Source organism: Rossellomorea sp. KS-H15a (assembly GCF_024195245.1).
GTDB lineage: Bacteria > Bacillota > Bacilli > Bacillales > Bacillaceae_B > Rossellomorea > Rossellomorea vietnamensis.
Genome location: NZ_CP096886.1, coordinates 2,434,385 through 2,665,070 on the forward strand (window position 1 = coordinate 2,434,385; position 230,686 = coordinate 2,665,070).

Below are 230,686 nucleotides of genomic sequence, written 5' to 3' on the forward strand. Positions count from 1 at the left end.
TGACGGAATCGTTATCTTTGAAGGGGAACTCGATGCCCTTAAGCGCTTTAAGGATGATGCAAAAGACGTAGCCAGAGGTTACGAATGTGGAATTACAATCAAGAACTTCAATGATGTGAAGGAAGGCGACGTCATCGAAGCCTTCATCATGGAGGAAATTACACGTAAATGATCACATATGTTGAATGTGAGTGCATGATTTATGACTCCCACTCATTAAAAGATAAGCGGGCCGTCCTTCAAAGGGTCATGTCACGTCTTAAACAAAAATTCAATGTATCGGTTTCTGAAATCGGACATCAGGATGTATGGCAACGTACAAGGATTGCCATCGTCACTGTGGCTTCTTCCAAAGGAGCGAGTGAAAGAGAGATTGAACATGCATTGAAATTCATTGATTCTTTTCCTGAGTGGGAACGACTGGAAACCCAAATCGAGTCACTATAAGGAACGCCTTATATCAACGTATAACCATTAACGACATATAAGAGGTGATATTGATGAGCCATCGTGCGAATCGTGTTAGCGAGCAAATGAAGAAAGAGCTCAGCGATATTATCGGACGAAAAATAAAGGATCCACGTATTGGCTTTGTAACGGTTACAGATGTACAAGTATCCGGGGACTTACAACAGGCAAAAGTGTATATTACCGTTCTGGGTGGGGAAGACCAAAGAGAGAATACTCTTAAAGGTCTTGCAAAGGCAAAAGGTTTCATCCGTTCTGAAGTGGGACAGAGAATTCGCCTGCGTAAAACACCTGAAATTATTTTTGAGTTTGATGAATCGATTGATTATGGTAACCATATTGAATCTTTATTAAGAAAAGTTCAAGATGAACCAGAAGAGTCTAAAGATACAGAAGAGTAATAAGAAAGGGCTGATCCGGACGGAAGTACAATTCCAGAGGATCAGCCCTTTATGTTTTATAGATATGGACCAAATACAATACATACTGGAGGAAATACAGATGAATGGTATCCTGCCCTTATGGAAGCCCAGGGGAATGACGTCCCATGATTGTGTCTTTAAGTTAAGGAAACTCCTCAAAACAAAAAAAGTCGGCCATACCGGTACCCTGGACCCTGAAGTCTCCGGTGTCCTGCCCATTTGCATCGGGCGCGCAACCAAGATAGCGGAGTATATAACAGCATCCGGAAAGACCTATGAAGGAGAAGTCACGATCGGGTATTCCACCACAACTGAAGACGCTTGGGGAGAGAAGGTTGAAGAAAAGAAGGTGGACCGGATCATCAGGAGGAAGGAGGTCGAAGAAATCCTGCAAAGTCTGACTGGGGACATCGTCCAGACCCCTCCTATGTTTTCGGCAGTCAAAGTGAATGGAAAGCGGTTATATGAATATGCGAGACAGGGCATAGAAGTCGAAAGACCTTCAAGGACTGTACATATCCACAAGCTGCAATTACTGGAGGAGTGGAATGAGTTAGACCTTGATCATCCCTCATTCACCTTTGAAGTGGTGTGTGGGAAAGGGACTTATGTGAGGACGCTTGCCGTTGAAATCGGGAATGGACTGGGGTATCCGGCTCATATGTCCGCCCTTACGCGTACACAATCAGCCAGTTTTAGAAAAGAAGATTGTTTCACGTTTGAACAGATACAAGAGTTTGTTCAGAATGAAGATCCACAAAACCTTCTTCTTCCTCTGGAGATGGGGCTTTCTCATTTGCCGAAAATGCTGATTAGTGATACATTAGCAGAGAAAGTGAAGAACGGAGCACGCCTTGAAGAGCCTGAGGACTGGCAGGACGGTTCCGTAGTGATGGAGCATAAAGGCAAGGCCATCGCCATTTATCAGAGGCATCCTGACAAGCCTGGGATCATCAAGCCTGTCAAAGTGCTTTTCAACGACTAGTGAAAAAGGTGAAATACTGTGAAAGTAATAACTGTACATCATCCCCATTCAATTAGTAAGAATGAATTTCCACCCCTGGTACTCGCTCTGGGATACTTCGATGGCGTTCATAAAGGACATCAAAGGGTAATCAGGGCAGCAGTGGAAGAAGCGAAGGAACAGGACGTTTCGAGCGCGGTCATGACATTTGATCCCCATCCTTCCGTTGTACTGGGTCATAAACACAAGCATATCCACTACATAACACCCTTGGAAGATAAGAAAGAAATCATAAAGGAACTTGGTGTGGATTATTTATTCATTGTCCGGTTTACGTCTGAATTTGCAAATCTGACTCCGCAGGACTTCGTCGATCAATATATTATCGGCCTTAACGTAAGGCATGTCGTAGCAGGATATGATTATTCATATGGCAGGATGGGGAAGGGGACGATGGAGACCCTGCCCTTCCATTCCCGCGATATGTTCGCCTCCACGACCGTTACAAAGTTGACAGATGCTGATCTCGATTTGAAAGTGAGTTCTTCCTTGATAAGGGAGAACCTTAAAGAAGGCGACGTATCCAGGGTGAAAAATCTCCTTGGAAGACCGTTCAAAATGAAGGGAACGGTCATTCACGGAGATAAAAGAGGGAGGAAAATCGGATTCCCTACAGCTAATATCGAACTCTCCGATGACTATCTGACCCCTAAGGTGGGGGTTTATGCAGTCAGGATGAAAATTCATGATAAATGGTTCGATGGTGTGTGCAACATCGGGTACAAGCCAACCTTTAAAAATCCCGACGACTATTCTTTGACAATCGAAGTCCATCTTTTCGATTTCCACACTTCCATTTACGGAGAAGAAGTGTTCATTGAATGGTATGATAGAATAAGGGACGAACAAAAATTCTCAGGAATAGAGGAGTTAATCTCCCAAATCCAGAAAGATAAGGACCAGGCGATAGACTACTTTGCGAAAAATTGAGGATTACACTTGATTTTTATTTAAAAGAGTAGTATTCTAAATATCGTATGAAATGAACCTTTGCTTGGCATCACGATTCACCAACGGTTGCTCGGTAACAGGGGATTTGAAAGAAATTACTAGGAGGTGAAAAGGATGGCTATCACTAAAGAGCGTAAAAACGAACTTATCAGTGAATACAAAGTACATGAGAACGATACTGGATCTCCAGAAGTTCAAATTGCTGTCCTAACTGAAGAAATTAACAACTTGAACGATCACTTACGCGTTCACAAGAAAGATCACCACTCTCGTCGCGGTCTTCTTAAAATGGTAGGTCACCGTCGTAATCTATTATCTTACTTACGTAAGAAAGATGTACAACGCTACCGTGAGTTAATTAACAAATTAGGTTTACGTCGATAAACAGACAAAGGAAGCGGGATTATGTCCCGCTTTTTCTTTAGCTTTCATAAGTGGAAATCTTTGTATGATCCTCCACTTCTTTTTATACATTTTCATCATTTAAAGTATTCATTTTTCTCGTTTTTGTCTAAAATACATAATATGTATACAATGTGGAAGGAGACCCACCGTACAACGGGTCAGGCATCCCCCTTGATACAACATCCTGTATTTACATAGTCAGCAGGGATTCAAATCAAACGAATATAACAGCGCATTTGTGCATGATATAGATTAAATTTTTATGTTTATCCGGGTTGGGTACAGGCCGAACCTTTTAGTGATATATAAAGAGAGGGGTACACTTTATGGAACAAACTAAACAAACCTTTTCCATCGATTGGGCCGGAAGAGAATTGACGGTCGAAGTTGGCCAATTTGCCAAACAAGCGAATGGAGCGGTAATGGTACGTTATGGAGATACTGCGGTACTTAGCAGTGCTACAGCATCTAAAGAGCCAAAGCCTTTGGATTTCTTCCCATTAACCGTGAACTATGAAGAGAGATTATATGCAGTGGGTAAAATCCCTGGAGGATTCATTAAACGCGAAGGCCGCCCGAGTGAGAAAGCCATCCTTGCGAGCCGCTTAATAGATCGTCCCATCCGACCATTGTTCGCAGATGGTTTCCGTAATGAAGTTCAAGTAATCAGCATTGTGATGAGTGTAGACCAGAATTGTTCATCCGAAATGGCAGCTATGTTTGGTTCTTCATTAGCGCTGTCGGTTTCAGATATTCCGTTCGAAGGTCCGATTGCAGGAGTCATCGTTGGTCTTGTTGATGGAGAATTCATCATTAACCCTTCTGTCGAGCAATTGGAGAAGAGTGAGATTCATTTATCCGTTGCCGGTACGAAAGATGCCATTAATATGGTAGAAGCAGGAGCGGATGAGGTTCCGGAAGAGACGATGCTTGAAGCGATCATGTTCGGTCATGAAGAAATTAAGCGTCTGGTTGCTTTCCAGGAGGAAATCGTCGCTAAAGTCGGGAAAGAAAAATCTGAAATTCAACTTGTTGAATTAGATCAAGACGTTGAAGCAGAAGTTCGTTCCTTATGTGAAAGTGAATTGATTCCTGCCATTCAGGTTCAAGAAAAGCATGCCCGTGAAGAAGCAATCAAAGCAGTAAAGAATAAAGTGATGGCTGTATATGAAGAAGAGAAGGAAGCGGATGAAGCTACCCTGAAGCAAGTGAAGAAAGTAATGGACAAACTTGTGAAGAATGAAGTTCGTCGTCTCATAACAGAAGACAAAGTGCGTCCGGATGGCCGTAAAGTCGATGAAATCCGTCCACTTTCTTCAGAGGTTGGATTACTTCCTAGAACGCATGGTTCAGGATTGTTCACACGCGGACAAACCCAGGCATTAAGCATTTGTACATTGGGTGCTCTTGGAGATGTACAGGTCCTTGATGGTTTAGGGATCGAAGAATCTAAACGATTCATGCATCATTACAATTTCCCTCAATTCAGTGTAGGGGAAACAGGACCGATCAGAGGACCGGGCCGTCGTGAAATCGGACATGGAGCTCTGGGAGAAAAGGCTCTGGATCCAATTATTCCAAACGAAAAAGACTTCCCTTATACAATCCGACTTGTATCAGAAGTACTCGAATCAAATGGTTCAACTTCTCAGGCAAGCATTTGTGCAAGTACCCTCGCGATGATGGACGCCGGTGTTCCTATTAAAGCACCAGTAGCAGGGATCGCAATGGGTCTGATCAAGTCAGGTGAAAACTATTCCATCCTGACAGATATTCAAGGAATGGAAGACCACCTTGGGGACATGGACTTTAAAGTAGCCGGTACTTCCAAAGGTGTAACCGCTCTTCAAATGGATATCAAAATTGATGGGTTATCCCGTGAAATTCTGGAAGAAGCACTTCAACAAGCGAAAAAGGGAAGAATGCAGATTCTTGATAGCATGTTAGCGACAATCGGTGAAGCAAGAACGAGCCTGTCCCAATACGCTCCGAAAATCCTGACCATGCATATTAATCCTGATAAAATCCGCGACGTCATCGGACCAAGTGGTAAGCAGATCAATAAGATCATCGACGAAACAGGCGTTAAGATTGATATTGAGCAGGACGGAACGATCTTCATCTCATCTACTGATGAAGAGATGAATAAAGTGGCTAAGAAAACGATTGAAGATATCGTAAGAGAAGTGGAAGCTGGACAAATGTATCTTGGGAAAGTGAAACGAATTGAGAAATTCGGTGCATTTGTAGAAATCTTCAGTGGTAAAGATGGACTTGTCCATATCTCTGAACTTGCAGAAGAACGCATCCGCAAGGTGGAAGATGTAGTGGCGATCGGTGACGAGATCCTTGTAAAGGTTCTGGATATCGATAATCAAGGAAGAGTCAATTTATCACGAAAAGCAGTTCTTAAGGAACAGCGCGAAAAGGAAGAACAAAACCAGGGTTAATCTTTAAGATTGGCAGGCTGTCCTGTAGGGAGCAAACTCTCCTCCGGGACAGCTTTTTTTATCTGTTCGATGAGCTTTAATGCCCCATGTTCTACCGTGTTCTTTTCTTACATATGTTTGTAGGAGAAGGAAGGTGGACAGGGATGGAAAAAAAATACTTGATTGGAATTAGTCTAATTGCTATTCTGACTTTAGTAGTTGTGGAGAATCCTCTATCAGATCAGTATGTAAACGGGTTAAAACAAGAGGCGGTAGTAGTGAATGGTGTAAACAGCACAAACGACCTCACCCGTATGATAAAAGAGGAAGCCAAATCAAGAGAGATACCGGCTCAGGATGCTGTGATAGATACCGTATGGAAAGCAACACCTGGATATAATGGATTGAAAGTAGATGTAGAGGCGTCTTTACAAAACATGAAGAAAGGGAAATCGTTTGATGAAGACAAGCTGATCTACAAACAAATCCCTCCTGAAAAGCATTTGCCTGATTTACCTGCCTCTCCCGTCTATCGGGGGAATCCTGATAAGCCCATGGTGTCCTTTATTATCAATGTAGCGTGGGGGAATGAATACATCCCTGATATGCTTGCAACTTTGAAAAAGCATCAGGTATATGCTACGTTCTTTCTAGAGGGGAGATGGGTGAAGAATAACCCTGACTTGGCGAAGATGATTGTGGATGCAGGGCATGAGGTGGGGAATCACTCGTATTCCCATCCTGATATGAAAGTGCTTGAAGCCACCAAGGTAAGAGAAGAATTGAAAAAAACAAATGAAATGATTGAAGTGACCACGGGCGAAAAAGTAAAATGGTTTGCTCCCCCAAGCGGCAGCTACAGGGATGAAGTCGTTCATATTGCAGATGAAATGAATATGAGGACGATCATGTGGAGTGTGGACACGATTGATTGGCAAAAACCACAACCCAATGTGCTGATTGATCGTGTAATGGGTAAGATGCACAAAGGAGCGATTGTGCTCATGCATCCAACTGCTTCAACAGCCAATTCATTGAACACGCTGATCCTTCAAATAAAAGAAAAAAACCTAAGGCTTGGTACGATTTCAAGCTTAGTGAAAGAAGAGAGAATCGTAGAAAAGGCAGATAATTCGCCACAACAAGGAGATAGTAAGAAGAAGCAGTAACTTCGCATCATGAATAGGAGGAACTTTCTTGATTAAGAAATATACATGCCAAAATGGATTGCGAATCGTACTGGAAGAGATTCCACACGTTCGATCCGTAGCGATAGGGGTCTGGATTGGTACCGGCTCACGTAATGAAACCGAACAAAATAATGGGATCTCCCATTTTCTTGAGCATATGTTTTTTAAAGGTACAAAGACCAAGACGGCACGTGAAATAGCTGAGTCCTTTGATAGCATAGGCGGACAGGTTAATGCGTTTACTTCAAAGGAATATACGTGCTATTATGCAAAAGTATTGGACAATCATGCAGATTATGCATTACATACACTGTCAGATATGTTTTTCAATTCCACTTATGTAGAAGAGGAATTGAATAAAGAAAAAAATGTGGTGTATGAGGAAATTAAAATGTATGAAGACACACCTGACGATATTGTACATGATCTACTCAGTAAAGCCATTTATGAAGAGCATCCACTGGGGTATCCAATCCTGGGAACGGAAGATACACTAAACACATTTAATCAGTCTAAACTGAAGGAATACATGCATGATATGTACACACCGGATCAAGTTGTGGTATCCGTTGCCGGAAATGTGGATGAGTCATTCATCAAAGAAGTTGAAAAGTTATTCGGTTCATATGAAGGTGGAAAAGGGCCGGAAGATAGGATCAAACCTGCTTTCCATTGCAATAAGCTTGCCCGTAAGAAAGATACGGAACAGGCACATTTATGCCTAGGGTTCGATGGTCTTGAGATCGGTCACCCCGACATTTACAATTTGATTGTGTTGAATAACGTATTGGGTGGCAGTATGTCTTCCCGACTGTTCCAGGAGGTAAGGGAACAGAGAGGACTTGCCTATTCCGTATTTTCCTATCATTCCGCTTACGAAGACAGCGGGATGGTGACCATTTATGGGGGAACGGGGTCCAATCAATTAGATCAATTATTTGATACCATCGACAGTACATTGCAAGCTCTTAAAGCAGAAGGGATCACCTCTAAAGAACTGCAAAACAGCAAAGAGCAGTTAAAAGGAAACCTTATGCTGAGCTTAGAAAGCACCAATAGCCGTATGAGCAGGAACGGAAAGAATGAATTACTGCTGAAACGACACCGGACCCTTGACGAAATCGTAGAAGAAATCGATGGGGTGACCATGGATAAAGTCAATCGTCTGGCTTTGGACATCTTCACTGATGACTATGCTTCATCGCTCATCAGCCCGGATGGAAACCTGCCTCAAAACATGAAAAAATGAATGTGAAAAGCAGACCTCAGGAGGTCTGCTTTTCTTTATGGAACGGTAAAGTTTTTCTTCTAAAGAAGGTGGACAGTGTATACATTGTACTACACAGCTATTTTTAGGAGGATACGATCATGAGGTTAAGTGAATTGAGCGGGAAGGAAATCGTTGATTATAAAAAGGCGGAGCGGCTTGGCATCCTGGGGCAGACAGATCTTGAATTTAATGATAAGTCAGGCAGCATCAGTGCACTAATCATCCCCACGGGGAAATGGCTGAGGAAGCAGGGGGGAGAAATAAGGGTTCCCTGGCATCAGATCAGGACAATCGGGGCGGATATGATCATTTTGGAAGTCTCGGATGACTAATTCAATACTGCAATAAAACGAAACGGGTCCTGACCCGTTTTTTATTTTGCCTGCTTTCCAAGGGACCATACGTGCTTTTATTCTCACCCATTGGGTGGGTGCAACATACACTGTTGAAGTGAAAAGGGATTTAGAATAGCGATTATGTAAAAAGTAGGTGAAATCAGTGATGCTGACCGGAATGCAGATCGCAGTTCTAGGCGGAGATGCTCGTCAACTTGAGATTATTCGAAAGCTTACGGAGTTGGATGCCAAAATATCACTCGTAGGTTTTGAACAATTAGATCATGCCTTTACAGGAGCAACAAAGGAAAAACTCGATGAAGTGGACTTTTCAGTGATAGATGCCATTATCTTACCTGTACCCGGCACGAATCTACAAGGAGAAATCGATACGATTTTTTCAAATGAGAAAATCACGTTAACGGAAGAAATTGTATCTGAAACGCCAGAGCACTGTACGATCTATTCAGGAATTAGTAATGCGTATTTGGACCAAATCATGTCTTCAACGAACCGCAAACTTGTTCAGTTGTTTGAAAGAGACGACGTTGCCATCTATAACTCCATCCCTACAGTAGAGGGAACGATTATGATGGCTATTCAACATACAGACTTTACGATCCACGGATCCGACATCGTGATATTGGGTCTTGGAAGAGTGGGTATGAGCGTGGCCAGGACCTTTCATCATTTAGGTGGAAGGGTGAAGGTCGGAGTACGCAAAAGCGAGCACTTGGCCAGGGTGACAGAAATGGGGCTAGTGCCATTCCATTTGGATAATTTGGAAAAAGAAGTTGAGAATTGTGATATTTGTATTAATACAATTCCAGTTCACATTGTGAAGGCTGGCGTCATAGCCAAAATGCCTGCCCATACATTAATTATCGATTTGGCTTCAAAGCCTGGTGGTACAGATTTTCGTTATGCAGAAAAGCGCGGGATTAAAGCATTATTAGCCCCTGGGCTCCCAGGGATCGTAGCACCGAAGACGGCAGGACAGATCCTGGCGAATGTTCTTTGTCAATTATTAGAGGAAGATTTTGATTCAGGAAAGGAGAGTTCATCATGAGTGTGAAAGGAAAACGTATAGGGTTTGGTCTCACAGGCTCTCATTGTACGTATGATGCCGTGTTCCCGGAAATTGAGAGATTAGTGAATAATGGAGCGGAAGTCATGCCGATTGTGACATCTACCGTTATGAATACGGAAACAAGATTCGGTAAGGGAGAAGACTGGATCAAACGTATCGAAGACGTAACCGGACATAAAGTGATCGATTCAATCGTCAAAGCAGAACCACTTGGGCCAAAGATTCCACTGGATTGCATGGTTATTGCCCCATTGACGGGTAATTCTATGAGTAAGTTTGCCAATGCAATGACCGATTCCCCTGTGTTAATGGCAGCCAAAGCAACACTGCGTAACCACCGCCCTGTAGTACTCGGAATTTCCACAAATGATGCTCTGGGGTTAAATGGTGTTAATCTGATGAGATTGATTTCAACGAAAGATATTTATTTTATTCCGTTTGGGCAGGATGCACCTGAAAGTAAACCAAAGTCAATGGTTGCCAGGATGACATTGATTCAAGAAACGATCGAAGCGGCCATGGAAGGGCATCAGCTACAACCCGTCGTCATCGAAAGATATTTAGATTAATTCAAGAAGAAGGTCATCCCCACGGGAAATTCAGATGACCTTCTTTTCATGCATGTAAAGATAGACGAACCCGGAATCATCAATAAAAAATCCTATTGTCGAATAATTGTTTATGTTAAAATATTCTTTATTATAGTAATAGACTAAATTAACTTACCTATTGTACTATGAAAATATTGAATGGTTGGAAGGAGAGAAGATTTTGAATACAACGGGATTTCATGTAGCTGTTGTGGGTGCCACCGGTGCCGTCGGACAACAAATGCTTCAAACATTAGAAAAAAGGGATTTTCCAATAAAACAATTGACATTACTATCATCAGCACGTTCTGCAGGTTCCACTGTCATATTTAAAGGCAAAGAATGGACGGTTGAAGAAGCGAAGCCTGAAAGTTTCGAAGGGGTCGATATCGCTTTATTTAGTGCAGGTGGAAGTGTATCAAAACTTCTTGCTCCTGAAGCCGTAAAACGCGGGGCAGTCGTAGTCGACAATACGAGTGCATATCGAATGGATCCGGATGTTCCACTTGTCGTCCCGGAAGTGAACGAAGAGGACATGAAGCTTCACAATGGAATCATTGCCAATCCGAACTGTTCGACGATTCAAATGGTTGCAGCACTCGAGCCGATCCGTAAGCAGTATGGCTTGAAGAAAGTAATCGTATCCACTTATCAAGCCGTTTCAGGTGCCGGTGCTGTTGCCATTGATGAACTTCACGCCCAATCACAGGCCATTTTATCCGGTGAATCATTTGAACCGGGTGTGTTACCTGTAAAAGGCGACAAAAAGCATTATCAGATTGCTTACAATGCCATTCCTCAAATTGATACATTTCAGGACAACGGCTTTACTTACGAAGAAATGAAAATGATCAATGAAACGAAAAAGATCATGCATATGCCTTCTCTGAAGGTATCAGCGACATGTGTCAGATTACCGGTTGTAACAGGTCACTCCGAAAGTGTATATATTGAAATTGAGAAGGATTCTGTTTCGGTGAAGGATATCCATGCACTTCTTCAAGATGCACCCGGGGTAACCCTGGAAGACGTACCTGAAGAACAGATCTATCCAATGCCTGCTCATGCCGTAGGTAAGCCGGATGTATTTGTTGGCCGCGTCCGCAAAGATCTTGATGAAGAAAGAGGGTTCCATATGTGGGTTGTCTCTGACAACTTACTGAAGGGAGCTGCATGGAACTCTGTTCAAATTGCAGAAAGTTTAATGAATCTGGGGCTAATTAAGTAACGGAGAGGGATCATATCAGCAATTAACTCTGCATATTTCCACTAATCGTTTTTCAGATACCTCTTGAATATGACAATGAGGTGTAGTCATGAAAGTGATCGTTCAAAAATTTGGTGGAACTTCTGTACGTGATGAAGCAAGTCGTTTGAAGGCAATCTCCCACACGAAGCAAGCAATCGATAAAGGGTATAAAGTGGTCGTGGTCGTCTCAGCAATGGGAAGAAAAGGGGAACCCTACGCCACAGATTCCCTGTTGTCCTTGATCGGTGGCAGAAACACTTCAATCAGTAAACGGGAACAGGACCTCTTACTATCCTGTGGAGAAATCATTTCGAGTCTGGTTTTTTCCAATATGCTCCTTGAGCATGGAATCAGTTCGACAGCCCTGACTGGTGCCCAGGCAGGGTTCCGGACGAATAACGATTTTAACAACGCAAAAATTATAGAGATGAAATGCAGCCGGTTGGTAAGGGAACTGGAACATCATGATGCCGTCGTAGTGGCAGGCTTTCAGGGAGCGACCAAGGACGGGGATGTGACGACCATCGGAAGAGGGGGGAGCGATACCTCAGCCTCTGCTCTTGGTGTCGCATTAAAAGCGGACTACATCGATATTTTTACAGATGTGGAAGGGGTCATGACTGCGGATCCGCGTATTTCTTCCAAAGCAAGACCGATAACGGTGGTTTCATATAATGAAGTGTGTAATATGGCATATCAGGGAGCGAAGGTCATTCATCCAAGGGCGGTTGAAATTGCCATGAATTCGAATGTGCCGATACGGATTCGTTCAACCTATTCAAATGGAGAAGGAACTCTTGTGACGACACTTGAAAATACGAAGGCGCATAAAGAGTTCAGGAGTCACCCCGTCACAGGGATCGCTCACGTATCCAATCTCACCCAAATTAAAGTATTTGCCAAGGAAGATCAGTACAATCTTCAGGCTGAAGTGTTCAAAGCCATGGCCAAAGAGGGGATCAGCGTTGATTTCATTAACATTTCCCCGAGAGGTGTCGTGTACACGGTGGGTTCTTCGCTAGCGGATGATGCCATCAGGGTTTTAAGAAAGATCGGGCATAACCCGATCATAGAATCGGAGTGTGCCAAGATCTCAGTGGTGGGAGCAGGAATGACGGGGGTACCCGGGGTGACATCTGCCATTGTTTCTTCCCTTTCTAACGAAGGGATCCGCATACTTCAATCAGCAGACAGTCATACGACCATCTGGGTACTGGTGAAGGAAATGGACTTGATCAATGCCATCAATGCCCTTCATGATACATTCCAATTACAAGAAAGAAATGCTACATTCAGAGTGGGATAAACTTACGAGGAGAGTGACTAGATTGAATTTTGGCCGCGTTTCTACGGCGATGGTTACACCATTTGACCGTAAAGGAAATATTGATTTTACGAAAACGACTCAATTAATCCATTATCTGATCGAGAATGGATCGGATTCATTAGTAGTAGCAGGCACTACCGGGGAGTCTCCCACCTTAACGAAAGAAGAAAAGATCGCACTATTCCGTCATGTCGTGAAAGTGGTGAATGGCAGAATTCCGGTCATTGCCGGGACTGGAAGCAACAACACCCATGCTTCGATCGAACTTACTAAGAAGGCGGAGGAAGCAGGCGTGGATGCCGTCATGCTTGTAGCGCCTTATTATAATAAGCCGAGTCAGGAAGGGATGTACCAGCATTTCAAGGTGATTGCAGAATCAACTTCCTTACCTGTCATGCTGTATAATATTCCGGGCAGGTCAAGCGTCAATGTCTCACCTGAAACGATTATTCGTCTCTCAAAGATTGAGAACATCGTTGCTGTGAAAGAAGCAAGCGGGGATCTGGACAGCATGACTGACATCATTTCCCATACAACGGATGATTTTATGTTGTACAGTGGTGATGATGGCCTTACACTGCCGGTATTATCCATTGGCGGGGCTGGAATTGTGTCAGTGGCTTCCCATGTCATCGGAAATGAGATGCAGGAAATGGTTTCATCCTTTTTAGGAGGGAACATCACCCAGGCAGCACAACTGCATCAAAAGCTCCTTCCGATCATGAAAGGCCTGTTCACGAGCCCGAATCCCACTCCGGTCAAAACGGCCCTCCAGATGAAAGGCCTGGATGTTGGCTCTGTGAGATTGCCACTGATCCCACTGACAGAAGTAGAAAGGGCAAAACTCTCTCACTTGCTCGAAGCCTTATCTTAAATTAACTCTTATGCTATATCCTAAAGACTGTGAAGCTATGTCCTTCACGGTCTTTTGTTCTTTGTAATAGGGCTAAATCCATTTGTCCTCTGAAAGAGATAATTCTTCAAAAGAAGAAGGATTTATTCTTACCGTATCGAAATAGTAACGTAGAATAAATGTTTGCAGTCTTTTTCCTAATCCTGAATATGTAGGATAAAATTGGTTGTACTACCAAAATGGTATCAAGTATAATGAATATAACTGATTGAAGATCGGGGAAGGAACAGCATAGGAGGACATAATGGTGAGTAAGATAAAGAATGAAAGCATTAAGGTGATACCACTCGGGGGAGTGGGAGAGATAGGCAAGAACATGTACGTGATTGAAGTCGACCATGAAATATTCGTGATTGATGCAGGACTTATGTTTCCCGAAAATGAAATGCTAGGGATCGATGTCGTCATTCCTGACATTCAATATTTGATTGAAAATAAAGAGCGGGTAAAAGGGATTTTCCTGACTCATGGACATGAAGACAGTATTGGTGCGATTTCATATGTATTAACCAAGATCAAGGCTCCAGTCTATGGAACACGCTTGACGAATGCACTGGTAAAAGCACGTCTGAAGGATGAACATATCAGGGATGATGTGAAGTTCTATACGATTCATTCTGATAGCAATCTTACTTTTGATGGTGTGAATGTGACGTTCTTTAAAACCACACACAGTATTCCTGATTCAGTCGGGGTTTGCATACATACATCTGAAGGGGTCATCGTCCATACTGGCGAATTCAAGTTCGATCAATCGGCAAAGCATCTTTACCGGCCGGATTTAGGAAAGATGGCGCAAATCGGTGAGAAGGGTGTCCTTTGTCTAATGTCTGATAGTAAAGAAGCCGAGAGACCAGGGTTTACAACATCAGAGTCGGTAATCGAACAACATATCACGAACGCCCTGAGGAAAGCATCAGGGAGAGTGATCGTAGCATGCTTCGCTTCGAATTTAATTCGACTTCAGCAGGTATTTGATGCAGCTGAGCAGAATAATCGAAAAGTGGCTGTGGTCGGGAAGAGTTTAAAGAGAGTCTATGATGTGGCCTTGAAGCTCGGATATCTTCATGTCCGGGATGAAATGATCATCGGAATTGACGAAATAGAGGATTATCCTAAAGATGAAGTCCTCATCATAGCTACAGGAACTCAAGGGGAACCGTTTGAAGCGCTTCAACGGATGTCCAAGCGTTCCCATCGTCTAGTAAACATTGAAGAAGGTGATACGGTCCTCATAACCGCCACACCTTCCCCAGGCATGGAAGTGATCGTCGGGAGGACGATCGATATGCTTTATAGAGCCGGGGCAAATGTATTGACCGCGTCGAAAAAAGTTCATGTGTCAGGTCATGGGAGTCAGGAAGACTTAAAGTTCATGTTGAATATCATGAAACCAAAGTACTTCATACCGATCCAGGGTGAATATAAAATGCTCGTCGCTCATACCCAGCTCGCCCACGATACCGGACTGCCTTATAAGCAGATCTTTATCATGGATAAGGGAGACGTGCTTCAATATAAGGATGGTAAGATGAGAATGAGCGGCCGTGTTCAGGCGGGAAATGTATTGATCGATGGGATCGGTGTCGGGGACGTAGGGAATATTGTCCTTCGTGATCGTAAGCTGTTATCGGAAGACGGTGTGTTTACGGTTGTCATCACCATCAACAGAAGGTCCAAGTCTATCGTCTCAGGACCTGAAATCATCTCCAGGGGATTCGTATATGTGAGGGAGTCCGAGGAATTGATCGATGGGGCAGGGGGAATCGTGACGGATGTGGTCCATTCCTATCTGCAAAAAGGTTCTTTTGAATGGACGGCAATCAAGCAGGACATCCGGGATCAATTAAATTATTACCTATTTAACAAAACACGAAGAAGACCGATGATTCTACCGATCATCATGGAAGTATAATGTGTGGGGCTATTTGTTTTGAACAAATAGCCCCATATTTATTTGAACCTAAAGAATAAAGTATGAAAACACTCCCATATTAAAATAATAACAAGAGAATGGGAATGAAAAGGAGATGTTTTCATGGAACAATATCGTGAACATATGCAGGATGAGCCAAATAAAGGTCAGGATGATCAGAAAGACAAACCGTCTGGATTGATGGAAAAGATTCAACAGCTGGGTCAAACCAATGTTCCACAACTTTCTCAAGACTCCAATATTCACTGCCTCACCATTGTAGGCCAGATAGAAGGACATATGCAGCTTCCGCCTCAAAATAAAACAACAAAGTATGAGCATGTCATCCCCCAACTTGTCGCCATTGAACAAAATCCCAAGATCGAGGGGCTGGTTGTAATTCTGAATACGGTCGGGGGAGATGTAGAAGCGGGTCTGGCCATTTCCGAAATGATCGCCTCTTTATCCAAACCTACTGTCTCTGTCGTGCTTGGGGGAGGACATAGCATCGGGGTTCCAATTGCTGTATCTTGCGACTTCTCATTCATTGCAAGTACGGCTACCATGACGATCCACCCCGTTCGACTAACCGGTTTAGTCATCGGTGTGCCCCAAACATTTGAGTATCTGGATAAAATGCAGGATCGGGTAGTCAGCTTTGTTACTAAGCACAGCAATATCACGGAAGAGGATTTTAAAGACCTTATGTTTGCGAAAGGGAACCTCACAAGGGATATAGGTACGAATGTGGTGGGGGATGATGCCGTGGAGTACGGATTGATCGATGGAATTGGCGGCATCGGGTCGGCAATCAGGAAGATCAATGAATTGATCGAGATGAAGAAGCAGGCAGATTCACAAGAGGGTCTGGTTCAATGATTCTCTATACAATGGTTCCCAATGATCTGGTGTTTCCCACCGATGGAAGTGAATTCAGCGGTCAAATGATGATAAACTATCAGGGCGTTCCCCTCCTGGTTCAGCAGGAGGAAAACAAATATCGAATCATCAGGGTTATGAGCAGTGACCCCGCCCACTACTTAAATGATCAAATTTGCCCAGGGGAATATCTAAACAATTAAGTGAGAAAGAGGATTTTCCCGAAATAGTGGTTATGCTATAATATTACTCAGAAGACAGTATATACAAAAAGTTCACGGGAAGGGTTTGACACCTTAGGCACATACATTGCCCCAAAGGGTCAGCCCTTTCTTCATCTTCTAGTACATAAATCTGATAGACTTCAACAGAATTTAGGTGAATGGTTTGGCAAAACGAAAAAAAAGAAAAAAACGCTCTCAATCCGGCTCTGCACTAAAGCAGACAATCAAATATGAGATCATCGGATTGATCCTATCCGCATTAAGTTTGATATCCATCATTGAGCTTGGGGCCGTTGGAAAGGCACTTGTATATTTTTATCGTTTCTTCCTAGGGGAATGGTATATGATTGCCCTTTTATGGATGCTGTATGTAGCAGGCTACCTGATGATTAAGCGGGAGGTACCGATGTTGTTCAGCAGGAGGCTTGTGGGGGTATACATCATCATTGCCAGTTTCCTCCTATTAAGTCATGTAAAGTTATTCGATCTCCTTTCAAATGGCGGGTCATTCGCTAATCCCAGTGTCATCATGAATACGTGGGACTTATATTGGATGGACGTCAACGGTGAATCCAGTACGTCCGATCTTGGAGGAGGGATGATAGGCAGCATCCTGTTTGCGGTTTCCTACTTCCTATTTGATTCACAGGGGGCAAGGATCGTCAGCGCAACGTTCATTATGATCGGCATCATCCTTGTGACTGGTAAATCCATCGGGGACGTACTTGGAAGAGCAGGGAAACGCTTTGGTGCCTTCATGAGTGGGCAATGGTCAGCATTTAAACAGGATATGAGCGACTGGAAGGAAGAGCAATCCAAGAAAAAAGAAGTCAAAGAGAAGAAAAAGAAAGATGAACCAATGAAAAAGAAAGAATCGCCTGAACCAATGGTCTCCGAGGAAGAAGAAACGCGGGAACCGATCATCTCGAATTTCGCAGAGCGTGCATATGGCGGATCACCATCAAAAGAAGAGGCCGTAACTCCAGGTGCCGGGACTAGTAATGATAAAGAGGCTTCGACAGGGAAAGAGGGCGATACGGAAGGGGAAGCAGAAGCAGCCCCGCCAATCACCTTTACAGAAGTGGAAAATAAAGATTACAAGCTTCCATCGATCTCTTTATTAAAAACCCCTAGAAAAACGGATCAGAGTAACGAATATCAATTGATTCATGCCAACGCGGCAAAGCTTGAAAGAACATTCCAAAGCTTCGGGGTAAAGGCAAAAGTAACTCAAGTCCATCTTGGCCCAGCAGTCACAAAGTATGAAGTACATCCAGATGTAGGCGTGAAAGTAAGCAGGATCGTCAACCTGAGTGATGATCTGGCGCTGGCCCTTGCAGCGAAAGATATTCGGATTGAAGCTCCGATTCCGGGTAAGTCGGCCATCGGTATTGAAGTTCCGAACTCGGAAGTGGCCATGGTATCCCTGCGGGAGGTTCTTGAAGCGAAGGAGCATAACAAACCCGATGCGAAACTGCAAATTGGCTTGGGGCGTGATATCACCGGTGAAGCGGTACTCGCTGAGCTGAATAAGATGCCTCATTTACTGGTAGCGGGAGCAACAGGGAGCGGTAAGAGTGTATGTATTAATGGGATCATCACAAGTATACTCATGAGGGCAAAGCCCCATGAAGTTAAACTGATGATGATCGACCCGAAAATGGTTGAACTGAACGTATACAATGGAGTTCCACATCTCCTGGCACCCGTTGTAACAGATGCCAAGAAAGCGTCCCAGGCTTTAAAGAAGGTTGTTAGTGAGATGGAGCGCAGGTATGAGTTATTCTCTCATACAGGAACCAGGAATATTGAAGGGTACAATGACTACGTTAAGAGACAGAATATAGAAAATGAAGATAAACAGCCTCTGCTACCTTATATCGTAGTGATTGTAGACGAGCTGGCGGATCTCATGATGGTAGCCTCGAGCGACGTGGAGGATGCCATCACAAGGCTTGCACAGATGGCACGTGCTGCCGGGATCCATCTTATCATTGCGACGCAGCGCCCATCGGTAGACGTCATCACAGGGGTCATCAAAGCCAATATTCCGTCACGGATTGCCTTCGCCGTATCGTCCCAAACCGATTCCAGAACGATCCTGGATTCCGGTGGAGCTGAAAAGCTATTGGGAAGGGGAGATATGCTCTTCATGCCTGTAGGGGCATCCAAGCCAACAAGAGTGCAAGGTGCGTTTTTATCAGATGAAGAAGTGGAAGAAATCGTAGACTTTGTCATCTCCCAGCAAAAGGCTCAATATCAGGAGGAAATGATTCCCGATGAAGTTCAGGAGGATGAGAAGTCAGGGGAAGCGGAAGACGAATTATATCATGATGCCGTCCAGTTGATCGCGGAAATGCAGACAGCATCCGTTTCTATGCTTCAAAGAAGATTCCGGATCGGCTACACGAGGGCCGCAAGATTGATCGATGAAATGGAAGTAAGGGGAGTCGTAGGTCCTTATGAAGGCAGTAAGCCCAGAACCGTCCTGGTTGGCAAGCCATCAGAAGAGCAAAGTTCCTAATCCAAGGTGTGTTACTCTATTCTAATTGAATGGGGTAACATGCCTTTTTTTGTGAGGGAAATGAGGGATGACACCCCATTTGAAAACGCTTTAACGAAAGAGATACGGATTTATCCACGAATGTGTTATACTATTAAAAGCGTTTACATTTGTAATGCCTTTGTTGAGAGTATGTAAAAAATGATAACGGAAAACGGTACCACTGTAAAAAAGTAGTTAATATATCCCATTTAAGCTTATTTAATCAACTGTATTTTCAATATATTTACAGAAAAGGATTTTAAATTGTCATTCTAATCATTTTTTTCGACAAAATCACACAATGCTATTCCTTTATCAAAAGAAAAGTGTTATAGTATTTTCGATTAGTAGGAAAGATATACATCAGAGGTCTGATGTCTTGAGAAAATGTGGTGGTGGTTCCAGTGACAATAAAAACAGACAATCGGCATTTATACTTACAAGTAATTGACCGTTTGAAGAAGGATATCGAGGCGGGAATATACAAAGAAAAAGAAAAACTCCCATCTGAATTCGATCTTTCCAAACAATTGGGTGTAAGTAGGGCTACTCTTAGGGAAGCTCTCAGAATTCTTGAGGAAGAAAGTGTCATCGTACGACGTCATGGTGTAGGTACATTTGTAAACGCCAAGCCGCTCTTCACTTCTGGTATCGAGCAGCTGAACAGTGTAACGAACATGATCAAGCAGGCTGGTATGGAGCCAGGGACCATTTTCTTAAGCTCAACAACTCAAGAAGCTACTGAGGATGATGTGAAGAGGTTTACTTGCAATGAAGAGGACGACGTGATCCTTATTGAAAGGGTTCGGACGGCAAACGGGGAACCGGTTGTATATTGTGTGGACAAAATTCCTGAGAATGTCATGCCGAGGAATTTCACACATGAGGATAATTCGATTTTCACTGTTTTAGAAAAACGGGAGAATAAGAGAATTACCCATGCAGTGGCACAAATTGAACCAATGGGATATCACGATAAAATCTCCCCTATTCTAAATTGCGAGCCGGAAACGGCCTTACTCGTTTTGAAGCAAATGCATTTTGATGAAAACGATGAGCCGATCCTGTATTCCGTAAACTACTTCAGGTCAGACAAATTTAGCTTCCAGGTATTAAGAAAGCGCGTATAACAGCAATCCATCTTACTACTAATTTATTACAATAATAGGGGGTACTCTAGGTGAAAAAACGTAAATTCGGTTTAGCGTTATCATTTGTTCTGGCAGCAGGTACATTATTAGGTGCTTGTGGAACAAGCGAGGACAAAGAAGGTGCATCTAGTGGCGATGGCAAGAAAGAAGATCAATTTACAGTAGCAATGGTTACAGATGTTGGTGGAGTAGATGATAAGTCTTTCAACCAATCAGCATGGGAAGGTCTGAAAGCCTTCGGTAAAGAGAACGACATGGAAAAAGGTAAAGATGGATTTGACTACTTACAGTCACAATCAGATGCTGACTATGCTACGAACTTAAACAAATTAGCTCGTCAAGATTTTGACTTAGTATATGGTATCGGTTTCCTTATGGAAGGTGCAATCACTGAAATTGCACAACAACAAAAAGATTCACACTTCGCAATCGTTGATGCTGTTGTTGATCAACCAAACGTTGCAAGCATCATGTTCAAGGAGCAGGAAGCTTCTTTCCTTGCTGGTGTTACTGCAGGACTTGCGACTAAAACAAACAAAATCGGATTCATCGGCGGTATGGAAATTCCGGTAATCGAGCGTTTCCATTCAGGTTTCATCGCTGGTGTTAAAGCGGTCAATCCTGATGCAGAAATCGTTGCAGATTATGCAGGTGCTTTCGACAAAGCTGAACTTGGACAAACCATCGCTTCAAAAATGTACACTCAAGATGTTGACGTAATCTTCCACGCAGCTGGTGGAACGGGTAATGGTTTATTCAAAGAAGCACGCGACCTGAAAGAAAAAGATCCTTCACGTGAACTTTGGGCAATCGGTGTTGACTCCGACCAATCAGCAGAAGGTAAAGTAGGAGATCATAATATCATCCTTACATCTGCTCTTAAGCGCGTTGATAACGCGGTAGTGGATCTGTCCACTAAAGCGAAAGAAGGAAATTTCCCTGGTGGGGAGCAAATCCTTTACGGACTTAAAGAAGACGGAGTAGGACTTGCTGAATTGAATGACGAACTTTCCAATAAAGATGAAGTCATGAAAAAAGTAGATGAATGGAAAGAAAAGATTACTAGCGGAGATGTAAAAGTTCCAGAATCTATTAAAGATGCGGAAGCTTTCTCAGCTAACTAATCGAACAAGAAGGAAAGTGGCCGGGGGATATCCGGCCGCTTATCCTCCTGAAAATAGATTCATACATTAATAGAAATTTAATTGAAGTATAGAAAATTTCTATCTTTCATTTAGATTTTTATTCGGGGAAACCCTTTTTTTTCTGAGTAGTGAAGGTCTGACCTCTAACTACTAGATAAATATCCCTAGTCTATGCAAGGAGTGATTAGCAATGGATTATGTAATTGAGATGCTGAATATCCGTAAAGAATTTCCAGGCATCGTAGCAAATGACAACATTACCCTCCAGCTCGAAAAAGGTGAAATTCATGCGCTTCTTGGTGAAAATGGAGCAGGTAAGTCGACTTTGATGAACGTGTTATTCGGCTTATACCAGCCTGAGCAGGGAGAAATCCGTGTGAAAGGGCAAAAAGTGAATATTACCAACCCGAACATTGCCAACGACCTTGGAATCGGGATGGTCCATCAGCATTTTATGCTCGTCGATACATTCACTGTAACGGAGAATATCATTCTCGGAAGAGAGCCAAAGTCCGGGGCGACAGTGGATACTAAAAAAGCTGAAAAAGATATCCTGGATATATCTGAAAAGTATGGTCTGAAAGTAGATCCAAACGCTAAAATTTCAGAAATTTCAGTAGGTATGCAGCAGCGTGTGGAAATATTGAAAACACTTTATCGTGGAGCAGAAATCCTGATCTTTGATGAACCGACCGCTGTATTGACGCCTCAGGAGATTAAAGAACTGATACAAATCATGAAAACATTGATTAAAGAAGGTAAATCAATCATCCTTATCACTCACAAGCTTAAAGAGATTATGGAGGTGTGTGATAATGTAACCGTTATCAGAAAAGGGAAAGGGATCGGCACAGTGAAGGTCTCGGAAACTGATCCGAATCACCTTGCCAGTCTGATGGTGGGACGTGAGGTCACATTTAAAACAGAGAAGAGAGAAGCTACACCTGGTGATAATGTTCTCGAGGTCCGTGACTTAAACGTAAAAGATCAGCGAAATGTCCCTGTTGTAAAGGGCTTGAACCTTGAGGTGAAAGCTGGGGAAATCCTTGGCATAGCCGGTGTGGATGGAAACGGACAAAGTGAATTGATTGAGGCGATCACAGGTCTTCATAAAGTCGACAGTGGTTCAATCAAACTGAATGGAAAAGAAATCGCAAATATGAAACCCCGTAAAATTTATGAGTCAGGTGTAGGTCATATTCCTCAGGATAGGCATAAACACGGCCTGGTACTTGATTTTCCTATCGGGGAAAACATGGTTCTTCAGACCTATTACCAGAAGCCGTATTCCAACAAAGGGGTACTTAGTTATAAAAATATTTACAATCAGGCAAGAAAATTGATAGCGGAATTTGATGTCAGGACTCCAACAGAATTCACCCTTGCCCGTGCTTTATCCGGGGGAAATCAGCAAAAAGCGATCATCGGCCGTGAGGTTGACCGGGATCCGGATCTATTGATTGCTGCCCAGCCGACCAGGGGTCTTGATGTAGGGGCGATCGAGTTTATCCATAAACGTCTGATCGAACAAAGAGACAATGGAAAAGCGGTTCTTCTACTTTCATTTGAACTCGATGAAATCATGAATGTTAGTGACCGTATCGCCGTTATCTACGAAGGTCAAATTGTGGCGATTGTTAATCCGAGGGAAACAACCGAACAAGAACTTGGACTTTTAATGGCTGGTTCGAAGAGGAAGGAAACGGGAGGGAAATCACATGTCTAACCGCTTAACAAATATATTAATCCCGGTAATCTCTGTCCTTTTAGGTATCATTGTCGGAACGATCATCATGCTTGTGAGTGGGTATGACCCGATTGCAGGATACGCTGCATTATGGAATGGGATCTTCGGGGAGATCTATTATGTAGGGGAAACGATCCGTCAGGTCACACCATATATTTTAGCAGGACTGGCTGTTGCCTTTGCTTTTAGAACGGGTCTCTTTAACATCGGTGTGGAAGGTCAATTGATTGTGGGCTGGCTTGCAGCTGTATGGGTAGGGGTTGCCTTTGATGATTTACCTAAGCTGATCCATTTACCCCTTGCCATCATTGCTGCCGCAATGGCAGGGGCGCTATGGGGCTTTATCCCTGGACTTCTGAAAGCGAAATTCCGCGTACATGAAGTCATTGTCACGATCATGATGAACTATATTGCACTTCACGTAACAAATGCCATTATCCGTGATGTCATTACTGACCGTAAAGACCGAACGGATATGATTGCGGATACAGCTTCATTGAAGTCTCCTTTCTTTGAAAGTTTGACAGATTACTCCCGATTGCACTGGGGGATTTTCATCGCCCTTGCATGTGTATTCATCATGTGGTTCCTGCTTGAAAAGACAACGCGTGGATATGAGCTGCGTTCTGTAGGATTCAACCAGCATGCTTCGCAATATGCCGGTATGAACGTGAATGGGAACATCATCCTTTCCATGGTCATCTCTGGAGCGTTTGCTGGCCTTGCAGGAGCGATGGAAGGGCTTGGCACATTCGGCTATGCTTCAATCAAGGGAGGATTTACAGGTGTCGGATTCGATGGGATCGCTGTAGCCCTTCTTGGTGGGAATGCGGCCATCGGAGTTGTATTCGCCGCTCTTCTATTTGGAGGACTTAAAGTAGGGGCACTGAATATGCCTCTCGATGCAGGGATTCCAAATGAACTGGTAGATATTATTATTGCCCTTATCATATTCTTTGTAGCATCTGGTTATATGATCCGTTATCTGATTCAACGATTTAGTAAAAAGGGGGTGAAATAAGTGGGTTTCATTGATATTTTGACAATACTCATCCCATCAACATTGCTTTGGGCAACACCACTTATTTTCACTGCTTTGGGAGGGGCGTTCTCAGAGCGTTCAGGTGTAGTAAATATTGGACTCGAAGGCCTTATGGTCATCGGAGCATTCTCAAGTATTGTATTCAACCTTGCTTTTGCAGATACTTTCGGTGCAGCGACTCCTTGGGTCGCACTGCTTGTGGCCATGGTGATGGGTGGCCTGCTTGCTATCCTGCATGCCGTTGCTTCCATTACATTCAGGGCTGACCAGGTTGTATCAGGTGTAGCCATCAACTTGCTGGCTGTAGGGTTGACTCTTTTCTTAGTCAAACGTATCTATGGAAAGGGTCAAACGGATATCATCTCTGAAGGATTCGGGAAGGTCGATGTTCCTTTGCTTCACAAAATCCCGGTCATTGGAGATATCTTCTTTTCCAACACATACTGGCCGCCATTCGTCGCGATACTTGTGTCTTTCATTGTTTGGTTCATTATGTTCAAAACCCCGTTCGGTTTACGATTGCGTTCTGTAGGTGAGCATCCTATGGCGGCAGATACCATGGGAATCAATGTAACGAAAATGCGCTATATCGGTGTCATCATTTCCGGAGCGTTTGCAGGTGTCGGCGGGGGAGTATACGCCCAGGCGATTTCCTCGGACTTTAGCCATGCCACGATCAGTGGACAGGGGTTCATGGCCCTTGCAGCCTTGATCTTTGGGAAATGGCATCCTCTTGGAGCCATGGGAGCCGCCCTGTTCTTCGGTTTCGCCCAAAGTTTAAGCATCATCGGATCCAGTATCCCGTTGTTTGAAAACATCCCAAGTGTATTCCTATTAATCGCGCCATATGTGCTTACCATCCTCGCACTAACCGGCTTCATCGGTCGTGCAGATGCACCTAAAGCTCTAGGTACACCATATATCAAAGGAAATCGTTAATAGTATCATGAATAAATGAAAGGATATCCTGAAAATAGGGATATCCTTTTTCTTTGTTTTAACTGTGTTTCAAGTGGTTTTTGATTCAAACATAAAGGGAAATCCATATGCATATAATGGTTTATTCAAAAGTGTATTTTACCAACAGAGGAAGATGCTTGAAATCAATCTCTCTCTACATGTATAGTTATACATAAATACCGCACAATAAAGGTGTTTATTAATTTTGCATGTAAATCGATGGAAGTATGGAACTAAGGAGGACGGTACGATGACAGCCATAAACGAAATAGTGAAGAAGAAGCCTGGTTACACGCTACATATCGTTCAAACGGATAAGTATAAAACCAATAGCCTCGTATTAAAGATGAAAGCCCCCCTCGACCCCGAAACAGTCACTTTACGGGGATTGCTGCCTCACGTGATGCAGAGCAGCACGAAGACCTATCAGAGCACTACGGAGTTACGTTCCCATCTGGATGAGTTATATGGAGCGAACTTCTTTGTGGACTTAGGTAAAAAAGGTGAGTACCATGTGGTCAGTATGTCTGTTGAAATCGCCAACGAAAAGTTTTTGAAGGATTCTGAACCCCTGCTTCAAAAAGGAATCGAATTCCTTGCAGATGTCCTTCAGAACCCTCATATTGAAAATAACGAGTTTGACAAGAAAACAGTCGAAAAAGAAAAACGGAACCAAAAGGTTAGAATCCAAGCAGTATATGACGATAAAATGCGCTATGCCAATTCACGACTGGTGGAAGAAATGTGTAAAGGTGAACGTTTCGCCCTCCATGTAAACGGTGTAAGTGAAGAAGTGGAGTCCACTACTGCAAAGAGTTTATATGAATATTATCAAAAAGTGATGGCGGAAGATCAGTTTGACATTTATGTAATCGGTGATGTCGATGTTAAAGAGGTTGAAAGCCTTTGTGATCAATTACTCCAATTGAATGAACGTACTCCTCAACAAGTGGATGCTTCTCTTGTGAAGCAAAAGGAAAATGAAAACGTCGTAAAAGAAAAGCAGGATGTGAAACAAGGGAAGCTGAACATGGGCTACCGTACACATACTCAATATGGCGACGAAGATTATTTCGCGCTTCAAGTATTCAATGGAATATTCGGTGGATTCTCCCATTCCAAATTGTTCATCAATGTGAGGGAGAAAGCTAGCCTCGCATATTATGCTGCGAGCCGCCTCGAAAGTCATAAAGGTTTATTGATGGTCATGTCCGGAATCGAATTTGACAAGTATGATCAAGCGGTAGGAATCATTAACGAACAGCTCCAGGCAATGAAGGATGGAGACTTCACCGATGGGGAAATCGACCAGACAAAAGCGGTCATCCGTAACCAGCTCCTTGAAACCATCGATACCTCAAGAGGGTTGGTCGAAGTACTTTACCATAATGCCGTAGCCCATGAAGAGATCGACCTGAAACATTGGTTGGATGAGATTGAAAAGACAACTAAAGAAGATATCGTAAAAGCCGCAAATAAAGTTGAACTTGATACGATCTACTTTCTAACAGGAATGGAGGGATAAAGATGAAGAAAATTTCCTTCGATCAATTACAAGAGAATTTGTATTATGAAAAAATGTCTAATGGGTTGGACGTATACATCCTCCCGAAAAAAGGTTTTAACAAGACGTATGCAACATTTACAACGAAATATGGAAGCATCGACAATCATTTTGTCCCTTTGGATGAAGATGAATTCGTGAAAGTGCCCGATGGAATCGCCCATTTCTTAGAGCATAAACTGTTTGAAAAGGAAGATGGAGATGTCTTCCAGCAATTCAGTAAGCAAGGGGCATCCGCCAATGCTTTCACTTCGTTTACAAGGACAGCTTATCTGTTCTCGAGTACGACCAACGTAGAACGGAATTTAGAAACACTCATCGATTTCGTTCAAGATCCGTATTTTACAGAGAAAACGGTGGAAAAGGAAAAAGGCATCATCGGTCAGGAAATTACCATGTATGATGATAATCCCGATTGGCGATTATACTTCGGGGTCATCCAGAATATGTACAAAAATCATCCTGTGAAGATCGATATTGCAGGAACGATCGAATCCATCACCCCGATAACAAAGGATATGCTCTATCAGTGTTATAATACATTCTACCATCCAAGCAATATGCTCTTATTCGTGGTTGGGTCAGTCGATCCCGAACAGATCATGAATCAAGTCCGTTCGAATCAGGAAAAGAAGGATTATGAAAAAATGCCTGAAATCAAGCGTAAATTCGAGGATGAACCAGAGACGGTAGCGGAGAAAAAACAGGTCCTTAAGATGAACGTCCAAAGTCCTAAGTGTCTCGTCGGTCTGAAAGCCCCGGAACCAATCCAGCAGGGTCGGGAAATGCTTAGACAGGAGCTTTCCATGAATGTTTTCCTTGATATGCTGTTCGGAAAGAGTTCACCGTACTATTCCGAACTTTATAATGATGGATTAATCGATGAAACATTCCATTATGACTATACTCAGGAAAATGGCTTTGGTTTCCTAACGGTCGGTGGAGATACGGAAAAGCCGGATGAGCTTTCTGAGAAGGTTCAATCGCTGCTTTTAAAAGCGAAAGGGGAATCTCTTTTTACTGAGGAAGGTCTTGAGAGAACCAAGAAGAAGAAGATTGGGGCATTCCTGCGTGCCATTAATTCCCCTGAGTATATTGCGAATCAATTTACCCGCTATGCCTTTAATGAGATGGATTTATTTGAAGTCGTGCCTACCCTTGAAACGTTGGAATATGATGATATACAGGCGGTTGCGGAGTCCATTATCAGTGAAGAACGATTTACTGTATGTCAGGTCGTACCTAAATCATGATGGAAGGGGAGCTATCCTTTAATTGGATAGTTCCTCTATTTATGTGAATGACGTTTGGAGTGAAACCAATGAAATATGTATTAATTACAGGAGCATCTGGTGGAATCGGGAGTAGTACTGCTCTTCTTTTGGCAGAAGAGGGATGGAATCTATACTTGCATTATCATTCAAATGAAGGGGCAATGAAGGACTTGGTTCAAAAAGTCGAAGCGTTAGGGGTGGAGGCAATCCCCATCCAGGGGAATCTTGCCAACCCGGATGAAGTGGGGGATCTTGTCCATTCCATATTCCGGCTCGATGCAATCATTTACTGCAGCGGGAATTCTACCTGGGGGCTCTTCCAGGACCTTGCAGAAGACGATCTGGATCAGATGATCAACCTTCATGTCAAAAGTCCGTTGCTCCTCGTTCAAAAACTCCTGCCGAAGCTGATTGACCGTAAAGGAGCGGTCGTCATGGTTAGTTCGATTTGGGGACAGATTGGAGCTGCCTGTGAGGTTGTATATTCAACTGTCAAAGGGGCCCAAATAGCATTTGTAAAATCCTTGGGTAAAGAGCTTGCATTAAGCGGTGTAAGGATAAACGCCGTTGCTCCCGGGGCCGTTGATACGTCCATGATGGACGCGTTTACGGATGAAGATAAAGATACGATACGAGAAGAAATCCCTATGGGCCGGTTTGCTTATCCGGGTGAAATTGCTGACTCCATTCAGTTCCTTCTTTCGTCCAGGGCTTCTTATATTACCGGCCAGACCCTTTCCGTCAACGGGGGATGGCACACATAAAAAATTTTTCAATCAAATGATTCCAGCGCATAATTTTTCCTCCGGGATACAAACTAAGGTTGTATTTCAATAAAGGAGGTCATGACAAATGTCTGTATTAGATAACTGGTCTGATTGGAAAAACTTTTTAGGGGATCGCCTAAACCAGGCAGAACACAGTGGCATGGAGCACGAAACGGTAAATGACTTGGCTTACCAAATTGGTGATTACTTAGCCAATCAAGTTGAAGCTAAGAACGATCAGGAAAAAGTATTAGCGGATTTATGGTCAGTCGCGTCTCCAGAAGAGCAACACGCCATCGCCAATATGATGGTTAAGCTTGTTAATAATAACGGTAGTCGTTAAGGAGAGGGATTTCCCTCTCCTTTTTCTTATGGGGAATGACTCACCCCAATACAATATTGGACTTCAAGTTATCATTTTTCGTATGAATGAGAAATTGTACATATTTATGTAGGTTTTGCTTTTCTATTAGCAGGAAATCATTTATTATAATACCTAGATGTTAAAATAACTTTTCGAAATATGTCAATTTATATCGAAATGGGATGTCACATTTTTCCGGGGAGGTAAACGATGGAACGCAAAGAATGGTATTTAGAATACGAAATACAAAAAAATCGTCCCGGCCTCTTAGGTGATATTTCCTCATTATTAGGAATGCTTTCTATCAATATAGTGACGATAAATGGTGTGGATGAAGGAAGAAGGGGAATGCTTCTCCTTGCCAATAATGATGAACAGATCATGAGGCTTGAGTCCATCCTTCAAACGATGGATACAATCAATGTGACAAAACTCCGGGAACCTAAATTAAGAGACCGGCTTGCTGTGCGTCACGGTCGTTATATCCAGCGAGATGCCGACGACAAGAAAACGTTTCGATTTGTTCGTGATGAGCTCGGTTTACTGGTTGATTTTTTGGCTGAATTATTTAAGCAGGAAGGTCACAAGCTTGTCGGGATCAGAGGGATGCCCCGGGTAGGGAAGACAGAATCAATCGTGGCATCAAGTGTATGTGCAAATAAGAAGTGGCTTTTTGTCTCTTCTACTTTATTAAAGCAAACGATACGGAGCAAACTCATTGAAGACGAGTATTCCGCTGAGAACTTGTTTATTATAGACGGCATCGTTTCTACACGCCGTGCAAGTGAGAAGCATTGGCAGCTGGTGAGGGAAATCATGAGGTTACCTGCTGTGAAAGTAATCGAACATCCTGATGTATTCGTTCAAAACTCTGAATATTCACTTGAAGATTTTGATTATATCATTGAACTTAGAAACGATCCTGATGAAGAAATTACATACGAATTAGTGGAACAAAATAATCTATTTCAAAATTCCGATTTTGGAGGTTTTGATTTTTAATATTGGAAGGTGTTAAGTAGTGACGGAATTAGGAAATCGTTTAAAGGAAGCTCGAGAGGCTAAGGATTACAGCCTTGATGATTTACAAAGGATAACAAAAATTCAAAAACGCTATTTGATCGGGATCGAAGAAGGCAATTATGATGCAATGCCGGGTAAATTCTACGTGCGCGCATTCATTAAGCAATATTGTGAAGCGGTCGGACTTCCTCCTGAAGTGATTTTTGAGGAACACAAGGCTGAAATCCCGACGACCTATGAAGATGAAATACCAGTTTCCCTTTCAAGGGTGCAGTCACGTAAGAGTGTTTCAGAGAGCTCGACAAAGGTATTTGACTTTTTACCGAAGCTCCTCATTGCACTGTTTGTCATCGGTGCACTTGTTGCCGTGTGGGTATTTTGGCAAGGGAAAGTAGGGGACAAGGCCCCTGAGTCCAATCAGGAAGAAAACCAGACACAAGTAGATGTTGATGAGAATAAGAGTGCTGAGGGCGAGAAGCCTGAAGATGAAACAAATGATCAAGAACAGACCGAAGAACCGAAATCATCAGACGATCAAGAAGCTGATCAAGAGAAGGACCAAAAGACGGAACAATCCTTAGAAGCAGTGAATACCTCAGGTTATAAAACGACCTATGAGCTGAAAAACGCCGATGAATTCAAGCTTCAGTTGGCTGCGGGCGGAGATACATGGGTAGGAGTGTATAATACCGAAGATGAATTGCTATTTGAAGGATTGCTGAAAAAGGATAATAAAAAGGAATTTGACCTTTCCTCTGATAAACAGGCTTACCTTGTCATCGGTAATGCGTCAAATACAGATATCCTCGTTAACGGTAAAAAGCTTGAATATAAAGTTTCTGCAACTGATGTCGTCAGGCAGGATATCATCATCAATTACGCACCGCAAGAACAATAATTGAAACGGGAGGAGTTTTAATAACTCCTTTTTCTTACATACTAATGGTATACGCGTTTTTAAAGCATTGGAGGTAGAAAGGTGAACTTACCTAATAAGATTACAGTATCAAGGATATTTTTAATTCCATTATTTTTAATCATCATGCTTGCACCTTTAAATTGGGGTGAGATGATGTTTCTTGGGGCGGAAATGCCGGTGAAGCATTTTGTAGGAGCTTTGATTTTTATCATAGCGGCAACGACGGATTGGATCGACGGGTATTATGCCAGGAAACTTGACCTTGTTACAAATCTGGGGAAATTCTTGGATCCGCTGGCAGATAAACTGCTTGTATCGGCAGCTTTAATCGTACTTGTCGAGATGGGTCTTGCTCCATCGTGGATCGTCATCATCATCATCAGTCGTGAGTTTGCCGTAACAGGGCTTCGTCTCGTATTAGCAGGGGAAGGGGAAGTGGTTGCTGCAGGTCAACTCGGTAAGATCAAGACCTGGGCACAGATCATTGCCATATCAGCCCTTCTTCTTCATAACGCCATTTTCGAACTGATCAATCTCCCATTTGCTACGATCGCTCTATGGGTGGCTATGTTCCTTACCATTTGGTCGGGATGGGATTATTTTAAACATAATAAAAAAGCATTTGTGAATTCGAAATAACAGTGTACACCAGGGGATTGATTCAAATAGAATCATCCCCTTCTTTTCACCATATTTTAGGGGGAATACATATGAATGCAGAAATAATAGCGGTTGGGTCCGAATTATTGCTCGGACAAATCGTCAATTCCAATGCTCAATTCATTTCCGAACAGTTGGCTGAGATGGGAGTGAACGTGTATTATCACACAAGTGTGGGGGATAACCCTGCCCGTTTACAGCAGGTCATTGAGGTAGCAAAGAAGCGGGCGGACATATTGATCTTTACTGGAGGCCTTGGACCCACAAAGGATGATCTGACGAAAGAAACGATCGCCCATGCTTTAGGAACGAATTTAAGCATGGATCATGACGCATTGGAATCGATAAAAGGCTATTTTCAGAAGGTCAATCGTGAAATGACTCCCAATAATGAAAAACAAGCCCTCATATTATCCGGGGCCCATGTATTGAAGAACGAACACGGCATGGCTCCGGGGATGCTGTTGAAAAAGGACGGGAATGCCTATATGCTTCTCCCCGGTCCGCCGTCTGAAATGAGGCCGATGTTCGATAAGCACGGCAAACAGGCAATCCTGAACTTGATGAAGAAGAAAGAAGTCATCCATTCACGGGTACTTCGTTTCTTTGGCATCGGGGAAGCAGAGCTCGAAACGGAATTAGAAGATCTGATCGACAGGCAAACCAATCCGACTATCGCCCCTCTCGCTGGTGACGGGGAAGTGACCTTGAGGCTTACGGCTAAGCACGAGTCAAGGGATATTGCCGTGTCATTATTGGATTCGGTTGAAGAAAAGATCTTGAACAGGGTGGGGGAATATTTCTACGGTTATAATCAGGATTCCCTTGTTGAAGTGGGGGTCCATTTATTAAAAGAGAAGGGACTTACCCTATCATGCGCAGAAAGTTTGACTGGTGGACTGTTTCAGGCTCAACTGACGTCTATTCCCGGGGCATCGGACGTTTTGAGCGGCGGGGTGATCTGCTATCAGGATGAGATCAAGAAAAGGATTTTATCTGTTAATGACCGTACACTGAAACAGCATTCAGCAGTCAGTGAGCAATGTGCACGGGAACTGGCTGAAAACGTTAGAGAGCTGTTTTCCACTGACATAGGGATCAGCTTTACAGGTGTAGCAGGACCCGACGCTCACGAAGGTCATCCTGCAGGGACCGTCTGGATTGGATTATCTATGAAGGATGGAACGACCAAGGCATATCTATTAAACCTTGGCGGTGGCCGGAATGGGAACCGGATGAGGACGGCGAAGTATGGTTGGCACTATTTAATTAAAGAACTGAGTTAGTTTGAAGAGGCTGTCTTCTTTTTGAAGGCAGCTTTTTATCTTTTTTTACTCCGGCACACCCAAAGAAAAAAACCGAATGAATGTTCGATTTTTTTCTTGTTTTCTCTAATAAAAACGTTTATAGTATAGATAGGTTGGATTTGAGACAAACTTATAAGTTGTCGATTACAAGATTTATATTCAAAGGAGGAAGATTTGTGAGCGATCGTAAAGCAGCCTTAGATATGGCGTTAAAACAAATAGAAAAGCAGTTTGGTAAAGGCTCAATCATGAAGCTTGGGGAGAAAACGGACAGAAACGTAGTAACATGTCCAAGTGGTTCACTTGCACTGGACGCTGCTCTTGGAATAGGCGGATATCCACGTGGAAGGATCATTGAGGTATATGGTCCCGAATCATCCGGTAAAACAACAGTGGCACTTCATGCGATAGCAGAGGTTCAGGCTCAGGGCGGGCAGGCAGCATTCATCGATGCTGAGCACGCACTTGATCCCGAGTATGCTCAAAAGCTTGGGGTAAACATAGATGAATTATTGCTTTCACAACCAGATACAGGTGAACAGGCATTGGAAATCGCTGAAGCACTTGTACGAAGCGGCGCGGTGGATGCCATCGTTGTCGACTCTGTGGCTGCCCTTGTACCGAAAGCGGAAATCGAAGGGGAGATGGGAGATGCTCACGTAGGTCTTCAAGCCCGTTTAATGTCACAGGCCCTTCGTAAACTCTCAGGTGCCATCAATAAGTCGAAGACTATCGCGATCTTCATTAACCAGATCCGTGAGAAGGTCGGTGTCATGTTCGGTAACCCTGAAACGACTCCCGGTGGACGCGCACTGAAGTTCTATTCTTCCGTACGTTTGGAAGTCCGTCGTGCCGAAACCCTTAAGCAGGGGAATGAAATGGTAGGGAATAAAACAAAGATCAAAGTAGTGAAAAATAAAGTGGCACCACCTTTCCGTGTAGCCGAAGTGGACATCATGTACGGGGAAGGAATCTCCAAAGAAGGTGAAATCGTCGATCTTGGGTCTGAATTGGACATCGTCCAAAAGAGCGGTGCCTGGTACTCCTACAACGAAGAGCGCCTAGGTCAAGGACGTGAGAACGCAAAGATCTTCCTGAAAGAGAATCCTGAGATCCGTAATGAAATCATGCTGAAGATCCGTGAACATTACGGGTTGGATACAGGCCGTGCCGAAACGGACGATCAAGGTGAATTGAGTCTTCTGGAAGACTAAGTGAGGAAAGAGAAGCAGACGTGATTTGGTTTGCTTCTCTTTATTATGTATGGGAATAGGCGTTTTGGTGGAAAATAGTAGCAAGCCCTTTTCTCTTAAAATGGTGGGTAATCGATATCAACCAGGTTATACATACCGTGAATCACTGTTTGTCTCCAAACTTCTCAAAATTAAATGAAAAAGTTGGTTTTGGTTAAAAATCATCCACAAGCCCAATGCGACAGTGTCAATTTTTGTCGATTGCAAAAAAACCCTTGAGAAATCTAGTGATAGAGGGCTCAACCCCTTGACAATAAATTTTCAGAGATTTAAAATTAACATGTATATTTTACAAATTTTTCGAATGAATATTTGAAAGCCTAGCGCTGTATATTTTGTTCAAGTGAGCAATGTACAAGCCGACATGTAAAAAACATGACAGTTCATAGCAAGAGGAGGTGAAATAATGCAACCTATTACAATCATCTTCATTTTGCTTGGCCTAATCGTCGGTGTAGTTGTTGGATACCTAATTCGTAAGTCCATTGCTGAAGCAAAGATTGCTGGTGCTAAAGGTTCAGCGGAGCAGATTTTAGAAGATGCGAAGCGCGAGGCAGATGCTCTGAAGAAAGAAGCACTTTTGGAAGCAAAGGACGAAAATCATAAACTTCGCACTGAAATGGAAAACGACCTTCGTGAACGAAGAAATGAATTGCAAAAACAAGAAAATCGTTTGATGCAAAAAGAGGAAAACCTCGATCGAAAAGATGAAACGCTTGATAAGCGTGAAGGCTTACTCGAGAGAAAAGAGGGGACTCTTAACGAGAGACAACAACATATTGAAGAGATGGAAAGCAAAGTGGACGAGATGGTACGATCACAGCAAACAGAGCTAGAGCGTATCTCGAGCCTGACTCGTGATGAAGCGAAAGGAATCATTCTTGACCGCGTTGAAAATGAACTCTCCCATGATATCGCCATCATGGTCAGAGAACATGAAACCCGCGCGAAGGAAGATGCAGATAAGAAGGCGAAAGAAGTCCTTTCACTGGCTATTCAACGTTGTGCTGCTGAACATGTGGCAGAAACGACGGTCAGTGTTGTGAATCTACCGAATGATGAGATGAAAGGTCGAATTATTGGGCGGGAAGGACGTAACATTCGTACGCTGGAAACACTTACGGGTATTGATTTGATTATTGATGATACTCCTGAAGCGGTTATTCTTTCTGGTTTTGATCCGATTCGTAGAGAAACGGCTCGAATTGCATTAGAGAAATTAGTTCAGGATGGACGAATCCACCCTGCACGAATTGAAGAAATGGTGGATAAATCCCGCCGTGAAGTGGATGAGTATATCCGGGAAATTGGTGAACAGACTACCTTCGAAGTGGGCGTTCATGGGCTTCATCCGGATTTGATCAAGATCCTGGGACGTTTGAAGTATCGTACAAGTTACGGTCAGAACGTCTTAAAACACTCGATGGAAGTGGCCTATCTGTCCGGGTTATTGGCAGCTGAGCTTGGTGAGGATGAAAGACTCGCCAAACGCGCCGGATTGCTACATGACATCGGTAAGGCGATCGATCACGAAGTGGAAGGAAGCCACGTCGAAATTGGTGTAGAACTTGCAACGAAGTACAAAGAGCATCCTGTTGTCATCAACAGTATTGCTTCTCACCATGGAGACACAGAGCCGACATCCATCATTGCCGTACTGGTTGCAGCAGCTGATGCTTTATCTGCTGCAAGACCTGGAGCAAGAAGTGAGACGCTTGAGAACTACATCCGTCGACTGGAGAAACTGGAAGAAATTTCAGAGTCATATGAAGGCGTTGAGAAATCATTCGCAATCCAGGCAGGACGTGAAGTACGGATCATGGTAAGACCGGAAGCCATTGACGATCTCGAATCGCATAGATTGGCAAGGGATATCCGTAAACGTATTGAAGATGAGCTTGACTATCCAGGCCATATTAAAGTAACGGTCATCCGTGAAACAAGGGCCGTCGAATACGCAAAATAAGAGGTTGACTCGAGGAGGGATATCCCCTTCGAGTCAGCTTTTTTTATCGCTTTAAATGATTTCCGTTACAGAATCAATGATGGATTTTAATAGGATGAATAGGCGACAAGTTATTTGTGATACAATAACCACAAGACTTAATACATATAGAGAAGGGAACTTTCATGAAAATATTATTTGTTGGAGACGTAGTCGGTTCAATGGGCCGTGAGATGATTACAGAATACCTGCCTAAGTTAAAGAAAAAGCATTCACCGGATTTTACAATCGTAAATGGAGAGAATGCTGCATCAGGCAGAGGGATTACTGAGAAAATATATAAACAATTCTTACGGGATGGTGCCAATATGGTCACCCTGGGAAATCACACTTGGGACAATAAGGATATCTTTAATTTTATCGATTCATCCAAACAAATGGTGAGGCCGGCCAATTTCCCTGAAGGTACGCCGGGCAGCGGTTTAGTGTTTGCGGAAGTGTATGGCAAAGAGGTTGCAGTTATCAACGCTCAAGGAAGGACGTTTATGCCTCCACTCGATGATCCATTTAAAGTTCTTGATGAGCTTGTTGATGAGGCCAAAAAGAGAACATCCGTCATATTCGTTGATTTTCATGCAGAGGCAACAAGTGAGAAGCAGGCTGTAGGCTGGTTTCTGGATGGACGCGTCTCTGCGGTGATAGGAACGCACACTCATGTTCAAACGGCGGACAACCGGATCCTTCCCAATGGGACTGCCTTTATGTGTGACGTTGGTATGACAGGACCATACGATGAGGTACTTGGAATGAGTAAGGATTCCGTTCTAAGGAGATTCCAGACGAGTTTACCTGTTCGTTTTGAAGTACCGAAGGCTGGACGTAAAATCCTGAGTGCTTGTTTAATCGAAATTGATCAAAAGTCGGGGAAAGCGAAAAAAATCGAGCGCATATTGATCAACGAAGACCATCCATTTATGGCAGAATATTAAATGTTTTCCTTCCTTTTTCGGTGTGACCGGAATGATTTGTCCATTTCCTGAATATAGTATCAGTGGAATCATTTATACCAAGTTTGTTCTTTACCACGGACATACGGTATGGGGGAAATGACAAGGAGGAAAAGGAATGGAAATATTAAAAGTTTCAGCAAAATCTAATCCTAATTCTGTAGCTGGTGCACTCGCCGGTGTTCTTCGTGAGAGAGGAGGAGCTGAAATTCAAGCAATCGGTGCAGGAGCTTTAAATCAAGCCGTCAAGGCTGTCGCCATTGCAAGAGGCTTTGTGGCTCCCAGTGGTTTAGATTTAATATGTATCCCGGCATTTACGGATATTCTGATCGATGGAGAAGAACGTACGGCGATAAAGTTAATTGTGGAACCAAGATAATAAACCATAGGCTGTTCATTAAAGGGGACCCTTTAGTGGACAGCCTTTATACTATGAACAAATATACATATTATGAAGAAAAACGGAAAGGAAGACCCAATATGATATTTGATGCACACTGTGATGTGTTGATGAAGCTATATTTAGAGCCGGGGAGTGGGGCCTTTCAATCGAAGGGTTCCTTACATATTACGTATCCTCAACTCATTCAAAGCAGCAGTAAAATACAATTGTTCGCAATCTATATCCCATCCTACCTGAAGCCGGGGCAACGGTTTCAAGCAGCACTTGAAATGGTGAATATTTTTCATAATAGGATCCTTAAGCCAAACCCAAAGATGAAATTCGTTACATCTAAAAAGGATATCGAGCGTCTTTCAGAAGGTGAAATAGGGGCAATGCTGACACTGGAAGGTATAGAAGCAGTGGAGGAGGATCTTACGAAGCTCGAAATCCTTTACAGGCTGGGAGTCCGGTCGGTCGGTTTGACGTGGAATTGGGCCAATGCAGCAGCAGATGGCGCCCTTGAACCGAGAGGGGGCGGGCTGACCAACTTTGGGGAGGAAATCGTCTCTTTCTTAAATGAGAAAAGACTTTGGACAGATGTGTCCCATCTATGTGAAAAAGCATTCTGGGATGTGGTGGATTCAGCTGAATATCCGATAGCATCCCACTCAAATGCCTACTCGATCTGTCCTAATCCACGAAACTTGAAAAATGATCAGATTGAGGCACTCATCAAGAAAAACAGCGTAATGGGCATCACCTTTGTCCCACCATTTTTAAACAAGAAAGGGACAGCGGAAATTTCCGATGTAGTCCGCCATATCGAACATGTCTGCAGTCTCGGAGGTGAGGACCATATCGGATTTGGCTCCGATTTCGACGGCATAACAGAAACCGTACAAGGTCTATCCTCATACATTCATTATGATAACTTAATCAACACCCTCCAACGATACTACAGTGAAAAACAAGTGAGGAAGTTCTTATTCCAGAACTTCTTTAAGAGACTGCCTGATTGATTACAAATGAAGATGGGATAAAATTGTTTAGTTAAAAAGATAGTCCGAACGATCATTCGAAATTCTTTTTTTGAAATCAGATCGTTCGAATTCATCATCTGGCTGTTTGCGTACATATTTTTAGATGTAGTGAGTAGTGGTTGATTTCCGTTCCAGGTGCTCGCTTTCCGCGGGGCGTAAGTTGAGCCTCCTCGGGCTTAGCCCTGCGGGGTCTCAACTTTCCCGCAATTCCCGCAGGAGTCGAGCACCTTCCACTCCAATCAACTTTCCAAGCGAAAGCGTCTCACTATAATTGCTCCACCATTGCATACACCAACTTCTATTCTATTAGTTTCAGTGACGAATTTTAGTTAATCACACACATACTCTTTCTTATCTGATGTGAATGATCCATACTGCTCCGACATACCGGGCCTAAGTTATTCTTGCTATAGCAATCAATGTATATAGCAGGTTCTAGCTGTTGATTGGAGTGCAAGACGAAGACTCCTACGGGAAAAGCGGAATAGGTAAGACCCCGCAGGAACGTCAGTGACGAGGAGGCTAGCCGAACGCCCGAGGAAAGCGAAGTCTTGCACGGAAATCAACAGCGGTGTAACAAGTGATCTTAACTATTTGTTTGATTGTTCGTCTTTAGAGGAACTGGAATTAGATATGTCCCATCCTCATTTTCGCAATATGAATGTGTTCCGAATGATAATCTCTTCAATACAGTAGTGATTTAAAGAGAAAAGTGATAAACTGATAGAGTAAATGATATGAAAATGCTGCATCGCTTATAGATGATTGATACTAATGAAGAGAATATACTTCAACAATAGATGTTGCAAATAATGATTGAAGGGGTGTAATGAATGAAGGAACAGCTTTCATGGAAAGTTGGCGGACAGCAAGGTGAAGGTATTGAGAGTACAGGTGAAATCTTTTCCATGGCCCTCAATCGCCTTGGGTATTTCTTATATGGTTATCGCCATTTCTCCTCTCGTATTAAAGGAGGACATACAAACAATAAGATTCGTGTAAGCACCACTCAAGTACGTGCGATTGCGGACGATTTAGATATTTTGGTTGCATTTGACCAGGAAACGATTGATGTGAATTACAAAGAATTACATAGCGATGGCGTTATTATAGCCGATGCAAAGTTCAAACCTGTGAAACCTGAAGATACAGATGCCTCCCTTTACATTGTTCCCTTCACTGAATTAGCGACGGAGCTCGGGACTTCCCTCATGAAGAACATGGTGGCAGTGGGGGCTACCTGTGCCGTTCTCAATCTAGATCCAATCGTTTTCAAGGAAGTAGTGGAAGAGATCTTTGGTCGCAAAGGTGAAACGGTCGTTGAGAAAAATATGGAAGCGATCAAGCAGGGATTCGCTGCGATGAAAGCAGAACTGGGTGACAAGGTCGGTTCCCTGCAACTGAAAGAAGCAGATGGGAATAAACGTATGTTCATGATCGGAAACGACGCCATAGCTCTGGGTGCACTCGCAGGAGGCGTTCGATTGATGGCGGCTTATCCGATTACACCGGCATCTGAAATCATGGAGTATCTCATCAAGAAGCTGCCGATGGTCGGTGGGACCGTCATCCAAACGGAGGATGAGATCGCAGCTGCCACTATGGCAATCGGGGCGAACTACGGTGGGATCCGTTCCTTCACGGCTTCAGCTGGACCAGGGCTCTCACTTATGATGGAAGCAATCGGGCTATCCGGAATGACAGAACAGCCGCTTGTTGTGGTGGATACACAGCGGGGGGGACCGTCTACAGGGTTGCCTACGAAACAGGAACAATCCGATTTAATGGCGATGATTTACGGTACTCACGGTGAAATTCCTAAAATCGTCCTGGCACCAAGTACCGTTCAGGAAGCGTTTTATGATACAGTGGAAGCTTTTAACCTGGCGGAAGAGTATCAATGCCCGGTCATCATTCTTTCAGATCTGCAACTTTCCTTAGGTAAACAAACGGTGGAACCCCTTGATTATAGTAAAGTGGAAATACGCAGAGGAAAGCTTGCAGCCAATGAATCTGAATTAGAAGAATTAGAACCAAAGAAATATTATAAGCGCTTTGAAGTGACGGAAGATGGGGTATCACCCCGCGTCATCCCTGGTATGAAAAATGGGATCCATCATGTTACAGGCGTTGAGCACGATGAAACCGGAAAGCCATCCGAATCTCCTGTAAACAGACAGGCGCAGATGGATAAACGTATGCGTAAACTTGAGAATATCAAATTCCAAAATCCGATACACACACATGCCCCTCATGAAGAGGCTGACTTGTTATTAGTAGGTTTCAACTCCACACGCGGAGTAATTGAGGAATCGATGGGTCGTTTGGAAGGCGATGGATTGAAAGTGAATCATGCTCATATCCGTTTGATCCATCCTTTTCCGTCCGATGAATTGGAGCCACTTATGCATTCAGCGAAGAAAGTGGTTGTAATTGAAAATAACGCTACCGGTCAATTAGCCAACATTATCAAAATGAATGTAGGCTTCGGGAATAAAATCGTTAAAATGACAAAGTATGATGGAACACCATACTTACCAAATGAAATTCATTCAAGATGTAAGGAGTTGAACTGATCCATGGCTACCTTCAAAGATTTCAGGAATAATGTGAAACCAAACTGGTGTCCTGGATGTGGGGACTTCTCGGTACAGGCTGCGATCCAACGGGCTTCTGCCAATGTGGGACTTGATCCGGAACAGTTAGCGGTCGTTTCAGGGATCGGATGTTCAGGGCGTATATCCGGATACATCAATTCTTACGGCTTTCACGGAATCCACGGGCGGTCACTTCCAATCGCCCAGGGATTGAAAATGGCCAATAAAGACTTGACCGTCATCGCTTCAGGCGGGGATGGGGATGGATTCGCCATCGGTCTTGGGCATACGATCCATGCCATTCGCCGGAATGTGGATGTCACATACATTGTAATGGACAATCAAATTTATGGATTAACAAAAGGACAAACGTCACCGCGTTCGTCTGCCGGTTTCAAAACCAAGTCTACGCCACAGGGATCGATCGAACAGGCGCTTTCCCCAATGGAAATGGCCCTTTCGGCAGGAGCAACCTTTGTCGCTCAAAGCTTCTCTTCTGACTTGAAAGAACTGACGGCCTTAATCGAAGCGGGACTTAACCATAAAGGTTTCTCCTTGATCAATGTGTTCAGCCCTTGTGTCACTTATAATAAAATCAATACGTACGATTGGTTTAAAGAGAACCTTACTAAGCTCGCTGATGTAGAAGGTTATGACCCGTCAAATCGGGAGCAGGCCATGAATACAGTCATGGAGAAGGATGGACTGGTTACTGGTTTGATTTATCAAAACAATGAACAGCCATCGTATCAGGACCTTGTGTCAGGTTATTCCGAAGAGCCTCTCAGTACTCATGATTTAAGATTAGAGGAAAGTAAATTTGATGAATTAGTGAAAGAATTTATGTAATGGAAGAAACCGGACTCCTTTTTTTAGGGGCCCGGTTTATTTTTTAATTTATTGATTTCTTCATTTAAGAGGGAATTGGTGAATTGAAGATGCTGGATGGTATTTTCATAATTTTTCAGAGTGTCTTTCGAGGAGATGGATTCTTCTTCATCGTATACAAATACTTTATCCTTCAAGTCTTTGATGTTCATTCTGACGGATTGAAGTGACCGGGTAAAGTTGTTTTTATCCTCCTGCATTTTTTTTAATTCTTCCTGAAACCTTTGAATGGATGACTCATTATCCTTCTGAACTTCCCCTGCACGTTCCAGAGCTTCTTTCTGTCGCTTGTTGACCCATTCATATAGTATCCTGGATTCCATCAGAAGATTATGTGATTCAAATAACTCGATCTCATTCAAGTAGAGGCGATTTTTTAATGTTTCATTGTCATACAGGAGACGATGAATCTGATCCTCATTCACACACTTCTCAATATGCAAATCATGCTCCCGTGACGCCAATTCTATTCTCACATCCTCAAGTAACGCCTCAAGCTCCCATATTTGGATTTCTTTTTTATATAATTGTTTTTGTACTTCTTGGTTAGCCTTTAATAGAAAATCCTTCTCTTTTAGTAAGTAACTGTTCTCAACTTGTAAGGACAGGATTTCGTGTTCCAGTGAACTTCTTGAATCAAGGAATTGTTCCGTTTGTTTCTCTGTACCAGATACATAATGAGTCGTGAACGTCTGTAGCTGGTCCTTAACCTGGTTCAGGATATAACGGAGCTTTTTCACTTCCCTTTCCTGTGCAGACAAAAGGGCTTGATATCTTGAGGATTCCGTGTTTCTTTCATAAGCCTGGATTTCAAGCTCCTGAAGATAGGTTTGTATACGGCTTTGTAATAGATCGTTTTCTTTTTTGATGGAGACATAATGTTGGGCACGGCTTCCGTTTTCTAGTCTTTCACATTTCTTTTTGTATTTTTCCATTTCAGATTTATAATGGATGATTTGCTGCTGGAGCTGGATGTTTGAAAGTTGTCTCACGTACGTAAGCTCCTTTCGGCCATTTTTCTAATATGTATATGTAAGAATGGGGATGAACGGTATTTGTCCATGAAAGAAGCCATGTAAACTTCCCAGCGTTTACATGGCTTTTATATTTATAATTAATATCATTGCAATGATAGTCGATTGTTCACGTTCGTAATATTCATTTAAAGGAAGCAGCGTAACCATTAAAGTTGAATCACACTATATATAAAAATTTAAGTTAAATCGTAATGTTCAAGATGTTGCATATTTATTCAATTTGTTTATTTCATTCCTCCTTTCCTTTTGATATATGATATGACGCACTTGATGCTGATGTACTGTCAAACGTCTATAGAATCAGCCTATTTTTCAATTGGATTCAAAAAACTATTAATTCGCCTATTAATTTTTTTTTGAATAAATAGGTGTTTACTCTATACCAAATTCCTTCTCGTCCATAGGATATAGTGTGATATAAATATTCATTAACAGAAAGGAAGATTTGTTTGAAGAAGCGTAAACAAATTAGGGGTTCCCAGACTCCGACACCATCACCGTCACCGATTCCATTGGATCCCAATGATTTAGCACCGGAATGTATCCGCGTAGACAAAGTATATGACTGGGTGTTCTTCGCGAATAGATACGAGAATAAGAATTTCATTCCAGATGAAGCATGTCGTGCAGCAGTTAGTGCAGCATTGGCAGCGGGTCAAAGAGTAGAGGTTCAGACTGCACCAGTAAATCCTGCTGATGTCAGTGTTTCTGGTTCAATTATCGAAAATGGAAACCCAGGGAAGGTTCTCATCGTGTGGACAGTTCCTGTAGAAGTAACGATTCTTATTGCAGGAGTAGCAGAATGCTCCTTCACTGTACGTACTCAATTCACAGATGAAATCATGCTTTGTGTACCGGTCGGAATTACAAATGCAAACTTAAACATCAGAGCGACACAGGTCATTGCCACTTCTGGTGGAGTATTAATGGGACCAGATCCATTTGGACCAATGATTCCATTGAAAGTAGTGCTTTGTAAAGATGTTCAAGTAGAATACCCAGTTAAACTGGAAGTATTGGCGAAATTCTGTTTCCCACGTCCGAATAACATTCCTGTACCAGAAGAAAGACTTCAATGTGACCTGAGCTTACTGGAATTCCCGCGTCAATGCCCTGGTTTATTCCCGGTTGCTAACTGTGAATGTCAGGCGACTGCACTTGCTAGAAACGAAGATACGGAAGCAACATTCGGTTCTGGCGCTACAGCAGACCTCGTAACAGGTCTATCTACTCTAAGAGCTGAAATCTGTCAAGAATGTTCTCTTGGAGACAGTACTTGGTCTTACTCCTTCACTGATACAGAGGTCGGTCCGACACCTGCTCCTACTGCAACAGGATTCCAACCTGACTTCAGCTTCACATTCGATCCATCTTCAATCGACAGAGTTACTTGCGGTACCGATGCTCTTACTGCAGTTGGAGAAGGAATCCGTTACTTTGACGGAGCACCTGAACAATTATTCTATGAACTGCAAATCTTTGATGCTCCAACTGAAGGATTCCGCTTGATCCTTAGAAATACAGCGAACGTTGTAATCTTTGATAGTGGGGTAGTTGATGCATTGGTTGAGTTTGGTGAATGTGAAACATTCGCAGATTTACTTGGAGATATTGACGCCTAATTAACTTGAGGAGAGAGTGACCTCTCTCCTTTTTTTTAACATGTAAACAAACCGTACATATGATGTAAATAAAGGACTTTTTGGAGGTGAGACAAGTGAGCGAGGGAGATAACAAATGGAAACCTGACATAGATGTGCCCGGGGTTATGCATGACCTTCATATGATCTCTGAAGAGCTGGAGTCCCTATATCATCATTATTCAACACGAATTAAGAATGTGTCAGAAGAATTGTCCAAGGAAAGATCGAAACATAAGATCTATCAACAGGAAATTGCGGAGAATCATCATACCATCCAAATGCTGACAGAACAAATTGAATATTTACTGCAAGAGGTTAATGTAAGGCATGAGCTCTACATTCAATTGCAGCAGAATAAAACGATGACGGCGGAGGATATGGAAAACAACGAAATGACTTTCCAGGAAGAATGGAGAGAAGAAATCATCAGCGATGAAAATTCGTGGGAGGTGACAGATCATTTGCTTCCTGCATCCATCCCTGAAATAAGAGTGATTTACGAAAGTTTTCAAAGTGAAATGAAAACAAACCTTGAACAATTAAAAAATAGAGCGATTTCTTTATTGATCGAAACGAATGAGTATTACTATTCAGATAAAAAAAAGGCTATTGAAGTTGAAATGTACCATAACGGGTTCATTACACAACTGGAATGGTTACAAATGCAGAGAAAGCAATACATGGGTCGAATCAAAGAAAGGTGGTATACAGAAGTGTGGAATTTTTTATGGGGTAAAGAAGAGGGAAACAATCATCCTGAAATCCTGAAAAAGCTGGATCTTATAGAAGAGCAGTTGTTATCTTATTCAGCTAAATTCAACGATGTGAAGGAAACATTGGCAAAAAATACAGAAAGGGAGGAAACGACTCAGAAGTATATTCAGAAGATGGGAGCTTTACAGGACGAAATCAAGAAAATTGAGGGGCTTTATGAAGATGAGATTCATTCGCTGAAAAATCAATTGGAAGATTTTAAACAAAGAGAAAAGGATCTTGAAAGACAAATTAGTTTATTAAATGAAAAATATACTGGTAAACAAAAAGAAAAAAGTCAGCGTGAAGTAGAACTCGAACAAGAATTGAATCGGCTTAGAAAAGATCTTCATTCCCAATCCAATAAGAAAAACGAACTCTATAATAAAATGAAGCAGCAAAAGAAGCAAGCACCACAGGTGAATCCACAATTTGATGAATATGGACATATTCCCATGGCTTCTGAAGCGAAACGGACCATGTTTAATCCAAATAAATATATGCGGTGATGTTGAAAGGGGGGATAATCATGCAATCCAAAGATCTGAACCAAATTTATAAGCAGAAAAAAAGTGTGCCCTTGGGCATTAAGAAAGAAGAAAGAATCCAAATGGAAGCAAAAAGAACGAAATTCAAGTATAAAGGCTGCGGGTGCAACGCCTAAAGAAAGTATTCATATTCCCAAACAGCTTTACAGTGACCTTGTATCACATGCAAGAAATACACTTCCAAATGAAGCCTGCGGCTTAATATCAGGGAAATGGCAAACATGCATAACGTTATGGCCAATGAAAAATATTGAGCCTTCTCCTTATTCTTTTGCCATGGATCTCATGGAGCAGGAATCGGTCTTCAGAAAAATGAAGAGGAAGAAAGAAAGGTTTTTGGCCATATATCATTCACACCCTTACGGCATCCCACTGCCGTCAAAAGATGATATTCAATCCTCGGTTTATCCAGAGGTATATCATTTCATTGTAGCGGTCGAAAAGAAAGTCGAAAAAGTGAAGTGTTACAAGTTTAAAAATGGTAAAGCGAATGCTGTTAATATCAAATTCCTTTAACTATGAATGTGGGGTGCGAAAACGCATCCCATTTTTAATTTTGTCCAATCAAACTCTTACTGTCAGACATAAAATATCATAGGAGCAAATTTTTTTCGAAAGGAGAAGGTTCCTAATTGAAAGTATCTATAATTATTCCTTTCTATAATTGTCCGTACATTGACCAGGCTATTAAGAGTGCATTAAATCAAACGTACAAGAATATTGAAGTAATAGTTGTTGATGACGGATCAACTGAGCATGTAAACAAGATAGCCCCTTTTAAAGGAAGGATTAAATATATAAGGAAACAGAATGGGGGTACGGCTTCTGCTTTGAACTTAGGATTAAGGCACGCGTCAGGTAAATACTTTGCTTGGCTTAGTTCGGATGATATGTATTTAAAGGATAAAGTAGAAAGGCAACTTGGGTTTATGGAAGGCAAAGGAGCTAAGATTTCTTATACTGCTTTTAAAACAATAAATGAAAATAATATGGTTATTAATGAAGTTCACTCAAGGGCAATGAGCCTTAATAATTTTAGAAGGACGTTATTAAAAGGGTGTCCTGTCAATGGGTGTACAGTGATGGCTGAAGTAGATTTAATAAAAAGGATTGGGTGGTTTAATGAAAAGATAAAATATGCTCAAGATTACGAGATGTGGTGTAGAGTGAGTTTGAAAACCAATATGTATTATCTTGGTGAGTCCTTAGTTCTTTATCGGGTACACTCAGGGATGGGATCGCTAAATCATTCTATTGATATGGTTAGTGAAGCTGACAAAATCAAGAAAAAATATAGGGGGTTGTTTAGGTTAATGGGTTGATAAGTTTTTTTATTCGTAAATAATTTTAGAGGATATAGATTAAAGTAAAAAACTATATAAATTCATTTTAGAAATAATAAATATCCGAGAGGTAGAGATTAGAATTTATTTTATACTAGTTTGCAACTGAACTAAGAATTAGAAGGAAGGTAATTTTATGATTAATAATGAACAAATATTAAAGAATTTAACAAAAGCATATAGACCATTGTATAACGAAAGATTCCCTTTGATTTTATTTTGGACTCCTAAAAGTGGGTGTACTACACTAAATAAATGGTTTTTTTATCAACTGGGGTTAATAGACTTAGTAGAACAGCAATCCCAAGGGGATCCACATAAATATAGAGAATTTATATACGAAAAACAAACTGATTATCTAAATTTGCTTATGAAAGCAATCTCACTCCCGGATAAAAAGAAAATAAAGTTAGTTCGTAATCCATATAACAGAGCGGTGAGTTCATATCTTCATACAATAAGTCAAGATTGGTTAATAAAAGAATTCAGTAGTAATGTCAATGTGGGTATGTCATTTAAGGACTATTTAATGTATTTAAAGACTCTAGGAGAACGTATATATGAATTAGATAGACATATTGCACCCCAATATATTAGAGGTGAAGAAACATTTATTGAATCACATATTAAACTTGAAGAATTTAACGAGCAAATTAAAATAGTTGAAAAAAATTTTAACCTTCAACCCTCACCAGTATCTACCCTTTCTTATTCTCCACACCATCTATCTCACGCAAAGGTAAAAAAAGGTAATTTTGCTGAGACTATTTTTAACATAGATATCTACGCTAAAGAACTTCCTACAACTGAAAGCTTTTATAATACACATACTATAAAACTCGTCAATGAGATTTTCAACAAAGATTTTCATTTCTATGACTATAAAATGAAATAAATTAATATGTCAATTGAACAACATATATAAATCTATGGAAACAGAAAGAGCCTAGATTATTAAATTCGCCTAGGTTAAGTAAAAACTACTATTGTTATTTCCACATATATCTTTGACTTCAGGTAATATTTTTAAAAAATTAGTGTTAAAAAATGTTGAAAATATCCGTATCAGTTAAGAATATGCGTTGCTAGATGATTGTTCCGGGATTCTCCCGGATTACATAATTCGGTAAGAATCATATAAAAAAAATAGAGTTACCGTTACCTCCCTTAAATTAATTTATCATATGCCTCTAGGCTTTCAATTGATCCCGGTACTCTCAATAGGGAGGGGGGATACCTCGTTTTTCACTAACTACTTTTGTAGACAGAAGAGGTTTTTTGTAAAGGTGGGGATGCTTGTCATCTTCATTTAGTCCAGGTTTTGCTTCCCATTCAAAATACAAGCAACAAAGGTTTAATATAGACATTTAATCCCGTAAACATCAAAAGGAATTTCACCATTTTGTTGCCTCTTTTCAAGCAAAAAAGCAAATGCCTATTTCAACAATCATTTGCTTTTTGAGATTTTTAATCAAGAAAAATTCATAATATGGTCATGAATTTATCCAACCAATTTTGTTTTTAAGGTTTAAACCATCATCAAAATCCACCTTTATAATACTGTATATGTTCTTACCGTTATGGACGAGAAGGATTCCTTTTTTTATGTCTGGGTTGGGAGTGTAACCTCATGATGGTTTTATGTAACCTAAACTATGTGTCACTTGCGTGTCTATAAACTATCTTCTCAGGTAACTAAAAAATAGGGCATTAATTTATATCTTTAATGCCCATTAGTAATTATTGAATATTCTCTTTCATTACAAAACTGTATGTGTCCTCAATACCTTTCCCTAGAGATATGGTTGGGCTCCAATTTAACAAGTTTTTAGCTTTATTATTAGCTAAACAACTGTGTTTAATATCACCTGGTCTCTCTAAAACAAAACGAACGGGAACATTTTTAGAGTGAATTAATTCTAAAATTTTTATTAATTCTAATAGGGATGTACTTTTACCTGTACTGATTTGTAACGTAGTGGTAATTTCTTTGGTAGCTGCACATATATTGGATTCAACAATATCTCTTACATGAATATAATCTCTAGTTTGAAGACCATCACCATAAATATTTAATTCAGAACCTTCTTTTAAACATTTGAGAAACGAAGGAATCACACCACCTTCGCCTTTAGCATTTTGTCTTGGCCCATATACGTTCCCATATCGAAGAATTGTGTAGGGGATGTTGAAAAACTTATGGTATAAAGTAATATAACTTTCTGCCGTCAGCTTTGATAATCCATAGAAAGAAATTGGTTTTGTAGAATGATTTTCTGAGATAATCGCTTCTTCAGTGTTCCCATATACTGCAGAAGTGGAAGAGAAAATAAAGTTCTTTACTGGAGAAATTTTACAAGCCTCCAATAAATTTATTGTTCCATTCACATTAATATCTAAATCTTCACAAGGGAAGTTTGTCGATTTTGAAACATCTGCTTGAGCAGCCAGATGAAAAAGATAATCTGGTTTTTCACTTATTACTAAATTCTTTGCTTCGACTGAACGAACATCTATATTATGAAATATTGCTGATTTATGAATATGCTCTTTTTTTCCTGAGTTCAAGTTATCGATTACATGTACACAGTGTCCTATGCGAACAAGTGCTTCTACAAGATGAGATCCTATAAAACCTGCCCCGCCAGTCACGAAAGATTTCATATATTTAATTTCCTCCTTTACCGTATGGTATAGTCTATGCAATCTAATTGATTATGGTAAAGGCTATTAACTAAACTAATTCATTAAACTCCTATCGACCTTAGCATTTTGACGAAATGTTCTTGATATTGTTCGTGACTAAACTGGGATTTCACATGCAACGAAGCATTATATATAATTTTATTACGTAATGGTTTATTGAATATTAATTCTTCTGCTTGATTGACTGCCTCATTAATATTACCTATTCGATAGTATTTTCCTGTGTGGTTGTGAATGACTGATGTTCGAACTCCATCCGAATCGGTTGTCAGGATTGGACAATTGCAGCTCATTGCTTCCAAGATAGAATAAGGAGCCCCTTCCACTTTCGAGGTTGAGCATAATAAACCGCCTGAGTCACCAATTTTGGAAAAATAAGCAGGCATATATTGGTGGGGTATATTTTGAAGTATTGATAATTTTTTTTGTAAATTGAATTTAGTTACTGTTTTATTAAATTCATTTCTTTCTTGAATAGTTGATAGACTGGGATCTTCAAACATATATAGTTTAATTAGGGGATTTTTAATAACTAGTCTGTTACCTATTTCTAGAAATTCTCTCCAATTTTTATTGTCTTCTAGTCTTCCTATCCACGCGATAATGGGGGAGGATTCTTTAATAACCTGCGCTTTGTAAGTGAATTCAAGAGAATCAAAACAATTATTAAAAGCGAATTTAGGTACGGTAGGGAAAAACTCTTTGAATATTTCACCAATATGTTGAGTTTTTGGATAAAGGAGACCATCACAATAATTATTAATGTAAGGAATAGCTTTTTTCATCTCGGATCTAGCAACATGTTTTGCCCCATATCCTTGTACTTCAAATATGATCTTTCCTTTATAACCTAACTTCCTGAATCGTTCAATCCCGACATAATCAGAAATAATAACGATTGCAGAATAAAATTTAGCTGCTAATATTTTTTTTATCTCTTGATCGTTATTTGTAATAAAGACATTAGATTCATGATTGATAAGAGATCTTTTTTTACTATAGTATAAAAAATCACAATCAATACCTGCTGGCTTTAGGGCTTTTGACCTTTGCCTGTTTAATGTTTCTACTCCACCGCTAGGCACATAGAAAACAAATAATACATTCATAATCTCAACTCCAATAATATTTTCACACCTTAATGTGTTGTTTTCACTAAGCTCTATAACTTTTGAATTTTAACAGAATCATACATTGAGTAAAAAAGGTTTGAATAATTACAAAACCTGTCGATATACTTGTAACAAACTGTTTAAAGCTTTTTTTTGTGACCAATTATCTGTTGCCCAGCTCATGGCGTTATTCCCTAAATTCTTTCTGAATTCCTCATTATCCAGTAATTTATTTAAATTTATGAAAAGAGCCTCTTGATTCCCTTTAGGAGTGATAATTCCTGTTTTGTTATGAAGAATCATCTCAGGTATTCCGCCTGCATCACTTGCAATACATGCTTTACCAGCAATTTGGGCTTCGATAAGAGATAGTGGCTGATTATCAATTAGACTAGGCAGGACAAAAACATCTGCTAGTGAAAGTAAATGTGGTACATCGTTCCTTTCACCAAAAAATGTAACAATTTTATTCAAGCCTAATTTAGCAGCTTGTTCTATTAATGAATTTTTATTGTTCCCGTCACCGACGATCCAACAAACAAAGTCTTTCCTTATTACTGAGAGTTTTGATAATGCAGATAAAAGATGGTGAACTCCTTTTACATCTACCAATCTTCCAGTAAATAATATAACTTTCTTATTAAGGGGTTTAGTTATTCCGTTTGAATTAATCATTTTTAATTTAAAACCTTCTATATCATATCCATAATTGCAAACGATAATTTGGTTGGCTGGTACTTTATATTCATTAATAAGGAGATTTTTCATCCAATGATTAGCAGTAATGGTTTTCTTGCCAGAGGTTGCTCCTTCAAATTCAATTAGATTAAAATATGAACAAGCATAATTAGGGTTAGGGGACTTAGCAATATTCAATACATAGTCTTTTAATTCTTCGGCTACGCTACCGTGTAAAGAGGTTACTAAGGGCTTGCTAGGTGGGATAATTTCTTTAATCCATGCACTACTAAAAGCATCTTGAGCATGTATCAGATCATATTCTTTTAATGCCATTTGTCCTACTTGCTTCTTAAAACGGCATCTTTGACGTTCATAATGGAGAACATAAGGGTCTTTATTATAAGCAAAGTAACGAGATGAATAGTAATCTCCAGAAATTTTCACATCATTGGAAGTGAAAATTTTTTTTTGTTCTACAAGATGTACTGCTGTACCATTTTGAGTCGAACCTAACAAATCTACTTGATGACCAATTGATTCTAATTGTGTTTTAAGGTTAGTCATATAGTTCCAAACCCCACCAACATGCGGGACATCAAAAAAAGTTGCAAGTAATATTTTCATATAATACACTCCTTTCTATCCTTATAATCATTAGTTTATTCAGAAATGTAATAATGATGTGGTTGAATCCCCAGTAACTTATCAGTAAATAAAAAAATAATAAAACTTGTTTTATTAGCCTATACAATCTAAATGTTAAAACATAGATTAAAAGTAATAATTAATAGTAGAGGATAAGGATGGAAATTACATTTAATGGATAATAAGGAATGTGAGGTAATAATCTTGGAGTCTAAAGTATCAATTATTATACCGTTTTACAATTGTCGCTATATCGATCAAGCAATTACGAGTGCCATTAATCAGGACTATTCCAATAAAGAAATTATTGTAGTTGATGATGGTTCAACCCTCTATACTGAGAAATTGGTACCATTTATTGACCGTATTCAATATATTAATAAGAAAAACGGGGGGACAGCAACAGCACTTAATGCGGGTATTAATGCATCGAAAGGAGACTATATTGCCTGGCTAAGCTCAGATGATATTTTTCTTCCAGGGAAAATAAGTAAACAATTAGCAAAAATAAAGGATAGCTCGACTCTTGCTAACTTCACTGCTTACAACATAATTGATGAAAATAACAAAATAGTATATCCTGGTCTTCCACAGAGTTATAATAACTCTCAAGTCAAGAAAGAATTTTTACAAAGAAATTTAATTAATGGCAGTACTGTAATGGTTCATCAAAAGATTTTTAAGAATATTGGATTATTCAATAATAAGCTCAGATATACTCAGGATTACGATATGTGGTTTAGAATATTAGTGAACGGTTATGATTTTTCATATACAAATGAGGTCCTTACTCATTTTAGGAGGCACCAAGAGTCAGGTACATCTAAACACAAAATAGCAATGCTCAATGAAGTAACACTTATTGAAAATTTTTACAGACCGATTTTATTAAAATCGATAAATAAATAATAAAGAAATACATTCTTCAAAGTTCGCTTGTTAGCGGACTTTTTATTTTGTTTGTATTTTTGCCTTTTATACTAATTTGTGTAATGTGTCTAGGGCAAGTATGAAGTTATTTCATATTATATTATATGAGGAAAAGGAGAGGTGAAAATGAAGATACTGACAGTTTTGGGTACCAGGCCAGAAATTATCAGATTGAGCATTATAATGAGGAAGCTGGACGCTCTTGCTGAAAAGCATATAGTCGTACATTCAGGGCAAAATTTTACTCACTCATTAAACGAGGTTTTCTTTGACGAATTAGGTATCAGAAAACCTGATTACGTTTTAGCAAGTAAGCAACAATCATTAGGTGAACAATTAGCTACTCTCTTTCAAGGATTAGAAAGAATTCTTTTAAAGGAAAAGCCAGATAAAGTACTCGTGCTGGGTGATACAAATAGTGGGTTGAGTGCCATACTTGCCGAAAGACTCATGATACCGGTCGTACACATGGAAGCTGGAAATCGTTGCTTTAATTTAGACGTACCAGAAGAAAAAAATAGAATGATCATCGATTCGGTCTCGTCATTTAATTTAGTATATACACCTTATAGTAAAAGTAATCTTCTGAAGGAAGGCATGACATCTAGCAAGATAATAATTACTGGAAATCCAATTTATGAGGTACTTACCCATTATAACTCTGCTATAGAATTGAGTAATATTCTTAATGTATTAAAACTGAGTTCACAACAATATTTTCTGGTCACTATACACCGTGCTGAAAACGTAGACAACCCCAAAAATTTAAAATCAATAATTAATGCATTAAATACCATTGGTGAGACCTACCAAAGACGTATTATCTTTAGTATACATCCAAGAACTAGGTCTAAAATTCAGTTATCAAGCAACTTATCATTACACCCATTAGTTGAATTATATGAGCCTTTTGGTTTTTTTGACTTTATTAAACTTGAAAAGAATGCTTCCTGTGTTTTAACTGACAGCGGGACAGTACAAGAAGAGTGCTGTATATTCCATGTACCCACTGTTACGGTCAGAACCTCTACTGAGAGACCAGAAACGGTAGATTGCGGAAGTAATTTTATTTCAGGGTTAAATGAAGAAAACATTATTAATGGAGTTAAGATAATGACTAATAGAAAGGCTAATTGGGATTGTCCGGGAGAATATCTTGAAAAAAATGTTTCAGACAAAGTCATCAATATATTATTGGGGGGATCACAAATTGTTTATTGATAAAACAATTCTTGTTACTGGTGGAACTGGATCATGGGGGTACGAGCTTGTTGCACAATTAATTGAAAAAAATCCAAAGGAAATACGTGTTTTTTCTAGAAATGAAACAAACCAAGTATTAATGAAGCAAAGATTTGAAAATAATCCTAAACTCACTTTTAAAATTGGGGATGTGAGAGACAAGGAAGCAGTATTGGAAGGATGTAAAGGGGTAGACTATGTCTTTCATCTTGCCGCACTTAAACATGTGCCAGTTTGTGAGTTCCAACCATTAGAAGCTTTAAAAACAAATGTGGTTGGTACACAAAACATTATTGAAGCTGCTATAGAAAATAATGTAGAAAAAGTCATCAATATTTCAACAGACAAAGCAGCAAATCCTTCAAATTTCTATGGGTTCACAAAAGCAATGGGAGAAAAGCTTATCATCAACGCAAACGTCTTGACAGATAAGACCAAATTCGTATGTGTCCGGGGAGGAAATGTACTGGGTACCAATGGAAGTGTCATCCATGTATTTAAACATGGAATTATGAATAAAGGGAAAATCGGGATAACTGACCAAAAGATGACCCGATTTTTTTTAACAATTAAAGATGCAATAAAACTATTATTCAAAGCCACCTATGAGAGTCATGGGGGGGAAATTTTTGTAATGAAAATGCCGACGTGTAAAATTAAAGATTTAGCACAAGTACTGATTGATGTATATTCACCGAATAAAGAAGTTATCGTGGAGGAATCCGGTATTCGACCAGGGGAAAAACTTCATGAATTATTATTAACCGAGTTTGAGAGCCACAATACAATTGTTTACGATAATGAATATTTCGTCATCCTTCCGACTATCCCTATCGACGGATTGAATGAATTCTATAAAGGATATCCCAAGGTGGATTTGGATACGTATTCATCCAGTGACAACATCATAGATTACGATGAGATAAAGTCGATGTTGAAGGACGGAGGATTCCTTGAATGAAGATACTTGTTCTAGGAGGCCAGGGGATGGCCGGACATGTCATCGTTAAGTATTTACAACTAATAGGGCATGAAATCATTTACACTGTCAGAAGAGATGATGAAAAAGGGATTTTTTTAGATGTAAGGGATCTGGCGAGCGTAAGAAAACTTATCTTGGATTTGAAACCGGATATTGTCATCAATGCAGTAGGGCTGTTAAATGAACATGCAGAAAAAAATATGATTGACACCATCAAGATAAATAGTTTACTGCCCCACGAAATTGCAGGAGTCCTGAATGGATATGGCGGTAAGCTGATTCATATTAGTACTGACTGTGTCTTCTCGGGAGAAAAGGGCAGCTATACGGAACAATCCGTGAAGGATGGACATACCATCTATGCTAAATCCAAAGCTCTTGGAGAAGTAGATGACCCTGCTCACTTAACCGTCAGAACATCTATTATCGGCCCTGAAACAAAAGAAAATGGCATTGGACTTATGCATTGGTTCTTTAAACAGTCCGGTATTGTGAATGGATATAAAAATGTTTTCTGGAACGGTGTTACCACGCTTGAATTAGCAAAAGCGATTCACCAATTCATGGTGGATGATGTAACAGGGCTTTACCATCTTAGTTCAATCAAAAAAATATCCAAATATGAATTGCTTCTTCTTTTTAAAGATGTATTTGATGTTGAAAATATAGAGGTCCACCCTGTTTACGAGCCGGTACATGACAGGTCACTCGTTCATATCAGGAAAGACTATCTTTATCCTGTGAAGGGATATCGAGAAATGCTGGAAGAACTGAAAGAATGGATGCATAAAACATGAAGAAAATCTTCATTACTGGATCTACTGGGTTTACCGGCCAGCATGCATGCAGATATTTCCTTGAAAAAGGGTATGATGTATTTGCCGGGGTCAGGAAGAAAAGGCACCCTCTTAAAAATGTAAAAAGTATTGACTACACTTTAACTAATTTAGAAGAATTAGAAGAAACCATGGAAGCAATTAACCCCGATTTTATCCTTCACTTAGCCGCACAAAATCACACAGGCCTTTCTTGGGAAGAACCACTCTCGACTTTCCACACAAACCTTTTTGGAACATTTTATCTTCTAGAATCCATCCGGAACAGGGCTCCACATGCCGTCACCCTTGTCATAGGGTCGATGATTGAATATAATCCATGCATGTCAGAATTACATTCGCATCCCTATGGGCTTTCGAAACATCTCCAATCAGTCCTCTCAATGGGATGGTCAAAACTCTTTCAGCTGGATATCAGAATCGTGAGGCCATCCAATTTAATTGGCCCCGGACCCTCAAATGGTTTATGTTCTCTTCTGGCCAGGGCTTGTTTGAATCCTGATAAGTCATTTCATATTGACAACATCTTGGATAGAAGGGATTTTCTGGATGTTAGGGACGCTGTGAAAGCCTATGAGGTTGTTTTGCTAGCCGGAGTTCCAGGTGAAACTTATGATGTTGCTACCGGAAATGAACAAACCTTTTTGAAAGCAGTAAGTATTTTAAAATCAATAACTGGCAGCGATTTACACTTTTCCACCGATGAATTCTACCATCCGCCCAGGGACAGTATAGATAATTCAAAAATAAGATCCCTTGGGTGGGAACCCTCAATAAGTTTCGAAAAGAGTTTAGAGGATATCGTAGAATATTACAGGGTGTAGTCAAAAAAGTAAGGAGAAAAGTAATATAGCAAAACTAAAACCCGAACTAATTTCCTGTAATTGCGTAAAATAGTTCGGGTTTATATTTTCGTAAAAAGCTAGGAATTAACTCTATCCGAAGGGAACAGAAATCTTCAGGTGATAATGAGCCTGTTTGCCTCTAATTGAGGCTTTTTAGTTATGTCACAGCCTCTTTAAATAGATTGATGAATTGAAAAGAGATACGGTGTAGTTGTATATTGTCAGATTAAAAGTAGATCTTGAACTTTTTAAATAAATGATCTATTTCCATTTTTCTTTTTTGTACATACATATTCCTTTTTGGGATTACCCCATCGGCCAGAACTTTTGTTTCTATACCTGCAGGTGACCCATGGATGATAAGTGATTTGGCTTTTTTGATTCTTTTCTCGTCAAAATGAAGATAGGCCATTCTCATCAGGTTATAATAGATGCCTTCAAAATTGACTTTATAAGGGTGGGTCACCCTGAATAGATGCAGGACTTTTACATTGGGGTCACAATGACATCGGTAACCGAACAACCATAATTTTAGTGATATTTCCACATCTTCATGTCCCCATGAAGAAAATCCATTTTCAAACCCGCCCACCGCTTCAAAGACTTTTTTAGAAATTAGAAAGCACGCGCCAGGGAGAATGGCAGTTTCAAATACGTTTTTTCTTTTTTGATTCCATTTAATCTTCAATGACGGTGTTAGTGATTGGCCGTAACCGATTACTTTCGGGTCGTCAATTGAGCCGATTGCCGGACAGACGGCATCTGAATATCCTGAAGTGACAGAGTATAAAAGGCGGTCGATCCAGTAATGCTCGAATGTCATATGAGCGTCGCAGAAAGCCAGATATGGATATTTGGCTTTTCCGGCTCCAAGATTCCTTGCTTTCGCCGGGCCAATCCCCTGCACCCTTATATAGGTGACATTCTGTTTTTTTGGATAAGTGGATAAAAAATCACAGCATCCGTCGTCAGACCAGTCGTCCACGATTATGGCTTCTATTTCAATATTGGAATCTACGGCAAACAATGAATCAAGTGTCATCTTGACATTCTTGCCTTCATTTCGCACCGGAAAGATCACAGAAACTTTAGGAGGGTGTTTTACCATGGGTTTCGCCCCTTTAGTAGCATATAATGATTCTTTTCAGTTTATGTAGATTTGTATTTTTCGTGAAAAAGGCCGTCTTCACGGCCTTCAAGATTATACTGAACATATGAACCATGGGTTTAATAAGTTTTCTTTATTATAAGTGAGGGGTTCAGACCGTTGATAATCCACGATTTGGCACCCGGATTCGACTGCTATACAGTGCCCTGCCCCTGTATCCCACTCCATGGTCGGAGCCAATCTGGGATAATAATGGGCAGCCCCTTCTGCTAAAAGGCAAAACTTCAGGGAACTTCCGATTGAAATAAATTCCAGTCTCCCTTCTTTTTGTTCCAGGTCTTTTAATAATACTTCTGTTTCTTTGGACATATGAGAGCGGGAAACTACTGCTATTTTTTGAATGCTGCAACGATCAACATACAAACGCATCGGTGACATGGTATGTTTGCTTGCTTCTATTTGTTTAAATGCGCCATCGTTTTCCTTCGCATAATAAAGAATATCCAAAGCAGGTGCATAAACAATGCCCAATACTGGTCTGTTTTCTTGGATAAGGGCAATATTGACTGTGAATTCGCCATTTTTCTTAATGAATTCTTTCGTCCCGTCCAGAGGATCCACGAGCCAAAAAGATGACCAGTTCTTTCTTTCCTTGAAAGGGATACTGGCTCCTTCTTCACTGAGTATAGGAATGGTGGGGAAGAGGTTGCTTAATTCGGTTTTTATATGTTCGTGTGACAACTGATCTGCGATGGTGAGGGGGGACCGATCCTCTTTCTCATGGATCGCATAGGCATCATCGTATACTTCCAATACTTTTTTCCCTGCCCCGATCGCAATTTCAATCACTTCATTCAGCATGATTTATCTACTCCTCGTATTAAATAGAAATAACTCTTAATTACAATTATATGGATCCCTTATTCTTTAAATAGTTTACAATTTGCAGGACGGATTCATCTATTCGTTGATTCTCTGTATCAATTATGATTTCAGGGGATTCAGGGATTTCATAAGGAGAATCGATTCCACTAAAATTTTTTAACTCACCTTTTTTCACCTTCTTATAAAGGCCTTTCGGGTCTCTACTCGCGCATGTCTCAATGCTCGCCTGTACATAGATTTCTATAAATTCCCCATCGGGTAATAATGATCTGGCAAATGCCCGATCTTTTTTATATGGGGAAATAAAGGCAGCCAAGGTTATGATACCGGCATCGACAAAAAGCTTCGATACCTCACCGATTCTTCGGATGTTTTCCGTACGATCTTCTTCTGAGAATGCTAAGTCCCCATTTAAACCGTGACGTATATTATCTCCGTCAAGACGGTAAGTGTGATGGCCAAGCTCATGTAATTTCTTTTCTACTTCCACTGAGATTGTGGACTTCCCGGAACCGGACAACCCTGTAAACCAAAGCAATGCGCTTTTATGCCCATTTAAATCTTGCCTGTCAGCTTTCTGGACTTTGCCTTCGTGCCAAGTAATATTTTTTTGATTCATCTCATCACCTCCAATGTTATGGATAGTCATAACCAAAAGTAATAGACCAGTATTACTGTGGTGATCATTGTCAGGATATTCAAGGGGATCCCCACCTTCAAATAATCTTTGAATCGATAACCGCCCGGGCCATATACGATCAAGTTGGTCTGATAACCGATCGGTGTTGCAAAGCTTGCGGAAGCGGCAATGGTTACCGTTACGGCCAATGCTGTTGGATTTAAATCCAGAGTATTCGAAACTTCCAGGATAATGGGGAACATGAGGACGGCAGCAGCGCTGTTCGTCATCATTTCTGTAAATAGATTCGTAAGGAGATAGATTGCTATAACGATGGCAAAAAGGCCAAACGGCTTTGAAGCTTGCATCAGTAGGTCGGCAAGGAAAGAGGCGACACCCGATTCGATCATCGCATACCCGATACCGAACGAGCAGGATACCACCATCAGTACATTCCATTGAATGGCATTCTTTGCCTGCAGGGGAGTGGCGATCCTTAATGAAAGTAATAACACTGTCACAAACGCCATTCCCGTTAGCATCGACGTATATCCTAATGTCACTATAAGGATCATCGTTCCCAGTAATGCGACGGAGATCCACCCATTCAATGTCTGTTTACGGGTCATCATGGTCTTGTCCAGTGTAGTGGCAATATAGAAGTCATTCGTGTTGGCTTTCTTATAAAAATCAGTTCCTGTGGCAAGTAGTAAGATATCTCCCGGTCTTAAAATGATATCGCCAATTTTATATTTCAACCGTTGATTTTGTCTATGAACAGCTATGACAGCTGCATTGAATCTGCTTCTGAAATTGGTATCCTTAATCTTCTTATATAATAAGGAAGAATGATGGGAAACCACTGCCTCCGTCAACTGATGGTGTTTTGGAAAAGAGGATCCGCCATTACTTTGTAACAGGAGGCCCTTGTGTGATTGAAGTTCTGTGATGGTGGTAATATCCCCGGTGAATATCAAGCGGTCATGTGCCTTTAATAGGGTTGTATTCGATACAGGAGTAATGGTCTCATCTTCCCTGATGATACTAACAAGAAATAGACCTTTTAAGCTTCTTAACCTGGCTTGTTCAACCGTTTTTTGTATAAAAGGGAAGTCATCGAGTATTAAAATCTCTCCAGTGAACTCTCTTAAGGACTCAATATTGACAGGTCTGCTTCTTCTCTCAGGAAGTAAGGAAGAACTGAAAAATATGAGATAACATAGGCCTATGAGAGTAATCGGTATCCCTATTTTACCCAGTTCGAAAAAGGTGAACCCAGGCAGGTTCGAGTCAAGAAGCAAACCATGGACCACGAGATTTGTGGAAGTACCAATAATGGTTATGGTACCTCCAAGGATCGTTGCATATGAAATGGGAATCAAATATTTTGAAGGGGAGAGATGATGATCCTCACACCATTTCTTCACAAGTGGCGTAAAAGCGATGACGATGGGAGTATTGTTCAGGAACGCAGAAAGAAAAGAGATGGGGAAGAGGAGCTTGGCAAGCATGTGTTTCCTTGAAGTTGACCGGTTTAATAACTTCTTGAAGGCATGATCGACAATTCCACTGTTTTGAATACTTCCCGCAATGATGAACAATAAACCGATGGTCAACATCCCTTCGTTTGAGAACCCCTTTATGGCTTCCTGTGGCGTAATGACACCAGTCATGACGAAAAGGAGGAGAGTGGATGGAAGAATGATTTCAGGCCGCTCCACCTCAAAGACCAGTAATGAGAGCATAACGATCATTCCTATGATGACAATATAAAATTCAATCATGATGTAATCTCCTTCAGCTCTCCCTTTGAGAACCTTCACCCATTTCATTAAGAAGTACATCTATCACTTCTGGCCTGGAAAATTCTTTTGGAGGCATCGTTCCGTCTCTTAACATTTTTCGCACTTTTGTACCGCTAAGGTGGATATGAAATAGTTCATCATGAGGGCATGTTTTTGAAGTAGCCATCGCCCCACACTTCATACAATGGAAGGCATGCTCGAACTTCAATATCTCGATACCGATCTCTTCTCTTGAAAATTGATTGAAGATTTCCTGTGCATCATACGTTCCATAATAATCCCCGACACCTGCGTGATCCCTGCCAACAATAAAATGGGTGCATCCAAAGTTTTTTCTTACTATACTGTGGAATAAGGCTTCCCTTGGTCCGGCATATCTCATGGCAGCAGGGAATGTGGATAAAAGGACTCTCTCTTTGGGATAGTACTCGTCGAGTAAAACCCGATAGCTTTTCATACGAATGTCTGCGGGAATATCATCTTGCTTTGTGTCGCCTACCAAAGGGTGTATCAATAGACCATCGACTAGTTCGAGGGCTGTTTTTTGCAGATATTCATGAGCCCTGTGAATGGGATTTCGCGTTTGAAATGCTACGACTGTGTTCCAACCCAATTCATTAAATCGCTCTCTAAGCTGTTTCGGCGTTTGAAAATCTTTTTTGAAAATGGCAGGGAACCGAAGAAGTTTGACCGGACCTGAGACATACACGTCTTCTTTCTTATACGTCTTTTGAACCCCAGGATGAAGGTTGTCCAATGTTCTATATACGAAAAGGGCTTCCGCTTCTTTACTATATTCATATATTTCTTCAATATCTAATGTGCCGTAGATCACCCCATCTTTTCCTTTAAGTGAAACGGTTTCCCCGATGGAAAATGACTTACTCACTCTTTTGGGAACGGGGAGTGTAATGGGCAAACTCCAAACCGACCCATTCGATAACCTCATGTCTTTCAATACGTGTAAATAGTCTTTTTGATTCATGAAACCCGTTAAGGGGCTAAAGGCTCCAGTTGAGATCAGAACTAAGTCGGACAGACCCCAGGAATCGAGTGTAATTGATGGGAGAGTGGATGACTTTTTAAGTAACTCATCGCGTTCTTTCCCTATAACAACTTGATCAACAAGCATACCTCCGTGTGGGGATATCATTATAATTTCTCCTTTCAATTAGAATAAATGTAATAAAGCAGTTGATGACCAGAATTCATCTGATCTACGGCTCAATTTTCGCTTTATAAAGACCTAACAATCTTGCTTTTACTAGTTTATGTGTTGATCTGCCAGCGGGAGAGGGCTGTTTAATAAAACAAGCATCTGCCTAGAAAAGAAAGCGGAAGAGGCTTAAGAAGTTCATATTTTCACTCCCGTATTCATAAGATACATAGACTACAAGAAAAAGGTGGTGAGCCTGTACATGAAATTATCAATCAACAACCAAGATTGGGGTACGATTCCATCACATTCCGTAGCTGCCATCCAATTTTATTGTGCGGAGAATAATCATCAATTTCATCTGGATGAAGAAGCCCAGAGGGTGGAAGTGAGAAGTTCCCTGCATGGAAAGAAAGTATGGCTATCAGTGAATACAAAGAATGCAAATATAAACAATGAAATAAATGAAAAAGTGATAGGCTTATTAACCGTTTATGGGATTGTCGTTTCATCAAAACGTGATACAGGCACGATCAGGGAGGGGGATTTGTTTGTTGAATTAGTGTCCAGTCATTCACAGGGTGAGGGAAAGTCTGTTTCGGTGGGTTATAATGAAAGGCTGAATTCCATCAATGTAAAGAAAAATCTCTCAATATATAAGAAGGAACTGCCCTTTAAGGGATACTATTTAATACCTGAGCACCATTCTATTCCCCATCTGAGATGCTCGATTAAATGTAAAGATGAGGAATTCCTATTAAAAGAAAGCCCTGTTTTACTAACCCATTGTGTGCTTAAAACACTACTTGGAAATCAGAAGCCAAGTTTACTGGACCTTAATGTTCTTCATCTTTTCCAAACGGTAAGGAATCAGACAGGGGAATCAAGCAGTCATACAGACCAGAAGAACCCAGGTAAAGATATTCAAATGGATGATAAAACGTACGAAGAAATCAAAATGCGAAAAGCAAATCGTAAAGTTCAAAAAGCTCAGGAAAAAAAACCAAATGCGGAAATATATTTTGATTACAATGTTATACCCAATCGAAAATCACAACGCTATTCCATTAAAGCTGATTTCTTCATAAAGAACACAGGAAATGTAGACCTGATGAATCCGAAGATCTGCTTTCGAATGGACCCGCCTGATAAGATTGAAATAGGAGGACAGATCCTCCCACCTGAAATGAGCGAAATCTTTTCCCTGCAAGGTCAAAACGGGGCACAAGGATGGAAGTATATGGGGAAGGATTGGTTAGAAAAGGCCTATTCCACAGGAGAATACTGGATAGAATCGATTCAGGAATCATTCATCCCCCCTGATGAAACGATAGCAGTGGAGGGGCTGCAATTTACGATTGAATCTCTTGAGGAACAGGAAGTTTCAACCATTTTAGGGTTTGTACTATTTGAAGAGCAGGAGCTTCAGCTAAGCTCAAATAACAAGATAAAAATTACATTTTAACAAGAAGACGATGCCACGGAATCGACTGTGGCATCGTCTTTTCATTCCTTTTCATTTTCCATGAAGTAATAATCCATCGGAGCTGGGAGTTTTTCTGCAGTTTGACGTGTTGTAATGATAGGAGCCTGCCTGCGTTTTTGGCTCTCTACCAGCCGTTTGAGCTCTAATAAACTGTGGGTCAAGGTTACATTATATTCCCGTATAGAGTCGACCTCCTCAAGAAAATCAATAAACTTTTGCTCCACTTGCTCAAATTTCCCCTCGAGTACCTCATTCTGTAGAGTAAAGTGAATGTCCTGTTCTTGTTCAACCGCTTCGATTCGTTCATCCTGCAGTTTGGTACGTTGATCGATATCAGCAAATTGGGAGGAAAGCCACCATTCATTTTCTTCAAAATGTTTTTGATATTGACTGATGAATGTTTTAATATACTCCATCTTTTGCTTTTCTGCTTGAATTAGTTGCTCCTTTGCAAATTGCAATGAATCAAGGGTATGTTTCCTTTCTGACAAGGCCTTTTCCAACTCTTCGGTTTTAGCTATCAGGTTAAAGAATATTTCTTTTTTCGTATCTTCTGAATGGGCCAGAGCTGAGTTTAAATCTGAAATATGAAGTTTTTTTCCTTGCAGTTCACTGTTTAAGCTGTCTATTTTTCTTAGGTGCAGGATGTTTTCCTCCAATAGGGATTGATTTTTACTGAAGAGATCTCGTTGCTCCTTCTCGATTTCCGTTATTTTATGAGATAATTGTTTTTTTTCAAGCTTGATGGAAAGGAGTTCCTGTTGAAGGTCATTTTGGCTCACTTGCGACTGCTGCAACAGCTCATCCTTGCCGTGTAGGGCGTCATGAAGTGCCCTTACCTGACTTTCCAGCTTCTCTTTGCCTTCTTTAAACAGGTTTCGGTCTTTTATAAGTTCCCTCTCAACGGTGTCGTTCTCATCGATCCGGCGGTAAGCAAGCGTTAATTCCTCCTGCGCCTTCTGAAGTTGTTCCTTATGGTACTCATTTTCAGCATACAAATAACTGCTTTTCAAAGTTCGGATCGTTTTATTCAAGTTCTCGATCTCAGATTTCAAATAGAGGATCTCTTGATCGGAAATGGTGTACATCGGTGGTAATTTCGCATCCTCCCTTATGATAATCTCCTCCTAAAGACTTTTACTCTATTGTATGGACCCAATTGGCTAAACGTTACAAGTACCCAAGCTGTCTAGATTGATTAATAGCTTACTGTGTATGAGTTCATAACATGTTTCATAGATTACTAGAAGGAGTGCTAGAAATATGTTTAAGCCTACCGACAGTCGTCCACTCATTTCTTCAAAAAATTCATAGATTATAGTAAGTCAATAGAAAAGGAATCCTCACTGTTTTTATTACAACTATGGCCTTTTCCATTGATTAATTTATGACTATCAGGAGTGAATGGATATGAAAAAGAATACAGGCTGCGGATTTGGTCATCACGGATGCCCTCCACAACCATCAAGCGATAAAGCAAAATCAAAAAGCTTATTTACAGAAACATTCGTACCGGAGCTTGATTTAGAAGAAGTAACAGTTGTTCTTGGAGATGTATTTCTTCAATCTTTAACAGAAGCGGATATTTATCTGCCAACTTATGCTAGTGCCATTAAAAACATCGAGAAAAACGTCTCGCTCACACAATGTAAAGCAATTCCTGTACCAGGGTTTCCGGATTACGTGAAATTATTTGTAGAAGGGATTGTCCATAAGAACATTCAATATGTAGAAGGTTCCTATGGAGTAGTAAAGGATTATAGTGTTGACATTCCTTTTAAAGCGTATGATCGAGTGAGACTGGCTACCCCTGTCAACAATCCGTTCGGAATTGACTTCAGCATTAAGAAGAATGTGTTGCAAAGAAGAGAACTTGCCAAAGACGGAATGGGAGCTAACCGCTGCGAATTTGGATCATTGACGTTTGAAATCAATAATGAGCCGATCAATTGCAAGCTTCTTGCTTCTGCTGTTAATCAGTGGGATATTACCGAGAACTTTGACAATTGGGGACGATTTAATAAAATTACAGAAAAAATGGACATCAATCTTCTAATCAAATTAACTCAGAAGAAACAGCAAATGGCTGGAGACGGGGATACAGGTGGAGGAGAAGAGCAAGGTCCAGAAGTAGTCTATAATCGTTTCAGAAATATCATCCAACAATAATGACTAAATGATGGAGCATGCTTTCTTGAAAGGCATTGTAAGAGATTATGAAGATAACTGTGAGAGGGCAGAGTGACGAGTTGAAAAGGGGTTCACCTTGAAGGTGAACCCCTTCCTCTTTTTACATATCATTGAACCAGATCATCTGACTAAACGTGCACAAATTGTTCTTGTGTTAAATGAAGGCTTACCTGTAAACAACCTTGAATCTTTAAAGTTGACTGGCCATTCTGCTTAAAGGATTCATGGTGACTGATAAACGTGAAATCTTGTAGAAAATGTTCAATTGGTTCACAGAAGGAATGATGACATTCATGATGAGTGCTTGGTTCTTGGGTGTTTTCTGCCAGGAATGTGTATTCTCTCTTCTCACTCACAGGGATAGTAGGCGGAAGTATCCAACGACTGGGAATGGTGCGATCCCATTGAATCGGAATTTTGATAGAGTGTATAGAAGCTGTTTCTCCTGGATCTACAAATTGAATCGAAGCAACAAGCGTCCCTTTCACAAACACAACTCCAGCAGGAATGGGAATATTCGTTTTTAGAGATTGGATAGACCAATTTATAGAGAGTATATGTTCAATTGGAAACGGTAATTCAACGTCTTCCAAGATGGCGACCTCAATCTGCAAAGTGGACAGTACAACGGGAATCTTTACAGTTAAAGAGCGAGAGTCGGGTACAGTGGTTTCAGTGCCACTTTCCAGGTGTTGATCTTCTGAAAATAGTTCATTTTCGAAACGCTCTTTTAATGCCGTCAGACTTGGGTGTTGGGGTTCGGTTTCCTCGATATCTTCTTGAGGTGCATGCTTGACTTCATCGGTCTCCTCTTGATGTTCATGTTTATCGTCCCTGATATCCTCTTCATGCTCCATGAACGTTTCCCGCTCTGTGGAAATTTTTTTGAGAACCGAGGTTAAGGAACCAATGCAATGAACGAAATCAGTCTGCTTACTTGTCAGCGGACTTGATTTATTTTCACAATATATTGTTTCTAAGTAATGACTAAATGAAGGTAGGTGATTTCCATTATGATCAAATTCATGATCCGAATAAAGCATTTCTTCTTCAAGTGCAGGAGGAGAAGCATCGGTGGGATTCTGATTTCGTTCGTGATGGTTTTCTTGGTCTTGATAGAGATTTCGTTGTTCCTCCAGCTCTTCCTCCAGCATCATGAATATCTCTTCCCGGATCGATACAGGTTCATTTCCTGCTTCAGAACCTTCAATAAGAACTTCTTCCTCCACGGAGGGCTCGATCTTATTCTTTTCATTTGAATTCGAAGGGGCGGTATTGTTCAGGGTTTCAGATATTTCCTTTACAGTTTTATCGGACTTCAAGTCCCCTTGTTCCTGCTCATCAGCTGAAACATCGATTTTGCTCAGTTTATTTTCTTGGTTTACCGCCATATCCATCACCTTAGGTGGAGGGAAAAACGTCGGGTGGGAATGAATTTTTTCCTGAGATCCCTTTGGCAGGTCGGTATCTTTTATGGGACTTTTTTTATTCGTCACATGATCTTGTAAGGAAAGATCTTGCTTCTGAGTAAGGTTAAATAAAGAAAATGATGGAGATTTTCGGCTGTTTTTTTCATTTTCATTCATTTTATTCAGAAAATAGCTTTCTATATCATTATTGTCTTCTCTCATAATCATGGTGATATCGGTGCGCTTTAACATCACACCTAATCATTTACCTCCTCTCTAAAAATGATTGAATAGTCATGTTCATTCGCAATCATCATTCGTGGTGGAGGTAACCCGTATTTGTTGATTCTGTAGGACTTTTACACATATATCTATGACCATTTTCTCTTCGATTGTACGGAAGTAGCCTTCTCCAATTGGACCGGAATGGGGGAGTGGACACCGGTCGATTGCTTCATCCCACTCGATGATTTTACTAGAAACTAACTCGCAATAAGGGATTTCATTATAGAATTGATGGCTTTCCTGATGGAATTGAGATAAATCATGGGTTTGTAGTTCATCTTTTTCCGGATACCCGGAAGGCAGCGGTTTTGAAATGAGGAAATCAAATTCCTGACGGTTATTCACTTCCGGCATGACCGGCATGGATAAGAAATGCTTAATGTCTGTTACACATTGAAAAGGTATATCCACAGTGTATGAGTGTAGATCTGACGCAATAGAAGAAAGGGATGTTTCTTCAATTTCTTTACAAGGGCTTGCATATTGGATGTTTTTTCGTACAAACCCTTTTACAAAAAGTTTATTAGAAGGAAGAAGCAGTCTGCACTGTGTTAATTTTATTGTCTTTTTAATATCCTTAATTTCCAGAACGGCCTCTGGAAAGGTAATCGTTGCATCTACATTTACCTGTAGGGTCAGTTCAGCCAATACGACAGGTACCTTGGTCACGATTTTTCCGATACTGACTTTTGGGTGGTGACAATGGTTTTTACAATCATGCGTATTTGACGTTGCATGACAATCGGACATTTTATTATGATTATCAAACATAAGGTGCCTCCTAAAGCAAGATAATGCCATCTTATGATTTAGAATGATAGTTGTTTGGGCCTGAGCCTATATGTATAGAGACTAATTATGGAAAGCCTGCCACAAATACTGATGAGAATATTGTACAGAAAGAAAATGCACCCCCCCTTCTGTTATCGATAACAGTAGGGGGAGTGCTGATGATGGTAGGTTACTGCTTATTCTGCAGTAAGACGGATTTGCTGTTTTTGTAATACTTTAATGGTAAAGTTGAGGGACATTTTTTCTAGCATATTGTAGAAATATCCTTCACCTACAGGACCTTCGGATACACGATCTGTTGATTCATCCCACTCCAAAATGCTGCTTGAAAGCAATTCACAATAAGGAAGTTGATTGTAGTATTGATTGCTGTATTGATGGAATTGGGAAATATCATTTGATAAATATTGATCCTTCTCTGGATAGCCTGTCCCTAAGTCTTGAGCTCTGAAGAAGTCAAATTCCTGACGGTTATTCGTTCTTGGGAGCTGGACTGGAGAATCCAGTGTGATCGTTGTCATGCATTTAAAAGGCACGCGGACCGTTAATGATTTAATGTCAGAAGATATACAGGATCCATCGAATCCAGATCCTCCGCATGGTGTAGCATATTGAATGTTCTTGCGCACATACCCTGATAATAGAAGAGGAAATTGTGCACCTTCTTCACTGAAGTCGCCATCGCTTGTTGGAATCGTCATTAAACGGCATTGTACGATTTCGACTTTCTTTTTTACATCTTTGATTTCCATTACAGGCTCTGGGAATTTAATGTGTGCTTCAAGGTTACTTGATACACGATATACTCCTAAATCTACTGGAACATGGACAATTCTTTCACCTGCCGGGGTTAGAATGGGATCGACTGTTGTGTTGTCGCAGTGATCGAGTGAAGCAGACTTGTCTACGTTCACACAATTTTTATTCTTATTATAATCACTCATTTTTTTTCCTCCTATTTAATAAACAATATTTAAACTACACTTTATAGTATGCTGACAGAATCTATTAAGAGTGGATATATGAATCAGTATAAGAGTGGAAATTTAATAGAGAAAAAGGATTAGCGGAAATTTATCCATATTACGTTACACCCCGGGAAAATTTATGACTGGGTACGTGCACAGATGTTTTCTATCCCGGCATAAGCTTAAGGGAAGGAGGAGGATGTAATGGATAGGCATAATTTTGCAGCTGTGGACTTAGGGAACAGCTTTTATAAAGCCATTGTATCGACTCAAGGTGAAGTGAAAGAGTATTCCATGCCGAATGCAATTGCGTTATTTGATGAAGAATTTTATGAGAGACCTTACGACGACGAGGATGTTTTGCTACAAGACAATTTGATTGTGGAAGTGAACAGTTCAGCTCTTCATGAAAAAAGGGATCCATATTATATCGGTAAGGCGGCGGCCAGACAGCGAAATGTGAGTTTGACATCCTTTAATAATCAGAAGGTAGATGAAGACCGTACGTACACCCTTTTATTTGGTATGTTGGCCCATCATGCTGTAATGAGCAGCCATTTTGATACAGATCTATCCTTTGAGATCGATCAATTGGCGGTCTCCCTGCCGACCACTCAGTATAAAGAGCGGAAAGATACGTTAAAAAGACGTTTAATCGGAACCCATACAGTATATCTACACAAGGTTCCTGGAATGATTGCCCCCAAAGAAATCATTGTAAGACTTCAGATTAAAGATGTCATTATCGGGGCTGAAGGAGCCTGTGCATACCTGGCGTTAACACGGGATAGTGAGACACTGGGGGTTAAAGATGAATCTCTCTTACAGGACTCTGCCAAAGGGATCCTAATCGGTGATCTGGGAGGGGATTCAGTGGATTTTGTAGGGATCAAACACAATAAGCCTGTAGCCTCCATTGAGGGAGAGCCTTTCGGGATCAACCAGTTTTTAGATCATATCATACAAAAGGTTAGTAAGTATGAGCTATACAAGTTCGACTCGAGGTCTGAGCTGGAGGAGAAACTGGTCGCAGGTCAATCCGAGTGGTATGTAGAACCATTCGCCGGTGTGAAAAAAGATATAAGTAAATATATCATTCCTCAGTTAAAATCATTGGCCATTAAATACTTGGAACATTTCGATCGGGTCAGGAACAGCTCAAATGAAATCAAAGGGGCGGTCAAATACATTGCAGTTGGCGGTGCCGCAAAAATAGCCGAATCCCATATCAGGGAAGCGGCCGTGAAATGGGCAGAAAGAGGACGCCCTATTGAATTATTCTTCCCGCAAAATATGGAAAGATTAAATGTATCAGGATTAATGATCCTTGCAAAATTGAATCAACTAAAAAATAATCCTGCGCACATTGAATATACAAAAAGCTAAAGGGTGATGAATATGCCTAAAAAATATGCAGATTACTTTCAGGATACAATTCTAACGATCCCCGAGAGCTTCGTAAATGTTAAAACCGGTGAAACGAAAGCCATCACTTCAAAGGTTGTAGAGCAAGTCGCCTATCATGCAAAAAATAATACATTGATTCATCTTGTTTTTTCTGCACTGGATGATTACCTGCACCACGTTAAAACGGTTCAAGTTCATAGACAATCCGAACATGCCATATTAGAAGAATTATTGGAATTAAAGAGACTGCTGCTTCAAAATGGAAATGATTCCTCCAAGTACTTGAACGAATACACCGTCAAAAGTCCAAAAGAGCAGGATCATACTTCCGTTGGAATGAAAGAAATTGACGATTTGCTTGAAGCTTTTGGAGGATGAAAAAGGTGAACGACTTTCGTTCACCTTTTTTCATTGGGGATGTATCTATAAATGAACGGCAGGCAGGCAGGTAATAGCACAGAAACAAGACAAGTCTACAGTTATACAAATACCGGTTCCCATCAAATCATCCACACTTTTGTGGTCGATCTGTTTACAAGGTGAAGAAAGTGCGCATTTACTTTCATGATGAGAATGGGAATCGCCTTTGTGGTGGTCGGATTTAAATGTTAGTAATTCAAGAGTCGCACATTTATGATCAAGGTCTATTAACTTAAAGACGTAGGTCTCGATGCACTTGAAGGTTTTTTTCTTTTTCGAATGACAATGATAGGTAGTGACACCAGTGCCCTTAAATGGCTCGCAACCACAATATAAAATGAAAGGGATGGTATTTTTTTTGTGTTTCTTTTTTTCACAAAGTAAATCCTCAATCGACTTTTTACATGAAGTATCACAACCATGATCTTTTTTTACTTTTTTCTGAGCTTCAAGGATTGCTTCTAAAACGTCTTCAACACAATGATTATAATGCCTGGAACGGGAGTCATGGCATTTGTGCATTTGATAATCTTCATGGAAATAGGTGTCCTGAGCATTTGATTTCTTACTATAACTCATTATTTAACACTCCTTTACAATTTACTACTAATTATCATACGTTCACAAGGGAATATTCGATTGAGCCTCTAGCCTAAAGTGATAAAAATAGATTTCAGGTACATATTTGGTAGTTAATTAGTGTATAGGATTTGATAGAAGAATGTGTTTCCCTGAGTGGCTGAAAGGAGTAAATATATGTAATGAAACGATACAATCAGTAGCTATGATAGGAATGAAAACATTTTTCAACACTTAAGCGACTCTATTGTATGTAAGGTTGAAAACCTTTATACTATAGTAATGTGCAACAATGTTTATCCTGTTAATTCGGCCGGCTTTATATATAGAAGAAAACGGTTTGGTTATAGAGGTAGAAAGGGGATTATTCATGAACGAAGAACAGCGAAAACATGGACAACAATCGAAGTCTGTATCACCACCAGACCAAAAATCTGATAAGGATTACAGCAAGTACTTTGAAAGTGTCTATATCCCGCCGTCGTTAAAAGATGCCAAGAAGCGTGGGAAAGAAGAAATAAAATACCATAATGACTTTACAATCGATGATCAATATAGAGGACTCGGGGAAGGAAAGAAATTCTATATCCGTACCTATGGTTGTCAAATGAATGAACATGATACAGAAGTGATGGCAGGGATCTTCATGGCACTCGGCTATGAAGCAACGAATTCGACAGATGATGCGGATGTCATCCTATTGAATACCTGTGCCATTCGTGAAAATGCTGAGAATAAGGTGTTCGGCGAATTAGGACACCTAAAACATTTAAAACGGGAAAAGCCTGATCTATTAATTGGTGTATGCGGATGTATGTCCCAGGAAGAATCGGTTGTCAACAAAATCCTGAAAACCTATCAACAGGTGGACATGATCTTTGGAACGCATAATATTCATCGTCTTCCTCAAATATTATCAGATGCTTATATGTCCAAGGCGATGGTCGTTGAGGTCTGGTCGAAAGAAGGGGACGTCATTGAGAACCTTCCGAAGGTCCGCCGTGGCAATATCAAGGCATGGGTCAATATCATGTACGGATGTGACAAGTTCTGTACATACTGTATCGTGCCGTATACACGAGGGAAAGAAAGAAGCCGCCGTCCTGAAGAAATCATTCAGGAAGTCCGCCATCTGGCTGCACAAGGGTACCAGGAAATCACTCTTCTCGGTCAAAACGTCAACGCATACGGTAAGGATATCGAAGACCTTCAGTATGGGTTGGGAGACTTAATGGATGATCTTCGTAAGGTGGATATTCCACGTATCCGGTTCACTACCAGTCATCCAAGGGATTTCGATGATCACTTAATCGAAGTTCTTGCCAAGAAAGGAAATCTGGTCGAGCACATTCATTTACCTGTTCAATCAGGTTCGACAGATGTCCTGAAAATCATGGCACGAAAGTATACAAGGGAACAATTCCTGGAATTAGTGGGTAAAATTAAAAAAGCCATGCCGGACGTGGCGCTTACGACAGATATTATCGTTGGCTATCCCAATGAGACCAATGAACAATTTGAAGAAACCCTTTCTTTATATAAGGAAGTTGGCTTTGAATCAGCATATACTTACATCTACTCTCCACGGGAAGGTACCCCTGCAGCGAAGATGAATGACAACGTGCCGATGGAAGTGAAGAAAGAACGCCTTCAAAGGCTGAATGCAGTGGTGAAAGAGTATTCTGCTGAAGCGATGAAGAAATATACGGGTCGAATCGTTGAAGTACTTGTGGATGGGGAAAGCAAGAAAAATCCTGACATTCTGGCAGGCTACACAAGACGCAGTAAGCTCGTAAACTTCAAGGCTCCTAAGACAGCCATTGGGAAAATAGTGAAAGTGAAGATCACAGATGCCAAGTCCTGGTCATTGGATGGGGAAATGGTAGGAGAAGGCCAAATCGGAACAGAATTCCAGGAAGCAGTAGAGGTGAAATAATATGGCAAAGTATACAAAAGACGATATTATGAAACGCGCAGAAGAGCTGGCAACGATGATTGCTGAAACGGAAGAAGTGGATTTCTTCAAGCGGGCGGAAGCACAGATCCATGAAAATCAAAAAGTCCGTGAAATGATCGCAAGTATCAAGAGTTTACAAAAACAAGCCGTTAACTTCCAACACTACGGGAAAATCGAAGCCCTGAAAATGGTTGAGGCGAAAATTGAAAACCTTGAAAAGGAAATCGATGAGATTCCGGTTGTTCAACAATTTAAGGAATCCCAAACGGATGTGAATGATTTACTCCAAATCGTTGCATCTGTGATTTCAAATAATGTGACAGATCATATCATCGAAACTACGGGTGGTGACTTACTCCGTGGGGAAACAGGGTCACATGTGAAAAATTCAGCCCCTGGCAGCTGTTCCTGATTCAGGAATCATAGTAAATGCAAGACGATTTCAGGTCATAACGATCTATACAGGAAAGGGATCTCCCTTTCCTGTATAGATCGTTTTTTTTGTTTGTTATTTCACCATTCCCGTCAAGCGCATTCCGGAACATTCATTTGGGATTCGCATACAATACATTATCTAAGCAACAATCCCATTATGTAATAAAATTTACTCGCACAAACACCTAGATAGTCGCATAAGATGAATTGAAAATGAATGAGGAGGTTCGCTCGAATGGCAGAATATAGAGAGATTATCACTAAAGCGGTCGTAGCGAAGGGACGTAAATTTACACAGTCTCATCATACGATTTGCCCACCGCATAATCCATCGAGCATTTTAGGCTGCTGGATCATTAACCATCAGTATGAAGCACACAAAGTCGGCAAGAAGGTCGAAGTTCACGGTTTTTACGAAATCAACGTATGGTACTCCCACAGTGACAACACGAAAACTTCGGTTGTAACCGAGAGAGTAGAATATACAGATTGCATTAAATTAAAATACCGTGATCCAGACTGCTTAGATGACATTGAAGTATGTGCGAGAGTACTGCAACAGCCAAATTGCTGCGAAGCGGTCATTTCACCGAACGGTAACAAAATCATCGTTCACGTCGAACGTGAATTCCTGGTGGAAGTTATCGGAGAAACGAAAGTATGTGTCCTAGTGAATCCTGAAGGTTGTGACGATGAAGACTGGGATTGCGACTTGGATGATGAAGAATTTGAAGAGTTAGATCCAGACTTCTTAGAAGGCGACGAAGAATAAAATAGACTAGGAAGACGGCCTCTTCCTAGTTTTTTCTTCTTAGCACGTAAGCAGTCGGAAAATGGATATGAACCAACGGGCATCTGTGCAGATGCTCTTTTTTTATGGAAATGTCGTTACTGTTTTCGCTTAGAGGATAAGCAATAAACTGATGACAGCGCATGTGATAGAAGCGATCAATCCCGTCAGGAGAGGTTTAATTCCCAGACGGATGATATCTTTTCCTTTTACTTGAAGACCCACAGCCGTCATCACCATGATGATCATGAACTTGGACGAACTCTTCAGGTATGACTCCATGGTCATTGGAATCAATCCAAACGTATGGAGCAGTGACACCGCAAGGAACAAAAATATGAACCACGGAAAGGCCTTCTTATAATGAGCTCCCTTTGTGCTTTTCTTCCTTAAGATAAACGGAAGGATGAACATCACAGGAATCAGGAATAATGTTCTGGCAAGCTTCACCGTCGTCGCAACTTCACCTGCTTCGTCTCCATATGCATAACCAACGGCAACCGCCGAAGAAGTATCATGTACGGCGGTACCCGCCCAGATCCCAAACGATAGATCAGACATGTCGAGAAGTTGACCGATGATGGGATACGTAACAAATGCAATTAAATTAAAGAAGACGATCGTGGATAATGCATAAGCGGTTTCATCCTCTTTAGCGCCGACGATCCCTTTAACGGCTGAGATCGCTGTGGCTCCACATATGCTGGTACCGATCCCGATCAATAAGCTCAACCTTTTATCGATACGGAGCCATTTCCCGACAACATAAGTTACTGAAATGCCTATGGTAACAGAGAAAAATATCACCCATAGAGCTCTTTGACCGATATGGAGGATATCATAAAGGCTCAATCCGACACCCAGAAAAACGATAGCCACTTTCAATAGAACCTTCAAAGTAAACTGTATTCCCGGATCGAAAGCTTTTGGGAGTTTTATTGTGTTTTGGAGGATAGCCCCGATCAAGATCGCAAATAACAAGCTGCCGATCAGTGGAAAAAGAATGCCCAACCCCCTTGATAATAAACTGATTAATAGGATGATGAAGAGGCCCCAGGCTTCTCTCGGAAGAATGGAGCCTTTGTGTTTGTCATGTTGCAAAATTCATTAGCTCCTTTATTAAAATCGACCATGTATAAGTATAGTACAATCTCCCTAATGGCGTGAACCAAAATGCACTACTCTATTTATTGTATGTTAAAATAGAAAAGATATAGAAAATATAGACCCAGTAATGAAAGGATTTTTTACATGAAAAAGATTTTGGTCCTGGCAGAAAAACCTTCTGTCGGTAGAGATATTGCCAGAGTACTTCAATGTACGAAAAGTGGAAATGGATTCTTGGAAGGGAATGATTATATCGTCACTTGGGCTCTTGGACACCTGGTGACCCTTGCAGAACCTGAAAGCTATGACGATCGATATAAATCATGGAAGCTCGAGGATCTTCCCATGCTCCCACCGTCCCTTAATCTTGTCGTGATTAAGAAAACAGGAAAACAATTCAGCACGGTCAAAGCGCAAATGAACCGCCCTGATGTAAAAGAGATCGTCATTGCCACCGATGCTGGTCGTGAAGGGGAGCTTGTCGCCCGTTGGATCATTGAAAAAGCCCGGGTGAATAAGCCGTTAAAACGGTTATGGATTTCATCTGTCACCGATAAGGCCATCAAGGATGGATTCAAAAGACTGAAAGATGCGAAAAGCTTCGAAAATTTATATGCTGCTGCCGAGGCACGATCCGAAGCTGATTGGTACGTGGGGATGAATGCAACAAGAGCCTTGACCACCAAGCACAATGCCCAATTGTCCTGCGGACGTGTACAAACACCGACGATAAGTATCATTGCGCAGCGAGAGGAGGAAATAAAGAATTTCACCCCCAGACCTTTTTACGGAATACAAGCTGTGACGGATAAAGGGACCTTTGTGTGGTCCAACAGGAAAAACAATGATACGAGAACGTTCTCCAAAGAAGAAATCACTTCAATTATGGAGTCATTAAAAGACAGGAAGGAAATCGTCATTCAGTCTGTGAAGAAAACATTGAAGAAAAATGTTGCACCTTCCCTTTATGATTTGACTGAATTACAAAGAGATGCCCATAAGATCTTTGGATTTTCTGCTAAAGAAACGCTTTCTATCATGCAGAAATTGTATGAGCAGCATAAATTGGTGACGTATCCAAGGACAGATAGTAAACATTTATCAAGTGATATGGTTTCAACACTCAAGGACAGATTGAAAGCGGTGAACGTTCAACCATACCGAAAGATGGCCCACAGGGCGTTACAGGGCTCGGTGCAATTGTCAAAAGCTTATGTAGATGATCAAAAGGTGACAGATCACCATGCGATCATCCCTACGGAAGAAACACCTTTTATTCAGAAGCTGCAGGACAGGGAAATAAAAATATATGATTTGATCGTCAAGCGTTTCCTAGCCGTATTCCTTCCTCCCTATCAATACGAACAAACGACTGTAGATGCCTCAATCGGGTCAGAAACATTTCAAACAAAAGGGAAGCGGATTGTAGACTCCGGATGGAAAGAACTCTATGATCACAACACAGAAGCGGACCAACTACTTTCCAGAATGGAAGAAGGGACTGCCTATCCGGTTCTGTCAATCAAAGAAACGGAAGGACAAACCAATCCTCCAGGAAGATTTAATGAGGGAACACTGTTGTCTGCCATGGAGAACCCTAAGAAGTTCATGAAAGAAAGCAATAAAGACCTGCTCGCTACCATTTCTGAGGCAGGCGGCCTTGGGACTGTCGCAACAAGGGCAGATATTATTGAAAAACTCTTCAATTCAGGGGTAATAGAGTCAAAAGGAAAAGATATTCATATAACTTCCAAAGGGAAGCAACTATTGGAACTTGCACCTCTGGATCTCAGGTCACCTACCTTGACAGCGGTGTGGGAGCAAAAGCTTGAAAAAATCGCCAACGGCTCCCTGAAAAAGCAGGAATTTCTGAAAGAAATCAAGGATTATACGAAGAAGTCCGTCAGTGAAATCAAACATTCAACTCAAAAATTCACCCATGATAACCTGACAGGTACCAAATGTCCGGACTGTGGGAATTTAATGTTGGAAATTAAGAATAAGCATGGAAAGAAACTGGTTTGCCAGGACAGGGAATGTGGTCACAGGAAAAATATCAGCAAGAAAACGAATGCCCGGTGTCCGAATTGCCATAAACGCCTGGACTTAAGAGGAGAAGGGGAAGGCCAGACATTCACTTGTGCTTGTGGACATAGAGAAAAGTTATCGACATTCAATGATAGAAGAAAAAAAGAAAAGAATAGTAAAGCGACAAAAAGGGATGTGAATAAATATTTAAAAACACAACAGAAGGAAGAGCCGGTCAATACAGCATTAGCTGATGCATTGGCAAAATTAAAATTGGATCAGTAGCCATTCCTGGGGATGAGTGCCTATTTTGGCAATCATCCCTATCTTTTATCATAATTAATTGGTAGAATATTTGTAATTATGAAAAAACGAGGTGAAGTCAAGTGACATCCTTTACAATTGAAGAGTTTTTTGAGGCAATCGAAACGGGCGATAAAGCGGTAGTCGAACAAACGTTAAGAAATGATACAAATCTTTGTAATGCAGAGAATGAACAAGGTCTAACTGCTCTCGGGGTGGCGTCACATTTTGATCAAAAGGAAATTGTGGAGATTCTTCTGAATTTTGGAGCAGATATTAATTCCGTTTCCAATTCAAAGGTAGCGTATATTCCATCCAACACAGCATTACATGCAGGAATTGCCGGTAAAGCGTCAAAAGAATTAGTGGAATTCCTGCTTGATCAGGGAGCGAATGTAAATCAGAGTGATTCATCCGGCCATACACCATTACATATTGCTGCATTCGATGGTTCTGCAGAGATCGTGTCATTGCTACTGGCTTATGGAGACGATCGAGCCAACCAATCAGAAGATACCCAATCTCCTTTGGAGATCGCTACTGAACGAAATAATAAGGATTTCTTGAAGGCTCACGAGAATTTTGTTAAAACAAAAATATAGAATCCGATGAGGCGCATTCCCAAGTGGGAGTGCGTTTTTGCTATATTGAAAAAATTTTTTATAAATTGTACACGGTTTCACTGTTGGTTTAATAGGCTTTATCTGAATCTACTTATGATTTTATATTCTGAAAAAATAATGTTTTTAGAAAATTCTGTTGTTATTTGTCGTTTTTCGTATTAGAATAAACGTTAATTTCAAATAGTGAAGGGAGGACATCGTGATGCTCACATTTCTTGCATCCATCTGTATTCTGGTAGTTGGTTATTTCTTTTATTCAAAGGTGGTAGAAAAGATTTTCGGGGTGGATGATTCAAATATCACACCTGCATATGCAAAAAAAGACGGCTTGGATTATATGCCCATGAGCTGGTGGAAAGCAAGTCTCGTACAACTCTTGAACATTGCGGGATTGGGTCCGATCTTCGGTGCGATCCTGGGTGCTTTATACGGTCCTGTCGCATTTCTGTGGATTGTGATAGGAACATTGTTCGCTGGAGCCGTACATGATTATTTTTCCGGGATGCTTTCTCTCAGACATAATGGGGCACAGTTCCCGACAATCGTAGGGAAATATTTAGGGAAACCCGTTCAGTCCGTCATGAACATTTTGTCCATCGTGTTAATGATCCTTGTAGCGGCAGCCTTTACATCTGGCCCGGCGCAACTTATGGCAGAGGTGACGCCACTTAACTTTATGACCTCTCTGGTTATGATCTTTACATATTTTCTGATTGCAACAGTTTTACCGATCAATAAAATCATCGGTAGGATTTATCCGATTTTCGGTGCGATACTTATATTTATGGCGGTAGCAATCGGAATCGGATTATTCTTCTTTGAACACCCGGTCCCGAATTTAACATTTGAGAACATGCATCCAGGCGACCTGCCTTTATGGCCTCTCTTAATGGTCACTGTGTCATGCGGAGCCATTTCCGGCTTCCATTCCACTCAAAGTCCGATTCTTGCAAGGACTCTGAAACGGGAGAGCGAAGGTCGGAAAGTATTTTATGGGGCGATGGTTGCTGAAGGAATCATAGCGCTTATCTGGGCTGCTGCAGGGATGGCATTCTTTAATGGAACAGCCGGTTTGCAAGAAGCACTCGCTTCAGGAGGACCTGCAGGGGTGGTTAATGAGATCAGCAAAACGACACTTGGGACTCTCGGCGGGATACTGGCCGTCCTTGGTGTCATCATCCTCCCGGTGACGACAGGGGATACCGCCCTCAGATCGTCACGTATGATGCTCGCAGATTTACTGAGCGATTTTAGGAAGAAAGAAATGAAAGGGAAATGGCTTCCAGGGTTACTCGTCATCCCTGTTGCAGTACCTACTTTCCTGCTGACCCAAATCGATTATACTTTTCTTTGGAGATATGTGGGCTGGTCGAATCAAGTAGTTGCGACGGTCATGCTTTGGACCGCTTCCATCTATTTATTGCAGAAAGCAAGATTTCACTGGATTTGCAGCCTTCCCGCACTGTTTATGACAGGAGTGGTAGGTTCGTATATTTTTTATGCACCGGAAGGGTTCGGTCTTTCCTATTCAACCTCCATGGTTTTTGGTGTCATCATCTGGACAGCCGTATTGGTCTGGTTTATTGGACAAGTAGTAAAGTACAGACCGGAAAGACAGCAGTCATTGAAAATGAAATCAGTCAATTCATACCGTTAATCGAAGAAACAGCCTTTTCATTTGAGAAGGCTGTTTTTTTGTGGATGAAAAATAAGTTAAAGGAGAGAAATGTGAACTTTGTCGATTAAAATCTTAATTTTTATAATATTTAGACAAATCATTCTACAAATTTCGCGGAGTGCCTATGATACCTTATGAGAAACGGACAAGAAGGCTCATAAATATAGGACAATACATAATGACAAATGGCGAAGGTAGTTCGTGTTACAAAATGTATAATGCAATCTATTTTAGTACGGGTTAAAATTAAGTGAAAATAGTAAAAATTCAGAATTTATTTAAGGGCAGTGAAATCTAGTAAGTGTTTATATATGAAACTATAACAATGAAAGCGCTTACTATTTAATAAAAATCTTAATGTAATGGGGGAATTGGAATGTCAGATTTGGTTACAATCGGACTCATTCAGGCTTCTCATGATGTGGACGGGAATGAAACAGTGGACGTCCATAAAAAGAATGCAATCAAAAAGCATGTGGAACTAGTGAGGGATGCAGCGAAAAAAGGTGCTCAAATCATATGCTTGCAGGAGATATTCTATGGGCCGTACTTTTGTTCAGAGCAAAATCCTAAATGGTATGACTCTGCAGAAGAAATTCCGAATGGTCCGACTACAAAACAATTCCAGGAGTTGGCCAAAGAGCTGAGTGTGGTCATCGTCCTGCCGATCTATGAGAGGGAAGGAATAGCAACCTACTATAATACGGCAGCTGTCATCGACGCAGATGGAACATACTTGGGCAAATATCGAAAGCAGCATATCCCTCACGTGGGTGTCGGGGAGGAAGGATACGGGTTCTGGGAGAAATATTATTTCAAACCTGGAAACCTTGGGTATCCGGTATTTGATACGGCTTATGCCAAGGTAGGGGTCTACATTTGTTATGACAGGCATTTCCCTGAAGGAGCACGTTTATTAGGGTTGAAGGGGGCAGAAATTGTCTTTAATCCGTCAGCGACCGTAGCGGGTCTTTCCGAATACTTATGGAAACTTGAACAACCTGCGCATGCAGTGGCAAATGGGTACTATTTGGGAGCCATCAATCGTGTCGGATATGAAGGTCCCTGGAATATGGGTGAATTCTACGGTCAGTCCTATCTTGTCGATCCGAGAGGGAGCTTTGTTTCAGTTGGAAGCAGGGATCAGGATGAAGTGATCATCGGGGAAATGAATAAAAAGTTATTAAGGGAAGTAAGGGACACGTGGCAGTTTTACCGTGACAGGAGACCCGAAACCTATAACGATATGACGGCGTTACTTCCTTAACCAAGCTGGAACGATAAGGAGTGCTCCATCATTTTGATTCATTAATCGGAAATGAAGAGGGGGAAGTCAGTTTGTCTAACACACTTTCATTACTCAATCTCGAGAAGAATTTTCAGGAAACCCATAAGGGGTTAACGGGTAGGGAGGCATTGGAGGAAGCGAATCGATGTTTGTACTGTTATGATGCACCTTGTATTCAAGCCTGCCCGACAAGCATCGATATACCATCATTTATCAAAAAGATTGCCTCAGGGAATTTAAAGGGTTCCGCTAAGACAATCATGTCTGCCAATCCCGTTGGGGCGAGCTGCTCAAGGGTCTGTCCGACAGAGGAGCTATGTGAAGGAGCATGCGTACTTAATTCTTCAACCAAACCCATTATGATCGGCGATCTTCAGCGCTATGCAACAGATTGGGCAAGACATAATGACACTGTGCTCTTTGAAGCGGGAGAGCCTAACGGAAAGAAAGTCGGAATCATCGGAGGGGGACCGGCAGGGCTTTCTGCAGCAAGGGAACTTGCGCGATTTGGATATGATGTAACGATTTATGAGGCTGAAAACGAAGCGGGGGGCTTAAATACTTATGGCATCGTTTCGTTCCGCCTTCCTCAGAGCATTTCTTATTGGGAAGTGGAACAGGTAAAGAAACTGAATGTAAAGATCCGTACAAGTGTAAAAGTGGGTCAGGATATTTCTGCCGAGGAAATCCTAATGAACCATGACTTTGTCATCCTGGCTGCAGGAATGTCAAGTGTACCGGACTTACGGATTGAAGGAGAAGAACTGATAGGCGTGCATGATGCCATCGAGTTTGTGAAAACCACCAAAAGCGGCAAGTTGAATCACGAGTACATCGGTAAAAAAGTAGTGGTGATCGGTGCAGGAAACACAGCCATTGATGGAGCCACATGCTCCATTCGACTAGGTGCAGAAAATGTGAAAATATTATACCGGCGTACTCAAGAAGAAATGACAGCTTATGATTTCGAATACGAATTTGCCAAGCAGGACGGTGTGGAATTTCGTTGGTTGACGGCACCCCAAAGAATTATCGGAAATGAAAAAGGAGTGGTTACAGGGATTGAATGTATCAAGATGGAGCTTGGTGAACAAGGGACTGATGGAAGAAGGCGCCCCATTCCGGTTAATGGATCCGAATTCATTTTACCTGTTGACGTTGTCATTAAAGCCATAGGACAGACCCGTCATCTTACACTCATTGAACAATTCGGGTTGGACCACTCTGAAGGAGTGGTGAAGGTTGATCCCGGTACTTTTCAAACGTCGAATCCTACGATTTTTGCCTGTGGGGACATTGTATTCGGTAAAGGTATCGGGGAGGCGATGGTTGTTACGGCAGCAGAGCAAGGGAAGCAGGCAGCATACCATTTACATGAGATCTGTTCGACAGTAAAAATGAATTAAAACTGTTAAAGAGGGGGGAATTCCATGGCGAATTTAAGCATAGATTTAGCGGGGATCAAATCACCTAATCCATTTTGGTTGGCATCTGCTCCGCCAACGAACTCAGGGTATCAGGTTCAAAGGGCTTTCGAGGCTGGTTGGGGAGGTGCGGTTTGGAAAACGTTGGGTGAACCTATCATAAATGTTTCTTCCAGGTTCGCAGCCGTAAGCTTTAACGGCCAGAGGGTAGCGGGTTTCAACAATATCGAACTGATTACGGATCGTCCATTGGAAGTGAACTTAAAAGAGATATATGAAACCAAGAAGAGATTCCCGAATCACGCCATCATTGCTTCACTAATGGTGGAGCCGAAGCAGGAAAAGTGGCATGAAATCGTCAAAAAAGTGGAGGATGTAGGCGTTGATGGATTGGAACTGAATTTCGGATGTCCCCATGGGATGGCTGAACGCGGGATGGGGTCGGCCTCCGGTCAAGTACCTGAGCTGGTCGAGAAGCAAACTCATTGGGCAAAGGAAGTGGCCAGGACACCGGTCATTGTTAAGCTGACACCCAATATAACAGATATCACCGTGACAGCCGAAGCAGCCGTCCGAGGCGGAGCGGATGCTGTCAGTATGATCAATACGATCAATAGTCTTGCGGGAGTGGATCTGGACTCTTGGAACACCATTCCTCATGTAGCCGGTAAGGGAGCTCACGGTGGCTATTGCGGGCCTGCAGTGAAACCTATTTCCTTGAACATGGTGGCAGAATGTGCCAGGAATCCGAGGATCAATGTCCCGATTTCAGGCATGGGGGGAGTGTCGAACTGGCAGGACGCCGTTGAGTTCATGCTCATGGGTGCTTCCGGGGTGCAAGTATGCACAGCTGCCATGCACCACGGTTTCAGGATTGTCGAGGATATGCTGGATGGATTGAGTAATTATTTAGATGAAAAAGGAATATCAAGCGTTCAGGAGATCGTCGGGAAGTCAGTGCCTAGATTTTCCGATTGGGGTAATCTGGATCTGAATTATAGCGTAGTTGCCCAGATCAATAATGACGTATGCATCAATTGTAATAAGTGTCACATTGCATGTGAAGATACATCTCATCAGTGTATTGATATGCTGAAGGATCCTGATGGAAATAGCTATCTAAAGGTGCGGGAGGAAGATTGTGTCGGATGTAACCTATGCTCGATTGTCTGTCCGGTTGATGGTGCCATAGACATGATTGAAGTTCCGAGTGGTCAGATGCCGATGACCTGGAACCAACGTCAAGCAGTCATGAGTAACCTGTCGGGCTCTAAAGTAAATGCAGTAAAATAACCCAGGAGGTACCGTAATGGAAAAGATCATTCAAAATGGAACGATTGTCACAGCAACCGATACGTATAAAGCAGATATCCTGATACAAGACGGAAAGATTGCAGCGATTGGAAAAGGGTTTGATCCAGGAGAGGCTGAAGTGATCGATGCAAGTGGAAAATTCATTTTTCCAGGAGGAGTCGATCCCCATACACATCTGGAAATGCCATTTGGTGGCACGGTTTCAAAGGATGACTTTGAAACGGGAACAATCGCCGCTGCATTTGGTGGGACAACGACCCTCATAGATTTCTGTTTAACGAATAAAGGAGAAACTCTTCAAAGTGCCATCGATACATGGCATGCAAAATCAAAGGATAAAGCCGTTATCGATTATAGCTTCCACCTGATGATCGGGGAGATCAATCAAGAGGTACTCTCTCAGCTGCCTGATGTCATACAGCAGGAAGGCATCACCTCGTTCAAAGTGTTTATGGCGTACAAAAATGTATTTCAGGCAGATGATGAAACCCTATTCAGAACACTGGTTGCTGCAAGGGAACTCGGGGGACTCGTCATGGTTCACGCAGAGAATGGAGATGTCATTGAGTACTTAACCGAGAAGGCATTAGATGAAGGGAAAACGGAACCGATTTATCATGCTTTGACGAGACCTCCTGAACTTGAAGGGGAAGCCACCGGCAGAGCAGCTAAATTAACGGGATTAGCCGATTCCCAATTATATGTTGTTCATGTTTCGTGCTCGGAGGCTGTGGAACAGATTTCAGCGGCGAGGAGTAAAGGGTTGAATGTATGGGGGGAGACATGTCCACAATACCTTGTACTTGACCAAACCTATTTAGAGCGCCCCAACTTTGAAGGGGCCAAATACGTATGGTCACCTCCACTCAGGGAAAAGTGGCATCAGGACGTTTTATGGAATGCATTGAAAAGCGGGCAGCTCCAAACATTGGGATCTGATCAATGTTCTTTTGATTTCCAGGGACAGAAGGATCTAGGAAAAGAAGATTTCACTAAAATTCCGAATGGCGGACCGATCATTGAGGACCGTGTATCCATATTATTCTCAGAAGGGGTGGGAAAAGGACGCATAAACTTGAATCAGTTTGTAGATATCATGTCAACAAGGAGTGCCAAATTGTTTGGATTGTATCCTCAGAAAGGGACCGTTGCCGTTGGATCGGATGCAGATATCGTCATCTTTGATCCGGATGCAGAAAGAGTCATCTCTGCTGCGACCCATCATATGGCAGCAGATTATAACCCGTTTGAAGGCATGAAAATCAAAGGCGAACCGGTTTCTGTATTATCCAGGGGTGAATATGTCATCAAAGATAAAAAGTTTGTAGGAAAGCAGGGTACCGGCAAATATATTAAGAGAGCGAAATACGGTGACCTGCTGGTAAATGAAGAGAGTGCAGCACTTCAATCCACTAAGAGCTGAAAACCATATAGATAAACATCCATCCTAATCCTAGAACGACTCCTCGCGAGACGGGTGCAGGGACTGCGCCCGCTCGCCTCTCTTGTTAAGAAGATTGGTAAAGCCATTCGAAGCAAACAAAGTGGGGTGTTCATGTTGAAAAGAAGTTACTTAAAGTCTCCTGATCTATTGCCTATCAAAGAAAGTGAAAGGAAAGTTACAAAGCTTGGCTATTCCTTTATGTGGGTGGGGATGGTCGTCGTACTTGCAACCTTCGCAATCGGTGGGGCAGGCGTCGTATCGTTACCATTACCCCTTGTTGTTTTAGCCACCATCATAGGATCCCTTGCCATTGGATTATTTATTACCTTAACAGGCGATATAGGGATCGAACATGGTTTATCCTTCCCTGTATACATGAGAGCGCCCTTCGGAACGATCGGGACGCATATTCCATCCGTGGTTCGAGGGCTGGCTGCTTCCATGTGGTTCGGAATCAACACATACTTCGGGGCTACCGCGATGAACGGAATTCTTAATATATTATCAGGTTTTGATAACTGGTTTGTTTGCTTCATGATTTTTGCGATTCTTCAATTGGTGAATACGGCACTTGGGATTAAAGCTGTGGAACGTTTTGCGGACCTTGCCGCTCCAGTCATCATTCTCATCTCAGTATGGATGTATTCATCATTATCAGACTCCGCAGCCTCCCAGGGAAGAGATATCTGGAGCTGGGTTGAAAGTCCGGTGACGGGGGCAGCCACATTCACTGCTTTCCTTGTTGTGATTTTTAGTAATATGGGATTTTGGGCCACACTTTCAGCAGATATTCCTTCCATTTCACGCTTCATGAAGGCTCCAAGCAATGAAAGGAATTGGTTCAAGAGAAATCGGAGTGCACTCATAGGTAATCTTATAGCCCTTCCGATTACACAAGCATTTATGGTATTAATCGGCGGTATTTCGTATATAGCCGTACTGAATTATGATCCTGTAGTTGCCCTGCAGGAGGCGGCAAGCGGATTTGTTTTAGGTGTCCTGCTCCTGATGATCGTCCTGGCACAATGGTCTACGAATATTGCGGCTAATATAGTACCTGCAGCCACCATTTTTTCAAATGTAGGGGGACCCAAATTTCCTTTTTGGGCTGGAGTGTTGACAGCCGGGGTCGTGGGGACGATAGTCCAGCCATGGAACCTTTTCGATATCATCATTCCCGTTCTGCTGTTTGTAGGGGGGATATTATCCGCCATCGTCGGAATATTGATATCAGATTACTATTTTATAAGAAAACGCCGGGTCAATGTCCCCGCATTATATGAAGACAGGGGACAATTCAGCTATATGAAAGGTATCAATCTTGCTGGCTTCATATCATGGATCCTTGGGGCAGTCGCTTCATATTTCGTTCCTAACTTCTCGTTTCTGGTTGGATTTGGTATAGGAGCCCTCTGCTATTACGTTTTGGCTAAGTATTGGTGGTTCAAGAAGTATGAGCAGGCAGAACTTTCCGATCCCAGTGATGAGAAGTATCTGGGAATGTCCGTAGGCCGTGATTGGATCATTGAAGAAGCAGAGGAAAACGTTATCGAAAAATCCCCAACAGGTACAAGTTTATCTTGAGTGGGCGAAAGTGGTACCAAATAGGATGATGAAAGGGTGTCGAAATGTCCGATTATCAAGAGTTCTTAAGCGAAAGAGACAAGATAGATTTTCTTCTGCAAAAGGGTTTTAAAATAGAAAAGGTCACTGAAAATCTCAGTGGGGCTTTTGTTGTATTTAAACATACTGAAAATAAGAGAAGCGCCACTTTGCATGTAAAAACGGCGAATGCACGAAAGTATTTTTCAAATCTATTATTTCAAGCACAACATTGAAAGGGGGCCGAGCGGCATGAGGGATCTGCCCGCAGACAAAGAGTTGACGGTTGCCCCCGGAAATATGCAAACGACGGATGAATTAATACATTGGGTATTATCCGTCTTGTCTTCTAATCACTTGACTGACGAACAATTAGTGAAGTGGTGGGGGGAGGAGATACAGTTTGCAATCCCCCATACCGAAGAGGAGTGAAGGATTGGTTCTACCAATCCTTTTTCTCCATTTACTACGCCAAACAAAAAGGGAGAGAAGGATGAAAAGTCATTTCTATTTTTCAGTGAAAGATATCCTGGAAAGAAAGTACTTTGAACACGCTAAGGTGATGGCTGGACACAGAGGTCTCTCCAGACAAGTAAAATGGGTACACATTGTCGAAGTCACTTCTATTAAAAATCTTCTTAACGGGAATGAATTGATTCTTTCAACTGGTCTTGCCTTGAAGGAGGAAGGGAGTTTCCTATCATTGATTCAACAGTTGGGAGCTTGTGATGCAGCGGCCCTTTGTATCGAACTTGATACGAATATCTCTACCATACCAGCAGCTGTATTGGAATGGGCGGATGAATTTGATTTTCCCATCATTGTTTTTGAAAAAGAAGTCCCGTTTGTCAGTATCACCCAGGATATACACGCCGTAATCATCAATCAGCAATATGAGATGATCAAGAAACTTGATTTCTATGCTCAAAACCTGAATAAATTGCTGTTGTCAGTCAAGCACTGCAGGGATATCCTTCAAGTATTACATAAAGAATTGAATGTACCGGTACTTTTTCAATTGAAAGAACAAGATGTTAAGGTTCATCCCTTAATGTGTTCGTCTGAAGAAGAGCTCTTCCTGCAAAACTATTATAAAAGCAAAGACAGTAAAGATCATCACGTTGCTTCAACGAAGGTCATCCTATTTGATCAGGAGTATGCAGAGCTTTGCATCTGCAGGTACAATCATCCGTTTAGTGAATATGAGCTGCTCATACTTGACCGGACATCCACCGCCCTTGCTCAATATTGGATGAGGGAATTGTATTTTGATGAACAAAAACGCTTGGAAGAATCAAAGTGGATCATGTCCTGGTTAAAAGGAGATCAATCATACGAGGGACTTGCCGCTTTCATGGATGACCTAAACGTATCGATTCATGGTGGTGTCGTATGTATTTGCAAGATGAATACACTGGCTGATAAAGAAATGCTTGACTTAACCTTCTTCAATCTAGTAACAAAAAGCATATTTGAACAATATGGATTCAAAGTGGTGCCCGAAAGGATCGATCATGATTTAGTCTTTATTCTCCTTGATACCCGGAGAACCGGTGATTGGAAGGCACGATTGATCAGTGCTTATGAAAAGATTTTAAAATCAGGATTTTTCAGAAAGTCGTCAGGTGCCATATTTGCCACAGGTAAATATCAGCTCGAGATGATGGATATTCATAGAAGCTATGAAACGGCGAAAGATACCCTTGCGTTTCGAACGAAAGTCGATGGAGGAGACCAATATTGTTTCTTTGATGACCTTCATTTATTCAGATTGATTTCAATCGTCAACGAGAATGTGAACATGTGGGAAATGATAGAAGAATTTCTTTCCCCGTTAATAAAATACGACAGGGACCACGATGGGGATTTATTGAAAACACTTAAAGTTTTCCTGTCTTGTCAGGGGTCAAAGCAAGAAACCTCCAAAAAATTATTTATCGTGAGACAAACACTCTATCATCGACTGAAGAAAATAGAAGATATGCTTGGCGAGGATTTCATGAGATCGGATAAACGGGTGACCATCGAATTTCTATTGGCGGCTCATGAATATTTGCAGCCTCAAAGTTTATTGAAGAAGGCAAAGATACATTAGAGGCAGCTTTCAGATAAAGTGTCAAACGTGACTCCCGGGTTATGTTACACAATGTCTAATGAATGACCTGACGTTTTCTTTCATAATGAAACTATCGAGTATACAGAAATTTCTGAACTTCTTTGGGGTATTTTTAAAAAATAATAAGGAGGAACTGAATATGACTGTAATAAAAAAAGAGGTAGCAGTATTGAAAAATTACATTGGGGGTAAGTGGGTGGATTCCCTCAGCTCACAAACATTGGAAGTCTTAAATCCAGCCACAAATGAAGAAATTGCGAGGGTTCCGATATCTACTAAAGAAGACGTGGCGATGGCGGTAAAAGCTGCGAAGCATGCTTCAGAAACATGGAAGAAGACCCCGGTGCCAAAACGTGCCCGAATTCTGTATAAATATCATACACTGCTTTCAGACAATCACGATGAACTGGCCAGATTGGTGGTGCAGGAGAATGGGAAATCATTCAAAGAAGCGTATGGTGAAGTACAGCGTGGACTAGAATGTGTGGAATTCGCTTGCGGAGCACCCACTCTCATGATGGGAGAGACGCTCAGTGGGATAGCGGAAGATATTGACTCCGAAATGTTCCGCTATCCACTAGGTGTTGTAGGGGGGATTACTCCGTTCAACTTCCCGATGATGGTCCCGTTATGGATGTTCCCCCTTGCCATCGCCTGTGGAAATACGTTCGTATTGAAGCCATCTGAAAGAACCCCGATCTTAGCCAATAGACTTGCAGAGCTGTTAACGGAAGCGGGAATGCCTGATGGGGTCTTCAACGTAGTGCACGGTGCCCACGATGTGGTAAATGGCTTACTGGAGAACAAGGACATTGCGGCCATATCATTTGTCGGAAGCCAGCCTGTTGCGAAATATGTATATCAACAAGCCGCCTCACAAGGAAAAAGGGTGCAGGCACTATCAGGGGCAAAGAACCATCATATCGTCATGCCTGATGCAGATTTCAATAAAGCGGCTGAACATATAATCAGTTCAGCATTCGGCAGTGCAGGACAGAGATGCATGGCATGCAGTGCAGTAGTGGTGGTTGGAGACAACGAAGAGTTTGTAAAGGCTTTAAATAAAAAGGCAGACGAATTATGTATAGGGAACGGGATGGATGAGGAAGTGCTGCTGACTCCGGTCATTCGAAAGGAAAATCGGGAGAAGACTCTCGGTTATATAGAAAAAGGCATACAGGAAGGAGCGTCACTCATTAGGGATGGCCGTAAAGAGATGGAAGATTTCAAGGAAGGGAACTTCTTGGGGGCAACGATCTTTGACCATGTGACACCAGAAATGACGATTGCAAAAGAAGAAATGTTTGCACCTATCCTCAGCCTTCTAAGAGCTGAAGATCTGGACGGGGGACTGGATTACATCCGCCAGTCAAGATATGGTAATGGGGCTACGATCTACACGAAAGACGCCGGCGCCGTCCGACAGTTCAGGGAGGAAGCAGACGCAGGGATGCTGGGTATTAATGTGGGGGTTCCTGCGACAATGGCATTCTTCCCGTTTTCAGGGTGGAAAGACTCTTTCTATGGAGATATGCATGTAAATGGGAAGGACGGAGTAAATTTCTATACTAGGAAGAAAATGATCACTTCTCGATTTGATTTTTAATCAAGGTTAGGGGGAATTTTCATGGTAAAAGCAGGTCACTCTCAAGATGTATGGTTGAAGCAGGACGAGAAACTCATTTGGCACTCCATGAAACCATATAATCCCGAGGGAACGATGGTTGTGACGGAATCTCACGGATCGTGGATAACTGATCAGGATGGACAGAAGTATCTTGATGGTATGGCAGGATTATGGTGTGTTAACGTTGGGTATGGACGACAGGAGTTAGCAGAGGCAGCTTACGAACAGCTAAAGAAAATGGCTTACTTTCCTCTTACACAAAGTCATCAGCCGGCCATTGAACTTGCTGAGAAGTTAAATCAATTACTTGGTGATGAATATGTGATTTTCTTCTCCAACAGTGGATCTGAAGCCAATGAAACGGCCTTTAAGATCGCCCGCCAATATCATCAACAAAACGGTGAGCACGGAAGATATAAAATTTTCTCCCGGTATAGAGGATATCACGGTAATTCCATGGGGGCCCTGGCTGCTACAGGGCAGGCTCAGCGTAAATTCAAGTATGAACCATTAGCGCCTGGATTTCATCACATTGCTCCTCCCGACGCATACCGTGATGAAGTGACAGGGGAGGATCCCCACGATCTTCCAGGAGTGAAGGCGATTGATCAGGCCATGACATGGGAACTAAGTGAAACAGTCGCGGCATTGATCATGGAACCAATTATTACTGGCGGTGGAATCCTAATGCCGCAGGATGGCTATATGAAGGCGGCCAAAGAGGTGTGTGTGAAGCACGGTGCTCTTTTAATAGTAGATGAAGTGATTTGTGGTTTTGGACGGACCGGAAAGGCATTCGGCTTTATGAATTATGACGTAAAGCCAGATATCATCACAATGGCCAAGGGTATCACCAGTGCCTATCTTCCGTTATCCGCCACTGCTGTAAAGCGTGAGATCTATGAAGCCTTTAAGGGATCTGAAGAATATGATTATTTTCGTCATATCAACACATTCGGTGGAAATCCTGCAGCCTGTGCACTGGCTTTGAAGAACATTGAAATCATGGAAAATGAGAAACTCTTTGAACGGTCAAAAGACCTGGGGGAAAAAACATTGAATTCCTTGAAAAATCACCTCCAGGATCAACCCTATGTAGGGGATGTCAGAGGGAAGGGATTATTGATCGGAATTGAGATGGTGACTCATAAGGATACCAAGAAGCCATTGGAACTGGATAAAGTTAACGCAGTCATAGGATATTGTAAACAGAATGGAGTCATCATCGGAAAAAATGGTGCGACCGTGGCAGGATTCAACAATGTCCTGACCATATCACCTCCGTTGAACATCGAAGAAGAAGATCTGGAACGACTGGTATCGACTGTGATCAAGGGGATTCAACACCTTAAATAATTTGGTTAAAGGCATCTGCAAGTGCAGATGCCTTTAATTTTGTATGGAATGATCGACTTGTTTTTCCTGGGGTAATTCCCGTGAGGCGCTTGGGACCTTTCTTTTTTTTACATTGATAAGGTCAGATGAATGCACGGTTATGATCACTTGCCCGCCTGCAATTTTTGCCCGGATGAGAAGGGGCTGATTATAAGCATTTTTAAAGGTGAAATCGGGTCCGTACCAGCTCACGGTAGCATCTCTGCCCTCAGGGACATAAGGCACTCGTTTTGAGTGGTGATACCTTTCCAATATGGTTACGCCCGCTTGATCTACGGCATTATATAAGGTTGATGATACCTGGCAGATACCACCCCCGATATCTTCTGAAAGTTCCCCCCTTACAATGACTGGGGCTTTTTTATACCCCTTTTCTTTCGTTCTTTTTCCTACCACGCCATTAAAAGAGAATACTTCCCCTGGAAACACGACCGTATTGTTGATTTTTTTGGTTGCCAGGGTAATATTTTGCGTTCGCTCTTCATTACGTTTATTGAAGAACGTAACATACTGCCCGATCTTTTGTGTTCGTATGTGAGAGAGGATTTCACTGTCCACTTTTGGATATAACGTCAACAAAGGAGGTTCGATCACTCCCGATCCCTTTGATAACAGGAAACCTTCGACCAGACCACGGAATTTTCTTTCATGAAGCTTATAACCGGCTTCTTCGGGTACGATCCGGTTATGATTATTTATATAGGCATTTTGTGGAGGGGTGTAGACCCTATTCTGGACGTTTGAAACAACATCTTCATAGTGTTTCTCATTCATTAATGGCTCATCCAGTAATGGTACTTTCAGGTAGTGGCGGTCAACTGAAATGGGTGTGTCATTTGGTGACTGGATATGTAAGTGATCATGACTTCCCATTGCCGGAAACACTAGCATACCAATCGCAGTCAGTTTAAGTAAAAGCATATGAATCCTCCCTTTCATGGGTAGTATCCGTATAAAAAAGCTATTTCATGTTCGACTGCCATTTCCAAAAATTGAGCGAATGAACCTCCAACAAGGTGACCAAAACTAAGAGAAAAAATGAGGTTTCGTACATGCTTTTTATGATGAGATTCACAATCGTCCTGTCCATGTTCCTTGCCTTTGGAGTAAAATCCGCCGATGCCTTTCCGAGTTTTCAAGTAGAGGTACTTCCATGGGAACAAGTAAAGGAAATCATTCCAAACCACTCTTATTTTACGATTATTGATATAGATACAGGATTGTCTTTCAACGTGCAGAGAAGGGCAGGAAGTAAACATGCGGATGTTCAGCCGGTCACAGAAAAAGACACGAAAATAATGAAAGCCATTTATGGGGGAAAGTGGAGTTGGGATCGTCGTGCCATTCTGGTACTGGTTCATGACCAGCTCATCTCTGCCTCCATGAATGGAATGCCTCATGGTGCCGGAGCACTCCAAAATAATTTTCCAGGGCACTTCTGTGTCCATTTCTACGGAAGTACGACGCATAAGACCCCCACACCTGACTTAGCCCATAAAGTCATGATATTGAAAGCAGGTGGGGAATTGGACAGTTTCCTGTACCGCATGGATCCATATGAATTGATCAGTGTACTTGAGATTGCCATTAATCAGCACGATGAAGGACTTCTTTCAAAAGTAATGACGGGAAACAAACGTTCAATTAAAAAGGCACTTGCTTCGGTGGAACATTTCCGGATTACCCAAAGATCCATACTCCCCGTTGAGGACTTGCCTGCTCTTGTGGCGATGAAAGTACCATTCAAGGTGAAATGGATCAGGTCTAATCATTCACAGGGGGAAAAGGATGCTGTTTTTTATATACACAGGGATTCATTGGAGGATCAATGGAAAATAGATGGTCCAACATTCGCTGATGAAATCCATTAATGTACGAGTCAGCTAACATTAATTCCCTCCAGTGGGTGAAATCTTATCCTTTATATGAGTTTTCATTAGGTGATAGAGGGAAAAGAGTATATAAATGAATCGTGGAGGGAAAGACCGATGTTGGAGTTTGTCATGAAATTAATTAAGGAGTTGGGAATGTGGGGGTTATTCGCTGGAAATGCCATTGAAGCGTCCTCATTGCCTTTTCCAGGCGCCCTTGTGACGCTGACTTATGGATACGTCTTGGATCCATCCCCGATGAAGCTATTAATATTAGCGCTCACCAGCAGTGCCATCTATACCATTTTTAGTTTCATCCCTTATGGTATCGGGTTTAAACTGAAGGATAAGATCAAGGAAAAAACCAGTTCGAAGAAAATTGAAAAGGGGCAGAAGTGGTTTCGGAAATGTGGATTGTGGAGTATTGCGATTACGAGACCCCTCGGCATCGGTAACTATGTCTCCTATGTTGCAGGTATCAGTAAAGTGAATAAGTGGAAATTTGGAGGATTAACCTTTATAGGGATATTCCCGATCACCCTCACGATGTTAATAGTCGGGAAAAATGGTAACTTGAAGTCCGTTCAATCCTTGATGAGTCATATTCAGACCTATCTTCTCATCGGAGGGGCTGTGCTCCTGGTTGGGTACCTGCTATATAAGTTCGTGTATAAACCAAAATCAAAGTCCGCTTGTTTACAAGATGAAGCAACTATCGCCAAGCAAGCTGAATAAATAAAGGAAAGTTCGCTTCTGAAAATGGGAAGCGGATTTTTTTTGATTACAGGACAATACATCATGTGCTTCCTCAATCTACTACATGCTTCAACCCTGATCTGTATGATATAATGAATAGTCGAGAATAGCAGATTTACTTGGAAAGGTTTGAATGAAACCATGACACAATATACTCCAATGATAAAACAATACTTACAAGTAAAGGCAGAATACCAGGATGCCTTTTTATTTTTTCGTTTAGGCGATTTTTATGAAATGTTTTTTGATGATGCCGTCAAGGCATCCCAGGAACTTGAAATAACCTTAACAAGCCGTGATGGGGGTGGAAAGGAACGAATTCCCATGTGCGGTGTACCCTATCATTCTGCTCCTAATTACATAGAGCAGCTCATCGATAAAGGATTTAAAGTAGCGATATGCGAACAGACCGAAGATCCTAAGCAAGCCAAAGGGGTAGTGAGAAGGGAAGTCGTCCAGCTCATTACACCAGGCACGGTGATGGATGGGAAAGGTCTGAATGACAAAGAAAATAACTATATTGCTTCCGTCACCGCTTTTGATGATGATACGTATGGACTTGCCTATAGTGACCTTACAACAGGTGAAACCAAGGTGACGGTCGTTTCAGAAGGACTCCAGGCGTTGATGAATGAATTAGCCACCATCGGGGCGAAAGAAGTGGTCATCCATCCTGATCTTTCTGATGAAATTCAGGGCAGGATCAAAGAAAGAACCGATGTTACCTTATCCTTTGAGCAGGAATCGAATCCAGGACATGCTTTCACCCATCTGGTGGAACCACTGAAGCAAGGGAAACTCATCCAAGCTTCTTCACTCCTGTTCCATTATTTATTCCGAACACAGAAAAGGAGTTTGGATCACCTGCAAATCGTGGAAACGTATCAGCTTCACCAGTTTATGAAAATGGATTATTATTCGAAGCGGAACCTGGAGCTGACAGAAACCATCCGTTCCAAAGGGAAGAAAGGGTCACTTCTTTGGTTGTTGGATGAAACGATGACCGCGATGGGTGCCCGACTTTTGAAGCAATGGATCGATCGACCCCTCATAAACAAACAGGAAATCGAAAGGCGTCAGACAGTGGTGGAGGTGTTAATGGAACGCTTCTTTGAAAGGCAGGATCTGAGAGAACGACTGAAAGAAGTGTATGATCTCGAGAGGCTGGCTGGCCGCGTCGCCTTCGGAAATGTAAATGGACGTGATTTGATCCAGTTGAAAAAATCCCTGCAACAGATCCCCGTCTTAAAGCAATTGATCCAATCGCTGGAAAATGATGCAACGGATGAGCTTGTCGCAAGGCTCGACCCTTGTGAAGAGTTGACGGATCTTCTCGAAAAGGCATTGATCGAAAATCCCCCCTTGTCTATAAAAGAAGGAAGTTTGATTCAGGATGGATATCATGAGGAACTGGATCAATATCGTGATGCGAGTAAAAATGGTAAGTCGTGGATTGCGAAGCTTGAACGCGATGAAAGGGAAAGGACAGGAATAAGGTCACTTAAAGTAGGATTCAATCGGGTATTTGGTTACTATATCGAAGTAACGAGAGCGAATCTGCAGCACTTGGAAGAAGGACGTTATGAACGGAAACAGACTTTAACCAATGCGGAGCGGTTCATCACCCCGGAATTGAAAGAGAAAGAATCCCTCATCCTCCAGGCTGATGAAAAGAGTGTGGATTTAGAATATGAATTATTCATTGGAATACGAGAAAGGGTAAAGGAATTTATCCCGCGCCTGCAAAAACTGGCGAAACTTGTCAGTGAACTGGACGTTCTACAGTGCTTTGCTACAGTCAGCGAGAAACGTCATTACACCCGGCCTATTTTCAATGACGAAAGAAGGATCATCCTGAAGGATGGACGGCATCCCGTGGTGGAAAAGGTGATGGGTGCCCAGGAGTACGTTCCGAATGATTGTTATATGGACGAGGAAAGAGAAGTCTTTCTCATCACTGGACCCAATATGTCGGGTAAAAGCACCTATATGAGACAGGTGGCCCTAACGAGCATCCTGGCCCAGATCGGGTGTTATGTGCCTGCAAGTGAGGCAAATCTTCCTGTATTCGATCAGGTATTCACCCGCATTGGAGCTGCGGATGATTTGATCTCCGGTCAGAGTACATTCATGGTAGAAATGCTTGAGGCGAAGAATGCCATCATTCACGCGACTCAACAAAGTCTGATTCTGTTCGATGAAATTGGACGGGGCACATCCACTTATGACGGGATGGCATTGGCACAGGCAATCATTGAATACATCCATGAACATATCGGGGCAAAAACCTTATTCTCCACTCACTACCATGAATTAACGGTTCTTGAGGAAGAGTTGGCAAAAGTGAAAAATGTTCATGTAAGTGCGATGGAGCAAAATGGAAAACTTGTTTTTCTTCATAAAATCAAAGAGGGTGCGGCGGACAAAAGTTATGGAATACATGTTGCAGAACTCGCTGAACTGCCACAGGCCCTCATTCAGAGAGCGAATGAAATTCTTCTTGAGCTTGAACGGAAGGAAGAACCTTCATCTTCCAATGAAGTAGCGGCTTCAAGGGAGTCGTTTGTAGAAAAGCGGGGAACAAGTGAAGAAGATTTGGCTCAGCTATCCTTTTTTGGAGAAGAAAAATCGGAAAAGAAGGAGAAACTGAATTCCAAAGAAAAGAAATGTATAGAGGAATTGAAAAAATTGGATATCCTTGAAATGACGCCATTGGATGCTATGAATACATTATACGGGATCCAAAAGAAGTTAAAGCAATAAGGAGGTGGAACTGTGGTGAAAATATTTCAGCTTGATGATTCCCTTTCTAATAAAATCGCAGCAGGGGAAGTGGTGGAACGACCGGCTTCTGTGGTGAAAGAACTCCTTGAAAATAGCATCGATGCAGGTGGGACCGTCATCGAAATCCATATCGAGGAAGCTGGTTTACAATCCATACGCATCATTGATAATGGCGATGGAATTGAGAAGGAAGATGTCCAAACAGCCTTTAAGCGGCATGCAACGAGTAAGATCAAAGACGAAAATGATCTATTCCGGATCCGTACGTTGGGGTTCAGGGGAGAAGCACTTCCGAGTATTGCTTCTGTTTCTTATTTCACATTGAAAACCAGTACGGGTGAAGGTCCCGGTACGAGTATTGAACTCCAAGGTGGAGAAGTCCATTCGATCGAAAGCACGTCGTCCAGAAAAGGAACGGACATCACAGTTTCACAACTGTTCTTCAATACACCTGCACGGTTAAAATACATGAAAACCATTCATACGGAGCTTGGGAATATAACGGATGTAGTGAATCGGATTGCCCTTGCCCATCCTTTTGTCTCGATCAAGCTTCTCCATAACGGTAAATCGCTTTTGCACACGAATGGAAATGGGGATGTCCGGCAGGTCCTTGCCGCGATTTACGGAGTCGGGATAGCGAAGAAGATGGTACCGATCGAAGTGGAGTCCCTTGATTTTAAAGTAAAAGGATTCATTTCCCTTCCTGAGGTCACCCGGGCATCAAGGAATTACATTTCGACGATGATCAACGGGAGATTCATCAAGAACTATGCACTGGCGAAAGCGATCGGGGAAGGATATCACACACTTCTCCCCATCGGACGACATCCCATCGTGCTCCTTAGTATCGAGATGGACCCGATCCTGGTGGATGTGAATGTGCATCCATCGAAAATGGAGGTCCGCATCAGTAAGGAAGCAGAGCTCAATGCGTTGGTGACGGAAGGAATCAAGAGGGTGTTTAAAGGAAAGGAACTGATTCCGTCAGGAGCCCTCTCACCTAAACTGGCTCAACCGAAGTCGGAGCAGACATACATGAATCTCGATCACGCCGCTAAGCGACCAGAAGGTAGATATGGGAACAGTGACTCCGTCCGGGAGCCGTTGCTGTCTAAAGAAGAGATGGTGAAGCTGTATGAGCCGCAGCCACCTGTCATTGAGGCGGAAGACAGCATCGGATCAAATGAGGAACCTCTTCAACGGTACCCTGTCGAGGAAGAAGAATCCCGGGAACAACCTATACAAGATATCGACGAGGAAAAGGAAACACCCAGGGTTCCCACTCTTTATCTTGTCGGGCAAATGCATGGTACGTATATATTCGCCCAAAATGAACGTGGTCTTTATATCATTGATCAGCATGCGGCTCAGGAACGGATAAAGTATGAATTTTATAAAGAGAAAGTGGGGCAGGTCGCGAAAGAGCTTCAGGAACTCCTTGTTCCCCTTACACTTGAGTTCTCCACGGATGAGTATATAAAGATCAATGAATCACGTTCTCTCCTTGAAGAAGTAGGGGTTTTCCTTGAGGACTTCGGATACAACAGTTTCATCGTACGTGCCCATCCACAGTGGTTTCCTAAAGGGGAAGAGCAGGAAACCATCGAAGACATGATTGAGCAGATCATCAAGATGAACAAGGTCGATATTAAAAAGCTCAGGGAAGAAGCAGCCATTATGATGAGTTGCAAGGGATCCATTAAAGCAAATCATCATTTGAGGAATGAGGATATGCAGGCGCTGCTGGATGAATTAAGAAGAACCAGCGATCCATTTACCTGTCCTCACGGTCGACCGATTATCATTCATTATTCCACCTATGAAATGGAAAAAATGTTTAAACGGATTATGTAATGGAATGAATGGGGATGAGCCTTTACAAGGTTCATCCCCATTCAACCATATTTGTTTTGATGTTCCTTTTTTCTTGTCAGATAGTCTTCATCCTCTCTCGCCAATTTCCATTTCTCCTCAAATATGGCGGCTGATTCAGCTTTCTGTTCATCTATCTTTCGATCATTGATATCCCCATCGTTATCGTATTTTTTTCCCCCAGGATAATTGGCGTACCTTCTGGCCCTCGTATAGCCCATCTGAAGGAATTTCCTTGCCATATCCATTCCCACAAAATCATTCTCCTCCTTATATTGAAGAAACATGCGATAAATGGTACTTGAGGATTCTTCTGCAATATCCGGTGTTTTAAAACGCCATTCTGGAAGGATTTCGCTTTTATAGGGCTCTACAAGTAAAACGCCTTGTTCCCCGCGGCCTACACGGTATTTTTCAGGGTATTTACGAAAATCAATGGAATCAAAATCAATGTCATAATCAAAACTCAAGACCCTCACCTCCTGACTATCTTCTACCCATAATCCTAATACGGATAAACGAAGAGGAGTTTCTATGAAAAGTTACAATAATAATATTATGGTAACCAGATGAAGATTCATGCTAATAGAGGATTTTCAAGTCTTTTCTTTAATGTATATAGAAAGGATGTAAGCGCTCTTTTTTTGAGGGGGAAGAAGTATGATTGAAGTTGAAACGTCTTTAAACAATGAATCTGTTCAGGAAGAAACATATTTGACGGCATCTTATCGAGTGGATAAAAGGCAGTTTTCTGAAAAGGAATATAATAAATTTGTAAAGTTGAAGGGGGTCAGGGATTGGTCCACATTAACTTGGAAGGACGTTGGTCGGCCTTATGAGGTGACGTCCTTTGCTAAAGAAAAAAAGGATTGGGAAAAAGAAAAAGGAAAATCACTACCCGTCCATACGTCTTGGGAAATGTTTAATCGCTCTTTCCATGAATGGTTTGTGAAAGATGTGCCTGCAGAAACGAAGGAAAGTAGAAGTCGCATCGTCAGGAATGCTTTGAAATTAAATATAAAAGAATCCACGGAAGCATTAGGGGATCACCTCAGGCTGCATCTCTGGAATTATGTGCACAGAATTCAGGATGGTGTGTGGGATCCCAGGGGGAAGAGGGCCTTATTCAGCGGACTGGATGTCGTTAAGCCGAAAATATTATTTTTAGGGGCAGCTGAAGGGTATGAAGCCATGCAGCTTTCAGCCCTCTATCCCGGCAGTGAAATCGTGATGGTCGATTATGATTCGTTTTGTCGTGATATCCGGTATCGGGAATTTCCGGAAACGTACCCCTTCCTCGGGCCAAATCCCTCCACAGGTGGATGGAAAACGTATTATAAAGGTGACTTTAAGACAACATACATCGTCTCGGATATCAGGGACTTATCGTTCGGAAGGGAGTTTGACATCGTTTTGAGTGTTGGGCTATTAGAACATTTTCCCGATGATTATAAGTCAGAAGTGATAGAGTGGCATCGGAAATTTTTGAAGCCAAATGGATACATGGTCCTGACTACACCAAGGGCTCAGCTTAAATCCAAAGTCTATTACGAAGTGATGGCGGATGTGATGAACCACACGTACAGGGAATTGATGACCATCGAACAGATGGGTCTGTATTTATATGAAAATGGGGCGGATATTTTACAGCACGGGTACATTAAAGTTCATAATGGAATCATTGCTAAAATAAGGTAAGAAATCACAAGCATTCAATTGATCCCCTTTCAATCGAATGCTTTTTTTTTTTAGCTGTTGATTCGTCCATTATGAAAATTCTCCTTTTTAAGAGCAGGATTTTTCTCCTGAAGGGCTAATATTAAAGATATAATCATTTTTCAGAAAATTCTATATATAAACTGGGGGATATTAGAATGGATGGAGGCATTGAGCTTCAGCATCAGAAAAAGAATAAACGTCTGAAAATAACGCTGTGGACCGCAGGGAGTATATTGTTTATCCTCCTCGGACTGTTGATCTTTGCAAATTATTATATTGACAGGTCCCTTCCCGTTACAACCGGAACCCTTACACTGAAGGGATTATCAAAGGAAGTGACAATCATAAGAGACAACGATGGCGTGCCGCATATTCATGCTCAAAATGAAAAAGATCTTTATATGGCACAAGGATATGTTCAAGCGCAGGATCGTTTGTTCCAAATGGATCTAAGCAGGCGCCAGGCATCGGGAAGACTGAGTGAAGTCGTCGGAGAGAAGGCGGTTGATCGGGACAAGTTCTTCCGTACATTTGGTTTGAGGAGGGCAGCGGAGGTATCCTTTACCGCCTATCCGGATGAAGCAAAGCAGCTTCTGGAATGGTATGCCGAGGGAGTCAATGCATACATGGAAGAAGCCCAGGATGGGGGAAGGCTCCCTATTGAATTCACTCTATTAGGCTACAAACCTGAGAAATGGACACCGATTGATTCTTTGACCATAGGGAAATACATGGCTTTCGACTTGGGGGGGCATTGGCAGGGACAGGCCTTCAGGTACTGGGCGTTGGATAATCTGTCGAAGGAGAAGGCTTATGACCTGTTTCCGACTTATCCGAAAGATGCACCTACCATTCTCTCAGATATAGGAGAGTTACAGATTGATTTCAAGCAATCATTCGCTGCAGCAGTCATACCGCCGGAATTTAACGGAAGCAATAACTGGGTTGTCAGCGGAGATAAGACAAAAAGCGGAAAGCCATTACTGGCAGATGATCCACATCTATCACTGGGGACACCTTCCATATGGTATCAAATGCAGCTCGAATCACCTGAAGTCAATGTAAGTGGAGTGATCTTTGCCGGAATTCCCGGGATTATCCTGGGCCATAATGAACAGATTGCATGGGGGGTCACCAACACAGGTCCCGATGTACAGGACTTGTATATTGAAAAGCGTAGCGAGGAAGATCCCAATCTGTTTTTGTATGATGGGAAATGGGAAAAGGCAACCATCGTACAAGAACCGATCAAGGTAAAAGATGGTGGGACCATACCTTATAAAGTCACCATAACGAGGCATGGGCCGGTGATTTCGGAGTTTGCTCATCAAGATGAGGCAAAAGAAGTAATGTCCATGAGATGGACCGCTTTGGATCCGAGTCTTGAGCTCTCCGCCATCATCAATATCAATAAGGCGAAGAACTGGGACGAATTCGAAGAAGCCTTGGAAGACTTTCATGTTCCTACCCAGAATTTCGTATTTGCTTCTAAAGATGGCACGATTGCATACAAGGCAAATGGAAAGATTCCGATCAGGAAAAAAGGGGATGGGCTACTGCCTGTTCCAGGATGGGACCCTGATTATGACTGGCAGGGCTTCATTCCCTTTGACGAACTTCCGAAAGTGATCAACCCTGAATCAGGCTATGTGGCAACAGCGAATAATAAAGTTGTAACAGATGATTATCCTTACCATATCAGTCATCACTGGGCACAACCGTATCGATATATGAGAATCTCAGAATACTTAGAAGGAAAAAGTGATCTGACGATTTCTGATATGAAAGCATTGCAAATGGATCAATTGAATTTGCATGCACGGGAATTTGTTCCTATCCTTATTAAGGATATGGAATCCGTTTCATTGAATGGTGATCAAAGGAAAGCCATTGAGATGTTGAAATCATGGAATTATTTGGATGATAAAGATTTGGCTGCACCCCTGATCTTTCATCAGTGGATGAACGAAATATCAACGGGACTTTTTGAAAAGGATGTACCGGATGATATGATGAAGCTCTTTGAAGGGCGTCAAAGTGTTGTGGATGAACTCATCCGAAAAGCTCATAAAGGAGAGGAGTCCGAGTGGTTTGCAGATCAAGAAGGATACGAGACATTTTTGGCTAAATCCCTTGGAGGTGCACTGAGCGAGCTTGAGGAAGCATATGGATCTTCCATGGAAGAATGGGAGTGGGGAATGTACCATAGAGTCTACTTCGAACATCCATTGTCAAGCGCTTCCCCTATTTTAAAAAGGTTCTTAAATGAAAAAGATCCTGTACCTGTAGGTGGGAGCAGGGTCACAGTGGAAGCTGCAAGTTATAATGACGAAGGTATCGTGAATCACGGAGCTTCATGGAGATTCGCGATCGATACTTCCGATATGGAGAACGGCTATCATATTGTCGGCCCGGGACAGGCGGGTCATTACAAGAGTGAATGGTATCAAGATCAAATTGACGCTTGGGTAAATGGAGATTATCATAAAACCTCACTTGCAGGCTCGAAAGGAGATCAATTGATACTAAAACCATAACAAGTCTAAGAGGTTGAGACAAAAGAGTTTTGTTAAAAGAAAATCCGAACGATCATTCGAAATCGTTCGGATTTATCATTTAGCTGTATACGTAAATACAGGTGGTTTTGGATGTAGTGAGTAGTGGTTGATTACAGCTCAAGTTGCTCGCTTTCCGCGGGGCTGGCGGTGAGCCTCCTCGGGCTAAATGCACTGGCCCCATAATGTTGGACACTTAAATTTCTAAGCAGCTAATTCAGTACTTACTCGATAAGCTACCGGACTTTTTCGTTTTAACCTTGATTTGATTCTCAGGTGATTGTAGTAATACATGTATTCTTTCAGTTCTTCTTTAAAGTGCTCGATACTATCAAATTCCTGTAAGTAAAGGAACTCAGACTTCATTATCCCAAAAAAGTTCTCCATTACCGAGTTGTCGTAACAGTTTCCTTTACGAGACATACTTTGGGTGATGTTATGTTTTTTCAGTGTCCTTCGGTACTGAGCCATTTGATAATGCCACCCTTGATCTGAATGGATTAAGAGCTCATCGTCTTCATTTACATGTTTTAATCCTTGTTCTAACATCTTCTCGACCAAGTCAAATGTCGGCCTTGATTGGAGCGTATAGGTAATGATCTCTCCGTTAAATAGGTCTAGAATGGGGGACAGATAGAGCTTTTGACCGAACAGTTTGAACTCCGTTACGTCTGTCACCCATTTTTGATTAGGTTTATCGGCTCTAAAATTACGATTTAGGATGTTGGGAGCCACTTTGCCAACTTTCCCTTTGTAGGATTTATATTTTTTCATTCGCACAATGCATTTAAGGCCCAATTCTCTCATGATCCGAAGAACTTTCTTTTTGTTAATATCGTGACCTTTTTCTTGAAGAACGTCCGTAATGCGACGGTACCCAAGACGTCCTGAGTGTCTATGATAGATGAAATTAATTCTTCTTTTCCATTTACGATCAGGATCTGGTTGGTCTAATTTTTTTGTGATGTGATAGTAAGTACTTTTAGGAAGCTTAGCTACTTTTATCATTCTAGTCACCGGGAATTCGTTCCTTAGTTCAAATACTACTTTCGCTTTGATTTCGTTGGTGATGGTTCTTCCTGAACTAAGGTATTTAGCTTTTTTAAATACGCATTCTCCATACGTAGGTATTCCAGTTCTTTTTTCATATCTTCCATCGTTTGGTTAGAAGAGTTATCTTTGATCTTCTTATTCTTATGGTTAGATGTCATTGTAGAAGGCCTCATTTCTAATGATCCGAAGGCATCTTCTCCAGCTCTTTCCCACTTTTTCACCCACCTACGAACCATACAGGGGTCTGGGATATGAAAAATGGCTGATGCCTCTCGAATGGAGCAATTCTTCTCCGTAATAAATTGAATTACCCTCAGTTTAAAGGCAGAAGGATAGTTTGTATAGGGAAAGGTAAAGGCTTGGTCCCCGTGGTGACGAACTAACATCACCCAATAGCGCAGAACAGATTGATCAACCCCCACTTGATTGGCAAGATCTCGATAACTAACGAGTTCATTAAGATAACGTTTAGCAGCTTTCAGTTTAGATTCTTGAGTAAACTTGGCCATACGTGCTGGCACCTCCTATTGTTGGTTGGGGTGTCCAACAATAGGGGGGCAACTCAAAAGCCCTGCGGGGTCTCACCTGTCTAGCTACGGCGGCTAGCTCCTCGAGGTCATAAGCTAAATGGACCAAGAAGGCAAAAGACGCCTTCTAGGCCCATTCATCTTATGCTTGTCGGGGCTGGGCGAGCCGCCTCCGCTTTTCTTACTGTCCAGCGTTTCCCGCAGGAGTCGAGCAACTTCCGCTCCAATCAACTTTCCAAGCGTAAGTGTTTCACTGCAACATTGAAGAGTCCCATTGCATAAACCAATATAAAGTTCCAATGATCAATTACCGTTACTTATATAAATACTTTTACTTACCTGATGTGAATGACTCATTTTGCTCCGAATGATCAAAACATCCGAGAACTATAAAGTCTTTGTATGAATAACAACCATTTTGAAACGGGACTTTTAAAATTTTTGCTAAAGTTTATACACTGTAGAGAGCAGGATCTAGCTTTTGATTGGAGTGCAAGACGAAGACTCCTACGGGAAAAGCGGAATAGGTAAGACCCCGCAGGAGCGTCAGCGACGAGGAGGCTTGCCTTCCGCCCGAGGAAAGCGAAGTCTTGCATGGAAATCAAAAGCGGTGTAACAAGGGATCCTACCTGATTTTTTTATTGTTCGTCTTTAGAGAAGATGGATTAGATATGTCCGAGTCTCTTATTTTCCTCGGTACAATCAGAACGTTTTATTATGGTAAGTAAAGGGTACATTCACTCCATGGCAAATTGTTTTTGAATAAGACCGGTGTAAATGGAAATACTGACAAGATGTGATTTCAAACCTTCTATTATTATGGTACGATAATATGTAAAGAAACAGTTACATAGAAAGCAGTGAACGTATGACAAGAATGAATAAAGAGAAAGTGATTGTCCTTATTGGTCCGACTGCTGTAGGGAAAACCAGTACAAGCATAAGCCTTGCAAAACGATTCGATGGGGAAGTCATTAGTGGGGACTCCATGCAAATCTATAAGAGGATGGACATCGGAACTGCAAAAATCAGGGAAGAAGAGATGGAAGGCGTACCCCACCACTTGATCGATATAAAAAACCCTGAAGACTCTTTTTCAGTGGCGGAGTTTCAAAATCTTGTAAGAAAGAAAATAACCGACATTCATTCACGGGGGAAAATCCCCTTGATCGTGGGTGGAACGGGTCTTTACATCCAGTCAGTCCTATATGATTATCAATTCACAGAAACACCAGGCGATGAACATTATCGTGCAAAGTTAGAATCAGAGCTTAAAGAGAATGGAGCTGAACAGCTTCATCATAAGCTGGTTAAGGTGGACCCGGTTTCAGCCGGGAACATTCATCCTAATAATACGAGGCGTGTGATCCGTGCATTGGAGATTTTCCATTGTACCGGTAAGACGATGAGTGAGTATCAAAGCTCCCAAACCCATGAGCTTCAATATGATGTTGCGTTAATTGGTTTAACCATGGATCGGGAGAAACTGTATGAGAGAATCGATCTTCGAGTAGACCTGATGATGCAAGAAGGGCTTTTAGCAGAAGTGAAAGCGTTATATGATGGTGGCCTGAGAAACGTTCAATCTGTACAGGCGATAGGATATAAAGAACTTTATGACTACTTCGAAGGTACCCTCAGCCTGGAGACGGCCATAGAGAACCTTAAGCAAAACTCCAGAAGGTACGCCAAACGTCAGCTTACCTGGTTCCGAAACAAAATGGATGTTGCCTGGTACGATATGACAGAAGAAAGTTTGCACAGCAAAAATATTGAGGACATTTCAGAATTTATTGCAGGAAAGCTTCAATTAAAGTCGAATAAGTAATGTAGAGATAGAAGAGGAGGACTAACCATGAAACAATCCATTAATATCCAAGATCAATTCCTAAATCAATTGCGAAAAGACGGTTCACTCGTAACGGTATTCCTTTTAAATGGCTTTCAGATTCGCGGTCAGGTAAAAGGGTTTGATAATTTTACCGTCCTTTTTGAAACAGAAGGTAAACAGCAACTGGTATATAAACATGCCATTTCAACATTCGCCCCGCAGCGAAATGTTCAAATAAATTTTGAAGAACAAAATTAATGTTCGTGTGAAAGCTGCCCTTTGTGGCAGCTTTTTATATTGGGTCCGATTGTTGAATGCAAGAATAATTAATGAAATGTACAGTAAGTGAATAGGATAATAGAGAGGCTTAAATCTTCATCACCCTATGTCTTTAAAAATAAAAAAATCGACCCTGAAAAGTAATCACCAAGGGGCTTTTGTAGAGTATCAAATTGTATTCCAAAAGATAAGTGAGTCCGAAATGAAAAATGCATTCACAGCGTAATTCTATTTATTTCTCGGGAAAGCGCAGGAATAGACAGGATTCTTTTTATTTGTCGAAAAAAATAAGATAAAACGACAGGCGTTTATCACCCTTATATCTTAGATGTGTATATTGTCTTTAGAATGGTGAGGTGAAATCTTTGGATCAACCAATGAGAATGAAAAACAACGGTCAAATCAGTATAGTATTGAATTCACAAAAAAGAAGTTCAGTACGCGAAACGGTAGATTCGGCTCCTCAGTCCCTTCCACAAGAACATGTAGCGTTGAAAGAAATTGAAGAAGAACTTGGCTCCCTTGTCGGAATGGAAGAAATGAAAAAAATGGTGAAAGAAATTTATGCATGGATATATGTGAATAAAAAACGGGAAGCCATGGGACTGAAGGCCGGAAAACAAGCTCTTCATATGATGTTTAAAGGAAATCCGGGCACTGGTAAAACGACAGTAGCGAGAATCATCGGAAAACTGTTCTTAAAGATGAACGTGCTTTCGAAAGGACACTTAATCGAAGCAGAGAGGGCTGATCTGGTCGGTGAATATATAGGTCATACGGCACAGAAAACAAGGGATTTGGTGAAAAAAGCACTTGGAGGGATCCTATTCATTGATGAGGCGTATTCACTGGGCAGAGGTGGAGAAAAGGATTTTGGAAAAGAGGCCATCGATACCCTTGTGAAACATATGGAAGATAGGCAGCATGACTTTATCTTGATCCTGGCAGGGTATTCAAGGGAAATGGAGCACTTCCTTACCTTGAATCCGGGTCTGCAATCACGATTTCCCCTTGTGTTTCATTTTCCTGATTATTCTGTAGATCAGTTGATGGAAATCGGCAAAAGGATGCTGGATGAAAAGCAATACTTATTGAGTCATGATGCCGAAAGAAAGATCCGTGAACATTTAAGTGCAGCGAAAAACACATTATCTCCAATGGCGTTTTCCAATGGACGGTATGTTCGGAATGTACTTGAAAAATCGATACGATCTCAAGCGATGAGGCTGTTGTTGGAGAATTGCTACGATCGGCATGATCTCTTGACCATCCGCAGTAATGACCTGGTCTTTACTAAAACGGCTTCAGATCACCATACTTAGTAAATCGAAAAACATAAAAATGCATTCACTTGTGAATGCATTTTTATGTTTAAACATGAGCCCGTAAACTTCTATTCGGTAACCTCCATTTATATAGGTAGGATAGCACCCGTAAAGCGGTTGTAATGATGAAAAGGGTATATAGCTCTAACGCTGAATTGACTATACCAAGTCCAATCGCAGCTCCACATAAAACTGCCCATACCGCATATATTTCCGATCTGAGGACTAAAGGTTTCCGTCCAGCCAGAAGGTCACGGATCATTCCACCACCACTACCGGTTAAAACGGCAGCCACGATGATTGCACTGATGGGGTGGTTCATTTCAGAAGCATATAACGCCCCCTGAATCGCAAAAGCCGATAGACCGATCGCGTCAAAGAAATTCCCCCACTTCCTCCAATGTTTTAAAAGGTTATTGGGGAACAGAAAGACCGCCGTAATCGAGAGAAGGGCAATCTGAAACAACATTCCCTGCTCCCATAAAGCGGAAACGGGAACACCAATCAGTAAATTCCGGATGGCGCCTCCACCGAATGCCGTGACAATCCCTAATATATAAACACCGAGGATATCATATTCCTCTTCCATGGCAATGATAGCTCCTGAAATAGCAAAAGCAATGGTACCGATGATACTCAGTACTTCCCACGTCATACACATTCCTCCTCACCCTATTACAATATGCTACATGCCATTATGTAGAATCTTGAAGTGGTGTTATGTCATAATCAAACATACTGATTTTAACACGTATGTGCTTATTTGCAACCATTTTTCATTGCTTTTTACATAGAGATTACGATGCGGATTTGATATGATGGAAAATAGAATGAAACGGAAAGAAAGAAGGTTGTTTTTTGAAGAATGAAAATCTAGAAAAAGTCATTCTGGTGGGATGTCAACTGGACGATGATGACCTGCGTTTTCAGTATAGTTTAATGGAACTTAAGGAGCTGACAGCAACAGCTCAAGGAAAAGTTGCCGCCACCTTGATTCAAAAGCGTGACAGGATCCATCCAAGTACGTATATCGGAAAGGGTAAACTGGAGGAACTGGTCCTGTTGGAAGAACAATTTGAAGCGGACATCATCATATTTAATGATGAACTATCCCCCAGTCAGATTCGGAACTTATCAAAGGAACTAAACGGCAGGGTGATTGACCGGACACAACTGATATTGGACATTTTTGCACAGCGTGCCCGCTCAAGAGAAGGGAAATTACAAGTAGAACTTGCACAGCTTCAGTACTTGCTGCCGAGACTCATCGGTCAGGGGGCGTCCCTCTCAAGGCTGGGCGGCGGGATAGGCACCAGGGGGCCAGGTGAAACGAAGCTTGAAAGTGATCGTCGACACATCCATAAGAGGATTGACGATATTAAGAAGCAATTACAAACCATAGTTGATCATAGAGAAAGGTACCGCGGGAGAAGGAAGCGGAACAAAGCTTTCCAGATTGCACTCGTCGGATATACAAACGCTGGAAAATCCACGTTGTTCAATCGGATTTCAATGGCTGATTCCTATGAAGAAAATCAATTATTTGCTACCTTGGATCCGATGACGAGGAAAATGCATTTGCCAAGTGGATATTCCACGTTATTGACAGATACCGTAGGGTTCATTCAAGATTTACCGACCACATTGGTTGCGGCATTTCGATCTACCCTTGAAGAAGTAAAGGAGGCAGATCTCCTTCTTCATATTGTGGATAGTTCAAATCCTGACTACAGTCAGCACGAAAAGACAGTGCAATCCTTATTGAAAGACCTGGAAATGGATGGACTGCAGCAGCTAACGGTATACAACAAGCGGGATGAGATGGATCCCGAATTTGTTCCCGACAGCGAATCAGACACCATCCTCATAAGTGCCTTGAACGAAGAAGACCGAGGGAAGCTGCTGGTTAAGATAGAAGAAATCGTAAAGAATCAAATGTTACCTTATCATGTACTTGTCCCTGTGAATGACGGGAAGCTGCTATCCCAATTAAAGAGTGAAACCATCTTGATAAAATTGGAATTCCAAGAAGCGAGTCAAGTATATGAAATGACCGGATTTCACCTTGAAGATCATCCGATAGCAGGAAGCATCAAGAAATTTCAAAAGTAGAAGGGAAACAACACCAAATGTTTGAACAATTAGTAAATGGAACGGCATTACAATCACTTGTGACGAAAGTGGAAGCAGAGATCAAAGACATACATAAAAAAATCGATGAACGGTCTGAAAGCAACCAGTTCAACGTTTTGAGAGCGTTTCAGAAGCACCGGGTAAGCGATTCTCACTTCATCCCGTCCACAGGCTATGGCTATGACGATACAGGAAGGGACACCCTGGAAAGCATATACGCAGACGTGTTTGGAGGTGAGGCAGGACTTGTGCGGCCTCAGATCATTTCTGGTACCCATGCCATCTCCATCGCTTTGTTCGGTATACTCCGGCCGGGAGATGAACTGGTGTACATAACAGGGAAACCATATGATACATTAGAAGAAATTGTAGGAAGCCGAGGGAAGGGTACAGGTTCACTCAAAGACTTCCATATCGACTATCAGAGCGTTGATTTAGATGAGTCTGGAAAAGTCGATTTTGAAAAGGTGGCAACGACCATTACTACAAAGACAAAGATGGTTGGGATCCAGCGATCAAAAGGGTATGCCAACCGCCCATCCTTTACAATTGAAGAAATAAAGGAAATGATTGATTTCATTAAAGAAATTGATCCAGGAATTGTTGTATTCGTAGATAACTGCTACGGGGAATTTGTCGAAGTGAAAGAACCCTGTCACGTCGGGGCGGATCTAATGGCGGGCTCCCTTATTAAGAATCCTGGTGGTGGCCTTGCGAAAACAGGTGGATATATCGTCGGAAAGAAAGAATATGTAGAAGCATGTTCCTTCAGGATGACCTCGCCGGGAATCGGAGCGGAGGCAGGGGCATCTCTCTACAGCCTTCAAGAAATGTATCAAGGATTCTTTTTGGCGCCTCATGTGGTCGCACAATCATTAAAGGGAGCGGTTTTCACTTCTGCACTACTGACCGGGCTTGGCATGAACACAGACCCTTCGCCTCATGCCAGGCGTACGGACTTAATACAATCGGTGCAATTTGATGACAGGGAAAAGATGATCGCTTTCTGTCAGGCAATCCAATCAGCCTCACCGATCAATTCTCATTTCACACCGTATCCGAACTATATGCCGGGCTATGAGGATGATGTCATCATGGCCGCGGGTACGTTCATTCAGGGAGCGAGCATTGAACTATCGGCGGATGGACCTATAAGACCACCTTATATAGCTTATGTTCAAGGCGGGTTGACATACTCCCATGTGAAAATCGCCGTTTGCTCAGCGGTGGACAACTTAATTGAAAAAGGTTTAATCACCATATAAAAAGGATATTAAAGGAGTAATTGGATAGTCTAAAGTGGACTATCCAATTCTTTTGATTACTTATGTAAGAAAATCTAACATTTGATTGACAGAACTCCTGACATTACATATAATGAATTCAAGAAGGAAAATAAAAGGAGGAATCAAGATGAGCGGAAGTGAAATTCGTCGAACGATGGCATTATTTCCAATCAGTATTGTCATGCAGCTCACGGACTTAACGGCTCGTCAGATTCGATACTATGAAGAGCATCAACTGATAAACCCGGCAAGGACCGAGGGGAATCGTCGGCTCTTTTCCTTGAATGACATTGATAAGTTATTAGAAGTAAAGGATCTGTTAGATCAAGGTATCAACATGGCAGGGATTAAGAAGATCTTTTCTGTGTCCGGCCATAATGAAAACAAAGTCGTATCTGACGTAAGTAATGAAAAGGAAGAAAAAGCAAGACAGGATCTATCTGACGACGAGCTGCGTAAATTACTTCGCAATGAATTGATCCATTCCGGTCGGTTCAATCGATCATCTCTGCGTCAAGGAGATATGTCCCGCTTCTTTCATTAAATAAACCCTTTAATAAACTTGAGGAGGAATTACGTAAATGGCAAAGTATACTAGAGATGATGTGTTAAGATTAGCGAATGAAGAGGGAGTTAAGTTCATTCGACTGCAATTCACCGACATTTTAGGGACGATCAAGAACGTAGAAATCCCTCTTAGTCAGCTTGAAAAAGCTTTAGATAACAAAATGATGTTTGATGGTTCTTCCATTGAAGGATTTGTCCGTATCGAAGAATCAGATATGTATCTTTTCCCTGATTTAGACACATGGTTGGTTTTCCCTTGGACAGCTGAAAAAGGGAAGGTAGCCCGTCTGATCTGTGATATTTACAATCCGGATGGCACTCCGTTTGAGGGAGATCCCCGTAATAACCTAAAACGCATTTTAGGTGAAATGGAGGAGCTTGGGTTCACTGACTTCAATCTTGGGCCAGAGCCGGAATTCTTCCTCTTTAAATTAGATGTAAATGGCGAACCAACGTTGGAATTAAATGATAACGGTGGCTATTTCGACCTCGCCCCTACCGATTTAGGGGAGAACTGCCGTCGTGATATCGCTTTAGAACTTGAAGAAATGGGCTTTGAAATTGAAGCATCTCACCATGAAGTTGCTCCTGGACAACATGAGATCGATTTCAAATATGCAAATGCATTAAAAGCTTGTGATGATATTCAGACATTCAAACTGGTAGTTAAAACGATTGCCCGTAAACACGGTTTGCACGCTACATTCATGCCGAAACCATTATTCGGTGTAAATGGTTCAGGAATGCACTGTAATATGTCCCTGTTCAAAAATGGAGTGAACTCTTTCTTTGATGAAAAAGGTGACTTGCAACTAAGTGATACTGCCCGTCAATTCCTTGCTGGTATCATTAAGCATGCCACTGCTTTTACAGCTATCACGAACCCGACTGTCAACTCATACAAGCGTTTAGTTCCAGGATACGAAGCACCTTGCTATGTTGCCTGGTCTGCACGTAACCGTAGCCCGTTAATCCGTATCCCGGCTTCCCGTGGGTTAAGTACACGCGTTGAGGTCCGAAGTGTCGACCCTGCAGCAAACCCTTACCTTGCTATGGCTGTATTACTTGCGGCAGGATTAGATGGAATCAAGAATAACCTACCGGCTCCTAAGCCGATTGACCGCAACATCTATGTAATGGACAAAAAAGAGCGTGAAGAAGCAGGTATCGTGGATCTTCCTGCAACATTACATGCGGCTCTTGAAACATTAAAAACAAATGAAGTCATTGTTAAGTCCCTTGGCGAACATATATTCGAACACTTCGTGGAAGCGAAGGAAATCGAGTGGGATATGTTCCGTACACAAGTACACCCTTGGGAGCGTGAACAGTACATTCAAATGTATTAATGACCAGAAACCCTCAACGATATATCGTTGAGGGTTTTTTGCACGAATTTCGGGTTGAGAAGGGAATCTGGGAAGGAAACGATATGAAAAAAGCCTGAGGATGGAAATTTCGGCTTCCAACCTCAGGCTTTTTCATTATAATGATAACCGTCTTATCCATGCATACCGATGCTATTATCAGTGAACTTGACGATACACCCCTACCACTTTACCCAAAATGGAGACGTTTCGCAAAATGATTGGTTCCATTGTTGAGTTCTCTGGCTGCAGACGTACATAATCCTTTTCTTTAAAGAAACGTTTTACCGTTGCTTCATCTTCATCGGTCATGGCAACGACGATATCTCCGTTGTTCGCTGTCTGCTGCTGGCGAACAATGACAAAATCCCCATCCAATATGCCGGCTTCGATCATACTGTCACCCATGATTTCAAGCATGAAGACCTGCTCATCAGAAGGGGCCATCCGCTCGGGCAATGGGAAAAATTCTTCCACATTTTCAACAGCCGTAATCGGTTGACCTGCTGTAACTTTACCGATTAAAGGAACGTTTACTACACGTTGTCGCGGAATCGTATCTTCTTCAAGGTCCAGAATTTCGATCGCTCTCGGTTTAGTCGGATCACGACGGATCAGACCTTTACTTTCAAGCCTCGCTAAATGTCCGTGTACAGTGGAACTGGAAGCAAGACCGACGGCTTCCCCGATTTCACGTACGGAAGGGGGATACCCTTTTTCTCTGACTGCAACTTTAATATATTGTAGTATGTCCTGCTGTCTCTTCGACAATTTTGTCATGTTCACGCACCTCTATTATAGATCTTATGTTCCCATTATAGCATGTCACGATTATTGATACAAACATAAGTTCGAATTTTGTTGACACCAAACGAGTGTTCGTATTACAATGAAATCAACAAAACAGAACAAACATTCGTATGGGGGTAATATTTATGTTAACACATATTTGGAATCGATTCTCTTACATTATTATATTATTTGTTTTAGTCCTTTCGGCAGCTTGCTATTTATTAATCAATATGACTAATCAGCCTTCCTACCAAAGTATCACAGTAGAGGAGGGTGATACTCTTTGGACTATTGCCAAACAGTATAATGAAGAATATTCTATGACAGTGGAAGAATTTATCGCCTGGGTTGGGGAAGAGAACGAATTGAATTCTTTTGCCATCAAGCCTGGTGAATCACTTGTTTTACCTATTGAAAATCAAACAATATCAACTCAATCAGATTTCGAACTGGTCATGAACGAAGAATAGAGGGATAGAAGATGAAAGCAGTCATATACTGCAGGGTAAGTACCAAGAAAAACACACAGGAAACATCATTGGAGCGGCAGGAAGAAGAACTGGTAAAATTGGCAAACGAACATCATTATGAAGTAAGTGCGGTCATCAGGGATCAGGCGAGCGGCTTTGAATTGGACCGTCCAGGTGTTTTGGAACTTTTGGACTTGGTCAGGGATAAATCAATCGAGGCAGTGCTTATCCAGGACGAAACAAGAATCGGCAGGGGAAATGCCAAGATCGCCCTTATCCACTGTCTGTTAAAAGAAGAAGTGAAAATCATCAGTCAGACTCATAGTGGTGAATTACATTTATCCGAATCCGATTCTATGGTCATCAACATTGTCAGCATGGTGGAGGAATATCAACGCAAGCTGCATAACCTTAAAATCAAGCGGGGCATGAAGCGTGCTGTGGAAAATGGCTTTCAGCCTCATAAAAATTTAAAAAACAAAGGAAATGTTGAAGGAAGGGAACGCATTGAAGTTCCGGTCGAGGAAATCGTGCGATTAAGGAAAAATGAATTAACCTTCGCTGAGATTGCAGCTACTCTCAGGGGATTCGGATACGATGTATCCAAAGCTACGGTACATAGACGCTTCAAGGAATATATGACGTCCCTTGATCATGCATAACCCTTGTTTTATCTCCTTTATTCTAGTAACATGACGGTAGTGTGATACGCTGCTTCTAGAATGTTTTAGAGTTTGCAAACTATGCAATAAAGGAGTTTTTATAGATGCTTTCAAAATCAAAAATGAATAGAATTAACGAACTTGCCAAAAAGTCCAAAAGTAGTGGACTCACTGAGCAGGAAGCGAAAGAACAGACTAAACTTAGAAAAGAATATCTAGAAACGTTCCGTCAATCGATGAAGGGAACAATTGAAAATACACGAATCTTTGATCCGGAAGGAAATGAAGTCACACCTAAAAAGATCCAAGATATACAGACTAAGAAAAAAATGCATTAATCAAAAAACTTCCAGGCCAACTTTGAAAGGTCCTGGAAGTTTTTTGATTCATTTTACTCCCTTATGATATTTAAAGGGTTTTTTATTTTCAACGATCATAAAGTCATGTTATCATTCAAGATAGTTGTATAAACTATCAAAGAAGATTAATATTAATAAGGTACATTAAAAGGAAGGATGTCTGACATATGTTTGATAACACAGATCAATTAGCAATTAATACAATTCGTACATTATCAATCGATGCGATTGAAAAAGCAGGTTCCGGGCACCCGGGAATGCCTATGGGTGCAGCTCCAATGGCGTATGCACTTTGGACAAGATTCATGAATCATAACCCTAAAAATCCAGAATGGTTCAACCGCGACCGTTTTGTCTTATCTGCGGGACACGGTTCGATGCTGTTATACAGCCTACTTCATCTTTCTGGGTACGATGTTTCAATGGAAGATCTTAAAAATTTCCGCCAATGGGGAAGTAAGACTCCAGGACATCCAGAGTACAAACACACTCCTGGTGTAGAAGCAACAACTGGTCCGCTTGGACAGGGGATTGCTATGGCAGTTGGTATGGCATTAGCTGAAAGACATTTGGCCACTACATATAACAAAGACCAATATAATATGGTCGATCACTTTACATACTCCATTTGTGGAGATGGTGACTTAATGGAAGGTGTTTCCTCTGAAGCTGCTTCTTTGGCTGCACATTTAAAATTAGGACGCCTTGTTGTTCTTTATGATTCCAATGATATTTCACTTGACGGAGACTTGGATAAGTCCTTCTCTGAGAGTGTTAAGGGACGATTTGAATCCTACGGATGGCAGTATATCCGTGTTGAAGATGGAAATGATCTAGACGAAATTTCCAAGGCAATCGAAGAAGGTCAAGGAGACACAACCCGCCCGACAATGATTGAGGTCAAGACCGTCATTGGGTACGGAGCCCCGAATAAATCAGGTAAATCTGCCGTTCATGGTGCACCTCTGGGTGAAGATGAAATGAAGCTTACCAAAGAAGCCTACAAGTGGACATTCGATCAGGATTTCCACGTGCCTGATGAGGTTTACAGTCGCTTTGAGGAAAAAATCCAACAAGCTGGCTCTGAGAAAGAACAGGATTGGGCCAACCAATTCATTAAATACAAAGAGGAACACCCTGAACTGGCCACTCAATTAGAAGCGGCGATCAAAGGTGAACTACCGCAAGGATGGGATAAGGACATCCCGGTATATGAAGAAGGAAAAGCATTGGCAAGCCGAGCTTCTTCCGGGGAAGTGTTAAACGCCATTGCCCAAAATCTTCCTTCATTCATCGGTGGTTCCGCTGACCTTGCCGGTTCCAACAAAACGATGATCAAAGATGAGAAAGATTTCACGCCTGAATCCTATGAAGGCAGAAATATCTGGTTCGGAGTCCGTGAATTCGGTATGGGTGGTGCCATGAATGGTATGGCTCTACACGGAGGGCTTCATGTATTCGGTGGAACATTCTTCGTATTCAGCGACTATCTAAGACCTGCTATCCGTTTGGCGGCTCTAATGGGCTTACCTGTGACCTATGTGTTCACACACGATAGTATCGCTGTGGGAGAAGACGGACCTACCCATGAACCTGTTGAACAGCTTGCATCCCTTCGTGCCATGCCTAACCTGTCAGTGATTCGCCCTGGTGACGGTAATGAAGTGGCTGCAGCCTGGAGGTTATCGTTAGAATCGAAAGATCAGCCTACGATGCTTGTTCTGTCCCGTCAGGACCTTCCAACGCTGAAAGGTACGGCTGATAAGGCCTACAACGGGGTAAACAAAGGTGCTTATGTTGTCTCTGCTTCAGGTAAAGAACAGCCTGATGCCCTGTTGATTGCAACTGGTTCTGAAGTACATCTTGCGGTAGAAGCGCAAAATGCCCTTGAAAAAGACGGTATCAGTGTTTCAGTTGTGAGCATGCCTTCTTGGGATCGTTTCGAAAAGCAATCAAAAGAATACAAAGAATCCATCCTGCCTAAGAGCGTGAAAAAACGCCTGGCTATCGAAATGGGATCTCCAATGGGCTGGGATCGATACGTTGGCGATGAAGGTGACATCCTGGCGATCAATGGTTATGGTGCATCTGCCCCAGGAGCCAAAGTGATGGAAGAATATGGATTTACTTCTGAAAATGTAGTATCTAGAATCAAAGCTTTACTTCAATAATCGTGAATGGAAAAGGTCGGCTCCTTACACTCTCTAAGGAGTTGGCCTTTTTCTTTTGGGTAAGTACAATAGGAGTAAAGGTGGAAGAGATTGGGTATAGAACAAGTAATGTATAAATCCTACGATACATCCCTTAACATTCAGGGGAGATAGAATAGGTTCGACAAAACTAGTGCAGATTTTCAACAATTTATGACAATGACTCCCTTCTAGTTGATTTATACTATATGAAAGAAAGGTAGGAGGGAGTAAAGGTGCGAAATTATCAAATCTATTGGATTGAAGAGTTGTTTGTTCAACATTACTATGGTCGTGAAAGAATGTTCTATCAATTGTTTTCTGATTGGGAAGCGAGTACAGGCGATCTTCACGATATCGTCTCGAAACAAGTAGATTACATTACCAAACCGATTCCATACCTTCCTACCCAAAGACTCCTTCAACACGAAATTACGAAGGTTGAAGGGGCAGCCTGGATAAACTCCGTTGCGACAATCGAAAGAGAAGAATCAGGTGCGACACTCGTCTTGAATGAAAAGTCGATGTCTTTGAATGCCTGGGGGCACGATGAATCTGAATATATCTTTTTTGAAATTTTACGGAGGAATATGGGCCAGCTACTGGCAATGGATATCAAAAATGAACGTTTTGGCTGGTTAAAACCGATAAAACAAAGAAAGTTTATATATTAATATGAAATTTTGACCAAAATATTGTATAATGTTTCAGGGTTTAGTACACTTTTAAAAGGACAACATGAAGGAGGAAGTAAGAGTATGGGAACGACTGGATTACTTATTCTAGTAGGAGTTCTGGCATTACTTGCCGGAGTTGCACTAGGATTTTTCATTGCTCGTAAATACATGATGAGCTACCTAAAGAAAAATCCACCAATTAACGAGCAAATGTTACGCATGATGATGATGCAAATGGGGCAAAAACCATCCCAGAAGAAAATCAATCAAATGATGAATGCAATGAATAAGAACATGAAGTAATAGATGGAAGCACTCAGGTGATGAGTGCTTTTTCTATTGTTCGGGCATCCTGATCTCATGGAGTGTAGAGAAGGATTAAAGATCAGGTAGGATAATGGGATTATTTTCGTGAATTCATAAAAACTTAAAGATTATCAGGCGGATTGAAATGTAATGTATGATAAAATATAGTCCGGAGGGAGTCATATGAAAAAATGGATGATTGTATCTCTGTCCCTTTTGATTCTTATTGCCGGATGCAGCAATAAGCCTCAAGAAGTGATAGATGATGAAACGCTTGAAATTCAAAATAGTGCAGCAAGCGATGCACGTGAATATTTAAACTATAAAGTAAACAAAGAAAAAAAATCGGTCAATCGCGGCCTGATTACAATGACGATCAACAACCGCAGTGATATGGATGAAATTGAGACGGGCCTTATGTCTTTATCCACCGAACATTTTTCCCCTGAAAAATATGTCTACCAGGAAGGTCAGTATTTAAAGAATTTAAACTCATGGTTAGGGAGAAAGTCTAAAACCAATAAGGCGGGCCTTAACCCTGAATTGAAGATCACCGATGATATGACATGGGAACAGCAGATGGAGATGGAAAAGAAAAATCCAATGTACCTTGCTTATATTCATGAGCAGAATTATGTGGATTCAGAAGGGAAAATCAAGGGGATTTCCCTTGGCCTTGCGATGAATTCCATCGATTATATCAGGGTGGAAGATGATAAGAAGCTGATGCATTTTGACGAAGCCAATATTAACGAGAAGATGATGGAAGAATACGGAAAGAAGGTAGCCGGTACAGTCGCCAGTCGTGTACGGGCAAACAAAGAATTGAAAAATGTACCCATCATGATTTCGATTTTCAAACTACAACCTTTAAACAGTGTTGTTCCTGGAAACTATATTGCCACGACCTATTTAGATGAGAACGATAGGAAAGTCAAAAAGTGGGACGATGTTTCCGACAAATATTATTACTTCCCGAGTGATGAAGGCGAAGAGAAAGACCGCGATTTATATAACCGAATCCGGGATCTGGAAGATTATGTGTCAAAGTATTTCTCTCATCAGGATATTGAGTTTGTCGGTAAAGGATTGTATCAGAAGGAAACGCTAAATAAACTGGTCATCGATGTACATACAGGAATGGTGAAAGAAACCGAATTAATAGGGTTTGCACAGGCGATTGGTCCTGAAATCGTCGATTACTTCCCACACACACCGGTTTACCTTTATGTAAAAACCCCTAAAGGCCTTAAAGCCACCATCGTCAAAGAAGTGGACCAGGAACCATTTGTACAAATACATTAGTATATTTCTTTACGAAAGAGCCTCCCTTATCTAATTAGGGAGGCTCTTTCGTATAGTCCCTTGAAATGTTTTCTGAAAAAAGATTTCTCATTATTATGAAATTTGGTAAAATAAAGAGTCGATTTAATCATGAGGCGGGGGAGACAGTATGAAAGTCTTTTATGATTTGAAATGGTTTTTTCTTCAGGAGAAAAAGTCATATATAACAGGAACCATCCTTCTATTATTGGTGGCGTTCCTGCAATTGATTCCACCTAAGATTGTAGGGATCGTGGTCGACCGTATAAAGGCACATTCGTTGACCACAGAAGATATGTTGAAATGGATCCTGATCCTGATATTCACCGCTCTAACCATGTATGGTCTCCGTTTTGTATGGAGAATCATGATTTTCGGTTCGGCCACCAAGCTTTCCAGGTTGCTGAGGGACGAACTTTATCATCACTTTACCAAAATGTCCCCGGCTTTCTATCAAAAGAAGCGGATCGGGGATTTGATGGCTCACGCAACAAATGACATTCAAGCGGTTCAACAGACTGCGGGAGTAGGGGTATTGACTTTTGTTGATTCCCTGTCAACTGGAGGATTTGTCATTGCGGCCATGGCGTTTACAATCAGTTGGAAGCTGACCCTTATTGCACTGATTCCGATGCCGTTCATGGCGGTTTTGACTAGTTATTATGGAACATTACTACATAAACGCTTTCATAAAGCTCAAGAAGCATTTTCGGCTCTGAATGATAAGACGCAGGAAAGTGTAGCGGGAATGAAAGTCCTGAAAACCTTTGGGCAGGAGAAAGAGGATATTGAGTCGTTCAGGAAACAATCGGAAGAAGTGGTTCAGAAGAATATCTCTGTTGCAAGAGTGGATTCGTTATTTGATCCCACCATCTCGATCATTGTCGGCATTTCCTTCTTTTTATCGATAGTGTTCGGTTCAAAATATGTCATAGAAGGGGAGCTGACGATTGGAGACTTGATTTCCTTCACCACATATCTCGGACTCTTAATCTGGCCGATGCTTGCATTCGGGTGGCTATTTAACATTGTGGAGAGGGGCCGTGCTTCTTATGATCGTGTGGCAGGGTTATTGAATGAAAAGATAGATATAGAGGATGCTGGGGAATTGGAGCACGCCCCGACAGGAGATATTGAATTCCAGATTTCTTCTTTTTCATATCCGGGTGAAGAGATGCCTGCCCTGGAAGATGTTCAGTTTACCATGAAAAAAGGTCAAACCATCGGAATCGTTGGAAAAACGGGTGCGGGAAAGACGACTCTTCTAAAACTTCTCCTGAGGGAATTTGAAGGGTATAAGGGGAAGGTGGAATTTGGGGGGAGTTTGATTCAGGAGTATAAATTAAATCATTTGCGTGAATCCATCGGATACGTGCCTCAGGATCACTTCCTATTTTCTGCCACGATTTTTGAAAATATTGCGTTCGCAAATCCGCTATCTTCAAGGGAAAAGGTGGAGGAGGCAGCTTTACTTGCTCACATCCATGATGACATCAGCCGATTCCCATTAGGCTATGCCACAGTCGTCGGGGAAAGAGGAGTTTCTTTGTCGGGTGGTCAGAAGCAGAGGATATCGATTGCGAGGGCTCTCTTAACGGATCCTGAAGTACTTATCCTGGATGATTCCCTGTCAGCCGTAGATGCCAGGACAGAAGAATCGATCCTGACTTCCCTGAAGCAGAATCGAGCAGGGAGGACAACGGTGATCACTTCACATCGGCTAAGTGCAATTCAACATGCTGACCTGATCATAGTCCTTGAAGAAGGAAAGCTCGGCGAGAAAGGCACGCACTTTCACCTGATGAAAAATAAAGGCAGGTACAGAGAAATGTATCTCAGGCAACAGTTGGAAGAACTTGTAGAACGGGGAGGGTAAGAAATGGACCGTATACAGACTATGACACCTAAAGAGCAGCGGAAAATCTTTTACCGCCTCATGGGATATACAAAGCCATACAAAAGGTCGTTAATGGCCGCTTTTTCTTTATTGCTTCTCACAACGATTGGAGACGTCTTTGGACCGATCATCATCAAGATCTTCATTGATGATTATTTAACTCCCAGGGTGTTTCCGTATGGTCCACTTGCCGGTTTGGCTGCCGCATATATATTGATTCAGATTGGGAATGTATTGATTTCCTACTTTCAGTTACTGAAGTTTCAGGAAATCGCCCTCAGGATCATTCAACAATTGAGGGTGGATGTGTTTACGAAGGTTCAAGGGCTTGGAATGAGGTACTTTGATCATACCCCTGCCGGAGGTGTGGTCTCCCGGGTAACGAATGATACGGAAGCGATTAAGGATATGTTCGTAAGTGTATTGGTATCATTCATTCAAGGGGTATTTCTGTTAACGGGGATCTTCATTGCCATGTTTGTCCTGAATACCAAATTAGCCTTCTTTTGCCTATTCATACTCCCTGTTATTTTTATCATTATGAAAATGTATCGTGCATATAGCTCCATCTTCTATCAGGACATGCGTGAAAGATTGAGTCAACTGAATGCCAAGATAAGTGAATCGCTGCAGGGAATGTCAATCATCCAAGTATTCAGGCAGGAAAAAAGACTTAGACTTGAGTTCGGTGATATTAATGAAAAACACTATTGGGCTGGCATGAAGAATATTAAGGTGGATGGGTTATTATTGAGACCGGCAATCGATCTTGTATATGTTGCTGCCTTAATTGTGGTATTGAGCTATTTCGGAATAACCTCATTCACTCAGCCGATTGAAATTGGTGTGCTGTATGCATTTATTAACTATTTGGACCGTTTTTTTGAACCAGTCAATCAAATCATGATGAGATTATCTATGTTTCAACAAGCGATCATAGCGTCTTCACGCGTATTCAAGCTGTTGGATGAAGAAGAGCTGTCCCCGGTACAAACCATAGAAAACGGAAAAAGTGAAATGATCGGGAAAGGGGAAATTACCTTTGACAATGTATCATTTTCTTATGATGGGGAGAATGATGTCCTTAAGAAAATCTCTTTTTCAGCAAAGCCTGGTGAAACCGTCGCACTTGTCGGGCATACAGGAAGCGGAAAGAGTTCGATCATCAATTTACTTATGAGGTTCTATGAATTCGATCAGGGTGACATTTTAGTAGATGGAATAAGCATCAAAATGTATCCAATGGCAGAACTTAGGAAAAAGATGGGATTGGTCCTTCAGGATCCATTCCTATTCTATGGGGATATAAAGGGAAATATTAAGCTTCATGACGAGAAAATGTCTAATGAGGAAGTGGAAGAAGCAGCTGAATTTGTACAGGCGAATACGTTTATTGAGAAACTTCCTGGCGGGTATGCTCATCCTGTGGTCGAAAGGGGTTCGACACTATCAAGTGGACAGCGCCAATTGATTGCATTCGCCCGGACGATGGCGACCAAACCGAAGATCCTTGTCCTCGATGAAGCAACTGCGAATATCGATACAGAAACGGAAGAACAGATCCAAAATGCCCTGAGGAGAATGAGAAAAGGCAGAACAACCATTGCCATTGCTCATAGGCTTTCAACCATACAGGATGCGGATCTCATCCTGGTATTGCAGCAAGGGGAAATAGTAGAGCGTGGCAGCCATCAGGAGTTACTTCATCAAAAAGGGATTTATCATAAAATGTATCTTCTTCAGAATGGTTTGGTCGAGGATATGGAGGATGCCACATCAGAAAGGTAAATAGGGAGCTCATTTAACAGGGAGACCCTGATTGGGGTCTCCCTGTTCATATTTAGCATTATATTAATATCATTTATTTGAATGAAGGGTTAGTTCAGCTCATTTGGGGTGTGTAGCATTTTTTTATGTATTGAGAGTTGTAGCTATTTAACAGACGATCAAGTTCCTGACTAAATTGAATAGCTTGAGGTGACGTCAGTCCATTTTCAGCAACAATATCAATTAATTGAGCACGCTTTTTTTCAATTCGTTCTAGAAGCTCTTTTTTAGACACGGCTGTTTCCTTTCTTTTGTATGTCCTGACAAGTGGAATACAAAACTAGTAATAACTGTAACTTTTTATTAGTATAACGAAAATGGACCATTTTTTCAAAGTAAAATTAACGGATTTAAAAAAAGAAAAGAGACTTTAATACAAATGAAAGAGTAAAAGATGATTGTAATAAGATGGTCACAAATCTTTCACATAAACATCCCTCATAGTTTGACCCATTGTTTGATAGAATAGACATATATACTGAATTGTAGGAGATGTGGAAATGTCTGATATTAATATTTTTTTAGCATTCGGGGCAGGGTTCCTAAGCTTCATATCACCGTGCTGCTTACCTTTATATCCCGCCTTTCTTTCATACATAACCGGCATGAGTGTCAATGAATTGAAAACGGATAATGCCATGTTGCAGAGGAGAAGTTTACTGCATACATTATTTTTCTTAGTTGGTTTCTCAGCCATCTTTATCGCGATTGGTTTTGGGGCTTCTTTTATTGGCAACTTCTTTTTAAATTATAAAGATCTTATTCGACAGCTCGGCGCTATTTTCATCGTCATATTTGGCTTAGTCGTCATTGGAGTGTTCACCCCGGAATCCTTGATGAAGGATCGCAGATTTGAATTCAAGAATCGGCCTGCGGGCTTTATCGGTTCCATCTTGATCGGAATGGCATTTGCCGCAGGATGGACACCCTGTACAGGTCCGATCCTTGCTTCGGTTCTTGCCCTTGCCGCAACAAATCCCGGGTCTGGTGTGATGTACATGACAGCATACGTATTAGGCTTTGCCATTCCTTTCTTCATTCTTTCATTCTTCATAGGGCGGATGCAGTGGATCAGAAAGAACAGTGGAAGGATTGTAAAAGTAGGGGGATACGTCATGATTGCTGTAGGGATCATGCTGTTCTTTGACTGGATGACCGTCATCCTTGCTTACTTTACATCGGTGTTCGGAGGCTTTCAGGGATTTTAATATATAGTAATGTTTAACAGAATAAATTGAATAAATATTACGATTTATGGTATAGTTTAATTGGATGAATTAGGTAAAAAGACTCAAAAGACATCGATAGTGTGTACGAGGAGGAAACATCTGTGGCAACGATACTTGTAGTGGATGATGCGAAATTTATGAGATTGACCCTTGGAAACATGCTTTCATCCAGCGGGCATGAAGTCGTTGGGGAAGCTGAAAATGGCATGATTGCCGTGGAGAAGTATCGTGAGCTTCACCCTGACCTGGTAACGATGGATATCACCATGCCGGATATGAATGGAATTGAGGCGGTTAGGAAGATCCTTACCGAGTTTCCTCTAGCCAAGATCATTATGTGTTCCGCGATGGGACAACAAAAGGTGGTAGTGGAAGCAATTGAAGCTGGGGCGAAGGACTTTATCGTTAAGCCATTTGACGAAGCGCGTGTAGACGAAGCCATCAAAAGAGTATTAGGCTGATAAACAGAGAGAGATTGAATCTTCCATTCATTCTCTCTTTTTTCTGTTTTCGTTTTTCCTGCATTTGGGCTATAATAAGGGAAGGTATGAAAGTAGATTATAAAAGGATGATGATGCTTTATGATGATTGCTTCATCCATTGTAGCGATTTGCATGGGATTTATGGTGATATTTATCAGGATGAAGGCTCAGAAAAGGCCGGTAAGCGGTAAGAAGATTATTTTACCTCCACTCTTTATGAGTACGGGTGCGTTGATGTTCTTATTTCCTGTCTTTCGGGTCAACGTGAGTGAGTTTTTAGAGGCGATTACTGTCGGAATGGTCTTCTCTCTGTTGTTAATCAAGACATCCAAGTTTGAAATCCGTGAAAATGATATTTATTTAAAGCGTTCCAAAGCGTTTGCTTTCATTTTGATCGGACTTCTGTTAATTCGAATTGTAGCAAAGTCGATCCTTAGTACTTCAATTGATTACGGAGAACTAAGCGGGATGTTCTGGATACTTGCTTTTGGTATGATCGTTCCATGGAGGATCACTATGTATTTTCAATATAGAAAGCTGCATCAGGAAAATCAGGACTTAACAACGAATTCCATTTAATACACCGCTAAAAAGCAGGGAGACAAACATACCCTGCTTTTTTATTTTGTGTATTTTACGGGAAGGTGACGTTTTTGTGACAATGCAGGCGAATATGAATAAAAGTCGATCTTTTAGGGCAAAGAGGGAGAAGATGAATGAATAACAAATGATATTGGTGGGATTACGATTGTTTACATTAGCAGATATCTGGACTTTTTTCCTGGCCTTCTTCCTGACATTGCCACTTGTCACCATTGTACACGAATTGGGTCATATCTTGATTGCACGAATATTTGGTGCGAAGATCAAGTTTGCCATCGGAACCGGTAAACACCTGATAAATATTGGCCCTTTAGAAGTGAAGAGAATGTACTTTATGGAGGGGTGGTGTCAATACCGGGAGTTGAAATACAACAAGGTATGGGTGCATGTCCTGATCTATTTATCGGGAAGCTTATTCAACCTGGTGGCGATACTATTCATTAACTATTTGATTTATGAAGGTGTGATACCTGTTCACATCTTTTTCTATCAATTTGTATATTTTTCGGTGTACTTTATCTTTTTCTCATTGTTTCCTTACAGGAACGGGGACGGAAAACCGAGTGATGGCCAAGCGATTCTAGACGTCATTCGCTTTGGAAAAGCAGAGGATCCCATTGATTAAGTGACCATATAAAAAAAGGTAAACGTTTAACGTTTACCTTTTTTTGCATTCTTCCATTTCACATACAAAATAGCAGCCCCAACAATAAAGATTACATATAATACAATTGGAATGACAAGTATCGATCCCATTTTATTCCCTGCCTGTTTTATTAGAATAAATGCTCATAGGGTGTTACTTCTATCTGCATTTCATCAAGTTTTTTTCTCAAAAATTTATGATCTCGCTTTGGAGTCGCCAAAATATATCCTCTGATCACTAATTCTTTCGTTATGGCTGCAGCTCTTTCTTTTAAAGCCAATTCACCGATCTTTCCGGCGATTTTCTGTTTTGCAACATCCCTGAATAATTCCGGAACCGGAGTAACCAGCTCATTCAGCATTTTCTTTTCATCTTCCCCCCATAAATGGATGGTTTCATTCACATAATGTTCTTCCCAATCCAAGTCAGATTTGCCATCTTCCTTAGGGAATCTCTTTAAGAATTTACGAAACATGAAGAATCCACCGATCGCGAACGAAGCCACTAAAAAAACGACCCAAAAAAGGATGAAATATAAGAACCAACCTTCTAGCATGTTTTTCACCTCAGTTTAAAAGCATATCTTATTCAATTATAGACAAGGACTTAGCATGTGACAAGAATATCACAGATTTTATAAAGAACTCTATACTGTTCTTAATTAGAAATGATATACTAATAAATAACAAATATCGTGAAAATTCTTTCTATTTCGATTGTTTTTTAAGCTTGTGTAAATAGGAGGCTAGCAGGATGAAGTATACCGGCAGGATCGTATCGTTACTTACTGGACTTTTATTAATCATTACGTGGGACTTTATTTATTACTTTGTTCTACATTATCCCGTGGATTTAAAGGTGGATATGGTGTTTACTATCCTAATCCTTTTTATCAGCTATTATATGGGGAAAAGTTATGATATCAGCCATACGACGTTGGCGGCCCTCAGAACGAGTGAAGAAAGGGTGAAGCTGCTGAATGAAGAAATGCAGCACGTCCTTCAAAGTATTGATGAAGTGGTGTTTCACACAAATGCCAAGGGAGAATTTCAATTCCTCAATCAATCCTGGGAAGAGTTTACGGGATACACGGTCAAAGAAAGTCTGCATAAGAATGCCCTCCATTTCATTTCCCTCCATGAACGTCATGAAATCCTCCGATTGGTAAGGCAAAGCATCGGTTTACATAGGGAGAAAACCAGGATGGACATCCCCTATCAAAAAAGGGACGGACAGTTTCGATGGGGAGAGGTCAATATTAAACTGAACTATAATGGGAATGGTGAGTTGCTGGGAACAGTGGGGACCATTTCAGACATTACTGAAAGAGTACATAACGAGGAAGAATTGATGGAAATGAATGAAACCCTGGCTATTGAATCTCAAAAACTTTCCGTTGCCGGTCAATTAGCTGCAGGGATTGCTCACGAAGTCCGCAACCCCTTGACTTCAATCAATGGATTTCTACAGCTTTTAAGAGATGAAGCCGACGAGAAGACGAAGGAATACTTAGGGATTGTCTTTTCTGAAATCAAGCGGATCGAACTTGTATTGAGCGAGTTGTTGATCCTTGCTAAACCGCAATCCGTTACGTATAAACGAATTAATATTATCGAAACACTGGATCATGTTTCGAAATTACTGAATACGAATGCCATCTTATATAATATCGAAATCCAAACGGAGTTTCATGAGAGAGAGCTGTATATCCGCGGTGATGAAAATCAATTAAAGCAGGTTTTTATTAACTTAATAAAAAATGCGATAGAAGCGATGCCTCATGGGGGGACGATTACCATTCATGCAGATTTCAATTCCCATAATAAGGTTCAATTGATGTTTAAGGATGAGGGGGTAGGGATGAAGAAGGAAACCCTGGATAAACTGGGAGAGCCATTCTTCACGACAAAAACAAAAGGAACAGGTCTCGGCCTTACTATATGCCTTCGGATCCTTCGCGATCATGGTGCGGATATCCGGGTGCAAAGTGAACAGGGAGAGGGCACAACCTTTCATATTATGTTTGACGGTGTTCAGTCGTCTGAGAGGAAGAAACGGGAAGTGCTCCAGAGATAGAGAAAAAGAACCCTTATGGCTAACGTAAGGGTTCTTTTATATGTTTATGGATGTATTCTTCTATATGGCGGGACTGCCTGGGAATCGAACCCAGCGGAGACGGCACGCGCCTCCCGAAAGTTTTGAAGACTTGGGCAAGCACCAGCTCAACAATCAGCCCCGTTAAGTAAGTATATATAAGTTATACCATGGGAAGTAAACTTGTTCAAATGTTTAAGAAAGGCATTCATACTAATGACCTAGTTAAGTTAGAGTCGCAGAGGGAGATGAATGCTGTTTATTTGAAATATTTACAAGATTTAAACTTTGGAGAAATCTGCAAATATTTCTTTACCATTGGTTTATCTCCATGATAAGATACTTTTTGCCGGCTTATTATAGACGAAGTAAGCGTTTCCTGTTGGAGCTGCTTATTGTACTTGAACTTATAGATATAGACAGAGAGGGGAAACAAACATGAAAAAAGTATGGGTATTAGGTCTTGGTTTATCATTGGCACTTGCAGGATGTTCTGACTCCGGTTCGGATAAGGAGAAGAAGGATGAGGCATCAAAGGCTGAAGAGAACACGGATACCGCTGGGGAATTAATGGATTATTACTTGAATTTAACTACGACCGTTAACGGTGTTGATATTGATTTAAATGGTTATGAAGAAGCGATGGCAGGTGAAGAGCCTCCAGCCGGGGACGAATTGGCAACATTGAAAGAATCTGCTCAAGCATCAGCGAAAGCATCTGCAGAAGCAGTTGAAGGAATGGAGATCCCCGCTGGTCTTGGAGACCAAAAGGATGCAGTTGAAACTTTCCAATCCACACTGGCAGAATCGTATAATATGAAAGCTGATGAACTGGCTAAAGAAGGCGAAGCAGATTTCACAGCAGCCGATGAAAAATTGAACGAAGCAGAAAACCAAATCAAAAAAGTGTTAGATGAAGCTGGCCTGGTAAGTTCAAGCCTGATCAGTGATTTAAACGGTTAATACTAAAGTAAAAGGTCTATTGGGACCAATTATAATTGTGAAAAGCGAATCCGATTTGTCCAGGATTCGCTTTTTTCTGTCCAGGTACCCATTTTCTCTCCAACTGCCTATATATAGGATGAGAGGAGGGAGAGAATGGAGTCGATTATTTCCTTTGTGTCTGAAGTAGGGTTTCCGATTGTGGTCACGATGTATCTTCTTTATCGAATCGAGACAAAGCTTGATGCTGTCATCACTTCAATTCAAACGCTACCTCGGCAACTCAAAGAATAATGGGAATGGGACCGCTACTAGTGGTCCTATTTTTTTATGAAGATTGTGAAAAGGATAGCTACGCGCCACTTTCAATGTTTTCCTTACACGGAGACCCTGTGAGTTTGATATAATTCAGATAGAAACCAGCATGTCCGGAGAGGAGAAAATAGTAGTGAAATTCATTCATACCGCTGATTGGCACCTGGGTAAATTGGTGCATGGCATATATATGACAGAAGAACAACGATACATATTGGAGGAATTCTTAGAACTTGTGAAAGAGGAAGAGCCCGATGCAGTCGTCATTGCGGGCGATCTCTATGATCGGTCTGTACCACCTACAGAAGCAGTGGAGCTATTAGATGAAGTATTATTCCGGATAAATGTAGAGCTCGACACACCGATTGTAGCCGTTTCAGGCAACCATGATAGTGCAGAGAGGCTGTCATTTGGGTCTTCGTGGTACAAGCATAGTCAATTTTATTTAAAGGGCAAGATCTCGGCTGATTTCACACCCATCCATATTAAAGGGGTGAACTTTCACTGCGTTCCATACGCTGAGCCTGGTACCGTCAGACAAGTCCTTGATGATGACTCAATCAATAGTCATCATGCAGCAATGGAAGCAATCGTCAATAGAATCGAAGAGCACATGAACCCAAATGAACCACATGTTTTTGTTGGACATGCATTTGTACTGGGAGGAAAAACGACGGATTCTGAGAGGACTCTTTCAGTCGGGGGGTCCGGTTGTGTGGGGGCAGACGTATTCAGGCCATTCCATTACACCGCCCTGGGTCACCTTCATAGTCCAGACGCCATTAGGCATGAAACAATCAGGTATTCAGGTTCGCTGTTGAAATACTCTTTTTCAGAAGCTTCTCAGAGGAAATCTGTCAGCATTGTAGAAATGGGGGAAGATGGGACCTTTGAATTGCGGGAAAAGGTGCTTCAGCCTAAACAGGATATGAGGGAACTGCAGGGTCATATGGAAGAGTTGCTCGATCCCGCTTTCTATCAGTCTCAAAAGGTGAATGACTATCTAAAGATTACCCTTCATGATGAAGGCACATTAATCGATCCAATCAATCAACTGAGGCAAGTCTATCCAAACGTGCTTCATCTAGAGCGAAAGAGAGATTTGACCGATGCAAAAAAGAAGAACTCGTTCCAAATATTAAACGATAAAAAACGGTCCGAACTGGACTTATTTAAAGAATTTTACAAGGACATGACCACAGGTGAATTCAACGGTGAAAAGGAAGATGTGGTACGGAATGTGATTGATATCGCCAGAAGGGAGGTTGATCATGCATGAAACCACTTAAAATAGTGATGCAGGCGTTTGGACCGTATGCGGGTAGAGAAACCATCGACTTCCGAGAGCTGGATAACCGCACCATGTTTGTGATTTCCGGTAAAACAGGGGCTGGTAAGACAACGATTTTCGATGGGATTTCCTACGCGATTTACGGAAAAGCCAGCGGGGAAGACCGAAATCCGACAGAATTAAGAAGCCAATTTGCCAATCATGATGATAGTACAGAGGTCGATCTTCTATTCAGTTTACGCGGTAAGACGTATCGAATTTGGCGTTCACCCCAGCAGGAAAAAAAGAAAGCAAGGGGGGAGGGCTATACTACCATCAATGCCCGTTCTGAATTATATGTATATGATGAAGACGGGAAAGAACAGCTTCTTGCGGCAAACGTGAGAGAGGTGGATGAGAAGATCAAAGAATTGATCCAACTCGATGCCAATCAATTCAGACAGATCCTTATGATTCCACAAGGGGAGTTTCGGAAACTCCTTACATCGGATAGTAAAGATAAAGAACTCATATTGCAACGCCTCTTTCATACGGAGCTTTACAAGACGATCCAGGAAAAATTGAAATCCGAGGCCGACGAGTTGAAAAGGTCTGTTGAATCTTCCATAGAAGAACGAACAAGGGAATTAGTAAGAATCCATTTTGAAGAAAATGAAGAACTTCAATCTCTTTTATTGGAAAATCCGTTAAATGATCATCGCATTCTGAACCTTCTAGCCCCACATATTGAAGAAATGGAAAAGAAAGAGAAGAAGCTCAGACAACAATATGAGAATGTTCAAGAGAAAAGGGATGCCTATCAGAAGAATTTGGCAGAGGCTAAAAGTCTGGTTGATCAATACAATCTTCAGGAAAAACTTAAGAATCAGAAAGAATCGCTTTTAGCATTGAAGCCTGAAATTGAATCGATCGATCACGAGATTGTACTGGCCACGAGAGCTTCCCGTTTGGTTCAACAAGATGAATATTGCCACAAACTTAATCGGAATCTCAATGAACTGAAGAGTCAATTAGCCACATTATCCGAAGAGAAACAAACAATCACAGAAAAGCTACTGACAGCCACAAAGATTTTTGAAGAAGAAACAAACAATGAACCTCTCAGGGAGCAAGCTTCAAAAAGAGTGACTCAACTTGAAAATATGGAAAAAGATATAGACTCGTTGGATACGTTAATGAACGAAACGAGTGAATTGAAAGAAAGATACGAAAAACAGCAGGGTATTGTAACCAGACAAAACGAGCAGATTTCATTTTTACAAAAAGGTATAAAGGAACGGGAAATACGTGTCAAAGCAGGAGAAAGTGGTCAGGAACATGTTTTTCAACTTGAAAAAAACGTACAAGAGAAACTTTCCCTGTTGGAACAGATAAATGACATGAATCAATTGGAACAAAATCTTCAGCGTGTCAAAACGGAGCGTGATCAATTAAAGACCCGATATAGTCAACTTGAGGATCGTCTTCAGGATGCGTCTGAAACCCTGACATTTTTGGAGAGAAAGTGGAATTCTGCTCAGGCGGCATTGCTCGCGAAAGGATTGGCAGATGATGCTCCCTGCCCGGTCTGTGGATCTGAACACCATCCAAAGCCTGCTGTAGAGGCAGATACTATTCCATCCGGCGAAGATCTTAAGGTGGCCAAAGGGAAGCAGCAGGAATTGGAAACGGAAGAGAAAAAATTAAGCCTCGTCATTGCCCAGGAGGAAACGAAAATACAAGGCATGCAAGAGCAGATCGAAAATATTAACAAGAAAATAAGGGAAAAGAAACGTGACTTTAAACAGTTTGAAACCGAGGAGACCCAATCGCTTCTGATGAAAGAAATCGAATCTTTGAAGACAAACATCGCTTCGAAGAAAAAAGAAGTGGAACAGGTAAAAGTCATGGGAGAAGAGATTAGAAAGGGAAGGGAAAAGCTTGAAGAACTTGAAGGGGCAAGAGGGAAGAACCAAGAAATGCTCCAAGAACTTAATACTCTCTTTCACACTAAGAATACGACCTTGGAAAAGGTGAAGGAATCCATTCCCCTGGAACTCAGGACAAAAGCTCAATTTGATCAAGTGTTACAGAAAGAAAAACAAAGATTGAAAGAATTAAAGACATCCTTTGAACGGGCTCAAAAACAGTACTATGAGCTGTTGAACCAAAACAGTGTAAAGGAGTCTCAAGTCAAAGATAAAGAGATCCATATAGAGAATGTGAATGGGGAGATGAAAGCTGAACGAGTAGCCTTCCTTACGCTACTCACAGAACAGGGCTTCTCCCACTATAAAGCCTTTCTGGAAGCGAAAAAGTCAGAATCGGAAGTCACGGTCCTTCAGGAAAAAGTGAAGAAGTACGGGGAGGACCTTCGCTCAGTTACTGACCGTTTATCCGATATTGATCAAATCTTAAAAGATAAACAGCGGCCGGACATTCAAAGGATCGAAGAAGACATCATCAAGGTTACAGCTGAATTGAAGGAGGTAAATGATCATCTAAACAGGGTCATGACAAACAGAAAGGAAAATGAGCTCATCCTCACGAGGGTGACAGCCATAAATGAAGGAATCAGGGATTTAGAATCAAGATATCAAACGGTCGGACATTTAGCAGAAGTTGCAAGGGGTCAGAATGCCAACCGGATCACATTTGAAAGGTATGTTCTGGCATCATTCCTTGAAGACATCCTTAGAGTCGCAAATGAGAGATTAATCAAGATGACTTCAGGCCGGTATCAGTTGATCCGGAAAACGGACCGAAGCAAGGGTAATGTTCAGAGCGGATTGGAACTCCTGGTCTTTGACCAATATACAGGGCAGGAGCGACATGTCAAAACATTATCAGGAGGGGAAAGCTTCAAGGCGTCCCTGGCTTTAGCACTTGGACTTGCTGATGTGGTGCAGCAATACGCCGGGGGAGTATCATTAGAGACGATGTTCATTGATGAAGGGTTCGGGACACTCGATCCGGAATCACTTGATCAGGCAATCGAAGCATTAATGGATATACAAAGCAGCGGGCGATTAGTAGGTTTAATATCGCATGTTCCAGAGCTGAAAGAGAGAATTGATGCACGCCTGGAAGTCATTTCATCACAGAATGGAAGCCGGACGGAATTCCAGTTTTTAGCGTAAGGCAATGCCACTCAAGAAAAAGGTCAAGGATCATCATCCTTGACCTTTTTTATATGAAATTTGAGTAGATGATCGCGCTTGATGTTTTTAAATGCGGTGACTGGGACATAAATAGAGGATAACGACTAATCAAGTGGAGAATTCAAATGAAGAGTATTCGTAAAATCTTAATTCCGAGACAGTTATTGTTGCTGTTGATCCTCTCAACAGGCTTACTAAATCATGTCATGTTGATCCCGAGTATCTTTCAGGCAGCCGGACGGGATGGGTGGATCAGTATCCTTGCTGCCTATCCCATACTCCTTCTCATGACGTTTCTAATCTTTTACATCATCAAGCACTCCCCCAAGGAAGGCTTCTTTCATTTGCTTCAACAGAAATGGCCGAGATGGGCCGTCTTATTGTTTTCTTTACCAATCGGTTTATTTTTACTTTCAAGTGCATACATAACCTTTGTTGATTTAATACTATGGCTAAGTGCTTACTTTCTGGCTGATGTGCCCTCTTTCATTGTCTGGGGAGGTATTTTTATCATTTGTTTCCTGATCACATGGGCAGGAATTAAACACATGGCGATTGCCAGCGGGATCCTGTTACCCCTTGTCATGATCTTCGGGTTTTTCATAGCGATTACCAATACGAATTTAAAGGATCCAAGCTTATTGTTTCCAATTATGAGTAATGGATATGAGCCGATCATAAAAGGAATGATTTATGTATTGAGCGGGCTCCTCGAGCTATATTTAATTGTCTTGATTCAGCCGTATAGTGAGGGGAAAATAAAGATGCATCATTTAATCGTTCTTGGCTTGATCTTTATGGGCCTGATGTTCGGTCCCCTTACAGCATCCATTATGGAATTCGGGCCAGTAGAATCAGCGAACTTGAGATACCCTGCGTATGAGCAATGGAGGATTCTTTCCATAGGGGAATTCATCACCCACCTGGATTTCTTTGCCCTCTATCAGTGGTTGTGTGGAGCATTGATCAGAATCAGTCTGTTTATGTTCCTTTTGGGTGCACTCCTTATGAAAAAGAAGGATCAACATCGGATCTCTTTAAAGGTATTGATACCGATTTTTATCATTTTTTTCGGACTGGCACTGTTCAGTATTGATACATATGATTTTTATCTATTTTTGTTTCATCTATTTTTCCCATTGACGGTCATCCTCTTCATGGGTCAAATCATCGTTTCAGCCATCATTTTACGATTGGTAAAATAAAAAGATGGATTCACTATGAATAAAAACAGAGCGAGCTAAGTAAAGGATGTTTTCAATGAAGAAAGCCTCTAAAGAAAAGACAACAAGTAAGGAATCAAAAGGAGCCACCCTGGAAGAAGTGAGGGAATTATTTTCACACAGTCAGGATCTGGTGATAAAGGCCCATCTCTTTCATGGAACGGAGACGACCATTGTTTATTTTGATAGCCTGGTGGACCGGCATTATCTGGATCAATATATTTTTCCAAAGATTGAAGAAGTCGCACATATAACCTTTTCAGAAAATATCATGAATTTGTTTCAGGCAGAGGAAATCACAGAGGGCTCCATAGAAGAATTGGCTTCCGCTCTATTTTCAGGATTTGTCCTCTTCTTTGTTGATGAAAGGGTTTTATCCATCCACGCAGGAAATCTACCGAAAAGATTGCCGGAAGAATCATCTTTGGAAACATCGATTCGGGGACCTAAAGACGGTTTCGTTGAAGACTTGAATACAAATATTTCTTTAATTAGAAGGAGATTGTTCACTCCCTCTCTCTGTGTGGAAAAATATAAAATTGGCACAAGGTCCCACACTGACATAGCGATTTTGTATCTGGATGATGTCATTGACCAGAATGTCCTGAATGAATTATACACAAGGCTTGATAAGATAGACATCGACGTGTTGACAGGGAATCAACATCTTGAATCACTCATTGATGATAATCCTTATTCGATATTCACAAGTTTTGATTATACAGGCAGGCCCGATTTCATCGTAGACTCGTTAAATCAGGGCAGGTTTGCCCTGATTGTAGATGGTTTTCCGACCATCTCTTTAGCCCCGGTCAACTTATTGCTGCAAATTAAGTCACCGGAAGACTCAAGCATCAATTATGTGTATGTGTCTCTTGAAAGAATCATAAGGATGGTGGGAATATTAATTTCTGCATTCTTACCTGGGCTTTGGGTGGCTTTCTCTGCGTATAACATTGAACAAATCCCATATCTCCTTGTGGCAACCATCTCGATGTCAAGGTTTGGCCTTCCTCTATCGGCTCCGGTTGAAATGTTCATCGTGCTATTCTTGTTCGAGTTTTTCAATGAAGCCGGTGTGCGCCTTCCGAGGGCGATCGGGCAGACCGTTTCGGTGTTAGGCGGCTTGATTGTAGGAGACGCGGCCATTAGGGCAGGAATGACATCTCCCACCATGCTGGTCATTGGTGCGATAACGTATATATCGTCCTTTACTCTCGTCAATCAATCCCTTAAATATGGAACGACGGTCCTGAGGTTTATTGTGTTACTGGTAAGTACGTTCTTTGGTTTATTTGGTGTAGTCATGATCTTCATCCTGACGGTCATTTACTTATCCACACTCTCGTCTTTTGGAGCACCTTATTTAGGAACGGTTGCACCTATTGGATGGAACGAAGCTATACGATCCTTTCTTAGGATGCCGATCCAGTTCTATAAGCATCGAACCTCTTCCACTAATCCCGTAGACCAAACGAGGAAAGGTAATCATCCAAATGAACAACAAGATAACTAAATTCATTATCATTCTTTTGATGCTTGCTTTATCGGGTTGTACTGGATCAAAAAACATCCAGGACTTAACCTATATTGTCGCCATTGGTTTGGACTATGATGAAACGAAAGATGAATATACTGCGTACATCCAAGGATTGAATTTTGCAAATGTCGCGAAGCAAGAGGGAAGCAGTTCAACTGATCCGATACCGACATTTGTAGGCTCTGCAAAAGGGAAGACCTTGAACATGGCAGTCAGTAACTTATATAAAGTATCGAGACCGCCATTGTTTTTTGGACACACCAAAACGCTTGTCTTGTCCAAGAATCTATTGAAGTATAAATTCAAAGAAGTATTAGAGGACGTTGGTAGAAACCGTTCCCTGAGGCCCAGCCTTGAACTGTTTGTAACAGATACGAATATTGAAGATATTTTTAGTGCGAAGGGATTATTTGATTACCCGCCTGTATACACGGTTCTGCTGACCGAAGAAAAATCAGAGGGAATCGAAAATGACATCGATTCAACAAGCTTGATGCACTTCTTAAGGGAATATTATGAACCGATGGGTACTGCGCTGATTCCAAATATAACAATCGACCGGCAATCATGGCATTCAGATGGGGAAGTCGCTTCTCTTTATCTGGATGGATATAGTGTCTTTCAAGATGAAACATTCAAAGGGGAAATTTCGGCGAGTGATTCCATGACTGTGGACTGGCTTCAGAATAAGAAAAATTCTCTCGATTATGCTTTATATGAAGAAGGTGAACTCCTGTCAACATTTAAATTAACAGCAGATGAACCGAAAGTGAAATATCATGAAGATCACGCGAATTTCCCAGAATTTTCGTTGGAAATAAGCGTGGAAGCTGAATTGTTAGAAAAGATAAATGATGTGCCTTTCAAGGAATTACATGCTAAGCTTCAAAAATCGTTAGAAGAAAAAATAACGAAGGTTTATCAACTTGGTTTCGAGAAAAAGATGGATCTTTTCGATGTTGGTGGACGGTGGTATCGTTCCCATCCTGACAAGTTTCATGAATTGGAGAATAGTGGTGACGGATTTTACCTGTCAGACAGTTCGCTAAAAAAAGTAAAGGTAAAGGTTGAGATCAAACATTTCAATGCCTATCGATATATCAAGGAAACGAGATAAAAAAGAAAGTGAAAAGGAAATCACCAAATAAATTTCCTTTTTCTCTTTCTTTTTCCAATTGGATTGCATAACATGAAGGTAGGTCGACAGAAAGGGGAACCATCACTATGCAAATAAGCATTTATATATTGTTATTAGTAGTATCTGCTGTCGTTGCGATCAGTTGGAGCTGGAAGAGATTACTGGATTTTAATTCCTATAAGAAACCATTTTTAGAAGGAGTCGCACTGCAATTCGTTTTTCTTGCCTTTGCCTCGGTATGGTGGCTCATAACAGAGGATATTTCAGACGGGGTGATGGGCGTATTCTATTATTTCCTTGCCTTCCTTACGATAATGGTCGTTCATGGGTTTATCCTGCATTATCTTTTTTCAAAGAAGAAAATGAGAGAGAGGGAAGAATGAATGCCAGAGAGGAAATTGCCAGTGACAGAGGTTTCACAAAATAGACAATGAATCCTCTCTGCAGGAATTGTTTTTTTATCCTCTTTTTACTAACATAGAATGGAAGAGACAGATAAATTCGGAGGAGATAAAGATGTCAAGAACCAAATCATTCATTGTGGTGATGACCATCATCGGGGTACTCCTTGCAGGTTGCAGCAATAGTGACTTTCAAGCGGAAACGGATTATAAAGTGAAGGAATTTTCCTATACGAACCAGGATAATAAACAAGTAAGCTTAAAAGATTTAAAGGGACAGGTCTGGATCGCCGATTTCATCTTTACCAGTTGCGAAACAGTTTGCCCGCCAATGACATTCAACTTGACAAAGCTGCAAAAGAAGTTAAAAGAAGAAGGGGTAAAGGATTATAAAATCGTTTCCTTCAGTGTCGATCCGGAAACAGATACACCAGACGCATTAAAAGAGTACATATCAAACTTCGAAGCAGACACAAGTAAATGGGAGCTTTTAACGGGCTATGAGTTCGATGAAGTGAAGGACCTTGCGGAACACTCCTTCCGTTCAATCGTAGCGGACGACCCCAATTCCGATCAGATGATTCATGGGACCAGCTTCTATCTGGTGAACCAGGAAGGCACCGTCGTTAAGACATACAGTGGCAACAGTGATGTTCCGTATGATGAAATCGTTCAGGATATGGAAACATTAATGAAAGAAGGATCTGAATAATTCCTCTAAAGAGAATCACCGGATGCGTGATTCTCTTTTTTTTTGCGATTTCCCATTCCAATATTAGGATGGCAACGATTATAATGATGAAAAGGAATGGGGAGCTGAAAAGATGAAGATTCGTCCGATCGAAGTAAAAGATGCTGAAAGAATAGTAGAAATCATGCGCCAAAAGACGGTATTACCCAATATCATCGCGTTACCGAGCTTAAGGGTCGAGAAGTTTGAATCGAGATTGAAGAACCCTTCAACCAACCAGCATGATTTTATAGCAGAAGTGGATGGGATAGTAGTGGGGCTTTGCGGGTTAAGCCAAGGCCTTGGCAGACGTTCCCACACAGGAAGTTTATTCGTATTTATTGATGAGCAATATCATGGGAGGGGAATCGGAACCAGCCTCATTCAAAATGCCATCGATTTAGCGGATAATTGGTTGATGATCGAGCGTATTGAGCTGACAGTCATAGACGTTAATAACAAAGCAAAAGCTTTATATGAGAGATTGGGATTTGAAGAAGAGGGGTTCAAACAAGGCTCCATTGTTCAGAATGGTCGATTTGCGGGGGAATATTGCATGGCGAGATTTCGTCCGGGTGGTGCTGTTAAGAGGGAATATGATAATGTTAAGGAATCTACAGCTAAATTATAGAACAGCAGGTGAGTACAAATTCGAAATTCTAAGGGAATGCTGATAGTTGACATACTGATCACATTATTCATATTTATATGGGTAGTGAAATCCTTTTCAGACGGGGAAGTATGGAAGGGAGTTCTGTTTGCCGTTTGTTTTGCCATCATGGCAGGGGTACTGGTATTCAGATTCAAGAAGAAAAGATAGAAAGTGGTGAGAGGATGAGAAAGGACCATTATACGATTGGTATGGCCGGACATATCGATCATGGAAAAACCACTCTCACAAAGGCACTGACTTCGGTTGACACCGATCGGCTTAAAGAGGAAAAGGAGCGGAGTATTTCAATTGAACCTGGATTCGCCCCTTTGTATGAGGATGATACGATTGAGATTTCTGTAGTGGATGTGCCGGGTCACGAACGCTTCATCCGTCAAATGATTGCAGGTGTAGCGGGAATCGATCTTGTTGTACTCGCAGTTGCAGCTGATGAAGGAGTGATGCCGCAAACGAAAGAGCATCTTGATATTCTGTCCCTTCTTGGAATAAGTCAATGCATTGTCGTCTTGACGAAAATTTCTAAAGTCGAAGAAGATTTGAGAGATATCGCCTGGGAAGATGTCAGCGAAGAATTGATCGGAACCGAATTCGAAGGCTCTCCCATACTATCGGTCGACGGATTGACAGGCGAAGGAGTGAAGGCCCTTAAAGAAACCATCATTTCCTCCTTGAAAGGTCTGCCTTCAAGGAATACTGCAGGGGATTTTCGATTGCCTGTTGATCAGGTCTTTACTGTAAAGGGGCAGGGAACGGTGGTGAGAGGAACGATTTATGAAGGAAGTGTGGAGACGGGTCAAGATCTGACCATTCTCCCATTAGGGATACATACAAAAGCGAAACAAATTCAGGTTCACCACCGAAAGGCAGAAATGGGATACGCCGGTCAACGGGCTGCTGTCAATCTCCCCGGTGTGGACCATAAATCCCTTAAACGGGGAAATGTACTTGTCTCAGCCTCTTCCCTTTTTATGACAAACACAATGGACGTTTGCATAAAAGTGTTACATACTGTGCGATATGAAATCAAACAGAGAATGCGGGTCATGATTCATACAGGTACCTCTGAGGTCTTGGGGAAGCTCGTGTTCTTTGATCGTAATAAAGTGGATGCAGGTATAGACACAGATATGATTCTATGCCAGGTACGCCTTGATGAATCCATCATGGTTAAACGGGGAGACCGTTTTATCCTCAGGAGGCCCTCACCCGTTGAAACCATCGGTGGAGGGTGGATCATACAGCCAAACGGAGGCAATTACCGGTTTGGAGAAGAAACGATCGGGTACCTTCAATCCCTGATTGAAGGTACCCCGGCTGAACGGGCGCTAAGAGTACTTGATCGATATAAATCCCTTGATAGGGAAATGTTGAAAAAGGAAGGATCCATTTCAGAAGAATGTATGACTGAGTTACTCGAGGAACAGGAATGGGTTCAACTTTCTGATACAACCATAACCCATTGTAAGATCGTTCAAGAATGCCGAAATGCGATGAACCATTTCCTCTTGACGTTTCATGAGAAATTCCCATTATTAAAGGGAGTTAATCGTGCAGAATTGAAGCAACGTTTGAGTGAATATCCTGAAAGTCTGGCAGATTATGTGTTGGAGGACGGGAATTGGGTCGAGGGAAAAGGTCTCGTTCGTTTAGTTGGATTCACACCCCATCTGCCACCTGCATGGGAGAAGAGATGTAATCAGCTACTCGATTTACTGGAAAGGGACGGTACACAGGTAAAAGACATGGTAGAGTACTTTGAGAAGGTAGGAATACCGGAGAAGTGGCACTCGGACTTCACTCGATTCTTCGTTCAGGAGAAGAAAATAGTACCTTTGGACGAAAAGAAAGCTTATTCCTTTGGGGTGTTTAACGACGCAACCATTCGCTTAAGGAAGCATACAGATGATGCATTTCAGGTAGGTGAAGCAAAAGAAGTACTCGGCTTATCCAGAAAATATATGATTCCTTTCCTGGAAAAACTTGATAAAGAAGGATTGACGCTTCGCATAGAAGGGAAACGAAAATGGATTGGCTTTAAAGATAAAGAATAAGTGGGAAGGAAGTACATTCTGGTTGATCAACATAACTAAAGTACAAATTGCTGCTGATCATTCTGTGGCATAGTAGAAAGTAGGATAGGAAATTATGAAAGAGTTATGGAGCGCATTTGGCTGGGTGCTTCCGATAATGATCATTGTGACAGTTACCCTTATCTTTGCGATCTCCTTTTGGAAGAAAAGAAGGGGTAAGGGCAGGTGGCTGAACTTACTCCCTGTATTATTTACATGTATTTCAATCGGTGGCATCTGTCTGATCACCTTGACTCCATTGGAAAACGTTTCAGAGGGATCAGTGAATTTCGATCCTTTCTCCAATTTAAAGTTGAATCTATTGTACCGTAATCATTTGGATGTACCGATCCGTAATCTCCTTGCCAATATTATATTGTTTATTCCATTCACCTTTTTTCTTGCCTGGTGGATGAGACAATCCAAACAATTAATATTGATGGTCACTTTCCTTGGGGGGATCTTTTCATTTGGAATTGAGTTGGCTCAATACTACTTGCCTTTAGGAAGAGCAACGGATATTGATGATTGGATCATGAACACAATGGGATCATTTATAGGAGGCATCCTGTTCGTCATCGCTCGCTATATCTATACATTGTTGAAGATCAATAAGAAAATCAAGTAAGAGCGTCGACGTTATGTTGACGCTCTTTTATTACTTCTCATTAAGCCTGTTCATCCATAAACTTTGACCACGGATGTATAGTCCTTCCCTATAAACAAAAGCTATCAATACCATGAAAGGGGGGATTCTCGTGTTGAAGAAAATAATAATAGCCATGATGGCCGTGACCGCGATATCCGTGGTATTGATTCTCATCATGCAATGGGATGTAAAACAAGGGGTGAAAAACTATACGAGAACCCACCCGATGACAGAGACCCTTTCAAGTAATGCTTCAATTGACGTTTATAATACAGGAAAAAGCTTTTATCAAAACCTTTTTAAGGATATTGAGTCCGCTGAACAATATGTTTGGATCCACTTCTTTATCATTCGGGATGACGAAGTCTCTCAAGAGTTTTTTGATGTATTGACGAAAAAAGCTCAAACGGGTGTGGATGTCCGTCTATCTGTTGACTTTCTTGGGTCAGATATTCATAAAGAGTCCATCAAGAGGCTGGAAAAGGCCGGAGTAAAGGTTACGAAAAGCAGACCCATTAAATTTAAGAATATTTTCTATTCCCTTCACCATCGGAACCATCGCAGGCTTATTTCCATTGATGAAAGCATTGCCTATATTGGAGGATTCAACATGGGGGATGAATATCTCGGAAAAGATCCAAAGCTTGGCTACTGGAGGGACTACCATATTCGGTTGGCAGGCGATGCGGGGAAAGAAGTATATAAGCAGTTCAAAAAAGATTGGACAGAGGACGGTGGCGAGAGTTTAAAGAGTGCTGCGCGACCATATACGTCAACAAGCTCTGAAGGCAGTGTTCATTTCATTTTTTCTACTGGAGATCCTCTTATTGAAAGAACCATTGACTGGATAAATGAAGCAGAAACGAGTGTGACCATCACAACCCCATATTTTATCCCCACCAATAAGCTTATCACCGCATTGAAAGATGCGGTGAAGAGAGGGGTCGAGGTGAATATCCTTGTACCGGATGATACGGATGCCTGGTTCACCAAACCCGTTAGTTACAGAATAGAAAAGAGCCTTTTAGAAGAAGGAGTGAAATTATATCTGTATCAGAAGGGGTTTTTTCACGGTAAGGTGATGGTTGTAGATCATGCATGGGCCGACGTAGGGACAGCCAATTGGGATCCGCGCAGCTTTTACTTAAATGATGAGAGCAACTGCATCATTCGGGACGAAAAAGTGGCGAAACATTTGGAATCCCTAATTGAAAATGATATGAAGGATAGTGAAAAGCTGACCATGGAAGCTTTCGATGAGCTGCCCTCCTGGGAAAAAGCCTTACAAAAGACACCCCCCTGGCTTTATTATTACTTCTAGTTCAATCTGGATTCATGATGTACGGAGGTAAAAATTTTTGTTGAATAAGAAAATATGGTAAAGTGTTCTCATATAGTTTAGATATAAACACCTTAATAAAGAAAGGGATTGTCCATGAGCGAGCTCTTGTTTATAGCTTTGTTTGTTCTTTCGTTAATGGCATTTACGTTTTTTAATGTGTCAAAGAAGAAACATGTTTCAAAGTATCACAAGTCGATAGCAGTCACAATTGTCATCTTCTCTGTGATCGGCATGATGTTGGCGGTCCTTCTTTACCTTCCGAACGCTTCTTAGAAAACGGAGAATACTGAAAAAGCAAAAGACACAAGAGGAAGGTCTCACGTGTCTTTTTTTTATGTCTGAGGATGGTGGACCAAACCCTACTTATAGATTGTTTGCCTCACGGTGGGCGGAAATTTGATATGATTAGATATGGCTTAATGAAAGCTCGTGGAAAGATCGAATCATCATGGATACTGACTGTGCGTATGGCAATAAAGGAGAATATAGATGAAAGCAGCAATGATTTTTGATATGGATGGTACATTATTTCAAACAGACCGCATACTTGAGGCTTCACTTCATGATACCTTCCAATTACTTAGAGATGAAGAAATGTGGGAGGGGGATACACCTCTCGAAAAATATAGAGAAATAATGGGTGTCCCCCTTTCTGATGTGTGGAGGACCCTATTGCCCCTGCATCCCTTGCATACACATGAAAGAGTAAATGAAGTATTTCAGGATAAATTGATTCAAAACATACTGGATGGAATGGGCGCCCTCTATACCCATACAGAAGACCTCTTAGCCTATTTGTCCGAAAGGGGATTTCCGATTTTTGTGGCAAGTAACGGCTATCCACGTTATCTCGAGACAATCGTGGAATATTATGGGTTGGATCGATGGATTTTATCCTGCTATAGTATTGAGGATATTGACTCTGAGGATAAGGGGGAACTCATTCGGAAAGTGAAGGTCGATCATGATCTCAGTCACGGAATTGTGATCGGAGACAGACGATCTGACTTTAAAGGAGCCGAGGCGAATGAGTTCCTCTCCATCGGATGTGCTTTTGATTTTTCTCAGGAAAATGAGTTACATGAAGCAGACATCGTGGTCGGTGACTTGATTGAAATCAGAGAATATTTAGAGAAGGTGAAATGAAATAAGAGAGAGGAGTGATCGAGTGGAGGAGGAAAAACTGGCCATATTGAATGAGAGTGGAGATAGGTTAGGGGTCACGAGCCGTTCGGAGGTGCACGCGAAGGGTTACTGGCATGAGACCTTTCACTGCTGGTTTGTTCATTATGACGAGGATTTGAAGGAAACCTTCATCTATTTTCAGTTAAGAAGTGACGATAAGAAAGATTTCCCCGGTCTTTTGGATATAACGGCCGCGGGACATATTTTGTCCGATGAGAAGATTGAAGACGGTGTGAGGGAAGTCCACGAAGAGTTGGGAATCAAGGTCAAGTTTGAGGAATTGGAGGCTTTGGGGGTGGTAAAAGGGGAACTCATTCAAGAAAATATGATAGACAGGGAGCATACCAATGTATTCCTCTATACCAAGCCGGTCTCATTCGAGGAATTTCAGCTTCAGACGGAGGAAGTTTCAGGTATTTTACGTTCATGCCTGTCCGATTTCAAATCGCTTATTCAACGTGATAAAGCAGAAATCGAACTTGAAGGATTTGTTGTCACCAAGGATGGGGTTAAGAACGATATCAGCAAAAAGGCTGGTTATCATCATTTCGTCCCTCATGAAAGGCCCTACCTTATCAAAATCATCGATCGAATAGAACAGAAAATGTAAGAAAATAATTCCTCTTTCCCATAGCGGGAATGGATGATGAAGGCTATCATGAATATTTGGTACATACATACTGTGAAAGAGAGTAGGAGAAACATTGAACGGCACAGCGCACATGGCAATTGGAGCAGCAACAGGTTTTATCGTGGCGAATTCATTTGGATCCGGTCCGGGTGCGACAGCCACACTTGTAGCAATCGGCGGGATATCCGGACTCATACCTGATTTGGATATTGATGGAAAGCTTAGTAACAAAGTTACTTTCTCCCCCCAAATGATCAGGTCGGTGGCGCAAATCATCGGCTTTCTCATGATGGTGTACAGCTACCTGGAAGGCATTGGGAAAGAACGGTGGCTTGGGATTGGCTATGGGGCAGGAATGATGTTACTCACAAGCTTCATCACCCAGAGAAGGATGCTGATGATTACCGGCATAGGTGTGACGGCATGTGGATGGCAATTAAATGAAATATGGTTATGGTTACTGGGCATCTATATATTTATTGCTTCCTTCGTGTCACATCGCAGTTATACCCACTCTGTACTGGGGTTGATATACTATGCTATCATCGCTCGTTATCTCGAGACTTCTATCATGATTGATGGAGTATTTGAAGCATGTGTCATCGGATATGCGAGTCATTTGATCGCGGATATGAAGTTTCTCCCTTTTAATAAGAGAGGCATAAAGCTCTTCCTTCCTCTTTCGTCAAAAGAAATGTAAAAATGTGTTTATACCTACTTGACCATTATTTACCTATACATTAAAATAATGGGAACACAATAAATGGTTAATTGCGATGAAGAAGAAGAGTAGACGATCGAAACATTTAAGAGAGCTGATGGATGGTGAGAATCAGTATGGGGAATCGTTGAATGGGCTTTTGAGCATCCAGGCTGAAATAAAGTAGGTTTGGCGGAAGGTCTCACCGATAAAAGGGACGATGTATAGAACGTGACTTCTGTACAGATGAGTGCGTTTACTGAAGTGTAAGCGAATGAAGGTGGCACCACGGGTTTCCCGTCCTTTTTTAGAGGACGGGAAGCCCTTTTTGTGTTTTCTGATTATTTTTCAACGGAGGGTATGATGGGGATGAAAAAACAAGTTCTGACTGGTATCAAGCCAACTGGCCGTATACATTTGGGGAATTATATTGGGGCGATTAAACCGGCATTGGGATTGGCGGAGAACCAATCATATAACACTGCTTATTTTGTTGCGGATTATCATGGTTTAACAAAAATCCATGATCCCATTGAAATGAAGGAGCTTTCATATGGGGTGGCGGCAGCGTGGTTAGCGTTAGGGTTGAATCCTGATTCAGCGATTTTTTACCGTCAATCTGATGTGCCTGAAATCTTTGAGCTGAGCTGGATCCTTTCTTGTTTTGCACCAAAAGGATTATTAAACCGGTCTCACGCATATAAATCAATGGTTGAAGAAAATAAAGAAAGCGGCAGAAATGTTGATGCTGGAGTCAATATGGGATTATTTACGTATCCCATTTTAATGGCTGCGGATATCCTCCTTTTCCAAACCGAGTTGGTCCCTGTCGGAAAAGATCAAATACAGCATGTGGAAATTGCCAGAGACATAGCTGAAAGCTTTAACAATCAATATGGAGAAACATTTGTCATCCCTGAATACGTCATCCAGGAAGAAACGGCCGTTCTACCGGGACTGGACGGCCGCAAGATGAGTAAAAGTTATAATAACACCATTCCTTTATTTGAAGAACCAAAAAAGCTTCAAAAATTGATCAATAAAATCAAAACGGATTCTTCACTTCCTGAAGAGCCTAAGGATCCTGACGATTCAATCATTTTTGGTCTTTACAAAGAATTTGCAACCACTGATCAATCGGAAGAAATGAGAAGGAGATTTCAACAAGGAATAGGCTGGGGGGAAGCGAAGAAAGAACTTTTCGACGTAATGAATTCATTCATCGAAGTACCAAGGTCGGAATATGAAGACCTATTGAACAATCGGGATAGACTGGATGCCATCTTACTGAATGGAGCCATAAAAGCACGAAAAAAAACAATCCCATTCATGAAAGAGATTAAAAGGAAAATAGGAATGTATCATTGAAATAGAATAAAATGATCATGATGTTTTTCAGATAATTCATAATTGTCATTGACATTTCTATGTCTTTGTTATAAGTTATGAGAAAGCATTTTAACAATTTCATATTGTTTCTTATCAAGAGAGGTAGAGGGACTGGCCCGAAGACACCTCAGCAACCAGCCACAGTAACAGGTATGGTGCTAATTCCAGCAAGTTGATGTCAACTTGGGCGATAAGAGGGAGAACGAACGTATAAAACCTTCTTATTTTCATAAGAAGGTTTTTTGTTTTTTCCCCTTTTCATTTTCTAGGGACGAAAAGGAGAGAAGGATGTTGAAAAAACATATTGATACTTTGCTTGTCCAGGCAGGCAATCGGAAGGATTCAGCTACTGGTGCCGTAAGTCTGCCCATTCATTTATCGACAGCATATGAACATAGAGGAATCGGTGAATCAACCGGTTATGATTATACGAGAACAGGAAACCCAACCAGGGCGACCCTTGAAGAACTACTGGCTCAATTGGAAGAGGGGCATAGAGGATTTGCATTCAGTTCGGGAATGGCTGCGATTCAGGCAATTCTGGGTTTATTCTCAAGTGGGGATGAATTGATTGTATCGAAGGATCTTTACGGAGGAAGCTACCGCTTATTCGTTCAGTATGAAGCCCAATATAATATCAAATTTCATTTTGTTGATACAAGTGATACTCATTCTATAGAAGAGCACATATCGAAGAGGACGAAGGCTATTTTTCTTGAAACACCAACCAATCCATTAATGAATGAAGCAAATATTTCTGAGGTCGCAGCCATTTCAAAGGCGAGTGGATTACTTTTAATCGTCGATAATACCTTTTATACACCAGTTCTGCAAAAACCGCTCAAAGAGGGAGCAGACCTGGTCATTCACAGCGCTACCAAATACTTAGGGGGCCATAATGACGTTCTGGCCGGAGTTGTCATAGTCAACACAGAGGACTTGGCTGAAAGGATCTATACGATTCAAAATTCAATCGGCGCAGTCCTTGCACCATTTGATTGTTGGCTCTTAATAAGAGGGTTGAAGACCCTTAGTCTAAGAATGGCCCAGCATGAAAAGAATGCACGAAAATTAGCCCAGTATCTTAAAGGGCATGACTGTGTAGCGGACGTCTTATATCCCGGGAAAGGGGGCATGCTTTCCTTTCGCATTGCCAAGGAAGAATGGATCGGTCCATTCCTCCAACATCTAAAGGTTATAACGTTTGCTGAAAGTTTAGGAGGGGTTGAAAGCTTTATCACCTATCCTGCCACCCAGACCCATGCCGACATTCCTGAAGAAGAACGAAATAGACTTGGCATCTGTAACAGATTGCTCAGGTTTTCCGTAGGAATAGAATTTATCGACGACCTGATCGAAGACTTGGAGAATGTTTTTCAACAATTGGAAAAAGAGGTGTTAACGTATGAGTAAAAAACCATTTTCACTTCAGACGTCACTCATCCATTCCCGCGGATTTGATAAAGAGACAGGAGCTGTTTCTACGCCGATTCATCATGCTACAACCTTTCATCAACAGGATTTTGATCAGTATGGTACGTATGACTACAGCCGTTCGGGGAATCCAACAAGGGAAACAGTCGAAGAAACGATAGCGGAATTAGAAGGCGGGGTAAGGGGTTTTGCCTTTTCATCCGGTATGGCTGCCATCTCAACAAGCTTTCTATTATTGTCGAGTGGGGATCACGTACTCGTCTCGGAGGAAGTATATGGGGGGACATACAGGATGATCACGGAAGTCCTTACTAAATTTGATATAGAATACTCTTTTGTGAATATGAAAGATCTTCATGAGGTGGCTTGTGCAATTAAGCACAATACGAAGGTGATTTATATGGAAACCCCGTCGAACCCCTTATTGAATATCACCGATATTGAAGGGGTCGTAAAGCTTGCCAAGGCAAATGACTGCTTAACATTTCTGGATAATACATTCATGACGCCATTGCTGCAAAGGCCAATCAGTCTAGGAGTGGATGTTGTCCTGCACAGTGCAACGAAGTTTCTTGCCGGACATAGTGACGTCTTAGCAGGACTTGCGGTAACGGGAGATGAAGAGATTGCGGGGAAACTTGCTTTCCTGCAGAATTCGTTTGGGGCGGTACTCGGGGTACAGGATTGCTGGCTGCTCTTAAGGGGGCTGAAAACATTGCATGTCCGATTGAAGGAATCATCGGAGTCAGCTTATAAGATTGCAAGCTTCCTAGAAGGCAGAAAGGAAGTAGAAGAAGTGTATTACCCGGGCTTGAGCTATCATCCCGGTCGTGAAATTCAAGTCCGGCAGGCAGAGGGTCCCGGGGCAGTACTATCCTTCCGGTTAAAAGGGGAAGAGGAAGTGAAGCAACTCATCAAACATGTAAACATTCCTGTATTCGCCGTCAGTTTAGGAGCTGTCGAATCGATTCTATCCTATCCATCAAGAATGTCACATGCTTCCATGCCTAAGGCTGAAAGAGAGAGAAGAGGGATTACAGATGGGTTATTGCGCTTATCCGTTGGTCTTGAAAACGCGGATGAATTAATAAAGGATCTTCAAAATGGTTTAGATAGTATACAAAAAATCAATCGAAACAACGTGATCAATTTGTAAAGGGGGAGGATGGGGCATGATGCCATTGCTGGAGGCATTGAAAGAGAGAATCTTGATTGCAGATGGAGCGATCGGAACATTGTTGTATTCATATGGAGTGGACAGATGCTTTGAAGAACTGAATCTTTCTCACCCAAATGAAGTGTTGAAAGTCCATAAAGAGTATATCGATGCCGGAGCCGATATCATACAGACCAATACGTACGGGGCCAATTATCAAAAGCTTTCCAGATACGGATTGGAGGATTCGGTTAAAGAAATTAATACAGCTGCAGTGCGTCTGGCAAGAAAAGCAGCGGGAGAGAACACCTATATTCTAGGCACGATCGGGGGAATAAGGGGCATTAAACAAAATGTGTCCCTCGAAGAAATCAAAAGAAGCTTTCGTGAACAGCTTTACTGTTTATTATTAGAGGGTGTAGATGGCATTCTGCTGGAAACCTATTATGATTTCGAGGAATTGACCACAGTGCTGAACATTGCTAAACGTGAAGCGGATATTCCCGTCATTGCTCAGGTTTCCCTTCATGAAACAGGAGTCCTTCAAAATGGAATGGAAATCAAAGATGCCCTTCAACAATTGGAATTATTGGGGGCGGATGTCGTCGGCATCAATTGCAGGATGGGACCATTTCATATGGTGAATTCATTAGAGGAAGTGCCCTTACCGAAAAGGGCGTTTCTATCCGTCTATCCTAACGCGAGTCTCCCAAACTATGAAGAAGGTCGATTCTATTACTCCGCTGAGCCAGATTACTTTGGGGATATCAGCAATGAACTGCGTCTTCAGGGTGCAAGAATCATTGGGGGATGTTGTGGAACCACACCCGATCACATTCGTTCTGTAGCTGCAAGATTGAAAAGCCGGGAGCCTGTGAAGGAAAAAAAGGTGAAAAAGAAAAAAGTAGTTCAGTTATCTTCACCATCCATCAGTGGAAGCTTGCTGCATGAGCAAGTGAGAGAAAAGAAAACGGTCATCGTTGAACTCGATCCACCCAAGCATCTTGACACGAAATTGTTTTTCCAAGGAGCGGCGGCGCTTAAGGAAGCCGGCATTGACGCTCTCACCCTTGCCGACAATCCGCTGGCATCGCCAAGGATTAGTAATGATGCAATCGGGAGCATGGTAAAGTCGAAATACGATCTTACACCTCTCGTTCACATCACTTGCCGGGATCGAAACCTGATTGGACTTCAATCCCATTTAATGGGCCTGCACACATTAGGGATACACAACTTATTAGCGATAACGGGTGATCCTGCCAAAATCGGGGACTTTCCAGGTGCTGCATCCGTATATGACCTTTCTTCCCTGGAACTTATAGAACTCATTAAACAAAATAATGAGGGAATATCGTTTTCCGGTAAGTCACTGCGGGAGCGGACTCAATTTTCAGTTGGGGCAGCCTTTAATCCGAACTTCCGTCATTTAGACGCTTCTGTGAAAAGACTGGAAAAGAAAAAGAAAGCCGGAGCCGACTATTTTATTTCTCAACCGATCTTTGGGAAAGAACAACTGATCCAAGTATATGAAGCGACGAAGCATCTGGAAATTCCGATTTTCATCGGTGTCATGCCGTTGATCAGTTCAAGAAACGCAGAATTCCTTCACCATGAAGTACCAGGAATCAATGTGCCGGAAGAAACGAGACAAAGAATGAAGGAAGCGGGTAATGATCCCGTCATAGCTGGAGCAGTCGGAATGGAGATAGCCAAAGACTTGCTGGATACGGCAATCCAGCTGTTTAATGGAATATATCTGATTACACCTTTTGTAAGATATGATATGAGCATTGAACTGTTTCATCATATACAAGAGAAAACCAACACGGAAAGAGAGGTTCCCTATGGCCATCACATTGTTTGAAGAACAGCTTAGAAAGAAAATACTCGTACTTGATGGAGCAATGGGGACGATGCTTCAACAAGCAAATTTATCGCAGGAGGATTTCGGAGGGGAAGAACTGGAAGGATGTAATGAAAATCTTGTATTGACAGCGCCGGAGGTTATCTATCAGATCCATCATGAATATTTGAAAGCGGGGGCTGATGTGGTTGAAACGAATACCTTTGGCGCAACTCCCATCGTACTGGACGAATATGATTTAGGCTATAAAGCATACGAAATCAATAAAGTAGCTGCTGAAATCGCCAGGAAAGCAGTAGAAGATGTCTCGACTTCTGATTGGCCAAGATTCGTTGCAGGATCGCTTGGTCCTACTACGAAAACGTTATCCGTGACAGGGGGAGTGAGCTTTGATGAAATGGCAGATAACTACCGTGTCCAAGCAGAAGGCCTTCTCGATGGCGGAGTTGATGTGCTATTACTTGAAACGAGTCAGGATGCTTTAAATGTAAAAGCAGCGAACATCGGCATTCGATCGGCTTTTGAATCCAGAAGGAAAGAAATCCCGATTCTGTTATCCGGAACCATTGAGCCTATGGGCACTACACTGGCCGGTCAAACGATTGAATCATTTTATTTATCCCTTGAACATTTAAACCCTTTGGTCGTTGGCCTTAACTGTGCAACGGGGCCTGAATTCATGCGTGACCACGTCCGTTCGTTATCGGATTTGGCCACTACCTATGTAAGCTGTTATCCGAATGCCGGTCTCCCGGATGAAGAAGGGAACTACAATGAGACAGCTGATTCCCTCAGTGTAAAGATGAAAGGTTTCGCTGAGAAAGGGTGGCTGAATCTTGTAGGAGGATGCTGCGGGACGACACCGGAGCATATACGTGCCCTTTCAGAGGTTGTGAAGGGATTCCCGCCACGAAAACCCAATATGTCTCATCCCCATGCGGTGTCGGGAATTGAAGCCTTCATCTATGAGGATGAAGACAGAAGGCCGATTCTGGTCGGAGAACGGACGAATGTCATCGGTTCACGTAAATTCAAACGATTGATTGCAGAGAATAAGATAGAAGAAGCTTCTGAGATTGCAAGGGCTCAGGTGAAAAACGGTGCCCAGGTAATCGATATCTGCCTTGCTGACCCTGACCGGGAAGAAGTAGAGGACATGAATGTTTTTATCCAGGAAGTGGTGAAGAAGGTTAAGGTCCCACTTGTCATCGATTCAACGGATGAGAAGGTGCTTGAGGCCGCTTTGAAATTTTCTCAAGGAAAAGTGATCATTAATTCAATTAACCTGGAAGACGGAGAAGAAAGATTTGCTAAGGTCGCTAAATTGATGAAAGCCTACGGAGCGGCAGTGGTGGTCGGGACGATCGATGAAAAGGGAATGGGGGTGTCAGTGGAGCGAAAGGTGGACATTGCCCTTCGTTCACATAGATTGTTAACGGAGAAATATGGGATTGCTTCTGAAGATATCATCTTTGACCCTCTCGTATTCCCGGTCGGTACGGGGGATCAGCAATATATAGGATCAGCCAATAGTACGGTGGAAGGGATCAAGAAGATTAAAGAAGCCTTGCCTGATTGCCCTCATATACTTGGTGTCAGCAATGTTTCTTTCGGGCTGCCCCCTGTCGGAAGGGAAGTCCTCAACGCTGTGTATCTTTATCACTGTACAAAGGCTGGACTCGACTATGCAATAGTCAACACGGAGAAGTTAGAGCGCTTTGCCTCTATTCCTCAGGAAGAAGTCCGAATGGCTGAGAAGCTTTTATTTGAAACGACGGATGAATCACTTGCTGAATTTACATCATTTTATAGGGGGAAAAAGAAAGAAGTAAAGGCTCCAGTAAACACAATGACCTTAGAAGAACGTTTGGCCCATTATGTAGTGGAAGGCACGAAAGAGGGGTTGATAGCTGATTTAAACATTGCTCTTGAAAAATACGAGGCTCCCCTTGATATCATCAATGGTCCGCTTATGGCCGGAATGAGCGAAGTTGGAAGATTATTTAACGATAATCAGCTGATCGTTGCCGAGGTATTACAGAGTGCCGAGGTCATGAAAGCGTCCGTCGCTCACCTGGAACCATATATGGAACAAACGGAAAGTTCCTCTTCCAAGGGCAAAGTGATTTTGGCTACGGTTAAGGGGGACGTTCATGATATCGGTAAAAATCTTGTTGATATCATCCTCAGCAATAATGGGTATGAAGTGATTGATTTAGGTATTAAAGTAACTCCCCAGGAACTGATTCAAGTCATTAGGGAAGAAAAGCCCGACATTGTAGGGTTGTCCGGTCTCCTGGTAAAGTCTGCACAACAAATGGTCATCACGGCTCAAGATTTAAAGCAGTCCGATATTTCAGTTCCTCTTGTAGTTGGGGGAGCAGCCCTTACCCGAAAGTTCACTACAAACAAAATCGGCAGGGAGTACGACGGGCTGGTGCTTTATGCCAAGGATGCAATGGATGGATTGAGTATCATGAATGGAATTCAACATGAAGAAACAAGAGTGCAACTGGAAGAGGAAAGCCGTGAGAAACAAAGCCGACTAGATGTACATGAAGAACGGTCTAGTCGAGCCACATCATCCGTTGCAGTGAAAGTACGTTCTACCGTTTCTAAAGAAGTTAAGGTTCATGTTCCATCAGACTTGATACCCCATACGATAAAGGAATTTTCACTGGACCAAATCCACCCCTATATCAATCAGCAAATGCTTCTTGGTCATCACCTTGGCATTAAAGGGAAAATTTCAAGATTGCTGGAGGAAGGGGATGAACGAACGATTCGTCTGAAAGCCGTCACGGATGAGTTGTTCCAAAAAGCAAAAAGGCAAGGAATGATCCTTGCATCTGCACGATATCAATTCTTTCCTGCTCAGTCCGATGGTGATGATGTTGTCATTTATCACTCGGAAGATCTATCAAAAGAGATAGAACGATTTCATTTTCCTAGGCAATCGGGGAATCAGCATCTGTGTTTGGCGGATTACTTAAAATCGGTTGAAAGTGGGGAAATGGATTATGTCGGATTCTTCGCCGTAACGGCCGGGGTGAAAATCAGGCAGTGGGCTAAGGAGTTGAAAGAGGAAGGGCGGTTCCTGGAAAGTCATGCATTGCAGGCCATTGCCTTGGAAACAGCTGAAGGCTTGGCTGAAAGAGTTCATGAAATGATGAGAAGCAGATGGGGTTTCCCGGATCCAGTAGACTTTACGATGCAGGACCGTTTCCGTACCCATTATCAAGGTCAACGGTTTTCATTTGGGTACCCCGCATGTCCTGAGCTTGAGGATCAGAAGAAGCTGTTTAAGCTTCTCGAGCCTGAAAAAATTGGAATCCAGCTAACAGACGGATGCATGATGCAACCTGAAGCATCGGTAACGGCCATGGTCTTCGCTCATCCGGAAGCAAGATATTTTAATGTATTATGATCATCTATAAAAAGGCAACTTCCAGAAATGGAGCTGCCTTTTTCTTTATGGTCATGACTGAAAGTGGACTGCTATTCATGGATAGGTTGGCAATGGCAGAACGTAACGTTAGAGATGAAGGGAAATCGGCCTGTAGAGTAATAAAGGGGAAATACAGAGTTAGAAAGAATGATCTTCTGTTTTTACACTTTGATTACTAAACTTGGTTTCAAGTATTTCGAGAATCTTTTCCTCAGAAAATCCTGTGATCATCGTTAAATTAAGTAAACTAGGTTTGAGACCGATAGTCTCGCAAAAATGATAGGCACTTTGGATAGCAAGCGTTTCGATACACTTTCTTGTCAGATTGTTATTCATTCTCTCATCAGCTCCCAACTATTTTGACATATGACTAAGTAGTAAGAATACGACATCATATTAAGATTAGAGGTTGGTTTCTAATAGGAGATCCCTATACATCAAAATAGTATATCGAGACATACCCTTGCTGTCTGCTTCTCTGGTAATACCCCCATTATACACTTTATATTGTGAATTGTAGAGGTTATTTACAAAATAATGTAATATTATTTGAAAATGCTTATTATTCATACTTTTTTATTTTTCCAGCACATGAGACGATTTTTTTACCTTGCCATTTCATATTGTATTCATTCCCGGGGTGGCTCTAAATGACATTGATGCATGAATGTGTTATATAATAGAAGGAGAGATAAGATAGTTTTGAACATTTTACTTGAAAAGAGTATGATTTCCAGACTACTCATAACGTCAGAAGGGGAAGAGGAAACGGAACATTTTGATGGATATTATAGGAGGAATCATACATGCATAGAAACAAAGAAGTACATACATTTTTATTGGGGAAGGCTCGTCAATTGACAGATGAATGGTATGAATCCCTGGATAAAAGTGCTACCAGTGGCGTTTATTCTTCAACTGATCCGAAAGTAATTGAAACATTAAAGAAGCAAAATTTTGAATTTCATGGAATCCTTTGCAATGTATTTGCGGAGGATCGGGAAACATTCAGAAAGAATATTGATGAATGGGTCTTAAACCTTGCGAATGATAAGGAACATTTAGATACCCCCACTCATCATATCCTTAAGGAATTTATGAGGGTAAGAAATCAATACCTGGATTTTTTGAAAGAATTTGCAGATTCTCATTTAGATGAGGGTATATTTAATCAATTTAATTTATGGAGCAAGGTGATTATAGAAGCATTCGACCGGGTCATGATACGTTTTGTGGAGTTACAGTCTGAAGTTGTGGAACAACAGCTCCAAAATCAGCAGGAAATTATTAATGAACTCAGCTCGCCGGTCATATCCCTGAATTCACATACCGCTCTTTTGCCACTAGTAGGTAACATTGATCCTACAAGGGCGGAACTCATCTTAGAAAATGCCTTGGCTCAATGTGTAGATATGGAAGTTTCCCAATTGTTCATCGATTTATCCGGTGTCGTATTAATCGATACGATGGTAGCTCATCAAATTTTCCAGCTGATCGACGCACTTCAATTGATTGGGGTGAAACCAATTCTTTCAGGGCTGCGACCTGAAATCGCTCAAACGGCCGTTCAACTTGGATTGAATTTCGAACACCTCACTATCACCTCGACATTGTCACAAGCTTTAACAATCAAAAACAATGAGATATGATCAAACCGATTAAAAGCATCCGTACATTGTGTATGGATGTTTTTTTACATTCAGTGCGTTCCCCTTCACGATCATAAGGAACAATAAAAACTCTGAAATTAAATATCTTGAATTAAAGATAATTATCGTGTATGATACAACTATAAGGTAAATACCATCTCTTAAGGAGTGAAAATAAAATGAACTTAAAACCATTAAAAGGGCAGCATCATGTTTCTGCCATAACAGCAAATGCAAAGAAAAACTATGAATTCTACACGAAAACCCTGGGATTAAGATTAGTAAAAAAATCCATCAATCAAGATGACACCTCTGTATATCACCTGTTTTATGCAGATGAAAGAGGGAATCCAGGGACGGACCTTACATTTTTTGAGATTCCACATGCAGGACACACATATAAAGGAACGAACAGTATTTCATTGACGGCACTAAGGGTAAAGACGGATGACTCACTGTCTTATTGGAAAAAACGTTTTGAAGAGTTAGGAGTGGACCATGATGATATATCTCATCACACCGGCCGATCTACGTTACGTTTCCGTGATTTCGAAGGTCAGCGTCTCATGCTGGTATCCGATGAAACGAATGAAGGAGTGCCCGGCGGGAAGCCTTGGGATAAGAGTCCGGTTCCAGTTGAACATGGGGTTGTCGGTTTAGGTCCTATCACATTGACCGTCGCCCGTGGAGAGAACACAGCGGCTGTACTCAAAGATGTACTCGGCTTTAAAGAAACTGGAAGCTTTCCTTCAGACATTGAAGGCCAGGCCGATATCCGGGTATTTGAAACAGGGGAAGGCGGAACAGGTGGAGAAGTGTATCTTGAAGAAAGAAATGACCTTCCCGCGGAAAGACCTGGAAGAGGAAGCGTACACCACGTAGCATTCCGGGTTGAAGATGAAACGGAGTTGCAAAAATGGGTAAACTGGATTACAGAAAACCGCCTGCCGAACTCAGGTTTTGTGGAGCGCTACTATTTCCGTTCACTCTATTTCCGTGAACCAAATGGTATTCTATTCGAACTTGCAACAGATGGTCCAGGCTTTGAAACGGATGAGGACTTTGCTACGTTAGGACAAAATTTATCACTTCCACCATATTTCGAAGCCCAAAGAGAATCGATTGAAGCGAAGTTAAAACCATTGGATACGAAAGAATATGGAGGACAATTTCTTGAAACATATCTTTAAGCAAGGAAACAATGAACTCCCTACACTTTTATTGCTGCATGGTACAGGGGGAGATGAACGTGATTTACTTCCCCTTGCCGAAATGATTGCACCCGAAGCCTCTGTTTTAAGCGTGAAAGGGAACGTGGACGAGAATGGAATGGCCCGTTTTTTTGCCCGCTTACGTGAAGGTGTCTTTGATGAAGAGGATTTAGTATTCCGTACTAATGAATTGAAGCAATTCATTGATGAAAGCGCGATTGACTATGAATTTGACCGTGGAAATGTGGTAGCCTTGGGCTATTCCAATGGAGCAAACATAGCAGCAAGTATGATGTACCATATAAAAGAATCATTGAAGGCCGGTATCCTGTTTCATGCCATGGTACCAAGACGCGGGATCGAACTGCCGGATTTATCTGGTGTACCGGTCTTTATTGGTGCCGGTAAGCGGGATCCCCTCATCCCCATGAATGAAACAAAGGAACTGGTGGAAAACCTGAAAGAGGCCCATTCTCCCGTTACGGAGTTCTGGACAGATGGAGGTCATGAGCTTCGTCGGGAAGAGGTGGAGGAAGCGAAGAAGTGGTTCGAAAAGAATTTTAAGTGATGGTGAAAAACTCCGGAAGACAGTTGTCTAACGGAGTTTTTTTGTAGATTACAATAGAAGAACCCTATCTTTTAAGTGGTAACAATCATCTGATGTGCCTTGAAGACTTTTAACATTTCCAGCGTCAAAATTCCCCGCCATTCCGTTTCCGCATCCGGCCATGTTCCTTCGTAGTGCCCAAACCATGACCAAGTGGGCTGCCAGAACCCGTCATGGTGTTGGGATTCTAACTCCTTCACCAATTGTACCTGTACGACATCCTTCAATATCTCATAAAAGGGTGATGAAGGTTCACTTGCTGCCTGAAGCGGTTTTGCCACATATTCATTCCACCTCTCAGGATCCGTGCAAACCGTTTTGCGCACATTCGTCGAGAGGATGTTGAATAGAGTGGATTTAGTGTTCCCTTCCACTTCATTTAATAACCTTTCGTAACAGAGGAAATCATGCATGTCGATTGGCTCGACTAATCCAGTAAGTTCACTGATGGCCTTTTCAGTCCATTCTTGAAGACGGGGATGATCGGGTTGAAACCGATGGAAATATCCTACGATTTCTGCGTTTGGATTTGCCCAAGTCGTTTGGACGCCGCAATGACCTTTTTCTGGGTCGAAATGCCACCATGGTGCGTGAGGCACTGAATTGACCTCTTCGGGTACAGCATTCCAACCTTCGTTTTTTTCATCGTATTCATTCTGTAAATAATTCATAGCCTTTTGAACGATAGGATGACTGCCGGTGAGTCTTAATTCCTTTGCTCTTTGTAACCCAATGGTGGTAGCAAGTGGAGAGGAACTGTCCAGTCGAAAGTCAGGTTCGATTGACTGACCGAATCCCCCATCCTCATTTTGATAGCAAGATAACTCATGAATGGCTGCGTCCTTACTTCCTTCTTCAAAGTGATAGTCGAATAACTTCTGTTCAAGGGGCCTGGCATTCTGTCGGATATAATCTTTTGCCTTTTTCCATTGCCCGGGGGAAAGGTTCATATGAAAAACTCCTTATATTAAATAATTGGTTATAGTAATAGATTAACGATTGGGGGGGAGAATCCCTGCTTATTAAGTGAAAAACTCATAGGTCCGTCCCTCTAAAAAAATCGATGCCTGATTTTCGGCTGCATCGGATTTGGATGAATGTATAATAGGATTATGAAATGGATGTAGGGGGGAACTTAAGGGTGATTTCGTTTAAATTGCAAACAGAGTATTATAAGGCACTGGTAGACAAGAGACCGGATTATGAAGGTGTATTTTTCGTCGGGGTGAAAACAACCGGAGTGTTTTGCCGACCTTCTTGCCCAGCCAGAAAACCGAAATTTGAGAACTGTGAATTCTTTGAGACAGCAGAACAAGCATTGCTTTCATCTTATCGTCCTTGTAAAAGATGTAAGCCATTATCTCACCCGAATAGTGTATCGGAAGTGGTGAGAATGTTAGTGGAGGCTGTTGAGGAAAATCCGGAAAAGCGTTGGAAGGATAAAGATTTTCAACAATTATCGGTTGATGCATCCACTGCCCGGCGCCAATTTAAGAAAAGATTTGGTATGACATTTGTTGAATATGCGAGAGCCCGCAGGATGGGGCTGGCCATGAAAGAAATCAGATCTGGTGTCAAGGTCATTGACGCTCAACATGTAACCGGTTATGAATCAGCAAGCGGATTTAGAGACGCTTTTTCAAAAATAATGGGTTCAGCCCCGGCTTACTCCGAACGCAATACTGTGTTGAAAACAGCGTGGATCGATACCAAACTTGGGCCGATGATCGGGATTTCTGATGAAAAGGAACTTCATTTATTAGAGTTTGTTGACAGACGGGGACTGGAACGGGAAGTGGAAAGGTTGAGGCTTAAAACAAAGTCAGCCATCATCCCGGGCTCATCAGAACCACTTCGTTCCATTGAAAAGGAACTGGATGCTTACTTTAACGGGAACTTGTCAGCGTTTACCACTCCTGTGCATATGAGTGGATCTTCATTCCAAAGAAATGTATGGAGGGAGCTGAAAAGAATTCCTATCGGAGAAACAAGATCTTATACCGAGGTCGCCCAAAATATTGATCACCCTGCCGCCGTTCGTGCAGTGGCAAGGGCAAATGGATGTAATCAACTTGCCATCATTATACCTTGTCACAGAGTGATTAGGGCAAATGGTGATCTTGCGGGATATGCGGGAGGTCTTAACCGGAAAAAATGGTTGATTGAGCATGAAAGGAAGGTGGCAGATAAGAAGGGGCAGTTATTGATATGAAGCAATTATTCTCTCATATGTACAAAATTCAATGCTTCCATGAGTAATTAGGTGTTGCAGATTCTCTTAAGAGCTACTAGACTATGAAATAGGGTTCTTACAGAATTGGGAGCAATGTACATATGGGTGTGTTGAGAAAAGCAGTCATTTTAGGGTTGGCATCAACCATACAAGGTTTGGCTATGGCCGTGTTTTTGTTTCCCCACTTCATCCCTTCCGGTGGTGCAGCAAGTGTGAGTGTGCTATTAAACTATTTACTGCATGTCCCGTTTGCGGTTACCTTATGGGTAATGAACGCGTGTTTATTGGGAGCAGCTATAAAGTGGCTGGGGAAGGGAAATGCCTTCTGGACCATGTATTGCGTAACCGTCACTTCAGTGGTGGTGGATGCGGCAGATCCATTGATGACGGGTACTGTTTCATTTGTATTTGTGGATCTTCTCATTGGAAGCATCCTTTTTGGAATCGGCGTCGGAGTCCTATTCAGGATGGGTGCATCCTCCGGGGGCATGGACATTTTAGCCTTAATCATTTCCAAGCTGAAAGGATACTCACCCGGGAAGACGTTATTCGCCATTAATGGCAGTGTATTACTCTTAACAGGGATCGTAGTGGATCTGAAAATCATTCTATTCGCCATAGCGTGTCAATTCATCGCGACAAGAATCTTGGATATCATCAACAAGATTGATATCAGGCGGAGCCTTCCACATATCGAAAATGTGTAAATGAAAGGTCCGTCCCTCTGTGAGGGACGGACCTTTCATTTAGGATATTTCTTTGATGATCGAATTGACGGTATGTGTAGGAGAATTTTCAAAGAAAGAGATGTATTGAAACAGTTTGTTTTTCGGCAGGAGGTTTTTCCGTATTTCTTTGGCTGATTTCCCCTCCTGATGAGCTTTCGTGACAGATTCCTGGAGGCGGATAAGGTAATCCCGTTTCTTCACCAGCAGCTTTCTACCGTGCTTCAGGTAGCCTTGATGAGAACAATACACCTCTTCAAAGGAATACGTCAGGACTTTGTTTATGGAACGAATCAGTTCTGGTACCGATTCGAACGAGAAATTAGATGTGGGAGAATGAAATAAATATAAATCTCCGGAGAAGCAAACCCCTTTTTCCTCATCGATCAGGACAATATGATCTTCAGCATGCCCGGGAGTATGGACGATTTGAAACGAGTGGTGCTCGGTCTCAAATGTAGTCTCTTGAAGAGCCTTCGGATGAAACGAAGGGCGGTTATGCCAAAACATGGCCCGGTAGAAAGGCAATTTGGTACTATGATTGCACTTATCGATTCCCAGGGGATGAATCCATTGTGGAAGGGAATAAAATCGTTCAATCCAAGCACTATTGCCGGTATGATCTTCATGGTGATGGGTGTGGATGACCCGCTTGATTGGAAGCTCTTTGAAAATGGTACGAACTTCGTTTTTCATACTATAAGGCCCCGTATCTACAAGAACGTCATCGACCTGAAAAATATAAACGGGCATTTTTTGACCAAAGGTTTGAACATTTAATTTGAAAGATTGTATCAACGCAGTTACTCCTTACCAATTAGTGTTATAGTACAATATTCGAATAAAATGTGAAAATCCCTGCTTGTATCTACATCTTTTCCAGGGACGGACCTCAAATATCAGCTATTACTCGCATGCTGAAAATGGTAAACTAGAGAAAAAGTAGTGGTTTGATATAGGGGGCAACGTTTTGCAGAAATGTCATGTATGTAGTAATCAATTTAAGTGGAAAGAGATAGTGTTTTCAATTTGGGGTTCCTATAAACCGATTGAGTGCAGCCATTGTGGAAAGAGGCATACAATCAATTTTGTTTCAAAGTTCATTGTTTCCCTCCTTATTATCGTACCGGCTGTAGTATTCGGTTTATTAATCGCACCTGCCCAAGGGCTTTCAAAGCCGTTGACATTCGGCCTTATCGTTCTCATGGCGTTTGTTATTTCGCTTTTTCTTCCGTTATTTGTTAAATATGAATATAAGCAAAGATAAATAGAGAGAGCTGCCTATCATGGCAGCTCTCTTCTATAATCATTGGCTATTTCTTCTTCATTTCTTTTAACACTTCCTCTAACCGATCAGGATAGTTCGTAAACATTCCCGTCACTCCCCACTCAATCAACCTTTTCATATCTTCTTTTTCAAGGACAGTGTAAGGATGGATAAGAAGATCATGTTCCCGTACTTTTTCTACATATTGTTCATCGATTTTTTTATAACTCATTCCAAGACCAACGGCGTATTCTTCATAATGGTCAAGCTCCTCGTCCGTGATGGTTGCATCCTTTTTGTAATCAATTAACTGGACAAGAGGGATGTTTGCATTCATGCCATGAACTTTTTGAAGGCTTGCTTCACTAAAAGATTGGATGATCACTCTGCTGGATGGGCCGTTCTGTCTAGTCAGATTATAGTCTTCCAATATCTTAAGTAATTTTTCCTCCATGCCGGGATATACTTCAGGTGACTTTGTTTCAATATAATAATGCTTGTCTTTTCCGAAATGTTGTATGATTTCTTCAAGAGTCTGTACTTTAAGGCCGTTATATTCTGACTTAGCCTTATTTGGATACATCCTATTGAACCATGAACCCGCATCCAATTCTTTGATTTGGTCCAATGTATAATCCTTAACAAGTCCGGTCCCATTCGTTGTTCGATCAAGTGTTTCGTCATGCATGGCAATCAACTTGCCATCTTTCGTCATTTGGAGATCAAGTTCTATGTAGTCCCCGCCCATTTCGTCACCCAATTGATAGGATGGCAGCGTGTGTTCAGGGGCGTAACCTGATCCCCCTCTGTGTGCTATGTTCAGAAATTTGTTGTCATTCATCGGTGGGTGGCCTGATTGTGCAGAGGCAGTCTGAACCGTACCGGCCCCGATTCCTATCATTGCTGCTGATAAACAAATATTTCTAACCAGTGTATTCATTTTATCTTCTCCCTTCTGATATAAGCTCATCTAAAGGATATAAAATGAATGTGAATGGAAATGGAGAAGAATGAAAAGGGTATGTGAAGATTGTATGAATGGAATATGACAGCTGAGGCGAAAGACGTATGTCCAAAGATGCCAGAATAATTTACAACATAAGGAAAACACTATAACAAAAAGAAAAGGAGCCGTCAGATGGAGCAACAGGATATCAGATTGACTACATCAGAAATCTCCGCTTTATGGACGACGTACATTAAATCCTCGGCACTGAATTGTTTTTATACTCACTTTCTTACGTACCTGAGAGATGAGAGTATTATTTCCCTCATTGAAGACAGCTTGAAAACCAATGTTGAAACAATGAGGGAAATCGAGAAGCTATGTGTTTCAGAGGGATTCCCCATTCCCTCAGGTTTCACCGAGAAGGATGTGGATACGTCTGCGCCGCCTCTATACACGGATATATTTGTACTCAGCTTTGTTTATCGGGGAGGACAGGTTACAAGCAGCCACTTTACGACCATCGTAAGCTCTGTTGCCCGTTCCGATGTGTATGACTTTTTCGAAAAGTGCTTGACGAAAGCTCTCTCCCTGTATAAACGATCACTTCAACTGATGTTGGAAAAGGGGATCTATGATCGTCCCCCAAAGATAAATTATCCCAAGTCCATTGAATATATTGACCATCAGCCGTCTTTATTGGAAACCTGGCTTGGGGAAACAAGGCCTCTTAATGCATTGGAACTAAGCGAACTATTCTTTGTGATTGAGCGGAATTGTATTGGCATCATATTATTGAAGGGGTTCATCCAAACGTCCAGAGACAAGGAAGTAAAAGAATATCTTAAAAAGGGGAAGAAACTGAGTGAGAAGCAAATTACAGCATTCAATAACGTACTGGTAAAAGATGATGCATTTCCCACTTATCCGGTCTCTATGGAAGTGACAGATTCGACTATAGCGCCGTTTTCGGAAAAACTGATGTTGTTTTTCATTTCATCTTCTAATTCAGTCGGCCTTTCTACATTATGTCATGCCATCACAATGTCGACGAGAAAGGACTTAGCCGTTCACTACATGCTATTTGTGACGGAAATCATGAAATATGGGGCGGCGGGTCTCAAGCTTTTAGTTGAACGCGGATGGATGGAGCAGCCTCCACAACAGGAAGACCGAAAAGACTTGAGTAAATAAGGGTCACCGGTAACCCTTCACTCATCACAAAATGTTCAGAAATTCTTTTTTTTCTGTATGACAAAGGACGTTTGGATAGGATAGAATATAAGATACATTAAGGTAAGGCTTCAAAAGCGTTGAGAGTATCATGTGATTCGATTGGGAAATACGGTTTTCCTATTAAAGAGGATTTAAGAAGAGGAAGACGGTGCTTGATCGATTACCTGATTCATTCCAGGTTTTTGGTAGGTTGTGCTGTTTATAAGGAGAAATGGATGCTAGAATACAACGTACATCAGGGAGTCGGCAAAGAGTATGTGGTTTTCCTTCATGGAATCGGAGGGACCTCAAGTATCTTCTGCAAACAAATGGGAACCTTTAAAAAACATTATAACGTCGTGACGGTTCACTTGCCTGGTCATGGGAATTCACCAGGAGTTGATACTTATAATGAGCCGTTCACAATCAATTTAATTGTTCGTGAGATCGTAAAAGTACTGGATGAAATTGGGGTTGGACAAGCTCATTTTATCGGGATATCTCTTGGTTCAGTGGTTATTCATGAATTGATGCAACAAGTTCCAGATAGGGTGCAAACGGCTGTTCTTGGAGGCTGCATCACTCGTTTTAATTTATTATCAAACACATTGCTGCAGGCGGGACATGCGATTAAAGGCATGATTCCATTCATGTGGTTATATAAATTATTCGCATACGTCATGATGCCCAAAAGAAATCATAGAATTTCAAGAAAGTTATTTATTCGAGAAGCAAAGAAAATGAAACGGAAAGATTTTCTTGGGTGGTACCAGCTTACCCCATATGTGAAATCGACCTATGCATCTGTACAGGAAAGGGCCTCACATATCCCCAAACTGTACATTACAGGAAAAGAAGATCATTTGTTTGTCCGTTCACTTGATGAAGATACAAAAGGAGACCCTTCAGCCATGAAGGTATTCCTTGACGGTTGCGGACATGTCTGCAATGTTGAAAGGCCGACTGAATTTAATCGGTTGGCGCTTGATTTTATTCATACTAAACAGGTCCTTCTGCAGAAGGTTCAATAATTTGCATCTCCCATTTCATAATCGAAATGGGAGATTTTTTGTGCCTTTTTTTGGAATAGATTGAGTTGATGGAATATACATACCGAATGCTGTGTAATAGAGTTGAAAGGTCCGTCCCTTAAGAATGGCTTATAAAAGGCGTTAAATCAGGAAAGTAAGGGGTAAAATCAAGGTCCGTCCCTTTAAAGGAAATGGAGGCGTGTTGGGAGAATATAGTATAGATGGGTGTAGTTTGGGGGGATTTGAGGTTTTGATTCGTGAGGTTTTGAATTTCAGGTATGAGGAGTATCCGTTTGAGTTGTTTTCAGGTTCTCATTTGGCAGCGATCATTTTTACTGTAGGATGCATGGCGGGCTTATTTATTTTTAGAAATCGTCTAGAGGGCATGGCGAAGAGTTGGTTGAAATGGTTGCTGGTTATTTTGCTCGTATTAAGCGAAGTGTCTTTCCAGTTTTGGTATGGTTTGAATGATCAGTGGGATGTAACGATAAATTTACCTTTTCAATTATGCTCTTTATCTTTATATCTTTGTACCATCATGCTTATCAGCAACAATTATAGAATATTTGAAATTAGTTTTTTTTCCAGTATGTCAGGGGCATTTATTGCCATTATCACCCCTGAATTATTTTTTGGATTTCCCCATTTTCGGTATTTTCAATTCTTTCTCGCCCATTTGTCTATTGTTCTCTCATGTTTGTACATGGTTTGGATAGAAGGGTACAGATTGACATTCGGGTCCCTGATGAGGGCGTTTGCAGCATTGAATGGAATCGCAGTCATAGCGTATGCAGTAAACAAAGTGGTTGGAGCTAATTACATGTTTCTCATGCATAAACCGTATAACGCAAGCCCGATCGATTATTTAGGGGAGTATCCCTGGTATCTCCTTTCACTCGAAGGGGTGAGTCTTTTATTATTTTTACTTCTTTATGCTCCTTTTTATCTTTTTAAAAAGAATCGGAAGAGTGAAAGGTAAATAGATGAAACTTTCCTTTGTCTTCATTCGTCTATTAACATATAAAGCAGGGAGCAGGTTTGATGAGTCAACTAATTATCTTAAGTGTGATCGTTTTGGTTTCTTACGGTTTGGGAAGCATCACAGGCGCTTATTATGTAGTGAAATGGTTTACTGGTAAGGATATTCGTAAGATCGGAAGCGGCAATGTAGGTGCAACGAATGCAGGCAGAGTGGCAGGGAAGAAAGGGTTTTTACTGACTCTCCTTATAGACGCAGGTAAAGTCTTAGTGGCACTTTCCTTCACGTCGATACTGACGGATGGGGAGGGCTATTTAATCATAAGCTCGTTATCGATCATGATTGGACACCTGTTTCCCCTTCAACTCGGATTTCACGGAGGAAAGGGGGTTGTAGCCTATTTGGCTTCAGCATTATTTCTCTGTCCGTTAAGTATTGGTGTTTTCGCTATGATGATGGGCGGATCATACCTCATCATTAGGAGATACACATTCTCAGGTTTTCTTTCAATGGGTACCATCCCGCTGACTGCCTTTGTGATTGAAGGTTCATTCACAAAATCTATTGGCCTCGGGGCTTTATTTATAATTGTCCTATTGTTCCATAACCGATCATTTCATCATTCAGTCGAAACATAGGAGGTACGAGAATGAATAATGATACTCTACAATATAAAATTGCATGCGAAGCGGATGAATTTCAACAAATATACGCATTAAATTATCAAACGTTCGTGGAAGAAATCCCTCAGCACGAAGAAAATGATACTTGTATGCTGGTGGATAAATTTCACGATGAGAATACATATGTGATTGCAAAAGCTGATGAGGAAGTAGTCGGGATGATTGCCGTAAGGTCGAAACGGCCCTTTTCGTTGGATCAAAAGCTGGGCAATTTGGATGAGTATCTATCTGATCAGGCCGTCCCTTGTGAAGTCAGGCTCCTTTCAGTTAAGGAAGAGTATAGAAGTACAAGGGTCTTTTATCAATTATGTGACCGCCTTGTGTCCTATTGTTTGGAGCAGGGATTCACTATGGCACTGATTTCCGGCACGGTGCGTCAGCTTAAACTTTATAAGCGGATCGGCTTTCTTCCGTTTGCTGAACTTGTGGGAGAAGAGGAAGCAAGGTTTCAACCTATGTATCTGACACGTGACAGCTTCGAGAATTCAACAAAAGCATTTCAGCGCTTGATGATCCGTAAAACCGGTGCACTAAGAACCCAGTCTTTCCTGCCAGGTCCAGTACCGCGGCATTCAAAAGTTGAGGCTGCATTCAAGAGGGACGCAACTTCTCATAGATGCAGCTCCTTTCTTCATGAAATGGAAGTAGTAAGAAAGGGTTTACGTGATATGACGGATTCGAATCATGTACAGGTGGCAGTGGGAACGGGAACGTTAGCGAATGATATGGTGGCAGCTCAGTTGAAAAGGATTCCGGGAAAAGGTTTGATTCTTTCAAATGGAGAATTTGGCAGCAGATTGATGGATCATGGTAAACGATTCGATTTATCCTATCACACACTCGAAAAGGAGTGGAATGAACACATAACGATGGAAGAAATCGAAACCGTCCTTCAATGTGACCCCGACATAAAATGGCTTTGGACGGTTCATTGCGAGACATCAACAGGTTATTTATATAATATAGAAGAAATTCTTTCACTCTGTCAAAAATACAATGTAGAACTTTGTATCGATGCATGCAGTTCAGTCGGAACGATTCCAGTCGATTATAATAACGTGTTTCTCGCCACCTCGGTCAGCGGAAAAGGACTTGGGTCTTATCCAGGACTCGCCCTGATTTTTCACCGTGAAATAATCGAACCAAATGATTCAATTCCCAGATATCTGGATGTGGGCATGTATGTTTTTAATGGAAGTGTTCCTTATACGCATTCTTCAAATCTACTGGTCGCTTTAAAAGAAGCCCTACAGTTGATTGACTATCCTGGCGTGTTTAACACTTCTCAAGCTGTAAGGCGATTGTTGATCGATGGAGGCTTTCAAATCCTCGGGGGTGAAGATTATACCCCCGGTGTGATTACCATTGCACTAAATAGGGAACAGTGTAGTAGACAATTCGGCGATGCCTGCAAAAGGAGGGGTATCTTATTAAGCTATGAAAGTGAATATTTGATCAAAAGGAATTGGGTGCAGGTGGCACTCATGGGTGAACACAATGAACGAGAGGTTTTGAATGCCATGACAATGCTCATCAGAGAATATAACAGTATGATCGGAACAAAGGTAGTGAAATGAGTAAGATGAAAGTTTTCTTTTCGCGTTTTAAGACAAATAAACTGGTTGGGTTTGCCCTGCTTTCCTTATGGATCAAAACCGTTCTGGTCTCCCTGATAGGGTTCAATCTTCACGTAGAGACATTTCTGGACGTATTGCTCATATTATTGAATCCGGTTGGTTCCATAATGATATTGATCGGATTCAGCTTTTTTTTCTTTAAAAGGATCAAGACAATCCTTGTTGTCCTTTTTATGGGGATTGCGACCGGTCTCCTTTATGGCGATCTTCTTTACTTTCGATTTTATTCTGATTTCGTAACGGTCCCCATTCTTTTTCAATTTAAGAATGTTGGGGGCATCGGACCAAGCACGTTTGAATTGATGAGTCCGTGGGATTCCCTCTTATTGGTCGATATCATCATTGCAGGATGGATGATGAAGGAAGGCAGGGCAGCTTCTGACACATTGTCCCGTAGATGGAAGTTGACCTATATCGTAATGAGTCTCTCCCTATTGGTGCTCTCCATCGGAATGGGATTACTGAAATCCCCCTATTTATTTGCCGAGTCCTATGATAGGGAACAAATGGTTAAATCCGTTGGCCCTTATAATTATCATATGTTTGACATCGGAATTGCCGCAACGAACCCATTCTCCCATCTGCTTGCGAGCAAATCCGACACCAAGGCATCCATGGAGTATACTCAATCAACAAAGCAAGACCCTTCTGACTTATTCGGGGTGGCTGAGGGAAAAAATCTGATCTTAGTCAGCATGGAATCCACCCAGAACTTCGTGATCAATACAAAAGTGAATGGAGAAGAAATTACCCCATTTTTGAATTCCCTGATAAAGGACAGTTTTTACTTCAGTAATATATACGATCAGACGGCACAAGGGAAAACGTCGGATGCCGAGTTCATGATCGATACCGGGCTGTACCCATTATCCAGCGGATCAGCTTTTGTGAGAAAACCGGATAATACCTACGCTAGCCTTCCACATATGCTGAAAAGGAAGAAAGATTACTATGCAGCCGTTTTTCATGGGAATGATCGGACATTTTGGAACCGGGAAATGATGTATGATTCCCTGGGGTACGATCGATATTTTTCAAAGCGGGATTATTCGGTAACGGAAGACAATTCGATTAATTATGGGATAAAGGACATTCCTTTTTTTGAGCAGACCATTTCCCATCTCGAGAAGATTCCACAGCCCTTTTATACGCGTCTCATTACACTGACGAACCATTTCCCTTTTTTATTGGAAGAAGATGATCAATTCATCGATACAGCTTCTACGGGTGAAGATGTTGTAAACCGCTATGTCACAACGGTCCGCTATGAGGATGAAGCGATCAAAACATTATTTGAAAAGCTTAAGGCTAATGGGATGTATAAGAATACGGTCGTGGTCCTTTATGGGGATCATTATGGGATTTCCGAGAAATACGAACCGGGTGTATTTGAGCTATTGGGGCAGAAGGATACCCCCGTCAACCATGCCAAGCTCCAGCAGGTTCCCCTGATCATCCATGTTCCGGGAGAAGACCCAAGTACGATCGACACCATTGGAGGGGAGATCGATATCCGTGCAACAGTCCTTCATTTGATGGGCATAGACACAAAGAATGCTCTCTCATTTGGTCATAGCCTATTCACACGAAATGAAAGTCATCCCGTTATTTTCCGGGATGGGGATTTCATTACAGAAAAGTACATTTTCCAGGATAATGTCTGCTACAATAAAAAGAGTGAAGAGTCTGTCAGTGACACCTTGTGCGATCCATTTAAGCAAACGGTCAGAAAAGAGTTGAGGTTATCAGATGACATTTTGTATGGGGACTTACTGAGATTTCTGGAATAGAAGCAATGTAAACCCCCGGCTAAAGTGGTGCCGGGGGTTTTTTGATATGAAAATCAGTATATAATGACAATAATTTTATTATGTAAACAAAATATGTGATTCTTTATCTTCCATCGTCAGTATGAAGGGGATAAAATCTACCATTGAAACCAATCACATCGATATGTATGATATGCAAGGGATCGTCGAGGCTCTTATACTGTCTGCTTATACGTAAAGTGAACAGTCCGGGGGAATAGGTGCCTCTTATATCATCGAATTTAATCCTCTCTGTTATATCTCCATTAACACTTTTCATTTCGATGATGGAACAATCTTCGTTGCAATCGATCATATACTCATCCTGGAGCCATCTTTCAAAATCTTTTTCTGATGGTCTGTTGAGAATCGTAACCATACTAAGTGCAATGATTACAGCCATGACAAAAAGAAACGTCCATCTTTTGTTCATTGTTCGATTCCTTCTTTCAAATAAGTGTTGGAAAATACTGATAAAATCAGTTTATCACAGTTTGCGGGAGAAGGGTGAAAAACACCATAAGAAAAGAGCTTGGGGCCCAAGCTCTTTTCAAAGTTTCATATTTAAGGAAGAAGGGGCAGTTTGATTCTTACCACAGTCCCCTTTTTCACTTCGCTTTCATATTCAATCATTCCGCCCATTTCACGGATAAGTTTATTTGTCACCATACTACCCAATCCTGTTCCTTTGGTTTTCGTTGTATAAAAGGGTAAGCCGATTTTCTTTAACTCATCCGGGGTCATCCCCTTTCCGTTATCCGAGATTCTGATATAAATAGAGCGGGAGAAGGGGTCTTCTTTTAGTGTGATTGAAATTTCACCTTGATTCTCAATGGATTCGATACCATTTTTAATAACGTTCATGATGGCTTGCTTCAAATGGTCTTCATCACCTTTAATATGATGGGAGCCGTTTCTGTGAAATACGATGGAAGTGTTGGAGTAGGCTGCAAAAGGTCTTAACAGATCCACACAATCCCCGATGACCTCTTCAATGTTAAGCTTTGACAGTTGAAATCCGCTTGGTTTTGCTACGCTCAGGTAGTCGGTGATAATTTTGTTCGTTCGGTCCAATTCATTAAGGATGAGGGGAGAGTATCTTTTTAACCTTTTATCCTGTGAATCCTCGCTTAGATGCTGTATGAAACCTCTCACTGTTGCAAGGGGATTACGGATTTCATGAGCGATCGAAGCCGCCATCTGTCCAACCATATTCAGTTTATCAAGATATACCATTTCTTCAATCTGTTTATTCGTTCGAATCAAGTGTTCGATAATGAACACTAATGAGAGAAAAGTAAAATAAAAAACAGAAAAATAAATAATATAAAACGGCAAATGCAGAATTGGAATATAGACGTTAATAATAGTGATGTAGAAAATGGAGTGGATCAGAAAGATAAGAGTGCTTCCTAAAAATTTGTACTGTGTCTTCAACAACATCTTTCGAAAGATCATTCCCATCAGGAGAGCCAATACTGAAACGGCGATACCCACTCCAACGTACGGACCTCCGATTAAATAACGGACAATGATGACACACCCGAGAACGATGGAACCTGATATTAAACCTGCATAGATGGTTGAAATCAGGATTGCAATCATTCGTAAATCAAAGTGGGTGGCCCCAAGCGTTTCAATGGGATACAACATGCACAAAAGTGCTCCAAATGATCCAACTAACCCATATGTGATTTTATGTTTGAAAATAGAATCCTGTTTTTCTTTAAATGGGAATAGAACATTTGCATTATAGGTAAAAGAAAATAATATCGTAATATTGACCAATAAAGTTTTGATTAATGTAATCAAAGAAAAGCCCCCAAAACTAATTGACTAAAGGAACACCAAAGGCTCCCTGTCTGATAACACACGAACATACAAATATTAAAAATACTTTATTTCTCCATATTAGTCAAATTTCAGGGACGGACCTTTAAATCCCTTGAATTTTTAAGCAATCATGATGATGAAATGTAGTGTTGAAGCATGTTGCAAGCAATTTTGAGGTCCTAAATGTGACTTGTTCCGAGGTCCGTCCCTCTTTATAAGCAGGTATTTTAGCAGGGAGAATCGAATATATAGGTTATAGAGGCTTATTTTTCGGGCAGTGGATGAATGGGTATGATACATAGGTGGGTGTTGCCAAGTGCATAGGGTAGTTCGGCCGTTCTGTTAGAGTATCCCCATGAGGAGGAGTGAAGATGATGGAAGGACAGGTCTTGCATCAACGGCAGCAGGTGAAGGTCATGCATAAGAAAATCCCTTTAAAAGAAGTGGTGAAGAGAGCGTTCCTGATTACTATAGGAGCTGTGATCATGGCTGTCGGTCTTGAGATTTTCCTTGTTCCCAACCAGGTCATCGATGGAGGGATTGTCGGCGTTTCCATTATGCTTTCCCACATAACGGGCATTAAGCTGGGACTTTTTATCTTTATTCTGAACATCCCCTTTTTCTTCATCGGTTACAAACAAATCGGTAAAACCTTCGCATTTTCTACGCTTTATGGCATTATCATTCTTTCGATTTCTACAACCTTCCTGCATCCGGTTGCAGCATTTACACAAGATATTCTGTTGGCATCCTTATTTGGGGGCATCGTTCTCGGCATAGGGGTCGGGATGGTCATCCGATACGGGGGTTCCCTGGACGGAACTGAAATCCTCGCCATTCTATCAAGTAAAAGGCTTCCCTTTTCTGTTGGGGAAATCATCATGTTTGTGAATCTATTCATTTTAGCGAGTGCAGGATTTGTCTTCAGCTGGGATAGGGCCATGTATTCTCTACTCGCTTATTATGTTGCATTTAAGCTTATAGATATTACGATAAAAGGACTGGATGAATCTAAATCCGTCTGGATCATCAGTGAGAATTACGAAGAGATTGGAGACGCACTCCTTCATCGGTTAGGCAGGGGTGTAACTTATTTAAAAGGGGAAGGTGCCTTTTCAGGAGATGACAAAAAGGTCATTTTCTGTGTCATCACTCGACTTGAGGAGGCAAAGTTGAAGGACATCGTGGCTGAGCATGATCCCGCCGCGTTTCTGGCGATAGCGGATATCGCAGAGGTAAGGGGTGGGAGGTTTAAGAAAAAAGACATTCATTGACCTAAAGTGATATGAAAGCTCCATGTAAGTTGCACAGAACAGGAAATACTCCCGGTTCTGTGCTTTTTTATATTTTTTCTGTACCTAGTTATGTAAATATCTTATTGTCGTCTACATGTCCTTGTAGTACTATTATCTAGATTGCGAGGAAGAAAGTACTCGTTTTAAATAGATTCAGAACATTCAATGAGTAACCTTCCATCAAGTCAGTAAAAAATATCATCTTCAGTAGAGGAGAACATATGCATGGAACTTGTAATACTGATTAAAGCCTTTATTCTCGGTATGGTGGAAGGTTTGACGGAGTTTGCTCCAGTGTCCTCTACAGGCCATATGATCGTAGTGGACGATCTCTGGATCAAATCCAAAGAAGTGTTGGGGAAGCATCCTGCCAATACGTTTAAAGTAGTCATTCAACTTGGATCCATTCTTGCGGTAGTCATCGTGTTTCGGGACAGATTCAAGGATTTACTGGGACTGAATTCCCGTAAAGAAAAAAGATCATCAAAATTAAAACTATCACATATATTGGTCGGATTGCTCCCGGCAGTCATCCTTGGCTTACTATTCGAAGACTACATCGATGAACATCTTTTTTCACTCAATACGGTCCTTGCAGGGTTAGCCATAGGCGCTTTCCTTATGATCGCTGCCGATGTGTTCCGGCCAAAGGTACAGGCGGTGGAGACCGTTGATGAGATCACCCACAAGAAGGCGTTGTTGATCGGTCTGATACAATGTCTGTCATTATGGCCGGGCTTTTCAAGGTCTGGTTCTACCATATCAGGTGGTGTATTGCTTGGATTAAGCTACCGTGCAGCCTCTGATTTTACTTTTATCATGGCTGTACCGATCATGCTGGGTGCAAGCGCTCTTTCCCTGATGAAAAACTGGATGTATGTTAATACTGAATTCATGCCTTTCTTACTTGTTGGATTCATCAGCGCGTTCCTGTTTGCTTATTTATCAATCCGCTTTTTCTTAAAAGTGATCAATAAAGTCAAGTTAATCCCATTTGCCATTTACCGTCTGGTTCTTGTGGCCATTATTTTACTGATTTTTGTATAATGAAACCTTGACAGGTAGAAAATACTCCCATATAATTTCAATAACACTTTTATCAGAATGAGAATATACTATACGAAAGCAAAGAAGAGGACATGATTCATTCACTATTTTCTTGATCAGAGAACAGGGTCACCGGCTGAGAGCCCTGAAGAGGATTGAATGTCTTACCACCTCGGAGCTATCATGGGGAAAGTCAGTATCCATGATCGGGAAAACCGTTATCTTACTTAAGCGAAGCGTTTTATTTACACTTCGAAATTAGGGTGGAACCACGACCGCACTCGTCCCTTGGTTAGGGATGAGTGCGGTTTTTTTTATTGAATTAAGCTGTGCGCTATGAAGAGGACACGAATCATTTACACTTTCTTACCAGAGAACAGGGTCTATAGGCTGCAAGCCCTGAAGAAAGTAAAATGACTTACCACCTCGGAGCTATTATGGGGAAATGACAGTATCCATAATCGGGAAACCGTTATCTTACTTGAGCGAAGGACCAATTGAATTTTTTGGTCTTCGGAATTAGGGTGGTACCACGACCGCATTCGTCCCTTGGTTAGGGATGGGTGCGGTTTTTTTATATACAAAATTTCAAGGAGGAAAAGACATGTCTATTCAATCAGAGGTGGAAAAAAGAAATCACAGGAAATTGGGTCAAGAGCTGGAATTATTCATCTCCATGGAAGAAGCACCAGGGATGCCGTTTTATTTACCAAAGGGGATGCTCTTGCGGAATGAGCTGGAGGAATTTTGGAAAAAGGAGCACCTGAAGGCTGGCTATCAGGAAATCAGGACACCCATCATGATGAAACAGGAATTATGGGAGAAGTCGGGACACTGGGATCATTATCATGAAAACATGTATTTCTCAGAGGTGGATGATCAGAAATATGCCATTAAGCCAATGAGCTGTCCTGGAGCTGTCCTGATTTATAAAAGTAAGCGGCGAAGCTATCGGGAATTACCTATTCGTTACGGAGAGCTTGGGTTGGTTCATCGTCATGAGCTTTCAGGATCGTTAAGCGGATTACTGAGAGTCCGTTCTTTCACTCAAGATGATGCCCATCTGTTTGTAAGGGAAGATCAGATTCGTGCAGAGCTCCATAAAGTACTCGATCTCATTGATCGTTTTTATGGAAAATTCGGTTTCGAATACAAAGTCGAACTATCAACTCGACCGGAAGATTTTATGGGGTCAGTTGACCTATGGAATCAAGCGGAAGGGGACCTGGAAGGAGTATTAGAAGAAAGGGGCGTCGATTATCACATCAATCATGGTGATGGGGCCTTCTACGGACCGAAGATCGACTTTCACATTCTGGATTGTCTGGGTAGAAGCTGGCAGTGCGGAACAGTTCAACTTGATTTTCAAATGCCTGAAAAATTCCATTGTGAATATATCGGTGAAGATAACGGGGTAGAGAGACCGATCATGATCCATCGGGCCATTTATGGATCGATCGAACGGTTCATGGCCATTATCATTGAGCATTTCGGAGGAGATTTCCCCCTCTGGTTGGCTCCCCATCAAGTGAAGATCCTTCCTATAGCTGAAGCTCATGTCCCGTATGCCCAAGAAGTGAAGTCAAAGCTTGAAAGAGAAGGATTCAGAGTGGAACTGGACGATCGCGTTCAGAAAATGGGGCTGAAAATCAGGGAAGCCGAGATGCAGAAAGTTCCTTATATGATGGTGGTAGGGGATAAAGAAATCCAGCAACAATCGGTGTCACTCAGAAAAAGGAAGGAGGGTAACGTGGGAGTACTTCAAGTGAGTGATGTCATTCAAAAGTTGAAAGCGGAAATGGGGCAGTGATGGAATTCCTACTCGTGTTTTAAAAAGACAGTCGAGTAATAACAGAAAATAAAGGGGGGTTGACGGTGGAAGTTAGAATCCTGAACCGATTCGAACCGGATAGGCTGGATGAAATGAAAGATGTTTACCGTTCGGTAGGCTGGAAAAAGCATACAAACGAGGTGATATACAAAATATTTCTCAGAAGTGATATCGTATCTTTGGCCATTTTAGAAGGGCGTATTGTGGGAGTGGGAAGAGCCTTGACGGATGGTGTCTTCAATGCAACGATCTATGATGTGGTCGTCCACCGTGAATATCAACGCAAGGGGATTGCATCCCTTATTATGAAGGACTTATTAGAACAACTGGCGGATGTGTCTTGTGTATTATTGATCTCGACTACGGGCAATGAAGCTTTTTATAGAAAGCACGGCATGAAAAGTTTGAAGACGGGAATGGCAAGGTATCTCAACCCATCCCTTGCTGAGGAGTATTTAACATAATCATGGAAAAGAGCCAGCCACTATGTGACCGGCTCTTTCACTGCATATCTTCAAATCGTATGCGTCTTCTCCTTGGGATCTTCGAGGTTCATTTTTTCTAATTCAAGCCTCATTTTTTGGGTTTCTATGACAAAATTTTCATGTTTGAGTTTTTCAAGTTCGAGTTCATCTTCTATCATTTTTTGTTTCAGCTTGGATTGTTTTTGGAAATGGTCCGTAATGATACCAAGAATGGGGATGGAAAAAATCATGATTACAGCTATTGTTCCAGTCATTTCAATCCTCCTCTTTCTCATTTTATGCTCGACTTGTAATAGTTAAATTATAACAAAGTGCGAGATGAAATAGAATAAAATGTGGTAATCATAAGTAAGAATTCATTATAAAAATATATACGAATGAATCCGTGAAAGAGTTTCAAAAAATTGAAAGTAATAGAGTGGAATTGACCCGGAAATCTGCAAAAAGAGAGAAGGTTATACGTTCCACTTTCTTTGAACAAATGTCAGCAATGTCCCCCGGTATTTTTTAACGGCAGAATTCATGATGGCATAGGTCAGGATCCCGCATAAGGGGATGTTGATCATCATACCTGTAAAGAATGCTTTTCCTATTTGCAATCCGACCCCTACTGCATCACCGGAGGAATCAAGCGGAAAGAAGAGATGTCCTACCACAAGGTTCAAGTAAAAGAAGAAAGGGAAAGCCCAGATTAAAGAGACCCCGCCAACTAAACCGGCGAACGGGTTTCCTTTGAATATCTTTGCACTGGCTGTAGAAATGACAGGACCGATACCGAAGGAAGGCACGAAATTAATCAATAAGCCAACCGTGAATCCCAAAGCGATGCTATGCGCATTATCTTTAAGCCTCAATAGTTTTAAAGTCAGGCACTTTAATTCTCTTAGTTTTTTTCTAATCATTTGATCATCACCATATAATATTAGAATGCGATTCATATAATTGTGTTATTATCATCCTTGTTTATAGTATGTCTAATTTTGAAGTTTGTAAATTGAAAATGAGGTTTTTTATAGGAATTATTGAAGTTTTTTTATGACACAGCTTTATGAAGATGAATAAAATGGTATTCTAATACTAATAGAATATTTGGCAGAGCGAGGACTAAAAATGAAACTAACGAAAAAAATCCCCAACATGGTGACCTTGGGGAATTTATATTGCGGATTCTTATCCATTGGATTTGCAGCAAATGGTCAATTTAAAAATGCAGCAGTTTTAATCATTATAGGCATGATGCTCGACAGTATGGACGGTAGGCTTGCGAGGATGCTAAATGCAGACAGTGTTCTTGGTAAGGAATTGGATTCATTGGCGGACATCGTGACCTTCGGAGTTGCACCATCATTCCTTGTGTATTATACATACTTTTTTCAATTCGGACTATTAGGGTTCATAGTGGCTGGTTTATTCCCTTTATTCGGTGCGTACCGTCTTGCACGATTCAACACAAGTCCGCCGAAATCATCTCTTCACTATTTTGTGGGAGTCCCTATAACGGCTGCGGGTGGAATCCTAGCCATTCTAACATTGTTCGGTAACTGGATTCCGAATATCGTAACAACGGTCATTTTTACAGCGATGTGCTTTCTGATGGTGAGCAGGATCAGGATACCGAGTCTGAAAGAAGTTCCATTACCTAAGTATGGGACGATTGTGACAATCTTTATAGGGGCATTATTGTATGTCATCTTCAAGGGGACATATGAAGAATTTCCTTATTTAATTTACATTGCAACGCCTTTATATATTGCTTATCTGGCGTACCGGTTTATAAGAAGATGAGTTTCCCCTTACATTCGAAAAACAGAAGATAGGAATAAATTGAAATGAGCCAGGCGATCTGCCTGGCTCATTTCTGTATTTTACTACATAATTTTTATTACAAGCCCACCTAGTGCCCCTGCCATTACCACCATCCAAGGCGGCAGCTTCCAGAACACCAACATACTGAAGAGAATAGACGCTAAAGCAAAATCGACAGGAGCAAGGATCGAGGATGTCCAGATGGGGTGATAGAATGCCGCTATCAGAATCCCGACTACTGCTGCATTCACCCCCATCAATCCGCCTTTTATCTTTGGGTTCTGGCGAAGGGAATCCCAGAACGGCAAGGCCCCTGTAATCAACAGGAATGCAGGAAGGAAAATGGCAACCGTCGCAAGCATCCCACCTTTCCATCCGTTAATAACAGCCCCAATATAAGCGGCAAAGGTGAAAAGGGGACCCGGAACTGCCTGGGCTGCTCCATACCCTGCTAGGAACTGTTCTTCAGTCAGCCACCCTGTCGGGACAAATTCACGTTCCAACAACGGTAATACAACATGCCCTCCACCAAAGACCAGAGCCCCGGATCTATAGAAACTATCAAAGAGTGCCACCCATTCCAATGTGGTTGCTTCCCGGAAAATCGGAAGGAGAATTAATAATCCAAAGAATATCGATAAGCAAATCACCGCTAATCTGCGGGAAATCGGGATCTTCACTCTTATTTCCTGATCTGAAGCATGATGTTTATAAAATAGGAAGCCGATCAGGGCAGACAAAAGGATGACTGCCACCTGGGAGATGGCGGTCTGCCACATCAAGATGACAACCAGAGCGAATAGGGCAATGGCTTTTCTTTTTAAGTCCGGCGTCAACTTTTGTGCCATTCCTAAGATCGCATGACCGACTACTGCAACTGCAACGATTTTCAATCCGTGTATCCATCCGGCATCAGTTACACCCACCCCCTGAAGGAAGAGGGCAAAGAGTACTAATGCAACGACCGAAGGAAGAGTGAATCCAAGAAAAGAAACCATACCTCCAAGCACCCCGGCGCGCATAATGCCTATACCCATCCCAACCTGACTGCTTGCCGGTCCAGGCAGGAACTGACAAAGGGCAACGAGATCGGCATAGCTTTTTTCGTCCATCCATTTCCTTTTGCGAACATATTCTTCATGGAAATAACCAAGATGGGCAACCGGTCCTCCAAATGAGGTGAAGCCAAGTCTGGTTGAAATAATAAGAATTTCCAATAGTGTTTTAAGATTCAATGCTGATTTCATGATTATTCACCTTCTTATCAATCTTTGATTTCTTTAAAAAGCTCGAACGCTTTGTTACGGGCCTCAATCAGAACTGCACTTCCTTTGTCAGTTGTGGAATAATATTTCCTGATTTTCCCGTCCACGTTTTTATCTTCTTTTATTAACAGGCCGTCGGTTTCCATCGAATGCAGGATTGGATACAAAGTACCCGAGCTGATGCTATAACCATGCTCTCTCAGTTCCTCCAGCATCCATGTCCCATAAATGGGCTCCTCTTTGGCATGATGAAGAATGTGTATTTGAATGAAACCGAGGAATAGTTTCCGTAATACTTTATCTTCCACTGTAATCACCTCCGTTTAATATCGATAACCGATATCGATAATCGAAATCAATTGCTCATACTATAGCATAGGTTTTTCGATAATAATAGAATGAACAAACACATTTAAACAAGCTTAATATGAGTGGAATGGTTGCCTATCAAATAGTAAAATTATCCATCTGAGTCATTCTTACTAATCTTCCACCACCTTTTAGATCTTTCTTCACATATTACTTAAACCGGGCATATCTTCTGATTCGTGTCGATATACTTTACAGGTTTAGTTCAGCGGTAAAGGAGAGAGGATATGATCAAAAAGATTAGTATGTCGATTTTGGCACTGTTTTTACTCCTGCCATCCTGGAGTCAGGCGGGATCTTTCGGAAATGATGATCCTTCTGGAGTTCCGGGGCAGTGGTATGTAGGTACGACCCCTTCGTATGTGGCTCCATCTAAGCAACCGATCCTTTTTGTTCATGGTTTAAACAGCTCTTCCAATACATGGTGGAACGAAAACAATATGTACGACACGGCCTACCAAAATGGATATGAAACCGCTTTTATCGATTTGTATCCTACAAAGAATATGTGGGACAACGGCGCGCTCCTGGCGCAAAAAATACGAGAAATTTATAATTACTACGGAGAGAAGGTGGTGGTTGTCGCCCACAGTAAAGGAGGAATCGATACTCAATCGGCTCTCGTTCACTATGGTGCCTTTCCTTATGTGTCAAGAGTGATCACCCTTTCTACACCTCATCACGGCTCCCAATTGGCGGACTTAGCTTATAGCAGTTGGGCGGGTTGGCTTGCTGGTATCCTTGGCAATAAGAATGATGCCACCTACTCATTGCAAACAGGGTATATGGCTTATTTCCGCTCCGAAACCGATCAGCATGTTAATGTCAATAAAAATCCGATCTATACGTTCGGAGGGACAAAGTGGGGGAGCTTTGGAAGTTCCTTGTATTGGGGGGGATTATATCTGAGACCTTATGGAAGCAATGACGGGGCGGTTACGGTCAATAGTTCAAGACTGTCTTATGCCACAGAATTGAGGGTAGGGGACTGGAATCATTTCAATATCAAGGAGGGGTCGTCTACATTCAATCTATTTAAGGATTACTTAAATGAAACCACCATAAATTCAACGGGTTCAAAGACTCTAAGTAAGGAGTCCTTCAACACTGAGGCAGGTTCGTTTATCAAAGGAGGGGAAACCAGTGGAAAGAAAGTAGAAAAAGTCATGGTTGAAGCTGGTGCAGAGTCGGTCACCTTTGACTGGATCAGTGATAGCTCTTCCTCTCAATTGGCTTTGAAAGATCCCTCAGGGGAAATGTCTTCTTCTTTCCAAGTGAAAAAAGACGACAGTGAATATTTCAATGGGGCTTATCATCACACCATTACGATTCAAAAACCCTCATCTGGTGAGTGGATCTTGGAATCACACCCTTCATCACCTGAAAAATACCTTATGGTCGTTTCCTTTGACAGTGTATTGAATGATAGCGTAGAAGTGAATATAGTCCAGGATGAAATCATTTTGAATAAAAAGGACAAAAAGGTTGATCTGATTCACGATATGACACTGGAATACTATAAAAATGGAAAGTTGAAAGAGCATAATGTGAAAGGCAAAAATGGCTCGTTAAAACTGCCGAAGCTCGGAGAAGGGGTTTATAATATAACCATTGATTTAGATGGGGAAAAGCACAAAAATAAGTTTAATCGAACGATCGTCAAGACGATTTATGTCGATTCAACAGGTAAGGTGTTTGCGCAGTAAAAAGGGAGAATAGGAGTTTAGAGAAGCTGATGATAGTGGGCTTCTCTTTTTTTGTGGAATACAGGCAAAGAGATACTGAACCATTCGTCTCGCTTCAATAGTTTGACAAAAGTAAACATTTTTTGAAAATGATAGGACTGATTATCTATACGACATTCCGGAACTCGGTCCCATTGTTTCATTTTAATAATTGGAAAAGGGTTTCGATCTTTTAACCTCTAATTAGTATGAGGGAGACGAAATATATGAGGAGGAATACATAATGAAGAAGAAACTAATGATTGGTGCTCTTTCAAGTGTGTTGGTGGCGTCAGGAATATCCTACACTGCCCCGGGAGTATCGGTTCTTGCGGATGGCCCAGATTATAAAGGAAACGAGACGATTAAAAACGAGCGTCTTCATAGTTACGAGGAAATGGCGAACATGCTGCAACATTTGGATCAGAAATCAGATGCTCTATCACTGGAAGTGTTCGGACAGTCTGTCAAAGGCAGAGATCTTTATCTGGCAAAATTCGGGAACAATGAGGATAATCCAACAGTCCTTTATTTAACTCAGCAGCACGGAAATGAAACATTGACGACTGAAGGAGCTCTTCAGTTTATCAAACAGCTGACATCGAACTCAAAAGAAGTGAAGGAATTGTTAGAAAACGTGAACATACTGGTTGTTCCCCGCTTAAATGTAGATGGGGCAGAAGGAGACGTGGATTTTTCGTTGGATGATTATGTGGCGGGCACTCACACACGATACAATGCGAATGGGGTGGATTTGAATCGTGATCATGTCGATCGAAATCAGCCTGAAACGAGGGCTCTTCATGAAAACGTCCTCCAAGAATATATGCCCGATTACATGATTGACCTTCATCATCAAGGTGCAGAAACCACTCTCGGAGATACAGACGAGCTTGTCTCCGGTTCCATTTTATACCCGACTAATGAAGAAGTAGATCCCGAAGTCGTAGAAAAATCAAAGCAGCTTGGTGCAGTCTTATATAACACGGTTGAAAGCCGCGGATTCGGGACCCTCTCTAAATACATTGGCGGTTCCGCTCAAACGATTAGCCGAAATGGACTTGCGGCTGAATACGGGATTGCGACCCTCCTTTTTGAGATGAGGGGGATGGCTGATCACTATAGAGAGGATTATGTCCTCGGGCAGAAGAGCAATGGATATCTTATAAAGCAGGCGGTCATTAGTTTAGAGGCGACGGCAAAGGCGATTGCTGATGGCTCCATTGAAGAGGTGGATACGTCTTTCTGGGATACGCTCCCTGAAAGCTCATATAATCGAAGTGAAAGTGAATAAGGAATGTTTATCGGGTGCACTTCTTTAGAGAAGATGCACCTTTTTAATGGATTGGACATGAATTATCTGACTACTTCATTCCCTTTCTCTTTTTTTACATTCCGAAATATATAGACCCATATTCTACTATTCATGGTACACTTTACATAAAAACATTAGAGGAGTTAAACGTATGTATGAGCATTTTGAAGTAAACATAACACCTTTAAATCGTAAGAGAACAGTACGTGTTTATTTACCAGATGATTATCATGAAATGGAAACCAAAAGGTACAAAGTACTTTACATGCATGATGGGCAAAATCTTTACCGGGACGAAGATGCTGGATATGGAATGGCATGGAGAATCGGAGAGTATCTAGATAAGGAAAAGGTGGATCTTATTGTAGTAGGGATTGACTGCAATGATGGATTAAAAAGGTTGGACGAATATGGGCCGTGGGAAAGTACGGAAATGACTGATGTGTTTTCAGCAGATCGCACATCGATAGGGGGAGAGGGCAAGGAGTATATCGAATTTATCGTAAATGAATTAAAGCCCCTCATCGATCGTACATACCGGACGAATCCTGAAGAAACAAGTATGGCTGGAAGTTCAATGGGTGGACTGATATCGACCTATGCCGCGTGTAAGTATCCTCATATTTTTAAAAAAGTAGCATCTATTTCATCTGCTTATTGGTTCAATCAATTGGAAATCGAGGAATTGATCAAAGAGAGTGATCTATCACAGGTGAAACGTTTTTACATTGATATAGGCACAAAAGAAAATACAGAAACCATTGATGATTTGACCTACATCGATTCAAGCAGGGATGTTTATCGTATACTTAAAGAAAAAGTTCAGGACTGCCGCTTTGAAATAATTGATGGTGCGGAGCACAACGAAATAGCATGGAGAGAAAGGGTGCCGATGATTTTTGAATACCTGTTCAAGGATTAAGAGGGACGGACCTCGAACTTTATGATAGAGGATTGAACGGACCCTGATTATTGCTATCATCAAGGAAATCAGGTTGGTGAAATTGGAGGTCCGTCCCTCCAATAGAAAGAGGTGGTTATATTGGGTGCTTTGTATCTTTCTGGCGGTGGGGATAGGGATCAGACGTTGTTGATTGATAGGGAGTTTGCAGGTGAGTTGACCGGGGGGAAGTCGTTATTATATCTGCCGATGGCTATGGATCCGGATGATATTTCGTATGAGGCGTGTTATGAGTGGATTAAGAGTGTGTTTGCACCTTTGGGGTTTCAAGACATTACAATGTGGGTGGATTTTAAGGGGAAGACCATGGCAGACCTAAAGAGATACTCTGCAGTGTATATAGGGGGTGGGAACACGTTCAGTTTAATGCATCACATTCTTCAATCGGATTTCCACGTTCACTTGTCCGCTTTCAAAGAAGAAGGCGGCATGATTTACGGCGGCAGTGCAGGTGCGATTGTCATGGGCAGTCATATAGCAACGTGCATCCATATGGATGATAATGATGTCCAGCTCAAGACGAGAGGTGGATTGTCTTTTCTAAATGACTTTTCGATATGGTGTCATTACGAGGAAGAAAATGACCCGTTGATCCATCAATTTATTCAGGCATACCGTAAGCCTGTCATAGCCCTGAGTGAAGAGACCGGTCTGAAAATCAAGAGTGGCAAAATGGAAGTACTGGGTACTAAGCCCGTCCATATTTTTGATAGGAATCTGATGAAACGGGTTTTTGAGCCTGGTCGACCTATTTGAAAGCTCATGAATAATAAGAGAAAGAAGGAGAATGATGAAGCAAAACATTTATGATAACCCCACATTTTTTGAAGGATATATGAATTTGCGCGATTCCAAAATGACCTATAATGATTTCCTAGAACAGCCTGCAATGAAAGATACGCTTCCAGATCTGAAAGGGAAAAGGGTAATGGATCTTGGATGCGGAACCGGCGGGATGTCGAAATACTGTATTGAAATGGGTGCATCAGCTGTCGTAGGGGTGGATATTTCTGAAAAGATGATCTCCAGGGCATTAGTAGAAAATAGAGACGAGAATATTACATACGTTTGCAGTCCGATTGAAGATCTATCCCTTCCATCAGAACTTTTCGATTTGATTGTAAGTTCACTCGCGATCCATTATATAGAAGACTATGAATCTTTGATCCAAAAGCTCCATTCCTTTTTAAAGCCTGGCGGGGTGTTGATCTACTCAACTGAGCACCCGGTCGTAACCGCCAGAAAGGACATGAAAAATTGGTGGCAAAATGCAGAAGGGGACCGGCTGCACTGGGCACTTGATCATTACCGGGAAGAAGGGAAACGGGAACAACATTGGTATGTAGACGGAGTGATCAAATATCACAGGACAATACCGACCTTGGTTAATGGGCTAACCGATCATGGTTTCATGTTGGAAAAGATGCTGGAGCCCCTGCCCACTAAGGAAGGGATCGATCTCATGCCAAGTTTGAAAAATGAAGAACGAAGGCCGTCATTTCTTATTATTAGATCAAGGAAAACAGACTGATCGTCTAATCTGAACGCAGGATAAGTATCTGATATACAAATAAAAAAGGACCTCAGCTTGTGATGTCCTTTTTTATCTATACAGGAGCAATTAATGTGCTTCTACTGCTTTATTAAGTGTTTGATAGACTTTAATTGTTGAAATATTAATTCCCATTTGCACAAATTCGATACTCATTTCGGGGCGCATCCCTGATAAAATTGGTTCAATTCCAAGTAATTTAAGGCTGTCAATCAGTTTCATGACCCCTTGTTGAAATAACGGATTCACTTCATACACACCGGAAAGGTCAATGATCAATTGTTGTATGGAAAGCTTTTTGCACTCGAGAAGAACATGCTCTGCCATCATTTCTCCACGAACTTCATCGACTTGACCTATTAATGGCAGTACAGCCAAGTCTGAGAAGATGGGGACGACCGGCGTAGATAAGGAAAGATATTTTTCCTCAGAGATCTTCAACTGCTCATCTGCAAATTCACTATACGCTTCACAAAAAGCGGAAATCATTGTTGTGAACGATTCGTCGATATCATGTGTAATCTCCAGAAGGATCTCTTTTGTCAGAGTTTCATCATTTTGAAGGATTACATCTTCCAATATCGCTTTTTTATACAAAGAGACTTTACTTATTGACATATTGAGAGGGATTCCTTGACCGCAAGCAAGTCTTCCAACCTCTTTTCCCCAATTCCTTGAATGACTCTCAAAGCTTTCCCCTTTCAGTAATCCATTGCCAATGAGTTCAATGAGCTGAACAAAATATGGCAGACTGTCATTTCTTCTTTCTTCGATATAGAGGTCGGGGTACGATGTTGCAAGTTTAGAGAAGATCGAGTTGGCGATTTCCCATTTTCTTTCAAACAATTGATCCCCTATGGAAGTGGTGATTGTATGGTGAGTCATTTTCATCCTCCAGTTGAATCTTTTTCCTTTAGTATAGAGTATTATGCCTATTTAGTATAGGTGAATAATAGTATACCAGGTATATTGACAAAGAGGTCGATTTTACCATATAATTTCAATAATTTATAATATTTCCAAATTAAACGATTCGATCAGAGGGTTGTTAAAATCAGACCTATATAGGAACTGTGTTGTTAAATCCATTAAGGTTGGAATCGTACGATGAAGATAACTGAGGTGGTGACTCTCGTCCGTAAGATTCAGTTCTTTTAGGAGGAGGTTTTTTTATTTAATTCAGGGGAGTGTTTAGAAATGAATACCGTATTATTTGATGTTCCTACATTGATCGAAACAGAAAGACTGGAACTAAGGATGCCTCAACCGGGTGACGGCCGTGCAGTCAATGCAGCGATCAAGGCTTCTTTATCAGACTTACAGCCGTGGCTCGGCTTCGCCCGAAGTAACCCATCTGTTGAAGAAACGGAGACGAACACCCGTGAAGCGCACGCCAAGTTCATTACCAGGGAAAGCCTAAGGTATTTGATCTTTTTGAAAGATACCAATGAATTCGTCGGTTCTACAGGTTTTCACAATATCGATTGGAGTGTCCCGAAATTCGAAATCGGATATTGGATCGACACCCGGATGAGTGGAAATGGATATATGGCTGAAGCGGTCGGGAAGCTAACCGAAATGGCTCTTAATGAGCTGAATGGAAAAAGAGTCGAGATAAGATGTGAATCGACGAATGACAAAAGCAGGGCGGTTCCTGAAAGACTCGGCTATGAATTGGAAGGGATCCTTCGAAATGAAGACCTGTCAGTTGATGGAGAACGATTAACGGATACATGTGTGTATGGGAAAATATCCGGAAGCAGAATGACATGATGGAGTGCCTTTGCAAATGCAAAGACCGTTTTATAGAATGATAATGTAATAATTTCCAATATTTCAAAAAGGAGGTTTACTTTTGCAACAATACATCTGTAAAACATGTGGAGTTCAGTATGAAAAAACATCTGAAATCCCAGAGCATTGTATGATTTGTGAGGAAGAGAGGCAATATGTCAACCCCACTGGTCAATCCTGGACCACATTGGAAAACATGAAGGCTGAATCTTTCAGAAATAAGATCATTCTGGAAGAAACTGGTCTATACAGTGTGAAAACATCCCCGGATTTTGCGATCGGACAGACTGCTTATCTCGTTCAACACGAAGGATTCAACTTATTATGGGACTGCATTTCATATCTTGATGAAGAAACAATCAGTGAGTTCACTAGATTGGGAGGGTTGGACGCCATTGCATTATCCCACCCACATTATTATTCTACTCAAATAGAGTGGGCGGAAGTTTTTGACGTACCCATCTATATTCACGAGGATGACCGGGAATGGGTGATGAGGAAAAGTGATCACATCGTTTATTGGTCAGGTGAATCTATTCATATACATAACGGACTCACCATCCATCGACTTGGTGGGCACTTCAAAGGAGGCTCCGTCCTGGAATGGGAATCAGGTTTCAATGGTAAAGGCATCCTTCTAACAGGGGACATTATCCAGGTAGTGGCAGACCGGGAGTGGGTCAGCTTCATGTACAGTTATCCCAACCTTATTCCCCTTCCGGCTTCAAAAGTAAAAGAGATCGCGTTAAAAGTGGATGAAATGAAGTTCGCCCGTTTATATAATGCCTTCCATCGGATTGTTAAGGAAAATGCACATGAAAGAGTGCAGGAGTCTGCCCAACGTTACGTAAGCGCCTTGGAAGGTACATGGTTTAAGACATGAAATTAAACCGATATTGAATGGGTTGCTTCACTGTGAGGGTGCATCTATTAAATGAGCTGCTTTGGATAAAGTCATGAACATGATCGGGGAAGAGGTAACGAGTCATATGGATTGATTAAAGCGGACAGAACATAAAACAACCGGTTTTCTTCAAAAAAACCGGTTGTTTTATTCCGTTGATTTTATGAAACCGGCCAATCTTTTTTTAACATACTATAGGTTACAAGGTCTTCATAATGATCATATAACCACTGCCCATCCCGTGTGATCCCTTCTTTTGTAAAACCTAATCGGACTGGAATCCCTATGCTTTTCTCATTGTTGAGGGCACATTGGATTTCCACCCTGTTCAGATCCAATTCGTTAAATAAATAGTTTAACAAGGAAGAAACAGCACGTGTGATGATTCCTTTTCCTTGTGCTTCTTCTGTGAGGAGGTATCCGATGCTCGTGCTCCGATTTTTCCAATCGATATAATGCAACCCGATCATACCGACCAACCTCCCATGATAACGTATCCCTGCATCAAATCCGTTGTTATCCGCATAATTCCTGATCCAAATAGGGATGACCGGCTCTAGATCCTCTGGTGATCGGCGTTTATCGACCCACAGAAGCCACGGACGAAGATGATCCCGGTTCGAATCAATCAGTTCATATAATTCCTCCTTATGGTGCTGTTGAAATAGCTCGATTGAAATCTCTTTATCTACTGTAAATGAAAACATGGGAACATCTCCTTTATAATATTTAGAAAATTATACCATGTTTGTTGATTCGTAGAACAAATTGTATGGATATAAAGGGGATTTATTTTATAATAGTAGAAAATAGTTGAAGGAGGTGGCGACATGGTAATGAGATCGATCTTGCCAGAGTCCCAAGCGTCTCATGCAAAGCCTATTATTAGAAGGCGACACTTTGCATGGGATGGTATCTAATTTGATCGCCCTGAAAGTTCATTTCTAGTAAGTCGGCTTTGCACCTTATTGACTGAATTCAGATAGAAGATAAGGAGCTGACTGAAATGAAATATGTAAAAGCGGAAAGCGTGTTACCTCAATCATTGGTAAAAGAGATCCAAAAATATGTACAGGGGGAAACCCTTTATATACCCAAACCGAAAGCGGAGCACCGAAAGTGGGGGAGCCGTTCCGGAAGCAGAAGGATCATTGATGAACGAAATGCCAACATCAAAGCCGCTTTCTCAAATGGAAAGCCGATCCAAGAATTGGCCTGTGAATATTATCTTTCAAGTGAAACAATCAAGAAAATTGTCTACAAAAAGCACTGAGTTGTATCAGTGCTTTTTTCAGTGTATAGATTAGTTCTAAAAGAAACTCTACATACCCAGAAAGCATATAAGGGTATATAGTATATAAGAGAGCACATGCGTATCTGCATGGCTGAAAAGAGTGCAAAATGTTTTAGATTTAGGAGCGATAACGATGGATCCATTTATTCGAAATGATCAATACAATTTCATTAAGTATCAAACACAGGCGCTGATTAACGGGTATTCAACCGTAAATGATCTTGGTGTTCTCGAAGCATTGAGGGGACTCGTGTACGATAAGGTGATGAATCTATTCGAAGACCTATCTCCATTGCAGAAAAAGGAACTCCAGTCGATTGTTACTATCCGTGATACAGAACAAGCAGAGGATTTTCTGATTGGACTAAAGCCATTCGTGATCCCTTTTCCTGCATTGAGTGATTCTGCAGTGAAAAAATTATTTCCTAAGGTAAAAAAGTTAAAAACACCTGCATTGGATGAAATAGAGTTAAAAGATATTTCCTATCTAGGCTGGAACGATTACGGTCAGGAAAGGAAATATATCGTTGCAGAATACGAAGGGAAGATGAGAGGGTTCAAAGGGACATTCAAAAACAGCAGCAAGAAAGGGATTTGTACGATATGTAACACGTTTGGAAGCATAGGGTTTTACCTTTCCGAATCCAAAACGTCTGCTCATGGAACCTTTGTTAAGAAGGGGAATTATATTTGTCAGGATAGTGATGAATGTAATGAAAAGCTGAAAGATAAAGAGAAATTGGATGATTTTATCCAACGGATCAATCATTAAGACCATACGCCGGGTAAAGTTCCCGGCGTATGTTTTTTTATCTTTATACTATATTACGGAATTCCAATTCTTCTCAACACTTATAAATCCCTTGAAACATTCCCATACTTTAAGTAGTATAGATAAGTAGAAAATTGTAGAGTTTCGAAATGAGGGTTTTAAATGGAAAAGAAATCCATATATGGATTAACATTAGATCAACTGACAACTTGGCTTGTTGAAAATGGACAAAAGAAATTCCGTGCGGCTCAAGTGTGGGATTGGCTATATAAAAAGAGAGTGACAAACTTTGCGGATATGAAGAATTTGAACGCTGACTGTGTTCAGCTACTGGACGATCACTTCTATCTTCACACGCTTACACAAGAGGTTAAACAGGAATCGAAGGACGGTACGATCAAATTCTTGTTTAAACTTGAAGATGGTAATCTGATCGAGACCGTTCTGATGCGTTTTAACTATGGCTTGAGTGTGTGTGTCACGACACAAGTGGGCTGTAACATCGGTTGTACATTCTGTGCAAGTGGACTCTTGAAGAAGAACCGTGATTTATCAAGCGGCGAGATTGTCGAACAGATCATGAATGTTCAACATCATTTAGATGAAGCAGGAAATGGAGAGCGTGTCAGTCACATCGTGGTGATGGGGATTGGTGAACCGTTCGATAACTACGATAATATGATGGACTTCTTCCGTGTCGTGAATGATCAGAAGGGCCTTTCCATCGGAGCGCGCCATATTACCGTTTCCACAAGTGGACTGGCTGATAAAATTTACAAATTTGCCGATGAGAATATTCAAATCAACCTGGCCGTATCTCTTCACGCACCAAACAACGAATTGCGTACAAGGATCATGAAGATCAACCGTGCGTATCCGCTCGAGAAGTTAATGCCAGCGATTGATTACTATTTAGAAAAAACAAATCGACGCATAACATTTGAATATATCTTGTTGAGTGATGTTAACGATCATAAGGAAGAAGCTCTCCAGTTGGCGAAACTACTGAAGAATAAGCGTCATCTTTCATACGTCAACCTGATTCCTTACAATCCGGTCGACGAACACAATCAATATCAACGTAGTACGAAAGAAGCCATCGTTGAATTCTATGGTACCTTACTGGAACATGGCATCAACTGTGGCGTACGTGTGGAGCAGGGGACAGATATCGACGCAGCCTGTGGTCAGTTGAGAAGTAAACAAATCAAGAAGGATAAAGTAAAATCGTAATATGTATATATGGAGCACATGAATTCCTAATTGGGATTTATGTGCTTTTTTTTATGATTTTAAAAAGTTGAAACTTTTGTTCGATTAATATTGAATTTAACATTCTATAATTATAGAATGTATCTAGAAAGAAATTTTTGGAAAAGGGGTGTTTGAATATGGATGTACTTCATATGACCAGTCGGAAGAGAGAAACATACGAGGTGAGAATCGAATCATCTCTTCTATGGGAGAGTGCTTTAGGAATTGCCGCCATCACCAACACTAGGCTCATTGATACGCTGGAAAAACCCAAAGCATCATGGGATAAATTAAAAAAGTCTCTATCTAAATCCCTGATCAGGGATTTAGATTATGTAGAAAAGAATAATACTTGGAAATCCCTTCTCCTGTTATTGCATCAAAGAGGATTTGGTTCCTTACAAGAGTTCATCACGTTTTTAGATGATTTGGAAGATGAAGAAATTAAATACCTCTGCATTCCCTACATAGGGCTTAAATTTCAGGAACTTCGAATGCTTGCATCAAAGGGTGATGTGCCATCACGGAACAGATTAAAGGACCAGACGGATGATAACCCATATTATCCAGGCTATATTGAATTCATTTGCACGACGAATGTCCACAAACTTAAGAAGCACTTAATGGGTGTAATGACCAGATGGTATGAAGAAGTGATTCTACCTGAACAAGAAACGCTATCTGCAATATTGACAAGGGATAGACAGTCAAAGGTGGAGATGAGTGAAAAGCTCAATCCCGAGGCTTTGGTGGAATGGGCCACCGGCGGCATCACCTATTTACCCGAGCCGGCTGTCCACACAGTACTCCTCATTCCCCAGTCCATTTACCGTCCTTGGAATGTCGAAGGGGATGTTGAAGGAGTCAAGGTGTTTTATTATCCTGTCGCCAACGAAAGTATCTATCCCGATGACAAGGATATGCCAAGTTATTTTCTCGTCCAGAAGCATAAGGCACTTGGGGATGAAGCCCGCTTGCGAATGGTGAAATTCTTGAAGGGGTCAGAACGGACGCTCCAGGAAATCACCAATGAACTGGGCATGGGGAAATCAACGGTCCACCACCATTTGAAAATTCTCAGATCTGCCAGGCTCGTTGAAACCCTTGATGGGAAGTATCGCCTGAAAGAGAATGCCGTTCAATCATTATCCAATGAATTGAAGCACTATTTAAAGAAGGAATAAAGGGGTGTCCAGAATGGGAGAGCGTGCGGTCAAGCTGAGTGAATGGGGAGATTTCCCACCTTTAAAGAAAAATTATCCTGTTTTCAGGTTTATGGGTGGAAATCTGATTTCATTTTTCGGAGATCAAATCTATCTAATTGCCATTCCACTTATGGTTTTATCTATAACGGGGTCACCTGTGAGCATGGGGATTGTAGCGGCACTTGAGAGATTACCGATTCTGTTGCAGCCTTTCGCAGGAGTTTTGTCCGATCGATTCAACCGGAAGCGTCTGCTGCTATTTTGCGATTTAGGGCGGTGCATACTTGTTGGGATCATCGGGATTCTATTTATTAACGGTACTTTGGAGATGTGGATGGTATATCCCTTGGTGTTTGGTATTGGATCTCTAAGTCAAATCTATAATACTTCTCAATTTGCTTCAATTCCAGGTCTGGTAAGAAGAAAGGACCTTCAAGCCGTGAATTCACTGAATTCCGGGATGTTTAATTCAGCTCTATTTTTAGCACCAGGTATAGGTGGGTTGATCATTTCTTTTTTTAATCCAGGGTATGCCCTGTTGGTGAACAGCGTCAGTTTTCTCGTCTCATTTCTTGCCATTGCAAGTCTCAGGATGAAGAGAAATGAGAGAGATTCATCAAGAGCTTCCGTATGGGGGGAGATCAAGGAGGGATTTGAATTCGTTCTAAAGACCAAACCGATTTTGTACACAAACCTTGCCATGGTATCTTCCGTATTTGGAACAACATTGTTCCTCACATTAATAGTATTTCACTTGAAAGATTCCGTGAATATGAATACGGTTATGATAGGCTGGTTGTTATCAGCTGGCGGAGTGGGTGCCATTATAGGTGCGGTGACATCTAACTTCTTTCGGAAATGGTTTTCTTATAGAAGCATATTATTTACGGCCTCTGTGGTCGGCGGACTTTCGATTCTATCTTTCGGATTGTTGGAATCGTATTTCTGGCTCGTGGTCATGAATGCAGTAGGGACCTTCTGTGCTTCAATGATGAGTCCCTGCATCATTACGATCCGACAAACGCTGGCCCCCGATCACTTATTGGGGAGGGTGCAGGCAACGAGCCGTCTTATGACGTGGGTCCTCATGCCGATTGCCGCATTTCTGGCAGGGATACTAGCAGAAGCAATGGGAACCAGCTTCACCATCGTACTTGCCGGAGCGATCTCGACACTCGCCTCCATACCTTACCTGCATCATAGCTTAAAAGATCAGTAGAGGGACGGACCTCATACGGTCATTATGGTAGGATGGGAGTAACATATTATTGATATAGACATGAAGGTTTTATTCATTATGAAATAACGCAACTCAGAAAGGGGAAAAGGGATGCAATCGAATCACCATGACATCACCATCATCGGTGCAGGAGTAAGCAGTATTTTTCTTGCTTATACCTTGATGAACCAAAATGAACATGTTTCCATCCACATGATTGATCTCGGGAAGGAACTGAGTGAACGTACATGCGGTTTAGATGAGGAAGGAACCTGTACCTGTGAAGGAGTGTGCAGTAAATACATAGGGTTTGCAGGTCTTGGAAAATCCGAGGGCAAATTTAATTATACGAATGATTTTGGCGGGGAACTTGGCAGGAAAATCGGACCGCAAAACACTCTTGATTTGATGAGGGAAGTAGACAATATTCTCTGTGAATTTGGAGGTGATAGCATACACTCCTATAGTACGAGAAATGAAGAGCTTTCAAGTAGAGGCAGTGAGGCGGGCTTGAAGGTTCTTTCCACGGAGGTCCGTCATTTGGGAACCCTTCTTTCGAGCGAGATTTTCGAGAAGATGTATAAAGTACTAAAAACCCGTGTTACTTTCAGTTTTGAAACACGTGTCGAGACCATTTCTAAAAAGGGCGGGACCTTTCACTTAACATCGACAAGCGGTCCTTTCACCACAGAAAAATTGGTGATCGGTACGGGCATGAGTGGAAGCAAATGGCTTAAGGAACAAGCAGCATCACTTGGCCTTTTTCCGGGAAAGACGCGCCTGGATATGGGGATTCGCGTGGAAATGAAAGGTGATCAGCTTCAATCCATTCTACAGGACACCTTTGAAACAAAGCTGCAAATCGAAAGGGACACATTCAGTGCCACAACTTACTGTATGAATCCACATGGGAGGATTATCCGGAAGCACCAGCATGGATTAGTGATGCCGGATGGACAAAATGCTCGAGAAGAGGATACACCGAGTGCGAACCTGAACTTCAGTTTATTTGTTCCACGTTATTTTCAATCCCATGATGAGGCAATGAAGTATGCAGGGGAGATCATAGGTGGAATCAATCAAGGACGAGGGAGGATTGTCGTACAGCGATTGGAGGACTTTAAACTCCAAAGACGTACTGAATCGTTGGAGGGGAATTTGATAGGTCCGTCCCTCGATGGGGAATGCGGAAATATGCGAGAAGAGGTCCCGGAATTGTATGGGATGGCCCTTACTGAGTTTTTAGGTTCTCTGGAAACTCTTATTGGGGAACCGATCCACCCCGATACGCTTCTGTACGGATTGGATGCGAAATTTCATGAACCTAAATTACCGACGGATGAGAATTTTGAAACGGATATATCAAATCTATTTTTGGTTGGTGATTGTTCAGGAGAAACTCATTCCCTGTCCCAGGCAGCGGCAAGCGGTGTATATCTAGGAAAATACTTCATTAGTGGTATTTCCAATAAATGATAAATTTAGAATAATTTGAAACCTTTTGTCTGTTTCTTCGTATTAGAAGATAAGAACAGGCAGAAAGGTTTTTTTAATATATTTATATTATGGCATATCATTAAAATCATGAGGGGGAAATAGGTTGTCTGACTGGGGTGTTTTGTTTCTCTTAGTTGTAATCATTATGGTCATCTTAGCCCTGACCAACATGATGGTTATGAAGATTTCAGGTAAAAATAAAAAGAAAAGAATTTGGTCAGGAATCATCTGTATAATGTTCACACCTGTGGTTTTTTTCTTGACCGGTTTATCGGTGAGTCCTTTTGATCCATATGGTTTTGGGACAGGAATGCTCATGATGATTTATGGTGCTTTATTTGCATTGAATGGGGTAGGGGTCATTGTGACTGGGCTATTTCTTGAATCAGAGAATCGTTTAGAATAGGAAGGTTCACAAATGGGTGCTCAAACAGAAATCCCTTTAGTACTATGGACATAAGTGATATACTTGATGGAATGAGCATTTTGAAAAGGGGAATAAAAGCCTTATGAGATATATGAAATCACAAATGAAACTGTTAGTCAGGGACAATAAAGAATTACAAGGAAGATTGAAAGTATTGATGGAAGAAATGAATTTAGAGAGAACATTTGCCCTTAAAGCCCTGTATCATTCGGAAGTTGCGGATGGTGGGAAATTTCAGGCTGCGTATCAGGCATTGGACTTACCAAAGGAGTAAGTCTTTTTTTTATGAAATGGTTCCTCGCTTTTATCTTATATGGTAAAATCATACATATTATGAGAGGGTGTTCATTTTGAAATTTGTATTTGACCTAGATGGAACGATTTGCTTTAAAGGGAAGCCGATTTCAACAAAAATCGTCCAATGTTTACTGGAGCTGAAATCGAATGGCCACGAAGTATTATTTGCATCTGCCAGACCGATTCGGGATATGCTCCCTGTGATGGATGGGAGATTGCACTCCTTTCCTTTAATTGGTGGGAACGGTTCTCTTCTTTATCATAATGGTAAAGTGATTCATGCAACTTCTTTTCATGAAAAAGACCTTAAGAGGATCCATGACCTCATCCATCAATATAAGGCAACCTATTTAATCGATAGCGAGTGGGATTATGCTTATACAGGTCCAGCCGATCATCCAATCCTTGATTTCCTTGATCCCGACAATCTTGCACAAAGGTATCCAGTCGCTTCACTGAATTCAATAGTGAAGATATTATTGTTATCAGCATCTAACTTTCAGGGATTAATTGATGAATTGCAAGACTTGGATATTGTCGTAAACTTACATACGAATGAAAACGTAGTGGATATCAGCCCTTCCAATATTCATAAATGGAGTGCGCTTTCGGAATTTGGAGTGGATGAAGGAGATTTTATTGCATTTGGTAATGATGCCAATGACATCAATATGTTCCAAAAAGCAAAACATTCTGTCATGATAGGGTACCATGAAGGACTTTCGAGCTTTGCCGATGAACAAATCCCTCTTACAGGTGATTATGAAGAGGAAATCATTAGGAAGTTGAAGGAATTGACATTAGTATATAATGACATTACTATAGGAACGAAGTAAGCTGGCTCAGGAGAAATCCTTTTAGCCGGCTTTTATTACGTCGGAAACCAAATGATTGACTATCAGGATGAAATATATTATATTAATTGATGGGTCAACAATTGACCTGTCAATTATTTAAAAGGAGGAGGATGCTTTGTCCAACTCGTGCCGTGAGGAAGAGAAGATCATTGTTCAACTCAATGATATATATAAGCAAATGAGTCCGAAGTTTGAGCGCTGTACAGGTATCAGTCAATCGCGCCTGGACCTGCTGCACAGACTGTTTGAAGTGGAAGAGATCAGTCAGACCGCCCTTCAGCGGGAAGTGAATATTGACAGTGCCGCCGTGACCAGGCACTTGAAACAGCTTGAAGGAAAAGGAATGGTTTCCCGTCGTAAGAATCCTGCGGATAACCGTTTTACTTATGTTCGACTGACAGAAGAAGGAAGAATGAAAATTGAAGCTTACAGGGAAGAGAAAGAGATTTTCATCTCTAAAGTCTTCAAGACATTTACCGAAGAAGAACGTTCGATTTTATCGGGAATGCTGAATCGAATTCAGGATAATGTACAAGACATCGAATACTAAATAAAAACACATGAAGGAGAATGCATCATGAATACAACAAAAATCAATGATTTCAATGAAATTATCACAGGTCGCCGTTCCATCCGAAACTATGACCCATCTGTGAAAATCAGCAAAGAAGAAATGACAGAAATTCTTACGGAGGCTACTCTTGCACCGTCTTCTGTTAACCTGCAGCCCTGGCGTTTTGTTGTCATCGACAGTGCAGAAGGAAAAGCAACCCTTGCACCACTTGCCAAATTCAACCAAACCCAGGTGAAAACATCTTCTGCAGTCATCGCTGTATTTGTTGATATGAACAGCCTCGACTATGCGGATGAAATATACAACAAAGCTGTTGAAGAAGGACTAATGCCTGCAGAAGTTAGAGACAGACAGCTGCCAGCCATTAAAGGTTTACTTGAAACGATGCCTCGAGATCAGTTCAGGGAAATGAATCTTATTGATGCAGGATTAGTATCCATGCAATTGATGCTTGCTGCACGTGCCCACGGATATGATACCAATCCGATAGGTGGATATGAAAAAGATCAAATTGCAGAAGCTTATGGTATGGACAAAGAACGTTATTATCCGGTCATGCTGATTTCCATCGGGAAAGCTGCCGATGCGGGGTACAAATCAGTCAGATTACCAATCGAATCCATTGCGGAATGGAAATAAATCAACGAGGAGAATAGACATGATTATTATACATGCAGAATTTCAGATCAATCCAGTGAAAGAACAGGCATTTTTAGAAGAGATCCGCCCTCTGGTAGCTTCATCCAGGGCGGAGGAAGGCAATATTTCTTATGATTTAATGAAGGATACGGAGAGAGAAAGTGTGTATACGATGGTAGAGGTTTGGAAAGATCCATCTGCTGTTGAGAGCCATAATTCCAGCGAACATTTCACTTCATTCGTTGGAAGGGCACCTGAGTATTTAGCGGCTCCGTTAGACGTGAAGATTTATGAGGGAACTAAAGTAGAAAAATAATGGTTTGAGAAGCACCCGGCATGAGCTGGGTGCTTTTATTATGATAAATATGCATCTTCACTAAATCTCAATAATGATTGGCAGTAGTACAGGCTTTCTTCTTAACTGCTTGAATAAAAATTGACCAACGTCTTTTTTGATTGCTTGTTTCATTTCTTTCCAATCCCGAATATTCGCTTCAGTCAATTCATCTACTACTTTTTTTACTAAAAGGTTAATATCTTTAAGGAGTTCTTCTGAATCACGAACAAATACAAATCCCCTTGAAATCGTATCTGGACCGGAGATAATGGTATGATCAGATTTACTGAGGGTTACGACGATTATCAGCATCCCATCTTCTGAAAGCTGCTTGCGATCGCGCAGGACAATCGAACCAATATCTCCAACACTCAAGCCGTCCACATAGGTATCACCCGCTTGATGAGATCGGGTTTGACGAGCGATGGAATTTTTAATATCAACGGCTTCCCCGTTTTTGATGATAAATGTATTCCCATTCTCCACGCCCACCGATTCAGCAAGTAAACGATGATGGTGGAGCATTCGATATTCCCCGTGAATGGGGATAAAGTAAGTTGGTTTCATCAGTGTCAGCATGAGCTTTAAATCTTCCTGATAACCATGACCGGAAACATGCATCCCTGTTGAGCTTCCACTCCCATAAACAACGTGGGCACCGAGTTGAAACAGGTTATCAATGATGCGGGAAACGTCTTTCTCGTTACCGGGTATGGGTGAAGCTGCAAGGATGACCGTATCACCGGGATAGATGGATACTCCACGGAAGTTTCCAGTCGATAATCGGCCGAGGGCAGCCATGGCTTCCCCTTGACTCCCTGTACATAAAATGGCTACTTTTTCTGGAGGTAACGCATCGATTTCACCTGCATCAATCAGCATGCCCTCAGGAACCGTCAAATACCCCCGATCCATTGCAACAGATACTACATTAATCATGCTTCGACCTAATAACGCCAGCTTCCGATTCGTCTTGACGGAAGAGTCCACCACTTGCTGTACACGATTCACATTGGAAGCAAAAGTGGAAACGAAGATCTTGCCACGCGCTTTAAAGAATGCTTCATCCATATGGTTACCTACCATATGTTCTGATGGTGTAAACCCGCTCCGTTCTGCATTGGTGCTTTCAGAAAGCAGTACCAGGACACCTTCATCTCCAATCCGTGCCATTTTATGAATATCTGCATATTGGTGATTGGCAGGAGTTAGATCAAATTTAAAGTCTCCTGTATGAACGACCTTTCCTTCCGGCGTATGAAAGACAATTCCCAGACAATCGGGTATGCTGTGACTGACCTTGAAGAAAGAAACATCGATGGATCCCAAATTGATTGAACTCTCAGCATCAATCGTTAAAAGTTTTGTATCCCGGACGAGCTTATGCTCTTCTAACTTTAATTGGATTAATCCCAGTGTGAAATGAGTAGCATAAATAGGGATGTTGATTTTTTTGAGAAGGTAGGGAATCCCTCCAATATGATCCTCATGCCCATGCGTGACAATGAGACCCCGGATTTTGTCTTTGTTTTTCTCAAGATAGGAAACGTCGGGAATAATTAAATCGATTCCTAAGAGACTCTCATCGGGGAACTTACCCCCGCAGTCAATGATGACGATATCATCACCATATTTCACTACATACATGTTTTTTCCAATTTCATTCAATCCACCCAGTGCAAAAATAGTCAAACCCTGTTCATTTGTTTCCAAGAAAGAACCCTCCAAGACAAGTTTTTCTTACTATTCCCGAATTTGATTGTTTCAATTAGAGAATTCAGCTTTCAATTGATTTAGAAATGCCTGTCTAATCAATCACATTTATTAAATGGAAGGGGATTCCTGGCCCTTCCTAGAAGTAGGTACAGGGAAACTATTCTTATAAAGGAGATTATCTATGTCAGTTAAATTGTTTGTTGATTCAAAAAACACTTTAGGAGAGAGTCCCTGTTGGGATACAAATAAAAATTTACTATATTGGGTGGATATCATGGAGAAACAAATATTAAAATTCAACCCAATGGATAGAAAATTACAATCAGTTAAAATGGATCAATTTGTCGGCTGTCTTTCTCTTACTGACAGGGGACGTTTAATCCTTGGTCTTCAACAAGGCATCTATTTTTTTAACTGGAAGTCAGGTCTTCTAGAGAAAGTAGGAGACCCTGAAAGTCACTTGGAAGAAAATCGATTCAATGATGGAAAATGCGATCCTGCAGGAAGGTTTTGGGCAGGAACGACGGATACACTAGGAGGAGTTAACGGAAAGGGTGCTTTATACGCTCTAGGTTCACATTTACGAACAACGAAAAAGGTTGAAAACGTGGGAACTTCCAACGGTTTGGCTTGGTCACCATGCAACCGATTTATGTATTTCATCGATACCCCGACTAAACAAGTCGTTCAATATCGATACGATGTAACTACGGGGCATATCGAATGCCCGGAGGTAGTCATACACTTTCCTGAAGGTGCTGGATTTCCGGATGGCATGACCATCGATGAGGATGGAATGCTTTGGATTGCCCATTGGGGTGGTAAGGGGATATCGAGATGGAATCCCTATAACGGGAAGCAACTTGAATTCATTGCAGTTCCCGCTGTGAATGTAACGTCCTGTGCATTCGGTGGACCGGAACTAAACGAAATGTATATTACCACGGCAAGGACGCGAATGACGGATGAACAACTGAATGAATATCCACATGCTGGTGGGGTGTACATCTTAAAGACTAATATTAGAGGAATAGAGAATTTTGTCTTTCAAGAAAAAAAGAATGAACATGTCACTCAATTGACAGATTAAGGATATGTAAATATGGAAAATTATGCTATGATGACAAGAGTATTTTTTAAGGAGTGAAGAAATTCATGTCAACCAATACTTGGACTCAAGTCGATCAATATTATGCTAGTAAACTACAAAAATCGGATTCCATTATGGAGTCTGTTTTGAAAGAAAATAGTGAAGCCGGACTTCCTGCAATCGATGTCTCTCCGAATCAGGGGAAGTTCCTTTCCTTACTTGCCCAGCTTAAAGGAGCAAAAAGCATTCTTGAAATAGGGACCCTGGGTGGGTACAGTACGATTTGGCTTGCCAGGGCCCTCCCAGAAGATGGACGTCTGGTTACCCTTGAGTTCAGTGAAACACACGCAAAGGTTGCCGCACGAAATATTCGTAATGCGGGGGTAGAAGAAAAGGTGGAAATCAAAGTGGGTGCGGCTCTTGATACCCTGCCGTCTCTCGAAGGTCCATTTGATTTCATTTTCATAGACGCCGATAAACAAAACAATGCCAATTATTTAAAGTGGGCACTTCAACTGGCCCAGGCTGGGGCGGTCATCATTACAGATAATGTGGTTCGAGGCGGAAGGGTGATTGACGAAAACAGTGAAGATGAAAGCGTTCAAGGTGTCAGGTCATTTGCCGAAATGTTGTCTCAAGAAGACAGGATCGATTCAACAGTCGTTCAAACAGTCGGCTCGAAGGGGTATGATGGGTTTGTAATGGGAATTGTGAAATAAACAGAAGAATTCTATTGTAATGATCACCTTTTTTCTGTAAAATAAATGAAAATTCTAAATCATACATGTCATGATAGGAATCAGTAGTGACTTATCTCCCTGTCTTAGAGAGCTGATGCTTGGTGGAAATCAGCACACAGATAAGCGCGAATTACCTCCTTGAACATTCTTTGTGAACACAAAAGTAGCAGAGAACGGCCGGTCCGTTATCCGAATCGAGTGGAAGAGAGATCTTCAATGAGGGTGGTACCGCGTAAACCACGTCCCTTTATTAAGGGGCGTGGTTTTTTGTTTATGACGTAAAACATTATGAAATGGAGGGAGTAGATCAGTTGATTTATCGGATAAATCCAAAAATCTACTTATCTCTATCATCAATCAAGGAGGACCAATCATGGATCAGAAATGGGAATCTCTTTCAAAAGCTCAGCAGCAAGAAGTCGAAAGGCAGCTCCTGCAATATAAAAATGGAGTGCATGAAATCATTCCAGAAGCAGAGTTGAAACACAAACTGGTGAAATCAATCTCCACTGGGCATCCTTTAAAAATCAAACTGGGGCTGGATCCAACTGCTCCGGACGTTCACATCGGACATACAGTGGTACTGAATAAGTTAAGACAGTTTCAGGAAAACGGTCATATCGTCCAGCTGATTATCGGAGATTTTACTGGGAAAATCGGTGATCCCACAGGGAAATCAGTTGCAAGGAAGCAGTTGACGGATGAAGAAGTGAAAAGAAATGGAAAGACATATTTTGAACAATTCGGAAAGGTACTGGACAAGGAAAAAGTTGAGCTTCACTACAATTCAAGCTGGCTATCATCTTTGAACCTTGAAGATGTGATGCACTTATCTTCAAAGATCACAGTCGCACGGTTGATTGAGCGAAACGATTTCTCCAAACGGTTAGCAGAAAAGAAACCGATTTCACTTCACGAGCTGTTCTACCCTTTGATGCAGGGTTATGATTCCGTCGCCCTTGAGAGTGATGTGGAGCTTGGAGGCACGGATCAGCAGTTCAATGTCCTGATGGGGAGACATCTTCAGGAGCATTACAACCAGGAAAAACAAGTGGTCATATTACTGCCATTACTTGAAGGGCTTGACGGGGTTGAGAAAATGTCAAAATCGAAACATAATTACATCGGAATTGATGAAGATCACAATCAAATGTTTGGAAAGACTATGTCGATCCCTGATGAGCTGATAACAAAATACTTCGATTTGATCACCGATTTATCGTTAGAAGAAAAGGAGAGGTTAGCTCTTGAAATAAAGAATGGTGCCCTTCACCCGAGGGATGCCAAAGTCCTTCTAGGGAAAACGATTGTCAGGATGTATCACGGAATAGATGCAGCGGAACTGGCAGAGAACCAATTTAAGGAGGTCTTTCAAAAGGGGGCACTTCCTAAAGATATTTTTGAGGAGGAATGGACGGGTGAAAAGAATGTTTCCGTAGTCGATCTTCTTGTAGCCTTAAATATGCAAAGCTCTAAAAGTGAGGCACGCCGTATGATCCTAAATGGAGGAATCAGGATCAATTCAGAAAAGGTTCTGGATGTGCAGTCAAACGTGGAAATGAAAGATGGCATGGTTCTGCAAGTAGGGAAGAGAAGGTTCATAAGGGTAAAAGTGCAAAACGAAAAATAAGATAAAATAATTAGACTGAAGCCAGCAACGTGGTCATGGGGAGTCATGGGGACTCTTCGTGACTAGTCTTTTGTGCTATAATTTTCCATATAAACAAATGATAGAATGGGTGTTTACGATGAATGAACTACATAACTTGATCAAAGAACATGCAGAAACGGAGCAATTTTCCGGAACGGTTATGGTAAAGCGGGACAGGGAGAGTCTCTTAGAATCGGCATTCGGGTTTGCAGATCGCAACGAAGGAAGAAAAAACACCACAAATACACGATTTGGAATTGCATCGGGGTGTAAATTGTTTACTGCTGTAGCCATCTGTCAACTTATAGAAAAGGGAGAAGTTTCATTTCATACACCAGTAAAAGAATATTTTGAAGGTGCTTTTCCACATTTTGATGGCAATGTGACCATCCATCATTTACTTACCCATACCTCTGGAATTCCTGATTATTTTGATGAGGAAGTGATGGATGATTTTGAAGACTTGTGGAAGCAAACCCCGATGTACTTAATGAGAAAAGGGGAAGATTATCTGCCCCTCTTTCAAGGTGGCCTTATGAAATTTTCTCCGGGAGAAAGGTTTCATTATAACAATGCGGGTTACATCATTCTGGGGTTGATGATCGAGAAGCTTTCTGGGATGACGGTGCAAGAGTACATCAATAAGTATATCTTTGAACCGGCGAATATGAATACATCTGGGTATTTTCGTCTGGATCGATTACCTGAGAATACGGCTTATGGGTACATTGATGAGCCAGACAGCTCATGGAGAACCAATATGTATTCCATTCCGATCCAGGGTGGGGCGGACGGCGGGGCATATGTCACAGGTCCTGATATGCTTTCGTTCTGGGAAGCTCTTTTAACAAATAAGCTCCTTAATGAAGAGAGTACTAGGCTCATTTCTAAACCTCATGTTAGAGTCAAAGAAGGGGTGAACTACGGGTATGGAATGTGGTTGAATCTACCCCATAAGCATCACGTAATGGGGTATGACCCCGGGGTGAGCTTCCATTCTGCCTATTATCCGGAAGAGAATATAAAGACAGTCATTCTCTCAAACGAGAGCTCAGGTGCTTTCGCCATTATGAAATTGATAGAAAGCTATTTCAATTGATAAAAAGGAGAACCACAATGGGCACTGTTAAAATAGAAAAGGCTAATATAGAAGATGCTTTAATCCTTACCGGTCTAAAAAAAGACGTTTTCGACTCAGAAAAAGAAAAGTGGCTAGGGGATCAGGAAGATATCGTGGATCACAATATCCAGCCGCCAGGCTACGATTCAATCGAAATGACTAAGTACATGATCAGGGAATTGAATTATTTCAAGGTCCTTTATGAAGGGATGCTTGTAGGAGGATTGATTCTAACAGTGGTCGGTAAACGCCACGGCAGAATCGACCGGATATTCGTTGATCCCTTATTCCAAGGAAAAGGAATCGGCACTATGGTGATGAAATGTATGGAAACTGAGTATCCAGAAGTGATGACATGGGAGCTTGAGACCTCAAGTCGACAACTGAATAATCACCGTTTTTATGAAAAAATGGGTTACAAGAAGATCTATGAAACGGATAATGAATTCTGCTATGAGAAAAAAATGAAAGAAGGGGCCTTTGTGGGTGGTGAGTCAAGGGAGATCACCATTCATGGTGATATATTAAACGACGGGGACCTTTCTGGACTACAGGTGGAATACAGTAATATGAAAGAAACCGATTTCTATGGGATCAATGGAAGTTTTTCCACTTATAGCAACAGCAACTTGATGGGTGCCGGGTTCAACAATTGCAATCTCAGTGAGTCCCGATTTCAAAATATCAATCTTCAAAAAGCGTTGATTGCAGACCTTAATTTGTCTCAAAGTGAAATGGCTCATGTCACACTGGGGGGCGTACACGTTCATGACACAAACCTCGGCGAAAAGAACGAGCACATCAGGTTTGAACGATGCGACTTTCATGGCAGTAAGTTTGATAACTGCAACTTGAACCATGTTGAAATTTCAAACTGTGATGTAACCCGTATGAAGATCAATGGCATATCAGTGGAAGATCTTATGGAAACATACAAATCTGTTCATTGTAAAAGGAAAGATTGAATTACACAGACACCCATTTTTCATTCAGTCATATCATAGGTATTGACTGAATAAAAGAGGTGTTATTTAGAATGAACCCATATCAATTTTACCGTCAATTTAAACCTTTTTATCTTGATGGCTATTCCCGTACACCAGGGAATCAATCTTTGGAGTCAAGTCTTCAAAAAGCCATCAATGGTGAATATAGCGCCATTATTTGTTATGAAAAACTTGCGAAATTGGCCCCTACAGAGGATGAAAGAAAACGGATCCTTGAAATTCGTAAGGACGAAAAAAGACATTTGAAGTCATTCACTGACATCTATAGAAATTTGACAGGGATGGAGTCCAGTCCTCAATTGCAGGAAGGTTGTCCCAACTCGTATAAAAAGGGATTGGATTTTGCCTTTCGGGATGAGCAGGATACGGTGGATTTTTATTATAGCGTTTCGGATGGTGTACAGGATGCCTTTATAAAAGAGACATTTCGTCGTGCAGCTGTTGATGAACAGAATCACGCCGTATGGTTTTTATATTATGCCATGCAGAATAAAGGCAGCAGGGGTGCATCGAGACAAGTGGACTACGGGGCAAAAGGAGCACTTGCTGCTGCTTCCCTTTCAGTTCCCCAGATGCTCAATTATGCCATGCAGGACGAATACCTTGCCCAGGCAAGATACGATCGGATCTTAGAGAATTTTGGGAATGTCCGCACTTTTTTACAGGTCAAAGAAGCAGAGTTGCGCCATATTACCGCGTTGCAGACTTTGTTCCAACGCTACGGATTGCCGCTGCCTGAAGATCAATCCCAATCGTACACAACCACTCCGGATTCATTAAAAAGTGCATATGCAGCAGGGGTTCAAGGGGAGATTGATAATATCGGTATGTATGATCGGTTTTTGACGTTTAATCTGCCTCAGGATGTGAGGATCGTCTTCACACAATTGAGAAATGCTTCACAGAACCATTTAGCTGCATTTGAGAGAGGACTGGCAAGATAACAAAAACACTGTACATGATTCTGATCCCTAATGAAGAAGAGAGAGATGAGTCGCTCATCTCTCTCTTCTTTGTGCTTATTTAAAAATTCCGAATGGCTTTCCTACAGGAAGCGTTTCTTTCCCGAAGTGTGTATTCAACACACTTGCAGCTGAACCGTAAAAGCTGAAAAGGGCAATGAACAGTTCAGAGATCGCTGCTAATTTGTGCGTAGCTTCAGGAGCGACTCCCAGTGTAGACAGGGAAAGGCCGATGAATAAGAAATCGATCAGGACAAAAATGATGAATAAGACCTTATGAGTCTCCATGGCACCAACTGTCATGAAGATACTGAATATTAGATAGCCTATATAGGCTATGCCGAGCTGACTTGGATCTACTGCAGCCGCCGCGGCTTCTCCGAATACCCCGAATGAAATCAACCAGGAAGTCCCAACCCCCAGCCAGAATAATCCGAACGCACCGAATGCCGTCATACCGAATGTATTATTGTGCTTTGCATCTCCAAAGCTTGCCATCAATTGGGCAATGCCTCCGAGGAAAATCGCCCAAGGCAAGACGAACGACACGCCGTCAGTCCATCCGAGTTTTGCAGAAGAAGCTACAAGGGTGACCATGGCCAGTCCGAAAAGTCCAAGGGCAGATGGATCAGCTGTCGTAATCTGAACCCGTTGAGTGGTTTGTGTGTGATTCATGATGATACCTCCTATTAAACATACCTGACTAATTTACATAAAAAAGTGTGGGTATGCAATAGAAAATATCATGTAAGCGAAACTTTCATACAAAATCCCGGATAATCATTGAATGATCATCCGGGATTTCGTTTTCCCCTATCAGAATATCCAATTCACAACAAAAAAACGCATGAACTGAGTCAATCTTACATAGATATCAAGTGGGGACAAATTTCTTCCCTCAACAGGAGGTGAAAAGGATGGAAGAATATTTCATTTTCATGCTCATTTTTCAAGCCGGCAGCTTCTTCATTTCTTTACTGAACCACATTGATAAGTAGAAAAAGACATGAACATTTTCCGGACTATGACTGGCCTCATAGTGCGGATTTTTTTTCTGTTTCCCTTATATTCTATGTCGCTTTATCCTTCATTATACGTTTCTATGAAAATACTAATCCTCTCAGGATGTTTCTAAATCCGAAAATTGTTGTTATCATTAGAATGTTGAACACAAAAAAATGAATCGGTCATTACTATACATATTCATGGAAGGAATCAGATCCTTGAAGAATATACATCAAAAACTCATAAAAGAACGCTGCGGTACTATTTCCTTCAAACGGGGAGAGGCGTATTACCGCTCCAATAAGGTAACATTAGACAAATATTCGGGACATTATTGTCGAGGGACTGTAATGGGGGAAGAAGAATTTCACGTTACCATTCAAGAGGATTCAAAAGGTGAAATCGAAGCCAGTTGCAGCTGCCCCAAGCTTGCATCATTTGATAAGGATTGTCAGCATATAGCTGCTGTGCTTTTGAAAATGGAAAATGAAGAGCGAAAGATGAAAAGGAATGACGAAGGCGTCACAGAGGAATTTTTCACATTGTTCCAAGAGGAATCCTTCCGTTCCCCGGCTAAGCTTCGTCATTTTGAAAACAGACAGATTGTCCCATGTGAATTTCTGATTCATCCAACGTCTACCCAAGATGGGGGAGACATGCTTGGAATTGAATGTACGATAGATGGAAATAAGCTAAAACCGATTCGGTACTTTTTGGAACATATTAATGAAGGAAAACCCTTTCATGTTTCAGGATCATTCATATTTAATCCCGAGTTTCACTGTTTTGAGGCTGATACAGCAGCTGTCATTCAATATCTTGTGAAGGTGTCAAAGGGTTCAGGGATTAAAAACGATGATGGCTATTTGCTTATCCCTCCAGGGTCATGGGATAACCTCTCTCCACTACTCAAACATGCCAAAGACGTTAAAGTGAAACATGACGCAAGAATCCATGAAGGGTTTAAACAAGGGGGAGTGCCTCTTCCAATACAATTCCACTTTAAGCATGCCGAAGCTGGCGGTTACAGGTTATACATTTCCGGACTGGATAATATGACGATTTTGGAAGAATATCAAACCGTCATTCATGATGGTGTTTTTACGCAGCTTGATAGTATGGAGGTGAAAAGACTTACTGAATTAAAGAGATTGTTAGGCCATTCAGGGTCACGGTTCATCCCGATTTCCCCGGAACAGATCGGCTTTTTCCTTGAAAAAGTGGCTGTGGGATTGAAGAAATTAGGGGAAGTTCAAATATCAGAGGACATTGCGGAAAGGTTGGAATCGGCTCCGCTTGTTGCAAAGCTTTATCTCGATCGGGTAAAGAACCGATTGTTAGCCGGACTTGAATTCCATTATGATCAAATTGTTATTCATCCCCTGGAAAATCGGGAAGCGCCATCAGGTTCCCTTCTCATACGAAATGTAGAGAAAGAAAATACCATTCTTGAATGGATGGACGAGTTTTCTTTCGGGAAAACAGAAGGTGGTTACTTCTTACACAATGAAGATTTGGAATATGAGTTTTTAACCTATGGAGTGACGAAGCTTCAAAAGGATGTTCAAATATATGCCACAACCGCTGTAAGAAACAGGATTTCCAGAGGGAATCATCATCCAAAAATAAGAGTCAAAGTAAAAAAGGAACGAATGAACTGGCTGGAATTCACTTTTGAAATGGATGGCATCCCGGATAGACAGATAATGGAGATCCTCGGGGCATTGGAAGAAAAGCGGAAGTATTACAGGATGCGAAACGGCTCACTCTTGTCACTGGAATCAAAGGAATTTCAAGATATTCAGCGCTTCATGCATACGTCACAAGCAGAGAAGAATGATCTCGTGAAAGGGCTCGAGCAACCATTGCATCAAAGCCTACACCTGCTGGATACGGTTGATGGGGGGCATTCCTTTACTTTTGAACATTCCTTCCAGGAATTGTACGGGCAGCTTATGAACCCCGACAGCCGGGAGATTTCGGTGCCACCCCTATTAGACGAGCGGCTGAGAAACTACCAGAAGACAGGCTTTCGATGGATGAAGACTCTTTCCGAATATGGGTTGGGCGGAATCCTGGCTGATGATATGGGGCTTGGGAAAACGGTTCAGAGCATCACGTTTATCGTATCGGTACTTGAAGAAATCAGGGAAAAGAAGCTTCCGGCCCTGATTGTCTGTCCCTCTTCCCTGACATATAATTGGAAAAGCGAATGTGGGAAATTTGCCCCCGAGGTCAATGTCCTCATCATGGACGGTAACCAGGCTGTACGAAAGAAGAAACAGAAAGGTATGAGGGATGCGGATGTCATCATCACTTCCTATCCTTTACTGCGAAGCGACAGTATGTGGTATGAACGACAGAAATTCCATACGGTCTTTTTTGATGAGGCACAGGCTTTCAAAAATCCACTCACCCAAACGGCAAGAAGTGTGAAGAAGATAGAAGCGAATAATCGCTTCGCCTTGTCCGGAACACCTGTAGAGAATTCACTTGAAGAATTATGGTCCATCTTCCACGTTGTATTTCCGGGATTATTCAAAGGACTTAAGGATTACAGCCGCTTAACAAGAAAAGATATAGCGAAAAGAATCAAACCATTCGTTCTTCGCAGAATGAAAGAAGACGTGTTATCTGAACTTCCCGGAAAAGTAGAAATTACCCATTATTCAGAGCTTCTGCCCCGGCAAAAAGAATTGTATGCGGCATACCTAGCCAAGCTGAAACACGATACGATGAAGCATTTGGATAAGAATACATTGAGAAAAAACAAAATTAAAATTCTCGCCGGATTGACCCGTTTAAGACAAATCTGTTGCCATCCCGGATTATTTGTAGATGGTTATCATGGCTCATCAGCAAAATTCTTAGAGCTGATGGAGTTGTTGGAGGAGTCCAGGTTGTCAGGCAGAAGGGTCCTGGTCTTTTCGCAATTTACGAAAATGCTAGAGATGATCGGCAGAGAGCTGACACTCAAAGGACAATCCTACTTTTACCTGAATGGAACCACTCCGTCAGAAGAGAGGGTTAAGATGTGCAGTCGATTTAATGAAGGGGAACGGAATCTCTTTCTCATCTCTCTAAAGGCAGGTGGAACGGGGCTGAATTTAACGAGTGCCGATACGGTGATTCTATATGATACATGGTGGAATCCCGCTGTAGAAGAACAAGCAGCGGACAGGGCACATCGCATGGGACAGGAAAATACGGTGAAAGTGCTGAAGCTGATTGCCAAAGGAACGATCGAAGAGAAGATGAACGAGCTACAGGATAAGAAGAGGAACCTGATCAGGGATATCATGGACCCTGACGAAAAGGTGGTTCAGACCTTAACCGAAGAGGAATTGAAAGAAATCTTATCCATAGATCAATAACGAGTTGAATAGAAATAGGCATGAACGCAGGATTAGGGAGATACTAGTAGGGTGATGAGTACCCTTCTCGGTATCTCATCGTGCGAACTGAAAAGAAACATATTATAAGGAGCACCCTCAATGACATTAGCCATGACGGAAAATGAAATCACCCTTGCCATTATCCAAAGCTTGAAGGATGGAAAGAAAAGCATTTTTTTAGATATAATCGAAGAGCTTCAGCCCTACGATATCGCTCAGCAATATCTACATATCCCGTCCAAGCACCGGAATAAATTCCTTTTGTATTTACCTCTTGAAGAGCTTACGGAATTCATTCAGGAGATTGAAAGGGAAGACCAGTTGCTCGTTTTGGAGAAGCTCGGGATAGAGAAATCTACAAAGGTCCTCGATCTGATGGAAAATGACAACCTGGCCACATTGCTGACGGATTTAGAGCCCGAGAAGATAGAGGAATTGCTCTCAGAGATGAACCAGGCAGAGTCTCAGGTCGTTCAGAATCTCATGACATACGAACCGGAAACAGCCGGCCGGATCATGAACAACCGCTATGTGTGGATACCTAAACATTATACGGTCCGTGAAGCAGTGGATAAACTGAAGCATTTCGCGGAACTCGCCGAATATTTGAACTATCTCTATGTCATTGACGACGAAAAGAAATTGATAGGCGTCATATCCTACAAGGATTTATTACTTAGTGAATTAGTAGATAAAATTGAAGATATTATGTACAGCCGTGTGGTTAAAGTTGATGTCCATACCGATCAGGAAGAAGTGGCCAAATTGATCAGCCGCTATGATTTCATCACACTTCCGGTCATTGAAGAAGACGGAAGGCTTGTCGGGGTCATCACCGTCGATGACATCATTGATGTGGTCATTCAAGAAGCCAATGAAGATATTGAGAAGTTATCTGCATCGGGTAAATCCATCGACTTTACGACCAAACCATTTGTTGCAGCCTATCGACGTCTTCCATGGCTTGTTTTATTACTGTTCATAGGACTCGTTTCGGGAAGCATCATTGACAGATTCTCTGCAACCCTGGAACAGGTCGTGGCCCTTGCGTTCTTTATGCCGATGATTGCGGGGATGACCGGGAACACGGGTACGCAATCACTGGCCGTTGTCGTCAGAGGGTTGGTCTCGAATGATTTGGATATAAAACAAGTCATAAAGCTCGTTTTCCGGGAATTATGGGTAGGCATCATCATCGGTGTGACTTGTGCCGTCATGATTGCCCTGATTGCCTTTGTGTGGCAGGGAAATATTGTTTTAGGACTCGTGGTGGGAAGTTCCTTACTGATTACACTAATTATCGGGACATTGGCAGGAACCATCATCCCTCTCATCCTATATAAATTTAACGTAGACCCTGCCGTTGCTTCAGGCCCTTTGATCACAACGATCAATGATATTCTATCCCTTCTGATCTATTTTGGCATTGCCACCATGTTTATTACAAAATTGATGTAAAGGATTTGGCCGACAAAATTCCTGTGGTAAAATAGTCAGTGAACGTCAAGGGAGTTAGCATGATCACTGAACAATGAGGGACTCCTACTGATACTCATGTATCGGTAGGAGTCTCTTTCATGAAAGAACTTGTATGTTTAGAGGTGGAAGTATATGATCTATTTATTAGTTGGTGCAGCTGGTATGGTGGGTGCCCTTCTGCGATATTATCTTGGGATCTTTGCCGGGGAATGGTGGGATTATACGTTTCCTGTGGGGACATTCCTTGCCAATATGATTGGAAGCTTCGCGTTGGGATATGTCACAATGTACATATTTCGGATGAAGAAGGTCCATTCAATGACAGCCACAGCCATTGGGACAGGGATGATTGGATCTTTCACTACTTTTTCCACATTCAGTGTCGAGACTGTCAACCTTCTTACTCATTCTCATTTGGTTCTGGCACTTATTTATATATTAGGAAGCATGTTCGGTGGTTTATTTATGTCATGGGCAGGCTTTACGATAGGAAAGCAACAATATAATCTGTATAAGCAAAAGGGGGTCTAAAGATGATCGTACAGGGTATGATGGTCGCGATCGGGGGGTTCTTTGGGGCAATATCCCGCTTTGGGATCAGCCGTTTGTTCAAGAAATATGATCATTCTGACCTTCCATACGCTACCCTATTTGTCAATCTGGTTGGATCATTTCTTCTTGGATATGTAATCGGATCGGACATCGTTGAAACTGGTATTCTTCTTCTCGGGACTGGTTTTCTTGGATCCTTTACGACTTTTTCCACTTTTAAATTGGAAATCATTCAACTTCATGCCGATAAAAAATGGAAGCCCCTGATTACTTATCTCCTGATCAGCTATACGGTTGGTATTTTATTCGCTTTTATAGGGATGGCTTTAGGCAAAGTGTAAAGAAGAGAAGACAATTCACAGTTCTATATCTTTCATTCAGAAGCTCAGGTCGCCTGAGCTTTTTTTTCATTCACGGAATCATCATGTGTAGTGTGAAAAGAAGAAAATGAGAGAAGGAAGCCATTATATAAAAATAATATTGACCACAGTGGTCAAAGGGATTAAAATGAAATTGACCATATTGGTCAAATGCGTGTCCTTTAAAAGGAGGTCAAAAAAGCTTGTTTAAGTCATTGAATATCGACTCAGAAAAAGAAGATCGAATCATTAGAGCCGCAACCCGGGTTTTCGCCGAAAGTGGATATGAAAAAGCCTCGACTAATGCCATCGTAAAGGAAGCGAAGATTTCCAAGGGGATTCTGTTTCATTATTTTAATAGTAAAAAAGAACTGTATGTTTCTCTTTATGAATATCTCTCGGATTTGTTTACAGAAAAAATATATGAAAAACTCGACTGGAATGAGCATGATATTTTCGTTACGATCCGCTCTGTGACATTGATCAAGTTTGAACTATTCTCTGTCTATCCTGATCTAATCAATTTCCTTACCAGCGCCTTCTCAGAAGAAGCTCCCGAAGTAAAAGAAGAAATCGAGAAGTATAAAACGAGGATGGTGGAGAGTAGCTTTGCCACTTTATTCTCCAATATTGATACTTCTAAATTCAAAGAAGGAATCGACGTAAATAAATCGATTCAGGTTATTTATTGGACCTTCGAAGGAATGGCTAATCAACAACAACAGAAAGCGAAGTCACGATCTGTAGCTGAAATCAATCAAGAAGAAGTGCTGGCAGAAATCGACGCCTATATCGAATTATTGAAGATTTCTTTTTACAAATAGAAAGAAAAAGGGAGGATCATTTGATGAATGTGATTGAAATTCACTCATTGACTAAAAACTATGGGAAATCCAGGGGAATCAGCGACGTCAGTTTTCATGTTGAAGAAGGGGAGATCTTTGGGTTCATCGGGCCAAATGGTGCGGGGAAATCAACGACCATCCGGACCCTTCTTTCATTGATCCATCCGTCCGCAGGCAGCGCAACGATCTTCGGTATGGATTGCATTGAATCTGCCCCTGAGATTGCAAAGGAAGTGGGATACTTGCCTTCTGAAGTATTTTATTATGACAATATGAAGGTAATCGACCTTTTAAAGTATTCTGCCAGCTTTTATAAAAAGGATTGCACAAAAAGAATCAAGGAATTGGCTGATATGTTAAATCTGGACGTCACGAAGAAGATTGATGATCTATCTCTTGGTAATAAGAAGAAGGTCGGGATCATTCAGGGACTGCTTCACGAACCTAAGCTGATCATATTGGATGAACCTACTTCAGGCTTGGATCCCCTTATGCAACAGAAATTCTTTGAATTGCTTCAAGCTGAAAATAAGAGAGGAGCTACCATCTTATTTTCATCACATATATTGAGTGAAGTTCAGAGAATGTGTGATCGGGTTGCAATCATCAAAGAAGGAAGGATCGTGCAAGTTGAGAAAATCAGTACGCTAAAAGAAAAGAATCATAAGAAATTCAAGATAGAGACGAAAGAGGACGTCGAACCTTCTGACTTTGAAATGGAAGGCGTAAGCAAACTGGAAATAAAAGCCCGCCAAATCAGCTTCCTGTTCAGGGGGGATATCAACAAGGTCATGAGGAAGATTGCTGATATCGACATAACGAATCTATGGATCGAGGAGCCTGACTTAGAAGAAATCTTTATGCACTATTATGAAAAGGAGGCTTGACCCTTTATGAATATCTTTCTTTATGAGCTAAAGGCTTATCGAAAGTCGACTATGATATGGACTTTGGCCCTTACGTCCTTGATGATTCTGTTCATGTCCTTGTTTCCTTCCATTTCTAAAGAAATCGACGAATTCAAAAGGCTTCTGGAGGGGTTTCCGGAGGGGGTTCGGAAAGCATTGGGAATACAGATCGATAGTATAGGATCTCTAAACGGTTATTATTCGTATTTCTTCCTTTATATAACACTATGCGGTGCCATACAGGCAATGAATCTGGCCATTTCGATCTTTTCGAAGGAAATCAGGGAAAAGACGGCGGAATTTCTTCTTACCAAGCCTGTTACCCGTACGAAGATCCTTTCATCGAAGGTATTTGCAGCTATTGCTTCTATGCTGCTTACGAATATTGTTTACGTGATTACGGCGATCATTGTCGCCAACCTGGTAAAAGTGGAATCGTTTAGCCTGAATATATTCCTATTGATTTCATGCACTCTCCTGCTCACGCAATTCATCATGTTTGCCTTGGGAATGCTTATCGCTGTTGTATGGTCAAGGGTGAAATCTGTCCTTACGCTCTCACTTGGTATCGTATTTGCCTTCTTCATTATGGGGATGGTAGCCTCAACGGAAGAAGCGGGGCGTTATGTCACACCGTTCAAGTACTTTGACTACACATATATAATGAATCATGCTTCATATGAATGGTCATTCCTGGTGGCAGGTATCACACTGAGCGCCGTCGCCATGATACTAAGCTTCATCATCTATAATAAAAAAGACATTCATACGGTATAGAAGGAGGGAATGTCATGAATGTATACGTAAGAGAAATGAGGGCTCATCGTAAATCCCTGATCATCTGGTGCATCGGAATGATTGCATTGATTGGATCCGGGATGGGGAAGTATGCAGGCTTCTCGTCGTCAGGTCAATCCATGAACGAGTTGATGGAGGGGCTTCCTAAGTCTATGCAAGCCATTTTCGGAATCGGCAGTCTTGATATGGAGACAGCAAGTGGATATTACGGAGTGCTCTTTCTTTATATCGTACTACTTGCAACCATCCATGCAGCATTGACCGGTGCGACCATCATTTCCAAGGAAGAAAGGGATAAGACAGCCGAGTTTCTGTTTGTCAAACCCCTTCCAAGGAAGAAAATCATAGGTCTTAAGCTTGCCGCTGCACTGACTCAAATCGGGATACTCGCATTGATTACCTGGGTTTTCTCCTTAGTGATTGTAGGTCATTATAGTGATGTGTCGGTAGCTTCAGATATTGGAGTGACGGTAGTCGGAATGATTATTTTACAAGTACTCTTTTTAATGATTGGAACGGCCGTGGCAGCTTATAGTAAAAAGCCTGCAAAGTCAGCTTCAGTCGCATCTGGCGTATTATTACTGACATTCATCCTGTCATTCGCCATAGATCTGAACGAAAGTATGGAGGCATTGAAATACCTCACACCCTTTAAATACTTTGAAGCTGAAAATTTAATGTATGGGGGAGGATTGGGACCTGCTTATGTCGGGATATCCTTCGGGTTGATCGTCATTTTGAGCGTTGCGACATTTTTATTTTTTGAAAAGAGAGATCTAAAAATATAGAGATGTTTTTATAAATAAGGATCTGTTTCCAACAGAAACAGATCCTATTCATCCAGGTTTATAATGTTGATTTCAACTCTTCAATTTGTTCTAAGTGCCTCTTCTCATGATACCCAATAAACGGTACCCACTCATCTAAACGGATTTGTCCGAAAATAGGGTGAGGATACGCTTTTTTCTGTAAATCTTCCTTGGTGGTTGTTCCAATGAATTGGAGAAGATCTTTTCGAGACGCTTCCAGTTTTTCCTTCATTTGCTGAAGAGTCTGCTTTTCTTCTGAAGGGACCACAAAAGGAGGGGCATCAACCTTGGTCGATCGATTTACCGCATAGTGAATCGGTTTAGAATCCACCTGCTGTTCTTCGCCTTTTGCAAGGGTCAACTGAATCGTTTTGGTAAGAGATCTCTCCATTAAATAAAGATGATCCAATACTTGCATGATCGTCCAGCGACCTTCTTCGACCTCTTTGTTACATTCCTCGTCTGATAGGTCATTCACACTATTTAGTAATTCAGAGCGAATATCCTCAATGATCTTTATTTCTTTCTCCATGCCAAATCCTCCTCATACTTTCTTTCAAGCTCATTTTACTCTTGGAGAGGGGTTACGTACAGTAATAGCACTTTCAGTGTTTGATTAGCAGGAATAACAAACGGGAAGCCCCACTTTGTATCGGGCTTCCCGTTTGTTGGATATTCGATCTATTAAGCTTCTGACTTCACTTCGTCAAAATCCGGTGCAATCGCTTTTCGGATAAACAATGAAATCAAGAATGCAATCCCGGCCAGGGCAAGGGCAAACCAATAGGCATGATGAACACCATAGGTCATGGCATTGTGAAGGATTCCTTCAGTTACCTCACCTGCTTGTTCTTCAATGTATCCTTTCTGACTTTGGGTCATGATGCTGACAAAGATGGAAACCCCAAGTGCACCGGCAACCGGCTGCAATGTGTTGGCAATGGCGGTTCCGTGCGGGTATAAGTGCTTCGGCAGTTCATTCAATCCATTGGTTTGAGCAGGCATCATGATAGCGGATATCGATAACATGAGAATCATGTAGACCAGTACAAATAACCAAATGGGTGTAGCCGGATTGATGCCGCTAAAGAATATCATGACTCCCACCAATGTGAGCGTGCCGGGTATGATGAGTTTCCTAGGGCCGTATTTATCGAAAAGGGAGCCCATGGTAGGAGACATCAGGCCATTCAGCAGTGCTCCCGGAAGCAGCAATAATCCAGCTGCTTTTGCAGAAAACCCGAGAGGACCTTGAAGGTACATCGGCATCACGATTTCGGAAGCGAACATGGCCATAATGACGATGACGAAGATGGTCACCCCTCTCGTATAGCTCTTGTACCGGAATACCCTTACATCAAGGAGTGGTTCATCAAGCTTCAATTGTCGCAGGACAAAGAGGATGACACTGATTACAGATATGGCGATGATGGCAATGATTTTCACCGATGTAAATCCTGCTTCTTCTTCGCCAGCTGCACTGAAGCCGTAAACGATGCCGCCGATCCCTATGGAAGAAAGGATGATTGAAAGTACATCGACAGCAGGACGTGAAACCTCACCGACATTCTGTAAGTATTTCATGGCAAACAGAATTGAAAATACGGCAAATGGGATGACGGTGATAAACAACCATCTCCAGCCTAGAAAATCGACGATCACTCCAGACAGAGTCGGCCCGATGGCTGGTGCGAACATGATCACCAAACCAAATGTACCCATGATTTTCCCGCGGACTTCAGGGCGGTAAATCAGAAGCAGGGCGTTCATAATGACGGGGATCAACAAACCTGTTCCAACAGCCTGAATCATCCTCCCTACAAGGAGCATGGGGAAATTCAGGGCACAGGCTGCGATGACTGTGCCGAGTAGAAATACACTCATGACACCGATGAACATCTGTCTTGTTGTGAACCACTGGATCAACAGGGCGGAGATGGGCATCAACACCCCCATCACCAGCATGAATCCTGTGGCTAGCCATTGGACGGTGGGGGCGTCCACGTGAAAGACGGCCATCAATTCTGTGAGGGCGATATTTAGTAACGTTTCATTTAAAATGGCAAAAAAAGCACCGATCATGAATGTTATGAGGATTGCTTTTGAATTTAGTTTATTTGTCATGTTGTTCCTCCAAATAAAGTATAAAATGTAACACTTATCTATAATGCTTGATGAAGTGAAATATCTCAAGGGGAAAGTTTGAATCATAACAAACAGTCACCTATCAATCAATAAACTGTACATAATCCTTTGTTTCAATCATCCTAAAAATAAAAAAGAGAGGAGACTATGTCTCCCCTCAGGATATTATGATTTATGCTTCACGTTTTTTTCTTCTGAAGCGGTGGAAGACCATGTACATCATAGGTACGATGATCAGCGTTAATACAGCTGAGAACAGAATACCTGATATGATGGTGACCGCCAATGGGGTAAATAGAGCATCACCGCTGACTGCCACTGGAATCAAGGCGACAATCGAGGTAAGGGCGGTGAGTAGGATAGGGCGAAGTCGTGTACGACCGGATTCAACGACTGCTTCTTTCACACTCATACCTCTTTGTAATCCTTGTTCGATAAACTCAATTAACACGACTGAATTCCGTACTACGATACCGGTTAGGGAAACCATCCCCATCACGGCAAGGAAGCTGATCGGAGTCTGAGTGACAAATAATCCGAGAATCGCACCTGCGATTGCCAGATAAACTGCAACCAGGACAAGGAATGGAAGTGATAAAGAATTGAACTGAAGCGCAATTAACAAATACACTAGGAAAATCACGATGATAAACAAAATGGTGATTTCCGCAAAGAAATCATTTTGTGCTTCATTTTCCCCGCCTAGAGTAATGGAGTAGTTATTGTCATCCAGATCCTTCCTGACATCTTTCACGATTTCTTGTACATTTTCTTTATAATTCTCTTCTTCACCAGGGAAGGCGCGTATCGTAATGGCACGCTCTCCATCCTTATGAGGGATGAGTTGAAGCTCTTCCTTCTTCTCAGGTGTCACCAGCTCATCAAGTGAAACCAACTTCGGTGGTCCGGCAGGGTTTGCCGCTTCAGCCGGAACTTCCAGGGAAGAAAGATCGACTTCACCTTCGTTTCCTTCCAGTAAGAGTGTCATATCCCGTTTTGTCACACCATTATCAAAAGATTTCATCGGAATGCCTTCAGTAGCCAAGCGCAGCTGCTGACTGACATCATTAATGGTTATACCATTTTCTTTAAGTTTTTCGCGATTAGGCTCATATACAATAGTAGGTTCCATTTTTCCGACGTTATCAACGACCAATTCAGTATCCAATGAATTTATTTCAGTGGAAATTTTATCTCTTAGTTCAATTAATCGATCCATATCCGGACCTGAGACAGTCACCGTCACAGGAGCCCCTGCCGGCGGACCTTGCTGGATTGTTTCCATGAAAATCTTTGCTTCAGGGTACTCTTTTCGCAATTTGTCTGTCCATTCATCGATCAATCCTTGGGCAGTCTGATTTTTCCGATCCACCCTTGCGACCAATTGACCTGTATTTTGACCAGAATTGGATAATGAACTGTTGAACAGATTCGGTAATCCTGTACCTGCAAAGGAAGATGTTTCATAGACACCTTCATCTGTTTTTAAAAGCTTTTCTATTTCTTCCAGCGTATTGGAGGTTTCTTCAATCGGCGTACCGATCGGTAATGTTACATCGACTGTCACTTCTTCACGATCGGCAGACGGGAAGAATTCAAAAGGTGTTAGAGCGATCAGACCAAAGATCGCAGTCGTAAACACCAGGCCAATGGCAGATACGACGAACGGCCTTTTTAAGAATTTTTTCAGCACAGTATCGGCATAGAAATCCGCGATTTTATTTAATGGTTTACCCAGCAGCCCTGGGGCATCGGGAACCTTTTTCTTCGTTTTGCTATAAAGAAAGTATCTCATAATAGGAACAAAAATCAGAGCAACCAATGTCGATGCAATGATCGTTGTAATCAATACTGTCGGAAGAGCCCTGATGAACGCTCCGTTTCCGCCTGATAAGAATATGAGCGGAAGGAATGTGAATACAATGGCAAGGGAGGAGGTCACGATTGACACCCATATTTCCTTCACACCGGTAATGGCACCCATGAGAGCACCGTCCCCGAGTTTATATCTGCGTTGGATATTGTCGTTTACTACGATGGAATCATCGACCAGGATCCCTAGGGCAATGATAGCTCCGATGACCGAGATCTGATTAAGATCCACTCCGGCAAATGGAAGGGGAATCAATCCCATCAATACGGAAATCGGTACGGCTAGTGCCACTACAAAGGCACCTGAGATTGTCAGTCCAAGAGCTGTAGTCAAGATAACAGCCACAACGGAAATAGCGAGGGACTTAAACAACCCATCGAAAATGTCCGTTACAGTGGAGGCTTGAGAATAGTAAGGTACAAGTTCTACACCGGCTGGGAGGGAGTCCGACAGTTCATCCACTTTATCGCTGACTCTTTCATCGACCGTTGGGATATCCTCACCAGGCTGTACAAATGCAGTAAATGATAGTGAAGGTTTTCCTTCAAACGTTACAATATCTTTGACTTCTTTAGGGGACACTTTCACATTGGCAATGTCTCCGAGTAAGATCGATTCGCCTTTGGGATTTTTCCCGACAAAGAGTTCCTTCATTTCATCTAAGGTAGTGAAATGATCGACAGTCAGTTGAACAACTTCATTATCCACTTCCTGCTTTCCGAGTGGGGTAGGATAATATTCATCATTGATGGCATTCATAACAGAAGAGGGGTTCAGGCCTGAAGCCTTGAGTTCCTCTTTCTTTAATTCGATCTTGATTTCTTCTTCGGGAAGACCTTTGACGGTGACACTTGAAACCCCGGATAGGTCCTCTACTTCCTCTTTCCATCTGCTGACCTCTTCGTCCATTTTAAGTAGAGATTCCTTATCATCACTGACTAAATGATAAGATACGATGGGCATTTTGACAGTGGATTCATTGACTTCAGGGTCGAACACCTCTTCGGGAAAAGAGGTAGATGCATCAGAGACAGCTTGGCGCACATCCCCGAACACTTCTTTTTTGTCTTCCCCATCTTCAACCTCTACAATAATAGTAGAGAAGCCGGCTGCAGAAGAAGAGCTGATTTCTTTAATCCCTCCTATCGATTGGAGAGAGGATTCTATCGGATTTGTAATGGTCCTTTCAACGGAATCAACAGTAGCCCCGGGATATACAGTTGTGACTGTACCGATGTTGACACTGGTTTCCGGTATTTCCCGTTGTGGCAATTGAATAAAGGTGAAAATTCCGATGATCACAAATAATAAGATGAAGATCAGGACGATTTTCGAACGATTCAAAATAGCTTTTAACATGGTTTCATCCTCCTTTGATAATGTTTGACCCGTGGGTCATCCGTTTGTTTCTGTAAGTGTTGAATCATTGATATAACAGTCATATATTTAGTTGACTCAATAGTCATTTTACCTAAAAAAATCATCTAGTCAAGAAATAATGCTCTTCTCATTTTTACTGAGTATGGTTAAAATGAAAAAGGGATATTTTTCTCTGGATATAGAGGTGTAGAAAATGGATAAGCGGAACGCAATACTCGAATCAGCAGTGGAACTCTTTGGAGCACATGGTTACAATCATACGTCCATGCAACAAATTGCCGAAAGTGTCGGTATATCAAAAGGCTCCCTTTACTCTTATTTTCAATCAAAGGAAGATTTGATCATTTCTATTTATGAACATTATCAACAACTTGTATTTGAGCGGGCATTCGTCGTAGGACTGGATGGGAATCTGCCGCCTATGGAGAGGTTTGCAAAACAGTTCCAAGTACAATTCGAAGGGATATTGGATTATAAGTCTTATATGAAAATGCATATGAGAGGGGAGTCCACGAAAAATAGTGAAAAGCTGGCGGCCATGGAGCACCGAATGAGGGGGCGTCTGTTCAGCTGGCTGGAACAAAATCTCCTGGATGTATATGGGGAAGAAATCAGGCCATACAAATGGGATCTGATGTGGATGACTCAGTCCATTTATGCTTCTTATATGATGTTGATGATTTCTCAAGATGATACCCTTGATCCCTCAAGGTTAGGAGCACATTTAGTGAGACAGATAACTCTCCTTGCCAATGACTTCCTAAGGGGGAATAGTTCTCCTCAATTGAATGATGACATGATGAAATCCTTTTCTGTCAGTATGGACAAGGAAGGTGCTTTTATATCGTTTGAGAAGAGGGAGAAAGCTTGGGAATCCCTGTATGGGAAGATCAAAGGGATGGATAATAGTAGAGATTATGTGGACATAGCGAATCGGATTTCTGAGGAATGCCGGGAATCGGAACCGGACAAGTTGATCCTGAAAGGATTATTTCGATTATTGATGGATAAGGAAGAGTTAAGAATTGAAGCTGAAGAATTAGAAAGACAGCTCCTTCCCGAGTGATTGGGAGGGGGTTTTTTTGTTGGGAAAATGCATAATTACCTGCAAATACTGGACATTTGGTGAGGCGATACTCCTATCCCCTAAATACTATAATAGAGATCATATCATTTAAAGGAGGTTTTTTTGTGGCATTTCCCAGTAATGCACAGTATACCCCGGTTTTAGTCGGGGGGACACCCTTATTTGACGCCTTAGGAGATGAAAGTCCCGTTTCAACGGATATAGTTGGGAATTCAACTTTCCCTGCAGGTTTTTTTGCCTACGACGGGACCAATGTGTATTTTCGATTAAGACTGAACGGTGATCCGAGGAATAATCAATTAACCGGCTTCAGGAATTTTGCGTGGGGTGTACTAATAAACACAACAGGGGTAGCGGGAACTTACGACTGGCTTTTTAACGTCGATGGATTGAACAATAGGGTGAGCCTGATTCAAAATACCGTGAAGTTGGTCAATTCATGGAATGACCCTGCGGAAGGGACGGGAGGGGGGAATCCTAATTTTGCCCAACCAATTACAAACTTTGACTTTGCCAGGGTAACACCTGCTGATTCCAGCATCGGTGGAGATCAGGATTTTTTCCTGGATTGGTTTCTTCCTGCAAATACGGTTTTCTCTTTCTTGGGTATCAATGCATCATCAGCCATTCGTGCCATTTACTTTTCATCTGCCAACGCAAATAATTACAACAAGGATTCATTAAGAACAAGTGAAGGGTTTTCTTTCGCTAACGCCTTTACTGATCCCGTCACTCCAGATCAAGCTGATATCAGGGCGAGGCTGGCAACGAACAAAGTACGGAATTCAGGACCGGCAACAGTTGTCCTTGGACAGCAGGCAACTTGGACAGGTACAGTAACCGTAACAAATACCGGAAGATCACAAGCTACCTCAGTCTTTCTTGATGACATCATCGGTCCTGATCAAGTGAATTCATTTGTCGTCAACACAACCTCACAAGGTTTAACCTCGTATAATCCAGCCACTAAATTGCTAACTTGGAACGTTGGTAACCTGAATCCTGGAATAACGGCAACCTTAACATTCACATTGAATGGTGCATTCACGAGCAGTGGTTCACGCAATTTAGACAGAGTACAAGCTACAGGATTTGATTCTTCGTCAGGTAACGCCATTCAGTCCAACACTTCCGTCGTTACCATCAACGTCCAACAAACCGCCACCATCAATGGGACCATTACTGATCAATCAACCGGATTGGTGCTTCCGAATACAACAGTTTCGCTTTTACAAGGAATGAGTATAATTGCAACCACCCAATCGAACGCAAGTGGATTTTATACGTTTACGAATGTAGTGCCAGGTAACTATACGGTACAGGCTGCCAGAACGAACTACGTGACAGGAACTGCTAATGTGTCTGCAGTAGGGGGCACATCAACAACGGCAGATATTGCACTCGTCCCTCAGCCGAGTACCATTTCTGGAAACGTATCAAATGGCGGCTCTATAAACAATGCAACCGTACAGCTTCTAAATAACTCGGGTACTGTAGTAGCTACTACCACCACAAACGTAGCAGGAAATTATTCTTTCGTAAACGTAACTCCGGGTCTTTATAATGTCACCGTTCTTGCCTCTGGCTTTCAGTCCCAAACCAAATCCGTCATGACAGAACCTAATCAGGCAGCTGTGGTCAATTTCATACTGATCGCAAATCCCGGTTCGATTTCCGGTACGGTCCGTGATTCCACCAATAATACGGCCATCGCCCTTGCTAATGTTGAATTGTTGGATTCAAATGGAATACCCATTGCCAGTACGACTGCAAATGGAAGCGGTCAGTACAGCTTCAACAATCTGGCTCCTGGAAATTATCAGGTAAGATCCTTTGCCTCCAATTATAGTACAACAACCGTATCATCTACGGTTACGGCAGGTAATATTACGAATACAAACATTTTTCTTGAACCAAATCCCGGCTCGATTCAAGGATCGGTAATAGACAGCGAAACCACGTCAGCTATAACCGGAGCTTCGGTTCAAGCGGTAAATAGTCAAAACGTCATAGTAGCGAGTACCACCACAAATGGTAGTGGTCAGTATTCATTGAGCAGTCTTTTACCCGGCTCATATTCTCTCATTTTCACGGCAAATGGCTATGCTACTCAAACGTTAGGTGCGGTTGTAACCTCCAACGCTGTTACCATTGTGGATGCTGCCTTATTGAAACTCGCAGGTGCCCTGATTGGTACCGTACAGGATCCTAATGCGGTTGCCATCCCGGGTGCAACGGTTACCGTCTTCCAGAATAATATTCAAGTCGGTTCGGTCATCACCGATTCAAATGGAAACTATATGGTGTCGGGATTGCCTCCTGGAAGCTATACAGTTGTCGTCAGTGCCCCTAATTACACAACGGAATCTGTGGCAGCAATGATAGAAAATGGTCAAACCACAACTGTTAATGTAACCCTTAATGAAGACCCGGGTACGTTGACCGGGTTTGTGAGGGACACGAATAATGTTCCGATCCCTGGGGGGAGTGTGATTGTACAAATCAGTACAGGAGCTGGAATCATTGTAGCTACGACGGTAACGGCTCCAGACGGTTCCTATACGGTCCCTAATTTAGCTCCGGGAAATTATACAGTAGTCGCAGCGGCTTCCAATTTTCAAGCTGCCACACAGGGAGTGACCATTTCATCCAACACGACTTCAATAG

Annotated in this window: 210 protein-coding genes, 1 tRNA gene, 1 pseudogene, 1 riboswitch and 2 other annotated features (2 of these 215 cut by a window edge); of the genes and pseudogenes, 173 read left to right on the forward strand and 39 right to left on the reverse strand. The window is 41.7% G+C overall.

Annotation, left to right across the window (positions count from 1 at the left end):
* From infB to M1J35_RS12635, 40 genes and pseudogenes are all read left to right on the forward strand, one after another.
* A protein-coding gene (infB, locus tag M1J35_RS12445; protein WP_224520245.1) for a translation initiation factor IF-2 crosses the window boundary here: on the forward strand, positions 1 to 172 show its 3' portion. Its footprint begins 2,006 nt before the window's first position; only the last 172 of its 2,178 coding nucleotides appear in the window; the start codon falls outside the window, past its left edge; the stop codon is at positions 170 to 172.
* A complete protein-coding gene (locus tag M1J35_RS12450; protein WP_061809958.1) occupies positions 169 to 447 on the forward strand; it encodes a DUF503 domain-containing protein in 279 nt (92 codons plus the stop codon). The genes infB and M1J35_RS12450 overlap by 4 nt, the downstream gene beginning before the upstream one ends.
* A 53-nt stretch (positions 448 to 500) precedes the next feature.
* Positions 501 to 869 carry a 30S ribosome-binding factor RbfA gene (rbfA, locus tag M1J35_RS12455; RefSeq protein ID WP_060669663.1) on the forward strand — a complete coding sequence of 123 codons (369 nt, stop codon included), beginning with the start codon at positions 501 to 503 and terminating at the stop codon, positions 867 to 869.
* Positions 870 to 969: 100 nt separating this feature from the next.
* Positions 970 to 1,875 (forward strand): tRNA pseudouridine(55) synthase TruB, encoded by a 906-nt coding sequence (gene truB, locus M1J35_RS12460; protein WP_159361882.1) that lies wholly within the window; start codon positions 970 to 972, stop codon positions 1,873 to 1,875.
* Between the two features lie 18 nt (positions 1,876 to 1,893).
* Complete coding sequence (ribF, locus tag M1J35_RS12465; RefSeq protein WP_061809960.1) at positions 1,894 to 2,844, forward strand: bifunctional riboflavin kinase/FAD synthetase; 951 nt, start codon at positions 1,894 to 1,896, stop codon at positions 2,842 to 2,844.
* 135 nt (positions 2,845 to 2,979) lie between these two features.
* A complete protein-coding gene (gene rpsO / locus M1J35_RS12470) occupies positions 2,980 to 3,249 on the forward strand; it encodes a 30S ribosomal protein S15 (RefSeq protein WP_034760125.1) in 270 nt (89 codons plus the stop codon).
* Between the two features lie 347 nt (positions 3,250 to 3,596).
* Entirely contained in the window at positions 3,597 to 5,720 is a 2,124-nt protein-coding gene (gene pnp / locus M1J35_RS12475) for a polyribonucleotide nucleotidyltransferase (RefSeq protein WP_061809961.1), read from the forward strand.
* Positions 5,721 to 5,863: 143 nt separating this feature from the next.
* On the forward strand, positions 5,864 to 6,868 hold the full coding sequence (locus tag M1J35_RS12480; protein WP_061809962.1) for a polysaccharide deacetylase family protein: 1,005 nt from the start codon (positions 5,864 to 5,866) through the stop codon (positions 6,866 to 6,868).
* Between the two features lie 28 nt (positions 6,869 to 6,896).
* Positions 6,897 to 8,138, forward strand: a complete 1,242-nt coding sequence (locus M1J35_RS12485) for a M16 family metallopeptidase (protein WP_254651342.1) — start codon at positions 6,897 to 6,899, stop codon at positions 8,136 to 8,138.
* Between the two features lie 119 nt (positions 8,139 to 8,257).
* On the forward strand, positions 8,258 to 8,491 hold the full coding sequence (locus M1J35_RS12490) for a YlmC/YmxH family sporulation protein (protein WP_034760116.1): 234 nt from the start codon (positions 8,258 to 8,260) through the stop codon (positions 8,489 to 8,491).
* Positions 8,492 to 8,660: 169 nt separating this feature from the next.
* Entirely contained in the window at positions 8,661 to 9,563 is a 903-nt protein-coding gene (gene dpaA / locus M1J35_RS12495; RefSeq protein WP_224520242.1) for a dipicolinic acid synthetase subunit A, read from the forward strand.
* Positions 9,560 to 10,153: a dipicolinate synthase subunit B gene (dpaB, locus tag M1J35_RS12500; protein WP_034760111.1), complete on the forward strand. Its 594-nt coding sequence runs from the start codon at positions 9,560 to 9,562 to the stop codon at positions 10,151 to 10,153. The genes dpaA and dpaB overlap by 4 nt, the downstream gene beginning before the upstream one ends.
* Positions 10,154 to 10,415: 262 nt before the next feature.
* On the forward strand, positions 10,416 to 11,402 hold the full coding sequence (gene asd, locus M1J35_RS12505) for an aspartate-semialdehyde dehydrogenase (RefSeq protein WP_229597372.1): 987 nt from the start codon (positions 10,416 to 10,418) through the stop codon (positions 11,400 to 11,402).
* A gap of 88 nt (positions 11,403 to 11,490) precedes the next feature.
* Positions 11,491 to 12,729 (forward strand): aspartate kinase, encoded by a 1,239-nt coding sequence (gene dapG, locus M1J35_RS12510; protein ID WP_229597360.1) that lies wholly within the window; start codon positions 11,491 to 11,493, stop codon positions 12,727 to 12,729.
* A gap of 49 nt (positions 12,730 to 12,778) precedes the next feature.
* Positions 12,779 to 13,624: a 4-hydroxy-tetrahydrodipicolinate synthase gene (gene dapA / locus M1J35_RS12515; RefSeq protein WP_371928758.1), complete on the forward strand. Its 846-nt coding sequence runs from the start codon at positions 12,779 to 12,781 to the stop codon at positions 13,622 to 13,624.
* Positions 13,625 to 13,910: 286 nt separating this feature from the next.
* Positions 13,911 to 15,578, forward strand: coding sequence for a ribonuclease J (locus tag M1J35_RS12520; protein WP_305882344.1), 1,668 nt, complete (start codon positions 13,911 to 13,913; stop codon positions 15,576 to 15,578).
* 144 nt (positions 15,579 to 15,722) lie between these two features.
* Positions 15,723 to 16,457, forward strand: coding sequence for a ClpP family protease (locus M1J35_RS12525; RefSeq protein ID WP_098441884.1), 735 nt, complete (start codon positions 15,723 to 15,725; stop codon positions 16,455 to 16,457).
* A complete protein-coding gene (locus M1J35_RS12530; protein WP_034760106.1) occupies positions 16,454 to 16,660 on the forward strand; it encodes a YlzJ-like family protein in 207 nt (68 codons plus the stop codon). The genes M1J35_RS12525 and M1J35_RS12530 overlap by 4 nt, the downstream gene beginning before the upstream one ends.
* A gap of 184 nt (positions 16,661 to 16,844) precedes the next feature.
* Entirely contained in the window at positions 16,845 to 19,205 is a 2,361-nt protein-coding gene (locus M1J35_RS12535; protein WP_254651344.1) for a DNA translocase FtsK, read from the forward strand.
* A gap of 425 nt (positions 19,206 to 19,630) precedes the next feature.
* Positions 19,631 to 20,356, forward strand: coding sequence for a GntR family transcriptional regulator (locus M1J35_RS12540; RefSeq protein WP_224520236.1), 726 nt, complete (start codon positions 19,631 to 19,633; stop codon positions 20,354 to 20,356).
* Between the two features lie 50 nt (positions 20,357 to 20,406).
* Positions 20,407 to 21,501: a BMP family lipoprotein gene (locus tag M1J35_RS12545; protein ID WP_034760098.1), complete on the forward strand. Its 1,095-nt coding sequence runs from the start codon at positions 20,407 to 20,409 to the stop codon at positions 21,499 to 21,501.
* 211 nt (positions 21,502 to 21,712) lie between these two features.
* Positions 21,713 to 23,248, forward strand: coding sequence for an ABC transporter ATP-binding protein (locus M1J35_RS12550; RefSeq protein WP_254651345.1), 1,536 nt, complete (start codon positions 21,713 to 21,715; stop codon positions 23,246 to 23,248).
* Entirely contained in the window at positions 23,241 to 24,290 is a 1,050-nt protein-coding gene (locus M1J35_RS12555) for an ABC transporter permease (RefSeq protein ID WP_034760092.1), read from the forward strand. Before M1J35_RS12550 ends, M1J35_RS12555 begins: the two co-directional genes overlap by 8 nt.
* Positions 24,291 to 25,250, forward strand: coding sequence for an ABC transporter permease (locus M1J35_RS12560; RefSeq protein WP_034760090.1), 960 nt, complete (start codon positions 24,291 to 24,293; stop codon positions 25,248 to 25,250).
* Between the two features lie 271 nt (positions 25,251 to 25,521).
* Entirely contained in the window at positions 25,522 to 26,796 is a 1,275-nt protein-coding gene (gene yfmF / locus M1J35_RS12565; RefSeq protein WP_254651346.1) for an EF-P 5-aminopentanol modification-associated protein YfmF, read from the forward strand.
* Positions 26,797 to 26,798: 2 nt separating this feature from the next.
* Complete coding sequence (yfmH, locus tag M1J35_RS12570) at positions 26,799 to 28,088, forward strand: EF-P 5-aminopentanol modification-associated protein YfmH (protein ID WP_254651347.1); 1,290 nt, start codon at positions 26,799 to 26,801, stop codon at positions 28,086 to 28,088.
* Between the two features lie 68 nt (positions 28,089 to 28,156).
* Positions 28,157 to 28,873, forward strand: a complete 717-nt coding sequence (ymfI, locus tag M1J35_RS12575; RefSeq protein WP_254651348.1) for an elongation factor P 5-aminopentanone reductase — start codon at positions 28,157 to 28,159, stop codon at positions 28,871 to 28,873.
* Positions 28,874 to 28,961: 88 nt separating this feature from the next.
* On the forward strand, positions 28,962 to 29,219 hold the full coding sequence (locus M1J35_RS12580) for a DUF3243 domain-containing protein (protein WP_034760081.1): 258 nt from the start codon (positions 28,962 to 28,964) through the stop codon (positions 29,217 to 29,219).
* Between the two features lie 231 nt (positions 29,220 to 29,450).
* Entirely contained in the window at positions 29,451 to 30,242 is a 792-nt protein-coding gene (locus tag M1J35_RS12585; protein WP_034760078.1) for a DUF3388 domain-containing protein, read from the forward strand.
* A 19-nt stretch (positions 30,243 to 30,261) separates the two neighbouring features.
* Positions 30,262 to 31,161: a helix-turn-helix domain-containing protein gene (locus tag M1J35_RS12590; protein ID WP_224520231.1), complete on the forward strand. Its 900-nt coding sequence runs from the start codon at positions 30,262 to 30,264 to the stop codon at positions 31,159 to 31,161.
* Positions 31,162 to 31,242: 81 nt separating this feature from the next.
* Entirely contained in the window at positions 31,243 to 31,821 is a 579-nt protein-coding gene (gene pgsA, locus M1J35_RS12595; RefSeq protein ID WP_254651349.1) for a CDP-diacylglycerol--glycerol-3-phosphate 3-phosphatidyltransferase, read from the forward strand.
* Positions 31,822 to 31,892: 71 nt separating this feature from the next.
* Positions 31,893 to 33,128: a competence/damage-inducible protein A gene (locus M1J35_RS12600; protein ID WP_254651350.1), complete on the forward strand. Its 1,236-nt coding sequence runs from the start codon at positions 31,893 to 31,895 to the stop codon at positions 33,126 to 33,128.
* A 197-nt stretch (positions 33,129 to 33,325) separates the two neighbouring features.
* Positions 33,326 to 34,363: a recombinase RecA gene (gene recA, locus M1J35_RS12605; protein ID WP_034760069.1), complete on the forward strand. Its 1,038-nt coding sequence runs from the start codon at positions 33,326 to 33,328 to the stop codon at positions 34,361 to 34,363.
* 445 nt (positions 34,364 to 34,808) lie between these two features.
* Positions 34,809 to 36,368: a ribonuclease Y gene (gene rny, locus M1J35_RS12610; RefSeq protein ID WP_034760066.1), complete on the forward strand. Its 1,560-nt coding sequence runs from the start codon at positions 34,809 to 34,811 to the stop codon at positions 36,366 to 36,368.
* Between the two features lie 164 nt (positions 36,369 to 36,532).
* Positions 36,533 to 37,336, forward strand: a complete 804-nt coding sequence (locus tag M1J35_RS12615; protein WP_254651351.1) for a TIGR00282 family metallophosphoesterase — start codon at positions 36,533 to 36,535, stop codon at positions 37,334 to 37,336.
* A gap of 136 nt (positions 37,337 to 37,472) precedes the next feature.
* Entirely contained in the window at positions 37,473 to 37,733 is a 261-nt protein-coding gene (gene spoVS, locus M1J35_RS12620) for a stage V sporulation protein SpoVS (protein WP_034760060.1), read from the forward strand.
* 101 nt (positions 37,734 to 37,834) lie between these two features.
* Positions 37,835 to 38,758: a dipeptidase gene (locus M1J35_RS12625; protein WP_254653750.1), complete on the forward strand. Its 924-nt coding sequence runs from the start codon at positions 37,835 to 37,837 to the stop codon at positions 38,756 to 38,758.
* 463 nt (positions 38,759 to 39,221) lie between these two features.
* Positions 39,222 to 39,475: pseudogene (locus M1J35_RS22840) on the forward strand (hypothetical protein).
* Positions 39,476 to 39,612: 137 nt separating this feature from the next.
* On the forward strand, positions 39,613 to 41,355 hold the full coding sequence (locus tag M1J35_RS12630) for a 2-oxoacid:acceptor oxidoreductase subunit alpha (protein WP_254651352.1): 1,743 nt from the start codon (positions 39,613 to 39,615) through the stop codon (positions 41,353 to 41,355).
* A 3-nt stretch (positions 41,356 to 41,358) separates the two neighbouring features.
* A complete protein-coding gene (locus tag M1J35_RS12635) occupies positions 41,359 to 42,225 on the forward strand; it encodes a 2-oxoacid:ferredoxin oxidoreductase subunit beta (RefSeq protein ID WP_254651353.1) in 867 nt (288 codons plus the stop codon).
* A 23-nt stretch (positions 42,226 to 42,248) separates the two neighbouring features.
* Here the strand turns inward: M1J35_RS12635 and M1J35_RS12640 are convergent, their stop codons facing one another.
* Positions 42,249 to 43,256 carry a hypothetical protein gene (locus M1J35_RS12640; RefSeq protein ID WP_254651354.1) on the reverse strand — a complete coding sequence of 336 codons (1,008 nt, stop codon included), beginning with the start codon at positions 43,254 to 43,256 and terminating at the stop codon, positions 42,249 to 42,251.
* Positions 43,257 to 43,750: 494 nt separating this feature from the next.
* Here M1J35_RS12640 and M1J35_RS12645 point away from each other — a divergent pair, with 494 nt between their 5' ends.
* From M1J35_RS12645 to M1J35_RS12665, 6 genes are all read left to right on the forward strand, one after another.
* Entirely contained in the window at positions 43,751 to 44,923 is a 1,173-nt protein-coding gene (locus M1J35_RS12645; RefSeq protein WP_254651355.1) for a BMQ_0737 family morphogenetic spore coat protein, read from the forward strand.
* A 95-nt stretch (positions 44,924 to 45,018) separates the two neighbouring features.
* Positions 45,019 to 46,206 (forward strand): coiled-coil domain-containing protein, encoded by a 1,188-nt coding sequence (locus M1J35_RS12650; RefSeq protein WP_254651356.1) that lies wholly within the window; start codon positions 45,019 to 45,021, stop codon positions 46,204 to 46,206.
* A 20-nt stretch (positions 46,207 to 46,226) separates the two neighbouring features.
* On the forward strand, positions 46,227 to 46,361 hold the full coding sequence (locus tag M1J35_RS22700) for a hypothetical protein (RefSeq protein WP_256504077.1): 135 nt from the start codon (positions 46,227 to 46,229) through the stop codon (positions 46,359 to 46,361).
* 13 nt (positions 46,362 to 46,374) lie between these two features.
* Positions 46,375 to 46,761 (forward strand): M67 family metallopeptidase, encoded by a 387-nt coding sequence (locus tag M1J35_RS12655; RefSeq protein WP_254653751.1) that lies wholly within the window; start codon positions 46,375 to 46,377, stop codon positions 46,759 to 46,761.
* A 116-nt stretch (positions 46,762 to 46,877) separates the two neighbouring features.
* Complete coding sequence (locus tag M1J35_RS12660) at positions 46,878 to 47,567, forward strand: glycosyltransferase family 2 protein (RefSeq protein WP_254651357.1); 690 nt, start codon at positions 46,878 to 46,880, stop codon at positions 47,565 to 47,567.
* A 157-nt stretch (positions 47,568 to 47,724) separates the two neighbouring features.
* Positions 47,725 to 48,483 (forward strand): sulfotransferase family 2 domain-containing protein, encoded by a 759-nt coding sequence (locus M1J35_RS12665; RefSeq protein WP_254651358.1) that lies wholly within the window; start codon positions 47,725 to 47,727, stop codon positions 48,481 to 48,483.
* A gap of 845 nt (positions 48,484 to 49,328) precedes the next feature.
* Here the strand turns inward: M1J35_RS12665 and M1J35_RS12670 are convergent.
* The 3 genes from M1J35_RS12670 to M1J35_RS12680 all read right to left on the reverse strand — a co-directional run bounded on the left by M1J35_RS12670 (position 49,329) and on the right by M1J35_RS12680 (position 52,711).
* On the reverse strand, positions 49,329 to 50,252 hold the full coding sequence (locus M1J35_RS12670) for an NAD-dependent epimerase/dehydratase family protein (protein WP_254651359.1): 924 nt from the start codon (positions 50,250 to 50,252) through the stop codon (positions 49,329 to 49,331).
* Between the two features lie 83 nt (positions 50,253 to 50,335).
* Positions 50,336 to 51,403, reverse strand: a complete 1,068-nt coding sequence (locus M1J35_RS12675) for a glycosyltransferase family 4 protein (protein ID WP_254651360.1) — start codon at positions 51,401 to 51,403, stop codon at positions 50,336 to 50,338.
* 108 nt (positions 51,404 to 51,511) lie between these two features.
* Positions 51,512 to 52,711 (reverse strand): glycosyltransferase family 4 protein, encoded by a 1,200-nt coding sequence (locus tag M1J35_RS12680; RefSeq protein WP_254651361.1) that lies wholly within the window; start codon positions 52,709 to 52,711, stop codon positions 51,512 to 51,514.
* 225 nt (positions 52,712 to 52,936) lie between these two features.
* On the opposite strand from M1J35_RS12680, the gene M1J35_RS12685 reads away from it, so the two are divergent.
* The 5 genes from M1J35_RS12685 to M1J35_RS12705 all read left to right on the forward strand — a co-directional run bounded on the left by M1J35_RS12685 (position 52,937) and on the right by M1J35_RS12705 (position 57,546).
* On the forward strand, positions 52,937 to 53,641 hold the full coding sequence (locus M1J35_RS12685; protein WP_254651362.1) for a glycosyltransferase: 705 nt from the start codon (positions 52,937 to 52,939) through the stop codon (positions 53,639 to 53,641).
* Between the two features lie 147 nt (positions 53,642 to 53,788).
* Positions 53,789 to 54,883: a non-hydrolyzing UDP-N-acetylglucosamine 2-epimerase gene (gene wecB, locus M1J35_RS12690; protein WP_254651363.1), complete on the forward strand. Its 1,095-nt coding sequence runs from the start codon at positions 53,789 to 53,791 to the stop codon at positions 54,881 to 54,883.
* A complete protein-coding gene (locus M1J35_RS12695; RefSeq protein WP_254651364.1) occupies positions 54,873 to 55,865 on the forward strand; it encodes a polysaccharide biosynthesis protein in 993 nt (330 codons plus the stop codon). The genes wecB and M1J35_RS12695 overlap by 11 nt, the downstream gene beginning before the upstream one ends.
* Positions 55,862 to 56,683 (forward strand): dTDP-4-dehydrorhamnose reductase family protein, encoded by an 822-nt coding sequence (locus M1J35_RS12700; protein WP_254651365.1) that lies wholly within the window; start codon positions 55,862 to 55,864, stop codon positions 56,681 to 56,683. Before M1J35_RS12695 ends, M1J35_RS12700 begins: the two co-directional genes overlap by 4 nt.
* Positions 56,680 to 57,546 (forward strand): NAD-dependent epimerase/dehydratase family protein, encoded by an 867-nt coding sequence (locus tag M1J35_RS12705; protein WP_254651366.1) that lies wholly within the window; start codon positions 56,680 to 56,682, stop codon positions 57,544 to 57,546. The genes M1J35_RS12700 and M1J35_RS12705 overlap by 4 nt, the downstream gene beginning before the upstream one ends.
* Before the next feature lie 247 nt (positions 57,547 to 57,793).
* On the opposite strand, the gene M1J35_RS12710 is transcribed toward M1J35_RS12705, so the two are convergent.
* The 5 genes from M1J35_RS12710 to sat form a co-directional block, all read right to left on the reverse strand.
* On the reverse strand, positions 57,794 to 58,675 hold the full coding sequence (locus M1J35_RS12710; protein ID WP_254651367.1) for a glycosyltransferase family 2 protein: 882 nt from the start codon (positions 58,673 to 58,675) through the stop codon (positions 57,794 to 57,796).
* Between the two features lie 93 nt (positions 58,676 to 58,768).
* Positions 58,769 to 59,536, reverse strand: a complete 768-nt coding sequence (cysQ, locus tag M1J35_RS12715; RefSeq protein WP_254651368.1) for a 3'(2'),5'-bisphosphate nucleotidase CysQ — start codon at positions 59,534 to 59,536, stop codon at positions 58,769 to 58,771.
* A gap of 46 nt (positions 59,537 to 59,582) precedes the next feature.
* Positions 59,583 to 60,179 (reverse strand): adenylyl-sulfate kinase, encoded by a 597-nt coding sequence (gene cysC / locus M1J35_RS12720; protein ID WP_254651369.1) that lies wholly within the window; start codon positions 60,177 to 60,179, stop codon positions 59,583 to 59,585.
* A gap of 26 nt (positions 60,180 to 60,205) precedes the next feature.
* Entirely contained in the window at positions 60,206 to 61,963 is a 1,758-nt protein-coding gene (locus M1J35_RS12725) for an SLC13 family permease (RefSeq protein ID WP_254651370.1), read from the reverse strand.
* 13 nt (positions 61,964 to 61,976) lie between these two features.
* Positions 61,977 to 63,137 carry a sulfate adenylyltransferase gene (gene sat / locus M1J35_RS12730; protein ID WP_254651371.1) on the reverse strand — a complete coding sequence of 387 codons (1,161 nt, stop codon included), beginning with the start codon at positions 63,135 to 63,137 and terminating at the stop codon, positions 61,977 to 61,979.
* 265 nt (positions 63,138 to 63,402) lie between these two features.
* Here sat and M1J35_RS12735 point away from each other — a divergent pair, with 265 nt between their 5' ends.
* Positions 63,403 to 64,605: a hypothetical protein gene (locus M1J35_RS12735; RefSeq protein ID WP_254651372.1), complete on the forward strand. Its 1,203-nt coding sequence runs from the start codon at positions 63,403 to 63,405 to the stop codon at positions 64,603 to 64,605.
* A gap of 41 nt (positions 64,606 to 64,646) precedes the next feature.
* Here M1J35_RS12735 and M1J35_RS12740 read toward each other — a convergent pair whose 3' ends face one another.
* Positions 64,647 to 65,714, reverse strand: coding sequence for a coiled-coil domain-containing protein (locus tag M1J35_RS12740; RefSeq protein ID WP_254651373.1), 1,068 nt, complete (start codon positions 65,712 to 65,714; stop codon positions 64,647 to 64,649).
* A gap of 322 nt (positions 65,715 to 66,036) precedes the next feature.
* Here M1J35_RS12740 and M1J35_RS12745 point away from each other — a divergent pair, with 322 nt between their 5' ends.
* Complete coding sequence (locus M1J35_RS12745) at positions 66,037 to 66,795, forward strand: CsxC family protein (RefSeq protein ID WP_254651374.1); 759 nt, start codon at positions 66,037 to 66,039, stop codon at positions 66,793 to 66,795.
* A gap of 149 nt (positions 66,796 to 66,944) precedes the next feature.
* Here M1J35_RS12745 and M1J35_RS12750 read toward each other — a convergent pair whose 3' ends face one another.
* The 3 genes from M1J35_RS12750 to M1J35_RS12760 form a co-directional block, all read right to left on the reverse strand.
* Positions 66,945 to 68,447: a hypothetical protein gene (locus M1J35_RS12750; protein ID WP_254651375.1), complete on the reverse strand. Its 1,503-nt coding sequence runs from the start codon at positions 68,445 to 68,447 to the stop codon at positions 66,945 to 66,947.
* 78 nt (positions 68,448 to 68,525) lie between these two features.
* Entirely contained in the window at positions 68,526 to 69,281 is a 756-nt protein-coding gene (locus tag M1J35_RS12755) for a CsxC family protein (RefSeq protein WP_254651376.1), read from the reverse strand.
* 197 nt (positions 69,282 to 69,478) lie between these two features.
* The gene (locus tag M1J35_RS12760) at positions 69,479 to 70,246 is read right to left on the reverse strand and encodes a CsxC family protein (protein WP_254651377.1); all 768 of its coding nucleotides are present in this window, start codon (positions 70,244 to 70,246) and stop codon (positions 69,479 to 69,481) included.
* A gap of 228 nt (positions 70,247 to 70,474) precedes the next feature.
* Between M1J35_RS12760 and M1J35_RS12765 the strand changes: the two genes are divergently transcribed.
* Both M1J35_RS12765 and M1J35_RS12770 read left to right on the forward strand, forming a co-directional pair.
* Positions 70,475 to 71,656, forward strand: a complete 1,182-nt coding sequence (locus tag M1J35_RS12765) for a ParM/StbA family protein (protein ID WP_254651378.1) — start codon at positions 70,475 to 70,477, stop codon at positions 71,654 to 71,656.
* Between the two features lie 12 nt (positions 71,657 to 71,668).
* Positions 71,669 to 72,055, forward strand: coding sequence for a hypothetical protein (locus M1J35_RS12770; RefSeq protein WP_254651379.1), 387 nt, complete (start codon positions 71,669 to 71,671; stop codon positions 72,053 to 72,055).
* Positions 72,056 to 72,100: 45 nt separating this feature from the next.
* Here the strand turns inward: M1J35_RS12770 and M1J35_RS12775 are convergent, their stop codons facing one another.
* Positions 72,101 to 72,676, reverse strand: coding sequence for a CotY/CotZ family spore coat protein (locus M1J35_RS12775; protein WP_254651380.1), 576 nt, complete (start codon positions 72,674 to 72,676; stop codon positions 72,101 to 72,103).
* A 370-nt stretch (positions 72,677 to 73,046) separates the two neighbouring features.
* Here M1J35_RS12775 and miaB point away from each other — a divergent pair, with 370 nt between their 5' ends.
* The 3 genes from miaB (at position 73,047) to M1J35_RS12790 (ending at position 75,840) form a co-directional block, all read left to right on the forward strand.
* Positions 73,047 to 74,612, forward strand: a complete 1,566-nt coding sequence (miaB, locus tag M1J35_RS12780) for a tRNA (N6-isopentenyl adenosine(37)-C2)-methylthiotransferase MiaB (protein WP_224520198.1) — start codon at positions 73,047 to 73,049, stop codon at positions 74,610 to 74,612.
* A 1-nt stretch (position 74,613) separates the two neighbouring features.
* A complete protein-coding gene (locus M1J35_RS12785; protein WP_034759994.1) occupies positions 74,614 to 75,045 on the forward strand; it encodes a YlbF/YmcA family competence regulator in 432 nt (143 codons plus the stop codon).
* Between the two features lie 258 nt (positions 75,046 to 75,303).
* On the forward strand, positions 75,304 to 75,840 hold the full coding sequence (locus tag M1J35_RS12790; RefSeq protein WP_034759992.1) for an outer spore coat protein CotE: 537 nt from the start codon (positions 75,304 to 75,306) through the stop codon (positions 75,838 to 75,840).
* A gap of 129 nt (positions 75,841 to 75,969) precedes the next feature.
* Here M1J35_RS12790 and M1J35_RS12795 read toward each other — a convergent pair whose 3' ends face one another.
* A complete protein-coding gene (locus tag M1J35_RS12795; protein WP_254651381.1) occupies positions 75,970 to 76,959 on the reverse strand; it encodes a YeiH family protein in 990 nt (329 codons plus the stop codon).
* Positions 76,960 to 77,109: 150 nt separating this feature from the next.
* Between M1J35_RS12795 and M1J35_RS12800 the strand changes: the two genes are divergently transcribed.
* The 13 genes from M1J35_RS12800 to M1J35_RS12860 all read left to right on the forward strand — a co-directional run bounded on the left by M1J35_RS12800 (position 77,110) and on the right by M1J35_RS12860 (position 93,768).
* Entirely contained in the window at positions 77,110 to 79,278 is a 2,169-nt protein-coding gene (locus tag M1J35_RS12800; protein ID WP_254651382.1) for a DNA topoisomerase III, read from the forward strand.
* A 101-nt stretch (positions 79,279 to 79,379) separates the two neighbouring features.
* Positions 79,380 to 79,898, forward strand: coding sequence for an ankyrin repeat domain-containing protein (locus M1J35_RS12805; protein ID WP_254651383.1), 519 nt, complete (start codon positions 79,380 to 79,382; stop codon positions 79,896 to 79,898).
* A gap of 223 nt (positions 79,899 to 80,121) precedes the next feature.
* Positions 80,122 to 81,576: a carbon starvation CstA family protein gene (locus tag M1J35_RS12810; protein WP_254653752.1), complete on the forward strand. Its 1,455-nt coding sequence runs from the start codon at positions 80,122 to 80,124 to the stop codon at positions 81,574 to 81,576.
* 397 nt (positions 81,577 to 81,973) lie between these two features.
* Positions 81,974 to 82,864, forward strand: a complete 891-nt coding sequence (locus tag M1J35_RS12815) for a nitrilase-related carbon-nitrogen hydrolase (RefSeq protein WP_034759979.1) — start codon at positions 81,974 to 81,976, stop codon at positions 82,862 to 82,864.
* Between the two features lie 71 nt (positions 82,865 to 82,935).
* A complete protein-coding gene (locus M1J35_RS12820) occupies positions 82,936 to 84,291 on the forward strand; it encodes an NAD(P)-dependent oxidoreductase (RefSeq protein ID WP_254651384.1) in 1,356 nt (451 codons plus the stop codon).
* 24 nt (positions 84,292 to 84,315) lie between these two features.
* A complete protein-coding gene (gene preA, locus M1J35_RS12825; RefSeq protein ID WP_224520192.1) occupies positions 84,316 to 85,602 on the forward strand; it encodes an NAD-dependent dihydropyrimidine dehydrogenase subunit PreA in 1,287 nt (428 codons plus the stop codon).
* A gap of 16 nt (positions 85,603 to 85,618) precedes the next feature.
* On the forward strand, positions 85,619 to 87,046 hold the full coding sequence (hydA, locus tag M1J35_RS12830) for a dihydropyrimidinase (RefSeq protein WP_254651385.1): 1,428 nt from the start codon (positions 85,619 to 85,621) through the stop codon (positions 87,044 to 87,046).
* 132 nt (positions 87,047 to 87,178) lie between these two features.
* On the forward strand, positions 87,179 to 88,651 hold the full coding sequence (locus M1J35_RS12835) for an NCS1 family transporter (protein WP_034759968.1): 1,473 nt from the start codon (positions 87,179 to 87,181) through the stop codon (positions 88,649 to 88,651).
* A 44-nt stretch (positions 88,652 to 88,695) separates the two neighbouring features.
* Positions 88,696 to 88,905 carry a hypothetical protein gene (locus M1J35_RS12840; protein WP_034759965.1) on the forward strand — a complete coding sequence of 70 codons (210 nt, stop codon included), beginning with the start codon at positions 88,696 to 88,698 and terminating at the stop codon, positions 88,903 to 88,905.
* Positions 88,906 to 88,921: 16 nt separating this feature from the next.
* Complete coding sequence (locus tag M1J35_RS12845) at positions 88,922 to 89,101, forward strand: hypothetical protein (RefSeq protein ID WP_224520190.1); 180 nt, start codon at positions 88,922 to 88,924, stop codon at positions 89,099 to 89,101.
* A gap of 61 nt (positions 89,102 to 89,162) precedes the next feature.
* Positions 89,163 to 90,764, forward strand: a complete 1,602-nt coding sequence (locus tag M1J35_RS12850) for a PucR family transcriptional regulator (RefSeq protein WP_254651386.1) — start codon at positions 89,163 to 89,165, stop codon at positions 90,762 to 90,764.
* A gap of 160 nt (positions 90,765 to 90,924) precedes the next feature.
* Positions 90,925 to 92,391 carry a CoA-acylating methylmalonate-semialdehyde dehydrogenase gene (locus M1J35_RS12855; RefSeq protein WP_224520188.1) on the forward strand — a complete coding sequence of 489 codons (1,467 nt, stop codon included), beginning with the start codon at positions 90,925 to 90,927 and terminating at the stop codon, positions 92,389 to 92,391.
* 21 nt (positions 92,392 to 92,412) lie between these two features.
* The gene (locus M1J35_RS12860) at positions 92,413 to 93,768 is read left to right on the forward strand and encodes an aspartate aminotransferase family protein (protein WP_254651387.1); all 1,356 of its coding nucleotides are present in this window, start codon (positions 92,413 to 92,415) and stop codon (positions 93,766 to 93,768) included.
* A gap of 33 nt (positions 93,769 to 93,801) precedes the next feature.
* Here the strand turns inward: M1J35_RS12860 and M1J35_RS12865 are convergent, their stop codons facing one another.
* Positions 93,802 to 94,728 carry a VanW family protein gene (locus tag M1J35_RS12865; protein ID WP_254651388.1) on the reverse strand — a complete coding sequence of 309 codons (927 nt, stop codon included), beginning with the start codon at positions 94,726 to 94,728 and terminating at the stop codon, positions 93,802 to 93,804.
* A gap of 140 nt (positions 94,729 to 94,868) precedes the next feature.
* On the opposite strand from M1J35_RS12865, the gene M1J35_RS12870 reads away from it, so the two are divergent.
* The 4 genes from M1J35_RS12870 (at position 94,869) to mutL (ending at position 101,075) form a co-directional block, all read left to right on the forward strand.
* On the forward strand, positions 94,869 to 95,678 hold the full coding sequence (locus M1J35_RS12870) for a hypothetical protein (RefSeq protein ID WP_254651389.1): 810 nt from the start codon (positions 94,869 to 94,871) through the stop codon (positions 95,676 to 95,678).
* Between the two features lie 132 nt (positions 95,679 to 95,810).
* On the forward strand, positions 95,811 to 96,413 hold the full coding sequence (locus M1J35_RS12875) for a DedA family protein (protein WP_254651390.1): 603 nt from the start codon (positions 95,811 to 95,813) through the stop codon (positions 96,411 to 96,413).
* A 162-nt stretch (positions 96,414 to 96,575) separates the two neighbouring features.
* A complete protein-coding gene (gene mutS, locus M1J35_RS12880) occupies positions 96,576 to 99,197 on the forward strand; it encodes a DNA mismatch repair protein MutS (RefSeq protein ID WP_224520183.1) in 2,622 nt (873 codons plus the stop codon).
* A 12-nt stretch (positions 99,198 to 99,209) separates the two neighbouring features.
* A complete protein-coding gene (mutL, locus tag M1J35_RS12885) occupies positions 99,210 to 101,075 on the forward strand; it encodes a DNA mismatch repair endonuclease MutL (RefSeq protein WP_254651391.1) in 1,866 nt (621 codons plus the stop codon).
* 41 nt (positions 101,076 to 101,116) lie between these two features.
* Here the strand turns inward: mutL and M1J35_RS12890 are convergent, their stop codons facing one another.
* On the reverse strand, positions 101,117 to 101,563 hold the full coding sequence (locus M1J35_RS12890) for a DUF4385 domain-containing protein (RefSeq protein ID WP_254651392.1): 447 nt from the start codon (positions 101,561 to 101,563) through the stop codon (positions 101,117 to 101,119).
* A 190-nt stretch (positions 101,564 to 101,753) separates the two neighbouring features.
* Here M1J35_RS12890 and M1J35_RS12895 point away from each other — a divergent pair, with 190 nt between their 5' ends.
* Both M1J35_RS12895 and M1J35_RS12900 read left to right on the forward strand, forming a co-directional pair.
* Positions 101,754 to 102,791 (forward strand): class I SAM-dependent methyltransferase, encoded by a 1,038-nt coding sequence (locus tag M1J35_RS12895; RefSeq protein ID WP_254651393.1) that lies wholly within the window; start codon positions 101,754 to 101,756, stop codon positions 102,789 to 102,791.
* Between the two features lie 188 nt (positions 102,792 to 102,979).
* The gene (locus tag M1J35_RS12900) at positions 102,980 to 105,349 is read left to right on the forward strand and encodes a penicillin acylase family protein (RefSeq protein ID WP_254653753.1); all 2,370 of its coding nucleotides are present in this window, start codon (positions 102,980 to 102,982) and stop codon (positions 105,347 to 105,349) included.
* A 222-nt stretch (positions 105,350 to 105,571) separates the two neighbouring features.
* Here M1J35_RS12900 and M1J35_RS12905 read toward each other — a convergent pair.
* Positions 105,572 to 106,929, reverse strand: a protein-coding gene (locus tag M1J35_RS12905) for an IS3 family transposase (RefSeq protein WP_254651394.1) whose coding sequence is annotated in 2 segments (ribosomal slippage) — positions 105,572 to 106,458 and positions 106,458 to 106,929 — 1,359 coding nt in all. Because the reading frame shifts where the segments join, the coding sequence is not laid out codon by codon here.
* An 886-nt stretch (positions 106,930 to 107,815) separates the two neighbouring features.
* Here M1J35_RS12905 and miaA point away from each other — a divergent pair.
* The 3 genes from miaA (at position 107,816) to spoVK (ending at position 110,379) form a co-directional block, all read left to right on the forward strand.
* On the forward strand, positions 107,816 to 108,775 hold the full coding sequence (gene miaA, locus M1J35_RS12910) for a tRNA (adenosine(37)-N6)-dimethylallyltransferase MiaA (protein WP_305882314.1): 960 nt from the start codon (positions 107,816 to 107,818) through the stop codon (positions 108,773 to 108,775).
* Positions 108,776 to 108,802: 27 nt separating this feature from the next.
* Positions 108,803 to 109,036 (forward strand): RNA chaperone Hfq, encoded by a 234-nt coding sequence (hfq, locus tag M1J35_RS12915; RefSeq protein ID WP_079534150.1) that lies wholly within the window; start codon positions 108,803 to 108,805, stop codon positions 109,034 to 109,036.
* A 386-nt stretch (positions 109,037 to 109,422) separates the two neighbouring features.
* Positions 109,423 to 110,379, forward strand: coding sequence for a stage V sporulation protein K (gene spoVK, locus M1J35_RS12920; RefSeq protein WP_061811328.1), 957 nt, complete (start codon positions 109,423 to 109,425; stop codon positions 110,377 to 110,379).
* A 49-nt stretch (positions 110,380 to 110,428) separates the two neighbouring features.
* On the opposite strand, the gene M1J35_RS12925 is transcribed toward spoVK, so the two are convergent.
* Positions 110,429 to 111,037, reverse strand: a complete 609-nt coding sequence (locus tag M1J35_RS12925; protein WP_061811329.1) for a trimeric intracellular cation channel family protein — start codon at positions 111,035 to 111,037, stop codon at positions 110,429 to 110,431.
* Between the two features lie 203 nt (positions 111,038 to 111,240).
* Here M1J35_RS12925 and hflX point away from each other — a divergent pair, with 203 nt between their 5' ends.
* From hflX to glnA, 4 genes are all read left to right on the forward strand, one after another.
* A complete protein-coding gene (gene hflX, locus M1J35_RS12930) occupies positions 111,241 to 112,494 on the forward strand; it encodes a GTPase HflX (RefSeq protein ID WP_254651396.1) in 1,254 nt (417 codons plus the stop codon).
* Positions 112,495 to 112,511: 17 nt separating this feature from the next.
* The gene (locus M1J35_RS12935) at positions 112,512 to 113,780 is read left to right on the forward strand and encodes a methionine gamma-lyase family protein (protein WP_034759915.1); all 1,269 of its coding nucleotides are present in this window, start codon (positions 112,512 to 112,514) and stop codon (positions 113,778 to 113,780) included.
* A 148-nt stretch (positions 113,781 to 113,928) separates the two neighbouring features.
* Positions 113,929 to 114,345 (forward strand): MerR family transcriptional regulator, encoded by a 417-nt coding sequence (locus M1J35_RS12940; protein WP_034759914.1) that lies wholly within the window; start codon positions 113,929 to 113,931, stop codon positions 114,343 to 114,345.
* A gap of 37 nt (positions 114,346 to 114,382) precedes the next feature.
* On the forward strand, positions 114,383 to 115,717 hold the full coding sequence (gene glnA, locus M1J35_RS12945) for a type I glutamate--ammonia ligase (RefSeq protein ID WP_034759913.1): 1,335 nt from the start codon (positions 114,383 to 114,385) through the stop codon (positions 115,715 to 115,717).
* 177 nt (positions 115,718 to 115,894) lie between these two features.
* Here the strand turns inward: glnA and lexA are convergent, their stop codons facing one another.
* Positions 115,895 to 116,515, reverse strand: coding sequence for a transcriptional repressor LexA (gene lexA, locus M1J35_RS12950; protein ID WP_034759911.1), 621 nt, complete (start codon positions 116,513 to 116,515; stop codon positions 115,895 to 115,897).
* Between the two features lie 155 nt (positions 116,516 to 116,670).
* On the opposite strand from lexA, the gene M1J35_RS12955 reads away from it, so the two are divergent.
* The 9 genes from M1J35_RS12955 (at position 116,671) to M1J35_RS12995 (ending at position 126,198) form a co-directional block, all read left to right on the forward strand.
* Complete coding sequence (locus tag M1J35_RS12955; protein WP_229594983.1) at positions 116,671 to 116,997, forward strand: cell division suppressor protein YneA; 327 nt, start codon at positions 116,671 to 116,673, stop codon at positions 116,995 to 116,997.
* A gap of 11 nt (positions 116,998 to 117,008) precedes the next feature.
* Positions 117,009 to 117,659 (forward strand): YneB family resolvase-like protein, encoded by a 651-nt coding sequence (locus tag M1J35_RS12960; RefSeq protein ID WP_254651397.1) that lies wholly within the window; start codon positions 117,009 to 117,011, stop codon positions 117,657 to 117,659.
* A 104-nt stretch (positions 117,660 to 117,763) separates the two neighbouring features.
* Positions 117,764 to 117,997 carry a DUF896 domain-containing protein gene (locus tag M1J35_RS12965; protein ID WP_061811332.1) on the forward strand — a complete coding sequence of 78 codons (234 nt, stop codon included), beginning with the start codon at positions 117,764 to 117,766 and terminating at the stop codon, positions 117,995 to 117,997.
* Positions 117,998 to 118,185: 188 nt separating this feature from the next.
* On the forward strand, positions 118,186 to 120,189 hold the full coding sequence (tkt, locus tag M1J35_RS12970; RefSeq protein WP_034759907.1) for a transketolase: 2,004 nt from the start codon (positions 118,186 to 118,188) through the stop codon (positions 120,187 to 120,189).
* A 254-nt stretch (positions 120,190 to 120,443) separates the two neighbouring features.
* Complete coding sequence (gene sirA, locus M1J35_RS12975) at positions 120,444 to 120,881, forward strand: sporulation inhibitor of replication protein SirA (protein WP_034759904.1); 438 nt, start codon at positions 120,444 to 120,446, stop codon at positions 120,879 to 120,881.
* An 84-nt stretch (positions 120,882 to 120,965) separates the two neighbouring features.
* Positions 120,966 to 121,187 (forward strand): YneF family protein, encoded by a 222-nt coding sequence (locus tag M1J35_RS12980; protein WP_034759902.1) that lies wholly within the window; start codon positions 120,966 to 120,968, stop codon positions 121,185 to 121,187.
* Between the two features lie 186 nt (positions 121,188 to 121,373).
* The gene (locus M1J35_RS12985; protein WP_224520174.1) at positions 121,374 to 122,495 is read left to right on the forward strand and encodes a CamS family sex pheromone protein; all 1,122 of its coding nucleotides are present in this window, start codon (positions 121,374 to 121,376) and stop codon (positions 122,493 to 122,495) included.
* 148 nt (positions 122,496 to 122,643) lie between these two features.
* A complete protein-coding gene (locus tag M1J35_RS12990; protein WP_254651398.1) occupies positions 122,644 to 124,389 on the forward strand; it encodes an ABC transporter transmembrane domain-containing protein in 1,746 nt (581 codons plus the stop codon).
* Positions 124,390 to 124,392: 3 nt separating this feature from the next.
* Positions 124,393 to 126,198 (forward strand): ABC transporter ATP-binding protein, encoded by a 1,806-nt coding sequence (locus M1J35_RS12995; protein ID WP_254651399.1) that lies wholly within the window; start codon positions 124,393 to 124,395, stop codon positions 126,196 to 126,198.
* A 94-nt stretch (positions 126,199 to 126,292) separates the two neighbouring features.
* Here M1J35_RS12995 and M1J35_RS13000 read toward each other — a convergent pair whose 3' ends face one another.
* Positions 126,293 to 126,472, reverse strand: coding sequence for an aspartyl-phosphate phosphatase Spo0E family protein (locus M1J35_RS13000; RefSeq protein WP_061811297.1), 180 nt, complete (start codon positions 126,470 to 126,472; stop codon positions 126,293 to 126,295).
* A 265-nt stretch (positions 126,473 to 126,737) separates the two neighbouring features.
* Here M1J35_RS13000 and M1J35_RS13005 point away from each other — a divergent pair, with 265 nt between their 5' ends.
* The 4 genes from M1J35_RS13005 to M1J35_RS13020 all read left to right on the forward strand — a co-directional run bounded on the left by M1J35_RS13005 (position 126,738) and on the right by M1J35_RS13020 (position 129,176).
* Positions 126,738 to 127,445: a cytochrome c biogenesis CcdA family protein gene (locus tag M1J35_RS13005; RefSeq protein WP_034759892.1), complete on the forward strand. Its 708-nt coding sequence runs from the start codon at positions 126,738 to 126,740 to the stop codon at positions 127,443 to 127,445.
* Positions 127,446 to 127,567: 122 nt separating this feature from the next.
* Positions 127,568 to 127,927: a response regulator gene (locus M1J35_RS13010; RefSeq protein ID WP_224520171.1), complete on the forward strand. Its 360-nt coding sequence runs from the start codon at positions 127,568 to 127,570 to the stop codon at positions 127,925 to 127,927.
* Between the two features lie 120 nt (positions 127,928 to 128,047).
* Positions 128,048 to 128,527: a CcdC family protein gene (locus tag M1J35_RS13015; protein WP_034759886.1), complete on the forward strand. Its 480-nt coding sequence runs from the start codon at positions 128,048 to 128,050 to the stop codon at positions 128,525 to 128,527.
* 169 nt (positions 128,528 to 128,696) lie between these two features.
* Positions 128,697 to 129,176 carry a site-2 protease family protein gene (locus M1J35_RS13020; RefSeq protein WP_034759883.1) on the forward strand — a complete coding sequence of 160 codons (480 nt, stop codon included), beginning with the start codon at positions 128,697 to 128,699 and terminating at the stop codon, positions 129,174 to 129,176.
* Positions 129,177 to 129,327: 151 nt separating this feature from the next.
* Here M1J35_RS13020 and M1J35_RS13025 read toward each other — a convergent pair whose 3' ends face one another.
* A complete protein-coding gene (locus tag M1J35_RS13025; protein ID WP_034759880.1) occupies positions 129,328 to 129,753 on the reverse strand; it encodes a DUF2621 domain-containing protein in 426 nt (141 codons plus the stop codon).
* Between the two features lie 197 nt (positions 129,754 to 129,950).
* On the opposite strand from M1J35_RS13025, the gene M1J35_RS13030 reads away from it, so the two are divergent.
* On the forward strand, positions 129,951 to 131,273 hold the full coding sequence (locus M1J35_RS13030; protein ID WP_224520169.1) for an ATP-binding protein: 1,323 nt from the start codon (positions 129,951 to 129,953) through the stop codon (positions 131,271 to 131,273).
* A gap of 65 nt (positions 131,274 to 131,338) precedes the next feature.
* Here the strand turns inward: M1J35_RS13030 and M1J35_RS13035 are convergent.
* Positions 131,339 to 131,434: transfer RNA gene (locus M1J35_RS13035), tRNA-Sec, on the reverse strand.
* A 295-nt stretch (positions 131,435 to 131,729) separates the two neighbouring features.
* Here M1J35_RS13035 and M1J35_RS13040 point away from each other — a divergent pair.
* The 26 genes from M1J35_RS13040 to M1J35_RS13165 all read left to right on the forward strand — a co-directional run bounded on the left by M1J35_RS13040 (position 131,730) and on the right by M1J35_RS13165 (position 161,982).
* Positions 131,730 to 132,254, forward strand: coding sequence for a hypothetical protein (locus M1J35_RS13040; RefSeq protein WP_254651400.1), 525 nt, complete (start codon positions 131,730 to 131,732; stop codon positions 132,252 to 132,254).
* Between the two features lie 135 nt (positions 132,255 to 132,389).
* The gene (locus M1J35_RS13045) at positions 132,390 to 132,527 is read left to right on the forward strand and encodes a YvrJ family protein (RefSeq protein ID WP_034759872.1); all 138 of its coding nucleotides are present in this window, start codon (positions 132,390 to 132,392) and stop codon (positions 132,525 to 132,527) included.
* Between the two features lie 154 nt (positions 132,528 to 132,681).
* Positions 132,682 to 133,827 (forward strand): exonuclease SbcCD subunit D, encoded by a 1,146-nt coding sequence (locus tag M1J35_RS13050; protein ID WP_254651401.1) that lies wholly within the window; start codon positions 132,682 to 132,684, stop codon positions 133,825 to 133,827.
* Positions 133,824 to 136,958, forward strand: coding sequence for an AAA family ATPase (locus M1J35_RS13055; protein ID WP_254651402.1), 3,135 nt, complete (start codon positions 133,824 to 133,826; stop codon positions 136,956 to 136,958). The genes M1J35_RS13050 and M1J35_RS13055 overlap by 4 nt, the downstream gene beginning before the upstream one ends.
* 146 nt (positions 136,959 to 137,104) lie before the next feature.
* Positions 137,105 to 138,184 (forward strand): endospore germination permease, encoded by a 1,080-nt coding sequence (locus M1J35_RS13060; RefSeq protein WP_254651403.1) that lies wholly within the window; start codon positions 137,105 to 137,107, stop codon positions 138,182 to 138,184.
* Between the two features lie 55 nt (positions 138,185 to 138,239).
* Positions 138,240 to 139,718, forward strand: coding sequence for a spore germination protein (locus tag M1J35_RS13065; protein ID WP_254651404.1), 1,479 nt, complete (start codon positions 138,240 to 138,242; stop codon positions 139,716 to 139,718).
* Complete coding sequence (locus M1J35_RS13070) at positions 139,699 to 140,859, forward strand: Ger(x)C family spore germination protein (RefSeq protein ID WP_254651405.1); 1,161 nt, start codon at positions 139,699 to 139,701, stop codon at positions 140,857 to 140,859. Before M1J35_RS13065 ends, M1J35_RS13070 begins: the two co-directional genes overlap by 20 nt.
* Before the next feature lie 107 nt (positions 140,860 to 140,966).
* Entirely contained in the window at positions 140,967 to 141,263 is a 297-nt protein-coding gene (locus tag M1J35_RS13075) for a hypothetical protein (protein WP_224520162.1), read from the forward strand.
* 133 nt (positions 141,264 to 141,396) lie between these two features.
* On the forward strand, positions 141,397 to 141,993 hold the full coding sequence (locus tag M1J35_RS13080; protein ID WP_254651406.1) for an SCO family protein: 597 nt from the start codon (positions 141,397 to 141,399) through the stop codon (positions 141,991 to 141,993).
* Positions 141,994 to 142,105: 112 nt separating this feature from the next.
* The gene (locus M1J35_RS13085) at positions 142,106 to 142,642 is read left to right on the forward strand and encodes a GNAT family N-acetyltransferase (protein ID WP_254651407.1); all 537 of its coding nucleotides are present in this window, start codon (positions 142,106 to 142,108) and stop codon (positions 142,640 to 142,642) included.
* A 36-nt stretch (positions 142,643 to 142,678) separates the two neighbouring features.
* Positions 142,679 to 142,831 carry a hypothetical protein gene (locus M1J35_RS13090; RefSeq protein WP_254651408.1) on the forward strand — a complete coding sequence of 51 codons (153 nt, stop codon included), beginning with the start codon at positions 142,679 to 142,681 and terminating at the stop codon, positions 142,829 to 142,831.
* A 14-nt stretch (positions 142,832 to 142,845) separates the two neighbouring features.
* Positions 142,846 to 144,735, forward strand: coding sequence for a selenocysteine-specific translation elongation factor (gene selB / locus M1J35_RS13095; protein ID WP_254651409.1), 1,890 nt, complete (start codon positions 142,846 to 142,848; stop codon positions 144,733 to 144,735).
* 94 nt (positions 144,736 to 144,829) lie between these two features.
* The gene (locus tag M1J35_RS13100) at positions 144,830 to 145,381 is read left to right on the forward strand and encodes a VanZ family protein (protein WP_229595020.1); all 552 of its coding nucleotides are present in this window, start codon (positions 144,830 to 144,832) and stop codon (positions 145,379 to 145,381) included.
* Positions 145,382 to 145,511: 130 nt separating this feature from the next.
* Positions 145,512 to 146,723, forward strand: a complete 1,212-nt coding sequence (gene cls / locus M1J35_RS13105; RefSeq protein ID WP_254651410.1) for a cardiolipin synthase — start codon at positions 145,512 to 145,514, stop codon at positions 146,721 to 146,723.
* Positions 146,724 to 146,837: 114 nt separating this feature from the next.
* On the forward strand, positions 146,838 to 147,017 hold the full coding sequence (locus M1J35_RS13110) for a hypothetical protein (RefSeq protein WP_034759848.1): 180 nt from the start codon (positions 146,838 to 146,840) through the stop codon (positions 147,015 to 147,017).
* 216 nt (positions 147,018 to 147,233) lie between these two features.
* Positions 147,234 to 147,890 carry an HAD family hydrolase gene (locus M1J35_RS13115; RefSeq protein WP_254651411.1) on the forward strand — a complete coding sequence of 219 codons (657 nt, stop codon included), beginning with the start codon at positions 147,234 to 147,236 and terminating at the stop codon, positions 147,888 to 147,890.
* A 22-nt stretch (positions 147,891 to 147,912) separates the two neighbouring features.
* Positions 147,913 to 148,539, forward strand: a complete 627-nt coding sequence (locus M1J35_RS13120) for an NUDIX hydrolase (RefSeq protein ID WP_254651412.1) — start codon at positions 147,913 to 147,915, stop codon at positions 148,537 to 148,539.
* Positions 148,540 to 148,651: 112 nt separating this feature from the next.
* On the forward strand, positions 148,652 to 149,260 hold the full coding sequence (locus M1J35_RS13125) for a metal-dependent hydrolase (protein WP_371928665.1): 609 nt from the start codon (positions 148,652 to 148,654) through the stop codon (positions 149,258 to 149,260).
* Positions 149,261 to 149,327: 67 nt separating this feature from the next.
* Positions 149,328 to 149,568: a binding site (T-box leader), on the forward strand.
* A gap of 61 nt (positions 149,569 to 149,629) precedes the next feature.
* Positions 149,630 to 150,628 carry a tryptophan--tRNA ligase gene (locus tag M1J35_RS13130; protein ID WP_034760782.1) on the forward strand — a complete coding sequence of 333 codons (999 nt, stop codon included), beginning with the start codon at positions 149,630 to 149,632 and terminating at the stop codon, positions 150,626 to 150,628.
* Positions 150,629 to 150,736: 108 nt separating this feature from the next.
* Positions 150,737 to 150,846, forward strand: a riboswitch (SAM riboswitch).
* Between the two features lie 91 nt (positions 150,847 to 150,937).
* Positions 150,938 to 152,062, forward strand: a complete 1,125-nt coding sequence (locus M1J35_RS13135) for a methionine biosynthesis PLP-dependent protein (RefSeq protein WP_254651414.1) — start codon at positions 150,938 to 150,940, stop codon at positions 152,060 to 152,062.
* Positions 152,055 to 153,239: a cystathionine beta-lyase gene (gene metC / locus M1J35_RS13140; protein ID WP_254651415.1), complete on the forward strand. Its 1,185-nt coding sequence runs from the start codon at positions 152,055 to 152,057 to the stop codon at positions 153,237 to 153,239. The genes M1J35_RS13135 and metC overlap by 8 nt, the downstream gene beginning before the upstream one ends.
* Before the next feature lie 19 nt (positions 153,240 to 153,258).
* Positions 153,259 to 155,106 carry a bifunctional homocysteine S-methyltransferase/methylenetetrahydrofolate reductase gene (locus M1J35_RS13145; RefSeq protein WP_224521099.1) on the forward strand — a complete coding sequence of 616 codons (1,848 nt, stop codon included), beginning with the start codon at positions 153,259 to 153,261 and terminating at the stop codon, positions 155,104 to 155,106.
* Positions 155,087 to 158,533 carry a methionine synthase gene (metH, locus tag M1J35_RS13150; RefSeq protein WP_254651416.1) on the forward strand — a complete coding sequence of 1,149 codons (3,447 nt, stop codon included), beginning with the start codon at positions 155,087 to 155,089 and terminating at the stop codon, positions 158,531 to 158,533. The genes M1J35_RS13145 and metH overlap by 20 nt, the downstream gene beginning before the upstream one ends.
* A gap of 827 nt (positions 158,534 to 159,360) precedes the next feature.
* On the forward strand, positions 159,361 to 160,203 hold the full coding sequence (locus M1J35_RS13155; protein WP_224520149.1) for an STAS domain-containing protein: 843 nt from the start codon (positions 159,361 to 159,363) through the stop codon (positions 160,201 to 160,203).
* A gap of 179 nt (positions 160,204 to 160,382) precedes the next feature.
* Complete coding sequence (locus M1J35_RS13160) at positions 160,383 to 161,393, forward strand: ring-cleaving dioxygenase (protein ID WP_254651417.1); 1,011 nt, start codon at positions 160,383 to 160,385, stop codon at positions 161,391 to 161,393.
* On the forward strand, positions 161,377 to 161,982 hold the full coding sequence (locus M1J35_RS13165) for an alpha/beta hydrolase (RefSeq protein ID WP_224520147.1): 606 nt from the start codon (positions 161,377 to 161,379) through the stop codon (positions 161,980 to 161,982). Before M1J35_RS13160 ends, M1J35_RS13165 begins: the two co-directional genes overlap by 17 nt.
* A 71-nt stretch (positions 161,983 to 162,053) precedes the next feature.
* On the opposite strand, the gene M1J35_RS13170 is transcribed toward M1J35_RS13165, so the two are convergent.
* Entirely contained in the window at positions 162,054 to 162,971 is a 918-nt protein-coding gene (locus M1J35_RS13170) for a hypothetical protein (protein WP_254651418.1), read from the reverse strand.
* Positions 162,972 to 163,162: 191 nt separating this feature from the next.
* Between M1J35_RS13170 and M1J35_RS13175 the strand changes: the two genes are divergently transcribed.
* Both M1J35_RS13175 and M1J35_RS13180 read left to right on the forward strand, forming a co-directional pair.
* Positions 163,163 to 164,233 (forward strand): bifunctional transcriptional activator/DNA repair enzyme AdaA, encoded by a 1,071-nt coding sequence (locus M1J35_RS13175; RefSeq protein ID WP_254651419.1) that lies wholly within the window; start codon positions 163,163 to 163,165, stop codon positions 164,231 to 164,233.
* A 122-nt stretch (positions 164,234 to 164,355) separates the two neighbouring features.
* Complete coding sequence (locus M1J35_RS13180; RefSeq protein ID WP_254651420.1) at positions 164,356 to 164,961, forward strand: YitT family protein; 606 nt, start codon at positions 164,356 to 164,358, stop codon at positions 164,959 to 164,961.
* Positions 164,962 to 165,000: 39 nt separating this feature from the next.
* Here M1J35_RS13180 and M1J35_RS13185 read toward each other — a convergent pair whose 3' ends face one another.
* Entirely contained in the window at positions 165,001 to 165,777 is a 777-nt protein-coding gene (locus tag M1J35_RS13185; RefSeq protein ID WP_224520143.1) for an MBL fold metallo-hydrolase, read from the reverse strand.
* Positions 165,778 to 165,997: 220 nt separating this feature from the next.
* Here M1J35_RS13185 and M1J35_RS13190 point away from each other — a divergent pair, with 220 nt between their 5' ends.
* Positions 165,998 to 166,246 (forward strand): hypothetical protein, encoded by a 249-nt coding sequence (locus M1J35_RS13190; RefSeq protein ID WP_254651421.1) that lies wholly within the window; start codon positions 165,998 to 166,000, stop codon positions 166,244 to 166,246.
* Between the two features lie 46 nt (positions 166,247 to 166,292).
* On the opposite strand, the gene M1J35_RS13195 is transcribed toward M1J35_RS13190, so the two are convergent.
* Complete coding sequence (locus M1J35_RS13195) at positions 166,293 to 167,186, reverse strand: glycerophosphodiester phosphodiesterase (RefSeq protein ID WP_254651422.1); 894 nt, start codon at positions 167,184 to 167,186, stop codon at positions 166,293 to 166,295.
* A 198-nt stretch (positions 167,187 to 167,384) separates the two neighbouring features.
* Between M1J35_RS13195 and M1J35_RS13200 the strand changes: the two genes are divergently transcribed.
* From M1J35_RS13200 to M1J35_RS13225, 6 genes are all read left to right on the forward strand, one after another.
* Entirely contained in the window at positions 167,385 to 168,386 is a 1,002-nt protein-coding gene (locus M1J35_RS13200) for a DUF3231 family protein (protein ID WP_254651423.1), read from the forward strand.
* A 257-nt stretch (positions 168,387 to 168,643) separates the two neighbouring features.
* Positions 168,644 to 169,438 (forward strand): alpha/beta fold hydrolase, encoded by a 795-nt coding sequence (locus M1J35_RS13205; protein ID WP_224520139.1) that lies wholly within the window; start codon positions 168,644 to 168,646, stop codon positions 169,436 to 169,438.
* A 346-nt stretch (positions 169,439 to 169,784) separates the two neighbouring features.
* Positions 169,785 to 170,417, forward strand: coding sequence for a YwaF family protein (locus tag M1J35_RS13210; protein ID WP_229595269.1), 633 nt, complete (start codon positions 169,785 to 169,787; stop codon positions 170,415 to 170,417).
* A 62-nt stretch (positions 170,418 to 170,479) separates the two neighbouring features.
* The gene (locus tag M1J35_RS13215; protein ID WP_224520137.1) at positions 170,480 to 171,055 is read left to right on the forward strand and encodes a glycerol-3-phosphate acyltransferase; all 576 of its coding nucleotides are present in this window, start codon (positions 170,480 to 170,482) and stop codon (positions 171,053 to 171,055) included.
* 11 nt (positions 171,056 to 171,066) lie between these two features.
* Entirely contained in the window at positions 171,067 to 172,677 is a 1,611-nt protein-coding gene (locus M1J35_RS13220; RefSeq protein WP_254651424.1) for an aminotransferase class V-fold PLP-dependent enzyme, read from the forward strand.
* Complete coding sequence (locus M1J35_RS13225; RefSeq protein WP_254651425.1) at positions 172,674 to 174,527, forward strand: LTA synthase family protein; 1,854 nt, start codon at positions 172,674 to 172,676, stop codon at positions 174,525 to 174,527. Before M1J35_RS13220 ends, M1J35_RS13225 begins: the two co-directional genes overlap by 4 nt.
* Before the next feature lie 103 nt (positions 174,528 to 174,630).
* Here M1J35_RS13225 and M1J35_RS13230 read toward each other — a convergent pair whose 3' ends face one another.
* Together M1J35_RS13230 and M1J35_RS13235 are read right to left on the reverse strand one after the other, a co-directional pair.
* On the reverse strand, positions 174,631 to 174,978 hold the full coding sequence (locus M1J35_RS13230) for a hypothetical protein (RefSeq protein ID WP_224520134.1): 348 nt from the start codon (positions 174,976 to 174,978) through the stop codon (positions 174,631 to 174,633).
* A 131-nt stretch (positions 174,979 to 175,109) separates the two neighbouring features.
* Positions 175,110 to 176,357: an ATP-binding protein gene (locus M1J35_RS13235; RefSeq protein ID WP_254651426.1), complete on the reverse strand. Its 1,248-nt coding sequence runs from the start codon at positions 176,355 to 176,357 to the stop codon at positions 175,110 to 175,112.
* A gap of 437 nt (positions 176,358 to 176,794) precedes the next feature.
* Between M1J35_RS13235 and M1J35_RS13240 the strand changes: the two genes are divergently transcribed.
* From M1J35_RS13240 to M1J35_RS13255, 4 genes are all read left to right on the forward strand, one after another.
* Positions 176,795 to 177,652, forward strand: a complete 858-nt coding sequence (locus M1J35_RS13240; RefSeq protein ID WP_371928759.1) for a YitT family protein — start codon at positions 176,795 to 176,797, stop codon at positions 177,650 to 177,652.
* A 246-nt stretch (positions 177,653 to 177,898) separates the two neighbouring features.
* Entirely contained in the window at positions 177,899 to 178,720 is an 822-nt protein-coding gene (locus M1J35_RS13245; RefSeq protein WP_254651427.1) for an undecaprenyl-diphosphate phosphatase, read from the forward strand.
* 604 nt (positions 178,721 to 179,324) lie between these two features.
* A complete protein-coding gene (thrS, locus tag M1J35_RS13250; protein ID WP_224520131.1) occupies positions 179,325 to 180,530 on the forward strand; it encodes a threonine--tRNA ligase in 1,206 nt (401 codons plus the stop codon).
* Positions 180,531 to 180,595: 65 nt separating this feature from the next.
* Entirely contained in the window at positions 180,596 to 181,015 is a 420-nt protein-coding gene (locus tag M1J35_RS13255) for a GNAT family N-acetyltransferase (RefSeq protein ID WP_371928666.1), read from the forward strand.
* A 50-nt stretch (positions 181,016 to 181,065) separates the two neighbouring features.
* On the opposite strand, the gene M1J35_RS13260 is transcribed toward M1J35_RS13255, so the two are convergent.
* On the reverse strand, positions 181,066 to 181,290 hold the full coding sequence (locus M1J35_RS13260; RefSeq protein WP_034759793.1) for a hypothetical protein: 225 nt from the start codon (positions 181,288 to 181,290) through the stop codon (positions 181,066 to 181,068).
* A gap of 201 nt (positions 181,291 to 181,491) precedes the next feature.
* The gene (locus M1J35_RS13265; protein WP_224520130.1) at positions 181,492 to 181,938 is read right to left on the reverse strand and encodes a DUF2062 domain-containing protein; all 447 of its coding nucleotides are present in this window, start codon (positions 181,936 to 181,938) and stop codon (positions 181,492 to 181,494) included.
* 208 nt (positions 181,939 to 182,146) lie between these two features.
* On the opposite strand from M1J35_RS13265, the gene pssA reads away from it, so the two are divergent.
* Positions 182,147 to 182,821 carry a CDP-diacylglycerol--serine O-phosphatidyltransferase gene (gene pssA, locus M1J35_RS13270; RefSeq protein ID WP_034759788.1) on the forward strand — a complete coding sequence of 225 codons (675 nt, stop codon included), beginning with the start codon at positions 182,147 to 182,149 and terminating at the stop codon, positions 182,819 to 182,821.
* An 83-nt stretch (positions 182,822 to 182,904) separates the two neighbouring features.
* Here the strand turns inward: pssA and M1J35_RS13275 are convergent, their stop codons facing one another.
* Positions 182,905 to 184,089: a chromate transporter gene (locus M1J35_RS13275; protein WP_224520129.1), complete on the reverse strand. Its 1,185-nt coding sequence runs from the start codon at positions 184,087 to 184,089 to the stop codon at positions 182,905 to 182,907.
* A gap of 17 nt (positions 184,090 to 184,106) precedes the next feature.
* The gene (locus M1J35_RS13280; protein ID WP_224520128.1) at positions 184,107 to 184,415 is read right to left on the reverse strand and encodes a PadR family transcriptional regulator; all 309 of its coding nucleotides are present in this window, start codon (positions 184,413 to 184,415) and stop codon (positions 184,107 to 184,109) included.
* A gap of 288 nt (positions 184,416 to 184,703) precedes the next feature.
* On the opposite strand from M1J35_RS13280, the gene M1J35_RS13285 reads away from it, so the two are divergent.
* The 5 genes from M1J35_RS13285 (at position 184,704) to M1J35_RS13305 (ending at position 190,007) form a co-directional block, all read left to right on the forward strand.
* Entirely contained in the window at positions 184,704 to 186,182 is a 1,479-nt protein-coding gene (locus tag M1J35_RS13285; RefSeq protein ID WP_224520127.1) for a lipase family alpha/beta hydrolase, read from the forward strand.
* A gap of 262 nt (positions 186,183 to 186,444) precedes the next feature.
* The gene (locus M1J35_RS13290) at positions 186,445 to 187,494 is read left to right on the forward strand and encodes a M14 family metallopeptidase (RefSeq protein ID WP_254651428.1); all 1,050 of its coding nucleotides are present in this window, start codon (positions 186,445 to 186,447) and stop codon (positions 187,492 to 187,494) included.
* A gap of 172 nt (positions 187,495 to 187,666) precedes the next feature.
* On the forward strand, positions 187,667 to 188,437 hold the full coding sequence (locus M1J35_RS13295) for an alpha/beta hydrolase (protein ID WP_224520125.1): 771 nt from the start codon (positions 187,667 to 187,669) through the stop codon (positions 188,435 to 188,437).
* Positions 188,438 to 188,557: 120 nt separating this feature from the next.
* The gene (locus tag M1J35_RS13300; RefSeq protein WP_224520124.1) at positions 188,558 to 189,232 is read left to right on the forward strand and encodes a Type 1 glutamine amidotransferase-like domain-containing protein; all 675 of its coding nucleotides are present in this window, start codon (positions 188,558 to 188,560) and stop codon (positions 189,230 to 189,232) included.
* Between the two features lie 34 nt (positions 189,233 to 189,266).
* Positions 189,267 to 190,007: a class I SAM-dependent methyltransferase gene (locus M1J35_RS13305; protein WP_224521096.1), complete on the forward strand. Its 741-nt coding sequence runs from the start codon at positions 189,267 to 189,269 to the stop codon at positions 190,005 to 190,007.
* A gap of 90 nt (positions 190,008 to 190,097) precedes the next feature.
* Here the strand turns inward: M1J35_RS13305 and M1J35_RS13310 are convergent, their stop codons facing one another.
* The gene (locus M1J35_RS13310) at positions 190,098 to 190,913 is read right to left on the reverse strand and encodes an STAS domain-containing protein (RefSeq protein ID WP_224520123.1); all 816 of its coding nucleotides are present in this window, start codon (positions 190,911 to 190,913) and stop codon (positions 190,098 to 190,100) included.
* Positions 190,914 to 191,225: 312 nt separating this feature from the next.
* Between M1J35_RS13310 and M1J35_RS13315 the strand changes: the two genes are divergently transcribed.
* Positions 191,226 to 191,801 (forward strand): GNAT family N-acetyltransferase, encoded by a 576-nt coding sequence (locus tag M1J35_RS13315; RefSeq protein WP_254651429.1) that lies wholly within the window; start codon positions 191,226 to 191,228, stop codon positions 191,799 to 191,801.
* An 82-nt stretch (positions 191,802 to 191,883) separates the two neighbouring features.
* A complete protein-coding gene (locus tag M1J35_RS13320; RefSeq protein ID WP_061810262.1) occupies positions 191,884 to 192,705 on the forward strand; it encodes an MBL fold metallo-hydrolase in 822 nt (273 codons plus the stop codon).
* Between the two features lie 182 nt (positions 192,706 to 192,887).
* On the opposite strand, the gene M1J35_RS13325 is transcribed toward M1J35_RS13320, so the two are convergent.
* Positions 192,888 to 193,433: a GNAT family N-acetyltransferase gene (locus tag M1J35_RS13325; RefSeq protein ID WP_254651430.1), complete on the reverse strand. Its 546-nt coding sequence runs from the start codon at positions 193,431 to 193,433 to the stop codon at positions 192,888 to 192,890.
* Between the two features lie 299 nt (positions 193,434 to 193,732).
* On the opposite strand from M1J35_RS13325, the gene M1J35_RS13330 reads away from it, so the two are divergent.
* From M1J35_RS13330 to M1J35_RS13385, 12 genes are all read left to right on the forward strand, one after another.
* Entirely contained in the window at positions 193,733 to 193,999 is a 267-nt protein-coding gene (locus tag M1J35_RS13330) for a CD3324 family protein (RefSeq protein WP_224520120.1), read from the forward strand.
* Positions 194,000 to 194,153: 154 nt separating this feature from the next.
* Complete coding sequence (locus M1J35_RS13335; RefSeq protein WP_254651431.1) at positions 194,154 to 194,792, forward strand: FusB/FusC family EF-G-binding protein; 639 nt, start codon at positions 194,154 to 194,156, stop codon at positions 194,790 to 194,792.
* Positions 194,793 to 194,954: 162 nt separating this feature from the next.
* Entirely contained in the window at positions 194,955 to 196,025 is a 1,071-nt protein-coding gene (rlmN, locus tag M1J35_RS13340; RefSeq protein WP_034759748.1) for a dual-specificity RNA methyltransferase RlmN, read from the forward strand.
* A 158-nt stretch (positions 196,026 to 196,183) separates the two neighbouring features.
* Positions 196,184 to 197,230, forward strand: a complete 1,047-nt coding sequence (locus M1J35_RS13345; protein ID WP_254651432.1) for an ArsR/SmtB family transcription factor — start codon at positions 196,184 to 196,186, stop codon at positions 197,228 to 197,230.
* 13 nt (positions 197,231 to 197,243) lie between these two features.
* The gene (locus M1J35_RS13350) at positions 197,244 to 198,470 is read left to right on the forward strand and encodes an MFS transporter (RefSeq protein ID WP_254651433.1); all 1,227 of its coding nucleotides are present in this window, start codon (positions 197,244 to 197,246) and stop codon (positions 198,468 to 198,470) included.
* A 111-nt stretch (positions 198,471 to 198,581) separates the two neighbouring features.
* Entirely contained in the window at positions 198,582 to 199,946 is a 1,365-nt protein-coding gene (locus M1J35_RS13355) for an NAD(FAD)-utilizing dehydrogenase (RefSeq protein ID WP_254651434.1), read from the forward strand.
* Between the two features lie 124 nt (positions 199,947 to 200,070).
* Positions 200,071 to 200,373, forward strand: a complete 303-nt coding sequence (locus M1J35_RS13360; protein ID WP_254651435.1) for a hypothetical protein — start codon at positions 200,071 to 200,073, stop codon at positions 200,371 to 200,373.
* 103 nt (positions 200,374 to 200,476) lie between these two features.
* The gene (locus M1J35_RS13365; protein WP_034759734.1) at positions 200,477 to 200,668 is read left to right on the forward strand and encodes a hypothetical protein; all 192 of its coding nucleotides are present in this window, start codon (positions 200,477 to 200,479) and stop codon (positions 200,666 to 200,668) included.
* A 76-nt stretch (positions 200,669 to 200,744) separates the two neighbouring features.
* Complete coding sequence (locus M1J35_RS13370) at positions 200,745 to 201,527, forward strand: HAD-IIB family hydrolase (RefSeq protein WP_254651436.1); 783 nt, start codon at positions 200,745 to 200,747, stop codon at positions 201,525 to 201,527.
* A gap of 136 nt (positions 201,528 to 201,663) precedes the next feature.
* On the forward strand, positions 201,664 to 202,098 hold the full coding sequence (locus M1J35_RS13375; RefSeq protein WP_061810271.1) for a MarR family winged helix-turn-helix transcriptional regulator: 435 nt from the start codon (positions 201,664 to 201,666) through the stop codon (positions 202,096 to 202,098).
* 27 nt (positions 202,099 to 202,125) lie between these two features.
* Positions 202,126 to 202,761, forward strand: a complete 636-nt coding sequence (locus tag M1J35_RS13380; RefSeq protein ID WP_371928667.1) for a nitroreductase family protein — start codon at positions 202,126 to 202,128, stop codon at positions 202,759 to 202,761.
* Positions 202,762 to 202,780: 19 nt separating this feature from the next.
* On the forward strand, positions 202,781 to 203,077 hold the full coding sequence (locus M1J35_RS13385) for a putative quinol monooxygenase (protein WP_034759722.1): 297 nt from the start codon (positions 202,781 to 202,783) through the stop codon (positions 203,075 to 203,077).
* A 60-nt stretch (positions 203,078 to 203,137) separates the two neighbouring features.
* Here the strand turns inward: M1J35_RS13385 and M1J35_RS13390 are convergent, their stop codons facing one another.
* Positions 203,138 to 204,811, reverse strand: a complete 1,674-nt coding sequence (locus tag M1J35_RS13390; RefSeq protein WP_371928668.1) for a ribonuclease J — start codon at positions 204,809 to 204,811, stop codon at positions 203,138 to 203,140.
* A 184-nt stretch (positions 204,812 to 204,995) separates the two neighbouring features.
* On the opposite strand from M1J35_RS13390, the gene M1J35_RS13395 reads away from it, so the two are divergent.
* The 6 genes from M1J35_RS13395 (at position 204,996) to M1J35_RS13420 (ending at position 211,366) form a co-directional block, all read left to right on the forward strand.
* Positions 204,996 to 205,904: an SMP-30/gluconolactonase/LRE family protein gene (locus tag M1J35_RS13395; RefSeq protein ID WP_254651437.1), complete on the forward strand. Its 909-nt coding sequence runs from the start codon at positions 204,996 to 204,998 to the stop codon at positions 205,902 to 205,904.
* Positions 205,905 to 205,969: 65 nt separating this feature from the next.
* Positions 205,970 to 206,623 (forward strand): O-methyltransferase, encoded by a 654-nt coding sequence (locus M1J35_RS13400; protein ID WP_254651438.1) that lies wholly within the window; start codon positions 205,970 to 205,972, stop codon positions 206,621 to 206,623.
* Positions 206,624 to 206,684: 61 nt separating this feature from the next.
* Positions 206,685 to 206,894 (forward strand) — a binding site (T-box leader).
* A gap of 123 nt (positions 206,895 to 207,017) precedes the next feature.
* Positions 207,018 to 208,274 carry a tyrosine--tRNA ligase gene (gene tyrS / locus M1J35_RS13405; RefSeq protein WP_254651439.1) on the forward strand — a complete coding sequence of 419 codons (1,257 nt, stop codon included), beginning with the start codon at positions 207,018 to 207,020 and terminating at the stop codon, positions 208,272 to 208,274.
* Positions 208,275 to 208,371: 97 nt separating this feature from the next.
* Positions 208,372 to 209,394 (forward strand): serine hydrolase domain-containing protein, encoded by a 1,023-nt coding sequence (locus M1J35_RS13410; RefSeq protein WP_371928669.1) that lies wholly within the window; start codon positions 208,372 to 208,374, stop codon positions 209,392 to 209,394.
* A gap of 17 nt (positions 209,395 to 209,411) precedes the next feature.
* Positions 209,412 to 210,380 carry a GNAT family N-acetyltransferase gene (locus M1J35_RS13415; RefSeq protein ID WP_254651441.1) on the forward strand — a complete coding sequence of 323 codons (969 nt, stop codon included), beginning with the start codon at positions 209,412 to 209,414 and terminating at the stop codon, positions 210,378 to 210,380.
* Positions 210,381 to 210,451: 71 nt separating this feature from the next.
* Positions 210,452 to 211,366, forward strand: coding sequence for a ferritin family protein (locus M1J35_RS13420; protein WP_254651442.1), 915 nt, complete (start codon positions 210,452 to 210,454; stop codon positions 211,364 to 211,366).
* Between the two features lie 75 nt (positions 211,367 to 211,441).
* Here the strand turns inward: M1J35_RS13420 and M1J35_RS13425 are convergent, their stop codons facing one another.
* Positions 211,442 to 212,059 carry an acetate uptake transporter gene (locus M1J35_RS13425; RefSeq protein WP_254651443.1) on the reverse strand — a complete coding sequence of 206 codons (618 nt, stop codon included), beginning with the start codon at positions 212,057 to 212,059 and terminating at the stop codon, positions 211,442 to 211,444.
* A 680-nt stretch (positions 212,060 to 212,739) separates the two neighbouring features.
* Here M1J35_RS13425 and M1J35_RS13430 point away from each other — a divergent pair.
* The 8 genes from M1J35_RS13430 to M1J35_RS13465 all read left to right on the forward strand — a co-directional run bounded on the left by M1J35_RS13430 (position 212,740) and on the right by M1J35_RS13465 (position 221,513).
* The gene (locus M1J35_RS13430) at positions 212,740 to 215,763 is read left to right on the forward strand and encodes an SNF2 helicase associated domain-containing protein (RefSeq protein WP_371928670.1); all 3,024 of its coding nucleotides are present in this window, start codon (positions 212,740 to 212,742) and stop codon (positions 215,761 to 215,763) included.
* 120 nt (positions 215,764 to 215,883) lie between these two features.
* The gene (gene mgtE / locus M1J35_RS13435; protein ID WP_224520103.1) at positions 215,884 to 217,242 is read left to right on the forward strand and encodes a magnesium transporter; all 1,359 of its coding nucleotides are present in this window, start codon (positions 215,884 to 215,886) and stop codon (positions 217,240 to 217,242) included.
* A 153-nt stretch (positions 217,243 to 217,395) separates the two neighbouring features.
* Positions 217,396 to 217,794, forward strand: coding sequence for a fluoride efflux transporter CrcB (gene crcB / locus M1J35_RS13440; RefSeq protein WP_224520102.1), 399 nt, complete (start codon positions 217,396 to 217,398; stop codon positions 217,792 to 217,794).
* A gap of 5 nt (positions 217,795 to 217,799) precedes the next feature.
* Positions 217,800 to 218,156, forward strand: coding sequence for a fluoride efflux transporter CrcB (gene crcB, locus M1J35_RS13445; protein ID WP_254653758.1), 357 nt, complete (start codon positions 217,800 to 217,802; stop codon positions 218,154 to 218,156).
* A gap of 221 nt (positions 218,157 to 218,377) precedes the next feature.
* Positions 218,378 to 218,998, forward strand: coding sequence for a TetR/AcrR family transcriptional regulator (locus tag M1J35_RS13450; protein ID WP_224520101.1), 621 nt, complete (start codon positions 218,378 to 218,380; stop codon positions 218,996 to 218,998).
* Between the two features lie 23 nt (positions 218,999 to 219,021).
* Positions 219,022 to 219,906, forward strand: a complete 885-nt coding sequence (locus M1J35_RS13455) for an ABC transporter ATP-binding protein (protein WP_224520100.1) — start codon at positions 219,022 to 219,024, stop codon at positions 219,904 to 219,906.
* Positions 219,907 to 219,912: 6 nt separating this feature from the next.
* Positions 219,913 to 220,704, forward strand: coding sequence for an ABC transporter permease subunit (locus tag M1J35_RS13460; RefSeq protein WP_254651445.1), 792 nt, complete (start codon positions 219,913 to 219,915; stop codon positions 220,702 to 220,704).
* 14 nt (positions 220,705 to 220,718) lie between these two features.
* Positions 220,719 to 221,513 carry an ABC transporter permease subunit gene (locus M1J35_RS13465; RefSeq protein WP_254651446.1) on the forward strand — a complete coding sequence of 265 codons (795 nt, stop codon included), beginning with the start codon at positions 220,719 to 220,721 and terminating at the stop codon, positions 221,511 to 221,513.
* Between the two features lie 58 nt (positions 221,514 to 221,571).
* Here the strand turns inward: M1J35_RS13465 and M1J35_RS13470 are convergent, their stop codons facing one another.
* The 3 genes from M1J35_RS13470 to M1J35_RS13480 form a co-directional block, all read right to left on the reverse strand.
* Positions 221,572 to 222,066 (reverse strand): DinB family protein, encoded by a 495-nt coding sequence (locus tag M1J35_RS13470; RefSeq protein WP_254651447.1) that lies wholly within the window; start codon positions 222,064 to 222,066, stop codon positions 221,572 to 221,574.
* Positions 222,067 to 222,218: 152 nt separating this feature from the next.
* Entirely contained in the window at positions 222,219 to 223,658 is a 1,440-nt protein-coding gene (locus tag M1J35_RS13475; protein ID WP_224520096.1) for an MDR family MFS transporter, read from the reverse strand.
* Positions 223,659 to 223,851: 193 nt separating this feature from the next.
* Positions 223,852 to 226,911 carry an efflux RND transporter permease subunit gene (locus M1J35_RS13480; RefSeq protein ID WP_254651448.1) on the reverse strand — a complete coding sequence of 1,020 codons (3,060 nt, stop codon included), beginning with the start codon at positions 226,909 to 226,911 and terminating at the stop codon, positions 223,852 to 223,854.
* Between the two features lie 214 nt (positions 226,912 to 227,125).
* Between M1J35_RS13480 and M1J35_RS13485 the strand changes: the two genes are divergently transcribed.
* Entirely contained in the window at positions 227,126 to 227,998 is an 873-nt protein-coding gene (locus M1J35_RS13485; protein ID WP_254651449.1) for a TetR/AcrR family transcriptional regulator, read from the forward strand.
* 125 nt (positions 227,999 to 228,123) lie between these two features.
* Positions 228,124 to 230,686, forward strand: partial view of a carboxypeptidase regulatory-like domain-containing protein gene (locus M1J35_RS13490; protein WP_254651450.1) — the 5' end (the start) only. It continues 4,994 nt past the right edge of the window; the window shows 2,563 of its 7,557 coding nt (coding positions 1-2,563); its start codon is at positions 228,124 to 228,126; its stop codon lies off the right edge, out of view.

Excerpts from the sequence above, each read along its gene's own strand:
- M1J35_RS13085 (WP_254651407.1), top strand. The coding sequence starts at position 142,106 with ATGAAGATTCGTCCGATCGAAGTAAAAGATGCTGAAAGAATAGTAGAA.
- M1J35_RS13200 (WP_254651423.1), top strand. The coding sequence starts at position 167,385 with ATGGAGCAACAGGATATCAGATTGACTACATCAGAAATCTCCGCTTTA.
- asd (WP_229597372.1), top strand. The coding sequence starts at position 10,416 with ATGCTTCAAACATTAGAAAAAAGGGATTTTCCAATAAAACAATTGACA.
- M1J35_RS12955 (WP_229594983.1), top strand. The coding sequence starts at position 116,671 with ATGTTAACACATATTTGGAATCGATTCTCTTACATTATTATATTATTT.
- M1J35_RS13275 (WP_224520129.1), bottom strand. The coding sequence starts at position 184,089 with ATGAAATCAGCATTGAATCTTAAAACACTATTGGAAATTCTTATTATT.
- M1J35_RS12745 (WP_254651374.1), top strand. The coding sequence starts at position 66,037 with ATGAAAAAGAATACAGGCTGCGGATTTGGTCATCACGGATGCCCTCCA.
- M1J35_RS12935 (WP_034759915.1), top strand. The coding sequence starts at position 112,512 with ATGTTTGAACAATTAGTAAATGGAACGGCATTACAATCACTTGTGACG.
- cysQ (WP_254651368.1), bottom strand. The coding sequence starts at position 59,536 with ATGCTGAATGAAGTGATTGAAATTGCGATCGGGGCAGGGAAAAAAGTA.
- M1J35_RS13240 (WP_371928759.1), top strand. The coding sequence starts at position 176,795 with ATGCATAAGAAAATCCCTTTAAAAGAAGTGGTGAAGAGAGCGTTCCTG.
- M1J35_RS13295 (WP_224520125.1), top strand. The coding sequence starts at position 187,667 with ATGTATGAGCATTTTGAAGTAAACATAACACCTTTAAATCGTAAGAGA.
- M1J35_RS12960 (WP_254651397.1), top strand. The coding sequence starts at position 117,009 with ATGAAAGCAGTCATATACTGCAGGGTAAGTACCAAGAAAAACACACAG.
- M1J35_RS12990 (WP_254651398.1), top strand. The coding sequence starts at position 122,644 with ATGAAAGTCTTTTATGATTTGAAATGGTTTTTTCTTCAGGAGAAAAAG.
- mgtE (WP_224520103.1), top strand. The coding sequence starts at position 215,884 with ATGACATTAGCCATGACGGAAAATGAAATCACCCTTGCCATTATCCAA.
- truB (WP_159361882.1), top strand. The coding sequence starts at position 970 with ATGAATGGTATCCTGCCCTTATGGAAGCCCAGGGGAATGACGTCCCAT.
- M1J35_RS13210 (WP_229595269.1), top strand. The coding sequence starts at position 169,785 with ATGGCGGGCTTATTTATTTTTAGAAATCGTCTAGAGGGCATGGCGAAG.
- M1J35_RS12635 (WP_254651353.1), top strand. The coding sequence starts at position 41,359 with ATGGCTACCTTCAAAGATTTCAGGAATAATGTGAAACCAAACTGGTGT.
- M1J35_RS13215 (WP_224520137.1), top strand. The coding sequence starts at position 170,480 with ATGAGTCAACTAATTATCTTAAGTGTGATCGTTTTGGTTTCTTACGGT.
- thrS (WP_224520131.1), top strand. The coding sequence starts at position 179,325 with ATGTCTATTCAATCAGAGGTGGAAAAAAGAAATCACAGGAAATTGGGT.
- M1J35_RS13090 (WP_254651408.1), top strand. The coding sequence starts at position 142,679 with ATGCTGATAGTTGACATACTGATCACATTATTCATATTTATATGGGTA.
- M1J35_RS13305 (WP_224521096.1), top strand. The coding sequence starts at position 189,267 with ATGAAGCAAAACATTTATGATAACCCCACATTTTTTGAAGGATATATG.
- M1J35_RS13470 (WP_254651447.1), bottom strand. The coding sequence starts at position 222,066 with ATGGAGAAAGAAATAAAGATCATTGAGGATATTCGCTCTGAATTACTA.
- rny (WP_034760066.1), top strand. The coding sequence starts at position 34,809 with ATGCAACCTATTACAATCATCTTCATTTTGCTTGGCCTAATCGTCGGT.
- M1J35_RS12615 (WP_254651351.1), top strand. The coding sequence starts at position 36,533 with ATGAAAATATTATTTGTTGGAGACGTAGTCGGTTCAATGGGCCGTGAG.
- M1J35_RS13425 (WP_254651443.1), bottom strand. The coding sequence starts at position 212,059 with ATGAATCACACACAAACCACTCAACGGGTTCAGATTACGACAGCTGAT.
- crcB (WP_224520102.1), top strand. The coding sequence starts at position 217,396 with ATGATCTATTTATTAGTTGGTGCAGCTGGTATGGTGGGTGCCCTTCTG.
- M1J35_RS13465 (WP_254651446.1), top strand. The coding sequence starts at position 220,719 with ATGAATGTATACGTAAGAGAAATGAGGGCTCATCGTAAATCCCTGATC.
- dapA (WP_371928758.1), top strand. The coding sequence starts at position 12,779 with ATGGTTACACCATTTGACCGTAAAGGAAATATTGATTTTACGAAAACG.
- M1J35_RS12450 (WP_061809958.1), top strand. The coding sequence starts at position 169 with ATGATCACATATGTTGAATGTGAGTGCATGATTTATGACTCCCACTCA.
- miaA (WP_305882314.1), top strand. The coding sequence starts at position 107,816 with ATGACAAGAATGAATAAAGAGAAAGTGATTGTCCTTATTGGTCCGACT.
- M1J35_RS13220 (WP_254651424.1), top strand. The coding sequence starts at position 171,067 with ATGAATAATGATACTCTACAATATAAAATTGCATGCGAAGCGGATGAA.
- M1J35_RS12490 (WP_034760116.1), top strand. The coding sequence starts at position 8,258 with ATGAGGTTAAGTGAATTGAGCGGGAAGGAAATCGTTGATTATAAAAAG.
- M1J35_RS13155 (WP_224520149.1), top strand. The coding sequence starts at position 159,361 with ATGCATAGAAACAAAGAAGTACATACATTTTTATTGGGGAAGGCTCGT.
- M1J35_RS12925 (WP_061811329.1), bottom strand. The coding sequence starts at position 111,037 with ATGACGTGGGAAGTACTGAGTATCATCGGTACCATTGCTTTTGCTATT.
- M1J35_RS12735 (WP_254651372.1), top strand. The coding sequence starts at position 63,403 with ATGAAATTATCAATCAACAACCAAGATTGGGGTACGATTCCATCACAT.
- M1J35_RS12895 (WP_254651393.1), top strand. The coding sequence starts at position 101,754 with ATGATTGAAGTTGAAACGTCTTTAAACAATGAATCTGTTCAGGAAGAA.
- M1J35_RS13315 (WP_254651429.1), top strand. The coding sequence starts at position 191,226 with ATGAATACCGTATTATTTGATGTTCCTACATTGATCGAAACAGAAAGA.
- rlmN (WP_034759748.1), top strand. The coding sequence starts at position 194,955 with ATGGAAAAGAAATCCATATATGGATTAACATTAGATCAACTGACAACT.
- M1J35_RS13310 (WP_224520123.1), bottom strand. The coding sequence starts at position 190,913 with ATGACTCACCATACAATCACCACTTCCATAGGGGATCAATTGTTTGAA.
- wecB (WP_254651363.1), top strand. The coding sequence starts at position 53,789 with ATGAAGATACTGACAGTTTTGGGTACCAGGCCAGAAATTATCAGATTG.
- M1J35_RS13475 (WP_224520096.1), bottom strand. The coding sequence starts at position 223,658 with ATGACAAATAAACTAAATTCAAAAGCAATCCTCATAACATTCATGATC.
- M1J35_RS13330 (WP_224520120.1), top strand. The coding sequence starts at position 193,733 with ATGAAATATGTAAAAGCGGAAAGCGTGTTACCTCAATCATTGGTAAAA.
- M1J35_RS12705 (WP_254651366.1), top strand. The coding sequence starts at position 56,680 with ATGAAGAAAATCTTCATTACTGGATCTACTGGGTTTACCGGCCAGCAT.
- M1J35_RS12600 (WP_254651350.1), top strand. The coding sequence starts at position 31,893 with ATGAATGCAGAAATAATAGCGGTTGGGTCCGAATTATTGCTCGGACAA.
- M1J35_RS13080 (WP_254651406.1), top strand. The coding sequence starts at position 141,397 with ATGTCAAGAACCAAATCATTCATTGTGGTGATGACCATCATCGGGGTA.
- M1J35_RS13355 (WP_254651434.1), top strand. The coding sequence starts at position 198,582 with ATGCAATCGAATCACCATGACATCACCATCATCGGTGCAGGAGTAAGC.
- M1J35_RS13115 (WP_254651411.1), top strand. The coding sequence starts at position 147,234 with ATGAAAGCAGCAATGATTTTTGATATGGATGGTACATTATTTCAAACA.
- preA (WP_224520192.1), top strand. The coding sequence starts at position 84,316 with ATGGCGAATTTAAGCATAGATTTAGCGGGGATCAAATCACCTAATCCA.
- M1J35_RS13350 (WP_254651433.1), top strand. The coding sequence starts at position 197,244 with ATGGGAGAGCGTGCGGTCAAGCTGAGTGAATGGGGAGATTTCCCACCT.
- M1J35_RS13160 (WP_254651417.1), top strand. The coding sequence starts at position 160,383 with ATGAACTTAAAACCATTAAAAGGGCAGCATCATGTTTCTGCCATAACA.
- M1J35_RS13205 (WP_224520139.1), top strand. The coding sequence starts at position 168,644 with ATGCTAGAATACAACGTACATCAGGGAGTCGGCAAAGAGTATGTGGTT.
- M1J35_RS12785 (WP_034759994.1), top strand. The coding sequence starts at position 74,614 with ATGGCAAAGTATACAAAAGACGATATTATGAAACGCGCAGAAGAGCTG.
- M1J35_RS13380 (WP_371928667.1), top strand. The coding sequence starts at position 202,126 with ATGAATACAACAAAAATCAATGATTTCAATGAAATTATCACAGGTCGC.
- M1J35_RS12680 (WP_254651361.1), bottom strand. The coding sequence starts at position 52,711 with ATGAAAATATTACTTGCAACTTTTTTTGATGTCCCGCATGTTGGTGGG.
- tkt (WP_034759907.1), top strand. The coding sequence starts at position 118,186 with ATGTTTGATAACACAGATCAATTAGCAATTAATACAATTCGTACATTA.
- M1J35_RS13230 (WP_224520134.1), bottom strand. The coding sequence starts at position 174,978 with ATGAACAAAAGATGGACGTTTCTTTTTGTCATGGCTGTAATCATTGCA.
- M1J35_RS13420 (WP_254651442.1), top strand. The coding sequence starts at position 210,452 with ATGAACCCATATCAATTTTACCGTCAATTTAAACCTTTTTATCTTGAT.
- M1J35_RS13410 (WP_371928669.1), top strand. The coding sequence starts at position 208,372 with ATGATAGAATGGGTGTTTACGATGAATGAACTACATAACTTGATCAAA.
- M1J35_RS13040 (WP_254651400.1), top strand. The coding sequence starts at position 131,730 with ATGAAAAAAGTATGGGTATTAGGTCTTGGTTTATCATTGGCACTTGCA.
- dpaB (WP_034760111.1), top strand. The coding sequence starts at position 9,560 with ATGAGTGTGAAAGGAAAACGTATAGGGTTTGGTCTCACAGGCTCTCAT.
- tyrS (WP_254651439.1), top strand. The coding sequence starts at position 207,018 with ATGGATCAGAAATGGGAATCTCTTTCAAAAGCTCAGCAGCAAGAAGTC.
- M1J35_RS12765 (WP_254651378.1), top strand. The coding sequence starts at position 70,475 with ATGGATAGGCATAATTTTGCAGCTGTGGACTTAGGGAACAGCTTTTAT.
- spoVS (WP_034760060.1), top strand. The coding sequence starts at position 37,473 with ATGGAAATATTAAAAGTTTCAGCAAAATCTAATCCTAATTCTGTAGCT.
- M1J35_RS12865 (WP_254651388.1), bottom strand. The coding sequence starts at position 94,728 with ATGCTTTTACTTAAACTGACTGCGATTGGTATGCTAGTGTTTCCGGCA.
- M1J35_RS12850 (WP_254651386.1), top strand. The coding sequence starts at position 89,163 with ATGAAAAGTCATTTCTATTTTTCAGTGAAAGATATCCTGGAAAGAAAG.
- M1J35_RS13260 (WP_034759793.1), bottom strand. The coding sequence starts at position 181,290 with ATGACTGGAACAATAGCTGTAATCATGATTTTTTCCATCCCCATTCTT.
- M1J35_RS13055 (WP_254651402.1), top strand. The coding sequence starts at position 133,824 with ATGAAACCACTTAAAATAGTGATGCAGGCGTTTGGACCGTATGCGGGT.
- M1J35_RS12835 (WP_034759968.1), top strand. The coding sequence starts at position 87,179 with ATGTTGAAAAGAAGTTACTTAAAGTCTCCTGATCTATTGCCTATCAAA.
- M1J35_RS13395 (WP_254651437.1), top strand. The coding sequence starts at position 204,996 with ATGTCAGTTAAATTGTTTGTTGATTCAAAAAACACTTTAGGAGAGAGT.
- M1J35_RS12800 (WP_254651382.1), top strand. The coding sequence starts at position 77,110 with ATGAAAAAGATTTTGGTCCTGGCAGAAAAACCTTCTGTCGGTAGAGAT.
- M1J35_RS12555 (WP_034760092.1), top strand. The coding sequence starts at position 23,241 with ATGTCTAACCGCTTAACAAATATATTAATCCCGGTAATCTCTGTCCTT.
- M1J35_RS22700 (WP_256504077.1), top strand. The coding sequence starts at position 46,227 with ATGCAATCCAAAGATCTGAACCAAATTTATAAGCAGAAAAAAAGTGTG.
- M1J35_RS13485 (WP_254651449.1), top strand. The coding sequence starts at position 227,126 with ATGGATAAGCGGAACGCAATACTCGAATCAGCAGTGGAACTCTTTGGA.
- M1J35_RS13135 (WP_254651414.1), top strand. The coding sequence starts at position 150,938 with ATGTTGAAAAAACATATTGATACTTTGCTTGTCCAGGCAGGCAATCGG.
- M1J35_RS13180 (WP_254651420.1), top strand. The coding sequence starts at position 164,356 with ATGGGTGTGTTGAGAAAAGCAGTCATTTTAGGGTTGGCATCAACCATA.
- M1J35_RS12480 (WP_061809962.1), top strand. The coding sequence starts at position 5,864 with ATGGAAAAAAAATACTTGATTGGAATTAGTCTAATTGCTATTCTGACT.
- miaB (WP_224520198.1), top strand. The coding sequence starts at position 73,047 with ATGAACGAAGAACAGCGAAAACATGGACAACAATCGAAGTCTGTATCA.
- M1J35_RS13400 (WP_254651438.1), top strand. The coding sequence starts at position 205,970 with ATGTCAACCAATACTTGGACTCAAGTCGATCAATATTATGCTAGTAAA.
- M1J35_RS13480 (WP_254651448.1), bottom strand. The coding sequence starts at position 226,911 with ATGTTAAAAGCTATTTTGAATCGTTCGAAAATCGTCCTGATCTTCATC.
- M1J35_RS13060 (WP_254651403.1), top strand. The coding sequence starts at position 137,105 with ATGAAGAGTATTCGTAAAATCTTAATTCCGAGACAGTTATTGTTGCTG.
- M1J35_RS13100 (WP_229595020.1), top strand. The coding sequence starts at position 144,830 with ATGAAAGAGTTATGGAGCGCATTTGGCTGGGTGCTTCCGATAATGATC.
- M1J35_RS12875 (WP_254651390.1), top strand. The coding sequence starts at position 95,811 with ATGAAATTAATTAAGGAGTTGGGAATGTGGGGGTTATTCGCTGGAAAT.
- M1J35_RS12940 (WP_034759914.1), top strand. The coding sequence starts at position 113,929 with ATGAGCGGAAGTGAAATTCGTCGAACGATGGCATTATTTCCAATCAGT.
- glnA (WP_034759913.1), top strand. The coding sequence starts at position 114,383 with ATGGCAAAGTATACTAGAGATGATGTGTTAAGATTAGCGAATGAAGAG.
- M1J35_RS13145 (WP_224521099.1), top strand. The coding sequence starts at position 153,259 with ATGCCATTGCTGGAGGCATTGAAAGAGAGAATCTTGATTGCAGATGGA.
- M1J35_RS13290 (WP_254651428.1), top strand. The coding sequence starts at position 186,445 with ATGAAGAAGAAACTAATGATTGGTGCTCTTTCAAGTGTGTTGGTGGCG.
- M1J35_RS12870 (WP_254651389.1), top strand. The coding sequence starts at position 94,869 with ATGATGAGATTCACAATCGTCCTGTCCATGTTCCTTGCCTTTGGAGTA.
- M1J35_RS12700 (WP_254651365.1), top strand. The coding sequence starts at position 55,862 with ATGAAGATACTTGTTCTAGGAGGCCAGGGGATGGCCGGACATGTCATC.
- M1J35_RS12815 (WP_034759979.1), top strand. The coding sequence starts at position 81,974 with ATGTCAGATTTGGTTACAATCGGACTCATTCAGGCTTCTCATGATGTG.
- hydA (WP_254651385.1), top strand. The coding sequence starts at position 85,619 with ATGGAAAAGATCATTCAAAATGGAACGATTGTCACAGCAACCGATACG.
- M1J35_RS12980 (WP_034759902.1), top strand. The coding sequence starts at position 120,966 with ATGGGAACGACTGGATTACTTATTCTAGTAGGAGTTCTGGCATTACTT.
- M1J35_RS12810 (WP_254653752.1), top strand. The coding sequence starts at position 80,122 with ATGCTCACATTTCTTGCATCCATCTGTATTCTGGTAGTTGGTTATTTC.
- M1J35_RS12985 (WP_224520174.1), top strand. The coding sequence starts at position 121,374 with ATGAAAAAATGGATGATTGTATCTCTGTCCCTTTTGATTCTTATTGCC.
- ymfI (WP_254651348.1), top strand. The coding sequence starts at position 28,157 with ATGAAATATGTATTAATTACAGGAGCATCTGGTGGAATCGGGAGTAGT.
- M1J35_RS12530 (WP_034760106.1), top strand. The coding sequence starts at position 16,454 with ATGATTCTCTATACAATGGTTCCCAATGATCTGGTGTTTCCCACCGAT.
- M1J35_RS12675 (WP_254651360.1), bottom strand. The coding sequence starts at position 51,403 with ATGAATGTATTATTTGTTTTCTATGTGCCTAGCGGTGGAGTAGAAACA.
- M1J35_RS13015 (WP_034759886.1), top strand. The coding sequence starts at position 128,048 with ATGATGATTGCTTCATCCATTGTAGCGATTTGCATGGGATTTATGGTG.
- hfq (WP_079534150.1), top strand. The coding sequence starts at position 108,803 with ATGAAACAATCCATTAATATCCAAGATCAATTCCTAAATCAATTGCGA.
- M1J35_RS13025 (WP_034759880.1), bottom strand. The coding sequence starts at position 129,753 with ATGCTAGAAGGTTGGTTCTTATATTTCATCCTTTTTTGGGTCGTTTTT.
- M1J35_RS13125 (WP_371928665.1), top strand. The coding sequence starts at position 148,652 with ATGGCAATTGGAGCAGCAACAGGTTTTATCGTGGCGAATTCATTTGGA.
- M1J35_RS12750 (WP_254651375.1), bottom strand. The coding sequence starts at position 68,447 with ATGAGAGAAGACAATAATGATATAGAAAGCTATTTTCTGAATAAAATG.
- M1J35_RS12770 (WP_254651379.1), top strand. The coding sequence starts at position 71,669 with ATGCCTAAAAAATATGCAGATTACTTTCAGGATACAATTCTAACGATC.
- M1J35_RS13460 (WP_254651445.1), top strand. The coding sequence starts at position 219,913 with ATGAATATCTTTCTTTATGAGCTAAAGGCTTATCGAAAGTCGACTATG.
- M1J35_RS12710 (WP_254651367.1), bottom strand. The coding sequence starts at position 58,675 with ATGGTAAAACACCCTCCTAAAGTTTCTGTGATCTTTCCGGTGCGAAAT.
- M1J35_RS12755 (WP_254651376.1), bottom strand. The coding sequence starts at position 69,281 with ATGTTTGATAATCATAATAAAATGTCCGATTGTCATGCAACGTCAAAT.
- yfmF (WP_254651346.1), top strand. The coding sequence starts at position 25,522 with ATGACAGCCATAAACGAAATAGTGAAGAAGAAGCCTGGTTACACGCTA.
- M1J35_RS13225 (WP_254651425.1), top strand. The coding sequence starts at position 172,674 with ATGAGTAAGATGAAAGTTTTCTTTTCGCGTTTTAAGACAAATAAACTG.
- M1J35_RS12740 (WP_254651373.1), bottom strand. The coding sequence starts at position 65,714 with ATGTACACCATTTCCGATCAAGAGATCCTCTATTTGAAATCTGAGATC.
- M1J35_RS12630 (WP_254651352.1), top strand. The coding sequence starts at position 39,613 with ATGAAGGAACAGCTTTCATGGAAAGTTGGCGGACAGCAAGGTGAAGGT.
- M1J35_RS12550 (WP_254651345.1), top strand. The coding sequence starts at position 21,713 with ATGGATTATGTAATTGAGATGCTGAATATCCGTAAAGAATTTCCAGGC.
- M1J35_RS13045 (WP_034759872.1), top strand. The coding sequence starts at position 132,390 with ATGGAGTCGATTATTTCCTTTGTGTCTGAAGTAGGGTTTCCGATTGTG.
- metC (WP_254651415.1), top strand. The coding sequence starts at position 152,055 with ATGAGTAAAAAACCATTTTCACTTCAGACGTCACTCATCCATTCCCGC.
- selB (WP_254651409.1), top strand. The coding sequence starts at position 142,846 with ATGAGAAAGGACCATTATACGATTGGTATGGCCGGACATATCGATCAT.
- mutS (WP_224520183.1), top strand. The coding sequence starts at position 96,576 with ATGACACAATATACTCCAATGATAAAACAATACTTACAAGTAAAGGCA.
- M1J35_RS13130 (WP_034760782.1), top strand. The coding sequence starts at position 149,630 with ATGAAAAAACAAGTTCTGACTGGTATCAAGCCAACTGGCCGTATACAT.
- M1J35_RS13345 (WP_254651432.1), top strand. The coding sequence starts at position 196,184 with ATGGATGTACTTCATATGACCAGTCGGAAGAGAGAAACATACGAGGTG.
- M1J35_RS13265 (WP_224520130.1), bottom strand. The coding sequence starts at position 181,938 with ATGATTAGAAAAAAACTAAGAGAATTAAAGTGCCTGACTTTAAAACTA.
- sat (WP_254651371.1), bottom strand. The coding sequence starts at position 63,137 with ATGATATCCCCACACGGAGGTATGCTTGTTGATCAAGTTGTTATAGGG.
- M1J35_RS13335 (WP_254651431.1), top strand. The coding sequence starts at position 194,154 with ATGGATCCATTTATTCGAAATGATCAATACAATTTCATTAAGTATCAA.
- metH (WP_254651416.1), top strand. The coding sequence starts at position 155,087 with ATGGCCATCACATTGTTTGAAGAACAGCTTAGAAAGAAAATACTCGTA.
- M1J35_RS13005 (WP_034759892.1), top strand. The coding sequence starts at position 126,738 with ATGTCTGATATTAATATTTTTTTAGCATTCGGGGCAGGGTTCCTAAGC.
- M1J35_RS12775 (WP_254651380.1), bottom strand. The coding sequence starts at position 72,676 with ATGAGTTATAGTAAGAAATCAAATGCTCAGGACACCTATTTCCATGAA.
- pssA (WP_034759788.1), top strand. The coding sequence starts at position 182,147 with ATGAAACTAACGAAAAAAATCCCCAACATGGTGACCTTGGGGAATTTA.
- M1J35_RS13170 (WP_254651418.1), bottom strand. The coding sequence starts at position 162,971 with ATGAACCTTTCCCCCGGGCAATGGAAAAAGGCAAAAGATTATATCCGA.
- M1J35_RS12760 (WP_254651377.1), bottom strand. The coding sequence starts at position 70,246 with ATGAGTGATTATAATAAGAATAAAAATTGTGTGAACGTAGACAAGTCT.
- M1J35_RS13415 (WP_254651441.1), top strand. The coding sequence starts at position 209,412 with ATGGGCACTGTTAAAATAGAAAAGGCTAATATAGAAGATGCTTTAATC.
- M1J35_RS13245 (WP_254651427.1), top strand. The coding sequence starts at position 177,899 with ATGGAACTTGTAATACTGATTAAAGCCTTTATTCTCGGTATGGTGGAA.
- M1J35_RS12995 (WP_254651399.1), top strand. The coding sequence starts at position 124,393 with ATGGACCGTATACAGACTATGACACCTAAAGAGCAGCGGAAAATCTTT.
- M1J35_RS13030 (WP_224520169.1), top strand. The coding sequence starts at position 129,951 with ATGAAGTATACCGGCAGGATCGTATCGTTACTTACTGGACTTTTATTA.
- M1J35_RS13195 (WP_254651422.1), bottom strand. The coding sequence starts at position 167,186 with ATGAATACACTGGTTAGAAATATTTGTTTATCAGCAGCAATGATAGGA.
- M1J35_RS13365 (WP_034759734.1), top strand. The coding sequence starts at position 200,477 with ATGAGATATATGAAATCACAAATGAAACTGTTAGTCAGGGACAATAAA.
- M1J35_RS12860 (WP_254651387.1), top strand. The coding sequence starts at position 92,413 with ATGGTAAAAGCAGGTCACTCTCAAGATGTATGGTTGAAGCAGGACGAG.
- M1J35_RS12725 (WP_254651370.1), bottom strand. The coding sequence starts at position 61,963 with ATGATTGAATTTTATATTGTCATCATAGGAATGATCGTTATGCTCTCA.
- M1J35_RS13385 (WP_034759722.1), top strand. The coding sequence starts at position 202,781 with ATGATTATTATACATGCAGAATTTCAGATCAATCCAGTGAAAGAACAG.
- M1J35_RS12670 (WP_254651359.1), bottom strand. The coding sequence starts at position 50,252 with ATGAAATCTTTCGTGACTGGCGGGGCAGGTTTTATAGGATCTCATCTT.
- M1J35_RS13285 (WP_224520127.1), top strand. The coding sequence starts at position 184,704 with ATGATCAAAAAGATTAGTATGTCGATTTTGGCACTGTTTTTACTCCTG.
- M1J35_RS12790 (WP_034759992.1), top strand. The coding sequence starts at position 75,304 with ATGGCAGAATATAGAGAGATTATCACTAAAGCGGTCGTAGCGAAGGGA.
- dpaA (WP_224520242.1), top strand. The coding sequence starts at position 8,661 with ATGCTGACCGGAATGCAGATCGCAGTTCTAGGCGGAGATGCTCGTCAA.
- M1J35_RS13065 (WP_254651404.1), top strand. The coding sequence starts at position 138,240 with ATGAAGAAAGCCTCTAAAGAAAAGACAACAAGTAAGGAATCAAAAGGA.
- pnp (WP_061809961.1), top strand. The coding sequence starts at position 3,597 with ATGGAACAAACTAAACAAACCTTTTCCATCGATTGGGCCGGAAGAGAA.
- M1J35_RS12580 (WP_034760081.1), top strand. The coding sequence starts at position 28,962 with ATGTCTGTATTAGATAACTGGTCTGATTGGAAAAACTTTTTAGGGGAT.
- M1J35_RS13455 (WP_224520100.1), top strand. The coding sequence starts at position 219,022 with ATGAATGTGATTGAAATTCACTCATTGACTAAAAACTATGGGAAATCC.
- yfmH (WP_254651347.1), top strand. The coding sequence starts at position 26,799 with ATGAAGAAAATTTCCTTCGATCAATTACAAGAGAATTTGTATTATGAA.
- M1J35_RS12525 (WP_098441884.1), top strand. The coding sequence starts at position 15,723 with ATGCAGGATGAGCCAAATAAAGGTCAGGATGATCAGAAAGACAAACCG.
- M1J35_RS12625 (WP_254653750.1), top strand. The coding sequence starts at position 37,835 with ATGATATTTGATGCACACTGTGATGTGTTGATGAAGCTATATTTAGAG.
- rpsO (WP_034760125.1), top strand. The coding sequence starts at position 2,980 with ATGGCTATCACTAAAGAGCGTAAAAACGAACTTATCAGTGAATACAAA.
- M1J35_RS13325 (WP_254651430.1), bottom strand. The coding sequence starts at position 193,433 with ATGTTTTCATTTACAGTAGATAAAGAGATTTCAATCGAGCTATTTCAA.
- rbfA (WP_060669663.1), top strand. The coding sequence starts at position 501 with ATGAGCCATCGTGCGAATCGTGTTAGCGAGCAAATGAAGAAAGAGCTC.
- M1J35_RS13110 (WP_034759848.1), top strand. The coding sequence starts at position 146,838 with ATGAGCGAGCTCTTGTTTATAGCTTTGTTTGTTCTTTCGTTAATGGCA.
- cysC (WP_254651369.1), bottom strand. The coding sequence starts at position 60,179 with ATGAATCAAAAAAATATTACTTGGCACGAAGGCAAAGTCCAGAAAGCT.
- M1J35_RS13430 (WP_371928670.1), top strand. The coding sequence starts at position 212,740 with ATGGGGGAAGAAGAATTTCACGTTACCATTCAAGAGGATTCAAAAGGT.
- M1J35_RS13070 (WP_254651405.1), top strand. The coding sequence starts at position 139,699 with ATGAACAACAAGATAACTAAATTCATTATCATTCTTTTGATGCTTGCT.
- M1J35_RS12665 (WP_254651358.1), top strand. The coding sequence starts at position 47,725 with ATGATTAATAATGAACAAATATTAAAGAATTTAACAAAAGCATATAGA.
- M1J35_RS12965 (WP_061811332.1), top strand. The coding sequence starts at position 117,764 with ATGCTTTCAAAATCAAAAATGAATAGAATTAACGAACTTGCCAAAAAG.
- M1J35_RS12840 (WP_034759965.1), top strand. The coding sequence starts at position 88,696 with ATGTCCGATTATCAAGAGTTCTTAAGCGAAAGAGACAAGATAGATTTT.
- dapG (WP_229597360.1), top strand. The coding sequence starts at position 11,491 with ATGAAAGTGATCGTTCAAAAATTTGGTGGAACTTCTGTACGTGATGAA.
- M1J35_RS12845 (WP_224520190.1), top strand. The coding sequence starts at position 88,922 with ATGAGGGATCTGCCCGCAGACAAAGAGTTGACGGTTGCCCCCGGAAAT.
- M1J35_RS12585 (WP_034760078.1), top strand. The coding sequence starts at position 29,451 with ATGGAACGCAAAGAATGGTATTTAGAATACGAAATACAAAAAAATCGT.
- M1J35_RS13075 (WP_224520162.1), top strand. The coding sequence starts at position 140,967 with ATGCAAATAAGCATTTATATATTGTTATTAGTAGTATCTGCTGTCGTT.
- lexA (WP_034759911.1), bottom strand. The coding sequence starts at position 116,515 with ATGACAAAATTGTCGAAGAGACAGCAGGACATACTACAATATATTAAA.
- M1J35_RS12855 (WP_224520188.1), top strand. The coding sequence starts at position 90,925 with ATGACTGTAATAAAAAAAGAGGTAGCAGTATTGAAAAATTACATTGGG.